The sequence below is a fragment of the Haemophilus sp. 27098_8_127 genome (assembly GCF_041433495.1).
Taxonomy (GTDB): Bacteria; Pseudomonadota; Gammaproteobacteria; order Enterobacterales; family Pasteurellaceae; genus Haemophilus_D.
The window spans coordinates 1-230,686 of record NZ_JAPWBP010000002.1 but is presented as its reverse complement, the minus strand read 5'-3'; the positions used below and the strand labels follow the sequence as shown (position 1 = coordinate 230,686).

Below are 230,686 nucleotides of genomic sequence, written 5' to 3'. Positions count from 1 at the left end.
TAGAAACCTCAGTAGATAAACAATATCAACGTACGCAACGTGATAAAAAACGTCCTTTATTACAAGGAACGGATAACCCGCGCCAAGTGTTGGAAGACTTAGCCAAAGTACGCAATCCGTTATACGAAGAAATTGCAGATATTACTTTGCCAACAGATGAGCAAAATGCCAAAGTAATGGTTAATCAAATTGTTGATTTAATTGATAATCTAAACGGCTTAAACGGTTCACTCTAAGGATTAAAAATGTTGTGCGTAAATGTTGAATTAAAAGAACGTCGTTATCCTATTTATATTGGCGAAGGGTTACTTAAAGATGAAACCTGTTATCCGCTGAAGAAAGGGGATAAAGTGATGATTGTGACTAATCCAACTGTCGCACAATATTATCTTGAGCCCGTTACAGAAACGTTAGAAAAAATAGGTTGTCAGGTTGAATCGGTATTATTGCCTGATGGTGAAAAATATAAAACGCTCGAGTCTTTAAACCTCATTTTTACCGCACTTTTAAAGCATAATCATGGGCGAGATACTACGATTGTTGCATTAGGTGGTGGCGTGATTGGTGATGTAGCAGGTTTTGCTGCAGCAAGTTATCAGCGTGGTGTGCGTTTTATTCAAATGCCTACCACATTATTAGCCCAAGTGGATTCTTCTGTTGGTGGCAAAACCGCCGTTAATCATGAGTTAGGCAAAAATATGATTGGGGCGTTTTATCAACCTTCTACGGTGATCATTGATACCCTTACACTCAATACTTTGCCAAAACGTGAAGTGAATGCGGGACTTGCGGAGGTTATAAAATATGGGGCGATTTTAGATTATGCCTTTTTTGAATGGCTTGAAGCTCATATTGATGAATTGGTCGCGTTAAATCAACATTCACTGCAGTATTGCATTGCGCGTTGTTGTCAAATCAAAGCCGATGTTGTTGCACGCGATGAAACTGAAAAAGGCGATCGTGCATTATTAAATCTCGGTCATACTTTTGGTCATGCAATTGAAACACATTTAGGCTACGGAAATTGGTTACACGGTGAAGCCGTTGCTGCTGGAAGCATGATGGCAGCGGTGTTATCTGAACAATTGGGCGATCTTTCTTTTGAAGATGTTGCACGTTTAGAAAAACTTTTAGCGCGTGCTAATTTGCCGACTGTTTCGCCTGATACCATGCAGCTAGACGATTATTTACCGCACATGATGCGTGATAAAAAAGTGCTGGCAGGCAAGTTGCGTCTTGTGTTGCTAAAAGCGCTTGGTCAAGCCTATGTGGCAACTGATACTGACAAATCTCTTGTGCTAAACGCGATTGAGCGTTGCACACAACATGACTAACAGTCATTGCTCCATGTTGCGTCCGAAAAATAATAAAACGAAACCCCGAATTAAACACCGCCCGTTTTTAAAATGGGCGGGTGGTAAATTTCGTTTAACGGACGATCTCAATCGCGTCTTTCCTAAAAGAAAACAGTGTTTGATCGAACCTTTTGTGGGGGCGGGGGCTGTTTTTCTTAATTCTCATTTTGAGCGTTATATTTTGGCAGATATTAATCCGGATTTGATTAACTTGTTTAATATCGTCAAAGAAAATGTGGATGCCTATATTGAGGCTTGTAAGCCAATTTTCTTCGCCGAAAATGCCAATACAGCCGGCTATTATTACGCTCAGCGTGATGCCTTTAATCAATCAAGCGATCCTTTCGAGCGTTCGGTGTTGTTCCTTTATTTGAACCGTTTTGGATTTAATGGATTGTGCCGTTATAACAGTAAAAATGAGTTTAATGTGCCCTTTGGCGCTTATAAAACCCATTATTTCCCTGAAGATGAATTGCGCTATTTCGCCCATAAAGCACAAAGTGCGGTATTTTTATGCGCTGATTTTCAACAGACCTTTGAATTAGCGGATAAACACAGCGTGATCTATTGTGATCCGCCTTATGCACCGCTTCCGCAAGATACCAATTTTACTGGATATGCAGGAAATGCTTTTGGCCTTGAACATCAAAAGAATTTAGCGGAATGTGCAAAGAAAGCGCAAAAAGAAAAGCAAATTTCCGTGGTGATTTCTAACCACGATACGAAATTTACGCGTGAGATTTATAAAGGGGCAAAATTTAAACGCGTTAAAGTACAGCGCTCGATCAGTCAATCTTCAGAAAAACGAGTTAAAGTAAAAGAATTAATCGCCATCTTTAAAGGTTAGTTTAGCAGGTTAATTCTGGATTGATTTTAATCTCAAAGCCTTTTACTTCGGGATAAGTCGGTTGAATTGCAGTGAGTAATTCGCTTTGTCGAAATAAAATCCCTTGGCGAACGACCGCACTTTTGACTTCGATAAAGAGTTTCCCATCTGTGATGGAGCCTAAACGAAAAAGTCCTTTAAATTCTTGAGGAAAAAGGCGGCTGATGTTTTGGTTCAGTTCATTCAACATTAACCCTTTCTGCATGATTTTGGCAAATTGAGATCCTTCCAGCACATCAATAATATTCATGGCTTTTTGATAACGCTCATGCTTGTTTTCCACAAAAATACCCCAATAATGACTTTACGTTGAATTTCCGATACAATACACACAAATTTTGTCAGAGACAATAAGATGATGAAATCAAACAAAGGTAAAACAAATTTCTGGTCGCAGTTGCTGTTAAGCATGATTGCGATTTTTGCTTTACCTGTTGCTCAGGGATTGGAGGCGCCGCCTTCATCAAATATGAGTGGCGAAAATTACCAAACATCATCTGAACAACATATGTTGATTGCGGTGCGTGAAATTCGTCAAGCATTGCAGGTTCAACCTCAGCCAACAAATCATAAAACCCATTCCAATCAAAAACACGAAAAAATTCAACCGCACTTTATTGCGGCAGAGTTTCCTGTTTTTGCCCCTATTCGGGCCGGTCCTGCTATTATTTAATTTTCTTTTATCTTTGAACGAACCGATTTTTTAATCGGATGATCCTTTTTATTTTTTATTTGAAAGAGAAATTATGAGTTTTTTAACAAAAATTTTTGGCAGCCGTAACGAACGTATTTTACGCAGATTAAGAAAACAAGTTGCGAAAATTAACAAAATGGAGCCGGCTTTTGAAGCATTAAGTGATGATGAATTAAGAGCAAAAACTGACGAGTTCCGTAGCCGTTTAGCTAACGGTGAAACCTTACAACAAATTTTACCAGAAGCGTTTGCAACCGTGCGTGAAGCGGGTAAACGTGTACTCGGTATGCGCCATTTCGATGTGCAATTAATCGGTGGTATGGTGCTAACAAACCGTTGTATCGCAGAGATGCGTACGGGTGAAGGTAAAACCTTAACCGCAACCTTGCCTTGTTATTTGATGGCGTTGGAAGGTAAAGGTGTACACGTTGTAACCGTGAATGATTACTTAGCACGTCGTGACGCGGAAACTAACCGCCCATTATTTGAATTCTTAGGTATGACTGTTGGAGTGAATATCCCTGGTTTACCGCCTGAAGCAAAACGTGAAGCTTATGCGGCAGATATTACGTACGCGACAAACAGCGAATTAGGTTTTGATTACCTTCGTGATAACTTAGCGCATTCTAAAGAAGAGCGTTTCCAACGTCATTTAGGCTATGCCTTAGTGGATGAAGTGGACTCAATTTTAATCGATGAAGCGCGTACACCATTGATTATTTCAGGTCAAGCAGAAGACAGTTCTGAGCTTTATATTGCGGTAAATAAATTAATTCCGAATTTAATTAAGCAAGAAAAAGAAGATACGGAAGAATATACCGGTGAAGGCGATTACACTTTAGATCTTAAAACCAAACAAGCGTATTTGACTGAACGTGGTCAAGAAAAAGTTGAAAATTGGTTAATTGAACAAGGTTTAATGCCAGAAGGTGATTCACTTTATTCGCCTGCACGTATTGTATTGTTACACCATGTCATGGCGGCATTACGTGCGAACACCTTATTTGAGCGCGATGTAGACTATATCGTGAAAGATGGCGAGATCGTGATCGTCGATGAACATACTGGCCGTACTATGGCGGGGCGTCGTTGGTCTGATGGTTTACACCAAGCAATCGAAGCAAAAGAAGGGGTGGAGATTAAGAGCGAAAACCAAACTGTTGCGTCGATTTCTTACCAAAACTACTTCCGTCTTTATGACAAATTAGCGGGTATGACAGGTACAGCAGATACCGAAGCCTTTGAATTCCAACAAATTTATGGTTTGGAAACTGTCGTTATCCCAACCAATCGTCCAATGATTCGTGATGATCGTACGGACGTCATGTTTGAAAATGAAGAATACAAATTCAATGCAATTATTGAAGATATTAAAGACTGTGTCGCTCGCAATCAACCGGTTCTTGTCGGTACCGTATCCGTTGAAAAATCTGAAATGCTTTCTCAAGCGTTAGATAAAGCAGGCATCAAACACAACGTATTGAATGCGAAATTCCACGCACAAGAAGCGGAAATTGTTGCGGAAGCAGGGGCGCCAGGTGCAGTAACCATTGCAACCAACATGGCGGGTCGTGGTACCGATATTATCCTCGGTGGTAACTGGAAAGCAAAAGCTGCAAAATTAGAGAACCCAACTCCAGAGCAAATTGAGGCACTTAAAGCTGAGTGGGAGAAAAATCACGAGATCGTGATGCAAGCCGGTGGTTTACACATTATCGGGACAGAACGTCACGAATCACGCCGTATTGATAACCAGTTGCGTGGTCGTTCAGGTCGTCAAGGTGACCCAGGTTCTTCACGTTTCTACCTTTCTTTGGAAGATGGCTTAATGCGTATTTATCTGAATGAAGGTAAATTAAATATGATGCGTAAAGCCTTCACCCAACCAGGTGAAGCGATGGAGTCTAAGCTTCTTGCTAAAGTGATCGCGTCGGCACAAGCGAAAGTGGAAGCTTTCCATTTTGATGGTCGTAAAAACTTGCTTGAATATGATGATGTGGCTAATGATCAACGTCATGCGATTTACGAACAACGTAATTACTTGCTCGATAACGATGATATTTCAGAGACTATCAAAGCTATCCGCAGCGATGTATTTAACGATGTGATTGACCAATATATTCCACCACAATCGTTGGAAGAACAATGGGATATTAAAGGCTTAGAAGAGCGTTTAGCGCAAGAGTTTGGCCTGGAGTTACCAATTGAACATTGGTTAGAAGAAAATAACAATCTTCACGAAGAAAACTTGCGTGAGCGCATTATTCAAGAAGCCGAAGATGAATACAAAGCGAAAGAAGCGCTTGCAGGTGAAGAAACCATGCGTCATTTCGAAAAAGGCGTGATGTTACAAACTCTTGATGAACTTTGGAAAGAGCACTTGGCGGCAATGGACTATTTGCGTCAAGGTATCCATTTACGTGGTTATGCACAAAAAGATCCAAAACAAGAGTACAAAAAAGAATCTTTCCGTATGTTTACTGAAATGTTGGATTCTTTAAAACACCATGTGATTACGACACTTACTCGCGTGAAAGTACGTACGCAGGAAGAGATTGAAGAAGCGGAACGTGCACGTCAGGAAATGGCTGAACGTGAAGCATTAACACATCAAGCTGTAGATGAAAATACAGAGCAAGCTCAAAGCGAGGACTATTCTGATCGTCATATTGGGCGTAATGAGCCTTGTCCTTGTGGGTCAGGTAAAAAATACAAGCATTGTCACGGCAGTAAAGCTCGATATGCTTAGCTAAGGAAAAGAGCGGTTAAATTTTTGCGTGTTTAAAACACCGCTAAAAATGACCGCTCTTTCTAATTTTGAGATAAGGAAGAACGATGAGTAAGCCTATCATTCAAGTTGCGGCAGGGATTATTCGTAATGAATTTGGGCAGCTATATTTGACCCAGCGCTTAGAAGGGCAAGATTTTGCGCAAGCATTAGAGTTTCCTGGCGGCAAAGTTGATGCAGGTGAAACCCCTGAAGAAGCCTTAAAAAGAGAATTGGAAGAAGAGATTGGCATTCATATTTTAAATGCTGAGCTGTACGAACGTTTTCAATTTGAATATCCAACCAAAATTTTAGATTTTAGTTTTTATTTGGTCACAGAATGGATTGGCGAGCCGTTTGGTCGAGAAGGTCAGGAAGGTTTTTGGCTTGAACAAAGTGAGCTTGATGCAGGGCAATTCCCCCCAGCCAATTTAAAGCTGATTCAGCGTTTAGTGGCTGAGAGTGCTAAATAACATTTAATCAAATTTATTTATTATGATTCCAAGTATTTTTCTGAGTTTATTTTTTATTGCGACGGTGATTTTTATCGTCAATTCGCACTATCGTTGGACATATTTTTTTGCGATTGCGTTATTCGTTTTATTGTTTAGCGCTATGTTTGCAATAACCGGTCAATGGCAACGCGGATTGAATTTTGCGTCCGTACTTTTTGTGGTGTTGATGCTATTCCATCGAATGAAAATTCATTACTACAAACAGCCTTTACTCATTTCAGATTTTTGGCTTGTGACAGACTGGCGAAATTGGGAAACCCTCTTACATTATAAAGGGGCGATTTTCGGCGTGTTGGGGCTATTAGGTCTGTTGGGTTATGCTATCTTTGGCTGGTCAGATGCTGAAACTGCATCTACTGGATTTCGCGTATTTGCAGCAATACTTGCAGCAACAAGCTTTGGTTTAATGTGGCATTATTCTAAAGATCCAGATGCGACAAAAGTCTGGCTGGATTCATTGCCGGATGATGGTCGAGATGTATTCTTAAATCTGCCTATGTCTTGTCGTGGCGTATTCTTTAAAGTGCCAGAATTTGAAGGTAATAGCCAAAAATTTAAAGAAAAAATGACCGCACTTTTAAGTGAAAAGACGGAGAGTAAAACTGAAAGTGCAGAAAAGCCTGATATTGTGGTGTGTCTACAAGAATCAACCTTGAATCCTCATCAATTTGATTTTGATGCAGAAACCATCCCGCCATTTTCAATGTTTAATAAGCAAGAAGATACTGCGTTTGTAAGTCCATTGCGAGTGCATACGGTGGGTGGCGCAACGTGGAAATCTGAATTTGCTTTCCTTGCGGGGGTGCCTTCAACCGATTTTGGTGCTTTGGCAAGTGGGGTGTTTTATTCGGTTGTGCCACACTTACAAACGGGTTTTATCAAAAATCTTCGTGAGCAAGGCTATTTTTGTGTGGCGTTATCGCCTTTTACGAAAGGTAACTACAACGCAAAACCAGCTTATGACCACTTTGGTTTTGATTTGATGTTGCAACCACAAGATTTAGGCTATCCCGCATCAATCAGCAAAAATCTTTGGCATATTAGCAGTGAAGAGATGATGTATTACACCAAACTGATTTTACAGAAACAGCATCCATCATTGGAAAATGTGAAACAGCCCATGTTTGTTTATGTGCTCACGATGAAAGAGCACGGCCCTTACAACACGAACATGCCAAACCATTTTAATTTGGCGAGTAAGCGTTTAGGGGGAAAAGCGATTTCCTGCCTAAATGATTATATTGATCGCATTGCTAGCCTCAATGAGGCAATCGAAGGTTTAAATGATTATTTAAAATCACGTGAAACGCCTTATGTATTCGGTTATTTTGGTGATCATCAAGTCGCTTTTGATAATCAGCTTCCACCGAAAAAAGGTAACTTTGCGAACCCGGATTATTTGACTCAATTTGTAGTTAGAACTAATCGTAAGACTGACTTTGTTCAACAGCAAGATTTCTTAGATTTAGCCTTTGTTGGTGGTGTATTGCTTGATGTGGCAGGTTTATCACCGAAAGATGACTTTATGCGAGCGAATATCGCGATGCGTCAGCTAAGCCAAGGGAAGCTCGAAGATGCAGAGGATATGGATTTAGTGAATAGCTATCGAAATTATCTGTATCAAGATTTAAAAATTGCGCAATAATAAAAAATCTCGGTTAACGCCGAGATTTTTTTATAAGCAAAATTTAACCGATAAGTCTGCCAATTTTACCCACACGTCGTGACCATATTCTTGCTTGGTTGTGCGCTCAATATCTGCCAACTCTTGCAATATTTCAAAGAGCTTTTGATAGGTGAGTCGTTGTATCGCTGCCGTATAAAGATGACGACGATTCTGCCAAATTTTGAGGCGGTCAAAATCCGCTTTGAGTGTCTGTGTTGGCAAACTTGTTTGAAGAGATGGATTGCGCAGCTGTGGTTTTGTTAATTCTAACAAGGTGAGTAGTTCACGCTGCAAAGTACGCAATAAAATGACAGGTTGCACATCTTCAGCTTGTAAACCTCGCAAAATCCGCTTTGAACGATTTGCCTTGCCTGCTAACAATGCATCAATCCATTGGAAAGGGGTAAAAACAGAAGATTGCTCTACGACGGATTTTACGCGGTTATACGTGAGTTTGTGATCAGGATAAAGCAAATCTAAAAGCTGTAATGCTTGTTTCAATGCCAGTAGATTATTTTCATAGCTATAACAAAGCAGTTGAACGGCTTCCTCATCAGCTGATAATCCCATGTTTTTTGTACGATGCTTAACCCAACGAGAAAGCTGTTCTGAATTTGGTGTTTGGCAGTTAACAATAACAGCTTGTGGCTCAAGTTGATTTGCTTGAATAAACCACTCTTGTTTTTCGGCTGCTTTAGACAATTTAGGCAAGGTGAGAACAAGCAAGCTATCTTCATTTAATCCACTAATAAATTGCTGAAGGTTTTTCTGCAAAAGTGCGGTCAAATTTTCGGGTAAATTGAGAATGAAAATTTGCTTATTAAAGAAGAGCCCCATAGATTGGCTAGCCTCAATTAATGTAGGCCAGTCAGTATTAGTATCTATGGTGATTTGATTTTTTTCGTCAAAACCTTGAAGAAGGGCGGCTTGGTGAATGAGGTCTTCACTTTCACTGAGCAACAGGGGATCTGCCCCAACCAAAAAATAGACTTTCGCTAAATGGCTGTTCAGGTTAGAGGCCAGTTGCTCAGGAAAAATGCGGTTCATTATTTTCCTTGAACTTGATGTTGCAAGGCGGCCATTTTATTAATTAATTGGCGAGCCGCTTGTTCACGCATATCATTCCAAATCACATCGCGCTCAGCTGATTTTGCTAATGCAGCACGTGAGTTATCAAAGAAAGTGCGGTTGATTTTTGCAGAGATTGGATAGGTTTCTCCGTTAGCCAAGCGTACACTTGCTTCAACATCAAGGGTCAGTACTTTTTCTGCTTCACGACCTTGTTTAAAGACTGATGCGACTTTGTCGCTTGAAGTCTGTTTATTTAAACGCAACACTGGCACCCCTTGTTTTGCAGGCACAAGGTTTACGTTGTTGCTAAGCAGTTGCTTACGCATAGCCATAGACATTTCACTGTATGGGTCGCTACTTTCAAGAGCCATTGTTTTTAATTCTGCAGGAACAGCCGCACCATTATCGAAGTGCCAACCACAAGCAGTTAAAAAGGCTGTTGCCCCAACAAAGCAGATCGTTTTGATTGATTTCATCATAAAAATTACCTGTAAAATTCACCGCACTTTATTTTGTTTAAGAGCTGTTTATGCAACACTTAGAATAAAATGCGGTTATTTTATGGATTATTGCGGTTTAACCACCACATTTAACAATTTACCTGGTACATAAATCACTTTCACGATTTGTGTATTGTCAGTAAATTTCTTCACATTTTCATCTGCAAATGCAACCGTTTTCACGGTTTCTTCATCCGCATCAGCTGCAACGGTGACTTTACCACGAACTTTACCGTTGACTTGAACCACGATAAGTTTTTCATCTTCGACCATCGCTGCTTCGTCAGCTTTCACCCATTCGGCATGATCAATGTTACTTTCGTTGCCTAAGGCTTTCCATAATTCAAAGCAGATATGTGGTGTGATTGGATAAAGCATACGCACGACTGCGCTTAATGCTTCTGCCATCACAGCACGATCTTGTTCACTTTCTAATGGCGCACGGGTTAATTTATTCATTAACTCCATTACTGCCGCGATAGCGGTATTGAAAGTCTGACGGCGACCAATGTCATCGCTCACTTTCGCGATCGTTTTATGCACATCACGGCGAAGCGCTTTTTGGTCTGCAGAAAGTGCGGTCACATCTAAAGCGGTTTTTGCAGGATTTTGACTGTATTCATACACCAAATTCCATACACGACCTAAGAAACGTTTTGCCCCTTCTACACCGGATTCTTGCCATTCAAGTGTCATTTCTGCAGGAGATGCGAACATCATGAAGAGACGCACAGTATCTGCACCGTATTTTTCCACCATCTCTTGTGGGTCGATACCGTTGTTTTTGGATTTCGACATTTTGGTCATACCGGTATGCACCAATTCACGGCCTTCCGGATCGGTGGCTTTGATGATACGACCTTTTTCATCACGCTCAAGAGTGACTTGCGTTGGGCTTACCCAAATACGCTCGTTAGTCGGGCTGGTGTAGTAGAACGCATCCGCTAATACCATGCCTTGGCATAATAATTTTTGAGCTGGCTCATCGCTCGTTACGAAACCTGCATCACGCAATAATTTGTGGAAGAAACGGAAGTAGAGCAAGTGCATTGTGGCGTGCTCGATACCACCGATATATTGATCCACCGGTAACCAGTAATTCGCTTCCTCTTTATCCAACATGCCTTCAGCATAGCTTGGTGAGGTGTAACGCGCGTAGTACCAAGACGATTCCATAAAGGTATCAAAGGTATCGGTTTCTTTTAATGCAGGTTCACCGTTGAAGGTGGTTTTTGCCCAGTTTGGATCGGCTTTAATTGGGCTTTTCACACCATCCATGACCACATCTTCCGGCAGAATAATCGGTAAATCTTCGATTGGTGCCGGTACGGTTTCACCGTTTGCTAAGGTGAGCATTGGAATTGGTGCACCCCAATAACGTTGACGGGAAACGCCCCAGTCACGTAAACGATAGTTAATTTGGCGTTTACCTACGCCTAATTTTTCTAATTTATCCGCGATACCGTTGAATGCGCCATTAAAGTCTAAACCATCAAACTCAGCTGAGTTAACTAATTTACCGTGTTCAACAAAAGCTTGTTTAGTTAAATCAATTTCTTCATCGGCAAGCGGTGCGATTACTTGTTTAATTGGCAAGCCATATTTTTGAGCAAATTCAAAGTCGCGTTGGTCGTGCGCTGGAACCGCCATTACCGCGCCAGTACCGTAGTGCATTAACACAAAGTTAGCGACCCAGATCGGTAATTTTTCACCGGTTAATGGATGAATGGCGAATAATCCGGTTGCCATCCCTTTTTTCTCCATGGTGGCAAGGTCTGCTTCTGCCACTTTGGCATTTTTTGCTTCACGGATGAATTCAGCCAATTGAGGATTTTTTTCTGCTGCCAATTCTGCTAATGGGTGAGCAGCTGCGATACCTAAATAGCTAACACCATAGAAAGTATCTGGACGGGTGGTATAAACTGAAACTTTTTCTGCGGTATCCGCCACATCAAACGTAATTTCCACCCCTTCAGAACGGCCAATCCAGTTACGTTGCATGGTTTTTACCATATCTGGCCATTGTGGCAGTTGGTCTAATCCACCTAGTAATTGTTCAGCGTAATCAGTGATTTTAATAAACCATTGTGGGATTTCTTTTTGCTCGACCGGAGTGTCACAACGCCAGCAGCAACCTTCGTGCACCTGTTCGTTCGCCAATACGGTTTCATCGTTCGGACACCAGTTCACAGTTGAGGTTTTTTTGTAAACTAAGCCTTTTTTATAAAGCTCGGTGAAGAACCATTGTTCCCATTTGTAGTATTCTGGACGGCAAGTCGCAATTTCTCGATCCCAGTCATAACCAAAGCCCAACATTTTGAGCTGGTTTTTCATGTATTCAATGTTTTCGTAAGTCCATTTTGCGGGCGCAGTTTTGTTTTTAATCGCAGCACCTTCAGCTGGCAAACCGAATGCATCCCAACCAATCGGTTGTAAAACATTTTTACCGTTCATACGTTGATAACGAGAAACTACATCACCGATGGTGTAGTTACGCACATGGCCCATATGTAAACGACCAGATGGGTAAGGGAACATTGAAAGGCAGTAATATTTTTCTTTAGACGTATCTTTGATTGCTTTGAAGACTTTATTTTCGGCCCAATATTGTTGAACTGAAGGCTCAATCAAATCGGGACGGTAATGTTGTTGCATAGAAAATCACCTTAAATTTTGACCGCACTTTGCGGCATATTTTGCTTTGTAAAATGTGATATAGGATAGCGTAAAACAGGGGAAATTGGTAGAAAGTGCGGTGATTTTTTTGCTGATTTTATAAGAGATTTTGAATTTCAGATGGAATTAATTTGGGCGAAGGAATCCAAACTTGTTTATGTCGGTTTAATTCACCTTTTTCAAGAACTATTGAGCTCTTAGGTACTTTGAATGCTTTACTCAAAAATTTGAGCAGATGGGCATTTGCTTGACCATCAACAGGTGGTGCCGTGATCGTGATTTTGAGTTCGTCATCATGCAATCCCACAATTTGATCTTTGCTGGCTTTGGGTTGCAGAATAATTTTAAGACGTAATCCTTCAGGCGTTTTTTCGATTGCAGATATAACTAAATTTACTCACCACATTTACAATAAGGGCTGGAAAATCCAGCCCGAAAAATAATATTATTTTTGACCGCACTTTAAGCGGCGATGGCCCATAAAACCTGGAAGTAGTCGTAAAAGAGATTATTCAAAAATAATAGAACAATGGCGATAACCATTGGTGAAAAATCAATCATACCTACGGTTGGTAAAATACGTTTAATTGGCTTCAATAGTGGCTCGGTCAGTTGATACAACGCATAGAATGCAGGATTATTACCACGATTAAACCAACTTAAAATGGCACCGGCGATTAACACATAGAAAATAGCTATACCGATATTTTTAATCAGCCCTAATACGCCCAATAGTAGGAAGTAGTTGAGATTTAATCCGCCAAATAGAACTGATTTTAATCCGCAAAGCAAGAAGACTAAAACCAGTGCAGCGGTTTCCACTTTTTTCACCACCGGAAAAATTTTACGCAATGGCGCAATAACTGGCTGGGTTAATTTCAGCGTAAATTGAGAAATGGGATTGTAATAATCCACGTTCGCTAATGGCAGCCATACGCGTAAAATTAATACTAAGCAATATAGATCGATAATCGATCCTAAAAATAACGCAGTTTGGGAAATTTCCATTATAACCAACCTTTCCGTTTGAAATAGATATAAGGTGTAAGTGCCGCACCAATCATTAAACCAATAGCCATTGGGTAGCCATATTTAAAATGAAGCTCCGGCATCAATTCGAAGTTCATCCCGTAAGTGGATGCCACGAGCGTTGCCGGTAGGAACATCACAGACACCACCGAGAAGAATTTCATGATTTTATTCTGCTCGATATTAATATAACCCATTGCCGCCTGCATTAAAAAGTTTACTTTTTGGAATAAAGACTCATTGTGCGGTTGCAAGGATTCGATATCTCGTAAGATTTCACGAGCTTGTTCTAACTGATTAGCCGGTAAACGTGTTTTACGTACTAAGAATCCCAATGCACGTTGTGTATCCATCAAACACAAACGCACTTTAGAACTGGTATCTTCTTGTTCTGTTAGGGTATTTAAGGCTTCATCGAAAGCTTCATCTTGTGTACCGTTTAGAATTACACGGCTTAATTTTTCTAAATCCGCATAAACGTTTTCGATAACATCTGCTAATTGCTCAATTTTAGTTTCAAATAAGTCGAGCAAAACTTCATACGCATTACATTCTAACAAGCGCTGACTACGGGAACGCATACGATATAAACGGAATGCGGGTAATTCACGATCACGTAGGGTAAATAAGCGTCCATCACGAATAGTAAACGCCACACTTGCGAGGTCGGCGTAGTTTTCTTCGTCTTCACAATAGAAGAATGAGTGCAAGTGCAAGCCGTCTTCGTCTTCAAAGAAACGCGCGGATGCTTCGATGTCTTCTAATTCGAGGAATGAGGCGAGACTTTGTCCTAAGCCTTCTTGCAACATTTCACGTTCTTCCCCTGTCGGCTCCAGTAAATCTAACCAAATGGCAGAACTGAGATCGGCTGGTTCGTCATCAATACGAAGCAAGCGGGAATCGTTAATGGTAAAAGCGTTAATCATTGGTCATACTCCTTTTGGGATTATGAAGATCCAACTGTGAACAAAAAAAGATCAAACGAAATTGGCACTAGAGAAAAGTGCGGTTAAATTTTTGTATGTTTTAAAAATGAGTTTCGTTCGATAAAAGATGCCGAAGAAAGGTAAATTGATTACCAGCGAACTCTCGCTGATAAGAGGCGAGAGTCTAAAGCGATATTCGGTATCGACTATGACTGTCCAAAGTGTGTGTCCTTCTCGTTAAAAAATCGGGCGAATGTTACGCTTGAAAGGCGCTTTCGTCAAGTATTATTGAAAAGGACACGGCACTTTTAATTAATTAGTATATTGATTAATTGCGTTAGTAACTTCTTGATCTTGATAAATATTATTAACAATATCTTTGAAGGTTTCGCCTAACACTTTTTGAATTTCATCATTGCTCGCATTAAATGCACCAGATTGTGAACGGGTTGCATTAAAGGTTTTATTGTATTGTCCGCGTGGACCTTGTACATAAACAACTGCTTGAATTTTGCTGTTTAAGGTATAACGTAAATTACCTTGCTCAACTTTAGCGTTGAATTCTTTTACATCAACAGTTACGCCAGCATTTGCATTATTCGCTTGTCCGATACGGAAACCTTTGCTAACTAAATTTTGTTGCATCACTTGTTGAAAAAGTTGAGTAACGCTTGGTGAGGCGTTTAATTTAATCAGCTCTCCTGATTTAGTATAAGTTGCAATTTCTTGTTGTGGACGAGAATCGCGAGTATTAACTGTTACCACTGCTGATTGGTTAATATTCATTGATGCAGTTGGTGATTGAGGGGTAAAAGTTAAGGTATTAGATTGCGCTTGGCAACCCGCTAAAAATAATGTCGCAGCGGCCAGCGTCATTGTTGATAATGCTTTGATTTTGTTTGTTACTTTCATAATTTCCTCATTGAATTAGGTTAATTTGTGTTATTCTTACAAACTTAACGCTGAATGTATAGCAAAAAGTTAGGGAGTTTATTTATGTCAAAACAGCAAGAATTATTAGAGAGAATTCAGGCCGAATTTCAACCGCACTTTGCCACCGTGGAAAATGAAAGCCATATGCACAGTTCCGGTCGCGGGTCTGATTCTCATTTTAAATTAGTGATTGTCAGCGATGCTTTTGAAGGCATGCGCAAGGTGCAACGCCACCAAAAACTTTATCAACTTTTTGCCGATGATTTAAAAAATGGTATTCACGCATTAGCGCTTCATCTTTATACAAAAAGCGAATGGGAGAGCCTAGGTGAAGCATTTCCAAAATCACCAAATTGTTTTGGTGTTGGACAGTAAGTATTTCCTTACGTTCCCTGTATTCCATTTCAATAATAAGAGAGAAGGCAAGAGGCTTTCTCTCTTTTTATTTTAACGTGAATTTATTTTTAACTCCTAATGAGTGTTACTCTAAAAACTTCACAAATATTTCACAAAAAGTATCGGCTAAAAGTAGAAAAAAAGCCCATTTTCCGCTAGAATGAAGCGCTTTTAATTTTCGAATTTCAATTTCTGGATGTGTAAGTAATCCCTTACTCGTCGAGGAATTAAACAGATTTGAGTTTTTAAATTTATGTGTCAGTTAATAACGCTTTGATCTTAAAAGTGTTTTCTGTCACGCTCAATCGCGAGATTGCTTTTAGAGTGTATGCTTTAATCGCAATCGTGTTTTTAACCTAGAAAAGTAGTGCAAACAGTATGATTACAATCAAAAAAGGCTTGGATCTTCCTATTGCAGGAAAACCAGCACAAGTAATCCATAGCGGTAACGCTGTGAATCAGGTTGCGATTCTTGGTGAAGAGTATGTGGGTATGCGTCCTTCTATGAAGGTACGTGAAGGCGATGTTGTGAAAAAAGGCCAAGTGCTTTTTGAAGACAAGAAAAACCCTGGAGTGGTTTTCACAGCCCCTGCGAGCGGTACTATCACTGTAATTAATCGTGGCGAAAAACGTGTATTACAATCTGTGGTCATTGATGTGCAAGGTAACGATCAAGTTACTTTCGCTAAATATAACGCAGGTGAGCTCAATACGCTTTCTTCTGAACAAGTTAAACAAAACCTCGTTGAATCCGGTTTGTGGACAGCGTTCCGCACCCGTCCGTTCAGCAAAGTGCCTGCCTTAGATGCAGAACCTTCTTCTCTGTTTGTAAATGCGATGGATACTAATCCTTTGGCAGCAAATCCAGAGGTGGTGTTAAAAGAGCATTGGCAAGATTTTATTGACGGTTTAACAGTATTAAGTCGTCTATTCCCAAATAAACCATTAAATCTATGTAAAGCGGGTGATAGCAATATTCCAACCGTGGATTTAGCTAACCTAAAAGTACATGATTTTGGCGGTGTTCATCCTGCAGGCTTAGTGGGTACACATATCCACTTTATCGATCCGGTTGGTGTTCATAAAACCGTATGGCACATCAATTACCAAGATGTGATTGCTGTAGGTAAATTATTCACTACGGGCGAACTTTATGTTGAGCGCGTTGTTTCTCTTGCTGGTCCGCAAGTGAAAGAGCCTCGTCTAGTTCGTACCGTAATCGGTGCTAACCTTTCTCAATTAACGGCAGGTGAGTTAAAAGATGGTAATAACCGTGTGATTTCTGGTTCTGTGCTTTGTGGTCAAACCGCAAAAGACGCTCACGACTATTTAGGTCGTTATGCATTACAAGTTTCTGTGATTGCAGAAGGTAATGAGAAAGAGTTCTTAGGCTGGATCACTCCACAATCGAACAAATATTCGATTACCCGTACCGTATTGGGTCACTTCGGTAAGAAATTATTCAACTTCACTACCGCAGAAAATGGTGGTGAGCGTGCAATGGTACCAATCGGTAGCTATGAGCGCGTGATGCCGTTGGATATTTTACCGACATTATTATTACGTGATTTAATCGTGGGTGATACCGATGGTTCACAAGCGTTAGGTTGTCTTGAATTAGACGAAGAAGACTTAGCATTATGTTCTTTCGTTTGCCCGGGCAAATATGAATACGGTTCAATCTTGCGTCAAGTATTAGATAAGATTGAGAAGGAAGGTTAAAAATGGGTTTAAAAAATCTTTTTGAAAAAATGGAACCCGCGTTTTTACCAGGCGGTAAATACAGCAAGCTTTATCCGATCTTTGAATCGATTTATACCTTGCTTTACACACCTGGTACGGTAACGCACAAAAACACACACGTTCGTGATGCGTTAGACTCAAAACGTATGATGATTACGGTTTTCCTTGCGTTGTTCCCTGCGATTTTCTACGGGATGTACAATGTGGGTAACCAAGCGATCCCCGCTTTAAATCAATTAGGCAATTTAGATCAATTGATTGCTAACGATTGGCACTATGCGCTTGCAAGTTCATTAGGTTTAGACTTAACCAATAATGCAACTTGGGGTTCAAAAATGGCATTAGGGGCGATCTTCTTCTTACCAATTTACTTAGTGGTGTTCACCGTTTGTACAATTTGGGAATTATTGTTCTCAGTGGTGCGTGGTCATGAAGTAAATGAAGGGATGTTCGTTTCAACCATTTTATTTGCGTTAATCGTTCCACCAACATTGCCATTATGGCAAGCGGCACTCGGTATCAGCTTTGGTATCGTGGTAGCGAAAGAAATCTTCGGTGGTGTAGGTCGTAACTTTATGAACCCTGCGCTTGCTGGTCGTGCATTCTTATTCTTTGCTTATCCGGCTCAAATTTCCGGTGACTTAGTATGGACTGCTGCAGATGGTTTCTCTGGTGCAACCGCACTTTCACAATGGTCTCAAGGTGGTCAAGCGGCATTACAACACACTGTAACCGGTCAACCTATTACTTGGATGGATGCATTCATCGGTAATATTCCTGGTTCAATGGGTGAGGTTTCAACGCTTGCGTTATTAATCGGTGGTGCGTTAATTGTATTCACCCGTATTGCTTCTTGGCGCATTATGGCTGGTGTTATGATCGGTATGATTGGTACAGCAACCTTATTCAACTTAATCGGTTCTGATTCTAACCAAATGTTCTCAATGCCTTGGCATTGGCACTTTGTATTAGGTGGTTTTGCACTTGGTATGATCTTCATGGCTACAGACCCTGTATCTGCTTCATTTACCAACACAGGTAAATGGTGGTACGGTGCGTTAATTGGCGTGATGGCGGTATTAATTCGTACAGTGAACCCAGCTTATCCAGAAGGGATGATGTTAGCGATTTTATTTGCAAACTTATTTGCACCAATTTTCGACTACATCGTGGTTCAAGCAAATATCAAACGTCGGAGAGCAAGAACAAATGGCTAAATTTAATAAAGATAGCGTTAGCGGTACAGTTACCGTTGTTGTGTTGCTAAGTTTAGTGTGTTCTATCGTGGTTTCTGGTGCTGCAGTAGCATTAAAATCCAAACAAGATGAACAAAAAGCACTCGACGTTCAACGTAACATTTTAACTGTTGCTGGCTTAATGAAAGAAGATAATGCATCAGTAATTAAAGACACTTACAGCAAATTTATTGAACCACGTTTAGTTGATTTGCAAAGTGGTGATTACGTTCAAGCTTCAGCAGAAGAAATTAATAAATTTGAACCTAAAGATGCCGTTAAAGATCCCGCTAAAAGCCAAGCTATCCCAGCTGAGGCTGATAAAGCAGGAATTAAGGTTCGTGCAAACCAAGCGCGTGTTTATCTTGTAAAAGATGAACAAGGCAATGTAACCCAAGTGGTATTACCAATGTATGGCCGTGGTTTATGGTCAACCATGTATGGTTTTGTTTCTGTTGCACCAGATGCGAATACCATCAAAGGTATTACTTACTATGATCAAGGTGAAACAGCTGGTCTTGGGGGCGAAATTGCGAACCCACGTTGGCAAGCACAGTTCGTTGATAAAAAATTATTCGATGAACAAGGTAACCAAAAATTCAAAATCTATAAAGGTAGCTCTGCTGCAGATAAAGAGCACGGTGTAGATGGTTTATCAGGTGCAACTTTAACCAGTAACGGTGTTCAAGGTTCATTTGATTATTGGTTCAGCCAAAATGGCTTTGGTCCATTCTTAGCGAAATTTAAAGCAGGAGAAATCAAATAATGGCTGATGCAAAAGTAAGTTTAAAAGGTCTTTTATTAGATCCTATTGCTAAAAATAACCCGATTGCCTTGCAAATTTTGGGTATCTGTTCTGCATTAGCGGTAACAACCCAATTACAAACAGCTATCGTTATGGCGATTGCGGTAAGTTTGGTAACCGGTTTTTCCAGTTTGTTCATTTCATTGATTCGTAACTATATTCCAAATAGTATCCGTATCATTGTGCAACTGGCGATTATCGCGTCTTTAGTAATCTTGGTTGACCAAGTATTAAAAGCTTATGCTTATGGTTTATCTAAACAGCTCTCTGTATTCGTCGGTCTTATCATTACAAACTGTATCGTAATGGGCCGTGCAGAGGCGTTCGCGATGAAATCACCTCCGCTAGAAAGCTTTGTTGACGGTATCGGTAACGGTTTAGGTTATGGTGCGATCTTATTAATTGTTGCAACATTACGTGAACTAATCGGTTCTGGTCGTTTATTTGGTTTCCCTGTATTCCAAACAATTCAAGACGGTGGTTGGTATCAACCAAACGGTTTATTCCTTCTTGCACCAAGTGCGTTCTTTATTATCGGCTTCGTTATTTGGGGCTTAAGAACGTGGAAACCTGAGCAACAGGAGAAATAATCAATGGAACATTATATTAGCCTATTCGTGAAGGCGATCTTCATTGAAAACATGGCGCTCTCTTTCTTCTTAGGTATGTGTACTTTCCTTGCGGTTTCTAAGAAAGTTTCCACGGCGTTTGGCCTTGGTGTTGCAGTAGTCGTCGTACTTGGTATTGCGGTACCCGCTAACCAATTTGTATACGAACACGTATTAAAAGATGGCGCATTGGTAGAAGGTGTGAGCCTTGAGTTCTTAAACTTCATTACCTTTATCGGGATTATCGCGGGTCTTGTTCAATTACTTGAAATGACCTTAGATAAATTCTTCCCTGCACTTTATAACGCATTAGGTATCTTCCTTCCGCTTATCGCCGTAAACTGTGCGATCTTCGGTGGTGTATCTTTTGCCGTGCAACGTGAATACAACTTCGCTGAAGCAGCAGTTTATGGTATCGGCGCGGGTATAGGTTGGATGTTAGCAATCGTTGCGCTTGCAGGTTTAACCGAAAAAATGAAATATGCCGATGTACCGGCAGGCTTAAAAGGATTAGGGATTACCTTTATCACTGCGGGCTTGATGGCGCTTGGCTTTATGTCATTCTCTGGTATTCAGTTATAAGGAGGCATAAATGAGCGAATCTTCAATTTTATTATTAGGTGTTGCGGCATTTACGGTTATCCTTTTAGTGCTCGTTGCGATTATTTTATTCGCTAAATCAAAATTAGTGGATTCTGGTGATATCACCATTTCTATTAATGACGATCCTGAAAAAGCGATCACTTTACCAGCTGGTGGTAAATTACTTGGTGCTTTAGCAAGTAAAGGTATCTTCGTTTCTTCTGCGTGTGGTGGTGGCGGTTCTTGTGGCCAATGTGTCGTCAAAGTAAAAAGCGGTGGTGGTGAAATTTTACCAACCGAACTTTCTCATATCAGCAAACGTGAAGCGAAAGAAGGTTATCGTTTAGCTTGCCAAGTCAATGTAAAAGGCAGTATGGATGTTGAATTGCCAGAAGAAATCTTCGGTGTGAAAAAATGGGAATGTACTGTTATTTCTAATGATAACAAAGCAACCTTTATTAAAGAGCTTAAATTAGCGATTCCTGAAGGTGAAGAAGTTCCTTTCCGTGCGGGTGGTTATATCCAAATCGAAGCTGATCCACATACGGTTTACTATAAAGATTTCGATATTCCAGAAGAATACCACGAAGATTGGGACAAATACGATTTATGGCGTTATGTGTCTAAAGTGGATGAGCATATTATCCGTGCTTACTCAATGGCTTCATACCCAGAAGAGAAAGGCATCATTATGCTTAACGTGCGTATTGCAACGCCTCCACCACGTCAACCTGATGCACCTCCAGGTCAAATGTCTTCTTACATTTGGTCATTAAAACCAGGTGATAAAGTGACAATTTCAGGTCCATTCGGGGAATTCTTTGCGAAAGAAACCGACAACGAAATGGTCTTCATCGGTGGTGGTGCGGGTATGGCGCCAATGCGTTCTCATATCTTTGACCAATTAAAACGTTTACACTCTAAACGTAAAATGTCATTCTGGTATGGTGCACGTTCTAAACGTGAAATGTTCTATGTGGAAGATTTTGATCAGCTTCAAGCAGAAAATCCGAACTTTACATGGCATGTGGCATTATCTGATCCGTTACCAGAAGATAACTGGACAGGTTACACCGGCTTTATTCACAACGTACTTTATGAAAACTACTTGAAAAATCATGAAGCACCAGAAGATTGTGAATACTATATGTGTGGACCTCCGGTGATGAACGCTGCGGTAATCAAAATGTTGAAAGACCTCGGTGTTGAAGATGAAAACATCTTATTAGATGACTTCGGTGGTTGATTTTAGTTAACCAAAACATCATTAAAACTGACCGCACTTTGTGATGAAGTGCGGTCAATATTTAAGATGGATTACAGGCAAGCTGATGGAAGAGTCGGTTTGCCTGTAATTCATATATTTAGGAAGGAATAGATGAAAAAAGTATTAAGCGGATTGATTGCTGTAGTCCTAGCTTGTTCATTAAGTGCATGTAAGAAAGATCCCGAAATTATTTCACTTAGTGGTAAAACCATGGGAACCACTTACCATATCCGTTATATTGAGGATGATTCTGTTAGCGAAAACGCACAAAAAACACATGAACAAATTGAAGTGGTTTTAAAAGACGTGAATCAGAAAATGTCCACTTACATTAAGGATTCCGAATTAAGTCGCTTTAATCAAAATACACAAGTGAATACACCAATTGAAATATCTGCTGACTTTGCCAAAGTATTACAAGAAGCAATCCGTTTAAATCAGGTTACTGAAGGTTCATTGGATGTGACTGTAGGGCCTGTAGTGAATTTATGGGGATTTGGCCCAGAAAAACGTCCAGAACGTAAACCAACCCCAGAACAACTTGCTGAACGTCAAAGTTGGGTAGGAATTGATAAAATTCACCTTGATATGAGCGGTAAAACCCCAACATTAAGTAAAGCAGTACCGCAGGTTTATATTGATTTGTCATCTATTGCTAAGGGCTTTGGCGTGGATCAAGTGGCAGATGTATTAGAGCAACACCACGTGCAAAATTATATGGTGGAAATTGGCGGGGAAATTCGTGCTAAAGGTAAAAATCCTGAGAATAAAGCCTGGCAAATCGCCATTGAAAAACCTAATAATACGGGGGAAAGAGCAGTTCAAGAAGTGATAGGTTTAAATAATATGGCGATGGCCACTTCAGGCGATTACCGTATTTATTTTGAGGAAAATGGCCAACGTTTTGCTCATGAAATTGACCCGAAAACCGGCTATCCAATTCAGCATCATTTAGCCTCAATTACCGTACTTGGATCAAGCTCAATGACTGCTGATGGCTTATCTACAGGTTTATTTGTACTCGGTGAAAAGAAAGCACTTGAAGTGGCCGAGAAAGAAAATATTCCCGTGTATTTAATTATGAAAACAGAAAAAGGCTTTGAAACGAAAATGTCGTCAGCCTTCCAAAAATTACTCGCAAATAAGGAATAATCATGCAAACGTTATTTTTTACTCTATTAGCTTTTGTGGCAATTATCGTATTGATGTCAGTAGGCTTTATCTTTAAAAAACAAGCTTTAAAAGGAAGCTGTGGAGGCCTTTCCTCACTCGGTATTGCCAAAGCTTGTGACTGTGATAAACCGTGCGATACTTTGCAAGAAAAATTAGATGCTGGCGATGAAAATGCTAAAGCTGAATATGAACAAAAATTTGCGAAGAAAGACAATGATTCGCAATTTTATGAAGTGAAATAATTCACACAAAATCAACCGCACTTTGTGCAATAACCTTAATTTATGGGGCGGAAGTCATTCCGCTATGTTTCAATCATTATCACCAATGTGCTTCGCCTTAACCGAAGTTACGGGAGACTTATGTTAACTTCAAATACTTATAATCAACATTTCGCACCCTTGAGTGCAGAACAACTTGCCGAAAATGCCACTAAAAAGGTTATTTGCGGTATGTCTGGTGGGGTAGACTCCTCCGTTTCTGCGTTTATTCTTCAGCAGCAAGGCTACCAAGTGGAAGGCCTTTTTATGAAAAACTGGGAAGAAGATGACGATACCGATTATTGTACAGCAGCAGCGGATCTTGCTGATGCTCAGGCAGTATGCGACAAACTAGGTATTAAGCTACATAAAATCAATTTTGCGGCGGAATATTGGGATAACGTGTTTGAACATTTCTTAACAGAATACAAAGCCGGTCGTACGCCAAACCCGGATATTTTATGCAATAAAGAAATTAAATTTAAAGCTTTCTTGGAATATGCAGCAGAAGATTTAGGTGCTAATTATATTGCTACCGGCCATTATGTGCGTCGTCGTGGTGCAGATAATCAAGCAGAGCTATTGCGCGGCTTAGATAGCAACAAAGACCAAAGCTATTTCCTTTACACGTTGAGTAAACATCAGGTAGGTCAAAGCCTTTTCCCTGTAGGTGAAATCGAAAAGCCAATCGTGCGTGCTATTGCGGAAGATTTAGGTTTAATTACCGCGAAGAAAAAAGATTCCACAGGGATTTGTTTTATCGGTGAGCGTAAGTTTAAAGATTTCTTAGCACGTTATTTGCCTGCACAACCGGGCGATATCCGTACTGTAGATGGCGAGATTATTGGACGCCATGAAGGCTTGATGTATCACACACTCGGACAGCGTAAAGGGCTGGGGATTGGTGGATTAAAAAATGCTGGTGATGAAGCTTGGTATGTGGTCGATAAAGATGTCGAAAACAATGAATTGATTGTTGCGCAAGGGCATGATCATCCGCGCTTGTTCTCCAAAGGCTTGATTGCTAAACAATTGCACTGGGTCAATCGTGAAGCAGTGCGTGAAGCATTCCGTTGCACGGTGAAAACTCGCTATCGTCAAACGGATATTGCTTGTTTGGTTGAGCCGATTGATGATGACTGTATTCGAGTGATTTTTGATGAACCTCAGGCTGCGGTTACGCCGGGTCAATCTGCCGTGTTTTACCTAGATGAAGTCTGCTTGGGTGGCGGCATTATCGAAGAACGAATTTAATCAATATTGAATAAAGAGCGGTCAGAAATTTAGAGATTTTCTGACCGCACTTTTTCTTTCATGATTTTTCAATTTTAGGCAATTTGAAAAAATATTGATATTTTGATAATATATATTTCGTAATTGGAAACAATCCACTCAAATTCTACTGAGCGTTTCCTTCAAAATCGCACTTCTCCGTGCTATCATTTGCGATGGTTCCATCTCACCATTTAGGGCTTAAGGCCTTATTTTATTTAATCTGATTTTATTTTTATTCACTTAATTTTTAAGGGGGAAGCGTTGTCTTTATCTAAATTTATGGAAAAGCAAACGTCGTTCAATCCTTTAGTGATTGGTGCAACGTTATTTTTTGTGGTGTTGCTTGTCGCGATGATTTTAATCGCACCTGAACAAACACAAACTTTATTAAATGCTGCTAAATCGGGCATTTTTGCCAACTTTAGTTGGTTTTACGTATTAGCATTCTCAGTATTTTTGGGCTTTTTAGTCATTTTATCAGTCAGTAGCCTAGGTAATATCAAATTAGGCAATGATGAAGAAGAGCCTGAATTTGGTTTTCTGTCTTGGTTGGCGATGTTATTTGCTGCCGGTATGGGGGTAGGGTTGATGTTCTTTGGTGTAGCAGAACCATTGACGCATTACTTATCTGATATTACCACAGGCAGCGCAGAGCATAAGCAACAAGAAGCCTTGTTACACACCTTATTCCACTGGGGAATTCATGCCTGGGCGGTGTATGGCACGATTGCGTTGGCATTGGCTTACTTTGGATTCCGTTACAAATTACCTTTGGCATTACGTTCTTGTTTCTATCCGTTATTGAAAGAGCGTATTAATGGCAAGTTAGGCGATCTTATCGACATTATGGCGTTACTTGCCACCTTATTTGGTGTTATCACAACATTAGGTTTTGGTGCATCACAATTGGGTGCAGGCTTACATCAATTAGGCTGGATTAGCGAAAATAGCTTCAGCTTGCAAATTGTTGTGATTGCTGTGGTAATGAGTTTAGCCACATTTTCCGCGATTTCTGGTGTAGGGAAAGGGGTGAAAATTTTAAGTGAGCTGAATTTAACATTAGCTTTCTGTTTGTTAATTTTCGTATTAGTGGCGGGGCCAACACTTTATTTGTTATCAGCGTTCAGCGACAACATCGGAACTTATCTCAGCAACTTAGTACAATTAAGCTTCAAAACCTATGTTTATGAACAAGAACATACTAGCTGGTTTAGCGGTTGGACAATTCTGTATTGGGCATGGTGGTGTTCTTGGGCGCCATTTGTAGGTTTATTTATTGCGCGAATCTCGAAAGGGCGTACCATTCGCGAATTTATTTTCGGTGTGTTGGTGATTCCTAGCATGTTCGGCATCTTGTGGTTTACCGTATTTGGTAATACGGCCATTTGGTTGAATGATGGGGAAGCTGCAGGTACGTTAGGACAAATGATCTCCTCGCCTGAAACGTTGCTCTTTAAATTCTTAGATTATTTACCGCTTTCTGGTGTGACCGGTTTAGTGAGTTTGGTGGTGATTTCTTTATTCTTTATCACCTCGGCAGACTCCGGTATTTATGTATTAAATAACATTGCATCACGCGATAAAAGCCTTGTAGCACCTCGTTGGCAGGCCGTAATGTGGGGTGTATTAATGTCAGTCGTCGCGATTGTTTTAATGCAATCGGGTGGTTTGGCAAACCTGCAGGCAATGACTTTGTTGGTAGCATTACCTTTTGCGATGTTGATGTTGCTGATGTGCTTTAGTTTATGGAAAGGCTTGAGTGCGGATAAAAAATATTTTGATACCAAAGTTAATCCAACCAGTATTTTCTGGACGGGGGATAAGTGGAAAGAACGTTTGGAACAAATGATGAACCAAACGCAAGAAAAAGATATTTTACGTTTCCTTAAACATACGGTTTTACCGGCTATGCGTGAATTACGTCAAGAGTTGATTGGCAAATATGACTTAAGCGTACAAATTAACACGTTATTTGATCAAGATGAACCTGCAGTCGAGTTAGTCATTCAGAAAGATTTGATGCGAGACTTTATGTATGGGGTGAAATCTGTCGGTCGTGAGGTGTCAGAGCAATTAATTAATGACGATAACTTGCCACATATCCAGCATAGTATGACTTATGAACCATACACTTACTTCTTTGATGGTCGAGTGGGTTATGATGTGCAATATATGGATCAAGATGAATTAATTGCCGATATGTTGAAACATTATGAACGTTACTTAAGTTTGCTAGACGATGTGGGTCAAGAATTGATGGCACACGAGCAAACAGAACTGGCTGAATAATAAGACTAAAGTGCGGTTGGAAATCCTCTAAATTTTTAACCGCACTTTTTATCTTAAAACAAATATGAAGATACAAAATACTTTCAAAGCAAATGTTATTTGGGGCAGTTTAGGTTTTAGTTTAGCGATTATTGCAGCCCTTTTATTTGATACGCAGCAAACGATATCTTATCTTGCTGCGGCGAAAGCATTTATTTTCTCTCAATTTAGCTGGTTTTATATTTTACTGAGTGCATTTTTTCTGTTCTTTTTACTTTTCTTGGCGTTAGGACGATACGGCGATATTAAACTCGGGAGTGATGAGGAAGAACCAGAGTTTAAATTAGGCTCTTGGATTGCGTTACTTTTTACCTCTGGAATTGGTATTGGCATTGTTTTTCTTGGTGTTGCTGAACCGCTTTCACATTTTCTTTCACCAATAGGTGAATATGAGAAAGTTAGAACGGCATTATTTTTTAGTATTTTTCATTGGAGCATCAGTGCTTGGGCTATTTATGGATTAATTGCACTTACGATTGCGTACTTCGGATTTCGCTATAAATTACCGTTTTCTTTACGCTCTTGTTTTTATCCCTTACTGAAAGAAAAGATTGATGGAAAAGTGGGGGATGTCATTGATATTCTCGGGATTTGTACCACCTTATTTGGCGTAGTTGCAACCTTAGGTTACAGTGCGATTCGGTTGGCGGCTGCCTTCCATTCAATGCATTTATTGGATAACTCACCGTATTTGGTTCCCCTTATTTTAGTGAGTGTTTTTATCATTGCTATCTTAATTTCACTGCAGGGTATCGCCAACGGGTTCCGTATTCTTAGTGAGCTAAATCTAGGCGTTACCTTTCTCTTTATGTTACTGGTTTTGTTATTCGGTCCGACAATATATTTAATTTCTGCTTTTACGGAAAATATTGGTACCTACTTAAGCGGTTTAATTAGAGTCGGCTTCAAGGCTTATGCCTATGATGTAGAACATTTAGACTGGTTTATGGATTGGACAGTTTTTTACTGGGCATGGTGGTTTTCGTGGGCGCCTGGCTTTGGAATTTTTATCGCACGGATTTCTCGCGGACGAACTTTACGGGAGTTTATTTTCGGCGTATTGATGGTGCCAAGTTTATTCTTTGTTTTATGGTTCACAGTATTTGGAAATGGGGCCATTTGGGTTAATGAACATCTTGCTGAGGGGGCATTAGGTCAAGCTGTAAATAATGTGGGGTCACTCCTTTTTGATTTTCTGAGTTATTTACCCTATTCCGGGTTAACTAAAACGTTAGCTTTATTTATTATCACACTCTTTTTTATCGTCACCATTAACTTTGGTATTTATACGCTTAATAATATTGCGATTGAAGACAAAAGCCAGGTTTCACCTCGTTGGCAATCTATGTTCTGGGGAGGACTATTGTCAGCAGTTACGTTTGTGCTTTATCTTTTTGGCGGTATTGAAATACTTCAATCAACGATGTTGTTTTTTTCTTTACCTTTTGCTCTATTGATGTCTTTGATGGCATGGAGTTTGTTGAAGGGCTTACGATTTGAACGTCAATATTATTCCACAGAGGTTTCAGATTTGTGGACAGGTGCAAACTGGCGTAGCCGTTTAAGACAGTTAGTGATTGAACCTAAGCGAGATGATGCCATTTTACATTTAAAAACAACGGCACTTTTGGCAATGAGAGAGTTGCGCCAGTTACTCATTGGTACCTATGGTTTAAATGTGACCTTACAGCAACATTTTGGTCGTGATAATAATCAACTGGTTCTTTCTATTGAAAATGGATTAGCAGAAGATTTTTTTTACCAAATTACCTTGTTCGAGAAGCCTGAGCCTGCACAAGTTCATCATGCATTAATGGTTTCAACCAATATTCAATTGGAAGGTTATCCTTTGAGTATTACAAATGAAGAGGATTTGATTGTAGACATCTTGCAATGTTATGAGCGATACATGAAAGAACTGGATTTTGTTATTTCATAATTCCTGTCTCATGAGTAAACAGAACTGGCTGAATAATAAGACTAAAGTGCGGTTAAAAATCCTCTAATTTTTTTGACCGCACTTTTAAAATTACCTCTTGAGACAAATGCATAAAAAGAGTATATTCAAGCCCAAATTTTCAATTTAATTCTAACGGAGTTTTTCTATGTTTGGTTTATCCCCAGCACAAATGATTATTTTATTAGTCGTGATTTTATTAGTATTCGGTACCAAAAAATTACGCAATGCGGGATCTGATCTTGGCGCAGCAGTAAAAGGCTTTAAAAAAGCGATGTCTGATGACGAGCCGAAAAAAGATGCTGAGTTTACTCAAATTAAAGACGGTACAACCACTGCTGAAAAAACTGAAACTGTAAAAGATAAAGAACAGGCATAACCGTGTTTGATATTGGTTTTTCCGAACTTGTTTTATTGATGCTTGTGGGCTTAGTTGTGCTAGGCCCTAAGCGTTTACCTGTGGCTATTCGCACGGTAATGGGCTGGGTGAAAACGATCCGTGGATTGGCAGCTAATGTTCAAAATGAATTAAAACAAGAGCTTAAATTGCAAGAGTTGCAAGATAGTATTAAGAAAGCGGAACAACTTAATCTCAAACAGCTTTCCCCAGATTTAAGTAAAACTGTTGAAGAGCTAAAAGAGCAAGCCCAAAAAATGCGTGCAGAGCTAGAAGAAAAAGCGGCTGCAGCAGGTACAACGGTGGAAGAGCAAATTAAAGAAATTAAAAGTGCGGCTGAAAATCCGACTGATTCTGCGGAAAAACTTGAGGTAAGCGCACAAGAAACAGCAGAGAAACCGGTTGAAACAGCATCCACAGAACATGCAGAGAATGAAACCGCTGAGGTTTTGGAATCTGAAAAAAAAGAAGTGGATTTGACCGCACTTGAACCTCATGAACAAGCTGAATTAACTGAGCGTTTATCCGATTACTATTCGCCGGATGATGTGGAGCTACAGCCAGCACCCAAATCTGAAGCGAAGTCCTAGAGAATAATTATGAGCAATATGACGGACGATTCCCAACCGTTAATTACCCATCTTGTTGAACTCAGAAACCGCTTATTACGTTGTGTAATTTGTATTTTAGTGGTTTTTGTGGCGTTGGTTTATTTTTCTAATGATATTTATCATTTTGTCGCTGCACCTTTAACAGCGGTGATGCCAAAAGGTGCAACGATGATTGCAACCAATATCCAAACGCCTTTCTTTACGCCAATTAAATTAACCGCGATTGTTTCGGTGTTTATTTCTGTACCTTATTTGCTTTATCAAATTTGGGCATTTGTTGCACCAGCACTGTATCAACATGAAAAACGTTTAATTTATCCGTTATTATTTTCCAGTACAGTTTTATTCTATTGCGGTGTGGCATTTGCTTATTATATCGTTTTCCCTTTTGTGTTTAGTTTCTTTACGCAAACTGCACCAGAAGGGGTCGCTATCGCAACAGATATCAGCAGCTACCTTGATTTTGCACTCGCATTATTCTTGGCTTTCGGTGTGTGTTTTGAAGTACCCGTTGCCATTATTTTGCTTTGCTGGACAGGTGTCACAACCACGAAAGCATTGGCGGCAAAACGCCCTTATATTATTGTGGGCGCGTTCTTTGTTGGCATGATCTTAACGCCACCAGACGTGTTCTCTCAAACTTTACTTGCTGTACCAATGTGTCTTCTCTTTGAATTAGGCTTGTTAGTTGCACGTTTCTATCAACCGAAAGAGGATGAAGAAGAGGCAGTTGATGAGGAAAGTGCGGTAGAAAATCAGGGTGATTTGAATCACAAAGATTAAGAAAATGGGCGTAGATGGATACGCCCTTTTAACATCATAAAAACAGGAAATATTATTATGACTCAACAAATTTTAGGCGGTTTTCCAACTCGTCGTCTTCGTCGTTTACGTAAACATGATTTTAGTCGCCGTTTAGTGGCAGAAAATACTTTAACCGCGAATGATTTAATTTATCCGGTATTTATCATTGAAGGCGAAAATCATCGTGAACCAGTTCCTTCTATGCCTAAAGTTGAACGTTTAACCATCGACCAGTTATTAATCGAAGCAGGCCTTTTAGTGAAATACGGCGTACCAGTGATCTCATTATTCCCTGTAGTTGAGCAAGATAAAAAATCTTTAATGGCGGATGAGGCATTTAACCCGAACGGTTTGGTACAGCGCGCAGTGAGAGCATTGAAAGCCGCTTATCCAGAATTAGGTGTATTAACCGATGTCGCACTCGATCCTTATACACTACATGGACAAGACGGGATCATTGATGAAGAAGGCTATGTATTAAACGATATTACAACAGATATCCTGATTAAACAGGCTGTTTCACACGCTGAAGCGGGTGCAGATATTGTTGCACCGAGTGATATGATGGATGGACGTATTGGTCGTATTCGTCAGGCATTGGAAGAAAATGGTCATATCAATACGCAAATTATGGCGTATTCTGCAAAATATGCGTCTAATTATTATGGTCCATTCCGTGATGCGGTCGGTTCTGCCGGCAACCTGAAAGGTGGAGACAAGAAAACCTATCAACTAGATCCAGCCAACGGTAATGAAGGCTTGCAAGAAGTGGCTCTTGATTTACAAGAAGGGGCAGATATGGTGATGGTGAAACCAGGTATGCCATATTTAGACATGGTATATCGCGTGAAAGACTATTTTGGTGTGCCAACCTTTGCTTATCAAGTTTCTGGTGAATATGCGATGCATATGGCAGCGATTCAAAATGGTTGGTTGAAAGAAAAAGAATGCATCATGGAATCATTGCTTTGCTTTAAACGTGCTGGTGCGGATGGTATTTTGACGTATTTTGCGAAGCAAGTCGCTGAATGGCTTTACCTAGAAGGTAAAAATAAATAAGCATTTTTTAAGTTGAAGTGCTAATCAGGTGGTAATTTTAGATTTCATCCAATAAAAACGAGAAAATATTAAATGTTTTCTCGTTTTTTATTTTTTTTTCATTTTTTCTATAAAAAAACTATTGCCTAGTTGATTTTTCTATTGTTATATTGATGACACGCCGCAACAAGACGGTGATAAATAAAATAACGTTACACACATCATATTAACTTACTACTAGAAGGAAAATCCTATGTCAGCAGTAGCATCATTAGACGCATTTCTTGAAAAAGTGGCTCAACGTGACGGCCACCAACCTGAATTTTTACAAGCCGTTCGTGAAGTCTTCACGTCAATCTGGTCTTTCTTGGAAGCAAACCCTAAATACCGTTCAGAAGCTTTATTAGAGCGTTTAGTTGAGCCAGAGCGTGCAATCCAATTCCGTGTGGCATGGACTGATGATAAAGGCCAAGTTCAAGTAAACCGTGCTTTCCGCGTGCAATTCAACAGTGCAATTGGTCCCTTTAAAGGGGGGATGCGTTTTCATCCATCTGTTAACTTATCAATCTTAAAATTCTTAGGTTTTGAACAGATCTTTAAAAATGCCTTAACTACATTGCCAATGGGCGGTGCGAAAGGGGGCTCAGATTTTGATCCTAAAGGTAAATCAGATGCTGAAGTGATGCGTTTCTGCCAAGCATTAATGGCTGAATTGTATCGTCATGTAGGTCCGGATACCGATGTGCCGGCGGGAGATATCGGTGTAGGTGGTCGCGAAGTCGGTTATCTTGCAGGCTATATGAAAAAATTATCAAACCAAGCGGCTTGCGTGTTTACTGGTCGTGGTCTTTCATTCGGTGGGAGCTTAATTCGTCCAGAAGCAACGGGGTATGGATTGGTTTATTTTGCCCAAGCAATGCTTGCAGAGAAAGGAGATAGTTTCCAAGGTAAAACGGTTTTAGTTTCCGGTTCGGGTAACGTGGCGCAATATGCGATTGAAAAAGCGATGGCGCTCGGTGCGAAAGTTGTAACCTGTTCTGACTCTGCGGGTTATGTGTATTTACCAGAAGGATTCGATCGTGAAAAATTAGAAGCGTTATTAGAGCTTAAAAATGTAAAACGTGGTCGAGTAGAAGAGTTTGCAAAACAATTTGGTCTTCAATATTTTGCAGGTAAACGCCCTTGGGAAGTGAAAGCAGATATTGCACTTCCTTGCGCAACCCAAAACGAATTAGAGATTTCAGACGCTAAAGCTCTAATTGCAAACGGTGTGAAATTGGTTGCTGAGGGTGCAAACATGCCAACCACTATCGAAGCGACAGAAGCATTCTTAGAAGCGGGTGTATTATTTGGCCCAGGTAAAGCGGCTAATGCAGGTGGTGTTGCGACATCAGGTTTAGAAATGGCGCAAAGTTCACAACGTTTATACTGGACTGCTGAAGAGGTGGACAGACAGCTTCATCGCATCATGTTAGATATTCATGCAAACTGTAAAAAATACGGTTCAGCAGAAGGCCAAGCAAACATTAACTACGTAGTGGGCGCAAACGTAGCAGGCTTTGTAAAAGTAGCTGATGCAATGTTGGCTCAAGGGGTTTATTAATCCAATAAATTAATGAAAAATTGACCGCACTTTGTGATGAAGTGCGGTCAATTTTTATGGTGAATTTCTCAAGTAGAAATAGGCTATTGGCTTGCTTTTTTGCTCAAAAAGTGTAAAATCTTCAGGCTTTTTGTCTATATATACAGAGAAAAAAGTAAGCTATATTCTTAAATCACTTTCGAGTTTGGGAATATTCTTTTAGTAATTAAACATTTAGAGGAAGGTTATGGTAACCATTCGTTTATCTCGTGGCGGAGCTAAAAAACGCCCATTTTATCAAATCGTAGTAGCTGACAGTCGTTCACCACGTGACGGTCGTTTCATTGAGCGTGTAGGTTTCTTCAACCCAATCGCACAGGGTAACGCAGAGCGTCTTCGTGTTGATCTTGAGCGTGTAAACCACTGGGTTGCTCAAGGTGCATCACTTTCAGATCGTGTTGCAACTTTGGTAAAAGAAGCTCAAAAAGCATAATCTCGCTTTTTGATTTAGTTCTTAAACTAAGATAGGTGAAAAATATGGAACAACAACGCATTGAAGTTGTGGGCAAATTAGGCTCAACCTACGGTATCCGTGGGTGGTTACGTATTTATTCATCAACAGAACAAGCTGAAAGCATTTTTGATTATCAACCTTGGTTTTTAAAAATCAAAGGTGAATGGCAGCCAACAGAATTAGAAAATTGGCGCCATCATAATCACGAAATCATCGTTAAATTAAAAGGCGTTGATGATCGTGAAGCTGCACAAATTTTAGCAAATGTTGAAATTGGTGTGGATTTATCTGTTTTCCCTGAACTGGAAGAGGGCGATTATTACTGGCACGATTTAATCGGTTGTTCAGTCGTCAACCTAGAAGGTTATACAATGGGAACCGTAACAGAGATGATGGAAACCGGTTCTAATGATGTGTTAGTGGTTAAAGCTAATACTAAAGATGCTTTTGGAAAACAAGAGCGGTTAATTCCGTTTTTGTATGAACAAGTAGTTAAAAGAGTCGATCTCACCACTAAGACAATTGAAGTGGATTGGGACGCTGGTTTCTAATCTCAAGTATGCACAAACGTAATGTAGTAGGCTTTTTATGTGGATAGGGGTGATTTCATTATTCCCCGAAATGTTTAAAGCGATTACGGAATTTGGGGTTACAGGTAGAGCCGTAAAACATAATCTTCTGCAAGTGGAATGTTGGAATCCAAGAGATTTTACATTCGACAAGCATAAAACCGTGGATGACCGTCCTTATGGTGGTGGCCCGGGAATGCTGATGATGGTGCAACCTTTACGGGATGCGATTCATGCTGCGAGAGCAGCTGCAGGAGAAGGCGCAAAGGTGATTTACCTTTCGCCACAAGGACGTAAACTCGATCAAGGTGGCGTAACCGAACTTGCTCAAAATCAGAAATTGATTTTGGTATGTGGACGTTACGAAGGTATTGATGAGCGATTGATTCAAACTGAAATCGATGAAGAATGGTCAATCGGCGATTACGTTCTGACCGGTGGGGAGTTGCCGGCAATGACATTAATTGATGCTGTTGCGCGTTTTATTCCAGGTGTATTAGGCAAGCAAGCCTCCGCAGAAGAAGATTCTTTCGCAGATGGTTTATTAGATTGTCCGCATTACACCAGACCGGAAGTGTTAGAAGGATTAACTGTACCACCCGTGCTGATGTCGGGACATCACGAAGAAATTCGGAAATGGCGATTAAAGCAATCGCTACAAAGAACGTGGCTCCGACGCCCTGAGCTCTTAGAAGGCCTAGCTCTGACTGACGAACAACGTAAGCTGTTAAAAGAGGCGCAAGCCGAACATAACAGTTAGTTTCAGTTACATCTAGGATCAATAAAGGATCAAACAATGTCTAACATTATCAAACAACTTGAACAAGAACAATTAAAACAAAACGTACCTAGCTTCCGCCCAGGTGATACTTTAGAAGTTAAAGTATGGGTAGTTGAAGGTAGCAAACGTCGTTTGCAAGCATTCGAAGGCGTGGTTATTGCAATTCGTAACCGTGGCTTGCACTCAGCATTTACTTTACGTAAAATTTCTAATGGCGTAGGTGTTGAGCGTGTATTCCAAACTCACTCTCCAGCTGTAGATTCTATCGCTGTTAAACGTAAAGGTGCAGTACGTAAAGCTAAACTTTACTACTTACGTGAACGTTCAGGTAAATCTGCTCGTATTAAAGAGCGTTTGGGCGAATAATTCGCAAAATAAAAAAGGCTTGGTTTTCCAAGCCTTTTTTGTTTTTAAGTGCGGTCAGAATTAAGACCGCTTCATAATTTCAAAAAACTCATCGTTGGTTTTTGCCACCATAAGTTTGTCGATGAGGAATTCCATCGCTTCCACTTCACCCATTGGGTTAAGGATTTTGCGAAGAATCCACATTTTTTGTAATTCATCTGGTGTGGTAAGTAAGTCTTCTTTACGCGTACCAGAACGGTTGAAGTCAATCGCAGGGAATACACGTTTTTCTGCAATTTTGCGAGAAAGATGTAATTCCATGTTACCGGTACCTTTAAATTCTTCAAAGATAACCTCATCCATTTTTGAACCGGTATCTACAAGTGCGGTTGCAATAATGGTTAAACTACCGCCTTCTTCTACGTTACGTGCAGCACCAAAGAAACGTTTTGGACGATGTAAAGCATTTGCATCCACACCACCAGAAAGAATTTTACCAGACGCTGGTGTAACGGTATTGTAAGCACGTGCCAAACGCGTGATAGAGTCGAGTAAAATCACCACGTCTTTTTTGTGCTCAACAGAACGTTTTGCTTTCTCGATAACCATTTCAGCCACTTGAACGTGACGAGCGGCTGGTTCATCAAAGGTTGAAGCAATCACTTCACCTTTTACTGAACGTTGCATTTCCGTTACTTCTTCTGGACGCTCATCGATTAAAAGTACGATAAGTTCACATTCTGGGTAGTTGTGTGTGATGCTTTGTGCAATATTTTGTAGCAACATGGTTTTACCTGCTTTTGGTGGTGCTACGATAAGACCGCGTTGACCTTTACCAATCGGAGAGGCTAAATCCAAAATACGTGCGGTTAAGTCTTCGGTTGAGCCATTACCACGTTCCATTCTTAAACGAGAATTAGCGTGTAATGGGGTTAAGTTTTCGAAAAGAATTTTGCTACGAGAGACTTCTGGTTTGTCATCGTTGACTTGGTCGACTTTTAAAAGTGCAAAATAGCGTTCGCCCTCTTTTGGTGGACGGATTTTGCCTTCGATTTTATCACCAGTTTGAAGATTGAAACGACGAATTTGACTTGGAGAAACGTAGATGTCATCAGGACCAGCAAGGTAGGAACTGTCTGCAGAGCGTAAGAAACCGAAACCATCGGGTAAAATCTCCAACACGCCACCGCCAAAAATATCTTCACCGCTCTTTGCGTGTTGTTTCAAAATAGCAAAAACAATATCTTGTTTACGTAAACGGGCAAGATTTTCCAAACCCATTTGTTCTTCGCCAAGTTTCACAAGATCAGAAACAGGCGTATTTTTAAGTTCTGTAAGATGCATAATTAATAATGTTGGAACGAATAAGAGTTGATAATACTGAAATGTTTGAATGGTGGGCAATGCCCTTAAGAATGGTGCGTAAATTACCACTAAAATTTAATACTGTCTAGTTTTTGTTAGAAAAAACAGGGTAAAATAGCAGATTATAAAGAGATTATTATTGTATGTTGATTAATTATGCGTAATAATTGAATAATTAGTCAATATTGAAATTAAAAGAAGGATAACCTATGGCTCTCTGGGGTGGTCGTTTTACACAAGCGGCAGATAAACGTTTTAAAGATTTTAATGATAGCCTGCGTTTTGATTATCGCTTGGCAGAGCAAGATATTGAAGGCTCCATTGGCTGGTCTAAAGCTTTAGTCAATGTTGGTGTATTAAGTGCTGAAGAGCAACAACAGCTAGAAGTTGCCTTAAATGAATTATTAATCGAAGTGCGGTCAAATCCACAAGCGATTTTGCAAGATGATGCAGAAGATATTCATAGCTGGGTGGAAAGTAAGCTTATCGATAAAGTGGGTAATTTAGGTAAAAAATTGCATACGGGTCGTAGCCGTAATGACCAAGTTGCACTCGATATCAAGATGTGGTGCAAACAGCGTGTAATCGAGTTACAAGAGTCTGTTCGTAATCTTCAACGCCATTTGGTACAAACTGCTGAAAATACGCAAGATGCAGTGATGCCGGGTTATACCCATTTACAACGTGCACAACCAATCACTTTTGCCCATTGGTGTATGGCTTATGTGGAAATGTTTGAACGTGACTATTCGCGTCTTGCCGATGCTTATAAACGCATGAATAGCTGTCCATTAGGTAGTGGCGCACTTGCAGGAACAGCCTATGCGGTCGATCGTGAACAATTAGCTGCAGATCTTGGGTTTGCTTTTGCTACGCGTAATAGCTTGGATAGTGTGTCTGATCGTGACCATATTGTGGAATTACTCTCAACAGCTTCTTTAAGTATGGCGCACCTTTCTCGTTTCGCAGAAGATATGATCATTTTTAACAGTGGTGAAGCGAATTTTGTGGAATTGTCAGATCGTGTAACTTCAGGTTCCTCTTTAATGCCACAAAAGAAAAATCCAGATGCTTGTGAATTGATTCGTGGTAAAGCGGGCCGTGTCATGGGTGCATTAACCGGTATGTTGATGACCTTAAAAGGTTTACCGTTAGCGTATAATAAAGATATGCAAGAAGACAAAGAAGGGATCTTTGATGCATTGGATACTTGGCAAGATTGTGTAGATATGGCGACTTTTGTATTAGATGAGTTAAAAGTGAATACCGATCGTACTCGTGAAGCCGCTTTAAAAGGTTACTCAAATGCAACAGAGCTAGCAGATTATCTCGTGGCAAAAGGAGTGCCATTCCGTGATTCTCACCATATTGTCGGTGAAACTGTGGTTTATGCCATTGAAAAAGGTAAAGCCTTGGAAGACTTAACCATTCCTGAATTCCGTCAATTCAGCGATGTAGTGGGGGATGATGTATATGACATTCTTTCACTACAATCTTGTTTAGATAAACGTTGTGCGAAAGGTGGGGTTTCACCACTTCGTGTCGCAGAAGCGATTGCAGAAGCAAAAGCGAGATTAGCTTAATTAACGCAAATAAAAAGAGCGGTCAAAAAACACAACATTTTTTGATCGCTCTTTCGTTTTTATGGTGTAGGTGGATCCATTAATTCAAGAATTTTATCTGTAGGCTCTTTTATATCGAAACTCGATTCCATTAATAATGAAAAAGTCTCGTCATTTCGTTTGCAAGCAGCATGAGAAATTAGCTTACCTTTCTCATCACGCAAATCGATAGTAACTTGATTGATGCCCGTCTTATCTGCTGCGTTCTCTTTTATTATCGTCCACAACTGATTATTTTCTGTTGGTGGAAGAAAAAGCGTCGCTTCTGTCGCATAAGATTGAAAGTATGCCTTATCGATTGTTTGAGAAACCACATTCGCATTATTTTTCATGTAAGTAAATGTTTTTAGATTATTTAGCGCGACCCAAAGTTTTTCCCCTTTGGTGCTTTCACATTTTACAACATCAATGACGCTATCACCGAGCTTCATGGCATTTTCATTTGCGAGCGAACATGTTGGAACTGCAGCCAAAAATACCCACAGATATTTTTTCATTAAATTAATCTCTGAAGTTATTAAATTGGAATGGTTGGCCTAATTCAGCGCCTTTCACTAATTGAATAACGGCTTGTAAATCATCACGAGATTTGCCGGTTACGCGTACTTGTTCACCTTGAATTTGAGTTTGAACTTTGATTTTTGAATCTTTCACTAATTTAGTGATTTTCTTCGCCATCTCCGTTTCAATCCCTTGTTTTAATTTGATTTCTTTGGTGTAAAGTTTACCGTGATGTTCACTTTCTGTTGGAATATCCAATGAGTTATGCTCAATGCCACGTTTTACAAACGCACCAATTAAGATTTCAATTAATTGTTCTAATTGGAAATCTGATTCGGTCGTCACTTTCACGGTTTCGCTTTTTTCATTTAATTCAATGACCGCTTCCACCCCACGGAAATCATAACGTGTACTTAATACGCGGTTTGCATTTTCAACCGCATTACGCACTTCGTGCATAGTAATTTCAGATACGATATCAAAAGATGGCATAAGTTTTCTCCCAAAATGAATTAAATTCGATCATTTGCACTTAAAAGACATAAAAGTGCGGTTAAGTCAGCAAAGTTTACCACAATTTGTGCTTGTTGTTGCACCTTCGGTTTGGCATGGAATGCTACGCCTAATCCAGCGACCTTCATCATCGCTAAATCATTAGCGCCATCACCAATAGCAAGGGTATTTTTACGTGGAATGTTGTATTCTTCAGCGAGTTTTTGCAAGGTATTCGCTTTGTATTGTGCATCGACCACGCTACCTTTTACATTGCCAGTCAGCGTGCCATCAATAATTTCAAATTGATTAGACGCCGCAAAATCGAGGTTTAATAAGCTTTTTAAGTAATCGGCGAAATAGGTAAAGCCACCGGAAGCGATGGCAGTTTTCCAACCATGTTGTTGTAATGCCTTAATGGCTTCAATTAAGCCTGGCATTAAAGGCAATTTTTCACGTACTTGTTGCAAAATACTTTCTGGTGCACCTTTAAGTGTTCCCACTCGACGACGCAAACTTTGTTCAAAATCGAGCTCACCACGCATTGCGCTTTCAGTAATGGCAGAAACTAATTCACCCGTGCCAGCCAGTTTAGCGATTTCATCAATACACTCAATTTGAATCGCCGTAGAATCCATATCCATCACCAATAAACCTTTTTCTGATAATTTGGCATCAAAATCCAGTTTTGCGATGTCTAATTGCAGGTTGTGAGCGTGGGCAATAAAATCAGTTAGCCATTCTCCTTTTAAAAGGACAACGGTATTTTTTTCAACGTTCCATGCATCAAAACACAGGAAAGATTGACCGCACTTTTGTTGGAATTTGAGTAATTTGGCTAAATTCAGCGTTGTACCGTATAAAATAAACGCATGCGATTCATCGGAGTGAGGCAAATCAGACGAAAGTGCGGTAGGAAATTGGGGATATTTTTGGGTAATGCTTGCAAGGTTTTGAATTTGCATAGAAAATCCTGTAAATTGTGAATACTCATCTATTCTAGCCGATCTTGGCGAAAAAATGGAAAAACAACGTGCAATTAATTAAAGAAAAACTTCAAAAATCACTGATGTTTGGACTCATCGTTCTGCTTTGTATCGGTGCCATGGCGGTGATTTTGTTTGGCGTGAAACAATTTAAGATTGGTTCACAGCTTTCAAGTGTGAATCAAGTAGCGAATTTATCGCATACTTTGGTTCGTCAGCAAGCCAATTTATTTTCAGTTTTATTAACCAATAATGCGAAATCCGATCAGCTCGTCGAAAATTTAGATAATTTAGTCAAAGAAAACTTTGTGCTCGATGCAACCATTTATGATTATAACGGCAAAGAATTGGCACAAAGTACCAATACCGGCAATCTTCGTGAGCAACTTGGTCTTGAGCATAAAAATGAAGGTGAGTTTTCAACACAACAAATTGTTGAACCGATTTACTCGGCTTCCAATAATGCGGTTCGTGGCTTTTTGCGCGTGACCTTTGACGCCCAATATGCTCAAACGACGCAGAGCAAAATCAATCAAGTTTTTCACCGCTTATATGGTGAAATAGTAGTGGTCTTTTTATTAGGCGCGTTATTCGCCAGTTCCATTCATTATTTTTTAAGTCATTATCGTCGAACATATCGAAAACCAGTGGAAACTAAAACGGTGGTCAATTTACAAGGTAAATCAAGTAGCCAGCGTTTCCATCAACGTCGTCGAAGAATTTGATCAAGTTAAATAAAATTGCAAATATTGGTTAAGCCAATCAGTAAATAGGGTAGAATACTGAGAATTATTTAGATAGGAGAAAAACATGGCAACTCGTAGACAACTCGCCAACGCAATTCGTGCGCTATCAATGGATGCCGTACAAAAAGCAAAATCAGGCCACCCAGGTGCCCCTATGGGAATGGCGGATATCGCTGAAGTATTATGGCGCGATTTCTTAAAACACAATCCAAATAATCCTAAATGGACTGATCGCGACCGTTTTGTGCTTTCTAACGGCCACGGGTCAATGTTGATTTATAGCTTATTACATTTAACAGGTTACGATCTTTCTATCGAAGATTTAAAACAATTCCGTCAATTACATTCTAAAACCCCAGGACACCCAGAATATGGTTATGCACCAGGTGTTGAAACCACAACCGGTCCGTTAGGTCAAGGTATTACAAATGCCGTGGGTATGGCGATTGCGGAGAAAACATTAGCAGGTCAATTTAACCGTGAAGGTCATGAAATCGTGGACCATCATACTTATGTGTTCTTAGGTGATGGCTGTTTAATGGAAGGGATTTCTCACGAAGCTTGCTCTTTAGCGGGCACATTAGGCCTTGGTAAATTAATCGCATTCTACGATGACAATAATATTTCGATTGATGGTCATGTTGATGGTTGGTTCAGTGATGATACGGCAGAACGTTTTGAAGCTTATGGCTGGCAAGTAATCCGTAATGTAGATGGTCACGATGCAGAACAAATTCGTGCCGCAACCATTCTTGCTCAAGCAGAAAAAGAAAAACCAACATTAATTATTTGTAAAACCATCATCGGTTTTGGTTCACCAAATAAATCAGGCTCTCATGATTGCCACGGTGCACCATTAGGTGATGAAGAAATCGCATTAACTCGTAAAGCACTTGGCTGGGAATATGGTCCATTTGAAATTCCGGCTGAATACTATGCTGAATGGTCTGCAAAAGAAAAAGGCGCTGCAGCAGAAAAATCTTGGGAAGAAAAATTTGCTGCTTATGCAAAAGCATACCCTGAACTTGCCGCAGAATTTACACGTCGTGTAAATGGTGAATTACCAGCAAATTGGGCGGCAGAATCTAAAGCGTTCATTGAAAAATTACAAGCAAACCCTGCAAGTATTGCAAGCCGTAAAGCATCACAAAATGCAATCGAAACTTATGCACATGTATTACCTGAATTCTTAGGTGGCTCTGCAGACTTAGCAAGCTCTAACTTAACGTTATGGAGCGGTTCTAAACCAATTCGTGCACACGAAAACGTAGGTGGTAACTATATCAACTATGGTGTGCGTGAGTTCGGTATGTCTGCGATTATGAATGGTATTGCTTTACACGGCGGTTTCATTCCTTATGGCGCAACCTTCTTAATGTTCTACGAATATGCACACAATGCAGTGCGTATGGCAGCATTAATGAAACAACGCACTTTATTCGTTTATACTCATGACTCGATCGGTTTAGGCGAAGATGGTCCAACTCACCAACCAGTTGAGCAAACTACATCATTACGCTTAATTCCAAATCTTGAAACATGGCGTCCATGTGACCAAGTGGAATCAGCCATCGCATGGCAACAAGCGGTTGAACGTCAAGATGGCCCAAGTGCATTGATCTTTACCCGTCAAAACTTAGCACAAATGGACCGCACTTCTGCACAATTAGAGGCAGTTAAACGTGGTGCTTATGTGTTAAAAGACTGTGAGGGTACACCAGAGTTAATCTTCATTGCGACAGGTTCTGAAGTGGAATTAGCGGTGAAAGCAGCAGATGTATTGACTGCTGAAGGTAAAAAAGTACGTGTCGTCTCTATGCCAAGCACTAACCGTTTCGACAAACAAGATGCAGCGTACCGTGAAAGTGTGTTACCTGCAGCCGTAACCAAACGTGTTGCAATCGAAGCAGGTATTGCAGACTTCTGGTATAAATACGTCGGCTTTGAAGGTCGCGTGGTAGGTATGAATAGCTTCGGCGAATCAGCTCCAGCAGATCAATTATTCAAACTCTTTGGTTTCACCGTGGATAACGTGGTAGCAAAAGCAAAAGAGATTTTATAATTATTAAAATAGATAAAGGCAGGCAATGACCTGCCTTTCTTTTTTGATTTGAAAAAAGTGCGGTCAAAAAATAAGAAAATTTTTGACCGCACTTTGTTTTTATCTGCTTTCACCTTGTTATCTAAGCCTTTTTTCGTCAATCCATTGAGTTAGCCTTTCAAGTTTGCTAAAATTCGCGACACTTTTTGCGATAAAAAATAAAACGTAAAAAGTGAGTTCGGAAGAAGGTAGCTGGAGAGTAGGGAATTGCCCCTACGCCGACGAGGTAAAATCTTTCAGGCGCAATCGCAAGATTGCAGGGACTGTTACTGGACGAACCCTTGGAGAGATCCATTGCATTTTATTGATGTAAATGGACGCCGAAGGCGCAAAAGAGCGGTCGACTTTTCGATTGTTTTCCAAACGCTCAGGCAAAAGGACAGGGGCAAAAGACAATCCGTATTATCAATATAATTTCTATCGGGATTCTTCTTGTCTCCTTGTCGAGTTTATTTGTATTTTAAACGACGAGGAATCATCAATGTCATTACAGACAATCTTATCGGCTATTAGTAGCTTTATATGGGGACCGCCCCTACTTATTCTATTGTCCGGAACCGGACTTTATCTCACCCTTCGTTTAGGCTTTTTGCAAATTCGTTATTTGCCTCGTGCCTTGGGCTATTTATTTGCTCGAGGTGCAAATAAAGGCAAAGGGGACGTGTCTTCTTTTGCTGCACTTTGTACCGCATTAGCGGCAACCATTGGTACAGGGAATATCGTGGGTGTAGCGACCGCAGTACAAGCGGGTGGACCTGGCGCGATTTTTTGGATGTGGCTAGTTGCATTATTAGGCATGGCAACCAAATATGCCGAATGTTTGCTTGCAGTGAAATATCGTGTGCGCGATAAATACGGTTTTATGGCTGGTGGACCAATGTATTACATCGAACGTGGTCTTGGTATCAAATGGTTAGCGAAATTATTTGCGTTATTTGGGGTGTTGGTGGCCTTTTTCGGTATCGGTACTTTCCCTCAAGTGAATGCGATTACGCATGCGATGCAAGACACCTTTAACGTGCCTGTTGTGATTACTGCAACAGTGGTGACGGTATTGGTCGCGATGATTATTCTTGGTGGAGTAAGACGTATTGCGAGAGCCTCTGCCGTCATTGTGCCTTTTATGGCGCTGGGTTATGTGACGACCTCAATTATCATCTTAATCGTTAATTACGATAAATTACCTGCTGCAATTGCATTAATTATTCAGAGTGCGTTTAATCCTCAGGCAGCTTTAGGTGGTGCAGTTGGCTTTACCGTGATGAAAGCCATTCAATCGGGTGTGGCGCGCGGTATTTTCTCAAATGAATCAGGTTTAGGAAGTGCGCCAATCGCAGCCGCAGCAGCTCAAACGAAAGAGCCCGTTCGCCAAGGTTTAATTTCGATGACGGGGACATTTTTAGATACTATCATCGTATGTACGATGACAGGCTTAGTGCTTGTGATTACAGGAGCATGGAGTAACCCAGAGCTTTCAGGTGCAAGTGTGACTAACTATGCTTTTGCACAGGGATTAGGTACATCATTTGGTGCAACGATTGTAACAGTAGGATTATTATTCTTTGCTTTCACCACAATTTTAGGGTGGTGCTACTACGGTGAGCGTTGTTTCCTTTACTTAGTCGGTATTCGTGGTATTAAATTGTATCGCTTCGTGTTTATTGTTCTAGTTGGAGCGGGTTCATTCCTCACCTTAGATTTAATCTGGATCTTAGCGGATATTGTGAATGGTTTAATGGCCTTCCCGAACTTGGTGGCATTAATTGGTTTACGCAAAGAGATTATTTCAGAAACCAAAGATTACTTCGAACGTTTAAAAGCGACGCAACATGATCAAGATGAATTAGCCTAATTTAGGCTCATAAAAAGAAAAAAAGGGAAGCCGAGTGCTTCCCTTTGTTGTTTACAGCTTTACATCATAACAAGTTTCCACGGAAATGAAATCACATTTTTTCAGAAATTAGATCCCGATCATATTTTTGAACATTTGTTTTTTTATTTACCTAAAAGCACTTGAAAAAGTGGTTCAAGGTCGATATTTTGTTATTAAAGATGAACGGAACCGAAGGGTTCATTTAAGCAAAAGAGGTAAATGCTATGACACTCAATATCACAAGTAAACAAATGGAAATCACCCCTTCAATTCGTGAACATGTGGAGGGAAGACTTGCAAAATTAGAGAAATGGCACACTCAACTGATTAGCCCGCATTTTGTTTTAAGTAAAGTACCAAACGGCTTTTCAGTAGAGGCTTCAATTGGAACTCCATTAGGTAATCTGTTAGCCACTGCAACGGCTGATGATATGTATAAAGCGATCAATGAAGTCGAAGAAAAATTAGAACGTCAATTAAATAAACTTCAGCATAAAGGCGAATCCCGCCGAGCAGATGAGCGTTTGAAAGATTCTTTTGAAAAATAAAGGATAATGAATAAATAAAAAGGGCGAACATGATGTTCGCCCTTTTTTAGATATCTTGAATCACTAATTGTAATGCATGTCGTTGGAATTGTTTTGCTTTACGGTGTTTTAAGCGTCTTAAACGCAAGTTGCGTGAAGCAGAGATATCTCTTGATGCTTTTTTCTTTAAAAAAGTTTTTCTTTTTAACATCTTTTTCTCCTTGTTTTCTTTGAGTTCAATAAAACGTTGCTTTTTCTGACCGCACTTACTCTGTTGCAGTCGATTGGTTTTCTTGAACGCGATGATAATTCACAATACTATTCATGTAACGGCGAATATTCTCGACATATTGGTAAGCCTCATAGCCGCGAGCGTAGCCATATTTTAAATTTGAATAATGACGCTTTTCCGATAATAGTTGAAGATTATTTTTTACATCTAACCAGTTATCTGGGTTACCACCTAATTTTTTTGTTAAGCGACGTGCGTCTAAAATATGCCCTAATCCCATATTATATGCTGCTAAAGAATACCAAATTCGATCTTCTTCTGGAATACTATCAGGCATCTGGTCGAGTAGCCAATGCAAATATTCCGATCCTGCTTTTATACTTTGTTCAGCATCTGTGCGATTATTAATATTCATCCTCACAGCCGTATCTTTGGTAAGCATCATCATTCCACGTACACCTGTTGGAGAGGTGGCATAAGGGTCCCAATGCGATTCTTGATAGGCTACAGCAGCTAATAATCGCCAGTCTAAATTCCCTTTATATTTTTCAAAGAGCGGTTGATATTGAGGCAGAATTTTTTCAACTGCCTCTAAATAAGCCTGAGTATCCACATAATCAAAGGCAGTAATATGGCGGAAATATTTTTCCTCAATACGATCAATTAATCCTGTTTCAATGGCATTATTCATAAAATCCAACAAGCCTGCTTGTAGCTCATTATAGGATTTATTGGAAAGATACCAATGCACAGTCATTTCATCTGTTAAGTCAAATGCAATCGCTAAGTTAGGGCGAATTTGTTGTGCTGCTGCCACATCAATACTATTTGCAATAGTATAAGGAATTTTGCCTTCCGCCACTTGAATCAATAATTCCTCTTGGGTTAACTGCTTGTTATTCTGCCATTTAAGTGCAGGAAGTTTTTTCTGTGCAAGGGATAATAATTTTTCTAAGTCTTCCCCCGCAGAAATAATAATTTCTTGCTGGACTTGCGCTAAATCTTTCGGGCGATTTTCACCTTTTTTATACACAAGCTGCCAAGAGGCAGAGGTGTAAGATGGTCCTAACTGAAATTTTTCTGCCCGTTGAGGCTGGAACAAAAGATTCGCAGCGGCGATATCAATATTATTGTTCTCTAATTCATTAAAAAGCTGATCGTTATTTTCTAAGGTTTTAATTTGTAAGCGAACCCCTAAATAATCAGCAAAGTTTTTTGCTAATTCGTATTCCAAGCCTGATTCGCCTTCATTCCCAATAAAATAGTAAATGGGATTATTAATGGTGCCGACAATCAGGCTGCCGCGATTTTTGATCGTGGTGTAAGGGTTTTGCTCCGATTGCATAATTTTTTGCCAAGGGAAGACCATATCAATTGCCCAAAGTAATAATGCAAAAGCAGCAATAATACGTAAAAATAGACCTTTCAATAGATAAACCTTATAAATTGAGATAAGAGACGATTGTAACGAGAATTAAGACAATAAAAAAGCCCCTTTTACTTCAAGGGGCTGTTAAATAAGGATTAACGTTGGCGATCTCGGCGACCACGTTCGTTAAAAGTGCGGTCGTTTTTATCGTTAAATTTACGCTGACGACGCTCACCATTACGTTCACCACGGAAACGATCTTGGCCTCGGTCTCCACGTTCATTACGGCGACCTTTTCCACCAAAGTCATTGCCACCACGTCTATTGTCTGACTGTGCTGCGCCCATAAAGCTCATTTGCATTTGTTTATTTAAAACGCGAGTTTTTCCGAATTGTTGGAGCAATTCTTTTGGCATACCTTGTGGTAATTCAACAGTAGAGTAGTCATCGTAAAGTTTGATATGGCCAATATAACGGCTGTTAATATCACCTTCATTTGCGATAGCACCTACGATATGACGCACTTCTACGCCATCTGCACGACCTACTTCGATACGATATAAATCCATCGGTTGTGGCGTGCCGTAGCCTTTACGTTCACCACGACGTTCAGCTGAACGTGGATTTTCACGGCGATCACCGCGATCATTACGCTCACGACGACGCTTATCCATTGGTGGATCAGGTGGAAGGATGAGTTTTTGTTTTCCTTGAAGCAACATCAACATGGCTGCAGCAATATCTTCTTGATCCTGATCTGCGGTAAATAAATCTTCCAATAGGCTACGATACATTTCAAGATCATGATGTTCCAATTGTTTGGTAATCTTGTCTTGGAATTTTTTACGACGACAGGCTTGCAACACTTCATGATTTGGTAATTCAACTTCATTGATTGGTTTTTTCATCAAGTGTTCGATATTACGAAGTAAACGGCGTTCACGTGGTTCAACGAATAACAATGCACGACCAGAACGACCTGCACGACCGGTACGGCCAATACGGTGAACGTAAGACTCTGCATCAAGTGGGATGTCATAGTTCACTACAAGGCTGATACGTTCAATATCGATACCGCGAGCAGCAACATCGGTTGCAACGACGATATCAAGGCTACCATTACGTAAGCGATCTAAGGTTTGCTCACGTAATTGTTGAGTCATATCACCGTTTAATGCCGCAGCACGGAAACCGTGTTTTTCTAATAATTCAGTCACATCAAGTGTGCCCGTTTTAGTGCGGGTAAAAATGATTGCCGCATCAAACTCTTCCACTTCTAAGAAACGTAATAATGCATCATTTTTGCGGAAACCTTGAACATACCAACAATTTTGTTCAATATCCGGCGCATTATCGTTATTTACTTTGATTTTCACTTCTTGTGGATTGTTCATGAAGCGTTTTGTGATACGACGAATTGGCTCAGGCATGGTGGCTGAGAAAAGGGCAGTTTGGTGTTCTTCCGGTAATTCAGCCATAACGGTTTCTACATCATCAATAAAGCCCATTCGAAGCATTTCATCTGCCTCATCAAGTACGATTGCTTTTAATTCAGATAGATTTAATGTGTTACGACGGATGTGATCCAAAATACGACCCGGTGTACCTACAACAACTTGTGCACCTTGTTTTAATGCCCGTAATTGAATGTCATAGCGTTGACCACCATAAAGGGTTACGATGTTGATGCCTTTTGCATATTTCATGAAGTGTTCACAAGCATCAGCAACTTGAATGGCAAGTTCACGCGTTGGTGCCATCACCAATAATTGTGGATGTTTTGCGGCAGGATCAATTTTTGCCAAAATAGGTAAAGAGAATGCGGCAGTTTTACCACTACCAGTTTGTGCCATACCAAGTACATCTCTGCCTTCTAGAAGAGCAGGAATACAAGCTTGTTGGATTGGCGAAGGTGTTTCAAAACCAAGGTCAGAAACGGCTTTTAGAATGAATTCAGGCAAGCCTAAATCATTAAAAGTGATTTTGTCTGTCATTAAAATACTCGAATGTAAGTAAGGAAAGCTCAATTTCGCTTTCAGGTTTATTTGTTACAAAAGAAAGAGGCTGGTCTAGAAAACAGCTGTTTTTGTGACCGCACTTTTTTCTTCTTTTTCGTCGTCAGTTTGAGCCGGTTTCAATTTCATCAGCTCTAACACGGCAAAACGATACTCAACAAAGTTATATACCTGATTCGCAATAGCGAGTTTGAATAAAGCCGCGGCTTCATCAATTTGCCCCAAATTGAGTTTTTGTTTTGCTAGATAAAAGTAGGTTTCGGTTAATATTTCTGCATATTGTTGTGAGTTTTCTGCAAATTTAGTTGCCCGTTCTTGCAAGTCACTCACGGAAATATTACCTAAATAGTATTGAACGATATTGGTTCCCCAGAAGTCCTTAGATAGCCCTTTAGCTCGTTCAACAAGGTTGGCATGGGCTTCTTGTGGTTTTAATTTTTGTTCGTTCAAATAGAGCCAGAGTACGCGATAGGGATCTTTAGTATCGGCTTCGTAAAACTTCATCAAATCGTCTTCAGCAAGATTATAGCGTTCGACGTAATAAAAATTTAAACCACGATTAAGGTGGGTATAGTCATAACTTGGATCCAACTCAAACACCGCATTAAAGGTTTCTAATGCGCTGTCGTAATCTTCTTCAAGCAGTAAGTAAAGCCCTAAGTAATTATAAACGGAAGCCATCTTTGGCTGTAACGCAAGGGCTTGTGTAAAGTCATAACGTGCGAGGCCCCATAAACCGAGGGAATCATATAAAACGCCACGTTCAAAGTGAAGCGTCGCTCGTTCTTCATTACTCATTTTACCAACTAATAAAACTTGCCCGATTCGGGTAATCATCACTTCTTGTTCGAAGTGCGTATTCGGCGTTTGATCTGCGAGTACGACTTTATTTGGTGCGACAAACACGTTTCCCGATTGTACACAACCGGAAATAAATAAAGTCAGACTTAGGCTAGATAATGAAACTAGAAAACGGAATAACCGAAAATATTGCATTGTTTTATAAGTTAGTTTGATAATCAAAACGGGTGTGTAAGGTTTTTTACACACCCTGTGAGATTATTCTTGTTCTACAGAAGTCTCTTCTGCTGGTGCAGATTCTGCTTCAGTTTCTTGTTTTGGTGCAAGATCTTTCATGGTTAATCGGATACGACCTTGGCGATCGATTTCAACCACTTTAACTGTCACTTCTTGACCAACTTGAAGATAATCACTCACTTTCTCTACACGTTCTTCAGCGATTTGAGAAATATGAACTAAACCTTCTTTATTTCCAACGATAGCCACGAACGCACCGAAGTCAGCAAGACGAGTCACTTTACCTTTGTAAATTGCGCCCGCTTCAACTTCAGCAACGATTTCTTCAATACGTGCCATCACGTTTTTCGCTGCACTACTATCTACTGCAGCAATTTTCACTGTACCATCATCATCGATATCGATAGAAGTACCAGTTTCTTCAGTTAATGCACGGATAGTTGCACCACCTTTACCGATAACATCTTTGATTTTCTTCGGATCAATTTTCATGGTGTGAATACGCGGCGCGTAGTCAGAAATATCTGCACGAGGTGCAGGGATTGCTTGTTCCATTACACCAAGAATGTGCATACGTGCACCTTTTGCTTGGTTTAATGCAATTTGCATAATTTCAGGGGTGATACCTTCAATTTTGATATCCATTTGAAGTGCGGTGACACCTTCACGTGTACCGGCCACTTTAAAGTCCATATCACCTAAGTGGTCTTCATCACCTAAAATATCTGAAAGAACCACAAATTTCTCTTCTTCTTTCACTAAGCCCATTGCGATACCAGCAACAGCCGCTTTGATTGGAACGCCCGCATCCATTAATGCTAAAGACGCACCACATACAGATGCCATAGAAGAAGAACCGTTAGATTCAGTGATTTCAGATACAACACGCACGACATACGGGAATTCTGCAAGACTAGGCATAACCGCTGCTACACCGCGTTTTGCTAAACGACCGTGACCGATTTCACGACGTTTTGGCGAGCCGATCATACCCGTTTCACCTACAGAGTATGGAGGGAAGTTGTAGTGGAATAAGAAGTGATCTTGACGTTCACCTGTTAATTCATCAATGATTTGTGCATCACGTTCAGTACCTAACGTTGCAACGGCTAATGCTTGCGTTTCACCACGGGTGAAAATTGCAGAACCGTGAGTACGTGGTAATACACCAGTACAAATATCTAATGCACGAACGGTATCAACGGTACGACCATCAATACGTGGTTCACCTGCAATGATACGGCCACGAACGATTTGGCTTTCAAGTGCGGTGAAAATATCCACAATTTTACCTTCGCTGATTTCTTCATCTTCAGCTGTGATTTGTGCAATCACATCCGCTTTAATCGCATCAATCTGTTCGTAACGTGCTTGTTTTTCAGTAATGCGGTATGCATCGCCTAAACGTGCTTCAGCAATCGCTTTTACTTTGTTGATTAAATCTGTGTTTGGTTGTGGTGCAACCCAATCCCAACGTGGTTTACCCGCTTCTTTTGCAAATTCTTTGATTGCTTCAATCACAACTTGTTGTTGTTGATGACCAAATACGACCGCCGCTAACATTTGTTCTTCAGTTAAAATGTCAGCTTCAGATTCAACCATTAATACGGCTTTGTCAGTACCTGCAACCACTAAGTCCAAACGGCTTTGTTTTTGTTCAGCCATAGTTGGGTTTAATACGAATTGGTTGTCAATAAAACCAACGCGCGCAGCACCGATAGGGCCATTGAAAGGTACACCTGATAAAGTTAATGCTGCAGAAGCACCGATCATTGCCACTAAGTCAGGGCTGATTTGTGGGTTTACAGAAACTACAGTTGCCACAACTTGGATTTCGTTGAAGAAACCTTCTGGGAATAATGGACGAATTGGACGGTCGATTAAACGTGCGATTAAGGTTTCGCCTTCAGATGGACGACCTTCACGTTTGAAGAAACCACCAGGGATTTTACCCGCCGCATAAGTACGCTCTTGATAGTTTACGGTTAATGGGAAGAAGTCTTGACCTTCTTTCACATCTTTTTTAGCCACAACAGTCACGAATACCGTGGTATCGTCCATGCTTGCCATAACCGCAGCAGTTGCTTGACGTGCAATTGCGCCGGTTTCTAGAGTAACGGTATGTTGACCGTATTTAAATTGTTTAACAATTGGATTCACAATGTTTTCCTTCAAAATAATATTTAAAACAAAGCTTTATTTTCCAGATTGCGACTAGCAAAAGAAATCTCTCGAAAAATGACCGCACTTTTGGCGTTTAAAAATTTCTTTTGATAGCCGCACGCTAATGCAGAAAATAAAGCTCGCTTATTATACAGAGTTTTAAATTTATTGGTAACTTTATTTAATATAAGCAACTTGTTATCATATTCTCATACAAATACATACGTAAGGAGACTCTATGATTATCAGTGCATTAAATAACCCAAATTTCAAAGTGGGTTTACCAAAAGTTATCGCGGACATTTGCGATCATCTCAATACTTTAGATCTTGAAGCATTAGAAAATGGCCGTCATGATTTAAGCGATCAAGTTTATATGAATGTCATGGAATTTGATACGGTTGAAGCGGATAGCAAACAAGCTGAACTTCACCACAAATATCTAGATATTCAATTACTTATTCGTGGTGAAGAGAATGTTGAAGTAAGCGCGACTTATCCAAACCTCAGCTTATACGATGAATATCGTGATGCCGATGACTATCAACTTACCCCACAAATTGAAAATAAAAGTACGGTGACACTTTTACCAAAAATGTTCGCTGTCTTTTTCCCTTATGAGCCACATAAACCAGGTTGCACCGTAAACGGCAAATCAAGTTTTGTGAAAAAACTGGTGGTGAAAGTACCAGTAGAATTGATTTAATTATTTCGATTTATTAAAGCAAAAGTGCGGTTAAAACTATTCCGTTTTTAACCGTATTTTTTTAGCTTTACGTTTTGATAAGGAAAATTTAATGGCGATTATTGATGAGTTTATTAAAAAAACTGGAGAGTTTTATGAGGAACTTAAAGTACAAGATAGACATCGATACCGTTCTTGGGAACATTGTTATGCTCAGTTTTATGAAGCCAGACAAAATCCTGAAAAAGCTAATGTTGATAATTTAAGTTTACATCTGGCGTTCTATTTAGCCAGTTGGGGGATGTATAGAGGTTCATCTTTTTTATTACAGTATGATTACACTATCCATACTTCTGTAGTAAAAGAAATATTGAAACCTGAATATAACAAATTATTTGGGATAGAGTGTAAAGAGTTAAATAGTGAGCAGACTGTTTTATTACTAAAAAAACTAAATAGTGAAATTGGCGGTATTTATAAGCAGTTTCGTTCAAATGCAGGGAAAGAAGACATAAAACAAGATATTTCAACAACTTTAGTTACTAAGGTTTTATTGGGGGCACTAGGTTGTGTGCCGGCTTATGATCGTTTCTTTGTTGATGCCGTAAAAAAGAATGAAGTGACGACAGGGAACTACAATATAGCATCTTTACAGAAACTAATTAAATTTTATGAAAAGCATCAAGAAAGACTGGAAGAATTAAGAAGTAAATTTTTAATTGAATATCAATTTAACGAGGATAAGAAAACTCTACTTTATCCACAAATGAAAGTACTTGATATGGGTTTTTGGAAAATTGGTTTTGATTTGTCGAAAGAGTCAAAATAGGTTTCCAAATTTAATAGCAAAAGTGCGATCAGAAATTTAAGTATTTTTCTGACAGCACTTTTTTATTATTTAATTACGGTAATTGACCATTTGGCATCATCAATTTGTTCGAAGTTGGTCACTTCATAACCTTCTTCAGCAGCCCAAGCGGGAATGGCTTCAGTGGCTTGGGTACAGTCGAATTCAATTTCTAGGCCATCGCCTTTATTTAACTTAGCCATTGCTTCCTTGGCTTCAACGAGAGGAAATGGGCAAACAAGGCCGAGTGTTGGTAATTTAACGATCATATAAACTCCTTATGATGCTTTTGTTAATTTTAAACGTTGTGGACGGATAATGGTGAAGTAGGCGGCCACCCAAGTGCCGAGAATCATCAATGGCAATGAGACCCAGCCTTGCCAAGAGAAAAAGGCAGTTTCGACTAAACCGTTACCGATAGAGCAGCCACCTGCAAGGGTTGCGCCAATGCCCATGAGAATACCGCCGAGTCCGCTGCGTAGAATCGTGGTGGCATCCGGTACACGGACACGGAATTCATTGCTTGCTTTCGCGCCGATGAATGACCCAATAAAAATCCCTAAGACTAAGAATACTCCCCAGTTAATAAATTTACCGTCGCCGGTAACGAGGAATTGCATGATATTGGCTGATGGGCCAGTGATCCCAAGCCCAAACTCACGACCTGTAGCGACACTAAGTGGCCAAGCGGCAAGTGCGATTAATCCGATTAATACGGCAGAGAAAAATGGGTGCCAGCGTTTTTCAAATAATAAGTGAGCAAGTCCCGTTTTCTTTGGTTTTAATGCCGCGACTTTTGCGCTTGGTTTGCTGAGATGTTTGTATACATAAAAGGCTGTCACTAAAGTTAATAATGCGACTAACCACCAAGGTGAAATACCGAATGTATCGTAAATATTACGTTGTTCAATATTGATACTGCGTAAAGTTTTATTGAATTCGCCTAATGGGCCAGTACGCATGATGGCACTTAATAGCATATAAGTGAATAACGCGACCCAACTGCCGACTAAGCCTTCTGCAGCGCGGTACCATGTACCTGTCGCACAACCGCCAGCAAGAACAATGCCGATACCAAACACAAAGGCACCGATAATCACGGCTAAAAAGGCAAAGTTTTCAGCCGGATCAACATTTAATACACCGATTTCTTTTAAAAGAAAGAAACCAATAGATTGCACGGTAATCGCTAATAGAAGGGCTACAAACATTTTGTTATTTTTGGTGACATACATATCGCGAAATGCGCCAGTAATACAAAAGCGCCCACGCTGCATCACAAATCCGAGTAAAATTCCGCAAAGTAATCCGGTTAAAAGCATAAATATTCCTTTCTTTTAGAACTAAGTAGGGCAATATTTTCTAAAAAAAGAAGAAGATAACGCCAATAACTTTTAGCTAGAAAATATGTTTTTTTGATATAAAAAAGTGCGGTCAGAAATTTATATATTTTTCTGACCGCACTTTATCGTAAGTTACCACGCTATTAAGGACAGGGTTTACTCACCATAATTTCAATTACTTGGCGATCGATATGGTGCATACTTTTAGAAGCGATTGAGCATAGATTATCGATAGTGCGATCGAGATCATGTTCAACGATGCCTTCATTACCTGTCACATGGGTTTCATCCATTGCCATAAGCACCGATTTATAGCCAGATGCTACGCTGGTGGACACTTTCATTGCACAGCTATTGGATGCACCATCACAGATGATTCCGCTGATATCACCGATCATACTGCAAATCCCCATGCTCACGGTTTTAAATTTGCCCGTAAGCAAATAGGCAATGCCTGCACAGCTCCCCATAGAGGCAGTTGTCACCGCACAAAGGGCAGAAAGTTTGGGTAATTTACTGTGGATATAAATGGCCATTAAGTGTGATAAGAAGAGGGCACGGAGACGTTTTTCTCCACTCACGTTTAAATAATCGGCGACCACAACCACGGGCATAGTCGCAGCAATACCTTGGTTGCCAGAGCCTGAATTACTCATTGCTGGTAATGTAGCTCCCCCCATACGCGCATCGGAGGCTGCAGTGGTTTCGATCATGATTTTGCTGAGCAAATCGTCTGACATTAAGCCACTACCAACTTGTTTGCGTAACGTTCTGCCAATGTGTAAGCCGTAATTTTCACGTAATCCTTCGTTAGACAGCGCTCGGTTTAGAGCGGCAGCTTGTCCGATAAAGCGGATTTTATCGAGCTCAACTTCACAAGAAAATTCAAAGATTTCACGTGCGCTCACCTGCTTGAAAATATCATAAGGGTCGCAATCAGCGCATTCATCTTGTTCTTTCTCAAAAACAACTTCGCCATTTTTTTCAATTAAAATGATATTGGTGTGTTGATCTTGAATCGCTACTTTCACTCGGTCATTATCCGCAAACAACACAGCTTCCGAATATAAAATATGCTCGGTTTGATGAATATCCACATTAACGAGTTTTTTATCAAGCATCGCCTTGGCTTGGGAAACTTGCTCTGGTGTGATGTGTTTTAATACTTCCAACTCACCCTCAGGATCACCGCCTAAAGCACCAATCGCCGCGGCAATAGGTAAGCCCACCATGCCCGTTCCAGGTACCGCAACGCCTAATCCATTTTTCATTAAGTTTGGTGACACCTTGGCTTCAATACGCTCCGGTGTTTTGCCTAAATATTTGGCTGCAGTTGCTGCTGCAAGCGCTAAAGAGATAGGCTCAGTACAGCCAAGTGCGGGAACCACATCACGTTCCACAAGATGAAGTAATGGTTTTTCGATTTCATTGAGTCTTTCTTGATTCATAAAATTCTTTTTAATATGTTAAATGCTGTCTTCTTTCTCTATGACTAATATACGCGCTTCACCTTGTGGATGAGCAACATGTTCGGTACCGATACCCGCATAAAAAATATCACCCGTATGAAGCAATACGGCTTTCTCTTGACCTTCTTCTTTGTAGCGCATTTCCACCTTACCATCCATGACAGCAAAGACTTCTTCACCGTCATTGATATGCCATTTGTAAGGTTTATCTGTCCAGTGAAGACGCACGGAAATGCTATTCATATTGGTAATATCAAGGGCTCCCCAAGCGCGTTCAGCCGTAAATAGGTGACTTCTAATAACTTTATTCATGACTAAATTTGTTAGTGAGCCTCATCCCAGTTAGTGCCTTGCCCCACATCTACAATCAATGGCACCACTAAATCAGCCGCACTTTCCATTTGTGTTTTGATGAGCTCGCTATAAAACGCGACTTTTTCTGACCGCACTTCAAACACCAATTCATCGTGCACCTGCATAATCATCGCAATATCGGGATCGTTTTGTAGTTTTTGATCCAATTGAATCATGGCGCGTTTAATAATGTCTGCGGCAGTGCCTTGCATTGGCGCATTGATCGCGACACGTTCGGCTGCTTTACGGCGCATACCATTAGAAGAGTTAATATCTGGTAGATATAAACGACGGCCGAATAGGGTTTCCACATAGCCTTGGGCTTTGGCTTTTTCGCGAATATCGTGCATAAAAGTTTGTACGCCCGGATAGCGTTTGAAATATAAATCCATATAGCTTTGGGCATCGGCACGGCCAATACCAAGTTGGCGCGATAAGCCAAAGGCAGACATACCATAAATTAAACCGAAGTTAATTGCCTTAGCATTGCGGCGTTGCTCGGAAGTTACTTCATCCAGTGCTACCCCAAAGATTTCTGCCGCAGTAGAGCGGTGAATATCTTTGCCTTGGGTAAAAGCATTAATTAAGCCCTGATCCTGTGATAGGTGCGCCATAATGCGCAGCTCGATTTGCGAATAGTCAGCTGCCACAACAGTAAAGCCTTTGCGCGCAATAAATGCCTGGCGAATACGACGACCTTCTTCATTACGAATCGGAATATTTTGTAAATTCGGATCACTTGATGAAAGACGACCGGTGGCTGTCACCGCTTGATGATAGGATGTATGCACTCGACCCGTTTGCGGATTCACCATTTGTGGCAATTTGTCGGTGTAGGTGGATTTTAGTTTGCTGAGACCACGATGTTCTACCAACACTTTCGGCAATTCATGACTAAATGCGAGTTCTTCCAACACTTCCTCGTTGGTGGATGGCGCCCCTTTTGGTGTTTTTTGAATAACCGGCAAACCTAATTTATCAAATAAAATTTCCTGTAATTGTTTGGTTGAGGCCAAATTAAATGGCTGCCCCGCCAAGACATAGGCCTGCTCTTCTAATTCACTTAAACGGTTAGCGATTTCGTTAGATTGTAGGAATAGCGCATCGCTATCAATTAAAACACCACGACGTTCCATACGGGAAAGTACGCCTAACAACGGCAATTCCATTTCTTTAAAGAGTTTTTCCAGAGTGGGTTCTTTGGAGAGTTTTTCCCATAGCACTTGTTGCAGCTTCATCGTTACATCGGCATCTTCCGCCGCGTACTCGGCGGCTTGTTCCAATGGAATTTGGTTAAAAGTCAGCTGATTTTTACCTTTGCCTGCAATCTCTTCAAAACTAATGGTTTGATGCCCTAAATAACGTTTCGCCAGATCGTCCATATTATGACGGCCTGTACTGTTGAGCACATAGGACTCCAACATAGTATCGAAAGCCACACCTTGCACATCGATGCCATTACGGGCGAAGATGGTGAGATCGTATTTGAAGTTTTGCCCGACTTTTTGAATAGCAGGATTTTCCAAAATCGGTTTTAACAGAGCAAGTGCGGTTGTTTTTTCGAGCGTTTTTGGTGCGCCTAAATAATCTAATTGTAGCGGTAAATAAGCCGCTTCACCATTTTCTAACGCAAAGGAAATGCCGACTAAGTTGGCTGCCATATAATCTAAATTATCGGTTTCTGTATCTAGCGCAAAAAGTTTAGCTTGCTTGAGTTTTTCCACCCAACGATTTAAATCCGCTTCGGTGAGCAAGGTTTCATAACGGCTACGATCAATTTGAATTGCCGGTAATGTTTCATCGCTATTGTCTTGAGCGAGCGAAGGCGTAGCTTGATAATGATTAATTTTAGTCGGTTGTTCGTTATTATTAGTAATGGAATCAGCACCATTCATCACTTCATTGAGCCAACGTTTAAATTCATAACGGCCGAAATATTCAGTGAGTTGATCGTTATTGCTTGCACCAAGAGTGAGTTGTTCTGGGGTGATATCGAGATCCACATCAGTTTTGATGGTGGCAAGACGATAGGATAAATCTGCCATTTCTTTTTCCGCCAATAATTTATCTCCTAATTTTTTTGCACCACGAATTGGCAATTCGGCCACTTTGTCTAAGTTGGCATAAATTTCTGCCATGCTGCCGATACCCTGTAAGAGGCCGAGAGCCGTTTTTTCACCCACACCCGCTACACCAGGAATATTATCGGCACTATCGCCCATTAGCGCTAAGTAATCAATGATGAGTTCAGGTGGAATACCGTATTTTTCAATCACGGCCTCGCGATCTAATAAGGTATTATTCATGGTGTTGATCAACATAATGTTGTCATCCACCAGTTGTGCCATATCCTTATCTCCGGTACTGATCAAAACTTTTTGATTCGCTTTGGAAGCAGCTAGCGCTAAGGTCCCGATGACATCGTCGGCTTCCACACCTTCAATGACTAACAGCGGAATGCCAAGGGCGCGGATAATATCGTGCAATGGCTGAATTTGTTTGCGTAGATCATCCGGCATCGGTGGACGATGGGATTTATATTGTTCAAACATTTCATCACGGAACGTTTTGCCCTTTGCATCAAAGACTACCGCAATATGGCTCGGTTGCACTTGCGAAATCAGGCTTTTAAGCATATTTAACACACCGTACATGGCACCGGTTGGTTCGCCGGCTGAATTGGTGAGTGGCGGAAATGCATGAAAAGCACGATATAAATAAGATGAACCGTCCACTAGGACTAATGGATTAGGAGCGATAGTTGGCATAAATATTCCGTTCAAAAATAATGAAAAGTGTCGCATTATAGCGTAAATTGCGAAATGGGGCGAACGGATAAAGTACGGTCAATTAAACGTAAAAATTATGACGAAGGCATTTGGCTGTGGCATAATAGGAGCACTTGAGCATTCAACATAAGGGAATAACATGTCATTAAAACTGGTTGAAGTTGTTGTATTAGGGCAAGTGCTGCGCTTGAATGTCCCTGCTGAACAAGAAGAGATTTTGCGTCAAGCGGCGCGTAATTTAGATCTTCAAGTGTCTGAAATGAAAGAGCGTACAGGTTTATTACAATTAGACCGTGTACTTTCGATTGTTGCCTTGAATTTAAGTTTTGAATTAACCCAAGAAAAGAATAAAAATGCCCAGATTGAAAACGTGTTATGTACGCGAATTCAGCAGTTAGATCATTCTTTAGAGAATGCATTAGGTGGGCGTACCATCGTCGATTAAATAAAAAAGAACCGCATGTTGAAAGTGCGGTTCTTTTTTTATGTGTTTTTTAATCTGGCGTGTAATAGAGTTTACCAATTTCAATTTTTTGTCGCCCTGTTTCTTCACGCCATTTATTGCTGTCTCGTAAAGAATAAACACAGCCACAATATTCCTGTTGATAAAAACGTTCACGTTTACTGATTTCGATCATGCGTTGCGATCCACCTGCTTTACGCCAGTTGTAATCCCAATAAATCACATCATCATATTTTTCAGCCGCACGGTGACCACAACCATTAATTTGATCCATATCTTTCCAGCGAGAAATACCAAGGCAGCTGGTAAATACAGGGAAACCATGTTCATGAGCATATTCAGCTGCTTTTTCAAAACGCATATCAAAACACATGGTGCAGCGAATGCCACGTTCAGGTTCCCATTCCATACCTTTTGCGCGATCAAACCATTGTTGGCGATCGTAGTCTGCATCAATAAACGGAATTCCGAATTTTTGGGCAAAGCGGATGTTTTCTTCTTTACGAATTAAATATTCTTTCAATGGATGAATATTCGGGTTGTAAAAATAAATCGTAAACTCAATACCTGAGGCTAAAATGGCTTCCATTACTTCACCTGAGCAAGGCGCACAGCAGGAGTGGAGAAGTAACTTATTATGTCCTTCAGGTAATTCGAGTTTTTCACGAATAAAAGGCGCATTGGGATCCTTACGCACTTTTTGTTTACGTGGTCTTTGAAATTTAGCTTGAGAATCGACCGCACTTTGCGGTTGAATTTGTTCTTCAGTCATATTAATAAGTTCGAACTACCGATAAATAAGCCAGTGAAATTAAGGCTTTTTTGTATTGGCTTTCAGGTAATAATGCAATGGCATCAACCGCTTTTTGAGCTTCTTGTTTCGCGCGATCCATTGCGTAATCGAGAGATTTATGTTCCGCCATAATCGAAAGTACTTCATCAATAGCATCACGTTTTCCGCCTTGTTCAATGGCTTCGCGAATAAGCGCGGCTTGTTGTGGATTGCCGTGACGCATTGCGTGTAATAAAGGAAGAGTTGGTTTACCTTCGGCGAGGTCATCCCCCACATTTTTACCTAATGCCGCAGCATTCGCACTGTAATCTAGCACGTCATCTACTAATTGGAATGCGGTACCGAGATAGCGACCATATTCTTGAAATGCCGTTTCAATTGATTTTTCAGCACCCGCAACAATCGCCACAGATTGTGCCGCCACTTCAAATAAACGAGCTGTTTTACTATAAATCACACGCATATAGCTTTCTTCTGTGGTATCCGGATCATTCACGTTCATCAATTGTTGAACTTCACCTTCCGCCAACACGTTGGTGGCATCTGCCATAATACGAAGAATATCTAGCGATTGTAACTGCGCCACTAATTGGAATGCTCGAGTATAAATGAAGTCACCCACTAATACGCTAGCGGCATTACCAAAGGCAGAGTTTGCCGTTGCTCGACCTCGACGCATATCCGATTCATCCACCACATCATCATGTAATAAAGAAGCGGTGTGAATAAATTCTACAAAGGTAGCACAAGTCGCCACTTTATCGCTTTCATAGCCTAATGCACGTGCCGCTAAAACCGCAATAAGTGGTCGAATACGTTTTCCACCACCTTGTACAATATAAAAACCAAGTTGATTAACCATCGGCACATCTGAGTTAATTTGTGCTAAAATGGCTTGGTTGACTTTCTGCATATCCGCATCAGTTAATGCTTGGATTGCATGCATATCCATTAAATCTTGTTTGTTCATCTTCATTTGGTTCGATGGTTGTGTATATAAAAGAAAAGTGCGGTGAATTCTACCCGATTTTTCAGGGTTTTTGAAATTAAGCTCGAGGAAAAGCGCTTTTTTTTATTTTATTGCAAATAAGTGCTTGCGATCGAGTTGTTTTTTCCGTAGAATTTGCGACCTATTTATATGAATTTTGAAGTGCGGACCGAAAATAGTAACGGAGAAGCACAATTTATAGCGGAGTATTTATGTACGCAGTTTTCCAAAGTGGCGGTAAACAACACCGTGTGAGCGAAGGTCAAGTAGTTCGTTTAGAAAAACTTGAACTTGCAACTGGCGCAACAGTTGAGTTCGACTCAGTGTTGATGGTCGTTAATGGTGAAGATGTTAAAATTGGTGCACCAGTAGTAGCTGGCGCGAAAGTAGTGGCTGAAGTTGTGGCACAAGGTCGTGGCGATAAAGTTAAAATCGTTAAGTTCCGTCGTCGTAAACACAGCCGTAAACAACAAGGTCATCGTCAGTGGTTCACAGAAGTGAAAATCACTGGGATTCAAGCATAATTTCAGAGGAGATCAAGTAGATGGCAACTAAAAAAGCTGGTGGTTCAACTCGTAACGGTCGTGATTCTGAAGCTAAACGCCTTGGTGTTAAACGTTTCGGTGGCGAATCTGTATTAGCAGGTAGCATCATTGTACGTCAACGTGGTACTAAATTCCACGCAGGTAACAACGTAGGTATGGGCCGTGACCACACCTTATTTGCTACCGCTGACGGTAAAGTAAAATTTGAAGTGAAAGGCGAGAAAAGCCGTAAATACGTAAGTATTGTAACTGAATAATTTTACATCTGATTTGATAAACGCCCCGCATTATCTGTGGGGCGTTTTCTTTGTTTTCTTACCTGTGATTTACAATCATTAATCAAATCTGTTATCTTGGCACTGTCATTCATTCTCTTCAATATTTCTTAGAATGAAATTTACCTGAATTCCTAACTGTGCTTTAGCCAAATAAAGGAAGACATCATGAAACAACAACCTCTTTTAGGATTTCTATTTGCTTTAATTACAGCGATGGCATGGGGATCTTTACCTATTGCGTTAAAACAGGTTTTATCCGTGATGACGCCACAAACGATCGTGTGGTATCGATTTATTGTGGCATTTCTAGCACTCTTTATTTTGCTTTCCTATAAAAAAAAATTGCCACAATTTTTCAAAGGTGGTCGATTCATTTGGCTTGTGCTCATTGGTGTTGCAGGATTAGCGGGTAATTTCTTTTTATTTAATAGCTCACTTAATTTTATCGATCCTTCTTCAGCTCAAATTTTTATTCATTTTTCTTCTTTTGGTATGTTAATTTGCGGTATTTTTGTCTTTAAAGAAAAGCTCGGATTACACCAAAAGATTGGTTTAGGTCTGTTATTGGCTGGGTTGGCGCTTTTCTTCAATGATAAGCTTGATGTGTTTAAAGGAGAGAGTGGTTATTTAACAGGTGTCTTACTCAGCCTGACTGCTTCATTAGTTTGGGTGGCTTATGGTATGGCACAAAAGCTTATGCTCCGTCGTTTTAGTTCGCAACAAATTTTATTAATGATGTATTTCGGCTGTCTTTTAGTCTTTACACCTGTAGCTGAATTTTCACAAGTGAGTAACCTCACCCCGTTTGCATTCGGTTGTTTTGTTTATTGTTGTTTGAATACGTTATTTGGTTATGGGGCTTATGCTGAGGCGCTTAATCGTTGGGAAGTTTCTAAAGTAAGCGTTGTGATTACCTTAGTACCACTATTTACTATTTTCTTTGCTCATCTTGCGCATTATGCGAGCCCTGAGAATTTTGCCGCGCCAGAATTAAATATGATTAGCTATATTGGGGCGTTTGTTGTAGTATGCGGAGCAATTTTGTCGGCAATCGGACATAAGTTATTACCGCAATCAAAGTAAAGTGCGGTTAAATATTGGAGAGTTTTTATGAAATTTATTGATGAAGCCCTGATTCGAGTGGAAGCAGGGGATGGTGGAAACGGTTGTGTAAGTTTCCGCCGTGAAAAATTTATCCCTAAAGGCGGCCCAGATGGTGGCGATGGTGGCGATGGCGGTGATGTTTATTTGGTTGCAGACGAAAACTTAAATACTTTGATCGATTATCGCTTTACAAAACGTTTTGCCGCAGAGCGTGGTGAGAACGGACACAGTTCAGATTGTACCGGTCGTCGCGGTAAAGACATTACGTTACGTGTGCCGGTGGGAACGCGTGCAATTGATAATGACACCAAAGAAGTGCTTGGTGATTTAACAAAGCATGGTGCCAAAATGTTAGTGGCGAAAGGTGGTTATCATGGTTTAGGTAATACGCGTTTTAAATCTTCAGTGAACCGTGCACCTCGCCAAAAAACCATGGGGACACCAGGGGAAAAACGCGATTTATTATTAGAATTAATGCTTCTTGCGGATGTCGGGATGTTAGGTTTACCGAATGCAGGTAAATCTACCTTTATTCGTGCCGTTTCAGCCGCAAAACCAAAAGTCGCTGATTATCCATTTACTACTTTAGTGCCAAGTTTAGGCGTAGTGAAAGTGGATGAGAGCCATAGCTTTGTGGTGGCAGATATTCCAGGATTGATTGAAGGCGCATCGGATGGTGCGGGTTTAGGGATTCGTTTCTTAAAACACTTAGAACGTTGTCGTGTGTTAATTCATTTAGTGGATATTAACCCAATTGATGAATCCGATCCTGCTGATAACATTGCGATCATTGAGTCAGAATTATTCCAATATAGCGAAAAATTGGCAGATAAACCGCGTTGGTTAGTCTTCAATAAAATTGATACGATGACTGAAGAAGAGGCGCATGAACGAGCTCAAGAGATTACCGAACGTCTTGGTTGGGAAGAAGGGTATCACTTTATTTCTGCTGCAACCGGTAAGAATGTACCGCCACTTTGTCGTGATATTATGGATTTCATTGAAGCGAATCCACGTGATGCGGAAGTAGAAGAAAATAAACCGGAAGAAGTGAAATTCAAATGGGAAGACTACCATCAAGAACAGCTCGCTGAACATCAATTTGATGATGAAGATGACGAATGGGATGATTGGGACGAAGAAGATGAAGAAGGCGTTGAGTTTATTTATAAACCTTAATGTCTAAATGAAAAAAGAGCGGAAATTTGACCGCTCTTTTTTTATTGGGGTTAACCTTTCTTTTTCCCACCTTGACGCGCTTTAAAGCGAGGGTTGGTTTTCGAAATGACATAAACGACACCGTGGCGACGAACAATTTTGCAGCCAGGACGGTTTTTTGCACTTTTGAGTGAAGATAATACTTTCATTGAATATTCCTATTTTGATTTAAATGCGCCAAATTTACCGTAACGGCTTGCAAATTCACTTGCACGACCTTCGTTACCAATTTGACGGGTTTTACCAGTATAAAACGGGTGGGAAGCAGATGAAGTATCACACATAAATACAGGGTATTCATTACCATCTTCCCATTTCATGGTGTTGTTAGTTTTAGCACAAGAACGGATCAGAAAGCCTTGTTTCGCGTTGGAATCATAAAATAAAACGGTACGATAATTTTCAGGGTGAATGCCTTTTTTCATTAGAGCTCCTTATATAACGAAAAGAATTAGGCGAAGATACTAATTTAAAGGAGAATGATTATCAATATAATTTTATTCATAACCATGAGAATTTTTTTCATATTGAGAAAAAGAAAAATGCCTTTCGGTTGAAAGGCATTTTGTCTGTTTGGAGGGGGAGTTATCCACGGTGCGCGTTTTTCATAATACGCTCTTTCGCCACTTTCCATTCACGCTCTTTAATATCATCACGTTTATCATGTTGTTTTTTACCTTTCGCAAGACCGATTTTGATCTTCGCCCAAGGGCCTTTCCAATAAAGAGAAAGGGCAACAATAGTAAAACCATCACGGCTTGATTTACCGAAAAGATTATCTAGTTCACGTTTATTCAATAAAAGCTTACGCGTACGCATCGGATCGCAAACCACGTGAGTAGAGGCCAAGCTTAATGGTTGAATGGTTGCTCCAAATAAATAGGCTTCACCGTTTTTAAAAATGATATAGCTATCGCTGATGTTGGCTTTACCCGCGCGCATTGATTTTACTTCCCAACCTTGTAACTCAAGGCCGGCTTCAATTTCATCTTCAATAAAATATTCGTGTCTAGCTCGTTTATTTAACGCAATGGTGTTGGAGCCGACTTTGACTTTCTTTTTGGTCATTGTTATCCGTTGTTTATTAATCGTAAATTGGCGTTGATTTTACCGAATCTCGCCGTGGATAGCAAAAAACAAAAGGCTGATTTGACTCAGCCTTTTATTACTTAATGAGAGATTATTCTTCTAATTCACCACAGAAACGATAGCCTTCACCATGCACGGTAGCAATAATTTCTGGTGTATTAGGATGATCTTCAAAATGTTTCCGAATGCGGCGAATTGTTACATCCACAGTACGATCTTGTGGTTTTAATTCGCGTCCTGTCATTTTTAGCAATAATTCTTCGCGAGTTTGCAATTTTCCTGGATTTTCACAGAAATGCAACATGGCACGAAATTCACTACGCGGTAGCTTAAACTCAGTGCCTTCAGGCGTAATTAAATTATGACTATTTAAATCCAGTGTCCAACCATTAAAACGATAGTTCTCACGTTGTAAATGGGCCTCTTTGCCATTTAATGTCATGGTGCGATGCAATAAATTTCTTGCACGAATGGTGAGTTCTCTAGGGTTGAAGGGTTTGGTGAGATAATCATCGGCTCCGATTTCTAAACCTAAGATTTTATCAACTTCATTATCTCTCCCCGTGAGAAAAATCAGAGGGATAGGTGTTTTTTCACGCAATTCACGGCCCAGTAATAAACCATTTTTACCGGGTAAGTTGATATCTAATACGATGAGATTAACCGTTTCCGAGCTTAACTGACGATACATTTCGGCACCATCTTGTGCTTGTAATACCTCATAGCCCTCAGCTTCAAAAATTCCTTTTAACGTATTACGGGTTACCGCTTCATCTTCCACGATGAGAATTTTGGGGGTAGCCATTCGTTGCTCCTTGTTATACTTTGTTATGGGCATATTCTATAATTGTAACATTGCTGTAACAACAGAAAAGTGCGGTCATTGTTTAAATTACATTTAATTTTATGATCTAAGTCATAAATTATTAACATTCTTTTGATCTATGCTAGAATTTTAGTAGGAACAATAGTTGGGACTTTATGATGAAGCGAATTCTTCTTTTTTTATTTTTTATTTTTACTGCACTTTCCACTCAAGCCGGTCTTTTTGATAAGAAACCGGCTTTCTTACCTGTGGATGACGCTTTTCAATTTTCAGCTGCAAAAAGCGAGAATCAAGAAAATGTGATCGTTAATTGGTCGATAGCAGAAGGGTATTATCTCTATCAAGAGAAAATTTCTGTGAAGCTCAACCATGAGGAAACCTCATCATTTGATGTACCGACATTTTCTATTTCACCTGAAGATTATAACGATCCTTATTTTGGCTTAATGAAGATTTTCAAAAAGCCCGTGCAAGCTATTTTTAAAGCAAGCCACCCGCCATTAAAAGCCGAAGATGTGGTTGAAATTGCTTACCAAGGTTGTACATCGGGCTTTTGTTATCCGCCTGAAGTGAAAGAAATCAAAGTGGCGGATTTGCCGGTTGCACAGATCGCCAATACTGAAAAAACATCAGAAAAATCGACCGCTCTTTCCGCACAACCTAAAGCAGAGCAAGATCGTTTAGCGGAAAGCTTATTTAATAACAAATATGCCGTATTTGGCTTTTTCTTATTGGGCTTAGGTTTGGCTTTTACCCCTTGTGTGTTGCCAATGCTGCCGTTACTTTCAGCGATAGTAATTGGTCAAAATCAACGTCCTAATATGTGGCGTGCCTTTGCATTAAGTTTTGTGTATGTACAGGGGATGGCGCTGACTTACACCTTGTTAGGCTTAATTGTGGCGGCAATTGGTTTGCCATTCCAAGTAGCGTTGCAACATCCTTACGTGATGATTGGCTTATCAATCATCTTTGTCTTGTTAGCGTTGTCGATGTTCGGTGTATTTACCTTACAGCTCCCAAGTTCCTTACAAACAAAACTGTCTTTACTTAGCCAACAGCAAAAAGCTGGAGCCTTTGGTGGCGTGTTCTTAATGGGGATGATTGCGGGGCTTGTGGCTTCACCTTGCACATCAGCACCGCTTTCTGGCGCATTGCTTTATGTGGCGCAGAGTGGGGATTTATTCACTGGCGCGATCACGCTTTATTTGCTTGCGTTGGGCATGGGCGTACCGCTGATTTTAATCACTTTATTCGGGAATAAAATCCTGCCTAAATCAGGCATGTGGATGGAAACCGTTAAAAAGCTCTTTGGCTTTGTGATGCTCGCGTTACCAGTATTCTTAATTTCTCGTATTTTGCCGGATGAATGGACACCAAGATTATGGGCGATGCTGGGTACCGCATTTTTCATTTGGTTTGCGTTCCAAATGCCGAAAAATGGCACCGGTTGGGTATTCCGAATTCTCTTTTTAGTGGCAGCCATGATTAGTGTTAAACCGCTTCAAACTTGGGTTTGGGGTGAAAGCCCAGCACCAAGTGCGGTCGAAAATAAGGCGGTTTCTCATGTTGAATTTAAACAAGTGAAAAGCGAAGCTGAATTGCAACAAGCACTTGCTGAAAATAATAAACCGCTTGTGATGCTCGATCTTTATGCAGATTGGTGTGTCGCTTGTAAAGAGTTTGAAAAAGAGACATTCAGCGATCCTAGTGTACAAAAAGCCTTTGGCGACATGCTGCTTCTTCAGGTTGATATGACAAAAAACTCCGAAGAAAACCGTGCTTTAATGACAAAATATAAAGTGTTAGGTTTACCGACTATTTTGTTCTTTAACCGAGATGGAAAAGAAATTGAGGGGAGTCGTGTTAACGGATTCATGCCGCCCGTTGAGTTTTTACAATGGATTGAGAAAATCAGTAAAGCGTAAAATTATTTCCTAATAGTAAAAAGTCCTTTTCGATTTGAGGTATTGTTTGGCTTCGAGTTAATCATTAATATACACCCCGTTCTCAAATCACTTTTTATTTTTATTAGGAAAACTTTATGAAAAACTTAGAAAAATACTCTCCGTATGTTTTAGCTTTATTACGTATCGTCTCCGCGTATATGTTTATTTTACACGGCACAGCGAAATTCTGGGAATTCCCAATTTCGATGACGGGCGGTAACGGCGCAGTGGGCGATCCACTGATGATTGTTGGTGGAGTAATCGAGATTGTTGGTTCAATCCTATTAATTTTGGGTTTATTTGTTCGTCCTGCGGCATTTATCCTTTCAGGTCAAATGGCTTATGCGTATTTCTTTATGCACGCTGCAGGTAAAGGGAATTTATTTTTCCCAATCGCGAACGGTGGTGAACTTGCTTTACTTTACTCTCTCGTGTTCTTCTATTTTGTGTTTGCGGGTGCTGGCGCATTTTCTCTAGACAATCGCAAACGTTAATCAATTATCTCATTCATTTGTTGCTCGCATTTCGCGGGCCTTTTTGTTTTTAAAATAGATTAAATAAATCACCGCACTTTTAAGTGAGCTTACCAGAAAAATTTTTTCTATATAAACGCAAACGTTTGCGCTATAATTCCCCCCGCTTATTTTTAACCATTTAATGAAAGGAAAATGTAATGACAGATCGTCCAATTCGTCAGGCTTTACTGAGTGTTTCTGATAAAACTGGTATCGTAGAATTTGCTCAAGGCTTAGTACAGCGTGGTGTAAAACTACTTTCCACAGGCGGTACCGCAAAATTATTGGAACAACATGGTTTACCGGTAACAGAAGTGTCTGATTATACGGGATTCCCTGAAATGATGGACGGTCGTGTGAAAACCTTACATCCAAAAGTACATGGCGGGATTCTTGGCCGTCGTGGTACAGATGACGCTATCATGCAGCAACATGGCATCGAAGGCATTGATATGGTCGTCGTGAATTTATATCCATTTGCCGCTACCGTGGCTAAACCAAATTGTACGTTAGAAGACGCAGTAGAAAATATCGATATTGGTGGACCAACCATGGTGCGTTCTGCAGCGAAAAATCATAAAGATGTGGCGATCGTGGTGAATAATCATGATTTTAACAACATTCTTGCTGAAATGGATAAACACCACAACAGCCTAACACTTGAAACTCGTTTTGACCTGGCGATTAAAGCATTTGAACATACCGCTCAATATGATTCTATGATTGCCAACTATTTTGGACAAATGGTGAAACCGTATCATGTAGCAGAGGAAGAAGACGCAAATGCGAAGTGCGGTCAATTCCCACGTACTTTAAACCTTAACTTCGTGCGCAAACAAACCATGCGTTACGGCGAAAACTCCCATCAAAATGCAGCCTTCTATGTTGATTTAAATGTGAAAGAAGCAAGCGTAGCCACCGCTCATCAATTACAAGGTAAAGCCTTGTCTTACAATAATATTGCTGACACCGATGCAGCACTTGAATGCGTGAAAGAATTTGATGAGCCGGCTTGTGTGATCGTTAAACACGCAAATCCATGCGGTGTGGCTTTAGGTAAAGATATTTTAGAAGCCTACAACCGCGCTTACCAAACCGATCCAACTTCTGCATTTGGCGGCATTATTGCTTTCAACCGTGAATTAGACGAAAAAACAGCGACTGAAATCGTGGAGCGCCAATTTGTTGAAGTGATTATTGCGCCGAAAGTATCAGCTGAAGCGCAAGAAGTGGTGAAACGTAAGAAAAATGTTCGTTTACTTGAATGTGGTGAATGGACATCACGTTCTGAACGTCTAGATTTCAAACGTGTAAACGGCGGTTTATTAGTACAAGATGCGGATTTAGGCATGGTTGGCGTGGATGATTTAAAAGTGGTAAGTAAACGTCAGCCAACTGAACAAGAATTAAAAGACTTATTATTCTGCTGGAAAGTGGCGAAATTTGTGAAATCGAATGCCATTGTTTACGCCAAAGACAATCAAACTATCGGCATTGGTGCAGGCCAAATGAGCCGCGTATATTCTGCGAAGATTGCAGGGATTAAGGCACAGGATGAAGGTTTAACCGTAGCCGGTTGTGTGATGGCATCTGATGCGTTTTTCCCATTCCGTGACGGTATTGATGCGGCGGCGAAAGTAGGGATTCAATGTGTTATCCATCCAGGTGGTTCAATGCGCGATCAAGAAGTTATTGATGCCGCGGATGAACATAATATGGTGATGGTATTAACTGGAATGAGACATTTCCGTCATTAATCTAAACGCCCTTTTCCCCTTTCAGATTAAAGAGAGGGGATATTTAGCAATAAATTACTTGGAACAGAACAAATGAATATTCTCATCATCGGAAATGGCGGTCGTGAACACGCCTTGGCTTGGAAAGCTGCACAATCTCCATTAGCGGACAAAGTTTTCGTCGCACCAGGCAACGCGGGTACAGCATTAGAACAAAAAGTAGAAAACGTGGATATTTCTGCGACAGATATCCCTGCCTTAGTGAAATTTGCTCAAGATAAACAAATTGGATTAACCATTGTTGGTCCTGAAGCTCCATTAGTGATAGGGGTAGTTGATGCATTTCGTGCAGCTGGATTAAAAATTTTTGGCCCAACTCAAGCGGCTGCACAATTGGAAGGTTCAAAAGCATTTACCAAAGATTTCCTCGCGCGTCATAAAATCCCAACGGCAGAATATCAAAACTTCACCGAAGTAGAACCTGCATTGGCGTACTTGCGTGAGAAAGGTGCGCCAATTGTCGTAAAAGCAGATGGTCTGGCGGCGGGCAAAGGCGTAATCGTTGCAATGACATTGCAAGAAGCGGAAGACGCTGTGCGTGATATGCTTTCTGGCAATGCCTTTGGCGAAGCGGGTAGCCGAGTGGTGATTGAAGAGTTTTTAGATGGCGAAGAAGCCAGCTTTATCGTCATGGTGGACGGTAAAAACGTCGAGCCTATGGCAACCAGTCAAGATCATAAACGCGTGGGCGAAAATGATACAGGTTTAAATACTGGTGGCATGGGAGCGTATTCGCCTGCACCAGTGGTGACACCTGAAATTCATGATCGCATTATGCGTGAAGTGATTTATCCAACGGTTAATGGCATGGCGGCAGAAGGCAATGTTTACACCGGTTTCTTGTATGCGGGATTAATGATCATGCCAAATGGTCAGCCGAAAGTAATTGAATTTAACTGCCGTTTTGGCGATCCAGAAACACAGCCAATTATGCTACGCCTTGAATCAGATCTCGTTGAGCTTTGCCTTAAAGCTTGCGAGGGAAAATTGGATGAAGTGAAATCCCAATGGAATCCAAAAGCGTCCTTGGGTATTGTGTTAGCCGCGGAAGGCTATCCAGGCGATTATCGCAAAGGTGATGTGATTAGCGGTTTACCACAAAGTGTGGTCGAAAATGAGAAAGTTTTCTTGGCTGGTGTCGCAGAAAAAGAAGGCAAATTAGTTACGAATGGCGGTCGCGTGCTTTGTGCTACTGCATTAGGCGAAAGCGTATTTGAAGCGCAACAAAAAGCCTTAAAACTCGCTGAGCAAATTCAATGGGCAGGGCGTTTTTATCGTCGAGATATTGGCTATCGTGCCGTTGCTCGTGAGCAGCAAAAATAACTACATTTAATGTTAAGGGATCGAATGGATTATAAAAATAAAGAATTATGTCGTCTTCGCACAATCAGTTTTTTTCTGACTTTACATAAAGATAAAACGCAATGGGAAGACGCCCTTTATTCGATAAAACGTGATGTGGATTTGTTATTGCCAGCTGTGCAGAAAGCAGGTTATACCTTGCAATCGATTCGGGTCATTACCAATCCTTTTGGTGAATATTTGGATTTAACCAATTTGCAAACAGCAAAAGCAGATTTGCAGTATTTAACAGAGTTACTGAATAAGTTTAATGAAAGTGGCATTCGTCTTCGATTTGCGATAGGTGCGGCGAGAAGTAAAGAGGAAATTGCGTTATTGCCAGAGTTAATCGCAGCTTATGGCGACTTGTGTAATGCTTGTGTTAATGTGCCATTAGATGAAAATGGCGTGTTAGATAATGAACTTATCGAACAATCTGTTTATGCTGTACAACGAATTGCAAATATCACACCACGTGGCGAAGGTAATTTTAACTTTACGGTGAATTTTAATTGCAAGCCATTTATTCCTTATTTCCCTGCCGGTTATCATCTAAGTCATTTACCAAATAGTTTTGTCATTGGGTTAGAAACACCTGATTTATTAGTCGAAGTATTAAAATCTGTACCAAAATCGTCTCATAATCAATTTTATGCGGATTGTTATCGCGCAATGTCGCAAGCGCTGCAATATCATGTAGATCAAGTGTTAGAGATGCTAAGTGCGGTCAAATTATCGGGCGAATTTGAATTTGCAGGGATTGATAGTTCGGCGGCACCATCGAAAAATTGTTCATCCATGACAAAAATCTATGAATTAATGGGATTACCTTATTTTGGTGCGGCTGGTTCAGTAGAGGTTTCTGCCTTACTGACAAAAGTGTTTAAATCAATCCAACATGTGCCATTGATTGGGTTTTCCGGATTAATGTTGGCGGTGACGGAAGATTTAGGTTTAGCCGAAGGAACACAAAAACACTATTTTGATATTCGTGCTTTACTGACGTATAGCTCTGTATGTGGTATCGGTTTAGATACGGTTCCTGTGGCGGGAAATGCTAAGGCTGAAAGCATCGCGGCGATTATGCGTGATACGGGGACGATGGCATTTCGCTTAAATAAACCGCTAACCGTGCGTTTATTCCCTATTCCGAATAAGGTTGCAGGTGAAATATCAGAATTTGAGAGTGATGATTTATGTAACTGCCGCCTTTTGCGTATTCCGGATTAAATAAAAATTTCCCTACTTTGTTGTGATGAATGTTATCCCTACTGACAATAAAAGGAGTATCTTATGAGAAAGTTAATATTGGGTAGTTTTGTAGCAGTATTATTAACAGGTTGTGCTGGGGCTTCAAATGTTTCACAAAGCTCAACGTTAGATGGCGAATGGATTTGTCATACTATCCCGACGAAAGATAAACAAACTTATGATCGTTTAGATCATTTTGTCTTGAAATCTGATGGAACAGGTATGTTGCGAGGTATTTCGAGTATCGAATTAGATAAAGAAAGCACAATTCGTTATTTAACCAAAGGCAAGGTGAAATGGGTTGCTCAAAATAATGTCTTGAGTTTTGATTTTATCAATCGTTCTATGGTACCGGCTCATAGTAAAAATGTGGCTAAAGTCATCAAGCAAAATAAAGCCCTACAAAAACAAGAAAAAGAAGAGCTGGCTGCATTTTATAGTAAATCTGCCAATCATACAGATATGCCAATTGAGTTGAAAAAAAATGGCAATCAACTTATTCTCGGTAAGGATTATGCGACCTGCCGACGAGTAACAGAGAATGACAAGGACATTCAGTTATTGAATAAGTGGTTTGTAAAGAAATAGGGTCGATTAAGAAAAACAAATACGATTTCAACCGCACTTTATTTTTAGGTGCGGGGATCTGATTAATAAAAGGAGAGTTATGATGAGAAAATTAGTATTAAGTAGTCTTATCGCTGTATTGTTATCAGGATGTGCAACGGCGCATCAACAAACTGAACAGGAAAAAGCCTTAGTGGGCGATTGGATTTGCCATGTAAAACCTGCAGCCAAATCTCCTTTACCTGTAGAGCATTTTGATTATGTCACCTATCACGCAGATCAAACTGTGCTTCTACGTGGTATTTCACAGATTGATACAAAAGAAGGCTGGATGCGTTATTTATTGCAAGCTAAAGCTAAATGGCAGGCAAGTGATGGTAAGTTAAGTTATGACTTTACGGATCGTCTATTTAAAACCGCCCATTCACCACAAGTCGCGAAAATTATTGAACAATCTCCAGAATTTAAAGAATTAGATAAGGAATTTGTTTCACCTTGTAATAACTGCGGTAATCATTTGGATATGAAGATTAAAATGAAAAGCCTAACAAGGATGACCAATTTTAATACATATACGAAAGAAACCAGCCAATGCCGTAAACTGGGTGCTGGCGAGAAAACAAAAGAAGTTAAACTAATTGAGAAATTAGTGAAAGAAAAAGGCTCGATTTAGATAAATGAATGTTTTTCATTGTAATAATGAAAAATATGATCGAAATTTTTGATTAAGTTTTTACTTGGAAACAGGTAAACTATACACAAATAATTCAAACAACGAGGAAAACACAATGTTTAAAAAAAGTATGAACATCGCTGATTACGATCCGGTTCTATGGCAAGCCATTCAGGGCGAAAATCGTCGTCAAGAAGAGCATATCGAGCTTATCGCATCTGAAAACTATGCGAGCCCACGCGTAATGGAAGCGCAAGGTTCACAGTTTACTAACAAGTATGCTGAAGGCTACCCAGGTAAACGTTACTACGGCGGTTGTGAGTACGCAGACATTGTAGAGCAGTTAGCGATTGATCGTGCTAAAGAGTTGTTTGGTGCGGATTATGTAAACGTACAACCACATTCTGGTTCACAAGCTAATGCGGCGGTATATGGTGCATTAATCAATGCGGGCGATACCATTTTAGGGATGGATTTAGCACACGGTGGTCACTTAACCCACGGGGCGAAAGTGAGCTTCTCCGGTAAAATCTATAATTCTGTGCTTTATGGTATTACGGCTGATGGTTTAATTGACTATGAAGATGTCCGTCAAAAAGCATTAGAGCACAAACCAAAAATGATTGTGGCAGGTTTCTCTGCTTATTCTCAAGTGGTAGATTGGAAAAAAATGCGTGAAATCGCGGATGAAGTAGGCGCGTATTTATTTGTGGATATGGCACACGTTGCAGGTTTAATCGCAGCAGGTTTATATCCAAACCCATTACCATATGCACATGTTGTCACAACAACTACCCATAAAACCTTAGGTGGTCCACGTGGCGGTTTAATCCTTTCTTCTTGCGGTGATGAAGAGCTTTATAAACGCTTACAATCTTCTGTTTTCCCTGCAAACCAAGGTGGTCCATTAGTTCACATTATTGCCGCGAAAGCAGTATGTTTCAAAGAGGCGTTAGAACCAGCTTATAAAGAATACCAAGCAAACGTAATTAAAAATGCGAAAGCAATGGTGGAAGTGTTTAAACAACGCGGTTATGACGTGGTTTCAAATGGTACAGAAAACCATTTATTCTTAGTGAGCTTCATCAAACAAGGCTTAACCGGTAAAGCGGCTGATGCTGCGTTAGGTAAAGCGAATATCACGGTGAATAAAAACTCAGTACCAAATGACCCACAAAAACCATTTGTGACCTCTGGTATTCGTGTCGGTACACCAGCAGTGACTCGTCGTGGTTTTAATGAACAAGACTGTCGTGAGTTAGCCGGCTGGATGTGTGATGTATTAGATGCATTAGGCAAAGAAAACGAAGAACAAGTGATTGCAGCAACCAAAGAAAAAGTATTGGCAATCTGCAAACGTCTTCCAGTTTACGCATAATGCTGATTCAGCTTTTATTTGTGATGTTAGCGGCGGTAAATATCGCCGCTTATTTTTTAATGTGGAAAGACAAAGTCCGCGCGGTTCGTCATGGTTGGCGAATTTCTGAAAATACCTTCTTTCTATTAAGCCTTCTTGGTGGTTTTATTGGTGTTTATTGCGGGATGAAACGCTTTCGTCATAAAACCAAACACTTCAGTTTTAAATTTGTTGTTATTCTCAGTGCCTTTATTTGGTTGATCTTAATGCCTTATTGGTATTTCTTTCTTGAATAATGTTGAGTACAGAATGACTTTCAGTAATAAAAAAGCCTAGAAAATCTCTCTAGGCTTTTTAGTATGCGATTAGACTACTTAAAAATGAGGCGTCGATTTCGACTTTTCTTCACTTGTGAAAGTGTAATTAATCCTAACACAATGACATAAACAGCAAAAATAAAGACGAGCCATTGCACCATCGTGATGCCGAAAAGTGACCATTGGCTTTCATTACAGCTACCTGTTGGATTGAACATCGCAGGTAGCCATTTATGGAATGGTAATGTTCCTGGAAAGTTTGGTATAAATTCACATTGTTTCCATGGCGCAGGGTTCATTTGTAAATCAAGGTGACGAATGGAAATCATTAATCCTTTGATTGCACTAAATAAACCCACAATAAGAGCAAGAATGCGGACAATAAGCGAACTAGGGGCTAAGGCGCCGATAAAACCAGCAATAAATAACCCTACCATAGCTAAACGTTCGTAAACACAAAGTACGCAAGGTTGTAAACCCATGCCGTATTGAAAGTAAAGTGCGGTCGATTCTAAGGCAAATGCGGAAAATGACAAAAAGATCCACGCTGAACGTTTAAGGGATAATTGCTTAAAAAAGTCGAGCATTCTTTCTCCTTATGCTTCATTAAATTGGAAGAATTAAGCCAAGGTTTGCAAGCCAAATCGTCATTCCTGGTAGGATAAATTCGATTGCAAGGAAACCAACTAGCGTTAATACGATAGTGTAAGGCAATGCCATGTAGACCATTCTACCATAAGAAAGTTTAATTAACGGTGCAAGCGATGATGTTAATAAGAACAAGAATGCGGCTTGACCGTTTGGTGTAGCGACAGAAGGTAAGTTTGTACCTGTATTGATTGCTACCGCAAGTAATTCAAATTGGTGCGGTGCAATTGCGCCTGTCGCAAGGGCATGTTTCGCTTCATTGATATAAACTGTTGCTACGAATACGTTATCAGAAATCGCAGAAAGTAAACCATTGAAACCGTAGAATAATGCTAACTGTGTTTTCTCTTCAGAACTTAATACAAAGTGAATAATTGGCGCAAAGAGTTTTTGATCGATAATCACCGCAACGACAGAGAAAAATACGACTAATAATGCAGTGAAAGGTAAACTTTCTTGGAATGCTTTACCAATAGCGTGTTCATCAGTTACACCAGTAAAGGTTGTTGCAAGGATAATCACACTTAAACCAATCATGCCTACAGCCGCTAAATGGAAGGCTAAACCTAAGATCAACCAAACCGCGATAATAGCTTGGACAGAAAGACGAATCTTATCTTGTTTAGACATTTTTTGTGCATTTTCGCGATCTAAATCCGCTAAGACTTGCCATACTTCTTCTGGTAGTTTTTCGCCATAACCGAATGCTTTAAATTTTTCAACTAAAATACAAGTGAGTAATCCACAGATAAAGACAGGAACAGTGACTGGTGCCATACGGAAGAAAAATTCAATGAAATTCCATTTAGCTTGTTCTGCAATGATTAAGTTTTGTGGTTCGCCCACCATGGTCATTACACCACCGAGTGCAGTCCCCACGCCAGCGTGCATCATTAAACTACGTAAGAAAGAGCGGAATTTTTCTAAGGTTTCGTGATTATTGATTTTGTTATCATCAGAAATATCAACCGCATCCTGTAGGTTTTTGCCTGATGCCACTTTGTGATAAACCCCATAGAACCCCATGGCAACACTGATAATGACCGCTACAACTGTTAGCGCATCTAAGAAAGCTGAAAGAAATGCTGCACTGAAACAGAATGCTAAAGAGAGGACGATTTTAGAACGAATGCGCACTAATAGTTTGGTGAAGACATAAAGCAAAAGTTGCTTCATAAAATAAATACCAGCCACCATGAAGATTAAAAGTAAAACCACTTCAAAGTTTGCTACGATCTCTGCTTTAACGTGTTCCGCATTTGTCATACCAATAGCAATGGCTTCAAATGCTAATAAACCACCTGGTTGAAGAGGGTAACATTTTAATGCCATGGCTAGAGTGAAAATAAATTCTGCGACGAGTAACCAGCCTGCAAAAAATGGGCTGACAAAAAAGAATAAAATGGGATTAATTACCAAGAAGGCAATAATAGTTAATTTATACCAATCAGGGCTTGAACCCAGAAAGTTTTTCATAAATGCTTGTGTGTAAGTCATATTGAACTCCGCTTTTTTATAGTCCTGTCATTGTAATATATACTGCTTTAAAGGATAATAGACCAGTTAAAGATTTATTCAATAAATCACATTTTTTTGATCTTTTTAGACTTTTTTATATTTATTTCATACTCATGCAAACAGATAATACCCTTTTACGGGCTCAAAGCCCAGCCGCACTTGCCGAAGAATATATTGTTAGAAGTATTTGGGATAATGTATTTCCCGCAGGCACCAATCTTCCTTCTGAGCGTGATTTAGCTGATAAAATCGGCGTCACACGTACTACATTACGCGAAGTATTGCAGCGTTTGGCTCGTGATGGTTGGCTTACCATTCAACACGGCAAGCCGACAAAAGTCAATGATATTTGGGATACAGCCGGCCCAAGCATTATTGAAACCTTAATTACTTTAGATCGTCAAAGTGCGCCATTAATCATTGAAAATATGTTGTCATTGCGTAGCCGCATGTCAGAATCTTATATTTATGAGGCAGTAAAAAATTCACCTAAAGCTTCAGCAGCCTTGTTCAAAGGGATGGATGCTTTAGAGAATACCGCTGAAAGCTACATGGAATTTGACTATACTTTATTCCGTCAATTTACGGTTATGGCAAATAAACCTTTTTATCGTTTAATTTTCAATAGCTTGCGTGGGGTTTATCATAAAATTGGTTTGCTATTCTTTAGTGATGAAAAACATCGCCAAGTGACACATGATTTTTATGTAGAATTGCGTGATATTTGTGAAAGAGGTCAATCCGATTTAGTGGTGGAATGTATTCGTAAACATAAGCAAGTGACTTCCGCCTACTGGCGAGCCATTTTAGAAAGCTTGCCAAAAGATTTAGCAACAGAATAATATTAAAAGTGCGGTTGAAAATGACCGCACTTTTTCCTTATATCAAAGACTCAATATTATGCGTATTCCAAGAATTTATCACCCAGAATCCCTTAAAAATCAATCTACTTGCCAACTTTCAGAGGATGCGGCTAATCACGTAGGACGTGTACTTCGTATGACTGAAGGTGAGCAAATTGAATTATTTGATGGAAGTAATCATATTTATCCAGCAAAAATTATTGAAGCGAGCAAAAAAGCCGTTAAAGTGGAAATTCTTGGTTGTGAATTAAGTGATAAAGAGTCGAATTTACCGATTCATTTAGGGCAGGTTATTTCACGTGGCGATCGAATGGAATTTACCATTCAAAAGTCCGTGGAATTGGGCGTGAACGTGATTACACCATTGTGGTCGGAACGCTGTGGGGTGAAGTTGGATGGTGAACGCATGGATAAGAAAATCCAACAATGGCAAAAAATTGCCATTGCGGCTTGTGAACAATGTGGTCGTAACGTTGTGCCAGAAATTCGTCCGTTAATGAAATTACAAGATTGGTGTGCTGAAAATGACGGCGCGTTGAAATTGAATTTACATCCAAGAGCCCAATATTCTATTAAAACCTTGCCTTCCATTCCAAAAGAAGGGGTTCGTTTGCTTATTGGTTCAGAAGGCGGTTTATCACCTCAAGAAATCGCTCAAACTGAACAACAAGGATTTACTGAAATTTTATTAGGAAAGCGTGTGTTACGCACAGAAACCGCTTCGTTAGCGGCTATTAGTGCGTTACAAATTTGTTTTGGAGATTTGGGATAATGATGGATTTACAAGGGCAATTTTTAATTGCGATGCCACAGTTGGAGGATTATTTCCAAAATACTGTGGTGTATATGTGCGAGCATAATGAGCAAGGCTCAATGGGCTTGGTGATTAATCAACCCACCGATTTAAGCATTGCTGAACTGTATTCAAAAATGAATTTTATGATGAAAAATGACCGCACTTTTAGCAATGAACTTGTGCTTGCAGGTGGGCCGGTACATTCTGAGCGTGGTTTTATTTTACATAAGAAAGCCGAGAAAGAATTTGAGCATAGTTATAAAATTACCGATGAGATGTTTCTTACCACTTCGGCAGATATTGTGGAAACCTTTGGTTCAGAGGATGCGCCCGAAAAATATCTTGTTGCTCTCGGTTGTGCAAGTTGGACAGCAGGACAGTTAGAACAAGAGATTGCAGATAATGCGTGGTTAGTGGCACCTGCGTCAGACACCATTTTATTTGAAACCATTTATGAAGATCGTTATCCTGCAGCGAATCAATTATTGGGGATTAATCCTCATAATTTCGTCTTTTCACAGGTAGGGCATAGTTAATGGGCATCACGGCAATCGCGTTTGATTTTGGTACAAAAAGCATTGGTTGTGCAGTCGGGCAAAGTATCACAGGAACAGCTCAAGCTTTGCCTGCATTTAAAGCGCAAGATGGCATTCCCAATTGGGATGCCATTGAAAAATGTTTAAAGGATTGGAAACCCGATGTTATTGTGGTGGGATTGCCCTTAAATATGGATGGCACTGAGCAAGATTTAACACTTCGTGCGAAAAAATTTGCCAACCGCTTAAATGGTCGTTTCGGTATCAAAGTGGAACTGCAAGATGAGCGCTTAACGACGGTTTCTGCACGTGATGAAATTTTCCAGCGTGGAGGTTATCGCGCTCTCAATAAAGGCAAAGTAGATGGGATCTCTGCTTGCTTGATTTTAGAAAGTTGGTTCGAAAACTATTCAGAATAAGCCAAAAATAAACCGCACTTTAAGGTGCGGTTTGTTGTATTTATGAGTTTATTTTTTTAGCCAAATCAGACTCGCCATTCTTCCTGTTTTGCCATCTCGACGATAGGAAAAGAAACTCTCTTTTTCAGTGAATGTGCAATGCTCCCCACCGTAAATTTGGGTAATACCTAATTTGTTGAGGCGTTGAGTAGCAATTTGATAAAGATTGCCGAGGTATTTTCCTGATTCATTCAGATCGGGTCGAAAAGCCGTTTCTGCAATTGGGTCAAAAGCCATAAATTGCTCAATCACTTCTTTGCCAACTTGGAATGCATTAGGGCCGATAGCAGGTCCAAACCACGCAATAATCTCTTCGGGGGCTGATTGGAAACATTTCACTGTTTCTTCTAATACACCATCACAGAGTCCACGCCAGCCCGCATGTGCTGCAGCCACTTCAGTGCCTTGTTTATTGGTGAATAAAACTGGCAAGCAATCAGCCGTCATGACCAAACATACTTGGTTAGGTTGATTGGTGTAAACCGCATCGGCTTCTAAATGATTGCCCTCATAAGGCACCGTGATTACACGAGTGCTGTGTGTTTGAGTTAAAAACAACGGGAAATGTGGCAGATTAAATTTTTCGACCAATAAAGTGCGGTTAGTTTTGACCGCACTTTTATCGTCTTCGACATGATCGCCTAAATTGAAACTCTCGAAAGGCGGCAGGCTTACACCACCTTCTCTTGTGGTTGTAAACGCTTGGATATGTGGTGGAACATTCCAGTTTGGAACAATGGTTTTCATCTTAATAATCTAACTCGTCTTTATGTTCGAGGTAATCCGCTTTTAACGCATGCAGTAATTCGACAAAGTCATCCGGCAATGGCGCATACCATTCCATCATTTCTCCCGTAATCGGGTGAGCTAAACGCAACATAACCGCATGTAAGGCTTGGCGTTTAAAATTGCGTAGTACTTCAGTGAAGGCTTCGCTTGCATTCTTAGGTGGGCGAGGACGGCCTCCGTAAGTTTGATCACCTAATAATGGATGTGCGATATGCGCCATGTGCACACGAATTTGGTGAGTGCGCCCCGTTTCTAAACGTAAGCGTAAACGCGTGTAATTACGGAAATTCTCCATAATGCGATAGTGCGTCACAGCCGGTTTACCCATTGGGTGAACCGCCATCAATGTGCGTTTTGTCGCGTGGCGAGCCATTGGCTGATCTACTGTGCCACCTTTGGTCATAATGCCACTGGCGACGGCTTCGTATTCACGAGTGATCTTACGTTTTTGTAAGTCACGTACAAGTTTGGTTTGTGCTGGAATGGTTTTAGCAACAACCATGAGACCCGTTGTGTCTTTATCTAAACGATGCACAATCCCTGCGCGCGGTACTTCCGCAATAGGTGGATAGTGATAGAGTAGCGCATTAAGCACGGTACCATCCGGATTGCCTGCACCAGGGTGAACCACGAGATCTTTAGGTTTGTTAATCACGATAATATCGTCATCTTCATAAACGATATTGAGCGGAATATTTTGTGGCTCAAAACGGTTTTCATCTTCCACTTCTACCGAAATTTCAATTTGCTCTCCGCCATAAACTTTTGCACGGGGAATATCGGCAATTTCACCGTTCATTTTTACCTGTTTTGCTTCAATCCAGGTTTTTAGACGCGAACGGGAATATTCTGGGAACAACTCTGCGAGGGTTTGGTCTAAACGCTGTCCCATTTGTTCGGGCTGAATTTCAGCCGTTAAGGTAATTTGTGGCATAAAAAATCCATCTAAAAATTTAAAAAGTTGGCTTATTGTGTAATGTTCTATACAATATTCGCTAATTGTAACTTATTTATTGATTTTCGTAAAAATTAAGGAAAAAAGAATGCGTAAAATAAAATCTCTTGCACTTATTGCATTGACCTCATTCGCGATTGCAGCTTGTAGCAGTGGTAATAAAGAAGTAGAACAAGCTTCTGTTGATGATCTTTATGCAAAAGGGGCAGCAGCATTGCAAGAAGGAAGCTATTCTGACTCGATTCGTTATTTAAAAGCAGCAACAGAGCGTTTCCCTGGTAGTACTTACCAAGAGCAAGCAATGCTTGATTTAATTTATGCAAACTATAAAACGCAAGATTACACCGCAACGTTGGTAACCGTAGATAACTACTTACACCAATTCCCACAAAGTCCAAACCGTGACTATGCAGTGTATATGGCGGGTTTAACTAACTTGGCAACGGCTGATAACATGATTCAAGACTTCTTTGGTATCGATCGTGCAACGCGTGAAACAACTTCAATGAAAACGGCGTTTTCAAACTTCCAAAGCTTAGTGCGTGCGTTCCCAAATAGCCCATATTCACAAGATGCAGTAGCACGTATGGCATACATCAAAGATTCATTAGCTCGTCATGAATTAGAAATTGCAAAATTCTATGCAAAACGTGATGCATGGGTAGCTGTAGCAAACCGTGTAGTGGGTATGTTACAACAATATCCAGATGCCAAAGCGACTTACGAAGGTTTATTCTTAATGAAAGAAGCCTATGAAAAAATGGGTTTACAACAATTAGCGAGTCAAACTCAACAAGTCATCGATGCGAATAAAGATAAACAATTTGCGGACGTGAAAAAACCGGAAGAGTCTGATTTAATTCAACCGGTTAAAAAATAATCCCGTCCCTTGTGGGACGTGCTTGAATAAGCAAAATTATTCAAATAAAGGCTAGTCAAACCAATCAAATTGAGCTAGTATAAATTTAAAAGATTTCCTGGGGTGTTCGTGGATGGGTTATGTCCCTGAGCCGATACTTAGAACTTTATAAATCGGTTTCCCGCCATTGGTGTGTAGGCTTGACCTTTGACTTTGTCATTGGACTAAAGAAACCTAAAAATGGCCTTACCGGTTTCCTTGGACCGTCGGGTTCAAGGACTACTACTCGTAGCGGCACTCTGGGACCTTCCTTTAAAATCCATTCTTTCTAATCGAATGAAATCAACACAGCAAACGCTTCGCAATCAACTCCGTCAACAAATTCGTAAAACACGAGCAAATTTGACCGCACTTCAGCAACAACAGGCGGAAGATTCCATCACTCAGCAAGCTCTTGCATTCATTGAAGAACGAAATGCGCAGCATATTGCCTTGTATGTTTCCTTTGATGGAGAAATCTCCACGGATAAACTTATCAAAATTCTTTGGGCGCAAGGTAAACAGGTTTATTTGCCCGTCTTGCATCCTTTCAATCCGAATCATCTTTTGTTTTTACGTTATTTGCCAGATACCCCGATGCTGAAAAATAAATTTAGCATTTGGGAACCTAAACTCAATGTGCAAAATGTCTTGCCTTTGGATGAATTAGATATTCTTTTTACGCCACTCGTCGCGTTTGATAAACAGGGGAATCGCCTAGGCATGGGCGGTGGTTTTTATGATCGCACCTTACAACATTGGCAGAAATCTCCTTTTATCCCCGTGGGATTAGCCCATCAATGTCAGCAAGTCGAACAGCTTCCAACAGAAGCGTGGGACGTGCCACTTCATCAAATCTTAGTCGCTTAAACCTATCAAGAAGTAAAGTTTGATAGAAAAAATTAAAAATTGTCGATTTTTTCTCTTGAAATACCAAAAAAGGGTCTTATTTAATAACTCGTAAAGGGGGATGACCCCAAGAATTTAATCAGGAGAAGATAAGCATATGAATATTGAAAAATTTACCACAAAATTTCAACAAGCACTCAGTGAAGCACAATCATTGGCGCTAGGTAAAGATAATCAGTTTATCGAACCAGTGCATTTATTGACCGCACTTTTAAATCAACAAGACGGTTCAATTGCACCAATTTTAACGACCAGTGGCGTGAACGTGGCATTATTGCGTAATGAATTAAATGCCGAATTGAATAAATTGCCACAAGTGTCGGGTAATGGCGGTGATGTGCAAATTTCCCGTCAATTACTTAACTTATTGAATTTATGTGACAAATTAGCTCAACAAAACCAAGATAAATTTATTTCCAGTGAATTGTTCTTATTAGCTGCGCTTGAAGAGCGAGGCGCATTAAATGACATTTTGAAAAAATGTGGTGCGAAAAAAGAACAAATTTTACAAGCGATTCAACATATTCGCGGAGGACAAAGCGTGAACGATCAAAATGCAGAAGAAAGTAGACAAGCTCTTGAAAAATATACGATTGATTTAACTGCTCGTGCTGAGAGTGGCAAACTCGACCCGGTTATTGGTCGTGATGAAGAAATTCGTCGAGCCATTCAAGTATTGCAACGTCGTACCAAAAACAACCCAGTATTAATCGGTGAGCCTGGTGTAGGTAAAACCGCTATCGTGGAAGGGTTGGCACAACGTATTGTCAATGGTGAAGTGCCAGAAGGCTTGAAAAATAAACGAGTCCTTTCTTTAGATATGGGGGCCTTGATTGCAGGTGCAAAATATCGTGGTGAATTTGAAGAACGTTTAAAAGCGGTATTAAATGAACTTGCAAAAGAAGAAGGCCGCGTGATCCTCTTTATTGATGAAATCCATACCATGGTTGGTGCAGGTAAAACTGACGGTGCGATGGATGCAGGTAACTTATTAAAACCAAGTTTAGCTCGTGGTGAATTACACTGTGTGGGTGCAACAACGTTAGACGAATATCGTCAATATATCGAGAAAGATGCGGCGCTTGAACGTCGTTTCCAAAAAGTCTTTGTAGATGAACCAAGTGTAGAAGATACCATCGCGATCTTACGTGGTTTGAAAGAGCGCTATGAGATCCATCACCATGTAGATATTACTGACCCGGCAATCGTGGCAGCAGCAACACTTTCGCATCGTTATATTTCCGATCGTCAATTGCCGGATAAAGCTATCGACTTAATCGATGAGGCCGCTTCTAGCATCCGTATGGAAATTGACTCTAAACCTGAGCCGCTCGATCGTCTTGAGCGCCGTATCATCCAATTAAAATTGGAACAACAGGCATTACAAAAAGAAGAAGACGAAGCAAGCCGTAAACGTTTAGACATGTTAGAAAAAGAACTTTCTGACAAAGAACGTGAATATGCTGAACTTGAAGAAGTCTGGAAATCAGAAAAAGCGGCGCTTTCCGGTTCTCAACACATCAAACAAGCGTTAGATGCAGCGAAAACCGAAATGGAACAAGCGCGTCGTGCTGGCGATTTAAGCAAAATGTCTGAGCTTCAATATGGTCGTATTCCTGAATTGGAAAAACAACTTGCAGCCGCTGAAACCGGTGAAGGCAAAGAAATGAGCCTATTACGCTATCGTGTGACAGATGAAGAAATTGCGGAAGTACTTTCTAAAGCAACGGGTATTCCTGTTTCCAAAATGATGGAAGGAGAGAAAGAAAAACTCTTACGTATGGAAGAAGAATTGCACAAACGTGTGATCGGTCAAGAAGAAGCAGTTGATGCCGTCGCGAACGCAATTCGTCGTAGCCGTGCAGGGCTTTCTGATCCTAACCGCCCAATTGGTTCTTTCTTATTCTTAGGTCCAACTGGTGTAGGTAAAACCGAGCTTTGCAAAACTTTAGCTAAATTCCTGTTTGACAGCGAAGATGCGATGGTGCGTATCGATATGTCAGAGTTTATGGAAAAACACAGCGTATCTCGTTTAGTGGGTGCACCTCCAGGCTACGTAGGCTATGAAGAAGGTGGTTACTTAACTGAAGCAGTTCGTCGTCGTCCATATTCGGTGATTTTGCTTGATGAAGTGGAAAAAGCCCATGCGGATGTATTCAATATCTTGTTACAAGTATTGGATGATGGTCGTTTAACTGATGGTCAAGGTCGTACTGTGGACTTCCGTAACACCGTGGTGATTATGACCTCTAACTTGGGTTCTGATTTGATCCAAGGTAGCAAAGACGAAAGCTATGGCGAAATGAAAGCCTTAGTGATGTCAGTGGTGAGCCAACATTTCCGTCCGGAATTCATCAACCGTATTGACGAAACTGTGGTATTCCACCCACTTGGTAAAGACAACATCCGTGCGATTGCAAGCATCCAATTAGAACGTTTAGCAAAACGTATGGAAACTCGTGGTTACGAATTAGTGTTTACTGAAGCTTTATTAGATTTCATTGGTGAAGTGGGTTACGACCCAATTTATGGGGCGCGTCCATTAAAACGTGCAATCCAACAAGAGATCGAAAACAGCTTGGCACAACAAGTTCTATCTGGTCAATTATTACCAGGTAAAGTAGTCACAGTGGATTATGTGGATGGCAAAGTTCAAGCCAGACAATAATTTGTAAAATGAAAAGCCATTTAGTGAAAGCTAAATGGCTTTTTTATGCTTTGGTAAAAGATAAAATAGGGTAGAATGACGCTGTGTATTGCGTATAAAAATGAGGAAAAAAATGACCGCACTTTTAAAAATTGGTTTGGTTTCAGTATCAGATCGTGCATCAAGTGGTGTGTATCAAGATCAAGGGATTCCAGAATTACAACAATGGTTAGAGCAAGCGTTGGTAGACCCTTTTGAAGTGGAAACGCGATTAATTCCAGATGAGCAACCATTAATCGAACAAACTTTGAAAGAATTAGTGGATGAGCACCATTGTCATTTAGTGCTCACAACGGGCGGTACAGGTCCGGCAAAACGTGATGTGACACCTGATGCCACGTTAGCAGTAGCCGATCGTGAAATGCCTGGATTTGGTGAGCAAATGCGTCAAGTGAGTTTACATTTTGTGCCAACAGCGATTCTATCTCGTCAAGTTGGTGTGATTCGTAAAAACAGTCTCATCTTGAATTTACCTGGTCAACCAAAAGCCATCAAAGAAACCTTAGAAGGCGTGAAAGATGAACAAGGCAAAGTCTTAGTGAAAGGGATTTTTAGTGCAGTGCCTTACTGTTTGCAATTAATTGATGGTATTTATATTGATACCAAACCTGAAGTGATTACAAGCTTCCGCCCGAAAGCCGCGCGCCGTGAAAATTTGGAGAAATAAGATGAAAAAAATCGAAGCCATTATTAAGCCATTTAAATTAGATGATGTGCGTGAAAATTTATCTGATATCGGTATTAGCGGAATGACCGTGACTGAAGTCCGTGGTTTTGGCCGCCAAAAAGGGCATACAGAGCTTTATCGCGGTGCGGAATATATGGTGGATTTTCTACCTAAAGTGAAAATGGAAATTGTCGTGCCGGATGATTTACTTGAACAATGTCTTGAAACCATTGTTGAAACTTGCCAAACAGGGAAAATCGGTGATGGGAAGATCTTTGTTTATGATGTAGAACGCGTGATCCGTGTTCGTACAGGCGAAGAAAATGAGGAAGCCATTTAGTGGAAAAAAACTTAAATTTTAACCGCACTTTAGTCGCAATGGCAGCTTTAGTGATTGTATTTGCGGGAATTAAATTGGCGGCGGAGATTGTCGTGCCTTTTTTATTGGCATTATTTATCGCCATTATTTGTTCGCCGGTAATTAAAGCGATGACACAACGCAAAGTGCCACATGGTATTGCGATTGCCTTGTTGTTTATCTTAATTTTAATCGTATTCTTTTTCCTGGCAGGATTAATTAACAGCAGTGTGCAGGAATTCACTCGCTCAATTCCTCAATATAAAGTGTTGCTTTCAGAGCGTATAAATGACGCCATGGCATTAGCTCAAAAACTGAAATTGCCGATTGTAATTTCTCGCGAAGCCATTATGGAGCATTTTGATCCAAGTGTGATCATGAACTTTGTGAGCCGTTTGTTATTAAACTTTTCTGGTGTGGTGACAAATGTTTTTGTGTTGATCTTAGCGGTGATTTTTATGCTGCTTGAAGCACCAACCATGAAGCATAAACTTGCTTTAGTTTTAAGTGATAATGAACATGATGTTGTCGCGGAAGAACATCACATCGATCGTATTTTAGACGGTGTGATTAGTTATCTTGGTGTGAAAACGGTGATTAGCTTATTGACAGGCGTCACGACTTGGATTTTGTTAGACGTAGCGGGTGTGCAATATGCGATTTTATGGGCAACCTTAAGTTTCTTATTAAATTATATTCCGAATATTGGTTCGATTATTGCCGCAGTGCCTATTATTGTTCAAGCGTTATTACTGAATGGATTTGGTGTAGGTATGGGCGTGACAGCTGGTATTATTGCATCCAATATTGTGATTGGTAATATTATTGAACCGAAAATGATGGGGAAAACCTTAGGACTTTCTACCTTGGTCGTATTCTTTTCGTTGCTTTTCTGGGGATGGTTGCTCGGTACAGTCGGTATGTTACTTTCAGTGCCGCTAACAATGGCGTTTAAAATTACCTTAGAAAGCTCTGAATCAACGAAGAAATATGCGGCTTTATTAGGTGATGTAAACGACTAAAGTGCGGTCATAAAATGTCATAATTTTAGCAATAAAAAAGCCACCGTTATGGTGGCTTTCTTTTTATCTGATGTTTAATAGATTAAGGTAAATCATCTACTTCTTTATCCACTTTTGGTGGAATCATATGTTCACGGCGTAGGCCGATATCATAAGCAATCGCAATCGCGATAAAGATTGATGAATAAGTACCAAAACCGATACCAATTAATAACGCTAATGAGAAGTTATGAATTGATGGACCACCAAAGAAGAACAAGGCAATCACAACAAGAAGCGTTGTGAGAGATGTCATGATGGTTCTCGATAAAGTTTGCGTTAAGGAAATATCAATAATATCGATGGTTTCTACACGGCGAATTTTACGGAAGTTTTCACGAACACGGTCGAATACCACGATACTATCGTTGATAGAATAACCTACAACGGAAAGAATCGCCGCCACGAAGGTTAAATCCATTTCGACTTGTAATGCAGAGAATACACCGAGTGTAATCACCACGTCATGCGCAAGTGAGGCAATACCACCAAAACCTAAACGCCATTCAAAACGTGAGCCCACGTAAATTAACATCATTGCTAGGGTTGCAAGGGTCGCATAAACCGCACCTTGAGCCAGTTCTTCACCGACGTTTGGACCGACGAATTCGATACTGTTAATATGAATATTAGGGTCAATTGTTTGGAGCATGCTTTTAACGTGATCACCAATAGCAGAATCGTTATTGTCAGCCGGTAAGCGAATCATCACGTCTTGTACAGAACCCGTTGTTTGTACAATCGGGCTTGCAATCCCATTTTGATTTAATGTGCCACGGATTTTTTCTAAATCAGCCGGTTGTGAGAAGTGAGTATCAAATACCACACCACCGGTAAAATCCAAGCCCCAGTTGAAGCCTTTTGTCACAATGAAGAAGAGGGAAATCGCCATTAAAATTGCGGAAAATGCATACCCTACAAATCTCACTTTCATAAATTCAGTGAGAGGGAATGGCAATTTAATCCCATTCACTTCACGGATAAAATGTCCGTTTTTATCTTTTGCAAATAATCTCATCTTATCCTACCTAAATTGATAATTTTTCAAGACGTTTACCGCCGTATAGGAAGTTCACGATAGCACGTGTTCCAGTAATCGCTGTAAACATTGAAATTGCTACGCCTAATGCAAGGGTTACCGCAAAGCCTTGAATTGGACCGGTACCCACAGCATAAAGAATGATTGCCGTTAAAATTGTGGTTAAGTTCGCATCGAAGATAGAGGTGAATGCACCGTTATAACCTTCGTTAATGGCTTGCTGGATTGGACGACCATTACGAATTTCTTCTTTGATACGCTCAAAAATAAGTACGTTGGCATCCACCGACATCCCCAGGGTTAATACGATACCCGCAATCCCCGGCATGGTGAGTGTTGCACCAGGTAGGATAGACATCAAACCGACTAATAAAACGATATTAATCACCAAGGCGAAGCTTGCGATAATACCGAAGATTTTATAGTAAATCAGCATGAAGACTATGACGGCAATTAAGCCCCAGAAGCTTGCATCAATACCTTGTTCTACGTTTTGTGCACCAAGAGAAGGACCGATTGTTCGTTCTTCAACAATTTGCACTGGCGCAATTAATGCACCTGATTTTAATAACATAGAAAGGTTTTGTGCTTCGGCCGAGCTGCTTACACCAGTAATTTGGAAGTTAGAACTGAAGCGACCTTGAATGGTAGCAACGTTAATCACTTCTTCACTTTTCTCTAAAATGGTTTTGCCATTTTCGTCTTTTTTACCGTTGTCTTTGTATTCTACATACAAGGTTGCCATTGGTTTTTTGTAGTATTTCTTGGTGGTTTGCGACATGATTTCGCCGCCTTCACTGTCCAAGGTTACACTTACTTGTGGTGTGCTGGTGTTTTGGTCTAAACCAGAACTTGAGTTGATGATGTGCTCACCACCTAATACCGCACGTTTGTAAAGTGCAACAGGTCTACCTTGACGGTCATATTTGATTTCTGTGTCAGAAGGTAACATACCACGAGCAGCCGATTCAGGATTTACTAATGAATTCACAATACGGAATTCAAGTGTTGCAGTTGCCCCTAAGATTTCTTTTGCACGCGCCGTATCTTGAACACCCGGCAATTCGATTACGATACGTTCTGCGCCTTGACGTTGGATAACCGCTTCAGCTACGCCTAATTCAGCAACACGTTTACGTAAAATCGTTAAGTTTTGCTCGATGGCTAAGTTACGTGATTCTGTTAATGCCGCTTCTGAAAGGGCAAGGTTTAAGGTGTTGTCACCAATGTCAGACACGTCTAATGTTGGGTGTAACTGACGAATAATACGCGCTGCTTTTGACATTTGGTCTGCGTTTTCTAATGTGACCGTTGTACCAAATTTGTCGCCATTTTTAATCGCCGTAAACTGAATTTTTTCTTTACGTAATTCGTTGCGTAATGTGTCTTGTAACTGTTCTTGACGTTTAGCCAATGCAGAATTCATATCCACTTCCATCAAGAAACGTACCCCACCACGTAAGTCCAAACCCCATTTCATTGGATTTGCACCAATGCTGCTTAACCAAGCTGGTGTTGCCGGTGCAAGGTTTAATGCGGTGGTGTAGTTAGTGCCAAGTTTTTCTGCAATTTTATCTTTGGCAAGAAGTTGGTCATCTGTGTTGGTGAAACGGGCAAGAATGGAGCCATTTTCAAGAACGATAGATTTGGTTGGAAGGTTATTTTCTTTCAGTACATTTTGTACTTCAGTTAATGCGGTGGTGTCTGCTTGTTGTCCGCGAGTACCAGAAATTTGCACCGCTGGATCTTCACCATAGATATTTGGAAGAGAGTATAAAGCACCAATGGCGACCACAAGGATCACCATTAGATTCTTCCATAATGGGTAACGATTTAACATAGTTTTCCCTTTAGGAATTTAAATTAGAGAGATTTTACAGAACCTTTCGGTAATACTGAAACGATGTAGTTACGGTTAATCGTGATTTCAGTGGTATCGTTTAACGCGATAACAATTTCAGCACCTTCAGTGACTTTGGTGATTCTACCAATCAAACCACCAGCGGTTAATACTTCAGTGCCTTTCGCTAATTCAGACATTAATTTTTTGTGCTCTTTATTACGTTTCGCTTGTGGACGGTAAATCATAAAATAAAAAATTAAACCGAAGATCACGAAAATAAATAACGTGGACATTGGGCTTTGTGCTTCCATTGTGTTTTCCTTATAAAATGAAAAGTTAAAAGTGTGCGTAAAATACCATAAAACGGCATTCAGTAAAAGCCGATGAAGGCAATAACAACTAGAATTTTTGGATTAATTGATTTTTTTCAAGCAAACTTCGAAGATTTGCTCGGAAAGCCAATGTTGATCCACTAATTCACATTGATTTTCTTCACAAAAAACAACAAAATTTTCTACCGCACTTTGACGATTTAATTGCAAAACTAATTCATCATTCGGCGCTAAATTTGCCAACGCCTTCTTCGCGGTTAAAAGCGGAATCGGGCAGGAAAGTGCGGTCAAATTTAATTGATATTTCATGATTTAAGCTTGGCGACGAGCAAACATAATTTTGCCCATAGCCGTGAGTTGTTCTGCTGATAAATATTGCTTACCAAGCTCAAATAGCGGCTCCTCAAGGGCAATGTGTCTATCATAGCTCGCCACAAACAGTGTAATCAGTCTTTCATCTACATCAGTACGTTTCTCGGTAATTAATTCTTCTAGCTGCTCCGAAAGCTTTGCCCAATTTTCATGCAAAGTCACATGTTGGCGTTCTAATTCATCCACCGATTCTTTCGCTTGAGGCGCTTTTTCAATTAAAGCGGGGAAAAAATCTTTTTCTTCATCATCATGATGAAGTGGTGCAGCATGATTAAAATACTGCAAAATGGTTTTTACATCATTTAATACGGCTTGATTCACGCCATTTTTTTCTAAGTAGCCAGGAAGAATCGTAAGCTGCTTGCAAAAGCGTTTCACTTTGCTATGACAAGCATAAAGCATATCAATCGGCTCATTCCAAGTGGCAAATTGTTGAGGTTCGAGGATTTGCATAAGGTTTCCTTTGTTAAAAAGTGCGGTCAAAAAACATTTCATTTTTCTACCGCACTTTCATCAATTATGATTTATCCGCTAATTGTAATGGGGGAACTGGTTTGCCCATGCGAGCATAGAATTCCACGACAAAATCATCAAAACGATCGTCTTCGATAGCCTGACGAATTTCCGCCATTAAGCGTTGATAATAGCGTAAATTGTGAATGGTATTTAAGCGTGCACCTAAAATTTCACCGCATTTATCTAAATGATATAAATAGGCTTTGGTGTAGTTTTTACAGGTGTAGCAATCACATTCTGGATCCAATGGGCTGGTATCATCACGATATTTTGCATTACGGATTTTAACAATGCCGTCAGTCACGAATAAATGACCGTTACGAGCGTTACGGGTTGGCATTACGCAGTCAAACATATCAATACCACGACGCACACCTTCCACTAAATCTTCCGGTTTACCTACGCCCATTAAATAACGCGGTTTATCAGCCGGAATTTGTGGGCAGATGTATTCTAAAATGCGGTGCATATCTTCTTTTGGTTCGCCTACCGCTAAACCGCCCACCGCATAACCGTCAAAGCCAATATTCACTAAGCCTTCTAGTGATACTTTACGTAATTCTTCAAACACGCCGCCTTGGATAATACCGAATAGGGCATTTTTATTGCCTAATTCATCAAAGCGATCGCGGCTGCGTTTTGCCCAACGAAGAGACATTTCCATAGATTTTTTCGCATAATCGAAAGTCGCTGGATAAGGCGTACATTCATCGAAAATCATCACGATGTCAGACCCTAAATCATATTGAATTTCCATAGACTTTTCAGGCGAAAGGAAAATGCGCTCACCGTTAATTGGGTTTTGGAATTTCACGCCTTCTTCGGTGATTTTACGTAATTTACCTAAACTAAATACTTGGAAACCGCCACTGTCAGTCAAAATCGGACGATGCCATTGCATAAAGTCATGTAAATCACCGTGTTTACGCATCACTTCCTGACCTGGACGAAGCCATAGATGAAATGTGTTACCAAGCAAAATTTCTGCACCTGTCGCACGCACTTCTTCTGGTGTCATGCCTTTTACCGTGCCATAAGTACCCACAGGCATAAATGCAGGGGTTTCCACGCTGAACGTACCTTGTGGACGTTCAAACACCAAGCGACCACGACGCGCACTGCCGCTGGTTTTATCTAATTCATATTTCATTTTCTTTCCTCAACGAATAAACAGTTCGTAGGTTGTTATTCAATAAAAAAGCCTGTTAGTACAGGCTTCTTGATAGGTATTTTATGAGTTGGTTGAAAATAAGTCAAACCACTTATTCTAACCCTTTCACATTGGGATTTTTGGTAATGAACATCGCATCGCCATAACTGAAAAAACGGTAGCGATTTTCGACCGCACTTTTATAGGCGTTCATGGTGTGGCTAAAGCCTGCAAAGGCAGACACCAACATAATCAATGTGCTTTCTGGCAAGTGGAAGTTAGTAATCAACGCATCCACCACACGGAATGATTTACCTGGGTAAATAAAAATAGACGTATCAGAAAAATAAGGTTCAATTAAATCTGGGTTGCCATTTTCTTCTGCTGATAGGGCTGCGGTTTCAACAGAACGCACTGATGTTGTACCTACCGCAATCACACGTTTACCCGCTTTCTTCGTTTCAATAATGGCATTGCAGACTTCTTGAGAAAGCTCCACATATTCCGCGTGCATAATGTGATCTTCAATATTTTCAACACGTACGGGTTGGAATGTGCCTGCGCCCACGTGCAAAGTCACAAATTCAAAATTAACGCCTTTTTCATGTAATTTTTGTAAAAGCTCATCATCAAAATGCAAGCCAGCCGTTGGCGCAGCCACTGCACCAGGCACTTTGTTATACACGGTTTGATAGCATTCTTGATCCGCTTCTTCATCAGGGCGATCAATATAAGGCGGCAAAGGCATATGACCGATTTCTTGTAACACATCAAGTACATTGCGACTTTTATCCGCTAATTCCACTTCAAAAAGCGTATCTTGACGACCAACCATAATGGCTTTTACGCCCTTATTTTCACCGAGTTTATCTTCACCTAAAAATAATTCAGCACCTTCTTTCGGCGCTTTTGACGAACGAATATGCGCTAAAAAATGATGTTCACTTAAAACACGCTCTACTAACACTTCAATTTTTCCGCCACTGGCTTTACGACCAAACATACGAGCAGGGATCACACGCGTATTGTTAAAAATCAACAAATCCCCTTCGTCGATTAAATCCAATACATCGGTAAAAGTGCGGTGAGAAATTTCTCCGCTTTCGCCATTGAGTTGTAACAAGCGGCAAGAAGAGCGATCTTCTTTAGGGTAACGAGCAATCAGCTCATCAGGTAAGTCAAAATGAAAGTCAGAAACACGCATAATTATAAATAATGAAAGCTAAAAATGGGGCATAGTCTAGAGCGAATAAGGGGGAAATACAAGGGGGAGAGATAGAGTAGGGCGGTAAATATTATACTATTCAAATTTATTAAGTTTTATTCCGCCGCATCGCCCTCAATACCGTGTACTAGGTCGAGCTCCGACGCCCCTTTCAACTGCCGCAGCGAAATATTCAACGAATCGACCGCACTTTGAATCGCCGCATTCTAGCCATAATTGCGAATCTGCCGCTGAAGCACCCGCTTACTCGCCTGAATCTTCGCTGCAATGATATTGCGCGCAATCGGCACAGGATTTTGCTCCGACACCCGATACTGCGCCCGACGCAAAACCCCAGCAAAACGGCGATGCCAGCATATTCCCGAAACAGAAAATATGCCCGATAGACACCGGCAACTGTGTGACCTTCTTTCGCTCCTATTCCACCACCAGCATCTCCCGTTCCTTATGCAGATAACTGCCTTGGGTGGTGATGTAGAGCGTATTTTGCAATTTACGCATGGGGGAAACTCCTTGGGTTTTGACCGCACTTTTGGGGTATTTAACAGGGTTGCTCCACCTGAAAAATGGTAAGTCGGATTCTCGAATCCGACACTTTCAAAATTACCGCAATAATTTCAAATCATATAAATATCAAAAGGTTGTCGGATACAAGTATCCGACCTACATAGACTGAAACATAAGGTCGTCTGAAAGTTTGAAGCAATGGCTTGAACAGCAGAAAACCGCGTGCGTACCGCACACGCCTTACATTTTGATTTTAAAGGTGTAGATGTAGGCTGCGGTTTACTTACTTCACCTTAGTTACTCAACCTTTTTATATAAAACTGCGTTTCTATTCTCAAGTTTAATATTTAAATATCCATTATCAAAATTAGCAGTACCAATAAGGACAATTTTATACACTGAATCTTTATCAAAACATTCATTTATTGAACCACGATACAGGCTAGTCCTATACTTCCATACTCCATCTTTATTTTTTGTTTTTATAACCCATCTAAAATAAGTGTTTCCTGTTTTTGATTGTTTTTCTTCAGATGAAATCTGAACATCCCCATAGAAAAGATAAAGCTTACCTGAAATATCTGAGTCAATCCATCCAGAAAGCCTTTGTTTTCTTATCGTCTTTTTTATAACCTTTTTACTTTGAGTATTCTCTTCCTCATCAAAAAGAAAAGAATTGTTTTCGATAGTCAGATTAGATTGTAATTCTGCTATATCATTTTTACTAGGCATTAATTGACGCATCATGCTATTTAAACGATTTTTTACTTGCTCAGAAGTTAATTTTTCAAGATACTTCAGGATAGTAGTTTTCCTTGCATAAGAATAATTATATGAGCAACTATTTGAGTGAAGAGATGATGGAATACTTCTTAGATGAGGTGTTTTACCATGAACAAACGATAAGGCAGCAATATAACATTCTGGACAAAAAATATGGTTTAAATAGGGATTGATATTGCCATTTTTATCATCATAAGCTATCAAAACATCAACTTTTTTAATTGAATTACTTGTTCTATCAAAAAAATCTTCAAATTTTTTTGGTTTTGACATTTTAACTCCTCAATAACTAAACTGTCTCACAAATGTAGTTTAGCGCATCTAAATAAATTTAAAAATTAACAAATCTTCGTCCATAATTTGTGGGTTACTAGTTTTAGCTTCAGACGAAATCTCTATAGAAATAAGATAAAATCAATATGTTAACAGATGTTTTTTATAGTAAATTAAATTCAAACTAGTACATCTCTGCCAATACCATTATATGCCATTTGTATATAACAAGCATTGATGCTTTGTCCTCATTTGAATTCAATCCGCCATATTCTCCTATTTCACAAACATCCCCTATACTCCTATCCAGCTCCCCAACAACTCCGGCTGGCAAATCTCCACCATCGAGCAGGTTTTGCAGCGTTTGCCGTAGTCGGGCGGGGGGCGCTGTTTAGGAGTTCGCGCATGGCGGCAATGGTGGCGAGTGTTGGGGGCGTAGGTCGTCTGAAAATACGATGGGAACACGGTGGCGGGTTTGCATATACCACAGTGCGCCCTCAGAGACGGTTTTGGCGGCAAGGTTGGTGGAGATAAAGCCGTGTATTTTATGATTATCTAGATCATGCGCAAATACTGGAGGAGAGAAAATTAACACTGACAGAATTAATGTTTTTTTCATAGAAATTTTTTTAAGTTAGTAAAAGTTCTAATAAATCATATTTCAATAAATTTTATTTTACTCATAAAAAAACGCCCTTTCGGACGTTTTTATTAATTATCTGCCACAATCACATTGTGGAATTGGCATAGGGCGGTGTTTAGCTCTAATAATTGCGCCGGTACGCGGGTCTTCACGCGTCCAACGGAAAATTAGAGGGCAAACACGACCACACTTAGAACAAGTTGTCATAGCCATTAGGCTTACCTCTTATTTTTCAGGTTACCATCACTTTACCTATAGACAATGCTATGCAACTTGTTTTAGAATACTTCACCGTTTTCGAAGGTGTTCTTCTTTTGCATGTATTGTGTACAGCGGATGGAGAACTATACATAGTAATTAATACGCCAATATTACTTACTATCCTAAAACCCAGTCTTTGTGATTGGGTTTTTACATATAGAAATCGAAAGAAAGCTGATCTACGTAGTACCCCATCTCTATTAAAATCCGCTCGGCAAAGGTGTCCGCCTGCCATTCTGCATCTTCTATTCTCGTAGGTCTTTCTTTAGCGTTATGTAACACTGCATTGTGACCTAAGAATAAATGCCCAAGTTCATGCAACATTACAAATAAAGCATCTCTTTCCCCACGACACGCCATCGTGTAAATCCTTTCAGGAATCCTTATTGTCCTAGTTGGTGGGTAGAAATGCCCACGAGTAAGATCATTAGTGTATTTTGCCCACTCTTTATCCGACATAGGATCAATAATGATTCCGTATTCACTCAATTGCTCAAATAAACGGTCGCAATGCTTTCTGTTGCGTTTATTGAAACCCAATATGCTACTCACATTTAACGCAATGTGAGAAATTTCTACTTCTTGCATAGGTGCAACTCTATTACCTCGCATTTCGTACATCCAGTTTACTCCTGTGGTTTATTAATATCTTCTAGCAAAGAAGCAAATTTTTTCAATTGCTCAGGAGTAAATGGAGAGCTTGCAAAACCAGCCACTAACATTTGCTGTTGCAATGAGAGTCCTTTAACAGGAACCATTTCATTTGCAACATTAGCCAACTCCTGAAGGTTACTTATCTCAACACCTTTTTTCTTAAAAAAGGTTTGGATTTTCGTTACCCAACTATCTGAGATTTTTTTGCGCCCTGTTTCCATACCGCTTAAATATGCAGCTGTTGTACCTAACGCATTAGCCATGCTTAGTAAGGTTTCATTAATTTCAATTCTAGCCTTACGAACGGCTTTCCCAAATTCTGTAAGTGCCATAGTATTCCCCTCCTGTTCTTAGTTGATAGTAAAATGTTAACCTAATAAAAAAATTAAATCAACCTAAAATGAAAAATATTTTTTACCTTTTTGGTAAAATTCTAGGCGGGCAAAAACGCCCTTTCGGGCGTTTTCTCATTTTTAGCGGTTATTTTTCCCCAAACATATCAAACTGCTGTCGGGCAATTTCTTCTTTTGTGACGCGCTTCACAATTTGGTAAATCTCCTGCATGGATACGCTATATTTCCGCGGCAGTTCGCGGTGGTTTGTGCCGTTGAATTCATTGAAAATCTTGCGGTCACGTACGCTTAACAACAAAATCAGGTTTTTCGGGATATAAATAACTTCAGCTCCCCACATTTGCGCAATATGCCCGGCGACTTCCATGCCGATTTGTTTTGTCAAAATCTTTGCGAAATTCGGCGGCGTTGTTTTCTAGGTTTAAATAAAAGGCTTCGGTATCAAGATAATCGGCATCCACCAAGCAGGAATAGAGCATTCGTGTGAAAAAGGCATAGGAGAAAAAAGGATGATGCGTGTCGGCTCTGAGTGGCGGTGCGGACAGGTTTTGAGGGAGCTTGATTTCTTGTCGCCACAGGTTATCAAGGGCAGGAATATCTTCGCCAAATTGTAAAGCTAGACGCTGTTTCAAAGTACTGCGGTTATTGCCCTAACCACATCCATTAGCCAACCCCGTATGGTTCCCCACAATGCAAAATGCCATCAGTTTGCCGATCGCATTTCCCCAACGCTCGACAGCAATTTTTGCACCAGCGGTAGCATGATCGACTGATGAGCCACCATGCAATCGATGGTTAAAGGCTTCTGAATATTTCCCTAAGTCATGAAGCTGTCCCGTCAGGTAGGCAATTTCCTGCGCACCAAATACCTGAGCAAACTCCGCCGCCATTTCACCAACATTGACCGAATGGCTTTGCAAAGTTTGCCAATGTTCGTAAGGCAAGAGATTACCGAGTTTATTTTGCGCGGAATGAGCGTAGTAGGAAAGTTTTGCAAACATAATATAATCCCTTATATTTATGATTACTTTAATTACTTCGCTTAATTTACTTCTAATCTCATTTTAATGTCAAGAATGATTCTTTATATATTTTTTCATAAATAATATGAGGTTAATTGATTTTAAAATGGAGTGTTTTATATGATTTGGAGGGGCTTTTTTTTAGGATATAAAAAAGCCCTTTCAAAAAGGTGAAAGGGCAAAATATTTGGAGTCATACTATGAGTTGTTGAATTAACAAATCAGGTATGGGATGTATTATAGTACATTCTTTAACAAATGCAACAATTTTTTAACAAATTAATTGTGTGGATTGCGTGTGTTGGTGTTGACCAAGTTACGCATTAACAAAGCATAATCAAGTTGGACGTCTTGTGGTACATCTAAAAAGACAAAGTGACCATCGCCGAGTGCGGCTTCCACATTTTCGTTTTTGCGATTGAGCATTTTTTCAATCTTAAAGACGATGTTGCCTTGTGGCGTCATCATTTCCACTTCATCACCAAGCAAGAATTTATTTTTCACCGCTACTTCAGCCATGCCTTGTTCATTACGTTTACCGGTAAATTCACCGACAAATTGTTGGCGTTCAGAGATAGAGTAGCCATATTCGTAATTTTGGTATTCATCGTGAGTATGGCGACGTAAGAAACCTTCGGTATAGCCACGATGAGCAAGGGATTCCAACGTATCCATTAAGCTTTCATCAAATGGTTTGCCCGCAGCCGCATCATCAATGGCTTTGCGGTAAACTTGTGCGGTTCTTGCACAGTAATAGAATGATTTAGTACGGCCTTCGATTTTTAGAGAATGCACACCAAGTGCGGTCAATTTTTCCACGTGTTGTACTGCACGCAGATCTTTTGAGTTCATAAAGTAGGTGCCGTGCTCATCTTCAAAAGCGGTCATTTGCTCATCTGGCTTTTGTGATTCGGTATAAAGGAAAACTTTATCCGTTACCGCACCTTCGCCTAAAGTTGGCGCGACATTCTTCACTTCGATTTGTTGAGCAGGGTCGATTTTTGGCACGATGTTGCCCACTTCATCCGTAGTGCCTTCTTCCATTTTGTATTCCCAACGGCAAGCATTCGTGCAAGTACCTTGGTTTGGGTCGCGTTTGTTGATATAGCCAGAAAGTAAGCAACGACCGGAATACGCCATGCACAACGCACCATGTACGAAAATTTCGAGTTCGATATCGGGCACGTGTTGGCGAATTTCAGCGATCTCTTCAATGGACAATTCGCGCGATAAAATCACACGAGTTAACCCCATTTGTTTCCAGAATTTTACCGTTGCCCAGTTTACCGCATTCGCTTGTACAGAAAGATGAATATCAATATCCGGGAAGTTTTCGCGCACCAACATGATTAAGCCTGGGTCAGACATAATTAAGGCATCAGGACCCATGTCGATCACTGGTTGTAAATCTTTAATAAAGGTTTTGAGTTTGGAGTTGTGCGGTGCAATGTTTACGACCACATAGAATTTTTTGCCAAGCGCATGGGCTTCATCGATCCCGATTTTTAAATTGGCGTGATTAAATTCATTGTTACGTACACGTAAGCTGTAACGTGGTTGGCCTGCATAAACGGCATCCGCGCCATACGCGAAGGCGTAGCGCATGTTTTTAAGGGAGCCCGCTGGGGAGAGTAATTCAGGTTTAAATGGGGTTGTCATAATATTCTCTTGTCTGATTTCAGGTCAGTAGCTTGCTTTTGGCAAGCCGTATTAAAGGCCTGTATTTTAGGCGGATTTAGGGATTTGTAAAGTAAAAGTGCGGTTGGTTTTTCGATTGTTTTTTGAGGCGAGAAATAAAAAAGGCGAACTATTTGTTCGCCTTATCAAGATTGTATTTAATTAAATCGCCCAGCCGCCAGCATAGAATGCGACAAGCACAACAGCGATGATAATTGTGCCGATGTTGAGTTTTTTCACATCGCCACTCACGATACGACCAATCACTAATGCCGCAAAGCCAAGCATGATACCGGTTACGATGTTTGCGGTTAGCACGATGAATACCGCACAAACTAAGCCGCTCATTGCGCCCACGAAATCATCGAAGTCTAATTTGCTCACATTGCTTAGCATTAATAAGCCCACATACATTAACGCCGGTGCAGTTGCATAACCTGGCACTAAGAAGGCAAGTGGTTGGAAAAATAACATTAATAAGAATAATACGCCGACCACGATAGCGGTGATACCCGTTTTACCGCCTGCGGCTGTCCCTGCTGCTGATTCAATATAAACAGCGGCTGGCGCAGTACCGAATAAACCTGAGAATAAGCTACTTACAGAGTCAGAGGTTAAGGCTTTGCCACCGTTGATGATTTGTCCGTCTTTATCTAATAAGTCCGCTTGACCTGCAACGGCACGAATAGTACCTGTTGCATCAAATACAGCAGTCATCACTAAAGCAAAGACAATGGGTAAAATGGCTGGTTGTAATGCACCTTGTAAATCTAATTGTAAGAAAAGTGAGTTTTCACCAAAGGTTGGCATTTTGAAGATTTGGCCATTGAATGTTACGTTTGGATCGAAGATTAAACCTACGATAGTAATTGCGATGATGACCCATAAAATCCCGCCTTTCACTTTCATTTTTTCTAAGCCGATAATAAATGCAAGGCCAATTAAAGACATCATTACTGGGAACGAGGTGAAATCACCTAATTTAACTGGTAAACCCGCTTGGTTGCCGACCACTAAGCCTACGCCGTTTGCGGCGATTAAAAGTAAGAATAAGCCGATCCCGATCCCTGCACCATGCGCGATGCTTGATGGCAGGTTACGTAAGATCCAAGAGCGAATACCTGTCGCAGAGATTAAGGTGAATACCAAACCCATAAGGAATACAGCACCTAATGCCACAGGAATAGAAACATGTTGACCAATGACTAAGCTAAATGCGGTGAAGGCAGTTAATGAAATGGCACAACCGATCGCCATTGGCGCATTTGCCCAAAAGCCGATTAAAATCGAACCAAGCCCCGCGACTAAACAGGTTGCGATAAACACTGATTCAGCTGGAAAGCCTGCATCACCAAGCATTTTGGGCACAACAATCACAGAATACACCATGGCTAAGAAGGTGGTTAAACCCGCAATGATTTCTTGACGAACTGTTGAACCGCGTTTACTGAGTTCAAAAGTTTTTTCTAAACTTGACATAAAGTCCCCTAGGTTAATAATCAAAAAAAGACGTGCTATTTTATAGCAAATTATTTTAAAGTAAACGTTTGCGCAACCGTTTTTTTTGTCAGGCTGCGGGAAAGTGCGGTCAGTTTTGAGGATGTTTTTCGCATATTTTTTTATCGGCTAAAAACTGCTATACTCTGAAAGTTTTTAACGTAATCAAAAAAAGGAAAAACAATGGCTGATTTTAATCAAATTTTAACGCCAGGCGATGTAGATGCTGGCATTATCAATGTGGTAAATGAAATTCCAGAAGGGAGCTGCCACAAAATCGAATGGAACCGTAAAGTTGCAGCGTTCCAATTAGACCGTGTTGAGCCAGCGATCTTCGCAAAACCAACTAACTATGGTTTCATTCCACAAACTTTAGACGAAGATGGTGATGAGTTAGATGTTTTATTATTAACTCGCCAACCACTTGCGACAGGTGTATTCCTTGAAGCAAAAGTTATCGGTGTGATGAAATTCGTTGATGATGGCGAAGTGGACGATAAAATCGTTTGTGTGCCAGCAGATGATCGCGATACCGGCAATGCATACAACAGCCTTGCAGATGTACCAGCGCAATTAATCAAACAAATTGAATTCCACTTCAATAACTACAAAGCATTGAAAAAACCAGGTTCAACAAAAGTGACTCACTGGGGCGATGTAGAAGAAGCGAAAGAAGTGATTCGTGAATCAATCAAACGTTGGAATGAGCGTTAATTTTTCATTTTAATGAATTGAAAAGGCATCAGATTGATGCCTTTTGTTTTTATAGATGAATATAAAGTATTATTAAAATGAGCTGCATACACTCCTAGAATCAGAATGTTTTTAATCGTACTTGTAATGAGTATCAAAGAGGAAGTAAGTAATGAAAAGGTTAATACTAGATATTCTATTTTCTATTTTTATTGGAGTCTCTTTTTCATTATTATCGTTAATAGTTGGTAGATTGCTTTATAATATTGATAATTCAATATCTATTTTTGAGCTAGAGTTGATTGATTTTGGTATAAAGAACCTCTCATTTTTAATAAAAATGACATTATTTGTATCAAGTGGTTACTTTATTTTTTTTTATGGTAGAAGGAGTTTCAAGTAACAAGATAATGTGTGTAAATAATTAATTGTTTACGCTAGATCTTAAACTTTTAAACAAAAACACCAGAGAACTTAACCGCACTTTTTGCATTATTTATTGGTATAAAGTGCGGTCAATTTTGACTTGCACCCAAAAAAGTTGGACTAAGCCCCTAACTTAGATCGTTTCAGGAATCTGCGGCAAATTCACGGCTTCCACCGAGCCTAATGCTTTGGCTTTTTGATAAAATGCTAACTTGTATTCTAGCAAGTTTAAATAGCGTTTTAATTCAGCAATTTGACACTTCACATTTTCCGTTTGGCTTTCAAATAGTGCTAGGCGTTCGTCAATAGTATCGTCGCCAATGGTGGTGCATTCAGCGAAGCGTTTGATGTCTTTTAGGCTCATCCCTGTATTTTTCAAGCATTGTAATAAACTCAACCATTGTAAGTCGTTATCTGTAAAACGGCGATTGCCGTGTTCATCGCGCCCAACGTTAGGCAATAAGCCCTCTTTGTCGTAAAAGCGTAAGGTGTGGGCGGAGATACCGATTTTTTCGGCAGCTTTAGCGGTGGTGTAAGTCATTTTCCTTCCTTTCAAATAAAAAGTTACAAAAAACGCTTGCCTTAGAGTGAGCTCTAAAGTGTAAACTGTCGCTATCTTGCTTAGGCAAGGCCACTTTGTCAATGAATTAAGAGGAAAAACAATGGAAATTAAACAAATCAACTCAACCATCAAATCTCGTGCAGCGGTCGCATTCGCGCCAAATCAACCCTTACAAATTGTGGAAATTGACGTAGAAATGCCTCGCAAAGGCGAAGTGTTAATCCGCAATACTCACACGGGCGTGTGCCATACTGATGCATTTACGTTATCAGGAAGCGATCCTGAAGGCGTATTCCCAGTGGTACTTGGACACGAAGGTGCGGGTGTAGTTGTTGCTGTAGGTGAAGGGGTGTTAAGCGTAAAACCAGGTGATCACGTCATTCCGCTTTACACCGCAGAATGTGGAGAATGTGAGTTTTGTCGTTCAGGTAAAACCAACTTATGCGTCTCAGTGCGTGATACACAAGGTAAAGGTTTAATGCCGGACGGCACGACGCGTTTTTCTTATCAAGGTCAGCCGATCTATCACTATATGGGCTGTTCAACCTTCAGTGAATACTCAGTTGTTGCAGAAGTGTCACTGGCGAAAATCAACCCAGAAGCGAACCACGAACAAGTATGTTTACTCGGCTGTGGCGTTACCACAGGTATTGGTGCGGTACATAACACAGCAAAAGTTCAAGAAGGCGACTCTGTTGCCGTGTTTGGCTTGGGGGCGATTGGTTTAGCTGTGGTGCAAGGTGCACGTCAAGCTAAAGCGGGTCGTATTATTGCTATTGATACCAATCCTGCAAAATTCGAGTTGGCAAAACAGTTTGGTGCAACGGATTGTTTAAATCCGAACGATTACGATAAACCGATCAAAGATGTGTTGTTAGACATCAATAAATGGGGCATTGACCATACCTTTGAATGTATCGGCAACGTAAACGTAATGCGTCAAGCATTAGAAAGTGCACACCGTGGTTGGGGACAATCCATTATCATCGGCGTAGCGGGTGCAGGCCAAGAAATTTCAACGCGTCCGTTCCAGTTGGTCACAGGTCGTGTTTGGAAAGGTACCGCATTTGGTGGCGTGAAAGGTCGCTCTGAACTGCCAAAAATGGTGGAAGATTCAATGAAAGGTGACATCCAGTTAGAACCGTTTGTGACTCACACAATGACACTGGATCAAATCAATGAAGCCTTTGAGTTAATGCACGAAGGTAAATCGATCCGCACGGTTATTCATTACTAAGGTACGCTATGCAACTGATTGAACAACATCAAATTTTTGGCGGTTTGCAGCAAGTTTGGGCACATGATGCCCAAACGCTTCAATGCGAAATGAAATTTGCCGCCTATTTGCCAAATAATCCGGAAAATCGACCGCTTGGTGTGATTTATTGGCTTTCAGGCTTAACTTGTACTGAACAAAATTTCATCACTAAATCAGGCTTCCAGCGTTATGCAGCAGAACATCAAGTGATTGTGGTTGCGCCTGATACCAGCCCTCGTGGAGAGCAAGTGCCGAACGATGCAGCTTACGATTTAGGACAAGGTGCGGGCTTTTATCTTAATGCGACCGAGCAGCCTTGGGCGACGAATTATCAAATGTATGATTATATTTTGAATGAATTGCCAGGTCTGATTGAAGCAAATTTCCCTACCAACGGCAAACGTTCCATTATGGGGCATTCAATGGGCGGACACGGTGCATTGGTATTGGCACTACGAAACCAAGAACGTTATCAAAGTGTTTCTGCCTTTTCGCCTATTTTATCGCCAAGCCTCGTGCCTTGGGGAGAAAAAGCCTTTACTGCTTATTTAGGGGAAGATCGTGAAAAATGGCAGAAATATGATGCCAGCTCGCTCATTCAACAAGGCTATAAAGTGCAAGGTATGCGTATTGATCAGGGCTTAGAAGATGAGTTTTTACCAACACAATTACGCACCGAAGATTTTATCGAAACCTGTCGTGCGGCAAATCAACCAGTCGATGTGCGTTTCCACAAAGGCTACGATCATAGCTATTACTTTATAGCCAGTTTTATTGGTGAGCATATTGCGTATCATGCGGAATTTTTGAAGTAACCAAAAAAAGTGCGGTCAAAACTGACCGCACTTTTGCCTTATTGAATATTGTTAAAATGAGAAACGTAGTTCTGCATTCACATTATTCGCTTTGGTATCGTGGTTGTAAGCACCTTGATAGCCAACTTTTACTCCGAATGCCGGAGTAAATTGCGCTTGTAATGCCACACCTGTCGTGACGACATTTTTCAATTCTTTACCATAAAGATTCGCTACGCCTTGGTTATTGAGCACCAAGCTGCCTTCAGCGGCTTTATCTTTATGGAAACGATGATAAGCCACATCACCTAATAGATTTAATTGAACGCCACCAATTGCAAATGGAATGGATGGACGTAAACCTACAGAGGTGACGATTAAATCACGATTGTTGTCTTTTAACTGCACTTCGCCTTTTGTCACACCTTTATTTTTGATGTGCATATAGCTTACGCCGGCATAAGGTTCAATCGCAAAATGTTCGCCTTTTAAGCCTGTGTAGGCAAGTTCAGCAAAGACATTTTGTGTTTGGCTATGGCTTTTCACGCCTTGTGCAAATTCAGCACGTTGTTCATGTTTCCCCCAGCTTTGAATAAAGCCAATTTTCGGTGTTAATACGTTGAAACGATGTTCTGCCGTTAAACCTAAATGCACGGCACGATCTTTCGAAGTGCGGTCAATTTTGTGGCTATTTTGTGTTGAACCAACAAATACACCTAAATGTTTATTTGTATCAATGGTCGCATCAATACCCACAAGTTGATTGTACGCATGGCTGCTTAAGCTATCTGTGCTGAAGTGGGTGAAGGTGCCACTTGTCCAAATTTGTGTGCCTGCATCAAGCTGAGCTCTGACCGCACTTGGTTGGGCAAGTTGCTGACGAAGCAATAAGCCATTTAACACATTGTGTTGTTGAGCCGCGAGATCCTCATCATAGCTTAAACGAGCAAAAGCTTGGCGAGCATTCTCTTCAGTTCCCAAAACAAGGTTTTGGTAAGCAGGGCTGTTTGTTGCTGCATCTAAGGTGTTGGCGATAGTCGCTTCATTTTCAGTGGTTGCTGCAGATGCAAGGGCTTTTTTCTGAACGGTAACTTTCAACGTATTCGCATTACTTTCATTTTTAACCGTAAGGAAATCATAAGTGCGAGGTGTTTCAACTACCGCATTTTCAGCGCCGACAAATGAGCCAGAACCTTGTACTGAAACCACTTTTTGTGGATCTTGTTGTAATTGAGGCAGAATTTCTTCGTCAAATTTATTTGGTACTAAAATAGAGCCATCTGCAAAAGTTGCATTGACGTTAGCAATACCATTATTCAGTAAGAAACGACCACCTTTTTCCACTGTTGCAGTGACCGTTTTCGCGGTGCTGGTTAAGGTTTCGGTGACAAATCCATTCTCACTTGGTTTAGTGACTTCCGCTTTCGGTAACATTTCCAATGTTGCACCTTGTTTTACGATGACTTGTTGTGCAGAACCAAGGGATTGATTTAACCCTGAAAGCTGACCTTCATTCACGGTAATTTCACCAGTGAAGCTGTTATTACCGGTGAGGGTTAAGGTGCCAGAACCATTTTTAGTTAAGGCACCAACATAACCTTGTGCGGCACGTTCATTACGAGCCACTTCACGCGCTAAACCTACTTGATATTCTGCTTTTTCTTCTGCTGTTGCGCCCGCACGATTTTGCATTAACGCTTGTAATTCTGCTTTGCGAGTTGTCCAAGTTGCGGCTTCAGCTTGATCTTCAACTTGACGTGCTTTGATGGCTTTATCGCTAATGTCATTTGACCAAACATCATTTTGATTGAGGTTGATTTTCATGTTTCCTAAGAATTGACCTGGGCCAAACATGGCTTTGCCAAGATCTAAAATCCCCCAACCCCAAACGTTACTCGGTACACCTTGTCCAGTTTCCCAACGTTCTAATGGTTTACCTTCAAGCCCTTTACGAAGTGTGGTTTGTCTCGCAGTAGTGAGCATAACATCGCGCGCTTGATCGGTTGTCATATATGGATAGCGAGAAAAGATGACACCTAATGCACCACTTACATGTGGGGCAGCCATTGAAGTACCACCGGCTGATTTGTAAATAGGGTCACCATAAGTATTGTTGTCTTGTAATTGAATGTAGGAGGAATAGATGTTGGCGGATGGCGCCGCAATCGTCCACCATTTTGAATGGCCGGCTAGGTTAAATTCTTGAATATCTGCGCCTGCTTTTTCATCACTCACATCGTCATTTGAATCATTAGGATAGCCTTCACCACCGACTTGCCCCGTGACGTTTACCCAGTATTTTTCTGCATCAGGTCTGAAATATGGCAACATGGCACGCGTAAAAGATTCAGCCATCATACTACGGTTACCCGCCGTGAAGACTTGAATCACTTGTTTATTTTTTGCCACTTCATAAGCTGCATCAACAAAGTTTTTCTCACCACTGGTGACAAATTGATAATAAGCTTTTTCAGCTTCGCCTAAGTTACTTAAATAAATATGTGCAGCGGGATTCGATATTGGCTCTGGTGCTTTTGGTACATCGTAGTACTGCACGCCATATTCAGGCACATCACGCCAATCATATTTGGGTTTGTAGCCTTGTGCGCCAGCAAAGGATGAATTAACACGACGGTTTGAACCCCAACTGTTATTAATTACTTTGGCACCAGCATCCGCTAGGGCAGAGTAGCCTTGTAAGAAGAAATCATAGTCTTGGTTTGGACCATAGGTCATGTTGTCGTTACCACCAGTATTGGCAGAATAGAGGTTAGCGCCGAAAGCCACACCGTGCATTTCATTGCCGTCACGGCTTGCCGCCATTGTACCGCCAACGTGCGTACCGTGTGCATCATTGGTATATTTATGCCATGTGCCGTCAATATTGAAGGCTTCACCTTTCGTGAATACGCCGTTATCTGTTTTATCAAAATTGCGTTTGCCGTTTTTTACGGGTTCGTTTTTATTAATTGGGCCATTGCCCACAGAGGCATCGGGATAACGCATGCCATCTTTACTATAGGTCCCTTCTGTTTTTACAACGTGGATTCGACCATCTTGAAATTCAGGATGGTTTAATAGCACGCCCGAATCCATCACGCCAATTTTCACACCAGAACCATTAAAGCCAAGGGCATAAGCCGTGGAGGCATTCATTGAGGTCAAGCCCCAGTCTTTGAGGTATTCGGCGCTTTCCCAGCTTTTGGTATTACCAGCTTGCCCTTGTTCAGAATAAGCGGCTGCATTAGCAGCATACCAACCAACAAGTAGTGCGAGTGCGGTTTTTTGAAGTGTTTGAGGTTTCATGTTGTCTTCCTTTATCTTTTTGATTTTCGCAGGCTATTATTCGCTTCATCGTGAGGCGCTTCAATGACCCAAATCAAATTCCTACAGAAAAATGTTTATTCTGTGACAACGATCACACCAAAGTGCGGTCAAAAGAGGGGATAAATTTATGTATCGTCGAAATCAATGTTATAATTCGCGAACAAAATGATTAAGGAGTAACCTATGGCGATTTTAGTAACAGGTGGGGCCGGCTATATCGGTTCACACACCGTAGTGGAATTATTAAATGCAAATAAAGAAGTGGTGGTATTGGATAATTTATGCAATTCCTCCCCAAAATCTTTAGAACGAGTCAAAGAAATTACCGGTAAAGACGTGAAATTTTATGAAGGCGATATTTTAGATCGAGCTTTATTACAAAAAATCTTTGCTGAAAACAGCATTCAATCGGTCATCCATTTTGCGGGTTTAAAAGCTGTGGGTGAAAGTGTTCAAAAGCCAGCTGAATACTATATGAATAACGTATCAGGCACGATTGTTTTGATTCAAGAAATGAAAAAAGCAGGCGTGTGGAACTTTGTATTTAGTTCATCTGCAACGGTTTATGGTGATCCAGAAATTATTCCAATTACGGAAGATTGTAAAGTGGGTGGCACAACCAACCCTTACGGTACATCTAAATACATGGTGGAACAAATTCTGACTGATGTTGCGAAAGCTGAACCGCAATTTAGTATGACGATCTTACGTTATTTCAACCCAGTGGGCGCTCACGCAAGTGGCTTGATTGGTGAAGATCCAAATGGCATTCCAAATAATCTATTGCCTTACATCAGCCAAGTTGCCATTGGTAAATTACCACAACTTTCGGTGTTTGGTAGCGATTATGATACTCATGATGGCACAGGTGTACGTGATTATATCCATGTGGTGGATTTAGCGATTGGTCACTTAAAAGCATTAAATCGCCATGAAAATGACGCAGGTTTACACATTTATAACTTAGGTACAGGTACGGGTTATTCTGTGCTTGATATGGTGAAAGCGTTTGAACAAGCAAACAATATCGAAATTCCGTATCGTCTTGTGGCACGTCGTCCTGGTGATATTGCAACATGCTATTCAGATCCAAGTCTTGCAGCAAAAGAGTTAAATTGGACAGCTGAACGTGGTCTTGAGCAAATGATGAAAGATACTTGGAATTGGCAAAAAAATAATCCGAAAGGATACAGAGATTAATCTCACTCTTGTTGGGCGGAGTATCATTCCGCCCTTAATATTTCAATCAGATAAAACACGCTCAAAAATAACCGCACTTTATGTCAGAACAATCCCTTTCTAGTCAAATATTTACCCGAAAAATGCTGATCTGTGTCTTTACTGGATTTAGTTCGGGTTTACCACTTTTCGTGTTATCGCAAATGTTGCCGGTATGGCTGACAGATAAAGGGCTTTCCGTTGAATTAATCGGTGCATTGACAGGGGTGATGGTGCCATATGGTTTGAAGTTTTTATGGGCACCGTTATTAGATCGCTATTTTCCAAATTTTTTAGGGCGTCGTCGTAGTTGGTTATTGATTTCTCAAGTGATTTTGCTGATTTCCCTTTATGCGATTAGTCAGTTTGATCCTGTGGCACAGTTGGGAACAGTGGCTAAACTTGCGACATTTATTGCCTTTGTATCTGCGACACAAGATATTGTGCTTGATGCTTATCGCCGTGAAATTTTGACCGATAATGAATTAGGATTGGGAAACACCATCCATATCAATGCTTATCGTGTTGCAGGTTTAATTCCTGGGGGGCTGTCGCTTTATTTAGCGACGATTCATCCATGGGAAACCGTCTTTTTACGGACCGCACTTTGTATGCTAGCGGGCATATTTATGACGCTCTTTTTAGCGAAAGAACCAAACATTGCACAGGTCGATCGTGATCAACCTTTCTATATGGTATTTTGGATACCCTTGAAAGAGTTCTTCCAACGTAAAGGCGTCGCGCAAGCCATCGGTTTTTTACTCTTTTTGTTCTTGTATAAATTTGGTGATTCGTTTGCTACTACGTTACAAACTAAATTCGTCTATGACATGGGCTTTGAAAAAGAGCATATTGCGTTGGTGGTAAAAAGTACCTCTCTTTGGGCAAGTATCTCAGCCGGTCTCGTCGGTGGCGTGATTATGTTACGCCTAGGCATTAACCGCGCATTATGGGTATTTGGTTTTATCCAATTGATTACTATTGGTGGATTTATTTGGTTGGCTGCATTTGGACATTTTGACCATATCGGCGCTGCAGAACTTTGGAAATTAGGTTTCGTGATTGCGGGTGAATATATCGGTGTCGGTCTCGGTACTGCTGCCTTTGTCGCCTTTATGGCTCGCGAAACGAATCCGCTTTATACAGCCACTCAATTAGCCTTATTTACCAGCCTTTCCGCTTTACCAAGTAAAGGACTTGGTATGTTATCTGGTTACTTGGTTAAAGCAGTGGGCTACTATCATTTTTTCTGGATTTGTTTATTCCTTGCTATCCCAGGAATGATTTGTTTATTCTGGGTGGCTCCATGGAATGAAAAAGGAAATGAAAAAGCTTAAAATAAAATAAAGTGCGGTCAAAATTTACAGCAAAATCATTTGACCAAACAAGGCTTTAACGGTATTTTAAACGGGTCTATTATTTATTGGAGATTTGTATGAAAATTATTCTTTTAGGTGCACCTGGTGCAGGAAAAGGCACACAAGCACAATTTATTATGAACAAGTTTGGTATCCCACAAATTTCAACAGGGGATATGTTCCGTGCAGCGATTAAAGCAGGTACAGAATTAGGCAAACAAGCAAAAGCATTAATGGATGAAGGGAAATTAGTACCGGATGAATTAACAGTGGCGTTAGTAAAAGATCGTATTTCTCAACCAGATTGTGCAAGTGGTTTCTTATTAGATGGTTTCCCACGTACGATTCCACAAGCGGATGCGTTAAAAGAGTCAGGTGTGAAAATTGACTACGTTTTAGAGTTTGATGTACCAGATGAAGTGATCGTTGAACGTATGAGTGGTCGTCGTGTACACCAAGCATCTGGCCGTTCTTACCACGTCATTTATAACCCACCAAAAGTGGAAGGTAAAGACGATGTAACGGGTGAAGATTTAATTATCCGTGCGGATGATAAACCAGAAACGGTGTTAGATCGTTTAGCGGTTTACCACAAACAAACCAGCCCATTAATTGATTATTACCAAGCTGAAGCGAAAGCGGGTAATACGCAATATTTCCGTTTAGATGGTACTCAAAAAGTGGAAGAAGTAAGCCAAGAGTTAGATAAAATCTTAGGCTAAAATAGACTGGAAACTGACCGCACTTTGAAGATAAAAGTGCGGTTAATTTTTCAAAAGGATTTTGAGATCGTAAATTGAGATCGTATTTGGGGACATTATGAGCAAGAAAAGAACAATAGCATTGACGATTTCGGCTATCGCAGTGGCACTTGGGATCGGCGCACAATTTTACACCAATCATAAAATCGATCTGGTGTTAAAAAATTTCCCTTATTCTTTGGATAACCAAGCAACATTGAATGTGACGCAAACCGCGAAAAACTTTTTTATTCGTGAGTTGATCTTTAGTGTAAAAGATAGTGATGCGAAAACCACAAATGTGATTTCAACTAAGCTCACGGCGCTGCCTTTCTTCATTACAGCGGAGTCTCAGTTATCTGATCAATTAGTTCGTCAATTAAATAAAACATTAAATATCACGATTGATAAAAACACGATTAATAGTAAATTTTCGCCGGTAGGGGATTATTTACAGTCTGATATTTTGACGGAATTCCGTGATTTTGCGAATAAGTCCCAAAACCTTTCTATCGGTCTTAATTTCTTAAAAAATAAAGAAGTTGAGCTGAAAACAACCTTAAGTGGCTTTAATTACGATAAAGACACTAAACTGGAACAAATTGAAGGTGAAGCTCATCTAGTACCTGTCGGCGCAAATCAATACGATCTATCAAGTATTGACTTAACCGCGAAAAATGCCGAAGTGGCGTTGTTAAATGGCGAAAACACCCATGTTTATATGAAAAATGCGACGTACCACTTTGACGTGAAATCAGGTGAGGCAGATAAGCGTGATCTGAGTACGAAATTCAGTAGTGATATTTTACGTATTGCCAATAAAAGCCGTACGACAGAAGAAAGCCAAGCAACAGCTGGTGGTTTGAATTTATTGATTAAACAAAATGGCGTGCCAAGTGCAGTCAATTTTCATCATGAATTTAAAAAATTAAGTGATGGCTCACTAGACATTAAAGATGGCGTCAATTTGTTAACGAAAATTTTTACACAAAACGATCGTTTTGATGGTTCATTATCCGTGCTTTCTGTCAATGTGCCTAAAAATAATCAACCTTACTTTAACTTACAAAATGCCGGTCTTGAACTTAAGTTGGCGAATACGGATTTAACCAAGGCTAATGTAGATTTTAAACTGAATGTTGATAGTGTGAAGCAAACCCCTGCCGATGAAGAGCGTAAATGGGAAGCTAAAGGCGGTAAAGTTAATATTCAGTTAGATGATTACAACGTGGCAAACGAATTGGCGTTTGTACCGTTTTTATTAGATGCTTTTGCTGAGAAAGAGGCACCATCAAAAGACAATAAAGACTTCTTGAATGCCAAAGATAAATGGGTGAAAGAATTTAGTGGCAAAACCAATATTGAGGCAGCCTTAAAATCATTTAATATGGCCGATTTAGTGCTTGATGAGGTATCAGCCAGTGATAAGACGGAAACACTAGACAATGATCAATATAATGAACATATCACATTGTCTGCGAATAAAGCCAGTTATCCAAGTGCAGGATTCCAATTTGAAAAATTAGCGGTTGATGCACCATTTAAAATTAATCACAGCAAAGCGCATTTATCAGCAAGATTTTGCTCAGCACCATTTTATGGGGCTTTATGCAGCACGCATTTAACGTCAGCAACATTTGATAAATACATAAAAAACTCCTGGAAAGAGCTTGATTTAATCGTTGATAATGCAACGTTGAATTTAAATCTTAATACTTATCCGGAGACCAATGCTTATCCAGTTAAATTGGAAGTGAGTGGTATTGTGCCTCAAGTGCCCGAAGATGATTCATCAGACATGATTCCAGATAATATTGAAGGCACATTTAATCTGACATTAAGTAAAATGTTGTTTGATGATCAAAATGAAAAAGCCTTAGCCATTAAGGAAAATTCATACTTTTGGCAATATTTAAGTAGCTTTGTGAAACATGATGGAAAACTTCACCGAGAATTTGTGGAAGAAGGTGATAATTACGTTTCTAGAGTGGAAAAAACGGAAAATGGCTACTTAATTAATGGTCGCACCCTTGAAGATCTTCGTCAAGAAAGCATGATGGAGACTGATGAGGGCGAAGAAGATAAGCCAGCAGCAACTGACTAGTTGAAAGGATAATATAAGAAATGACCGCACTTGAGATTCAAAGTGCGGTCATTTTTTTATCTGTTTTTGATTACTTCACTAATCCACCACTTGCTTGTAAATCAGCATGGTAGGAAGAACGAACAAATGGGCCACAGGCTGCGTGTTCAAAGCCCATTGCGTTGGCTTTATCACGGAACTCATCAAATTCGGCTGGTGGCACATAGCGCGCAACCGGTAAGTGATGGCGACTAGGTTGAAGATATTGACCCAGTGTAAGCATGGTTACGCCGTTTGCACGTAAGTCTTCCATAACTTGAAGAATTTCTTCATTAGTTTCACCTAATCCAACCATTAAACCTGATTTAGTTGGGATGTTTGGGAACATTTCTTTGAAATCATGAAGCAATTTTAAAGACCACTGATAATCAGCGCCAGGACGAATTTCTTTATACAAACGTGGCACATTTTCCAAGTTGTGGTTGAACACATCCGGTGGATTGTCTTTTAATTTTTCTAAGGCTTGAGTAATACGTCCTCGGAAATCAGGAACCAAAATCTCAATTTTGATGCCAGGGTTTAATGCACGCACTTCTTTTACACATTCAGCAAAATGACCTGCACCACGATCAGGTAAATCATCACGGTCTACAGAGGTAATCACCACATATTTCAACTTCATATCTTGGATAGTTTCAGCTAATTTACGTGGTTCATCTGGATCGGGTGGTAATGGTTTACCATGTGCAACATCACAGAAAGGGCAACGACGAGTACAAATCGCTCCTAAAATCATAAAGGTTGCTGTACCATGGTTAAAGCACTCGTGTAAATTTGGACAAGACGCTTCTTCGCAGACAGAATGTAGCCCATGACGACGCATCCCGTTTTTGATAGTCTCGATCTTTAATGAGCTAGATGGCAATTTGATTTTCATCCATTCCGGCTTTTTCAATAATTCTTGATTAGGATCGATGTTTTTAACAGGGATAATTGATGTTTTGGCTGCATCACGGTATTTCACACCGCGTTCCATTTTAAAAGGCGTTGACATTGTTCTTTCCTAAAGAAAAATGCCTGATTCAGGCATTTTTAAATGAGTTATAAAAGTGAATGTTATAAATTTGTAACATTATAGCCCAAAAGTTCGGCAAAGTGTTTAATTAATTTTGGGGAAACCTTGTCAAGTGTTGCCTCTTCTTTACCGATAAAATCAGCAAGCTGACACATTTCAAGCCCTGCATAGCCGCAAGGATTAATGTAGTGGAAAGGATTGAGATCCATATTGATATTAAACGCAAGCCCATGGAAAGAGCAGCCTTTTCGAATGCGTAAACCTAATGAACAGATTTTTTTGCCATCAATATACACACCAGGTGCATCTGGTTTGGGATAACCTTCAATACCATAGTCTGCAAGGGTTTTTACAACAGATTGTTCAAGTGCGGTCACTAATTGGCGAACATTTAAATGTTCATGACGTTTAATATCAATGAGCACATACATGACCTGCTGACCAGGACCATGATAGGTAATTTGACCACCACGATCCGATTGAACAACAGGAATATCACTTCGTTGTAATAAGTGTTCTGGTTTGCCAGCTTGGCCTTGTGTAAAAACAGGATGATGCTCAACTAACCAAATTTCATCGGTGATTTCTGCATTTCGATTATCCGTGAATTCCTGCATTTTGTGCCAGATCTCTTGATAATCTTGTAATCCTAATTGACGGACAATTAAATCTGTTTTGTTCATCTTAGATAACCATTTTGACACCTTCAACTTTAGCAAGCTCTTTGTAAAGGGTTTCTACTTGCTCAAAGTTTTGTGCCACGATATCAATTGAAACAGAATTATAGGTTCCTTTGCTGCTGGGTTTTTCCTTTGGAATATAATCACCCGGTAAATATTTTTGTATCACTGCTACGATGTCTTGCGCTAAACCTTCACGGTTAACACCTGCGACTTTAAATGTCATTGCAGCGGGGAATTCCATTACTTCTTTTAGGTTTTCATAATCGTTTTCGGTTGCCATGTTGTTTCCTTAATTTAAGAATAAGGTGCGTGAATCAGCTAAATTCATACACCTTACGAATTTATTGATGTGATATAAATGGGGAAGTGCGGTTAATTTTCAAGGTGTTTAGTCAAATAATCCTTTAACCGTTAACACTAACCAGTCCCAACCTTTACCTAAGAAGCCGCCTTCTTGTACATCTTCTAATGCTTGAAGATTTACGGTAGCGACATCTTTGCCGTCTAATTGATAAACGATTTTACCTACCACTTGGCCTTTTGCTAAAGGTGCTTGTAAGTATTTGTTATCTAATTCATAACGTGCTTTTAAGTCAGTTTGTTTACCTTTTGGCACAGTGATAAAGCCATCTTCTAAGACACCAAGTTTAACGTCACCTTTATCACCGTAGTAAACAGATTGTTTTGAAATTTCTTCACCTGCTTTTTGAGTTTTTAAGGTTTCAAAGTTAGCAAAACCCCATTGTAAGAGTTTTTTACTTTCTACTTCACGACCTTTATAGGTTGGTACACCCATTACAACAGAAATTAAACGCATATTGTTTGGACTTGTTGCTGATGCGACAAGGTTATAACCTGCTTGGCTTGTGTGACCGGTTTTCATACCATCCACGTTAATGGTTTTATCCCATAATAAGCCATTACGGTTAGGTTGTTTGATTTTGTTGAAAGTAAAGTCTTTTTCTGCGTAGATTTTATATTCTTCCGGTAAATCACGAATAATATGCGCACCAATAATCGCCATATCACGTGCAGTCGAATATTGGTTTGGATCATCTAAACCATGTGGTGTGGTGAAGTTAGTATTTTTTAAGCCAAATTGTTGAACGTATTTATTCATGGTATCAACGAAGTTAGCCACGGTACCCGAAATATGTTCAGCTACAGCAACACAGGCATCATTACCAGAAACAATGATAATCCCTTTGTTTAAATCACCCACTGACACTTGTTGATTTAAATTTAAGAACATTTTTGACGAATCAGGGAAATTTCTACCCCAAGCACTTTCGCTAATCGTCACCATATCTTCATTATGAATTTTACCTTGTTTTAATGCTGCGCCAACTACATAGCTAGTCATCATTTTTGTTAATGAGGCAGGGTATTGGCGTTGATCAGGGTTAAGTGATGCAAGTACAGCGCCAGAATTGTAATCCATTAAAATATAGGTCTGTGCATTCACTTCCGGTACAGCGATACCGTATTGAATGTCTTCAGCCGCAGCAAATGTTGATGCTGCTATTAATCCCGAGAAGAGTACAATTTTTTTCAATTTTGCAGATTGTTTTAACATAGCATTTCCTTTAATAGCTTATTGGTTTTTATAAGTATAAACGATTACGGGTTGCCCATTGATCGTTTTTTGTAATTTTGTTTTTAATTGATTAATATCCGCTTGATCCGCTAATGGGCCAAAATGGATTTCATAGTTTTGCCCATTTTGGTTAATTTCCGTTTTGATGTCATCTAACGCGAGTTTTGTGATGATGCTTTCTGCTTGACTTTTTGACGACAGCGCGAGTAGTTTTAGCTTGAAAACAGTTTTGGCATCGTTTGTGCTGTCTAAGTTTTGATTTTTTTTTTCGCTATTTTTATTGACGACTAAACGCTCACTGGCTTCTTGCGTTTTAGCATGCTTGGCAAGCGTTTTTGCTCCCGCACCTGAAATTTGACCTTTGTGATCCACATGTAAAGCTTCAATTCTTACTTGCCCTGTACCACGAGCAATAAGGCCTAATTCTTTTGCGGCAGAATGAGATAAGTCAATGATACGTTTCTCACTAAACGGACCACGATCATTAATTCGCACAATCACCTTGCGATTGTTATGTAAGTTTGTAACAACCGCATAAGAATTCAAAGGTAAGGTTTTATGTGCGGCAGTGAAAAGTGCCGAATCATAGCGTTCACCATTAGCTGTTTTACGACCATTAAATTTATGGTGGTAATAACTTGCTGTCCCTTCTTTTGAATAGGACTTTGCCTCATCACCTTGTGTGGTGTATGTTTTACCATTCACTTCATAGCTCTGTGGCGCTTGAACGGTCGTGGTAATTGACAGCGAATCCCCTTGAATACCATACATTTTTTGCGTATCGGCAAAAGCAGAAAAACTTGAGCTGCTTATCAAGGTAAAAAGTGCGGTCGTTTTTAAGATGTTTTTTAATGTCATACTTATTACTTTCAAGATTATCGGTGTTCTCTATAAGAAAGCCAAAAGGGAAATTAGTTCCCTTTCATAAAGCGTGGCTTGTGAGTATGAATGGACATCACTAAACCAAAGCTTGCCATAATGGCTACATATGAAGTACCGCCGTAGCTAAAGAGTGGTAAAGGTACCCCTACAACAGGCAAAATACCGCTCACCATACCGATATTCACGAAGACATAAACAAAGAAAATTAGTGTGGTGGCACCAGCAAGAATGCGCCCGAAAGAGGTTTCTGCATTCACCGCAATTATTAAGCCACGGATAATAATAAACAAATAAATTGCCATCAGAATAAGAAAGCCGACCATTCCATGTTCTTCACTCATCACGGCAAAAATAAAATCAGTGTGTGGTTCAGGCAAAAACTCTAATTGGGATTGTGTCCCTTGCATCCATCCTTTGCCTGACATACCGCCTGAACCGATAGCAATTTTGGATTGCAAAATGTGGTAACCCGCCCCAAGCGGATCTTTCTCTGGATCAAGTAAAGTTAATACACGCATGCGTTGGTAGTCATGCATTAAATACATCCACATGATAGGAATAAATGCCGCTAAGCCAACTACCGCAGCAAGAATAAGCCACCAACTCATCCCTGCTAAGAATACCACGAATAAGCCCGATGCACTAACCAGAATTGATGTCCCTAAGTCTGGTTGAATGGCTACAAGTAAAGTTGGCACCATAATCATGGCTATAGCAATAAAGGTTTCGCTCATTTTAGGGGGTAATGGGCGATTACCTAAATACACCGCCACCATTAATGGCACTGCGAGTTTGACAATTTCAGATGGCTGAAAGCGAATAAAACCAAGATCTAACCAACGCTGTGCTCCTTTACTGGTTGTACCGAAGGCATCAACTAAAATCAGCATAATAAAACCAACCAAATATAAATAAGGGGCGAGACGCTGATAAAATTTAGGGGGAAGCTGTGCCATAATCATCATGACAGCAAAACCTAATGTGACCTGAATGATACGGTTTTGGAACATGACTTCACTCGCGCCTGATGCACTATAAAGCACAAGCATACCATAGGCTGTAATGGCGGCTAAACCAATAAATAATAAGAAATCAATATGTAAGCGTTGCCATAATCGCAAGCATAAAGGCACTTTTTCTTCCATTATTCATTCTCACTTGGTTGGGGGTCTTGCGCTGGTACGTCTAAATCAGTTTGGTCCGTCATCTTTTCTTTTTCAGCATTTTGTTGACGTTCAATTTGCGGCAAGCGTTTATTTAAATAGAAATCCATAATTTGACGCACAATTGGCGCAGCATTACTTGATCCGCCCCCCGCATTTTCTAAAATAATCGTGACAACTAATTTCGGATCTTCATAAGGTGCATAAGCGGTGAACCAAGCATGGTCATGCAATTCTTTTTTCAATCCTGCTGCATTATATTTTTGGTTTTCTTTTAAGCTGAAAACCTGTGCAGTACCGGATTTTCCTGCTACGTGGTAATTGGAGCCGACAAAGGCTTTTCGTCCTGTCCCCGCACCAGAATTCACGACATTAAACATCCCGCGTTTAGCAGCATCCCAATAAGCTTGTTTCGGATCAGTAATATCCTCATATAAAAGCGGATCTTGATAGGGCTCAATGATAGAGCCTTCCACTGATTTCATTAAATGAGGCGTATGGATTTTCCCGTTATTAACTACGATAGAGGTCGCTTTTGCTACTTGTAATGGCGTAGCCGTCCAATAACCTTGTCCAATCCCTACAGAGATCGTATCGCCTTGTACCCAAGGTCTTTTATAACGTTTTTGTTTCCATTCTTTACTCGGCATATTGGCTGTGGCTTCTTCTTGAATTTCAATACCTGTCGGCATACCAAAACCAAAGCGTTTCATCCACATAGAGAAACGATCAATGCCTAGATTAAAGGCGGTTTGATAGAAGAAGGTATCCGATGATTCTGTAATGGCTTTATTTAAATCCGTATAGCCGTGCCCTGATTTTTTCCAATCTCGGAAACGTTTTGTTGAGTTTGGTAATGTCCAGTAACCAGGGTCAAAAATCGTGGTATTAGGTGTAATCACCCCTTCAGTTAATGCTGCAACAGCAACGAATGGTTTTACCGTAGAGGCTGGTGGATAGACCCCTTGTGTCGCACGACTATAAAGCGGTCGAGTAGGGTCGTCTAATAAGCGTTTGTAATCGCTAGCAGAAATCCCATCCACGAATAAATTATTGTCATAACTAGGTGTAGATACCATGGCTAATACGCTGTTATCTTTCGGATCTAGCACCACAACTGCGCCTTTTTGTCCTGAAAGGAGCGACATAATATAGCGTTGCAAGGCTAAATCGATAGTCAGATGAATACTTTTGCCCGCTGTGGCAGGTTGCTCACGTAATTTACGGATAACTTTCCCGCGGTTATTGATTTCCACCTCTTCAAAACCCGTCGTACCGTGGAGTTGCTCTTCGTAATAGCGTTCAATACCCAATTTCCCCATATCTGTGGAGCCAGAGTAGTTAGCAAATTTTTCTTCTTTTTTCAGGCGTTCAACATCTCGGTCATTAATGCGTCCCACATAGCCCAAAATATGTGTCATGGCTTCGCCATATAGATAATTTCGTTTGAAATAAGGGCGAACATCAAGACTTGGATATTTATATTGGTTCACTGCAAAACGGGCGATTTGTTCTTCCGTTAAGCTTGGTTTGAGTAAAATGGGTGTATAACGTGTGCCGCGGCGACGTTCTTTTTTGAAATGCTCAATGTCTTCGTCTGTGAGCCCTACAACATAGCGCAACTCTTCAAAAGTGCGGTCTAAATTTTCAGTTTTTTCCGGCACGATATATAAACCGAAAAAGGTGAGGTTTTCAGCTAGTAATTCGCCGTAACGGTCGTAAATTAATCCGCGAGTAGGAGGAAGCGGAAGCAATTTAATACGGTTACCATTCGAGCGAGTTTGGTACATGTCGTAATTCACCACCTGGAGATGGTAAATATTGGCAAATAGCACGCCACTAAGAGCCAAAATACCGATGAATGTCACCAATGTTCGACGTGCAAACAAGTTCCGCTCCGCTTTTTTATCGCGGATCGGTTCGTTGGTTGGAGCTGCAAAGAATTTCTTTAAATTCATCGGTAATGTAATACGTTATTCTCTGTGGTAAGGATGATTTGTGGTTAGCGACCAGGCACGGTATAAGCTTTCTGCCACTACTACACGCACTAATGGATGTGGCATTGTGAGCGGAGAAAGTGACCAGCTTTGTTCTGCCGCAGCTTTGCATTCAGGGGATAAGCCTTCAGGCCCGCCAATGAGTAAGCACACATCACGACCATCATTTTTCCAGCCTTCTAGTTGCTCTGCGAGCTGTGGCGTTGTCCAAGGTTTGCCTGGGATATCTAATGTCACCACTTTGCCTTTTCCGCAAGCGGCTAACATTGCTTTGCCTTCTTGTTCTAAGATGCGTTTAATGTCAGCATTTTTTCCACGCTTTCCCGCAGGGATTTCAATAAGCTCAAAAGGCATATCTTTAGGAAAACGACGTTGGTATTCTTCAAATCCAGTTGTCACCCAAGCTGGCATTTTTGTGCCCACAGCGATTAATGTGATTTTCATCCTTTTCCCTTTCAAAAGACAGTCAAAATTGACCGCACTTTATGCCCAAAGTTTTTCTAACTGATACATCTCACGCGCATCACGTTGCATAATATGTACGATAGTTTGACCGAGATCGACCACGATCCAATCAGCCGTATTACGACCTTCTTCACCAAAGGTCTCATAACCAGCTTTTTTACATTCTGCAATAAGGTTATCTGCCATAGCAGACACTTGGCGGCTAGATGTACCAGTACAAATAATCATATTTTCAGTAATCGATGATTTGCCTTTTACATCAAAATGCACAATTTCGGTGCCTTTTAAATCATCGAGTTTATCAATTACAAATTCAACTAATGACATTTCTTTTCCTATTTGAATAAAGCGATGAATTCTATCATTGAATGAGGAAAAGGGGTAGGCTTAGGGGGGATTTTATTTGAATTGTTTTATGGCTGTCGTAGTGCTTAGCATGAATATTGGGGCAGTTATTCTGCCCCAAGTCTGAAGGATGTTAAACCCATAAAAGAATGGCTAATAATTGTGGTGAAATGATCCGTAAGAACATGGTGAGCGGATAGACTGTCGCATAGGAGAGTGCTGCGGCACCGCTTCCTTCTTTCAGTTCATTCGCGAAAGCAAGCGCAGGAGGATCCGTCATCGAACCTGCTAATAGGCCACAAAGTGAAAGATAATTTAATTTTACATATAAACGTGCAATGATACCTACAATCATTAATGGTACAAGAGTGATGAAAATACCGTAGCCCATCCATTCAAGACCGGAACCATTGGTGAGTGTATCTACAAAGCTACCGCCAGATTTTAAACCGACTACAGCAAGGAAGAGCACAATACCAATTTCGCGCAACGCCAAGTTCGCACTTGGCGGCATAAACCAATAGAGTTTTCCGATAGACCCAATTCGAGCCAAGATCAATGCGACGACTAACGGTCCGCCTGCTAGCCCTAATTTTAATGCCACAGGGAAACCTGGAATATAGAAAGGAATTGAGCCGAGTAATACCCCTAAGCCAATCCCAATAAACACTGGTAACATTTGAACTTGAAGTAGTTTTTGTTTAGCGTTACCAATAACTGAAATGGCTTGGTTGAGAATGTCAGTTTTTCCAACCATGTGTAATACGTCACCAAATTGAAGGGTAGTATGGGCAGTTGGTACCAATTCCACACCTGCACGGTTTAAACGCGAAATGACAACACCATATTTTTGATGAATGCCGAGATGACGAATTTGTTTTCCGAGTACTTTTTCATTGGTGACGACCACGCGCTCAGAACGAATTTCGCCACTCAAGCTTGCTACCGGGATATCAACTTCTTCCCCAATGATAAGGTGTATTTTTTTCAAGCCTTCAGGATTGCCGACCAAATGTAAAATATCCCCAATTTGAACATCGGTATCTGCTTTCGGCACAATAACAAGCTCACCCCGTTTCAAACGAGAGCAGACGACATCTTCATCATCAAAACCTGGAATTTCAATCAAATGGATACCATTGAGATTAGTATTGGTGACTTTCAGAGACATGCTTTTGAGTGCTTCTTTGTCATGACCACTTTCTTTTTCAAAATTTGCTGCTTCCTCATCCACTTTAATTTTAAAGAAAAGACGAATAAGCCACATAGAAAGTAAAATGCCACAAATTCCAAAAGGATAAGCCATTGCATAGGCCATCCCCATGTTAGACGTCGTTTGCGACATGCCTAATTCAGAAAGAATTTGCTGACCCGCACCGAGAGATGGGGTATTGGTGACCGCACCGGAGTAAATACCAAGCGCGACATCAAGAGGAATATCCGCAAGCTTATAAATGAGAATTGTCACCACTGCACCAAGTGCAACGATTAAAATGCCTAATCCATTTAAGGTTAAGCCTGATTTTCGTAAGGAAGCAAAAAAGCCCGGGCCCACTTGAATACCAATCGTATAAACAAACAGAATTAAGCCGAACTCTTGCACGAAATGTAATGTATGGCTATCTAATTTAATGCCATATTGGGTGGTAAAATGGGCAACTAAAATCCCACCAAATAGCACGCCCCCAATACCCAGACCTACACCTTTAATTTTAAAATGCCCGATCCATAGGCCAATCACGGCGACGAGGGCAAGCAAACTAATGGTAATCGCAGTTTCACTCATACCGACCTCTAATTTATTAAAAATTTAACTATTTTGGATTATATCAATTAGATTTCTTACCTGCTTGTGACAAAGTCAAAAAATGTTATCTCCATCACATTTTTTCTTGCTTAAAAATAAACACCGCCTAAAATGACCGCACTTTTTTGATTTTATAGGTTGATTATGGATTACGCTCAAGAGGCCATTAATTCGCTTTTATGGATAGCAAAAACATTAGCGATGACGGCTGTCGTGTTTAGCTTTGGTATTTTCTTATTAGTCCGTTTTACCCACTGGGGGAAACAATTTTGGCAATTTGCGGGCGGGTATCTTTCACCACGTCGAAGTATTAAACCTTTGCTATTTTTCTTGTTAATTGTGGCGATGACATTAGTTAGTGTGCGTATTAGCTTGGTCCATTCTGAGTGGTATAACAATATGTACACATCCTTGCAGGAATTTAATGAACCTGTGTTTTGGGACCAAATGGTGCTGTTTTGTGTGATTGCGACAAGCTCAGTCATCGCCGCATTGCTGAGCTATTATTTAGAGCAACGTTTTTCTATTGATTGGATCGAATGGTTGAATGGTCAGCTAGTCGATAAATGGATGAATAATCGTGCGTACTATAAAACGCAGTATGTTTCTGCCAATTTAGACAACCCCGATCAACGTATTCAACAAGATGTGCAATCCTATGTGCGAACTACGCTCTCTTTAAGTACTGGGGTGATTGATGCCGTCACCTCTATGATTTCTTATACGATCTTATTGTGGGGATTAGCGGGACCAATGATTGTATTTGGTACTGAAATTCCACGCATGATGGTGTTCTTAGTATTTGCTTATGTGATTATCACTACCGCGATTGCATTCCGTTTAGGGCGTCCGTTAATTATGTTGAATTTTGTCAACGAACGCTTAAACGCTAACTATCGTTATTCTTTAATTCGCATCAAAGAATATGCGGAAAGTGTGGCATTTTATGCGGGTGAGAAAGTTGAGAGTAGCCAACTTTATAAACAATTTGGCGCAGTGATCAATAACATGTGGGATATTGTTTATCGAACCTTAAAATTCTCTGGTTTTAACCTAGTAGTAAGCCAAGTTTCTGTTGTGTTCCCTTTGTTAATTCAAGTGGGGCGTTATTTCGAGAAGCAAATTAAACTCGGCGATCTGATGCAAACGCTACAAGTATTTGGTAAGTTGCATTCAAATCTTTCCTTCTTCCGTAATTCTTACGATGGTTTTGCCGGATACAAAGCCACATTAGATCGTTTAACGGGCTTTAGTTATGCGATTGATATGGCAAATCGTCAATCTACTTCCCATTTACACGAACATGAAACTGACGTGATCTTTAAGAATTTAAGCATCAGTAATCCATTTGGAAAAACCTTAATTGAGAATTTAAATTTGACGTTGCTACAAGGTTCAACTCTATTAATTCAAGGTAACTCAGGCGTGGGTAAAACTACGTTGTTGAGAACAGTGGCAGGGCTTTGGGCTTATTCTGAAGGGGATGTGTATTGTCCTACCCATCAGCTTTTCTTATCGCAAAAACCTTATTTACCACAAGGCAGCTTATTGACTGCGCTGGCTTATCCGAATGAAGAAAAGGCCTTTAATCGTGATGAGATGATTGAGGTATTAAAACAAGTGTCTTTAGGGCATTTAGAAGATCGTTTAGAACAAGAGCAAGATTGGACACGTATCCTTTCTCTTGGTGAACAACAACGTTTAGCTTTTGCTCGTTTGCTATTACACAAACCGAAAGTAGCCTTTCTGGACGAAGCTACGGCGAGTATGGATGAAGGTTTAGAAGATTCAATGTATCGTCTGTTAAAAGAACGCTTACCTCATACAACCGTTATCAGCGTGGGGCATCGTTCAACTTTGCAGGCTTTTCATCAGCAACAATTGATGATTTTAGGTAATGGTGAGTGGCAATTCACTGACCGAAATCAGATATAAAATACCACTAAAATTGACCGCACTTACCTTGTTAGAAAAAATCGCGAGGTAAGTGTAGAGGATCAAGGCAAAAAATCCTGTTATCAAGCTCGATTTTTTGGTACATTTAGCACAATTTTTTTCTATGCTCAGAAATGAGTAATTTTTCACCAAACTAATGACGGAATTCTTATGTTATTCAAAAAAATTCGTGGTTTATTTTCAAACGATCTTTCTATCGATCTAGGTACAGCAAATACATTAATTTACGTGAAAGGCCAAGGTATCGTACTTGATGAGCCATCAGTAGTGGCAATTCGTCAAGATCGTATGGGCGCATACAAAAGCATTGCGGCAGTAGGTAAAGAAGCAAAACAAATGCTTGGTCGTACACCAAAAAGCATTGTCGCAATTCGTCCGATGAAAGATGGTGTCATCGCTGATTTCTCTGTGACTGAAAAAATGTTGCAATACTTTATTAAACAAGTACATAGCGGTAACTTCATGCGTCCAAGCCCGCGCGTACTCGTTTGTGTACCGGCTGGTGCAACTCAAGTTGAACGTCGCGCAATTAAAGAATCAGCATTAGGTGCAGGTGCACGTGAAGTGTATTTAATTGAAGAGCCAATGGCGGCAGCAATCGGTGCAAACTTGCCGGTTTCGACAGCGATCGGTTCAATGGTCATTGATATCGGTGGTGGTACCACTGAAGTGGCAGTGATTTCTTTAAACGGTATCGTGTATTCATCTTCTGTACGTATTGGTGGTGACCGTTTTGATGAAGCAATCATTTCTTATGTTCGTCGTACTTTTGGTTCTGTGATTGGTGAACCAACTGCAGAGCGTATCAAGCACGAAATTGGTTCAGCTTACATTCAAGAAGGCGATGAAATTTTAGAAATGGAAGTGCACGGTCATAACCTTGCTGAAGGTGCGCCTCGCTCATTCAAATTAACCTCTCGTGATGTACAAGAAGCTCTTCAACAACCATTAAATGGTATTGTTGCAGCAGTACGCACAGCACTTGAAGAATGCCAACCAGAACACGCAGCAGATATTTTTGAACGCGGTATGGTGTTAACGGGTGGTGGTGCCTTATTACGCAACATTGATGTATTGTTATCAAAAGAATGTGGCGTACCGGCAATCATCGCAGAAGAACCATTAACTTGCGTAGCTCGTGGTGGCGGTGAAGCAATCGAAATGATTGATATGCACGGCGGCGATATTTTTAGCGACGAAATTTAATCTCTAAAAGTGCGGTCAGAAAAATCGGCGTTTTTAATTCGTCTGATTTTTTGACCGCACTTTTCCTTTTAACCCTAGGACAGTGAATGAAACCCATTTTTGGTAAAGCACCACCATTAGGTATCCGACTCGCATTAGCAATGATTGCTTCGATGACACTCATTTTAGTTGATGGACAAACTTCATCAATGACGAAGGCTCGTAATGTGATGGAAACTGCCGTTGGAGGCTTGTATTACCTTGCGAATGGGCCAAGAACAGTTCTAGATGGTGTATCAAGCAACTTGGTTGATACCAATAAGTTACTCATTGAAAATAAAGTATTGCGTGAGCAATTGCGTGAGAAAAATGCTGATCTTTTATTATTGGATCAACTCAAAGTAGAAAACCAACGTCTTCGTTTACTGCTTAATTCGCCTTTACGGACCGATGAATACAAAAAAATTGCTGAAGTGCTTACTGCTGAAACTGATGTTTATCGTCAGCAAGTGGTGATTAATCAAGGGGAACGTGATGGTGCGTATGTTGGTCAGCCTGTGATTGATGAAAAAGGAATGATTGGTCAGATTATATCTGTCGGTGAGAACACCAGCCGAGTCTTGCTTTTAACGGATGTAACCCATTCTATCCCAGTGCAAGTTTTACGTAATGATGTACGCGTGATCGCGAGTGGTACAGGACACTCTGATGAACTTACCTTAGATAATGTGCCTCGTTCCGTGGATATTGAAAAAGGCGATTTATTGGTGACTTCCGGTTTAGGCGGTCGCTTTGTAGAAGGCTATCCGGTGGCAGTCGTACAAAGTGTGTCTCGCGATGGTTCTAATTATTTTGCAACAGTGAAAGCGAAACCTTTAGCTGAATTAGATCGTTTACGTTATTTACTTTTACTCTGGCCGAGCAATCTTGATATGTCGAAAGTGAAATCCATGTCACCAGAAGAAGTGCGTCGTTTAGTACAGCAACGTTTAGAAAGCCAAGCCCATGAAGCGACACATTCTGTGAGTAAAACCAAGATTACGGATGACCAAGCGGATAGCACTCAACCGCATACAGGAAAAGAAATCGTGGATCCTGAAATTCCAACCACAATGCCTCAACAAGAGGAACCGGTTTCTCCAGATCAACAAGAACATAGGGATGAAGACTAATGCAAGGGCGTTTTATTTTTCAATGGGCGACCATTTTATGCTTCTTTGTTGTAGCATTAGTGATGGAGTTAGCACCATGGCCAGCAGGCTTTCAAGCCTTTAAACCTTCTTGGTTGATTTTAGTCTTGCTTTACTGGACTCTTGCTTTACCTGATAGAGTAAGCATTGGTTGGGCGTTTTTACTCGGGGTTTTATGGGATATTGTGCTAGGCTCTATTCTAGGCGTGCATGGATTAGTGCTTTCTGTCGCCTTCTATTTTGTTTCCAAATATTACTTAATGTTGCGCAATCTTTCCCTTTGGTTTCAAAGTTTATTGGTCCTTCTTTTCGTTTTTGCCATTCGAGTGGCTATTTTCTTGGTTGAATTCTCTTTACATGGGGCATTTTTTAACTGGCAGGAAATCTTTGGGGCTATCGCATCTGGTGTGTTATGGCCATGGGTTTTCTTATTAATGCGTACTGCACGTCGAAGAGTCGGATTGCATTAATCATAAAAAAGCTGATGAAAAAGTTCATCAGCTTTTCTTTTTAGTTTTTACGACGATAGTTTGTTTTTCTTGCTGTAGTATTTCGCATTTGAGGCGCAGGATTGCGTTTTAAACGATAAGGTTTTGGAATATCACTAATCAATGAATTCGGGTCATATTGGCTGACCGGAATAGAATGACCAATGTATTCTTCAATTGCCGGTAAATTCATCGCATATTCTTCACAAGCAAAGCTAATAGACACCCCACTTTCGCCAGCTCGACCAGTACGACCAATACGGTGAACGTAATCTTCTCGGTCATCAGGTAAGTCAAAGTTAAACACATGAGTCACGTCTGAAATATGCAATCCACGCGCTGCAACATCAGTTGCCACGAGAATATCAAGCTCACCATCGGTAAATTGTTTGAGCAATGAAAGGCGTTTTTTCTGTGCCACATCACCCGTGAGCAATCCCACACGATGACCATCTGCCGCTAAATAACCCCAAATATCTTCACATTTATGTTTAGTATTTGCAAAGACAATACAACGCTCAGGCCATTCCTCTTCCATTAAGGTGAGTAAGAGAGGGATTTTGTCTTCATTTGACGGATAGAACAGTTCCTCTTTAATTCGATGTCCCGTTTTTTGTTCTGGTTCAATTTCGATATATTCAGGGGAATTCATATCTTCAAAGGCAAGTTCTCGTACTTTGTAAGAGAGCGTTGCAGAAAAGAGCATGGTGAGGCGTTCTTGCGGAGAAGGACACTTGCGTAATAAATAACGAATATCACGAATGAATCCTAAATCAAACATGCGATCTGCTTCATCTAGTACCACAACTTGAATGTCATCTAAACGAATAATACCTTGTTTAACATAATCAATCACTCGGCCAGTAGTGCCAATTAAAATATCTACACCGGCTTCGATAGCTTTGAGCTGTTTATCATAGCCATCACCACCATAAGCAAGAGCGGTTCGTAATCCACTTGTTTTAGCTAACAATTCTGCATCATTATTAATTTGTACAGCCAGTTCACGGGTTGGGGCAAGAATTAATGCACGAGGTTGATTGGTGATAAAATCAGGTTGATGCGTTAATAAGTGATGAAATGTTGCTGTTAAAAATGCCATCGTTTTACCCGTGCCAGTTTGCGCTTGGCCAGCAACATCTTTTCCTTGCAAGGTAATAGGTAATGATAAGGCTTGAATAGGGGTACAGTACTCAAATCCCTTGTCTTGTAAGGCTTTTTTTACGATAGGATGTAATGGAAGATCAGCAAAGCGCAGCTGACTTAAATAATTTTCTTGCATGATAAATAATGGTTCTTAGAAATAAATGGGGCTAAGAATAGCACGAAGCCGGAAAAATATCCTTAAAAATAAAACGCTTATTAACAGGTTTAAGCTTGGGATTGAGCAGATTGGGTTCGTTCCCATTTTCTTGCAATATAGCTACAAGTTGGGTGCAAAGTGAGCTTTTTAGCCAGGATAAAATTAATTAAGGCTTGATAGAGTTTGTCTGCTACACCTTGTCCTCGAAGAGAATCATCAACAAACGTGTGATTAGCATTAATGGTATCGGGTGTTTCATAAAAATAGGTGAGTTTCGCGATTTTCTTCCCTTGCTCATCAAGTAAGAAAAACTCGCCCTGTTCACCATTATCGTGATGCTGAAGACTCATTTGATACTCCATTCATCACTGAGGTTGGGGTCCATGGCAAAATCTGCAGTATCACTTGGAATGGCTTTTTCTTCTGCAGCCCATTCCCCTAAATCAATGAGTTGGCAACGCTTGCTACAAAAAGGGCGAAATTGACTTTTCTGTGTCCAAGGTACAGGCTTTTGGCATGTTGGGCAGGGGACTTCAAAAATTTCATCAGACATTTTTCTTTCTCGATTCACTTAAATAAAATTGGTGCAATTCTAGCACTTTTTGTTTTAAGTGCGGTAAGTTTTCAGGCAATTTTGCATCATTTGAAATAATATCATCTGCCCATTTTAATCGTTCTTCACGGCTGACTTGTGCATTCATAATAGCTTGAATTTCCTGAATATTATTATGATCTCTCGATGATGCACGAGCCAGTTGAGTTTCAGGTTTTACATCGACAACAAGTATGCGGTCGCAAAGCGCGGTGAGCTTATTTTCAATGAGTAATGGGACGACAAATAACGTATAAGGAGCGCTCTGACTGTTTAACTGTGCAAACATTCTTTCGCGAATCGCGGGATGTAATAAATGATTGAGCCAGTTTTTCTCATTCTCGTCTGAAAATACTTTTTTTCGTAGCTCAGACCGATTTAATTCGCCTTCTTCAGTCAAAATCGATTTACCAAAGTGCTCAGCAATTTGAGCAAGTAGCGGCGAGCCTTTTTCAACCACTTCTCTTGCCACAATATCTGCATCAACAATGGGTACACCAAGTTCAACAAAGAGATTTGCAATCGTGCTTTTTCCACTACCGATGCCGCCAGTGAGGCCCACAATATAAGTCATAATATTCCTTCCTACTTGATTTAGATAGGATGCTTCGCATCTATCCTTTAAACACAATATTTTCCAATGTTGCCAATATAGTATATTTATAGGGTTATTGCACTGGTGATGATTAAAGATATGCAAAGAAAGGGCGCGAAAGGTAAAACAGGTTTACGAGAAATCCAATAGACTATGATGCCTAATAGACAGGCAATGAATAAGAAAAGTGGTAAGTGTGCGATGGTGAGATAAGCGCCGATTCCTAAAGCGAGCCAATAATCGCCACGGCCTAAAGCTTCCTTCTTATAAAACCATTTAGACAAATGATAGATGATATAAAAAACACTGAAAAAACTAACCGCACTTTCTAAACTTTGAGAAAGCGTCAGAATTGAAAATTCTTGATGTGCGCCGAATAAACCCAGGAAAAATAAAAACAGGCAAGGTGTCGGTGAAATCAGTTGATAATGCCAGTCTAGCCAACTGATAACAAAAAATAGACTAAACGTAATCGCGAGCCATAAAGTAAATAATTCATCCTGAAGAAAGTAATAGAGTACAGCAAAACAGAGTCCAAACCCTAAAAAATAAAGAAAAATATGACCGCACTTTTGAGATTGAATTGCTGCTTTTTTGCGGTGAAATAAGTACCTATTTTCAGGATAAAGTTCGATATAGTTCTGATAAATTTCTTGTTGGAGATTGGGGATAAAACGATCGATATAAAGCCAAGCAAAGATACCCGCTAAACCACCCAATAAGAAAAAGGCTAGTGTCATCATTGGATTACGGATCCCATATTAAAAATCGGCAGATACATGCCCATCATAATAATACCGATTAAACTACCAATGATGAGCATCATTAAAGGCTCTAAAAGTTGGGAAAGTAAATCAATTTGATGATTGAGTTTTTCTTGATAATTATCAGCAATATGACGCAACATCAACGCAAGCTTTCCACTTTTTTCTCCAATCTGTAGCATTTGTTGTGCTTCCATTGGGAAAAGATGACTACTGACACTTTCAGAAAAAGGGTAACCTTGAGAAACCCATTGTAAAATTGACCGCACTTCTTGTTGTAGCAGGATATCGCCTTTTAAGGTACGTTGTGTTTGCCAGGTTTGTTGTTTGGGGAGGAAGCTATTTAATGCAGGCGTTAATGCCACTCCGGATTGAAGCATTAATTGGAGGTTATGGCTAAAACTGATTAGGCGAGAAAGGCAAATGATATTGCCCCAAATTGGCATGCGACTAATTAGTGCATTCTTTTTTTGATTCAGCCAAAGAGAATGTTTTAATGCCATCTTCAACATAAAAATAGCGAAAGTGCAGGCAATCATTAACGCAACAAAATGATGTTGTAGGAATTGAGACATAGCTAATAATACGGCAGTTAATGTAGGCAATTCAGCGGAATTTTCACCATACATTTCAGCAAATTGAGGCACAACGAAGAGTAATAAAATCAACGTAAGTGAAAGCGAAATACCTAATACCATGGCAGGATAAAGCATAATTTTTTGCAATTTGCGTTGAAGCGTTAATGATTGCGTTCGACGTTCTGCAATTTTGGTGCATACCTCCGCCAGTTTTCCTGTCATCTCTCCCACTTGGATGAGTTGAATTTCTTGAAAATTTAAATACTTTCCTTGTATTTCCAAGCTTTGTGAAAATGGAAGACCACTTTCAATTAATTCAATTAAAGCGCTAAGCCACTGGTGCAATCCCAATTGTGTGCAGTTGTCTTGCAAAATATGTAATGCATTTTTTAATGGGATGGCAGAACTGAGCAATGTAGCCAGTTGATTCAATAAAGCACTGATTTCTGCATTTTTCGGTTTCTGATTAAGTTGCCAATCTTGTTGCAAGCGAATGTGACTAAAACCTTTTGCAATTAACAGAAATTGTGCGGCTTGTTTAGATTGTGCAACAAGGCTACCTTTTTGCCATTGTTGCCGCTGATCATAGGCTTGGAAATAAAAGAGTTTTTGTTTTGCCATAGATACTCCTATTTTTTGCCTAACACGCGTTGAATCTCATCGAGATCGGTGACGTGATCTTTTACTTTTTCTAACGCGCTTTGATAAAGTGAATCGAAATCAGTTTGGTAGCGATTGTTTTCGCATTGTAAAAATTGATACACACCAATACGACCTCGATATCCCTGATGGCAATCGCAAGAATCACTAAAATGTTGGCCGCACTTTAAGCAACGTTTGCGTACCAATCGCTGTGCGATAACTAATAAGAGACTATTTTCAATTTCGTGAGATTGAATGCCTAGTTGTTGCAAGCGCGAAATTGCTGAAATGGCATCGTTAGTATGTAGGGTAGAAAGCACTAGATGGCCAGTTTGAGCTGCTCTTAATGCCATTAATGCACTTTCTTCGTCTCGAATTTCACCAAGCATAATAATGTCGGGATCTTGTCGTAAAAATGTACGAAGTAATCGGCTAAAATCCAAACCGATTTGCGGATTTACTTGAGTTTGAATGATGCCTTCTAATTCAATTTCAACGGGATCTTCTGCCGTCATAATGTGTTTATCTGGTGTGTTGAGCCATTGAAGTGCAGTATAAAGCGAGATACTTTTTCCACTTCCTGTTGGGCCTGTCACCAGGATTAAACCTTGCGGTTGGCTGAGCGCATGTTGAAATTGACTTTGTTGGTTTTGTGTCATACCCAACTCAGCAAAACTTAGTTGGACAGGTTTATTTTGTTGTAATCGTAATACTGCTTTTTCTCCCCAATGCGTAGGCAAGGTAGAAAGGCGGAAATCTAAAATATCGGAAAATGTAGTTTTGAATTGAAAGCGGCCATCTTGTGGTAGCCGAGTTTCACTGATATCCAGTTTGGCTAAGAGTTTAAGGCGAGAAATTACACGATTGGCGAGCGCTTTACTAATAATCGGTTGCGGTTGGAGCACACCATCAATACGTAAACGAATTAAGAGCCCATTTGGCTGAGTTTCTAAATGAATATCGGAGGCATTTTTTTGCAGGGCTGTTTCAAAAATACTGTTTAATAATTGAATAACGGGTTCATCTTCATTAGCTAAATTAGCCGTGCTTTCGTCTTCTGAATGATGATAAAACGTGGTTTGCTCTTCGATTTGATTGGCTTTAGGTGCAAGGGATTGTAAAAGTTGTTTGAGTTGAGTCGTTTCAAATAAAATCGGTTCAACCAATTTTCCACTTAAAAAAGCAAAGGTTTCACAAGCCGCAAGATTATTCAGCGAATCCACCGCAAGCCATAAATGGTGTTCGTCTTCTTTAAGAGGGAGCGCAAAGTAACGCAGCAGCAATGATTGTTGCTGTTGGTTTTGTTGCCAATATTGTGGCGAGATATGATAAATCTCGCCATTTTTTGCGATTGCTTGATAAGCCATGTTTCGCTATTTAGCAGAAGAACAGAAGCCTGCAGGGAATAAATCAGCATTACTTGGGCAAGCAGTTGTCCAGGTAACACCTGATGAGGTTGAGCCTGTCGCCGTTAAAGAATAACTGATCCCATCCAATGCACCATTTCCAGTCACCGTAATCACACCTGATTTCGTGGTGATGGATTTGACATAGCCTTTTGCGGTAGTGATATCTGCTGCAATGCCATTTGAGCCACCTGAACAGTTTGTTGGGGCATTGGTGCTATAGATACATAGTTCCACATCAGATTTATAAGGTGCAGAAGCTTGTAACAATTCGGAGATAGCTGCTTTTTTGGTATAATTTTGATAAGACGGAATGGCGATCGTCGCGAGAATAGCAATAATCGCAATCACGATCATCAATTCAATTAACGTAAAACCTTTATGTAAAGGTTTAGAAAAAGTGAGTTTCATTAAATTAAATTTCCTTTTGGTTGAATAAAAAAATGCCAGGATTGGCTGCAACATTGTGTAAAAGGGAAAAATGAAAGTGAAACTGACCGCACTTCTTTTGCGATCTCGATCGCAAAAATAAAATTTAATCGCAGAAAAACAGATGAATAAGATAAAAAATGGCTGGTTAAGCCAGGCAAGAAAAGTGATTTCACCACATTTTGATGAACGTCCTGATGTAGAGGATATTTCATTACTCGTCATTCATTACATCAGTTTGCCGCCAGAACAATTTGGTGGTGGATATGTAGATGATTTTTTCCAAGGTAAACTCGATCCAACCATCCATCCCTATTTTGAGGAAATTTATCAATTTCGCGTGTCTGCCCATTGTTTAATTGAACGGGATGGCAAGGTGACACAGTATGTTAGTTTCAATGATAGAGCATGGCATGCGGGGCTTTCTTGCTTTGAAGGACGCGATAAATGCAATGATTTTGCGATTGGGATTGAGCTAGAGGGCAGTAATGAACAACCTTTTACAGCGGAGCAATACCAAGTGCTTGCTGCATTAACACGAGATATTATGCAAGCTTATCCGAAAATAACGCTCGATCGTATCGTTGGGCATTGCGATATTTCACCTGGTCGTAAGATCGATCCAGGTCAATATTTTGAATGGGAACGCTATTTAGCGTTAGTCAAAAAAGGTTTGGATGAAAAATAACCACTAAAATTTTTACTTGAATGTGAATAAGATGATTTCTGTGAATAAGCGTTATCTTTATGAAATTAAAGATAAAATTTTTCCTCAAAGCTCTATGGTAAAATGCTAAGAAGAGTTATGCAACAGTCACCATTTGCTCAATCACAATTTTATCCACAGAAATATTGAATAACTCACAGCTGTTATTTCTTCACCAAGCCAGGAATGTTTAAACTAAAAAATGGCTGAATTTTTGACCGCACTTTGATGAGAAAAAGTGCGGTCATTTTTTTTGGAAAATTTTTGATTAAAGGTTATTCAAAAATGAAAAAAATGAAGTGTGAAAAGCGGTTTTTAATTTTTATACACAGTTAAATTTAGACTATCCAAGCGTTACCCACAGAGTTATCCACAATAGGGTAAATATGCCCATTCGGTTGATAAAAAAGCGAATTTATGAAACAATCTGCAAATTATTTTTGTACAAAATTTAAGGTGAACGATAGTGATCGATTTTGATGGCTACCGTCCAAATGTAGGCATTGTCATTTGTAATCGCAAAGGGCAGGTGCTTTGGGCTAAACGATACGGGCAGAATTCGTGGCAATTCCCGCAAGGGGGAATTAACGATAATGAAAGTGCCGAACAAGCCATGTATCGTGAATTATATGAAGAGGTTGGCTTGCAACCCAAAGATGTGAAGGTGCTTTACGCGTCTAAACATTGGTTGCGTTATAAGCTGCCGAAAAGATTGCTGCGTTATGACAGCAAACCCGTGTGTATTGGGCAAAAACAACGTTGGTTTTTGTTGCAATTAGTGGGGGATGAAAAAAATATTAATATGAACACAACAAAATCACCAGAATTTGATGGTTGGCGTTGGGTAAGTTTTTGGTATCCCGTACGTCAGGTTGTGTCCTTTAAGAAAGATGTTTATCGCAAAGCGATGAAAGAGTTTGCCCAAGTGATGTTTGGAAACGAAAAAACATTGCTTGAAAATTCGCAAGAGCATGAGACAAATAAACCTTATCATGCGCCACGTAAAAATGGTTCTTCTAAATATCAAAAACGTTCGTTTTATAAATCAAGGGGGCAATAATGCTCACTTTTATTCTACTTTGTTTACTTGTCGGGTCTGTTGTTGGTTTTCTTGCCGGATTATTTGGCATTGGTGGTGGGTTAATTATCGTCCCTACCTTGGTTTATTTATTGCCGATGGTAGGCGTACCTGAACCCTTGCTGATGTCCACCGCATTAGGGACTTCATTTGCAACCATTGTGATTACTGGATTTTCTTCTGCACAGCGTCATCATAAACTAGGTAATATAGTCTGGAGTGCCGTGAAAGTATTGGCACCGATGGTGATGATCTCGGTCTTTATCTCTGGTTTGTTTATTGGCAAACTTGATCGTGATGTATCAGCCAAAATCTTTGCCTGTTTAGTCGTATATTTAGCGGCAAAAATGGTGATTTCTATTAAGAAAAACACAGGGAAAACCAAACCTTTAACAACACAAGCATCTGTTATCGGTGGTATTTTAATTGGGATGGCATCAAGTGCAGCAGGCGTTGGCGGTGGTGGTTTTATCGTGCCATTTTTAAATTCCCGCGGGATTGATATGAAAAAATCTATCGGTTCTTCCGCATTCTGTGGCGCGCTTCTTGGTTTATCTGGCATGTTTAGTTTTATGGTGAGTGGTTGGGGTAATCCTTCCATGCCAGATTATTCCCTAGGTTATGTTTATTTGCCTGCCGTGCTTGGTATTACGGGCACTTCATTCTTCACTTCTAAACTAGGGGCAACCGCAACCTCCAAGCTCCCTGTCCCAACCTTGAAAAAAGGCTTTGCCTTACTATTAGTTGCGATTGCAGTTGATATGTTTATGAAATAAGGAATGTTATGAATTCAGAATTTTTGATGCTTCCGCATTTTGATCCGACTATTTTTACTTTTGGTAATAGCAATATAGGGCTGCGTTGGTATGGTTTAATGTATTTATTAGGCTTTATCTTTGCTCGTTGGCTAGCGGTTCGTCGTGCCAATCAACCAAATAGTGGTTGGACAGTCGATCAAGTGGATACGTTACTTTTTAATGGCTTTATGGGCGTGTTCTTAGGTGGTCGCATTGGGGATGTTTTCTTCTATAATTTCGATCATTTTGTGCAAGATCCGCTGTATTTATTTCGTGTTTGGGAAGGGGGAATGTCATTCCATGGTGGATTAATTGGGGTGATTATCTCAATGATTTGGACCTCTTATTCTCAAAAAAGAAGCTTTTGGCAAACGGCAGATTTTGTGGCGCCCTTGATTCCATTTGGCTTAGGGATGGGACGAATTGGTAACTTCATCAATTTAGAACTTTGGGGACGAGAAACTGAAGTCCCTTGGGCTATGATTTTCCCAAATGATCCATTGTTGCTGCCTCGCCATCCTTCACAGCTTTATGAAGCATTCTTAGAAGGTTTCGTGTTGTTTATTATTCTGAATGTCTTTATTAAAAAGCCTCGTCCTGTGGGTTCGGTGGCTGGATTATTCCTTGTTGGTTACGGGATTTTCCGTTTTATTGTTGAATATGTTCGTGAGCCCGAAGTAGAGTCTTTCTTAGGCATCATGACACGTGGACAAGCGCTTTGTTTGCCGATGATTATTGGCGGTGGGTTAATTATGGCATGGGCATACAATCGCTCGAAAAGTGCGGTTCATTAGTAAGGAGTTTTTTATGAAACAATATTTAGATCTTTGCCGACGTATTGTAAATGAGGGTGAGTGGATTGCTAATGAGCGTACTGGTAAGCGTTGCCTTACAGTGATTAATGCGGATTTAGAATATGATGTTGCTAATAATCAATTCCCCTTAATTACCACGCGAAAAAGCTATTGGAAAGCGGCAATTGCGGAGTTTTTAGGTTATATTCGTGGTTATGATAATGCGGCAGATTTCCGTAAACTTGGCACCAAAACATGGGATGCCAATGCCAATGAAAATGCCGCTTGGCTTGCCAATCCACATCGTAAAGGCACCGATGATATGGGCCGCGTCTATGGTGTACAAGGTAGAGCATGGCGTAAACCGAATGGCGAAACCATCGATCAACTTCGTAAAATTGTGAATAATTTAAGTCGAGGTATTGATGATCGTGGCGAAATCCTGACTTTCTTCAATCCAGGCGAATTTGATTTGGGTTGTTTGCGTCCTTGTATGCACACTCACACATTTTCCTTAGTGGGCGATACATTGCACTTAACCAGTTATCAGCGTTCTTGTGATGTGCCACTTGGCTTAAACTTCAATCAAATTCAAGTTTTTACTTTCCTTGCATTAATGGCGCAAATTACTGGTAATAAACCGGGTAAGGCATATCATAAAATTGTAAATGCGCATATTTATGAAGACCAACTAGAGTTAATGCGTGATGTGCAATTAAAACGTGAACCATTCCCGTCACCACAATTAGAAATTAATCCTGATATTAAAACCCTTGAAGATCTTGAAACTTGGGTAACAATGGATGATTTCAAGGTGGTGGGCTATCAATCTCACGAACCAATCAAATATCCTTTCTCTGTTTAGGCGTTTAACGTGCGGTCAGATTTAGACGAGAAATTTATGCAACACGCTCTGATGCTTGCCGATCGTGCAGAAGCACTCGGTGAGATTCCTGTCGGGGCGGTGTTGGTGGATGATGAAGGAAATATTCTCGGTGAAGGCTGGAATTTATCTATCATTGAAAATGATCCAACCGCTCACGCTGAAATTGTCGCATTGCGTAACGCAGCGCAAAATATTCAAAATTATCGCCTGCTCAATACCACACTCTATGTCACCCTTGAGCCTTGTACTATGTGTGCGGGTGCGATTTTACATAGCCGCATTAAACGTTTAGTCTTCGGTGCGTCAGATTATAAAACGGGGGCAGTAGGTTCTCGCTTTCATTTCTTTGATGATTATAAAATGAATCACACATTAGAAATTACCTCTGGCGTGCTCGCAGAAAAGTGCGGTCAGAAATTGAGTGATTTTTTTAAAAAAAGACGAGAGCAGAAAAAGGAAGAAAAGCGGGAAAAGAATCTCCCGCTTGATGTTGAGTCGCAATCTTAAACTTGCCAATCAATTTCAGTTAAACCATGTTGTTTTAAATATTCGTTAGTTTTAGAAAAATGATGACATCCTAAAAAACCACGATGTGCAGAAAGGGGAGAAGGATGTGGGGCAGTTAAAACATAATGACGATTGCGATCAATAAATTGCCCTTTTTTCTGTGCATGACTTCCCCAAAGTAAAAATACGACTTTTTCACGGTGTTCATTAAGTGCTGCAATTACTTGGTCTGTAAAAACTTCCCAACCAAATTTAGCGTGTGAATGTGCCATGCCGCGCTCTACAGTTAGTACGGTGTTAAGCAGTAGTACACCTTGCTCCGCCCATTTCACCAAGTAGCCATGATTTGGCATTTGAAAACCAGGAATATCATTAGTCAATTCTTTATACATATTCAGCAGAGAGGGCGGAATGGCCACTTCGGGTTTTACCGAAAAAGCTAAACCGTGCGCTTGATTTGGGCCATGATAGGGATCCTGTCCTAAAATAACGACTTTCACCTCATCAAATGCCGTATATTTAAAGGCATTAAACACTTCGTCTTGCGGAGGGTAAATAGTTTTCCCCGCGAGTCTCTCTTGATGAACTTGTTGTAGAATGTGTTTAAAGTAAGGTTTTTCTTTCTCTTGACCGATAACATCTGTCCAGGTTTTCATTCTGTATTTCCTTATTGGATAAGCTTGAGCACATTATAAATGAAATTGCTTAGAAAGGCTTCATTCGAGTTATGTTAACAGTTTGTTAAAAGTTAGAGTGTGTTGAGGCCTTGCTGTGGCTGAAACTTTAATCTAGATCAATTTTCAAAAATTAGTCAGAAAAAAGAACCTGTTTTAGGTCAAAATTAATTGAATTCTTCAAATAGTTTGATAAAATTTGCACAGTTTAATAAATATACAACCGCCAAATTAGGAGGCACTTTATGATCAAAGGTATTCAAATTACTCAAGCAGCAAATGACAATCTTTTAAACTCATTCTGGTTATTAGACAGCGAAAAAAATGAAGCTCGTTGTTTATGTGCAAAAGCTGAATTCGCAGAAGACCAAGTAGTAGCAGTGAGCGAATTAGGCCAAATCGAATACCGTGAATTACCGGTAAACGTAGCACCAACTGTTAAAGTTGAAGGTGGTCAACACTTAAACGTAAACGTATTACGTCGTGAAACTTTAGAAGATGCAGTAAACAACCCGGATAAATACCCTCAATTAACTATCCGTGTTTCTGGTTACGCAGTACGCTTCAACTCTTTAACACCAGAACAACAACGCGACGTTATTACTCGTACTTTCACTGAAAGTCTATAATTTCAGTTTGAATGGAAAAAGAAACCCCGAAGTAATTCGGGGTTTTGTTTTATCTAAAAGGTTTGAAAATTTGACCGCACTTTTCCCTTTCATCCCTAGCGATTTCCGCGCTTTTCAGGTACAATCCGCCAGTTAAATTTAATGATTTTTGAGAAAACTAATCTATTTATGAAGAATATTCGCAACTTTTCTATTATTGCCCATATTGACCACGGTAAATCGACCCTTTCTGACCGATTAATTCAGACCTGTGGGGGGCTTTCGGATCGTGAAATGGAAGCGCAGGTGTTGGATTCCATGGATCTTGAGCGTGAGCGCGGCATTACCATTAAAGCCCAAAGTGTAACCTTAAATTATCAGGCCAAAAACGGTGAAACTTACCAATTAAACTTTATCGATACACCAGGGCACGTGGACTTCTCTTATGAAGTATCGCGCTCTCTTGCAGCTTGTGAAGGGGCATTATTAGTTGTGGATGCAGGACAAGGCGTAGAAGCACAAACCTTGGCAAACTGCTACACCGCCATTGAAATGGATTTAGAAGTCGTGCCGATTTTAAATAAAATCGACTTGCCAGCAGCGGATCCTGAACGTGTTGCAGAAGAAATTGAAGACATCGTGGGTATTGATGCGATGGAAGCGGTACGTTGTTCGGCGAAAACCGGTGTAGGTATTGAAGATGTATTAGAAGAAATTGTTGCGAAAATTCCTGCACCAGAAGGTGATCCTGATGCACCGTTACAAGCGTTGATTATTGACTCTTGGTTCGATAATTATTTAGGCGTGGTGTCATTAGTTCGTATTAAGAATGGTGTGTTGCGTAAAGGTGACAAAATCAAAGTAATGTCCACTGGGCAAGCTTACAACGTCGATCGTCTAGGTATTTTCACGCCAAAACAAGTGGATACAACAGTATTAAATACCGGCGAAGTAGGTTGGGTTGTTTGTGCGATTAAAGATATTTTAGGGGCCCCAGTAGGGGATACCTTAACCCATCAACACAATCCGGCAAGTCATGTATTGCCAGGCTTTAAGAAAGTAAAACCGCAGGTTTATGCTGGTTTATTCCCTGTTAGCTCTGACGATTATGAAGCTTTCCGTGATGCGTTGGGTAAATTAAGCCTAAATGATGCATCACTTTTCTATGAGCCAGAAAACTCGACGGCTTTAGGTTTTGGTTTCCGTTGTGGTTTCTTGGGGCTTTTACACATGGAGATCATTCAAGAGCGTTTAGAGCGTGAATACGATCTTGATTTGATTACCACGGCACCAACTGTAATTTATGAAGTCGAAATGACCAATGGTGAAGTAGTTTATGTGGACAGTCCATCAAAACTGCCACCGTTAAATAATATTGCGGAAATTCGCGAGCCCATTGCGGAATGTAATATGTTGGTACCACAGGAATTCCTAGGTAACGTGATTACCCTTTGTGTGGAAAAACGTGGCGTACAAACCAATATGGTGTATCACGGTAACCAAATTGCATTAACTTATGAAATCCCAATGGGCGAAGTAGTATTAGATTTCTTCGATCGCTTGAAATCAACTTCTCGCGGTTATGCCTCTTTGGATTATGGTTTCAAACGTTTCCAAGCGGCAGACATGGTGCGCGTGGATATAATGATCAACGGTGATCGTGTTGATGCGTTAGCGTTAATTGTTCACAAAGATAATGCGCCTTATCGTGGTCGTGAGTTAGTTGAAAAAATGCGCGAGCTTATTCCACGTCAACAATTTGATATCGCGATCCAAGCAGCGATTGGTAACCACATTATTGCTCGTTCAACGGTAAAACAATTGCGTAAAAACGTATTAGCAAAATGTTATGGTGGTGACGTGAGCCGTAAGAAAAAACTCTTACAGAAACAGAAAGAAGGTAAAAAACGAATGAAATCTTTAGGTAACGTGGAAGTGCCGCAAGAAGCGTTTTTAGCGATCTTACATGTAGGTAAAGATAAATAGGAAAGTAGAGCAATGTCGAATGTATTTTTTATTCTGTTGTTAGCCGTAGGCTTTGCCGGTTGGAAAGCGTTAGATTATTTCCAACTACCTAACACATTCAGTATTTTGTTGCTGATTTTGACCGCACTTTCCGGCATTTTATGGTGCTATCACCGCTTTGCTGTGATGCCGAGACGTCGTCGTCAAATCGCACGCGCAGAACAACGCTCAGGCAAAGCATTAACGGATGAAGAAAAAGCGAAAATTGAGCCTATTTCAGAAGGTTCAGAATTTATTTCTTCGCTTTTCCCCGTGTTATCCGTGGTGTTTTTTGTACGTTCATTTATTTTTGAGCCGTTTCAGATTCCATCAGGATCAATGGAAGCGACGTTGCGCGTAGGGGATTTTCTCGTTGTTAATAAATATACTTATGGTATTAAAGACCCCATTTTCCAAAATACGATTATTGAAGGTAAGAAACCAGAACGTGGTGATGTAATTGTGTTTAAAGCACCGGAGCAAGCGTTACTTCGTACAAGTTTAGGGGCAACACGAGCGGCTTATGCTGAAAATCTTGCGTTAACATCTAAAAACAATATGTCTGGTGTAGATTACATTAAACGTATTATAGGGAAAGGCGGTGACCGCATTATCCTTGATGTTGAAAAAAGTGCTTTAACACTGGTTTATGGCAAAGATGGCAAACCTTGCGAAGTAGATTGCCAAACTAAAGCGTTTGAATATAAACAAGAACCCACAAATCCAGCATTCCCAACGCAAGTGGAATATTTGGAAATCGGTGACGTGACACACAGTATTTTAGTGGAGCCAATGCGTCGTTATTCGGGGATTGAATTCTATCCACAAGAAGGTTTACCTACTGCAGAATGGATTGTGCCTGAAGGGCAATATTTTGTGATGGGGGATAACCGTGATCATAGTGATGACAGCCGTTTTTGGGGATTTGTACCTGAAAAAAATATCGTGGGTAAAGCCACTTATATTTGGATGAGTTTAGAAAAAGAACCAAATGAGTGGCCAACAGGCTTCCGTTTAGACCGTTTCTTTACAAAAATTAATTAATATGAATCATTTAGATCGACTAGAACGAAAAATTGGTTATCAATTTTCCGATCTAAAAAATTTAAAATTGGCACTGACACACCGCAGTGCCTCCACTCAACATAATGAACGCCTAGAATTTCTAGGTGATTCAATTCTCAATTATGTCATCGCAGATGCGCTTTATCATCAATTCCCTCGTTGTAATGAAGGTGAACTTAGCAGAATGCGTGCCACATTAGTTCGTGAGCCAACCCTGGCGATGATTGCACGAAATTTTGAGCTTGGGGATTATATGTCCTTAGGTTCTGGTGAATTGAAAAGTGGTGGCTTTCGTCGTGAATCTATTTTGGCGGATTGTGTTGAAGCAGTAATTGGCGCAATGGCATTAGATTCAAGCTTTGATAAAGCAGCAGATATTGTGCGTAGCTGGTATAAAACGTTACTCGCCGAAATTAAACCGGGTGATAACCAAAAAGATGCCAAAACGCGCTTGCAAGAGTATTTACAAGGTAAGCATTTTGCCTTACCAACCTATGAAGTAATCAAAATTGAAGGCGAAGCCCATTGCCAAACCTTCACCGTAGAATGTACAGTAAAAAATGTACCCAATATTGACCGCACTTTTATTGCGAAAGGTTCTAGCCGCCGTAAAGCAGAACAAGCGGCCGCAGAACAAATCTTAAAAACATTGGAAATTAAATGACCGAATTAAATCAAGAACAAGAGACCTATTGTGGCTTTATCGCTATCGTAGGTCGCCCAAATGTAGGGAAATCAACCCTGTTAAATAAAATTTTGGGACAAAAAATTTCGATTACATCTCGCAAGGCGCAAACTACACGTCACCGTATTGTGGGAATTAAAACGGAAGGTATCTACCAAGAAATTTACGTCGATACGCCGGGGCTTCATATTGAAGAAAAACGAGCGATTAACCGTTTAATGAACCGTGCAGCAAGCTCGGCAATCGGGGATGTAGATCTCATTATTTTCGTCGTGGATGGTACACATTGGAATGCCGATGATGAAATGGTGTTAAACAAATTACGTAATGCGAAAGCACCTGTCGTACTCGCCATCAACAAAGTTGATAATATTAAGAATAAAGATGATTTATTGCCATTTATTACAGATTTAGGCAGCAAGTTTAACTTTGCTCACATTGTGCCGATTTCTGCACAACGTGGTAATAATGTCCATCAATTAGAGAAAATTGTTCGTCAATCATTACGTAAAGGCGTTCATCACTTCCCTGAAGATTATGTAACAGACCGTTCACAGCGTTTTATGGCGTCAGAAATTATCCGTGAAAAGTTAATGCGTTTCACTGGTGAAGAATTACCTTATTCGGTAACGGTTGAAATTGAACAATTTAAAGTAAATGAGCGTGGTACTTATGAAATCAATGGCTTGATTTTAGTTGAACGCGAAGGCCAAAAGAAAATGGTGATCGGTGCTCAAGGACAAAAAATTAAAACAATTGGTATGGAAGCGCGTGCTGACATGGAGCGCTTATTTGATAATAAAGTACACCTTGAACTTTGGGTAAAAGTGAAGTCCGGTTGGGCGGATGATGAACGTGCCTTAAGAAGTTTAGGTTATATGGATGAATAAAAAACTTGAGTAATACTCTATACCGTCCTATTATTAGAAACATATTTATGTTTTTTAATAAAAACAAGGAGATGGTAGATGAGTATCTATGCCTTAAAACCCAAATTTCAGAATTTACTTCGGCCTTTAGTTAGGCAATTAGCGGCAAAAGGCGTAACGGCAAATCAAGTTACGCTAATTGCCTGCTTACTTTCTATTTTACTCGGTGTGGTTCTCGCACTATTTCCGACATTTTCTTCTCTTTTCTTCCTTATCCCTATTTGGTTGTTTTTGCGTATGGCGTTGAATGCCATTGATGGCATGCTCGCACGTGAATTTAATCAAAAAAGTCGATTAGGGGGTTATCTTAATGAAATTACTGATGTCGTCTCTGATGCAGCACTTTACCTTCCTTTTGCTTTTGTCGTGCCTTTTGATGGTATTCAAATCTCAAGTATTATTTGGCTTGCCGCGTTGAGTGAGTTATGTGGCATTTTAGGGCAAGTTCAAGGCAAAACGCGTCGTTATGATGGCCCAATGGGTAAAAGTGATCGTGCGTTCGTATTTGGTGTACTCGGTTTACTCTATGCGGTGAATGGTAGCTTGCATTCATTTTTCTGGTGGGTAGCCAATATCGTCATTATCTTGCTTATTGTGACTTGTATTAAGCGAGTAAAAAATGGTTTAGCCGAAGTGACGGAATAATAGGAGCAAATATGTTTGCGAGATTAATCGATTTTTTATTGTGCCGTTTTGCTTCTTTTATTACAGGCGTTCGACCACAACCCGCAATTGCAGAACAATCTTCAGAAGGGCATCGTGTCTATTTTGCCAATCATAATAGTCATGGGGATTTTATCTTACTTTGGATTTCGTTGCCTTATGAAGTAAGAAAACAAACTCGCCCTGTTGCAGGCAAAGATTATTGGACGAAAGGCGCAATTCGTCGCTTTTTAGCCTATAAAGTGTTCAATATGTTATTGATTGAACGTAATAGCCAAGATCCAAAAGCTGCCATACGACAAATGAGTGAAGCATTAGTCAATGACTCCCTGATTATTTTTCCTGAAGGAACTCGTAAGATGGATGATGATTTGCCACTTCAACCATTTAAAAGCGGATTGTTTTATTTAGCAAAAGAAAATCCTGATTGTGAGTTTGTGCCCGTTTGGATTAGTAATATGAATAATGTTTTACCAAAAGGCTTTATTTTACCGATCCCATTGTTATGTGATCTTTATGTGGGCGAGCCATTAAAGATTGGGACAGATGAAACTAAAGAGGTGTTTCTGACTCGTGCTCAATCGGCATTATTAAGTTTAAACGTCAGTGAAAAAGGCAAATCTTAGGAGCAAATGATGACAGAAATATGGCAACTCTTCGGTGGTTTATTTATCGCCTTAATTTTTGCTTCCTCGGTGGGATATATTTTAAAACGCAGATCGGGTGTGGATACACCGAATAGCGTTATTGATAACCTGAATGCTCGTATCAATGCTTGGTGGGTGATGATTGGGATTATCTTTATTGCGAGCTTATTGGGTTTTTATGGCGTGATTGTGCTCTTTTTGATTATTTCATTTATGGGATTGCGTGAGTTTCTTTCTCTATTGAATATTCGTCGAGGCGATCATCTTGCACTCGCAGCCTGTTTTTATGTGATCTTGCCATTGCAATATTTTTTAGTCGCCATTGATTGGTTTAGTATGTTTACTATCTTCATTCCCGTATATGGCTTCTTATTTTTACCTATTCTTTCAGCATTACTGGGTGACCCTGCGAATTTCTTAGATCGTTCTACGAAAATTCAGTGGGCATTGATGATTAGTGTATTCTGTATTTCACATATTCCGGCTTTACTGACACTTGATATCTCAGGTTATGAAGGAAAAAATCTTTTATTAATGATCTTCTTAATCTTGGTAGTACAGTCTAGCGATGTGTTGCAATACGTTTGGGGTAAACTCTTCGGCAAACATAAAATTGCGCCAACCTTGTCTCCATCCAAAACAGTAGAAGGCTTTGTTGGTGGTGTATTAAGCGCAAGTTTATTAGGTATGTTACTTCATTGGATGACACCGTTTAATGCATGGCAGGCGTTTTTAATGAGTATGTTAATTTGCCTGATGGGATTCTTAGGTGGACTCGTGATGTCAGCAATGAAACGCAGTATGGGTGTGAAAGACTGGGGGAATATGATCAGTGGCCATGGTGGTATTTTAGATCGTATGGATTCGCTTTGTTTCTCTGCACCAATTTTCTTCCATGTGGTGCGCTATTTCTGGGCGTAGTTGTAAATCATGAAATAAAAAAAGAGCGGTTAATTAACCGCTCTTTTTTATTATTGACGATAAGTTTCTAAGAATCGTGCCAATTTACCAATGGCTTCTTCTAATTGGCCAGTATAAGGAAGTGTCACTACACGGAAGTGATCTGGTGAATGCCAGTTAAACCCTTTACCATGCACGAGAAGTACTTTCTCTTTACGTAATAAATCGAGCACAAATTTTTCATCACTATGAATGTTGAATTTTTTGATGTCGAGTTTCGGGAACATATACATTGCCCCCATTGGTTTTACGCAGCTAACACCAGGGATTTGAGTGAGCAACTCGTAGGCTTTATTACGTTGTTCAAGTAAACGACCGCCAGGTTGAATAAATTCATTAATGCTTTGATAGCCACCTAATGCCGTTTGAATGGCGTGCTGCATTGGTACGTTTGCACATAAACGCATAGACGCCAGCATATCCAAGCCTTCAATATAGCCTTTAGCATGTTGTTTCGGCCCATTTAAAATCATCCAACCTTGACGGAAACCCGCAACACGATACGCTTTTGATAAACCATTGAATGTAATGGTTAATACATCTGGTGCAAGAGCAGCAATATGATGGTGGATAGCACCGTCGTAGAGAATCTTGTCATAAATTTCATCAGCAAAAATAATCAGATTATTTTCACGTGCAACTTGGATAATTTCTTCGAGTAACTCTTTGCTATAAACCGCACCTGTCGGGTTGTTCGGGTTGATTACTACGATAGCTTTGGTTTTGGCATTGACTTTCGCGCGAATATCATCAATAGCAGGGAACCAACCCGCTTCTTCATCACATAAATAATGTACTGCTTTTCCGCCCGCTAACGTCACAGCCGCGGTCCATAATGGATAGTCAGGCATTGGGACCAATACTTCATCACCATCATTGAGAAGTGCTTGCATGGACATGGTAATCAATTCAGATACACCATTTCCGATGTACACATCGTTTACTGTCGCATCATGAATACCTTTCGATTGATAGTATTGCACGATAGCCTTACGTGCCGAATATAACCCTTTGGAATCGCAATAACCTTGTGCAGAGGGTAGGTTGCGGATAACATCAACTAAAATTTCATCAGGTGCTTCAAAACCAAATGGGGCAGGGTTGCCGATATTCAGTTTTAAAATTTTATTGCCTTCTTCTTCTAGGCGTAAAGCTTCTTTGTGAACCGGTCCACGAATATCGTAGCAAACGTGTTCTAATTTGTCTGATTTCGGAAAAGATCTCATTAATAACATCCTATGATAATTAGATTTTCATTCAAAAATTACGTCTAATTTACGCTTAAATTCTTATCTTGAAAAGATTTAATAAAAAAATTTTTTGAATGTATTAAAGTGCGGTAGAATATGGGCTAATTTTTTGTGTGTTTTATTATTTTTCATGGGCCCTTTAGAACAAGCTAAATCTGAGCTAATTCGCCAGTTTGAAACCTTGGTGACAACTGATCAGCAATCCGCTATTGCACGTCTTCAGACGAAGATGAAATTGGGTGTTGATCTTTTGGCATGGATGAAGGGGCAACTTGTTTATCCACAATTTTATTTACGTTTTCGTGATGAAGATAAAACCGTCGCAGCGGTGGGGAAAGTGCGGTCATTTTCAGATGTGAATTTGGCACAGCAATTTATCCAAGAACACGATTTCCCTTTAGTCGGTGGTTTACAGTTTCAAGGTGAAAGCCAGTTTATTTTGCCTCAAGTTTTAATTGAACAACAACATGGCGAGACTGAGATTTCAGTTTTTGTTGAAACAAATGAGCTTAATCTGGCAAAAGCGGTATTGAATTCATTCGAAAAAACGACCGCACTTTTACCACTTAATCAATTAACCATCGAAAGCATGGTGCCAAAAGCAAACCAAGAAACGTGGTGCGATTGGGTCAATCAAGCACTCAGTCGAATTCGACAAGGGGAATTAACCAAGCTTGTTTTGGCGAATGAAACCGTGTTTGGTCTTCAGGGTGAGTTAAACGGAAAAGATTTTCTTGCAGCAAGCCAAGCAAAAAATAGTGGTTGTTACCATTTTTTATGGGCAGATAATGCTGAACACTGTTTTGTAGGTTCGACGCCTGAACGCTTATTCGCACGAGATGATCGTCAGTTATTTACGGAGGCGCTTGCGGGCACAGCACCTGTTAGTGATAATCCAAGTGAAAATGATGAACGTGCGAATTGGTTATTAAATGATGAAAAAAACCTCAATGAAAACTGGTTGGTGGTTGAAGATATTTCACAAAATATCAGTCACTTAGTGGAACAAATTACCGTTGATGATGTCGCATTAAAGTCATTACGCAAAGTGCAGCATTTGATTCGAAAAATGCAAGCAAAATTGACCGCACTTTGTACGGATGCCGATTTACTGAAGGCGATTCATCCAACGGCAGCAGTATCAGGTTTACCACAGCAACAAGCGAAGAAAGCTTTGGCTGAAATAGAAACTTTTGATCGTCGTTGGTATGCTGGAACATTAGGTGTGATGAGTCAACATCTCTCAGAATTTTGTGTCACCATTCGTTCGGCTTTTATTGAAGAAAACCAAGTACGTGTATTTGCTGGCGCGGGGATTGTGGAAGGCTCACAACCTGTAGAAGAGTGGTTAGAAATTGAACGTAAAGCGGCAGGGCTGATTTCCCTGTTTGCAGAGAATAACGGAGAATAAGAAGAATGTCTGTAAGCGTATTTAATCGTTGTTGGTCAAAGGTGATCTTAGAAACCTTGGTTCGCCAAGGCGTGAGTCACTTTTGTATTGCGCCAGGTTCACGCTCAACACCTTTAACGCTAGAAGCTGTGCGTTTACAAAATGCTTCTCGTGCAACGTGCCATAGTCACTTTGATGAACGTGGTTTAGGCTTTTTTGCGTTGGGGATTGCAAAATCTACTCAAGCGCCTGTTGCCGTGATTGTCACCTCGGGTACTGCAGCAGCAAATTTATATCCTGCGATTATTGAAGCTCGTCAAACAGGCGTGAATTTAATTATTCTTACCGCTGATCGCCCACCTGAATTATGGGAGTGTGGGGCGAATCAAGCTATCGTGCAACAAAATATGTTTGCCGATTACCCAGTGGCAAGTGTCAATCTACCGAAACCTCAGGCAGATTATGCGGCAAAATGGTTAATTTCTACGTTAGAACAAGCTTGCTATAAACAAAAACAACAACCAGGCGTGGTGCATATCAATGTGCCTTTTGCAGAGCCACTTTATAATGCGCAAGAACAAGAAATTGACAGTCATCCTTGGTTAATGCCAATTCAACGTTGGTTAAGTCAGCCTAAAAATTGGGTCGATCATCAACCATTACAGCAAGAAGTGTTAATGCACGAGAATTGGGATACTTGGCGTACAAAACGTGGTGTGATTGTGGCAGGACAATTGACACCTGAACAAGCGATGGGCATTAACTCATGGGCAAATACCATGGGCTGGATTTTGCTTACGGATATTCAATCAGGTGTAGAACCTCTCATGCCTTATGCAGATATTTGGCTAGCAAACCAAACGGTGAAGCAAAAATTACTTCAAGCTGATATCGTGATTCAATTTGGTTCTCGTTTTATCAGTAAACGGATTAACCAATTCTTAGCGGAATTCCAAGGCGAATTTTGGGTGGTGGAGCAAAGTCAAAATGCAGTTGATCCAAACCACCATACGCAAACTCGCTTTAACGCCAAAGCTCATCATTGGTTGCGTGCACACCCGCCATTGCGTCAAAAGCCTTGGTTGCTCGAACCTCTGGCACTTTCAAAATTCTGTGCAACCTTTATCGAACAACAAGTCGGTGGCAATCTTAATGAAGCCTCATTAGCACATCATATTGAGCGTGTTTTACCTTACAACGGTATTTTGTTCTTAGGAAACAGTCTTTTTGTGCGTTTGGTTGATGCGTTAACCAAATTACCTGAAGGGTATCCGATTTATACCAACCGTGGTGCAAGTGGAATTGATGGCTTATTAGCCACGGCTGCAGGTATCGGTATCGGTGCCGATCAACCTGTGGTGGCCATGATTGGCGATACGTCTGCGCTTTATGATTTGAACTCTTTAGCCTTATTTAAGAATGTCACTCAACCAACTATTATTTTTGTGATCAACAATAATGGTGGCGCAATCTTTGATATGTTGCCAGTGGATGAAGAGGTGAAAGAGCAGTTCTATCGCTTGCCACATAATGGTGATTTCTCTCAAGTCGCCGCAATGTTTGGTTTAAAATATGCTTTACCTTACACTTGGGCAGATTTAAGCTCCGTGTTAAAACAAGCTTATACTCGCCGCCGTGCGACATTAATTGAAATCAAAACAAATCCAAGTGATGGCAGCGCAACCTATAAGCGCTTGATTGAACAAATCAGCCACGCGGTGATTGGTGAATAATTTTTTTCCCCTCTTATATAGAGGGGATTTCTTTATATGGCATTATTATGATGAATCTTGTTTTTCTCCATGGCTTATTAGGTACGAAATCAGATTGGCAAAAAGTCATCGAAAATCTACCGCACTTTCGTTGTCTCTCTCTCGATTTACCGTTTCACGGTGAGAATAAAGCTGTTGCCGTTGAAGATTTTGAGCAAACCGCTCAGTGCCTTGAAGAACAAATTCAACATCTCATAAAAAATGAGCCTTATATTTTAATCGGTTATTCACTTGGTGGACGAGTCGCACAATATTATGCACTGCACGCGAAAGTGAAAATAGGGCATTTAAAGGCAGTCATTTTAGAAGGGGCGAATTTAGGTTTACAATCTGAACAAGAAAAACAAAGCCGTCTAGTCAATGACAACATGTGGGCTGAGCGTTTTTTCCATGAAAAGCCTGAAACCGTGCTCGAAGATTGGTATCAACAACCTGTTTTTTCTCATTTAAATGAACAGCAACGTAAGGCATTAATTGAAAAGCGAAAAGCCAATTGTGGGGCAAATATTGGTCATATGTTATTAGCCACTAGTCTTGCTAAACAGCCTGATTTTCGCGAGAAAGTGCGGTCAAGTTTGCTGCTATTTTTTTATTTTTGTGGTGAACGAGATCAGAAGTTTCGTCAAATGGCAGAGAATAATCAACTTGATTTAACGCTTATTCCTGACGCTGGTCATAATGCACATTTAGAAAATCCGACATATTTTGCTGAAAAAATCGAAAATATCGTATTAAAAATTGCTCAACCTTAAGGGAAATGCTAGGATTTAGCCCTTTCATTTTATTTGACTCTTAAGGAAGCAAAATGTCCTCACAACTTCGTAATGATCCACTTAAGGTTGCTTTAGCCTCTATGGTGGGTACCGCAATTGAATTCTTCGATTATTATATCTATGCCGCTGCGGCAGTATTAGTTTTTAACACGCAATTCTTCCATAGTGGCGATCCGCTTTCAGATGATTTGCTTTCTCTTTCGACATTAGCCTTAGCGTTCTTTGCTCGTCCAATTGGCTCAGCTTTATTTGGGCACTTTGGTGACAAGATTGGTCGTAAGAAAACCTTGGTCGCCTCTTTGGTTTTAATGGGCGGATCGACGGTCGTTATCGGTTTATTGCCGACTTATTCTCAAATTGGTATTTGGGCACCGATTTTGTTATGTATTTGCCGAGTCGGTCAGGGTATTGGTCTTGGTGGTGAATGGGGCGGCGCTGCTTTAGTGGCAACAGAAAATGCGCCAGAAGGAAAACGTGCTTGGTATGGTACATTCCCTCAATTAGGTGCGCCAATAGGTTTATTTGTGGCTAATGCGACCTTCTTCTTAGTGAGCTATTTCTGGGGGCAACAAGCCCTTGTTGAGTGGGCATGGCGTATCCCGTTTGTTTCTTCTTTAGCCTTAGTTTTAGTTGGGTTGTATGTTCGTTTAACTTTACATGAGAGCCATGTCTTCGTTGAAGCGGAAGAAAAAGGGAAAAAATTAAAAGCACCAGTGAGTGTGGTATTCACTAAACACTTTAAACCAATGGTGATTGGTACATTTATCATGGTGGCAACCTATTCCTTGTTCTATATTATGACCGCCTTTGCTCAAGCGTATTCTCGTACACCGGCAACCCTTTCAGAAGCGGGCTATCCTATGGGGTTAGGCATTCCTGCCAATACCTTCACGGGATTACTTTTAATGAGTGCGATTGTTTTTGCGATTTTTATTAGTATTTCAGGTCTTTATGCAGATAAAATCGGTCGTCGCAAATGGTTAATTTGGACAACAGTCAGCATTTTAATTTTTGCATTATGTATGCCATTATTCCTTGGAAATGGTACACCGGCTTCTGTATTTGCTTTCTTAGTAATTGGTATGGCATTAATGGGCATGACATTTGGCCCAATGGCGGCGTTATTACCTGAATTATTCCCAACGGAAGTACGCTATTCTGGCGCTTCTTTAGCCTACAATATTGCATCCATTATCGGGGCAACCATTGCGGCAATGATTTCATTAAAAATCAATGCGCTCTATGGCTTAATGGGCGTGGGGATTTATTTAGCCATTAATGCATTCTTAACCTTGTTAGCATTATTAGCCTCAAAAGAAACGAAAAACGTCGATTTAACGCAAATCTAGTGACAAATTGATAATGAAAAAGCTGATGTGAATAACATCAGCTTTTTTATTTATTGAAAGGAAGTAATAAAAAAGAGCGTATTGCTACGCTCTCAGATTATAAAAGTGCGGTTAAAAAACAGTATGTTTTTATGAAAAGAATTAATCTTCACCCCATACTTCTTTAGCAATTTCTTCAACGTAACGGACTTTTGCCCATTGTTGCGCTTCCGTCATGATATTCCCTTCTTCTGTTGACGCAAAACCACATTGTGGGCTTAAGCAAAGCTGTTCAAGTGGAACATATTGAGTCGCTTCTTCAATGCGTGCTTTAATAGCCGTTTTATCTTCTAATTCAGGGAATTTTGAACTGATTAAGCCTAATACCACGCGGCCTTTGTGTGGGTTATTGGCAAAGTGTTTTAATGGCTCAAACCCACCAGAACGTTCGTCATCATATTCAAGGAAATAGCCATCGTATTGGGTTTGACCGAATAACGCATCCGCAATAGGATCGTATGCGCCGGTTAATAAATAGGTTGAACGGAAATTGCCACGACAAACATGCGTTGTGATAACCATATCTGCTGGTTTAGCGGCTAATACAACTTGAATATTTTCAAGGGCTTGCGCTTTATCTGCTTCAAATTCTGGTTTTAAGTGATTATTACAGAGTGAACCCCAATACACATCATCAAATTGTAAATAACGGCAACCCGCATCGTAGAAAGCTTTGATCGCATCTTTATAAGCTTGTTGAACATCTTTGGCAAATTCTGCACGCGTCGCATAAACTCCTGTATCCCATTGAATTGGATACATTAATTGATTCGGACTTGGAATGGTATATTTTACGATGCCACGATCCCCAACAATGTCTTTTAATTTTTTGAAATGTTCGATAAATGGATGGTTTGGATTCCAAGATACTTTACCGCAGCAGCGAGTATTGTAAGGTTTGGTTTCCACACCATTAAATTTATAACCATGTTCAGGGTGATAACCTTCGATGCCATTTAAGTTTTCTAAGAAATCAATATGCCAAAATGCACGGCGATATTCTCCATCCGTGATGACTTGAATACCTGCATCTAACTGAGCTTGTACTAATTTTGCAATTTCTTGATCTTCAACTTCTGTTAATTGTTCACGCGAAAGTTCACCTGCTGCAAATTTTGCACGGGCTTCTTTTAAAGGTTGAGAACGCAAGTATGAGCCCACAGTATCAGCGTGAAAGGGAAGTGTTTTTGATGTCATGTTTATATCCTTCTTTTCATTTTAGTATGATGATTTTAACGTAAGGATATTTCATGATCAAAGTAATGATTTTTCCATTCATGATGAAAATAATTAATGCAGAGAAAGATTAGCTTTCAGCAATCCCCATCGCACAAACTGCTGCAGAACTCCATGCCCATTGGAAATTGTAGCCGCCTAACCAGCCGACAACATCCAGCACCTCACCGATAAAATAGAGACCTTTAATCTTTGTGGCTTCCATAGTTTTGGATGAAATCTCATGAGTATCAACGCCACCCATTGTGACTTCAGCCGTTCGATAGCCTTCAGTGCCATTAGGAATGAATTGCCAATTGTGGATTAAATTCTCTAAATTTTCTAACCGCACTTTACTTAAGTTTGCAATCACTTCATCTTGAATCAGACCTTGTTCTAACCAAAGTTCGACTAATTTTTTCGGCAATAAACGACTTAATACGGTTTTAAGCTGCAATTTCGGCGAAGATTGACGCATCTCATCTAGGTGATGACGAATATCGTTATAAGGTAATAAATCTAAATGAATGCTCTCACCCGGTTGCCAATAATTGGATATTTGTAAAATAGCAGGGCCTGATAAACCACGATGGGTGAATAACATTTGATGAGTAAAGGTTTTGTGCTGATTCGTTGCAGCCACATCTAATGAAACGCCAGAGAGTGCCGAGTAGAATTTGTCACTTTCTCGCCATGTGAATGGCACAAGGCTTGCACGCGGAGGAATCACATTTAATCCAAACTGTTCTGCAATTTGATAGCCAAAAGGCGAGGCGCCCAAGCCAGGCATGGAGAGCCCGCCTGTAGCGATAATCAAATTCTGGCATTGCCATTCAACCGCATTTACCTTTAATTTAAACCGCACTTTAGGGTTGTTTTCAACCGATTCAACATCACTCACTTCGCTGCGTAGTTGAATGTGAACACCGTATTTGTCACATTCTGCTCCGAGCATCTTCACAATATTTTCTGCACCGTTATCACAAAATAACTGACCTAATTCTTTTTCGTGGTAAGGAATGCCATACTCAGCGACTAAAGCAATAAAATCCCATTGTGTATAACGTTTTAAGGCGGATTTGACGAAGTGTTTGTTCTGGCTGATATAACGGCCAGACGTAATTTCCATATTGGTGAAATTACAGAATCCACCGCCAGACATTAAAATTTTTCGGCCAATTTTCTTACCATTATCAAAAATAGTGGCTTGTTTGCCCAGTTTGCCTAACTGGGCGGCACAAAATAAGCCGGCGGCACCGGCTCCAATAATGATATTTTCTGAATAGCGACTCATAATTTATTGTGATGCTTGCCCTTTTTCAAAATAGTCTATCATTTTGATTCGTTGGATGACAGTTCGGCGATCCACGACAGAATTGCCAGAATCCAATAATTGCTGCCAATAGGCTTTGGATTGTTCTGGTTGATGATTTTTAAAGGCTTCAGTCGCTAATAAGGTGAGAACTGAAATTTCATTTTTATCCTGTTTTAAGGCTTCATCCATTATTTGTTGGATTTCAGGCGTGATAGTTTGGCCCGCTTGATAATAAAGTGCGGTCGCTTTTAAGCCTAAAATAGCGGGTGTTGTCCCAGAGATTTTTTCTGCATTCCCGTAGGCAATCAGTGCATGATCAAATTCATCATTTTGCACATAGGCTTCACCTAGTTGAATCCAAAGGTCAGGGTTATTCACATCAGCTCGAATTTTGTTTTGAATTTTGAGTACCACATCTTCTTTTTGATGCACCATTGGCGTATCCGTTTTTTTATTGGCGAGCTCAATCATCTCTTTTTCGCCTTGTTGAACTCGCTCAAAACGATCAAGGGAGAAGTAATAACTTAAAGGAAGAATCAATAAGATTGCAAAGACCCAAATGGCGGATTTGGTTTCAAATTTGACCGCACTTTTTTCTTCTTTAGGGGCAGTATGAGGTTGATTTTCGAGTTGTTTTGGTTCGCCTTCTGATTTTTTAGTAGAAAATAAAATTAATGCAAAAGCACCAATTAATAACAAAATAGGCAATAGCCAGAGTAGTGCGGTATTCCATTGGAAAGGTGGCTTATAGTTCACGAAATTACCGAAACGAGCTGTCATCGTGTCGATAATTTGCTGATTTGTTTTTCCTTCATCCACCATTTTATAGACTTCAATGCGTAAGTCATAAGCAATCGGTGAATTAGACTCAACTAAGTTTTGATTCTGACATTGTGGGCAGCGTAAGGATTTTGCCAGTTCAACAGCACGAGTACGATCGGCTTGGTTTTTAAACGCATAGGTATCCACCATTTCTGCGTGAGCAAAAAGGGCGAAAGTCAGTAAAAGTGCGGTCAGAAATCGGGTTAATTTTTTCATTTTACTTTTTAGTTAATTCATCAAGTTTTGGTTTGATCTCAGTGAGCCACGTTTCGCGATCCATATAACCGGAATGGCGATAACGGATCATGCCGTGCTCATCGACAACATAGGTTTCTGGTGCGCCATCTACGCCCAATTGCATCGCAAATTCACCACGGCTATCGTCAATAGTGAGTATGAACGGATTGCCCATACGTTCGAGCATCGCAATGCCATTTTGAGGTTTGTCACGATAGTCGATTCCAACAATGGGCACTTCTTTTGAAATTTCCATCAAAAGAGGGTGTTCTTGTTGGCAATAGCCACACCAACTTCCCCACACGTTGAGTAGGAAAGGTTTCTTTGGAAAATCTCTCGGGCTGACAATTTGACTCGGTTCAAGTAAATTCGCTTGATAGAATTCCGGCACAGGCTTATCAATGAGTGCTGAGGCAATTTGTTTTGGATCTTTGTGTAAGCCAACAAAAAGCAGTAAGCAAATGCTCAATAACAAAATCAGTGGTAAAAACAAAATAAACTTTTTATTCATCACGTTTTCTCTTCAAATTGATGGCTGAACATAATGCGCCAAGTGCCATTAAAATGCCCCCGAGCCATAACCAGCGAATAAGCGGTTTGTAATGTAAGCGGAATGTGAATTCACCTTTGCCTAAGTTATCGCCCATAACAATGTATAAATCGCCCCAAAAGCCTGCATCTAAGCCCACTTCACTCATGGTCATGGTGCGAACATCATAATAACGGCGCTCCGGTACAATTTCTGCGTAAGGTTTGCCTTGTTCTGACACACTAAAGAAAGCGACTTCGGCGGTAAAGTTGGGACCTATTTCATTGGAAAAACGATCGTAGTGGAATTCAAATTGGCCTAATTGTTGGCTTTGTTGTGGCGCAAGTCTAACACCTAATTCACTGCCAAAGTAACTACTCATCACGGCGCCCATCGTGGCAATCGCCACACCGCAGTGTGCAAGAATCATCCCAAAATAGGCAAGTCTTACTTTTGCCCAATTTTGCCATAAGGTGACGAATAATACCCAGATAGCAAGGGTGAGTAATACATAAGCAAAGAAATGGAAACGTAATGCGCCATCATTTTGCAGCGCATTCCAAATCATGCCATAAGCAATTACTGCAGCGGGAATAAGTAATAACAGACGTTTGATAAAGCGTTTTTTGTCTGATTTAAACCAGTTTAAGCAAAGTGTAGCCGCCATCGAAAAAAGCACTAACGTGAGTAATGGCAAGAAAATACTATTAAAGTAAGGCGCCCCCACAGAAATACTGCCCCAATTCATGGCCTGGAACAGCATTGGATAGAAAGTGCCTAAGAATGTGCTGACGGTTGCCACGGTCAATACGATATTTAAGCCTAAAATTGCCCCTGTTTTAGAAATAAGCGGAAATTTGACCGCTCTTTCATTGGTATTTGTGCGTAGGGCAAATAAACTGAGTGAGCCGACAGTCAATAAGAAGAAAATCAGTAATAGCACATAACCACGGGAGCTATCTAAAGCAAAAGCATGAACAGAGGTTAATGCACCTGAACGGACAATAAATGTGCCTAATACACTGAATGCAAAAGCGAGTAGAGAAAAGAGTATTGTCCAGTAGCTAAACATGCCTTGTTTTTCAGTCACCATCAAGCTGTGTAGCAGTGCGAGTCCCAATAACCATGGCATAAGTGAGGCGTTTTCTACTGGGTCCCAGAACCACCAGCCGCCCCAGCCTAATTCATAATATGCCCACCAGGCACCGAGTACGATCCCTAAGGTTAAGAATAACCAAGAAACGAGCACCCAAGCTCGCATAGCACGAGCGATTGCTTGTGCAGAACGATTAAAGATTAAGGCAGAAATGGACATGGCAAAGTTAACGGCAAAGCCCACATAACCCACATATAACAGTGGTGGATGGAAAATTAAGCCAATATCTTGCAGCATTGGATTAAGATCTCGCCCTTCTGCAGGGGCAGGAAATGTACGTCCAAATGGGTTGGAGTAGAACAAAATGAAAATAGCAAACCCAAGACAAATTAAGCCGAGTAAAGACAGAGTTTGCGCAGAAAAAGTGCGGTCATTTTTGCGAGAGAAAAAGGCAAAAGCCACCAACCAAAGACTTAATGTGAAAAGCCAAAATAAAATGGAGCCTTCATGTCCGCCCCAAGTAGCGGCGACTTTGAAAAATGTCGGTAGTTGAGAATTGGAGTGCGCTGCCACGTATTCCAATGTGAAATCATCGGTCGCAAAAGAGTAGGCGAGAATACCGATGGAAACGCTTGTAAAAATACCGAAGCAATAACTTAATCCCCAAGCTGTATTGGTTAGAGTAGGTTTATTTCGCCAAATACCAATTTGCGGCACGATGGAAAGTAAGAGCGCCGCAGTGGTGGCGAAGAGTAATGAGAGAAATCCGAGTTCGGGAAGCATAGTATTCTTCAGTATTAAAGGTTGTATTTTACAAAATGAGGTTGATTTTAAGCATGAAAAACATACGTAAAATTAACCGCACTTTAGTCTTCTAAATAAACAAAAGGCGTATTGTATACGCCTTTTGATTAAATAAGAAATTTATCCTTACGCAACGGTAAGTTGTCCTGCATACAAGATGAAGTAACGTAAGCAGAGAACCCCGATTAAGTCGAAGATTGACACAAGGATAATAAAGTTCTTGTTGTATTTTAAACTGTCTTTTGCTGCAAGGTTCGCAAGTAGAGGAATGATGATACCAATTAAGAATACCCCAATCCAGAACACTGCACCCCAGAAGCCGGAAAGTGCATTGTGTAATGCAACGACTTTCTGACCACCACCGAAGTGTAGACCAACAAAGAAACAGATTAATAAACCAAGTTCAGTTACCATAATTGGCACTTCAAATTTGTGAATGAAGTGTGATTCATGGCTATCACCTTTTAATTTACCTGCAATGAGGATAAATAAGAAGGTTGCAGCGATACCTGAAGAGGTACCTGAAGCCAAGAATAACGCTGGTAGAACAGGGTTATTTAACATTGGGTAACTGATCAATGCTGAAAGTAAGAAACCGGTATAAGCCCCTAGCACAGCGGCTAAAATGAAGAGAATGACTTCTACAGGACCAGTTAAACGTTCTAATACATTGATAATTTTACCGACAAAGCCAAGTTTTGGCATAAAACGTTGGATGAGCGCCATGATATCTTCTTTGAAGATAACCGCACACCAACATACCAAGAACAGCATATAAACTTGGAATAACATTACCCCCATAGACATTACAGAGTTGAATTGATAGTTAAACATCAATTTCCAGAATGTCCAAGGACGTGCCAAGTGGAAAATTAACAGGGTTAAACCAATTAATGTTGGCACAGAACCTAAAACGGCGGCTGCTCGGATAATCCAGTTTTTGCTAGGATTTTCTAATTTGTTACTGCGTTTATAAGCAATCGCTAATTGTACCGCACCGGAAGAAATACCAAGTAAGAACAAATAGATAGCGATTGTTGAATCCCACACCAAATTAGGTGTGTGAAACGGAACAGGATAATCTAATGTCATCTTCTTGGCTCCCCGTGTTGGAATGGAATATGGTAAAGATTTGGTTGAGTACCTAATTCCACTTTCGTGCGATAAACCGGTTTTTCTTTCACTTTGCGGGAAACTGCACTGCTTGGATCATTCATATCACCAAAGGTTAATGCTTTGGTTGGGCAAGCTTCTACACAAGCAGGTTGTTTGCCAGCTGCTAAGTTTGTATCGCGACAGAAGTTACATTTATCCGCAGTACGGTGTACTGGGTGAATGAAACGTACGCGGTAAGGACAAACTGCAATACAGTATTGGCAACCTACACAAAGATCTTTATGCACATCTACGATACCTGTTTCAGGATCAATAAATGATGCACCGGTCGGACAAACTGCCACGCAAGGGGCGTTTGTACAGTGTTGGCAAGATTGACGGAAAAACTCGTATTCTTGATTTGGGAATTCGCCGTAAGGTTCACTACGGAGAATTTCCAAACGTGAAACGCCTTCAGGAACGTGGTTTGTTTCACGACAAGCATCCATACAAGCGGTACAGCCGATACAAGCTGTTTCGTCGTGTACCATTGCATAGCGTTTCGGTTTATCCGCCTTTTCCTCTTTCGCTAAAGAGGTAACTGATGTCCCCGTCATAAGGATTAATGCCCCCATGCCGGAAACAAAGTTTCGGCGTGAACAAGCTGTCATTATTTATCCTTTTGTTCGGTTGATTGCGTTTGTGATTGTGCGTCTTTTGCCGCTTTGCGTTTTTGTTGTTCGCCGTGGCAATCTACACAAAGTTTCACACGATTTTTCGGTTGAATACCTTTCATCGCATCATCTTTCGGGTGTAATGTGTGGCAGCTTGCACAAGGCAATTTCATTGCGTGAACATCGTGCGCCCAAAGTTTTTCACGAAGTTTTGCAGGTTGGTGACAAGCAAAACAAACTTGGTTTTGTTCTTGCGCGGTATACATTGGTTTTTTATCACCAAAGATATCGCCATCAAAACGCATCACATCTTTTGCACCACGACGGTGATCTTCCGAAATATTACCGTGACAGTTTACACAGTTAATCGGTTTACCGGTGTTAGGGCTTTTTTGATTTAAGTGTGTGCCGTGGAATTTACCAAAGTGTAATTCACCACCAGATTGATCTAAAGTTTGGTTTTTATCAACTTGGTCAAATTTGTGACATTTCGCACAATATTGGTTTGGATCTCGTTGGTTATCCAATTGTGGCTCATAAGTGATTTGAGAGGCCGGTGTTTTTGCCATCTCTTCCGCACTTGCAGCCATTGGCATTGCCGCAAGCATTGCAAGCAATGCAAGGGATTTAGCCGATTTGCTGATTAAAGAAGTTAAATTCATTCTGATTACCTCAAATATATGGTTAAAAATGACCGCACTTCGACACTTTAGTTACAAAGTGCGGTTCTTTTTTTATTGTTTTGTTGCGGTATCTTCAGCTAATTTGCCATTGGCTTTCGCTTCTTTTACCCATTGAGGTACAACAGTTTCTAAGAATTCTTTTTTCGCTTTACGTTCTTTCTCGATATCAATACCCATTACTTTCCATGCTTTATCAGCTGTAGAAATATCTGGTACTTCAACCGGAGTTTTCACGCCATGTTTAGTTAAGATTGCTGCAAGTTTAGCACGTGCATCCGCTGCTTTGTCGATACCAGAACCTAATACGCGAAGCATTACATCCGGTGCGTGCATGTGACCACCGTGGCTTGCTGCTGCGTAGTCCCAACGCCATTGAGCGTGACGGATATCCATTAAAGCAGGTTCCATTTCTTCTTTAGTTGCACCAGCATCCCATGCTGCTTTCGCTTCAAAGTGAGCACGAACAACTTGATCTTCTAAACGACCCATTACATCTTTCACTTCTTTTTTACGTGAAGCAACGATGTCTTTAAGTTTTTCTTTGCTTTGATCGTGACAGTTTGCACATGTGGTATCAAATGCATCGAATGGGTTTTGGATTTGGTGGTCGGTGTAAACTTTACCATCTTTACCTTGTACTTTAGGCATGTGACAGTCGATACAAGTTACGCCGTTTTTACCGTGCATACCTAAAGACCAAATTTCAAAGTCAGGGTGTTGCGCTTTTAACATTGGTGCTTTAGAAAGCGAGTGAGTCCAGTCACTGAAGCCGATATCATCGTAGTATTTTTCGATGTCATCAACAGTTTGACCGTTGTTCCACGGGAAGGTTACTTGTTTTAAGTCGCCTGCGAAGTAGTATTCAACGTGACAGTTTGCACAGATTTCAGCACGTTTTTCAGTGCGAGCAGCTGTGTTAAAGCTTAAGTTAGCTTGTTCTTTACCTTCAGCTTTTGCTTTTGCTTGAAGTGCATTATTTAAGTGATCTAATGCACGAAGAACGTGTGGACGAGCAATACGTAATGCAGGTTTGCCTTCAGCAAAGTCTTTAGAGGTCGTATCGTGACAGTCAGCACAACCGATCGAGTTGACAATTTCTGGTCCACCTTTAGCCCATTTGGCACCAAAGTAACCATCTTCACCCCATTCTGCAATTAAACGAGGAACGTCTGGACCTTTACAAGTCCAACATGCCATTGGTTGTGGGCCATCATTTGCATTTTTGGGCGCACCAGTACGTAAAATATTACGTACATCTTCTACTGCATAAACGTGACCACGAGGTGCGTTATATTCTTTTGCAAAAGAATAGCCGCCCCATAACACGATTAAACGAGGATCTTGTTCGTCGGCGTAGATAATTTTGTCACCTTTTTCAGTCGCTTTCCACGAATTGAATTGGCTAGGATATTTCTCAGCAAATTTTTCATTCACTGCTTCGATTTTTAAATTAGGGTTTGGTGCTTCCACAGGTTGGTCAACAGGCTTATATACCATTTCAGCCATCGCTGAGTTGTATACACCTAAAGCTGCGAAAGAAGTCGCCAAAACGAGGCTTTTTCTCAATGCGTTCACGATAATCACTCCATTAGGAAAGAATAAAAAAACAATTTAAAATGCGAACAATTCCTATTAAGCTTTTGAATTCACTCATAAAAATGGCTCAACGCAAGCATAAGATACCAAAAAGTAGTAGTTTTTATACGGTTTTTTTTCAAAAATTTGAGGTTGATCAAACTTTAAAATAAAAATACTCACAAAGGGGTATATTGAGTGTTGGGGAAGTGGTAGAGGAAGATATCCAGAAAGAGGAAAAAGTGCGGTCGATTTTCATCGTGTTTTTTACTTGTTTGAGAGAGGTTAAACCCTTGTGATTAGCCCATCCTGACTACTTTTTTAATGTTCGGTTTTTACGCAAACGTTAAAATGTAAATTTTTTGTAAAAAACAGTGTAAAAAGCAAACATTTACTTGATCTTATGCTTCGCTCCTATATACTCCAAGAACTTTATTATTTACTTGCTTAGTTTGCATTATTTTAGCTTCGCAACAACTTATTGGCCTATTTGTTTGGGAGAACCTTTTTATGAACAAAGTATTTAAGATTATTTGGAACAAAACGACACAATCTTTTGTCGTGACATCAGAATTAGCGAAAGGGGCAGTAAAAGCCTCTTCAAACTCAGAACAACGTGTAACAAGCGAAACACGTTTATCTTCTCTTTTTAAACTTTCAGCATTTGCACTTTCTTTATCTGCAGTGATGATGCCGGCGCAAGCGAACGTGATTGTGGGGGGATGGAAGCAATGCGCCTACAAATGTACATCCTTTTAGTATTGCGGTTGGGAACAGTGCCACATCAGCAAGCGGTGGAAGTACTACCGCTATTGGTTATGGCGTAAATGGTCGTTATGACAATAGTGTGCTGATTGGTGATGGCACAGGAAATTATGGTGGAACAACGGGTAGTCGTAATATTCTCATCGGTCAAAATGCTCAAGTTGGTGATAGCACTTCTGTTGTACGAGTAAACCAGTCTATTGCTATTGGAGCTGGTATTAGAGCTGATAAAGCAGCTACATTTGGTGGTAATTCTATTACTGAGGGTGCATGGGCTCGAGGCGATCAATCAATTGCGATTGGCGGTAATGTTATTTCTTATGGTAATGCATCGGTTGCGATTGGTGGGGATGATACTGATAAAGCAGCGGCTACACAAACGACTTATATCAATACTAATGGCCAAGATAAAACGGGAACGGTTCAACAAGCATTTAAAGATTTAACTGGAGGGGATCTTCAAACTCCCCGTTGGATGAATACGATTGCTGGTGAGGCTGCTGTATCATTAGGAACAAAAACAAAATCTGGGGATCTTTCATTAGCATTAGGTTCATTGGCTGCAGCGCAAAAAACGAATGCTGTCGCTGTTGGTACAGGAGCTAATGCAACTTTTGCAAACTCTGTTGCGATTGGTGGCGGTTCTGCGACGGATAAAGCGGGGGTTGCCTATACTACTCGTACTATTTTAGGGACAACTTATACTTGGGCTGGTGGTGCTGATACTATCGCGGGGGACGTTGTTTCCATTGGTAAAAAAGGCTATGAACGTCAACTCATCAACTTATCACCAGGTGATATTTCTGCAAACTCGACTGATGCAATCAATGGTTCTCAGCTTTATGCTGCGATGGCAGAAATTGAAAAAATTCGTTATTTCTCGGTTAAATCCAATGTAACCGGTAACCAGAATAATACGGGGGCCTCAGGTGTTGACTCTATTGCGATTGGTCCAAATGCGAGTACTTCACCAATATCTGCAGGCTCTATTACGATGGGCTTAAATGCGAGAAGTCTTAATGAGAAAAACATTGCTATTGGGGTAGATGCATATTCAAGTGCTGCTGGCGGTGTTTCATTAGGTAATGGTGCTCAAACTACAAATAATAATTCTACGGCAATAGGTTCTTCTGCAAAAGCGAAAGAAGCTAATGCAACAGCTGTGGGGATGAATGCAACTGCATTAGGTAATCAATCTACGGCGATTGGTTCCAATGCTAATGTAGCTGATGGAGCAAGAGAATCAGTTGCTATCGGTAATAATGCGAGTACAGCAAAAAGTTATAGTTTTGCAGCGGGTCCAAATGCAAAAACAGCAGAGCAATTAAGCGTTGCAATTGGTTTTAATGCCAATGCAACAGGCCTTCATGCTGTAGCTATTGGACCTAATGCAACAACTGGGATAAATGCTTGGAGTACCATTGCAATTGGTAATAATGCTAATGCAACATTAAGACACGGTGTGGCAATTGGTGATAATGCGACTACAAAGGGTGATTTAGCTATAGCTATGGGTACAAATAGTACATCACAATACCAATCTGTCTCATTAGGTGCTGAATCTGCTGCGAATGGTGGTAGCTCGATTGCTTTAGGTGCATCATCTAACGCAACTGTGGGAGGCTCTGTTGCATTAGGTAACAGCACTGTAGCTGGTTCAAATATGTTTGATGCTACATCTTCAGGAGCAACATTTAAAAATGATGCGGGTGTCAATACGACTGTTTCATTTGCTGCAAATTCTTCAGCAATTGGTGGTGCAGTTTCTGTAGGTAAAGCAGGCAATGAGCGCCAAATCCAGAATGTTGCAGCGGGTCGTATCTCAGCGACTTCAACCGATGCAATTAACGGTTCACAACTTTATACCGTATTAAATAACAGTGGCTTTAATGTCCAAGAAAATGGCAACGCTAAATCACGTATCAATAATAATGGTGTAGTGAACTTCAAAGATGGAAACTTAACTACTGCGAATGTGACTGATACCGAAAATGGCACAATTGTGAAATTTGATGTGAATACAACAAATATTACGACTAATACGACGACAGGTAATGCAACAGCTACAAATCCTAATAACATTGCTACGGCAGGCGATGTCACTGACGCAATTAATAAAGTGCGTAACATGCCAATTACTTTCACGGGTAATACCGGAAGTGCGGTCAAAAAATTAGGTGAATCTTTAGGCATTGTAGGTGATGGTACCGATATTACAAGTACAGCCGATGCAAACAATGTGACATTTACGTTAAATAAATCAACAGCCGTTACAGCAGGGGATAATAAGGCTGTAACCAGTGGGGCAGTTGATACAGCCATTAAAGCCATCAACTTGACTACAGCAGGTAATACAGGGGCTGGCGCGGTTAATCTCGCAACACAATCTTTAAATATCACAGGTTCAAATGGTTTAACGACAGTCGCAACTGGCAATGGTATTGAAGTTAAAATTGATGATGCAACTCGTCAGAAAATTGATAGAGAAGTTTCGGCCTCTGTTTCAAATGGTTCAGCTGCAGTTTCTGTTACAACTAACGGCACGACTAAAAATGCGGATGGCGTAGACGTAACAGATTATGCTGTCGATCTTTCTCAAGCAACAAAAGATGATATTCAAAAAGGTGTTGATGCGAATACTACCGTTAACACTAAAGGTTTAACGTTTACAGGTGATACTAAAGAGTCTGATGTTAAGAAATTAGGTGATAAAGTCGCAATTACTGGTGATGATAATATTACCACTGAAGCGAATCCTAATGGTGTTCAAGTTAAGTTAAACAAAGATCTTAAAGTTGATAGCGTCAAGGCAGGTGATACAACCATTAATAACGATGGTTTAACTGTTAACGGTGGACCAAGTGTAACCAAATCAGGTATTAATGCAGGTGACAAAAAAATCACAGGTGTTGCAGCAGGTACCGATGACACTGATGCAGTGAATGTTTCACAATTGAAAGAAGTGAAAGAGATTGCTAACAAAGGTTGGAATCTATCAGTAAATACCGGTGAAAATAAATCTAATATTGCACCAGATGCGACAGTCGATTTAAGAAGTGCTAATGACAACATTCAAATCACTAAAGATGGCAATAATGTAACATTTAAGTTAAATGACACGATTAATGTGACTAATGTTAATGCTACAGGTAATGTAACAGCAGGTGATACAACCATTAATAACGATGGTTTGACGATTACTGGTGGCCCAAGTGTGACTAAATCAGGTATTGATGCTGCAGGTAACAAAATTAGCAACGTGGCAGACGGTAATGTAGCACCGGATAGCAAAGAGGCTGTAAACGGTAGTCAATTATATTCATTAGGCGATACAATCAATAAGAAAATTGATGGTATGGGCTTTAATTTAACGACGAATGGTACTGAGACACCGGCTCTTTCCGAGGCAGATAAACGTATTACTAGCAATGAAACATTTGCAATTAACCAAGGTAAAAATATTCAAGTAACCCAGATTGCAAATGGCTATGAAATTGCTACAGCGAATAACATGACACTAGGCGAAAAAGCAGAGGATGGGAAACCAGGTACTGATGGCTCGTTAGATGTTAAAGGTAAAGATGGTTCTGCTGTTTCAATCAATGGAAAAGATGGCTCAATCGGTCTAGCGGGTAAAGATGGTGCAAACCCACTTACGATTAAGACCGCAGAGGGACCTGCTGGTGTAGATGGTGACGATGCAACTAAGAAACCTCGTTTAAATGTAAACGGTGAAAGTGTTGCTACTTTGGATGATGGCTTGAAGTTTACAGGTAATAATGAAAGTACGGTAAACAAACATAAACTGAATACCTTAGTGAAAATTAAAGGTGAAGGTGTAACAGAAGCACAATCAGCAGACTTTAAATCAGCAGCAGGTAATATCAATGTTAAGGCAGACGGTGCAAGTACATTAGAAGTTCAGTTAGCGAAAGACTTAAAAGGTTTAAATAGCGCTGAATTTAGAAATGCTACAGGTGATGTAACAAAGATCACGCCAGCAGGTGTTGCAGTCAATAAAGCAGATAACTTGAATGAAGATGGTTCAGTTAAAGATCCAAATAAAACTGTATCAATCTCTAATACTGGTGTGAATGCAGGTGGTAACAAAGTCACTAATGTAGCAGATGGTGATCTGAATGCAGATAGCAAAGATGCAATAAACGGTAGCCAACTTTATAAGGCTGTAGCGACCACTAATTTAACACCTAATTCAACAGGAAAAATTGATGCACCTGTAGATCCTGTAGATGGAGCTAAATTGGTGAATGCAACTACTGTTGCAAAAGCAATCAATAATTCTGGTTGGAAGGTCACTGTGAATAAAGACGGTGGTGAAGCTGAAGGTGAAACTGAAACTGGTCAAAAGGTAAGCCCAGGTGATACCGTGACTTATATTGCTGGACAAAATATCAAAATTAAGCAAGCTGGTATGAATTTTACCATTTCAACCACAAAAGATTTGAAAGCTGAAAATGTCACCGCGAAAACAGTTAATACCACCACTATCAACCTTGGCGAAGGTGCTAATTCAACGCCAATTACAGTAGTAAGTGGTAAAGATGCAGCGCCGAATCTTGATGGTAAAACACCAAATCGTATGAACTTTGGTGGTGAAACTATCGCAACATTAAGCGATGGCTTAAAATTTGGCGCAAACGTAGGCGATGTTTACGGTGCGAAATTAAATAGCCAAATCAATGTGAAAGGCGCAGATAGCAACACAAACTGGAGTGAGTTTGATGGTGGCGATAATGTGATGACAAACATTGATAAGAGCGGTAATGTTCGTGTAGGTATCAAGAAAAACCTTAAAGTGGAAAGCGTAACAGCGAATAAATTCACTACGGGTGATACGGTGATTGATGGCAATGGCGTCACCATTAAAAATGGTCCAAGCATGACGAAAAATGGTATTGATGCAGGTAATAAACAAATTACCAATGTTGCACCAGGACGCATTGCAGCAGACAGTACTGATGCGGTAAATGGTAGTCAATTACACGAAGTAAAAGCTGATATGAATAACAAGATCACTAAGTTAAGCGGTCAAGTGAATAAGTTAGGTAAACGTGTAAATGCGGGGACTGCAAGTGCGTTAGCGGCATCTCAATTACCACAGGCAAGTATTCCAGGTAAGAACATGGTATCTGTGGCAGCGGGTAATTACCAAGGTCAAAATGCCGTGGCATTAGGTGTGTCGCGTATTTCAGATAATGGTAAAATCATTATTCGTTTAGCCGGTACTAGCGATACTCAAGGTAAAGTGGGTGTAGCAGTTGGTGCAGGTTACCACTGGTAATTAATCGTAAATAAACAAAAGGCATGGGATTCCATGCCTTTTTTATTGGCAAAAGTGCGGTCGATTTTCATCCTGTTTTTCGTATAATAGAAAGAACTTAACTCGGAGAAGAATATGATTATCGGACCTTATATTAATGCACTGGCGATTATCAGTGGTGCAGTCATTGGCTCGGTGCTCGGTGGACGAATCCCAGAACGTTTACGCACAAATCTAACCTTGATCTTTGGTTTGTGCTCTATGGGCATGGGTATTGTGATGGTGGCGAAAACCATCAATATGCCAGCAATGATTTTATCGGTGTTATTGGGCACGATTATTGGCGAGTTGCTTTTATTAGAGCACGGGATCAATAAGCTTGCCTCATCAGCGAAAGGTCTTGTTGAAAAGATGTTCCCTGATAAACCAAGTAGCATGCATAGCCAAGAAGAGTTCTTATCTAAATTTGTTGCGATTGTGGTTTTGTTTTCATTTAGTGGAACGGGGATTTTCGGGGCGATGAATGAGGGGATGAGTGGTAATTTTGATATCCTCATTGTGAAATCTTTTTTAGATTTTTTCACTGCGATGATCTTTGCCACATCACTCGGCATTTCTGTAGCAAGTATTTTTGTGCCACAAACATTGGTTCAAGTGATCTTAGCTTATTCTGCGGTATTTATTATTCCTTTTGTGACACCTGAAATGCGAGGTGATTTTGCTGCCGTAGGCGGTATGCTAATGATAGCTGCGGGCTTTCGCATTTGTAATATCCAAATGTTCCATGTGGCGAATATGCTGCCAGCTCTTTTCCTCGCTATGCCGATTTCTCATTTCTGGAGTGCCTTTTTCTAAAAAATAGGCGTGTATCACGCCTATTTCTTTTTCTGACAATGAGGGCAATAAAAGCTATTGCGTTGCCCAATAATCATGCTTTCAATCTTAGTGCCGCATTTAGGACAAGGTTTATCTTTATTTCCGTAAACTAACAATTCCTGCGCAAAATAACCGGGGCGACCATCAGGTTGTAAGAAATCTTTTAATGTTGTTCCACCTTGTGTAATGGCTTTTGCTAATACGTTTTTAATCGTTTCAACGAGCAAGGCACATTGGTTTCGCGTGAGGTTTTCGGCTAATTTCATGGGGTGTAAACCACATAAAAAGAGCGTTTCATTGGCATAAATATTTCCTATACCCACGACGATAGCATTATCCATTAAAAAGGTTTTAAGTGCGGTCGATTTTTTGCGTGATTTTTTAAAAAGGTATTCGGCATTAAATTCATCTGAAAGTGGTTCAGGGCCAAGTTTTAGGAAAAGATGAAAGTCGTCTAAGCATTCAGTCCATAGCCATGCACCAAAGCGTCTCGGATCGTTATAACGCAGTAATTTGCCATTATTCATCACAATATCAAGGTGATCGTGTTTATCAATGGGGCTGTCATGAGGCACAATTCGAACGGAGCCAGACATGCCTAAATGACCAATGATATAACCTTTTTCAGTATGAATAATGAGATATTTCGCACGACGAGAAGTATCCAAAATCTTGACATTTTTGAGCGTTGTTAATTCAGGAGAAACCACCCAACGTAATTGGAGTTGGCGCACTACAATTTTTTCAATGGTAAAACCTTTCAAATAAGGGCTGACACCACGCAGGGCTGTTTCGACTTCAGGAAGTTCAGGCATAGATAATCTCAGTAATGAATTTGTGGTATAAAAAAACCCGAACAATGTCGGGCTTTTTTCAAATCAGCAAAATTATTTGATTTTTGCTTCTTTATAGATAACGTGTTTACGCACTACTGGATCAAATTTTTTGATTTCCATTTTTTCAGGCATATTACGTTTGTTTTTATCAGTTGTGTAGAAGTGACCGGTCTCTGCAGTAGAAACTAAACGGATTTTCTCACGAGCGCCTTTAGCTGCCATGTTTTAGCTCCTTAGATTTTTTCGCCACGAGCACGGATTTCAGCTAACACTGCATCAATGCCTTTTTTATCGATAATACGCATACCTTTCGCAGTTAAACGTAAGGTCACGAAACGGTTTTCACTTTCAACCCAGAAACGGTGAGTGTGAAGGTTTGGAAGAAAACGACGACGTGTCGCATTCAACGCGTGTGAGCGGTTGTTACCCACAGCTGGACGCTTGCCTGTTACTTGACAAACTCTAGACATAATAATCTCCAATAATTTAAATATAAGCTCGAGCTTATGGTTCGGATAATGAAGCTTAAAACTAAGCTTGCTTCCTCGTCAGGTCGCAGTATCCGACCCACTTACTATATTAAAGGTCGCAAATTATACTGACTTTATTTTCATTTCTCAAGTCCAAAAGCGATTTTTCCGTCTTTAAATGGAAATGAACGATAAAAAAATCATCAAATTCCAGAAAACTATAACAGATTATGTTCTGCAAAAGAATAGCAAGTCCCTTTGCCGACAATAAAATGATCCAAAATACGAATATCCATTAACTCAGCAGCTTCAATAATTTTTTGTGTAATCATTTTGTCGGAATAGCTGGGTTCTGCGATACCAGAAGGGTGGTTGTGAGCCAAAATTAAAGCGGCTGCATTGCAGTAAAGGCTTTCTTTGATGATTTCACGAGGATAAACATTCGTTACATTAATTGTGCCTAAAAATAACCGCTCTTTTTTAATTAAACGATGTTGATTATCTAAAAATAGCACCATAAAAATCTCACGTTCTTCTTGATGAAGCTCCGCTTGAAGATAAAGTTTTACCGTGGATGTGTCGCTAAATACATGCTCTATCAGTAATTCTTGCTTGAGGTAGCGTTTAGTCATTTCTGTGGTGGCTTGTAGTTGAATAAACTGCGTAATGCCTAATCCTTTTACTTTGCAGAAGGCTTCTTTATCAGCACTTAATAAGGTTCGAAGAGAGCCAAAATGTTGCAACACGTTATGTGATAATGCCATAACAGGGCAGCCTTTGATCCCTGTTCGTAGAAAAATAGCAAGTAATTCATGATCTTCTAAGGCTTCAACGCCATATTTCAACAATTTTTCACGAGGCATTAAGGGGGAGTTTGTCTGCATATTAATTAATGAAAAGAAAAAAGTGCGGTCAATTTTCATGATGTTTTTAAGTATTGCGAATTGTCAGTTTTATTTTTGGTATAGCGATCGCAAAAATAAAATTTTTTATTGGTGAAATTTGAAGTAAAATAGGCGACCTTAAGTTGTTAAGTACTAACACACAAAAACATATTCATTCTATTAAGTCGTAGCGGAGTAGCAAATGAGCTTGAGCGGAAAGCGTATTGTTGTCGGGATTACGGGGGGCATAGCCGCCTATAAAACTATTGAGTTTATTCGTTTATTACGCAAATCTAACGCAGAAGTTCGAGTGGCTTTAACGCCAGCAGCCGCTGAATTTGTCACACCTTTAACGTTACAAGCCATTTCGGGCAATGCGGTTTCTCAATCTTTACTTGATCCTCAAGCTGAATTAGCCATGGGACATATTGAGCTAGCCAAATGGGCTGATGCGATTGTGATTGCACCAGCTAGCGCCGATTTTATTGCGCGTTTAACCGTTGGAATGGCAAATGATTTGCTAAGTACGATTTGTCTTGCGACAAGTGCGCCTATTATGCTCGCACCGGCTATGAATCAGCAAATGTACCGCCAGGTGATTACACAACAAAATTTGACCGCTCTTTCTGCTCGAGGCATTTATTTTGTGGGCCCAAATAGCGGTTTTCAGGCTTGTGGTGATGTGGGGGCGGGCAGAATGTCCGAACCCGCTGAAATTTTTGCGTCGCTTCAATCACTTTTGGCTGTTCAACAAGATTTAGCTGATTTAAGTGTCACTATTACAGCAGGCCCAACACGTGAAGCTATCGATCCTGTTCGTTATATTTCTAACCACAGCTCAGGCAAAATGGGCTTTGCGATTGCTGAGGCTTTTGCTAAACGTGGTGCAAATGTCACCTTAATTGCGGGGCCTGTTAATTTGGCTACGCCGAAAAACGTTCATCGCATTGATGTGACAACCGCCCATGAAATGTGGCAAGCCTCCCTTGAAAGTGCGGTCAAAAATTGTATCTTTATAGGCTGTGCCGCGGTGGCAGATTATCGGGTTGAGGAAGTTGCTGATCAAAAAATTAAGAAAACCAATGATAACGATGAGCTTTCTCTTAAATTGGTGAAAAATCCAGACATTATCGCAAGTGTGGCAAGTTTAGAAAAAGATCGTCCGTTTGTTGTAGGCTTTGCGGCTGAAACGCAAAATGTCGCTGAATATGCGAAGAGCAAACTTCAACGAAAAAATTTAGATATGATTTGTGCCAATGATGTATCGGGTGGACAAGTATTCGGACAAGATCAAAATGCCTTGCAGATCTTTTGGAAAACAGGCGAAAAAGCGTTGCCGTTAGCAGATAAAAATAAATTGGCAGAAGTGTTGGTTACAGAAATTGTTGAGCATTACAACAAATAAAATACATTCAAAATTCGCTGTATTTTGTGACCGCACTTTTGTATTTAAGATTTCTTTTAAAGGATAAATAAGCATGAAAAAAATTGATGTAAAAATTTTAGACAGCCGTATTGGCAACGAATTTCCTTTGCCAACCTATGCAACTGAAGGTTCAGCAGGTTTGGATTTGCGTGCATTGCTTGAAGATGGTATTGAAATTCAACCAGGCGAAACCAAACTTATCCCAACAGGCCTTTCAATTTATATTGCCGATCCGAACCTTGCAGCAGTGATTCTGCCTCGTTCGGGTTTAGGTCATAAACATGGTATCGTATTGGGTAACTTAGTGGGCTTAATTGATTCAGATTATCAAGGTCCATTAATGGTGTCTGTATGGAATCGTGGCCATGAACCGTTCAAAATTGAAGTCGGTGATCGTATTGCACAATTAGTCTTTGTGCCAGTCGTACAAGCGGAATTCAATATTGTCAGCGAATTTACCGAAACTGAACGCGGTGAGGGCGGTTTTGGTCATTCAGGTAAAAAATAGACTATGGTAGAACAATTATCTCTCGTAGAAGTTGATGAGATTGCCGCGGAAATCAAACCGCCAAAAATCGAAAAACGCACGGTAAAAGAACGTCGGCAACAAGTGTTGACGGTGCTTACCCATATGTTGCATTCTGAACGCGGAATGGAGCGTATGACAACAGCGCGTTTAGCGGAAGAAGTAGGGGTGTCAGAAGCGGCACTTTATCGTTACTTCCCAAGTAAAACTAAAATGTTTGAAGCGTTGATCGATAATATTGAAGCGAATTTATTTAGCCGTATTACCACATCAATTCGTAATGAAACCAATACGATGAATCGAGTGCGCGACATTATGCAGATGATCCTCGACTTTGCGCGTAAAAACCCTGGTTTGACACGTATTTTGACTGGACATGCCTTGATGTTTGAAGAGCCGCTTTTACAGGCTCGTGTCGCGCAATTTTTCGATCGTCTTGAAATGCAATTTGTGAATATTTTACAAATGCGAAAATTACGCGAAGGGCGAGGTTTTAATGTCGATGAACGCATTATTGCGGGGCATTTAGTGACCCTTTGTGAAGGGCAGTTTATGCGTTATGTCCGCACAAACTTCCGTTTAGGCGCAAATCAAAGTTTTGAACAGCAATGGCGTTTTCTTGAACCGCTTTTTGCTTAATTGACTTTAGTTGATAAATATATGATTATTCCGTGGCAAGAACTGCCAACAGAAACCTTAGAAAATATTGTGGAAAGTGTGGTGCTTAGAGAAGGTACTGATTATGGTTCACACGAATTTTCTTTAGAACAAAAAAAACAACACCTACTAAACAAGATTCACAATGGAAGTGCAGTGATTGTTTGGTCAGAATTACATGAATCCATTGATATCAAAGATAAAATGGAATTTCTAAAATGAATCAATAGGAGCTTATATGTCAGAAGATGTAGAATTACTTGAAGAACAAAAGTTACAAGACGATGATCAGCAACGCGATCCTGCTCTGGATTGGTTCCTAACCCACTGTCATTTACATAAATATCCGGCAAAATCGACCTTAATCCACGCAGGGGAAGATGCCAATATTTTATATTTCTTAATTAAAGGAACGGTGATGGTTTCATCGAAAGATGATGAAGGCAAAGAGATGATTTTATCTTATTTAGGTGCTGGACAATTTTTTGGTGAAGCGGGTTTATTTGACGAAGGTTCGAAACGTTCTGCTTGGGTAAAAACGAAAACCCCTTGTGAAATTGCAGAAATTTCCTATAAAAAATATCGTCAGCTTATTCAAATTAATCCTGAGATTTTAATGTTCCTTACTTCTCAGTTATCAAAACGCTTGCAGAATACATCTCGACAAGTGACTAACTTGGCCTTTTTGGATGTGGCAGGCCGCATTGCTCAGGCGCTTATGCACTTGGCAAAACAGCCAGAGGCCATGACTCATCCTGATGGTATGCAGATTAAAATTACGCGTCAGGAAATTGGTCAAATGGTGGGCTGTTCACGTGAAACCGTAGGGCGAATAATTAAGATGCTGGAAGATCAAAATCTAATTCATGCGCACGGTAAAACCATTGTGGTTTACGGCACTCGATAGCAAAAATAACCGTCTTTAATAAGACGGTTATTTTGTTTTTGTTACATTGATGTGATAGTTGAAATGACTTTGTTAATTTTTATACGAAAAGCGAAAAAATACTTCTTTTAGTGCAATATCTTAATTGACAAAATAGCGGAAGACTTCTATCATACCACTGCCTTCCAATGTAGTTTCTTTGGAAGTCAGGATTGGTCTCCTGAATATATAAGTGGCTTTTAAAAGATTTTTAATCTTTTAATTTTATATCGCAGACTGGAACCCCAGAGATGCTTTAAATCTATGGTGGGCTAGGTAGAAATCCCGCAGGGATGCGATGCAGTAAGCCACTTGCTGTTAAGACCAATTCTGCTTAGTTCCACCACCCTTCAAAACAATCTTCAATTTTCAAACTTTCATTTAACTCAACTCGAGCAACAAATTCTCAGCTAAAGTGCGGTCATTTTTACTTTGTTTTTGGCAAAAAAAATACCGACCTATTTCTGAGTCGGTATTTCATTTGGTGTGTGTTATTTCACTTTTTGTTTCATGGCTTCAGCCACAAGTTCAGCTTCAGGGCCGAGAACCACTTGTAAGCCATCGTTACCGATTTTCACGATACCTTTTGCGCCAAGAGACTTAAGCTGTTCTTCATTAATTTTGTGTTGATCGACTAAGCTTAAACGTAAGCGAGTGATACAAGCATCAATATTTTTGAAGTTATCAGCACCACCTAAAGCATCAATAAATTTGACCGCTCTTTCTTCACGAGATTGGCTCGCTGCTGGTTGTGCTGCTGTGGTTTCTTCTGCTTCTTCTGTGCGACCTAATGTTTTTAAGTTGAACGCTTTAATTGCAAAGCGGAATACTGCATAGTAAATCACGAAGAATACTAAGCCTTGTACGATTAGCATATACCATTCAACGGCTAATGGGTTGCGTGATGAAAGCACCATATCCACGAGACCCGCACTGAAACCGAAGCCTGCGATCCAATGCATTGTTGCGGCGATAAAGACAGAAATACCAGTTAATACCGCGTGGATGAAGTAAAGCACCGGTGCAACAAACATGAAAGAGAATTCTAATGGCTCGGTGATACCAGTAAAGAATGAGGCAAATGCACCCGCAAGCATGATTGATGCCACTTTAGTTCTTTGACTTGGTTTAGCGCTGAGATAAATCGCTAATGCGGCACCCGGTAAACCGAACATCATGACAGGGAAGAAGCCAGCTTGGTACATACCCGTTACACCAACCGTTGCAGTGCCTTCAGCAAGTGATTTTGCACCACCCAAGAAGTTTGGAATGTCATTGATACCTGCGACGTCAAACCAGAATACAGAGTTCAATGCGTGGTGTAAGCCAACAGGAATGAGTAAGCGGTTGAAGAAACCGTAAAGACCCGCACCAACAGCGCCTAAGTCTTTAATGCTTTCACCGAATGACACTAAACCGCCGAAAATATATGGCCAGATGTAAAGCAATACGAAGCTGATGAACATCATGACAAAAGAAACAACGATTGGCACAAGGCGTTTTCCGCTAAAGAAGGAGAGTGCTTTTGGCAATTCCACTTGATAGAAGCGGTTATAGAGTTCAGCCGAAATCACCCCAATCAAAATCCCAATAAATTGGTTATTGATTTTCCCGAAGGCAGCGGGCACTTCACTTACATCGATATGTTGTAGCTGAGCAACACTGCCAGGTGAAAGTAGAGTGGTTACCACATAGTAACCCACTAAACCTGAAAGTGCAGCAGAACCATGTTTGTCCTTAGATAAACCGAAAGCAACGCCAACGGCAAAAAGCAGGCCCATGTTATCGATGATAGCACCGCCTGATTTAATTAAAAATGCAGCAAGTTGACTGTTAGCTCCCCAGCCATCTGGGTCAAGCCAATAACCAATACCCATCAGTACAGCCGCTGCTGGTAAGACAGCAACAGGTACCATTAAGGCTTGCCCAATTTTTTGCGCATAACCTAACACATTCATTTTTTTCTCCTATTTATAGTAATGAAGTATTACTTCATATTCTAAAGTAAAAAAAAATATTTTGTACAAATGTGGTAACTTTATCTCAAAATTGAGAAGCCGATCACAAATTTTGAAATTGTACTTCAAAAAATATTTTTTTATGGTGCAAGTTTTACTGCGTTTTACTATAATGACCAAAAAGCCAAAAGGAAACCAAGTGTTACTGTCTAATGTAGGAGTTTATATGTCGAAATTATCACATAATGAAGTCTTAGATAAAATCAAATTTGGTCTTATTGCTTCTTGTCAGCCTGTCGATGACGGCCCGATGGATAAACCAGAAATCGTGGCAGCCATGGCACAGGCTTCTGTTGTTGGTGGTGCCGCAGGATTGCGTATCGAGGGCATAGAAAATCTTAAAGCAACACGCCCTACTGTGAATGTACCGATTATTGGTATTGTGAAACGTGATTTACCTGACAGCCCTGTACGAATCACGCCATTTTTGCATGATATTGAAGATTTAGCGAAAGCTGGTGCTGATATTATCGCCGTGGATGGTACGAATCGCCCTAGACCGGTAGATATTGAAAGTGCGGTCAAAAAAATCCACGAATTAGGCTGTTTAGCCATGGCGGATTGTTCGAATTTAGAAGAAGGCTTGTACTGTCAAAAACTGGGTTTTGATATCGTGGGCAGTACGATGTCTGGCTACACAGGTGGCACTGTGCCGGAAGAGCCTGATTATCAATTAGTTAAAGATTTGAAAGCAGCAGGCTGTCGAGTCATGGCGGAAGGACGTTATAACACCCCTGAGTTGGCGAAAACGGCAATTGAAATAGGTGCTTATTGTGTGACCGTAGGTTCTGCATTAACTCGCTTAGAGCATATCGTAAGTTGGTTCACCGAAGCCATTCATTCAGCGAAAAAATAAAGGAATAAGATATGTCATTAACAGTGGATAGTGGTCAGACATTACAGCGTTGTTTGGCATTAGATATTGGTGGCACGAAAATCGCTTCTGCTATAGTGAAAAATGGTGATATTCAACAGCGAAAACAGATTTCCACGCCACAAGATGATGCTGCGCAAGCGATGCATCAAACCCTTGCTCAGCTGTTAAAAGAATATGAAGGGCAGTTTGATTATGTCGCCGTTGCTTCAACGGGTATTATTAATCAAGGCATTCTGACCGCACTTAATCCTAAAAACCTGGGTGGATTGGCCCAATTCCCATTAAAAGACAGCATTGCACAGCATACTGATAAACCGATTGGTTTACTTAATGATGTGCAAGCTGCAGCCTATGCAGAGTATCAACTACAAAATCCTAATGATGTTCAAAACTTTACCTTTATTACGGTTTCCACAGGCGTAGGGGGCGGTTTAATTCTAAATCATCGTTTACTTACTGAGCCAAACGGCATTGCGGGGCATATTGGTCATACTTTGGCCGATCCTAATGGTCCAATTTGTGGCTGTGGTCGCCGTGGTTGTGTCGAAGCCATTGCATCAGGTCGCGCGATTGAAGCAGTTTCTTCTCAATGGGATGATCCTTGTGATCCAAAAGAGGTCTTTGCGCGTTTCCGCCAAAATGATGAAAAAGCAACCGCACTTGTGACTCGTTCAGCCCAAGCCATTGCGAATTTAATTGCGGATTTGAAGATTGGATTAGATATGCAAAAAGTCGTGGTTGGCGGTAGCGTAGGGTTGGCAGAAGGTTATTTACCGCTAGTTCAATCTTTATTAAGTGAACTTCCCGCTGTTTATCACTGCGAATTAGAAAGTGCTCAATTTGGACAAGATGCAGGCTTGATTGGGGCTGCTTATTGGGTAAAAGATTGCTTATTACAAGCAAAAAATACGGGAGTGGTTTATGGCTAAAAACGGCAATATTTTAAATACCATCAGCTCGTTATACCGCAGTTTAACGAAAACTGAAAAGAAAATTGCGGATGCGATTTTATTAAATCCCGATCTTGCGGTGCAGGCTCCTTTAGCTGAAATTGCCACCCATTTAGAAGTGGGGGAGGCGACCTTTGTGCGTTTTTGTCGTACTCTCGGCTTTAAAGGCTTCAGTGATTTTAAATTGGAATTATCCATCGAGCTTGCCACAAAAGATGGCAAAGATAACACCGTATTAGATTCAGATATTACCGATTCTGACAACTCATTGAATATTGCGCATAAGCTGAAATCTGCCATCAATAACGTGATGGATGAAACCATTAATTTATTAGATTTTGAGCAGTTGGAAGAGGCAGTAAAAGCCATTCAACAAGCAAATCGTGTCTTTTTATTTGGTGTGGGCACATCCGGCATTACTGCGGAAGATGCCAAAAATAAACTGATGCGTATCGGTGTGCAAGTGGATGCGACAGGTAACAACCATTTTATGTATATGCAGGCATCGTTATTGACGAAAAAAGATGTGGCAATTGGTTTGAGCCATTCAGGTTATTCTCAAGAAACCACTCATACCATGAAAATTGCCAAAGAAAATGGTGCCAAAACCATTGCGATTACGCACAGTTTGCGTTCCCCCATCACAGAATATGCTGATCTTGTTTTAGTGAATGGGAATAAGCAAGGCAAGTTGCAAGGCGACTCTATCGGCACGAAGATTGCTCAATTATTCGTATTAGATTTGATTTACGCTTTATTAGTACAGGCATCACAGGAAAGTGCGGTCAAAATAAAGCAAAAAACATTAAATGTCATTTTAGAACAACGTATCAAATAGGAGAGAAAAATGCGTAACTTAAAAGGTATTTTTAGTGCGTTATTAGTATCATTCAATGAAGATGGCTCTATCAATGAAAAAGGTTTGCGTGAAATTATTCGCTATAACATTGATAAGATGAAAATTGATGGTTTATATGTAGGCGGTTCAACAGGTGAAAACTTCATGCTTTCTACGGAAGAGAAAAAACAAATTTTCCGTATCGCGAAAGATGAAGCAAAAGACCAAGTTGCGCTAATCGCACAAGTGGGTAGTGTGAACTTACATGAAGCAGTGGAATTAGGTAAATATGCAACGGAATTAGGCTATGACAGTCTTTCTGCAGTAACCCCGTTCTACTATAAATTCAGCTTCCCTGAAATCAAACATTACTATGACACTATCATTGCTGAAACAGGCAATAACATGATTGTGTACTCAATTCCGTTCTTAACAGGCGTGAATATGGGGATTGAGCAATTCGGCGAACTTTATAAAAACCCGAAAGTGCTAGGTGTGAAATTTACCGCAGGGGATTTCTATCTATTAGAACGCTTGAAAAAAGCTTATCCAAATCACCTCATTTGGGCTGGTTTTGATGAAATGATGGTGCCAGCAGTATCTCTTGGTGTAGATGGTGCGATCGGTAGTACATTCAACGTAAACGGTGTGCGTGCAAGACAAATCTTTGAATTAACCAAACAAGGTAAATTGGCTGATGCACTTCAAGTTCAACACGTGACCAATGACCTTATCGAAGGCGTTTTAGCGAATGGCTTATATCTCACTATCAAAGAGTTATTGAAACTAGATGGCGTGGATGCAGGTTATTGCCGTGAGCCAATGACAGCGAAAGCAACGCCAGAGCAATTAGCGAAAGCGAAAGAGTTAAAAGCAAAATATTTATAAATTAATGGAAAAGTGACCGCACTTACTTCTTTCCTCTCTCTATTGGAGAGGAAAGAATGTCGGTGTGGTACTGATAAGGAAGGTTATTATGCGTCTCATTCCTCTGAACAATGAACAACAAGTCAGCCGTTGGGCGGCGCGTCATATTGCTGATCGAATTAATCATTTTAAACCTACAGCAGAACGTCCTTTTGTATTAGGTTTACCAACAGGCAGTACACCACTTAAGACCTATCAAGAATTGATTAAATTAAATCAAGCGGGAGAAGTGAGTTTTAAACATGTGGTGACCTTCAATATGGATGAATATGTGGGCTTGCCAAAAGAACATCCAGAAAGTTATCACAGTTTTATGCATAATAATTTCTTCAAACATATTGATATTCAACCGCAAAATATCAATATTTTGAATGGTAACACCGATGACCATGATGAAGAATGTCGTCGTTATGAAGAAAAAATTAAATCTTACGGTAAAATTCATTTATTTATGGGCGGCGTAGGTGTTGATGGCCATATTGCCTTTAATGAACCAGCGTCTTCTTTAAGTTCGCGCACCCGTATTAAAACCTTAACGCCAGATACCATTATTGCGAATTCTCGTTTCTTTAATAACGATGTAAATCAAGTACCAAAATATGCTTTAACAATCGGCGTGGGTACATTACTTGATGCAGAAGAAGTGATGATTTTAGCAACAGGCCATAATAAAGCCTTAGCCGTGCAAGCTGCGGTAGAAGGCAGTATTAATCACCTTTGGACGGTAAGTGCCTTACAGCTCCATCGCCATTTTGTTTTAGTATGTGATGAGCCTGCACTGCAAGAATTAAAAGTGAAAACAGTGAAATATTTTACTGAATTGGAAGGTCGTGCAATTCATAGTGTGTTATAAGTACGGTTAATTTTAATTTGATTTTAGGAAGGTATGATGAAGTATGCATTAATTAACAGCGTAATCTACACCAAAAATGAGGTGTTAAGAGATTATGCGGTGGTTATTGAAGGGGAATATATTCAATCAGTTATTCCACTAAACGAATTAGAAAGTGGGATTAAAACCATTGATTTGCAAGGTCATAATCTCACAGCAGGCTTTATTGATCTGCAATTAAACGGTTGTGGTGGCGTGATGTTTAACGATCAAACAAGCGTAGAAACATTAGAAATTATGCAAGCGACTAATTTGAAATCAGGCTGTACTAGTTTCTTACCAACGTTTATTACCGCACCGGATGAAGATATCAAACGCGCAGTAAGTATCATGCGAGAGTATTTGAATAAGCATAAAAATCAAGCGCTTGGTTTACACATCGAAGGCCCTTATTTGAGCTTAGAGAAAAAAGGCGTACATCGCCCGGAATATATCCGTGAAGCGACGCCTGAGATGAAAGATTTCTTATGCGATAATGCGGATGTCATCACTAAACTGACAATTGCCGCTGAAAACCCAACGGTGCAATATATTCCTGATTTTGTGAAAGCAGGCATTATCGTGTCCATTGGCCATTCTAATGCAACTTATGAAGTGGCGAAAGCGGCCTTTCATAAAGGAGCGACGTTTGCTACTCACTTACACAATGCCATGTCGCCGATCAGTTCAGGACGAGCAATGGGCGTAGTTGGTGCAGTGTTAGATTCCGATGTTTACACGGGGATTATTGTAGATGGAGTGCATGTGAATTTTGGTAACGTTCGCTTAGATAAAAAAGCGAAAGGTGACAAACTTTGTATCGTGACAGATTCTCTTGCTGCTGCAGGTGCACCACCTGAATTGGAAACTTTCACTTTTGTAGGAAAACCGATTTATGTGAAAGAAGGTCGTTGCTACGATGCAAATGGTACGATTGCGGGTGCATCGATTACCATGATGGAATCTATTAAGAATGCTGTAGAGTATGTAGAAATTCCATTAGCAGAAGCAATTCGCATGAGTAACCTTTACCCAGCAAGAGCGATTGGCGTAGATGATCGTTTAGGTTCTGTTGAAGCCGGTAAAGTGGCTAATTTGGCTGTATTCACAAAAGATTATGATGTGATAGGTACCGTATTGAATGGTGAATGGAAACCAAACTAAAGTGCGGTCAAAAATAGCATTGTTTTAAACGTAATCCGATCTTTAAACCGATCGGATTATTTTTTATGGTTGCAATTCGGTGATCTTACCGGTATCCACTTGGAATAATTTCCCTTTACCAACCTGCATTTCTTTGAGTTGGCCTTGAGTGATGGCAGTAACAAAGACTTGAGAACCACTTTGTTGCAAGCGTTCCGCAAGCAAGGCGCGTTTATGTTGATCCAACTCTGAGGCAAAGTCATCAATTAGAAAGATACAATGACGTTGTTTTTGAATCATTAAGTGTTCACCCTGGGCTAAACGTAGCGCACACATCAATAATTTTAATTGACCTCGAGAGAGTACATCTTCCACGGGGAGCCCATTAGCTTTAAAGCGAAAATCGGCTTTTTGTGGACCAGAAACCGTATAGCCAATGGCTTTGTCTCGCTCAAAGTTTTGTGCCAGTAATTCGCCATATTCTGTCTCTTTTTCCCAGCCTTGATGAAAGCTAACAGTAATCTCTAATTCAGGTAAAAATAACTGGCAGGTTTTTTCGATCTCAGGACGTAAGGCTTCGGCATATTCAGCCCGCCAATCACTCACTTGGTGGGCTAATTTGGCTAATTCAATATCCCAAATTTTAATCGCAGAATAAGGCTGGTTTTGACTTAATGCGGCATTTCGCTGTTTTAATAAGCGGTTTAATGCGACCCAAGAGGAATGGAAACTATTATGGTGGTGGAATAAGCCCCAATCTAAAAATGCGCGTCGAAAACTCGGTCCGCCATTTAATAGGGTAAGTCCTTCTGGTGTAATTAATTGCATAGGTAAAAGGTGAGCGAGATCGGCAATTTTATTGCCGTCTTCACCGTTTATTTTTGCGATGGTATTGCCTTGGCGGAGTTTTTGTAAGCCAACAGACCATTGATGCTGGCTTTCTTGTATTTGGCCAAAAAGCGTGAAATGAGGTTCGTCGTAAGAAATGATGCGATTTGCGACCGCACTTTTGAAAGAGCGTCCATGTCCGAGATAAAAAATGGCTTCTAATAAGCTCGTTTTTCCGCTGCCGTTGTTGCCGACTAAAAAGTTAAAGCCGTGATCAAATTCAAGATCTACGGCATTTAAATTTCTAAATTTTTCAACAATTAAGCGGGAAATAGCCATTATTCTTAGAGGCGCATTGGCATAATGACATATTCTGCGCTTGCATCTTCACTGTTTTCAATTAAACAGCTTGATGACGCATCTGTGAGGCGAATGCGTACTTGTTGGCATTTTAAGGCGTTCAATACATCTAAAATGTAAGTCACATTAAAGCCTACTTCCATTTCTTCACCTTGATAATTCACATCCACGATTTCTTCTGCTACTTCGTGTTCAGGGTTAGATGCGGTAATTTTAAGTTGGTTTTCACTTAAGTTTAAACGCACGCTACGTACACGTTCATTTGAAAGGATAGAAGCGCGTACAAAGGCTTGTTTTAAGGTTTCCCAGTTACCTTCTACGATACGCGTTGCATTACGTGGTAATACGCGACGGTAATCAGGGAAGCGACCATCAATGAGTTTTGAGGTAAACACAATGTGGTTTAAGTGAATACGAAGATTATTCGTGCCGATTTGCAAACGAGCCAGTTCATCACTGCTTTCTAATAGGCGATTCAGTTCTAATACACCTTTACGAGGGAGAATAACTGAATGGGTTTGCAGATCTTGATCTAATTCGATCGTACAAACGGCAAGACGGTGACCGTCGGTTGCAACAGTACGTAATAAATTACCTTCCGTTTCAAATTTCATGCCGTTTAAGAAATAGCGGGCATCCTGGTTTGCCATTGAAAATTGGGTTGCTTCAATTAAGCGACGCAAGGTGCTTTGCGGTAAGGCAAAATCCACTTCAGATTGCCAATCCGTTAGATTTGGATATTCTTCAGCGGGCAGAGTAGTGAGATTAAATTTACTGCGGCCTGATTCCACAATGGCGCGATCTTCTTCAAAGGTAACTGTAATTTCAAATTCATCTGATAATGTACGGCAAATATCTAAGAATTTTTTAGCCGGAATAGTGAAAGCGCCATCAGCCGTTGAAGACGAAAGTTGAGTATAGCTAGAAAGCTCAACTTCAAGGTCTGTACCTGTAATGGTTAAACGGTTATCTTCAATTTGTAATAACACGTTATTTAATACGGGAATATTCGGACGATTGCTTAATACGCCACAAACTTGCTGTAAGGGTTTTAATAGATTTTCTCTTGAAATGCTAAATTGCATCATTGGCTCCTTATGCAGATAAGGTGCGAATTAAATTCGCCCAATCTTCTTGAATACTACTGTCTTTTTCACGGAATTTTGGCACTTCACGACAAGCATTTAAGACTGTCGTATGGTCGCGTTCAAAGGCTCGGCCAATTTCCGGTAAACTTTTATTGGTTAATTCTTTTGCTAATGCCATCGCAACTTGGCGTGGGCGAGTGACGGATCTCGCTCTGCTTTTTGATTTTAAATCAGCCACTTTAATTCGATAGTATTCTGCCACGACTTTCTGAATGTTTTCAATGGTAACCAAACGTTCTTGTAAGGCAAGAATATCTTTTAATGTGTCACGGACAAAATCAATATCAATGTGACCACCTTTGAAGTCTTGCATCGCTTTCACACGGTTTAATGCGCCTTCTAATTCACGAACATTGGTGCGTAAGCGTTGGGCAATAAAGAATGCCACTTCTTCTGGCAGCTCCATATTATGTTCTTCTGCTTTTTTCAGTAAAATCGCAACACGAGTTTCTAAATCAGGTGGTTCAATCGCAGTGGTTAAACCCCAGCCGAAACGAGATTTTAGGCGTTCTTCAATTTTCTCAATTTCTTTTGGATAGCGGTCAGAGGTCAAAATAATTTGACGGCCAGTTTCAAATAAATTATTGAAAATATGGAAAAATTCTTCTTGTGTTTTTTCTTTTTCAGCAAAGAATTGAATATCATCCACTAATAATGCATCAAGAGAACGATAGAATTTTTTGAATTGATCCATTTTATTATCACGCATTGCTTTTACCATGTGCTGCATAAAATTATTAGCATGAATATAAAGTACGCGGGCATTCGATTTATTCGCTAAAATACCATTACCGATCGCGTGTAATAAGTGGGTTTTACCTAAACCTGTCCCACCATATAAAAAGAATGGATTTGCTGTTGGTTCGCCTGGTGCTAGGGCAAGTTTTTGACCTACAGCACGAGCGAGTTGGTTTGATTTACCTTCAACAAAGTTTTCAAATAAATGTTTACGATTTAGGTGTGATTCAAATTTGCTTGGTGCATCAGATTCTTGCTGAAAATTTACCGCACTTTCTTGATGATTAGTTGTTTGAGCCGGCGCTGGTTCAGCCACTTTAGGAGCCGGTTTTACCCCTTCTTTTACGATAATTTGTAAATTTGGATTTTTAGCAAGGGCTTGGCAAATTTGATGAATTTGAGTCAAGTAGTGATTTTCCACCCAGCTTTTCACAAACATATTTGACGCATATAACACCACTTGATCTTGCGAGATGACATCCGCTTGTAGTGGGCGTAACCAAGTACTGAGATCCATCGGGGAAACCTGATCTTGTAGTTGAGATAAGCAATCTTGCCATAGGGTAGAAAGGCTCACGATAAATTATCCTTATGTTATATGCGTATAAAATAAAATCCGCAAAAGTGCGGTTAAAAATCGAAGAGAATTTTACAATAATTTAGGCGAAAGATCTTCTGTTGCTCATCAAAAAAAGACAAAAAGGTTGCTTGAGATTTTGCCCAAAATCCGTATAATCCCCACGATTTTAGAAGAAACGGAAGATTATTTCGGAATTTTCTCTTTTCTTATTTGACGAAAGCCCAATTTATGATTAAAATTGCGGTCTATTTTTTATAACCCTTGTTGTGTTTTGAATATCAAAACAGTAAACCATTTTGATTTAGGTAGATTACAATGAAACGTACATTTCAACCTTCTGTATTAAAACGTAGCCGTACTCACGGTTTCCGTGCTCGTATGGCAACTAAAAACGGCCGTCAAGTTTTAGCTCGTCGTCGTGCTAAAGGTCGTAAGAGTTTATCTGCATAATCACCGTTTTTAGTGATTAAGCTAAACTTCTCTCGGGAGTTACGATTGTTAACTCCCACTCAATTCAAAAATGTCTTCGAACAACCGTTTCGAGCAAGCACCCCTGAAATTACCATTCTCGCACGCAAAAATAATCTTGAGCATCCACGCTTAGGTTTAACTGTGGCTAAAAAACATCTTAAACGAGCACATGATCGTAATCGTATCAAACGTTTAGTTCGTGAAAGTTTTCGTTTATCCCAACATAATTTGCCTTCTTGTGACTTTGTCTTTGTGGCGAAACGTGGCATTGGTCAGCTTGATAATCAAACGTTTTTACAAACTTTGGATAAATTATGGGTACGTCACATTCGTTTGGCACAAAAATCCTCATCGCTTTAATTAAGTTTTATCAAGTAGCGATTAGCACTTTAATCGGGCCACGTTGTCGTTTTGTGCCAACCTGTTCTTGTTATGGTATTGAGGCGTTAAAAACACATGGATTGTTAAAAGGTAGTTGGCTTACGCTAAAACGTGTATTAAAATGTCACCCCTTAAGCGCCGGTGGATTCGATCCTGTTCCGCCGAAAAAGATTAATAATAACGATGAGAAAAAATAATGGACTCAAGACGTAGCCTATTAGTGCTTGCACTACTCTTTATTTCTTTCCTTGTTTATCAGCAATGGCAACTTGATAAAAATCCACCTGTTCAACAACAGACCACGGAACAAACAACAGCCGCCTCTTCTGATGTCCCGGCAAGCTCTTCTTCATCTGCCGAAGTAGTGGCAGACTCACAAACAAAAGGTCAAATTATCACATTAGAAAATGATGTACTCCGTTTGAAAGTGGATACATTAGGTGGTGATGTAATCAGTTCTGAACTATTAAAATATGATGCAGAATTAGGTTCAAAAGAACCTTTCGTCTTGTTAAAAGATACAAACGAGCATGTTTACATTGCACAAAGCGGTTTAATTGGTAAAAACGGGATCGATACAAAAGCAGGTCGCGCTCAATATCAAGTTACTGGCGACAATTTCAAATTAGCAGAAGGTCAAAATGAACTTTCAGTGCCATTAACATTTGAAAAAGATGGTGTGACTTATCGTAAAATCTTTGTGTTAAAACGTGATAGTTACGATGTCGGTGTTAACTTTGAAATTGTGAACCAAAGTGGTAGCACAATTGAAGTTGAACCTTACGGCCAATTAAAACATACATTAGTTGAAAGTAGCGGTAACGTGGCAATGCCTACTTATACCGGTGGTGCGTATTCTTCTTCAGAAACTAATTACAAAAAATACAGCTTCAGCGATATGAAAGATAAAAACCTTTCTATCGATACCAAAGCAGGTTGGGTTGCTATTTTACAACACTATTTCGTATCAGCTTGGATCCCAAATCAAGATGTAAATAACCAACTTTATAGTATTACAGACAGCAAAAATAACGTTGCGTCTATTGGTTATCGTGGTCCAGTGGTATCTGTTCCAGCAGGTGCAACAGAGACTATTACCAGCTCATTATGGACAGGTCCGAAATTACAAAACAAAATGGCTGAAGTGGCTAACCACTTAGATTTAACTGTCGATTATGGTTGGGCATGGTTTATCGCGAAACCATTATTCTGGTTATTAACTTTCATTCAAAGTATTGTATCTAACTGGGGTGTGGCAATTATTTGTGTCACCTTAGTGGTTAAAGCGATTTTATATCCGCTTACAAAAGCACAATACACTTCTATGGCGAAAATGCGTATGTTGCAACCGAAAATGCAAGAAATGCGCGAACGTTTTGGTGATGATCGCCAACGTATGAGCCAAGAAATGATGAAACTTTACAAAGAAGAAAAAGTAAATCCACTTGGCGGTTGCTTACCATTAATCCTCCAAATGCCAATTTTCATTGCATTATACTGGACATTTATGGAAGCAGTTGAACTTCGTCATGCGCCATTCTTTGGTTGGATTCAAGATTTATCGGCACAAGACCCTTACTACATTCTCCCAATCTTAATGGGTGGATCAATGTTCTTGTTACAAAAAATGTCACCGACACCAGTTGCCGACCCAATGCAACAAAAAGTGATGAATTTCATGCCGTTGATCTTCATGTTCTTCTTCCTCTGGTTCCCGGCAGGTCTAGTACTTTACTGGTTAGTGTCTAACTTAATCACTATCGTACAACAACAAATGATCTACCGTGGTTTAGAGAAAAAAGGGTTACATACCCGTAAAAAATAACAGATAGAAGGCATCGAAAGATGCCTTTTTTCTATCATTGATTGATATATAATCACATGGGCGTATTAATGCGCCCTCTCATTTTTTTATCGCAGATAAAAGTGCGGTCAATTTTTAGTGAGTTTTTATGAAAGAAACAATCGTCGCACAAGCGACAGCGCCTGGTCGTGGCGGTATTGGTATTTTGCGTGTATCAGGCCCCAAAGCGGTTGAAGTTGCACAAGCGGTACTCGGTAAATGTCCTAAACCACGAATGGCAGACTATTTACCTTTTAAAGATGCTGATGGCTCAGTTTTAGATCAAGGCATTGCGCTTTATTTTAAATCACCTAATTCCTTTACTGGTGAAGACGTACTGGAATTACAAGGCCATGGTGGACAAGTGGTATTAGATTTGTTGCTAAAACGAATTTTACAACTTGATGGTGTTCGTCTTGCGCGTCCAGGTGAGTTTTCTGAACAAGCTTTTTTAAATGATAAATTAGATTTAGCTCAAGCAGAAGCCATTGCCGATTTGATTGATGCGACTTCGGAGCAAGCTGCTCGTTCGGCATTAAAATCATTGCAAGGTGAATTTTCCAATAAAGTGAATCAGTTGGTGGATTCCGTCATTTATCTTCGTACTTATGTGGAAGCCTCGATTGATTTTCCCGATGAAGAAATTGACTTTTTGGCAGACGGTAAAATCGAAGCAAAATTACGAGAAATCATCAATCAACTTGATTTAGTCCGTAGCGAAGCGAAACAAGGCTCGATTTTACGTGAAGGGATGAAAGTGGTGATTGCTGGTCGTCCAAATGCAGGTAAATCAAGTTTACTGAATGCTTTAGCGGGTAGAGAAGCGGCTATTGTGACGGATATTGCAGGGACGACGCGTGATGTGTTGCGTGAGCATATTCATATTGATGGCATGCCTTTACATATTATTGATACTGCAGGACTTCGTGAAGCGACAGATGAAGTTGAACGTATCGGGATCTCGCGTGCGTGGACTGAAATTGAGCAAGCCGATCGTATAATTTTGATGTTAGACAGCAGCGATCCTGACAGCCAAAATATTGAAAAAGTGCGGTCAGAATTTTTATCAAAATTGCCAAATAATATGCCGGTGACCATTGTCCGCAATAAAGTAGATTTAAGCGGTGAGGCAGTTGGGCTAAAAGAGGAAAATGGCACAACGACCATGTGTTTATCGGCTCAAACGCATCAAGGCATAGATTTATTACGTGAGCATTTAAAACAGGCGATGGGCTTCCAAACCGGCATGGAAGGTGGCTTCTTAGCACGTCGTCGTCATCTTGATGCTTTAGAAAAAGCGGCCGAACATTTGCAAATTGGGTTAGTCCAATTAACCGAATTTCATGCAGGTGAATTGTTAGCAGAAGAACTTCGTTTAGTACAAGCTAATCTCAGTGAAATTACGGGGCAATTTACCTCGGATGATTTACTCGGTAACATTTTCAGCTCTTTTTGTATCGGAAAATAGGTTTTAGGTTATGACTTTTCATATGTTGTGGGTCATTGCGCTTGGTCTTTCGATGGATGCGTTTGCAGTATCCATTTCCAAAGGTTTGGCAATGCGCGCTTTTCGGTGGAAACAAGCGCTTGCCATTGCATGCTGTTTTGGACTATTTCAAGGCATTATGCCGGCAATCGGCTATGTTGTCGGGCTACAATTTAGTCAGATGATTCAAAATTGGGATCATTGGATTGCCTTTGCTTTACTTGCGATTATCGGTGTGAATATGATTCGAGAAGGGCTGAGCTCAGATGATGAACCTGCACCCTCATTGATTAGTTTAAAACATCTACTAACACTTGGTGTGGCAACGAGCATTGATGCGCTAGCCGTTGGTGTCTCTTTTGCTTTTCTTTCCGTGGACATTTTGTTGGCTGTCTTCATCATTGGTTTAATCACCTTTGTCATCTCTTTTATTGGTGTAAAGAGCGGTCATTTTTTAGGGAAAAAATTCAAAAGCAAAGCATAGATTTTTGGTGGTTTAGTGTTATTAGTCATGGCTGTGAAAATCCTACACGAACATGGTGTTTTTTAAGTGCGAATTTTCGCCTTTTAGATTATAATCTTACGAACTTTGTCTTTTTTAAAAGGGTAATAATTGAATGTTAATTGAAAAAATGCATGGCATCGCCCATAGCTTTATCGGAAAAGCGATCTTTGCTTTAATTCCAGTCTCATTTTTGATTGGTGGGATGTCAGGTTATCTGTATAGCAGCAATGATAGTTTTGCGGCAAAAGTAAATGGCGAGACTATCTCTCAACAAGATTTCTTAAATCGTTATAACCAAGAGTTTGAGGCTAGAGCTCAACAAGAAGGCGAGAGCTTCCTAGCGAAAACTGACTCTGTGGAATTTGTGACTGCACTTCGTCAAAATTTAATTCAACGTTTGGTGGATCAAGAATTAATCCGTCAATATGCGAAAGAATTAAAATTAGGTGTAAGTGATGAGATGATCAAACGTGCGATTGTGAGCGATCCTAACTTACAATCTAACGGTAAATTTGATAACGCGCGTTATCAACAATTATTGACTCAAAATGGTTTAACATCCGATACTTATGCGGCAATTTTACGTAATGCATTAACACTTGAACAAATGCAAAACGGTTTGGCGGACAGTGAGTTTGTCGTGCCGGCTCAAGTGAAAGATAACGCACAAGTCTTTTTCCAAAAACGTATCGCTCGTCTTGCAACTCTTCCATTAGCCGATGAAATTGCAAAACAAAAAGTAACGGACGAAGAAATTAAAGCGTATTACGATGCGAATGCGAAATCACTTGTTCAACCTGAACAGGCTAAAGTCCAATATATTCGCGTCTCAGCAAATGAATTAGGTAAGTTACAACCTGTCACTGAAACACAAATTGCGCAATATTATCAAGAAAATAAAGCACAATTCATTAGCCAAAAATTAGCGCATATTCAATTGACAACAGAGAAAGAAGCGGACGCCGTTTATCAAGAACTACAAAAAGGTGCTGATTTTGCTGAGTTAGCAAAAACAAAATCCATCGATAAACTTTCTGGTGCACAAGGCGGTGAATTAGGTTGGGTAAAAGACAACGAATTACCGAAAAACTTTGAAGATGCCGCATTATTATTAAATGTTGGTCAATACAGCACACCGGTTAATGTGGATGGGGCTTACCATATTATTTTAGTGCAAGATCGTAAAGAACGTACTTTAGAAGAAGTGAAAGAACAAATCGCAGAGACTGTACGTAAAAACTTAGCAGAAAGTCGTTTCCAAGCGGTAGAAAAAGCGGTTCGTGAAAAAGCAGCTGAAAGCAGCGATTCTTTAGCTGCGGTAGCTGAAGCGGCAGGTGTGAAAGTAGAAGAAACGGATTACTTTGGTAAAAATAACGTCCCTGCGGCATTAAATTTCCCAAATGTGACTTCTGCTATTTTTGAATCTGATATTGCAAACGGCGGTGCAAATTCTGAGCCATTAACTGTAGGTGAAAATGAGTTTGTAGTGGTACGTGTCGTGGATCACAAAGATGAAGGTTTACAAAGCCTTGATGAAGCAAAATCAACGATTGAGCAATTCTTAAAACGTGAAAAAGCCGATAAAGTATTAGCTGAAAAAGCAGAGCAAGCGGTTAAAGCGCTATCTGCCGATCCAACCAAATTACCTGCAGGTATTAGTTTTAGTGAGCCACAAACCTTTACGTTAGTGGATAATAAAGATCCAGTGCTTTATGAAGGTGTATTTGCCATTGCAAAACCAAAAGATGGCAAAGCGGCTTATCAAGTTGCTCGTAACAGCAAAGGTGATGTGGTTGTGGTTGCCCTTGAACGTGTAGAAGAACCTACTTTAAATGAGCAAGAATTAGCGAAATTTAGCACTCAACTTGTTCGTGCGCGTCAAGGTGAATTGCAAGGACAGTTAATGCAAGCATTGCGTGAAAAAGCACAAATCGAGATTAATACTAGCTTTATTAATCAAGATGATTCAGAAGAAGGTGCGGCTCACTAAGCTGATTGAAATGTCATTCATCATCAATTTCTGATGGAAAATAAAAGCAAAGTGCGGTAAATTTTGACCGCACTTTTTTATATAAAACAAGGAGAAGACTATGGCTCAAGAAACGATTTTCAGCAAAATTATTCGCAAAGAAATCCCCGCCAATATTGTTTATCAAGATGAATTAGTGACCGCATTCCGAGATATTTCACCTCAAGCGAAAACCCATATTTTGATTATCCCAAATAAAGTCATTCCAACGGTTAATGATGTGACAGAACAAGATGAAGTTACCTTGGGTCGCTTATTTACTGTCGCGGCTAAAATTGCTAAAGAAGAAGGCATTGCCGAAGACGGTTATCGTTTGATTGTGAATTGTAATAAACACGGTGGACAAGAAGTATTCCATATTCATATGCATCTTGTTGGTGGTGAATCTTTGGGTAGAATGTTGGCAAAATAATGAAAAAGATCCTAATTACAGCAACGGTATTATTTTTAACGGCTTGTTCATCTGCACCAAATATTGTGGGAACCAATAAGCCAATTTTAAATATGGCGGCAAATTTAGCACCCGCTTTAGATGTTGATTTGTCGGATAATACCGCGGCTTTAAAAAATAAAACTACACAACAACTCAATGTGCTTTACCATCTTTATTGGTATAATACACAAGGTGTGACGCAAGTTTGGCCGAATCAGCAAGAAAGCCAATCAGGCAATATTTTATTGCAACCACAAGAGAAGAAAGTGTTTGAACTACCAAAACCAAGCACAGAAAGTACTAATTATCGTCTTTACTTACAATAGTTATGTCCACATTATTGATTGACCTAGAAGGTCATGAGCTCAAACAAGAAGAAGTTGAATTACTGGAACATCCTTTAGTTGCCGGTTTGATTTTATTTACCCGCAATTTTTATGATCGTCAGCAAGTTCAAGCGCTAATTAAATCCATTCGTCAACGAGTGAAAAAGCCTTTATTGATTACCGTCGATCAAGAAGGTGGTCGCGTGCAACGTTTCCGTGAAGGTTTCACTCAGCTCCCTGCGATGCAGGCTTTTGCGGCATTAGTTGAGGACTCAGCTCAGCAACAGCAAATAGCAAAAGAAGCGGGTTGGCAAATGGCGGCTGAAATGGTGGCGCTAGATATTGATTTGAGTTTTGCTCCGGTGTTGGATTTAGGTCACGAATGTCGTGCGATTGGTGATCGTAGTTTTGGCTGTGATGTAAAAAGTGCGGTTAATTTAGCAGCAGCTTTTATTGATGGTATGCACCAGGCGGGCATGGCAACAACAGGAAAACACTTCCCGGGACACGGCCATGTTTTAGCTGATTCTCATCTTGAAACCCCTTATGATGAGCGCGCAAAAGAAGTGATTTTTAATCATGATATTTTGCCATTCCAGCAATTAATTCAACAGAGTAAGCTTGATGCGATTATGCCGGCTCACGTGATTTATACGCAATGTGATAGCCAGCCAGCAAGCGGCTCGACTTATTGGTTAAAAGAGATTTTGCGTAAAGAGTTAGGCTTCCAAGGGGCGATTTTCTCTGATGATTTAGGCATGAAAGGCGCAGGCTTTATGGGCGATTTTGTGGCTCGCAGTGAAAAAGCCTTGAAGGCTGGTTGTGACTTATTATTGCTTTGTAATGAACGAGAAGGTGTCATTCAAGTGCTTGATAATCTGAAGTTAGAGGAAACAACAGAGCATTTCGCAGCACGCCAAGCTCGCTTGAAATCTCTCTTTAAACAAAAATCCTTTGATTGGTCAGAACTCACAAAAACTTCGCGTTGGATTGAAAATCATCAAAAACTGACCGCACTTCAACAAGAGTGGCTTGCTTCTAAATGATTGATTGCCATCATTATCAAAAAGGCGATTGCCGTTCTTGTCAATGGCTTGAAATGCCTTATGAGCAGCAACTCTCGAAGAAAGAAGAGCATCTTAAACAACAACTTGCCAAATTAGATTGTGATGATTTAATTTGGCATCCGCCTTTTTATTCCTCCGAATCAGCTTTTCGTAATAAAGCGAAAATGGTTGTAAGTGGCGCGGTGGAACGTCCCATTCTAGGTATTTTACAAGACCCGAATGATCCACAAAGTGCGGTGGATTTATGTGATTGCCCACTTTATCCGCAACGCTTTGCTGAACTCTTTCCGATTCTAAAAGATTTTATTGGGCGCGCGGGTTTAGTCCCTTATAACGTGGCTAAGCAAAAAGGTGAGCTCAAATATATTCTGCTCACAGAAAGCCAACATACAAAAAAATTGATGTTGCGTTTTGTATTGCGTTCAGAAACTAAATTGCCGTTAATTCAACGTGAGTTTGCAGGGTTATTGGAAAAATTACCACAACTTGAAGTGGTGAGTGTGAATATCCAACCTCAACACGCTGCGATCTTAGAAGGTGAGAAAGAAATCTTTTTGACGGATCAACATACTTTATCGGAAAGTTTTAATGGTATTCCGTTGTTTATTAGTCCTCAAGGTTTCTTCCAAACAAACCCACTAGTAGCACAAGGATTATATGCAACGGCGCAAGATTGGGTGCAAGATTTGCCGATTACTAAACTTTGGGATCTCTTTTGTGGCGTTGGGGGCTTTGGACTTCATTGTGCTAAAGCTTTACAGGATAAACATCAACAAGAAGTGGAATTGATCGGGATTGAAATTTCTCCATCTGCTATTCAAGCGGCGACTCAATCTGCTCAGGTGTTAGGGCTAAACAACGTTAAATTCCAATCTTTGGATGCCGCTAATTTTGCTTTAGCACAAGATGAAAATAAACCGGATTTGGTGATCGTCAACCCGCCTCGTCGAGGTATCGGAAAGGAACTCGCTGAATTTCTCAATGAAATGCAACCGCACTTTATTCTTTATTCTAGTTGCAACTCGATTTCCATGGGAAAAGATTTGCAGCATCTAACCAATTATAAACTTACTCAAATTCAATTATTTGATATGTTTCCGCATACAGCGCATTATGAAGTACTGACATTGCTGAAACTCAATTCCTAATAAAAAAGCTAACATCTCTGTTAGCTTTTTTATTTAAAAATTTAATCGCACTTTTATTTTGCTATAAACCAGGGCAATTAAGAAAAATAAAGCTTGTAACAAAATAATGCATGCACCAGTGGACGCATCAAAATGATAGCTAAGTAGGACGCCTAGTAGGCTTGCAGTTACAGCACTGATAATCGCGATAACAAGCATCTTATCGAAGCGATTTGTTAGGGTTAGCGCGGTGATGCCTGGTGCAATTAGCATCGCCACAACCAAAATCACCCCAACAACTTGCATCGTACTCACAATGGTGAGTGCAAGCAGGGTGAGTAGTCCATAATGCAATAATTTAGGCGAGAGACCCGCAACACGAGCATGGCTAGGGTCAAAGCAATAAAGCAGAAAATCGCGACGCTTTAAGCCTAGTAAAATAAAAATGATTAAGGCGATGATAGTCGTTTGAATCAGCTCTTGTCGGCTTACACCCAATACATTACCGAATAAGATGTGTGTGAGATGTTGTGAGGTTTGGATTTTAGTGAACAGCACCAGACCAATGGCAAACATCCCTGAAAATACAATCCCCATAGCGGTATCTTCTTTGATACGGCTGTTTTCTTTTAAATAACCTACACCTAAGGCACAGGCAATACCTGAGACAAAGGCGCCAATCACTAATGGAATACCGGCTAGAAAAGCTAATACAATACCTGGGAGGACGGCATGGGAAATAGCGTCGCCCATCAATGACCATCCTTTTAACACCAAATAGCAAGAGAGTAGTGCACAGATCACGGCAACCACTAATGCGGTGAGTAGCGCATTTTGCATAAAGTCAAACTGAAATGGCTCAACGAAAATAGTGAACATTTCACTCATGGGCCACCGCCTTATGTCGTTTTTGACTCATTAATCCGTATTTTGGCGAAAATAGAAAAGCTAATAAAAATAACAAGGTTTGCAATGTCACGATGACACCACCTGTTGCACCGTCTAAGTAATAGCTTAAATAAACACCGACGAAACCAGTGATTGCGCCTAATGCTACAGCAATTTTGATAAGCGTTTTGAATTTATCTGTGAGTAAATAGGCGGTTGCACCTGGTGTGATTACCATCGCAATCACTAAAATCGCCCCAACAGTTTGCAATGCGGCAACAACACAAGCACTCAAGAGTGTAAAAAAGAGAACTTTGTAAAACAGTGGTGAAAGTCCAACTGTAATTGCTTGCGTTTCATCAAAGAAAATCAGTAATAGATCCTTCCAAAAAATAAGCAATAAGACCAAGCAAATCAACATAATGATGGCTACTTGATAAATATCTTCATCGGCAATCCCGAGGATATTACCGAGAATGATGTTTTGCACATTTATCGAGGTTGGATTCAAGGAAATAATCAGTAAACCTAAGGCAAAAAAGGTACTGAAAATAAAGCCGATAACAGCATCTTCTTTGAGTTTAGAAATGGATTTGATCCATAAAATGGAAAGTGCGGCCAAAATGCCGGCAAAAAAAGCACCTAAAGCATAGGGGAGTGAAAAGGCATAAGCTATCGCCACACCTGGAACCACGGAATGAGAAAGCGCATCACCAATTAATGACCAACCTTTCAACATTAAATAGGCAGAAAGAAAGGCACAAATGCCACCGACTGCGGTACTTATCCACATGGCTTTTTGCATATATTCATAGGAGAAAGGTTCCAGTAAATATTCAAGCATAGCTTATTCCTTGTCAGACGGAGGCAGACGACAAGATTTTACAGCCGTTGCGGGCGGATCATTTTTGGTTTCACCATAGAAGACAACTGGGCGTTCATCATCCGTAAGCACGGTGACTGCACGTTTATCTTCATCATTATGCAGATCTTCACCCAATAATTTGATGTGTCGTAATACACCACCAAAGACTTTTTCCAAATTATGCTGATTGAATGTATCTTCCGTTTTACCGGCAGCAATCACAGTACGGTTAATCATCACCACTTGATCACAGAAGTCTGGTACAGAACCCAAGTTGTGGGTAGAAACTAAAATTAAATGGCCTTCAGCACGTAATTGGCGAAGGAGTTCCACAATGGCATTTTCGGTTTTAACATCCACACCTGTAAAAGGTTCATCAAGCAAGATAATTTTACTTTGTTGTGCTAATGCACGAGCCAAAAATACGCGTTTTTTTTGCCCACCAGAAAGCTCGCCGATTTGCCGTTCAGCTAAATGCTCGATGTTTACTCGTTGCATCGCTTCGAGCACTTTTTGTTTGTCTTCAGCTTTTGGAATGCGTAGGAAATTCATGTAGCCGTAGCGTCCCATCATGACAACATCATAAACGGAGACTGGAAATTGCCAATCGACTTCTTCCGCTTGCGGCACATAGGCAACCAAATTTTGTTTCAATGCTAGATTAATTGGCAAACCACAAAGCGCAATATTGCCTTGCTGTGGCTTGATTAAGCCCATGATGCTTTTGAATAGCGTTGATTTTCCGCTCCCATTTACGCCGACAAGAGCACAGATGGTTCCTCCTTGTAATGCAAAGGCAACATCATAAATTGCAGTGTGCCCGTTGTTGTAACGCACAGTTACATCATTAACGGAAATCGAAGCGGAAAGTGCGGTCATTATTTTTCAAATCCTTTGACTATGGTGGATACAGTGACATTCAGTAAGTCAATATAAGTTGGTACAGGACCGTCAGCGGCAGAAAGAGAATCTACATAAAGCACGCCGCCGTACTTAGCACCGCTTTCTTTCGCTACCTGTTGAGCAGGTTTGGCTGACACGGTACTTTCACTAAATACCACTGGAATGTGATTTTTTTTCACTAAATCAATAAGTTTACGCACTTGTTGAGGCGTACCTTGTTGTTCAGCGTTAATTGGCCATAAATAGCCTTCTTTGAGATCGTAATCTTTCGCTAAATAACTAAAGGCACCTTCACTGGTCACTAACCAACGTTGGTCGGCAGGAATCAGTGAGAGTTTTTCACGTAAAGGTTTATCGAGCTGTTTGATTTTTTCTGCATACGCCGCTGCATTTTTTTGATAAGTATCAGCATTTTGCGGATCGTATTTAACTAATGCATTTTTGATATTTTCGACATAAATCAACGCATTAGATGGCGACATCCAAGCGTGTGGGTTAGGGGCATCTTTATAAGGACCTTCATAAATAGAAAGTGGCGTGATGCCTTCGGTTACCACAACGGCTGGTTTATCTTTGATATTTTGGAAGAAACGCTCAAACCAACGCTCTAAATTTAATCCGTTCCATAAAATTAAATCAGCAGATTGAGCTTTTACAATATCTTTAGGGGTCGGTTCATACTCGTGAATTTCTGCACCAGGTTTGGTGATAGATTCCACCGTCGCGGCATCGCCCGCAACATTTTGTGCGATATCCTGAATCACAGTAAATGTGGTCACCACTTTAAATTTCGCTTCGGCTTGTAAAGCTGCTAAACCTAGAGCGATAACAGATAGGCTTTTAAATAAATGCTTCATGAGATCTCCTTAAAAATAATGATCGATTAGCATTCTGCAGAATAATATCATTTTTTATAAAGTTTTCAAATGAAAATAATTATCAAATCGATAGGTGATTAAAATTAAAAAGCGGAAAATTTTGTGCAAAATTGACCGCTCTTTTTGAAATGATTAACCACCAACTTGTTGGATTAGGCGATCCATACCCGCTTCATCATAGCCTTCTTCATATTGGGCTTCATCAACGGTAAAGTTGTGCATGCTACGCCCTGCGATACAACCGTATTGTTCCAATTTTCCTTTAGTAAAGTTAGTACGAAACGCAGATGAATGGTTATTTAAACTGATCACCCCAATGGTCGCGCGATTACATGGATTTTTATTCACAAAGACTAAATTATAGCCAGATTCGCGAATATAACCCGTTTTATTAATTGCCGCATCAAACACTTCTTCACGCACTAATTTATTGGTGTTTTTAACAAAAACGCTACGTCCGCCAGCTTGAATGAAAGCACTTGGCATATTCGAGAGGTTTTTGATTTGTGCTTTGTTAAGAGAGTATTTAGCCAGTTTTACGAGATCCATCACACTTGAAATGTTGCTGTCGGATAAACCAGAACTATCTGAAAAGCGGGTAGAGCGCATACCTAATTCTCTCGCTTTCTCATTCATTTTTTGGATAAATTGCAAACGACTCATGCCCGCAGAGCGAGAAAGGGCATGAGCAGCATAGTTGTCAGAATGGACAAGCATCGCTTTTAATAATTCATTACAAGAAATCGGCGTGTATTTTGGTAATTTTGTATGTGTGCCTTTAATGTAATCGTAATCGTCGTCAGTAATCGATGCAGTACAATTTGCGTTTCGATTATTTTCAAGAAACACATTTGCAGTCATTAACTTGGTGACGGATGCGATAGGTTGAACATGATTCGGTGAACTACTTTCGAGCACGCGATCATGGGTGAAATCATACACGACATAAGATTGTGCCGTTGCCATTGCTGGCACTAAACACAATACAGAAAGCACTTTTTTTAACATATCTTTTAATATTGACAACTTAGAGAATAAAACAAAGCTTGTATTCTATCAGTTTTTGTAAGGGTTTGGGATGTGTGAAAGAGAAAAAATTTAAAGTTTTTTAACCGCACTTTTTTCTTTTGTTTTTTGATTTTTGCGATAGCGATCGCAAAGAAGTGCGGTCAAAATTTTCTTTGTTTTTCAAATCTGCTAGCTTATCCGTCGGTAAATCTGTAAAATCTCGGCTCATTTTTAATATGCGAATTTTTTGTTGCTCAATTCTGAGTAACATCATCGCCGTAATGTGTAATAACGAGGCTTTATGTTAGAACAACCCCTTTCATCCGAAACGAATACAAAAAAGATTAACTTAATGGATTTAACGCGTCAGCAGATGCGTGAGTTTTTTGCTGAATTAGGCGAGAAACCATTTCGTGCGGATCAATTAGTGAAATGGATTTATCATTTTGGCGAAGATAACTTCGACAATATGACCAATATTAATAAAAAATTACGAGAAAAATTAAAAGCGGTCGCGGAAATTAAAGCGCCAGAAGTGGCGGTTGAACAACGCTCTGCAGATGGCACCATTAAATGGGCGATGCAGGTAGGTGAACAGCAAGTTGAAACGGTCTATATTCCTGAAGCAGATCGTGCGACACTTTGTGTTTCTTCTCAAGTAGGCTGTGCCTTAGCTTGTACCTTCTGTTCAACAGCACAGCAAGGCTTTAACCGTAATTTAACAGTGTCTGAAATTATCGGTCAGGTTTGGCGCGCATCAAAAATTATCGGTAATTTTGGTGTCACAGGTGTTCGTCCGATAACCAATGTGGTGATGATGGGTATGGGTGAACCATTGTTAAATGTAGCCAATGTTGTACCTGCGATGGAAATTATGCTTGATGATTTTGCTTACGGATTATCTAAACGACGTGTGACGTTATCCACATCAGGTGTTGTGCCTGCACTCGATATGTTGCGCGATAAGATTGATGTGGCATTAGCGATTTCACTTCACGCACCGAACGATGAATTGCGTGATGAAATTATGCCGATTAATAAAAAATATAACATCAAAATGTTGATGGATTCGGTACATAGATACTTAGAAGTATCGAATGCTAACCATGGTAAAGTGACTATTGAATATGTGTTATTAGATCATGTGAATGATGGTACAGAGCATGCGCATCAATTAGCTCAAGTATTGAAAAATACGCCATGTAAAATCAACTTAATCCCATGGAACCCGTTCCCAGAAGCGCCTTATGGTAAAAGCTCAAATAGCCGTGTTGATCGTTTCCAAAAAACATTAATGGAATACGGCTTTACGGTGATTGTGCGCAAAACCCGTGGTGATGATATTGATGCTGCTTGTGGTCAGTTGGCGGGGGATGTGATCGACCGAACCAAACGTACAGCAATGAAACGTAAGTTTGGTGAAGGTATTGACGTAAAAGCGGTTAACTAAGCTAAATATAGCAATACTTGTAAAGGGAAAATGGCCTGGAGAAGAGTGATAAGATAGAGGAGTGATAAGATGAAATTAATCCCAATTAACATTCTAAGTGCGGTCATTTTTCCTTTTGTTTTTTCTGCTTGCGTTTCTCAATCTTCAGTCGATTTTAATAAACAACAAGCAGCCAAAGCGCGCGTTGAGTTGGCATTAGGCTATCTGCAACAAGAGGATTTTGTTCAAGCAAAACTTAATTTAGATAAAGCCTTTGAACATGATGAACGCTATTATCTTGTGCACTCGGCACTTGCGCATTTTTATCAATTACAAGGCGATACGGAAAAAGCGAAGCAAGCTTATTTACAGTCGATTAAGTTAGACGATAAGCAAGGTGATGTGTATAACAACTTTGGTGCATTTTTATGTGGGCAAGGTGAGTTTGAACAAGCTTATTCACAATTTAATGCGGCACTTGCAGCACCGAATTATTATCATCAAGCTGATACTTACGAAAACATAGCACTTTGTGCTTTTGCTGGAAAACAAACCGACGTTTATCAACAAGCGTTGGATAAATTACGCCAAGTTGATCCTTCTAGAGCAGAAAAGCTCCGCACGCTCAAATAATCATTGCCAAAAGCCCCTTTCGACTTTAAAATTTGGTATTTAGTTTTTTATTTCTATTTCTCTATTTTTATACCTATGAATACAATCGTCGAACAAACTGAAACAACTAAAATCTCCTTTGGGGATAAACTTCGCCAAACACGCGAAGCATTAAATCTTTCTTTAGAAGATGTGGCAAAAGCCATTTCTTTACGTCCAAACATTTTGGCAAAATTAGAAAATAATGAATTTGTCCAAAAAGATGTACCATCAACCTTTTTGAGAGGTTACGTTCGCAGTTATGCGAAATTTTTACGTATTCCTGATGCTGAATGGGCTCATTTAACTTTTGGTGAAGCACATAAAAATGATTTAAGTAAAAATACACGTGCGACGCGTTCAGTTAACCAATATTCTTCTCACAGCCGTTGGGTAGGCACACTCACAACAATTATTTTACTCGCTGCTGTTGGAATGACTGGCTTATGGTGGTGGCAAAATTATCAAAAATCAAACGAAGAACGTGATAATTTAGTGCAAACCTACGTTGAAAAAGAAAAAACAGCAGAGCTACCGGCTACTCATTCGAATGAAATTCCAGTAACAGTAAATAGTCAGCCTGCGGTGTCAAGCAATGAAACTACGTCTGTAGCGGAAAAAACAAATAATGCTGCTGAACCCGCTGTTTCAACGACTCAAGAAAATCAAGCTCAAACAGGAAACACAGAAGTTTCAACCTCAGCAACTTCAGCACCTACCGTTGAACAAGCGCAAGCACCTGTTGTGGAACAAACGTTACCTAACACAGAACCAACAACAGAGAAAACCGTGCCAGATACACAAAGTGCGGTTGAAAACCCCGCTATTTCTGAAGCACCAACTACAGTGAAAGGCGATCTCGTTATTGAGATCACGAAAAATTCAAGCTGGATTAGTGTAAAAGACCAAAACCGTAAAGTATTAGCGCAAAAAGAATATAAACAAGGTGAAACCTTAACCTTTAATGGTGATGAATATGCCTTGATTATCGGTGCGCCAGGTAACGTTCGCATTACTTATAAAGGCGAAGCGTATCCGCTTACAGTTGATGGCCGTGTGGCTAAATTTAAATTACCAAAACCTTAACGAATAATTTACGAAAGAATGTCAGCAGTAAAACCTACTATCAAACGTCGTGAATCGACAAAAATTTATGTGGGCAATGTACCAATCGGTGGTGATGCACCGATTGCCGTACAATCCATGACAAATACTCGCACAACTGATGTTGAAGCGACCGTTGCACAGATTAAATCTTTGGAGCGTGTCGGTGCAGATATTGTGCGTGTTTCTGTTCCGACCATGGATGCCGCCGAAGCCTTTAAAATCATTAAACAACAAGTGAATGTGCCATTGGTGGCGGATATTCATTTTGACTATCGCATTGCGTTAAAAGTGGCTGAATATGGGGTGGATTGCTTACGTATTAATCCAGGCAATATCGGTCGTGAGGATCGTATTCGTGCAGTGGTGGATTGTGCGCGTGATAAAAATATCCCTATTCGTATCGGTATCAATGCTGGCTCATTAGAAAAAGATATTCAAGAGAAATTTGGTGAACCAACACCAAAAGCCTTGTTAGAATCAGCGTTACGTCATGTTGAGATCTTGGATCGTTTAAACTTCGATCAATTCAAAGTAAGCGTAAAAGCATCGGATGTTTTCCTTGCAGTGGAATCTTACCGTTTACTGGCAAAAGCCATTAAACAGCCGTTGCATTTAGGCATTACGGAAGCAGGTGGCGCGCGTGCGGGCTCAGTGAAATCTGCAATTGGTTTAGGTATGCTGTTGGCGGAAGGTATTGGTGATACCTTACGTGTCTCTTTAGCCGCCGATCCTGTAGAAGAAATCAAAGTTGGGTTTGATATTTTAAAATCATTACGTATTCGTTCTCGCGGGATTAACTTTATTGCTTGCCCAACTTGTTCACGTCAAGAGTTTGATGTGATTGGCACTGTGAATGCACTGGAACAACGTTTAGAAGATATTATCACCCCAATGGATGTGTCTATTATTGGTTGTGTGGTAAATGGTCCGGGTGAAGCATTAGTGTCTGACCTTGGCGTGACCGGTGGTAATAAGAAAAGTGGTTATTATTTAGATGGCGAGCGTCAAAAAGAACGTTTTGACAACGACGCGATTATTGACCAATTAGAAGCAAAAATTCGTGCCAAAGTTGCACAACAAGATCCAAAAAATCGAATTATTTAAGGAAAACTCGTGGCAAAAAATATTCAAGCAATTCGTGGGATGAATGACTGTTCCCCAACTGAATCTCCACTTTGGCAATGGATTGAAGGACAGGTTCGCCAAATTTTAAGCAGCTACGGCTATTCAGAAGTGCGTATGCCAATCGTGGAAAGTACGCCATTATTTGCTCGTGCAATTGGTGAAGTCACAGATGTTGTCTCAAAAGAAATGTACACATTCTGGGATAATGATGAGCAATTAACACTTCGCCCAGAAGGTACAGCAGGATGCGTCCGTGCTGCGATTGAACACGGTTGGATTTACAACAATGAACAACGTTTATGGTATATGGGACCAATGTTCCGCCATGAGCGCCCACAAAAAGGTCGTTATCGTCAATTCCATCAAGCAGGTGTAGAAGTATTTGGTATCGCAACCCCTGAAATTGATGCGGAGCTAATTATTTTAACGGCTCGTTTGTGGAAAGCATTAGGTATTGATCAACATGTTTCACTTCAATTAAATTCGATTGGTTCATTAGAAGCACGTGCAAACTATCGTTCTGCATTAGTGGCTTTCTTAGAAAATCACCAAGATTTAATGAGCGAAGAAGAGAAAGAACGTCTTGTAAAAAATCCATTACGTATTTTGGATACTAAAAATCAAGCATTACAAGATGTATTGGACGGCGCGCCAAAATTATTGGATTATTTAGATAATGAAAGTCGCGAGCATTTTGCGCAGTTATGCGGTCTATTAGATGCGGTGGGTATTCAATATGAAATTAATCCAAAATTGGTACGTGGTTTAGACTATTATAATAAAACCGTATTTGAATGGGTGACATCAGCATTAGGTGCGCAAGGTACTGTATGTGGTGGCGGACGTTATGACGGCTTAGTTGAGCAACTTGGTGGTCACGCAACCAGCGGTGTCGGTTTCGCAATGGGCTTAGAGCGTTTAGTGTTACTCGTTCAAGAAGTGAATAAATCGATTCCGGTAAAAAGTGCGGTAGATATTTACGTTGTTTATCAAGGTAAAGGTACAACATTAGCCGCATTCCAGCTCGCTGAAAAACTTCGCTCAGAATTACCGCACTTAAGCACCATGTTGCATTGCAGTGGTGGTAACTTTAAAAAACAATTTAGACGCGCAGATAAGTCTGGTGCAACTCTAGCCCTTGTGCTTGGCGAAAGCGAAGTGCAAAATAATCAAGTTGTGGTAAAACACTTACTTGGCGAAGCAGAGCAGCAAACCATTGATGTGGATAATCTAATTGAACACATCAAAGCCCAATTTTAATTTTAGAAGGATAGGAAAATGGCATATACCATTGAAGAAGAACAAGAACTGAATCAGTTAAAAGAGTGGTGGAAAGACAATGGCAAAGCCATTATTGCCGCTTTTATTCTTGGCGTAGGCGGGATGTTGGGCTGGCGTTATTGGCAGTCTTATCAAGCTAATCAAATCATGCAAGCGTCTGCTGAATATGATGCGTTAGTTTATACTGCAAACAAAGATGCCGCCGCACAACAAGCTAAAGTAGCTGAATTTGTGAAAGCGCATGATAAAACCAGCTATGCGGTATTTAGCTTATTAGATGAAGCAAAAGGTTTTGTTGCAAAACAAGATTACGCCTCTGCTGAAAATAGCTTAAAACAAGCGATTGCTCAATCACAAGATGATATCTTAACTTCTCTTGCAGCACTTCGTTTGTCTGCTGTGCAATTCCAACAAGGTCAATTTGATGCAGCATTAGCAAGTCTAAATCAAGTGAAAAGCCAAGGCTTTAGTGCACGTAAAGATCTTTTAGCGGGCGATATTCAAATCGCAAAAGGCGATGTGAATGGTGCTAAAGCAAGCTTTGAGAATGTACAAAAAAGCGGTAACCCGTTAGAAAAACAAATGGCGCAGATGAAATTAAATAATCTGTAATGTTTTAATTAGCCCGAATTGCTCGGGCTTTTTTATTGGATTTTTGATCTTATGATTCAGAAACCTATTGTGCCGCCACCCGTCATTTTTATTGGCTGTGCACTTATCATGGCATATTTGCCTAATCCTTACCCTGTTACAATCAATATCGTGATTGCTTATCTGATTGCGTTGGCTTCATCTTTTGTTGGTTTTTTCAGTGTTTGGCAATTCTACAAAAATAAAGCCAATATTCATCCCATCCATTTAGAGAAAAGCAAAGTATTTGTGGTAAGTGGTATCTATCGTTTTAGCCGTAATCCCATGTATTTAAGCTTAGCTGGCTTGTTAGTAGCATGGGCGTTTTATTTGCAAAGTGCGGTTAGTTTTTTAGGTGTTTTTCTATTTATTTATCTCATCACACAATGGCAAATTAAACCTGAAGAATACTGGCTAGAGAAGAAGTTTGGTGAGTCTTATTTGGCTTACAAGAAAAAAGTGAGACGCTGGATTTAACCAATAAAAAAATCGCCTAAAAATAGGCGATTTTTATATATTTTGAGAAGCTATTATTTAGCTGCACATCCGCAATCTGCTAATTTTTTAGCTAAACGCTCCGCAACGAAATCCCAGTTCACTACGTTCCAGAATTCTTTGATGTAGTCTGGACGACGGTTTTGGAATTTCAAGTAGTAAGCGTGTTCCCAAACATCTAAACCTAAAAGTGGGAAACCTTCACAACCTGCGATTTCTTTACCCATTAATGGAGAATCTTGATTTGCTGTAGAAACAACAGATAATTTACCTTGGTTAATCACTAACCATGCCCAACCTGAACCGAAACGAGTCGCTGCTGCTTTTTCAAATTCAGCTTTGAAGTTTTCTACAGAACCGAAATCACGTTCGATAGCAGCTTTTAAATCACCTTGTAAAGTGGTGCCTTTTTTCAATGATTTCCAGAATAAGCTATGGTTTGCGTGACCGCCCGCGTTGTTACGTAATGCAGTACGTTTTTCAGCTGGGATTTTGTCTAATTGGCTGATTAATTGACCTGAGCACATTTCAGAAAATTCAGCAGGTAAAGTTTCTAACACCGCGTTTGCATTATTTACATAGGCTTGGTGGTGTTTAGTGTGGTGAATTTCCATTGTTTGTGCATCAAAATGTGGTTCTAACGCATCATAAGCGTAACCTAATTCAGGTAGAGTATAAGACATAATATGTTCCTTTTTTAAATGAAGTTAAGGTAATGTTTTTGATAAAACAACATCAAAAAGTAGTTAAATGGTAGCAGAAAATTTGATTTAGATCAGTAAATCTTTTAATTATTTGATTATTCGATGAATAGACTAGAAAAGCTTAATTTGTTTTAAATCAATAAATACACCGATCTACTTCTAAATAGTTATACCTTTTAGCTCTTAAAATCTCGTCAAAATTTCCCCTTGTGGTAGAATACCCGCTGATTTTTAACAAGGTTTTATTTTTAAGGCTGAGACTATGTTTCCTGCTCATCAACTTCAATTAGAACAATTAGCGTGTCAACGTGGCGATCGCATATTGTTCACTGATCTTTCACTGCAATTTCAAAGCGGTGATTTCGTGCAAATTGAAGGGCACAATGGTATCGGCAAAACAAGTTTATTGCGCATTTTAGCTGGCCTTGCACAGCCTGTAGAAGGTAAAGTGCGGTGGAATTCAGACGAGATTACAAAACAACGCGAAGAATACCATCATCAGCTACTTTATCTCGGTCACCATTCTGGTGTGAAACCTGAATTAACGGCATGGGAAAATTTAAAGTTTTATCAGCAGATTAGTCAAAGTCAGCAAGGCACAGATATTTTATGGGATGTGTTGGAAACTGTGGGCTTACTCGGTCGCGAAGATTTACCGGCAGCCCAACTTTCAGCAGGTCAGCAAAAGCGAATTGCTTTGGCGAGATTATGGATCTCTGAAGCGCCACTTTGGATTTTGGATGAACCTTTTACAGCAATAGACAAAAAAGGGGTTGAAGTTTTGACCGCGCTTTTTGAAAATCATGCTAAAAAAGGTGGAATGGTCATTTTAACGAGTCACCAAGAAGTGCCAAGTACGTTATTGAAAAAAATCAATCTTGCTGATTATAAATATAACTCTTAGATTTTTATGATATTTTTACAGATTATAAAGCGTGAGCTGAAGATTGCGACCCGTAAACAAGCGGAAATATTGAACCCGCTTTGGTTCTTTTTAATCGTGATTACGTTGTTTCCATTGGTGATTGGGCCAGATCCTAAACTACTTTCTCGCATTGCACCGGGGGTTGCTTGGGTGGCGGCATTGCTTTCTGCGTTGCTGTCTTTTGAGCGCTTATTCCGAGATGATTTTATTGATGGCTCTTTAGAACAATTGATGCTTACGGCTCAACCTTTAGCGCTAACGGCACTCGCAAAAGTTGTTGCACACTGGCTATTAACTGGTTTGCCGTTGATTTTACTTTCACCTATTGCGGCTTTATTACTTTCGTTGGAAGTAAATATTTGGTGGGCGCTGGTGGTCACCTTGCTAGTGGGAACACCAATTTTAAGCTGCATTGGTGCGATTGGCGTGGCATTGACGGTAGGATTACGTAAAGGTGGCGTATTGCTGAGTTTACTTGTGGTACCATTATTCATTCCGGTTTTAATTTTTGCCTCAGCAATTTTAGATGCCGCCGCGTTAAACCTCCCTTATGGCGGACAGCTTGCTATTTTAGGCGCGATTTTGGCTGGCGCGATAACCTTATCGCCTTTTGCTATTGCAGCGGCACTACGAATTAGTTTAGATAATTAATCACTATTGCGGTGAAAGTGCGGTCAGATTTTTAACTGTTTTTTATTTTTTGGAATTAAGGATCTTTTATGTGGAAGTGGTTACATCCTTACGCAAAACATGAAACCCAATATCATTTATGTGGCAAATTAAGCCCATTTTTTGGTGCGATTGCGGTTTTATTATTGGCTGTTGGCATTGTGTGGGGCTTAGCTTATGCACCGGCAGATTATCAGCAAGGCAATAGTTTCCGAATTATGTATGTGCATGTGCCGGCGGCGATTTGGTCAATGGGCGTATATGGCTCGATGGCGATTGCTGCGATTATTGCGTTAGTTTGGCAAATTAAAGCTGCACATCTTTCGATGGTTGCTATGGCGCCAATTGGTGCGATGTTTACCTTTATCGCGTTAGTCACAGGCGCAATTTGGGGTAAACCAATGTGGGGAACCTGGTGGGTGTGGGATGCGCGTTTAACCGCAGAACTCATTCTTTTCTTCTTATATATCGGTGTATTAGCCCTTTATTCTGCATTTTCTGATCGTGCGGTGGGCGCAAAATCAGCGGGAATCTTGTGTATTGTTGGCGTAGTGAATTTACCAATTATTCACTTTTCCGTAGAGTGGTGGAATACTTTACATCAAGGGGCCAGTATCACGAAGTTTGAAAAACCGTCTATTGCAACGCCGATGTTAATTCCACTGATTTTATGTATTTTTGGATTTTTATTTTTATCCATTTGGTTTACGCTCGTGCGTTATCGTGTTGAATTGCTAAAAGAAGATAGCAAACGTCCATGGGTAAAAGAGTTAGCAAGTAAGCTAAAATAGTTTTTTATTTTTATTTTAGGATTTTAGGGAGCGGAAAATGTTTTTCCAAAGTTGGAGTGATTTTATCAATATGGGAGGCTACGGTTTTTATGTGTGGCTTTCCTACGGCATTAGCCTTGTGGCAATGATTATTTTGGCGATACAAAGCGTCAAGGGACGTAAAGTGGTGTTAAAAGAAGTGTTACGCGAGCAACAACGTGAAGCTCGTTTAAACCAAGCAAATAAAGGAAATACACTATGAATCCAAGACGTAAATCAAGACTCTCTATCATTATCTTTGTGATTTTAGGTATTTCGATTGCAACAGGTTTAGTCCTTTATGCACTTCGCCAAAATATCGATTTATTTTATACGCCATCAGAAGTCATTGAAGGTAAAGAAGGCAAAGCAGATCAAAAACCTGAAGTGGGGCAACGCATCCGTGTAGGTGGCATGGTTGTGGAAGGCACAGTAAAACGTGATCCAAAAAGCTTAAAAGTTCGCTTTGACTTAAATGATATTGGTCCATCTATCACCGTAGAATACGAAGGTATTCTTCCTGATCTTTTCCGAGAAGGGCAAGGTATCGTCGCGCAAGGCGTATTAAAAGGGCCTACTTTATTAGAGGCGACAGAAGTACTTGCTAAACACGATGAAAATTATGTACCACCAGAATTAGGCGAAAAAATGCAGAAAGTACATAAGCCAATGGGCGCAGAGTTAAAAGGCGAGAGTGAATATGATCGTCGTTATAAAGAAACCCAGCAAAAACCGCAAGAAGGTCAATAATGATTGCTGAACTAGGAAATTATGCGCTTGCTTTAAGTCTTGCCGTTTCATTCTTTTTAGCGATTTTCCCATTATGGGGCGCAGAAAAAGGTCACCCTCAATTAATGTCATTGGCTCGTCCAATGACTTATGGTTTATTTTTCAGTTTAACCATTGCTTTTGCGGCATTATTCTATCTGTTTGCTGTTAATGATTTCAGTGTGCAATATGTGGTAAATAACTCTAACAGCAGTTTACCGATTTATTATCGTTTATCTGCGGTGTGGGGTTCACACGAGGGCTCATTATTACTTTGGATTTGGTTATTAACCCTTTGGGGCGCAGCGGTTGCCTTATTTAGCAAACACTTACCACAAGAAGCCGTGGCTCGCGTGTTGGGTATTATGGGGATTATTAGCATCGGCTTCTTACTCTTCGTATTATTTACCTCAAATCCATTTACCCGTACATTCCCTGATTTCCCAGTAGATGGCAGAGAACTCAACCCAATGTTGCAAGATGTGGGCTTGATTTTCCATCCTCCATTGCTTTATATGGGATATGTTGGTTTTTCTGTGGCTTTTGCCTTTGCGATTGCATCACTAATGACAGGGAAATTAGACTCCGCTTGGGCAAGATGGTCTCGTCCTTGGACGATGGCAGCTTGGGTCTTTTTAACACTCGGGATTGTGCTCGGTTCGTGGTGGGCATATTATGAGCTCGGCTGGGGGGGCTGGTGGTTCTGGGATCCAGTAGAAAACTCTTCTTTAATGCCTTGGCTTGCAGGAACCGCATTAATCCACTCTTTAGCGGTGACTGAAAAACGTGGCTCTTTTAAAGCTTGGACAGTGCTTTTAGCAATCCTTGCTTTCTCACTTTGCTTACTGGGTACGTTCTTAGTTCGTTCCGGTATCTTAGTGTCAGTACACGCCTTTGCTTCAGATCCTACACGTGGTTTATATATTCTTGCTTATTTGGTTGTGGTAATTGGTGGTTCTTTAACCTTGTACGCTTACAAAGGCAACCAAATTCGCTCGCGTGATAATGCAGAACGCTATTCTCGTGAAACCTTATTGTTATTGAATAATATCCTATTAATGACCGCACTTTGTGTGGTGTTCTTAGGGACGTTATTGCCATTAGTTCACAAACAATTAGGTTTGGGCTCTATTTCGATCGGTGCGCCGTTCTTTGATCAAATGTTCCTGATTATTATGACCCCATTTGCCTTATTACTAGGTATTGGGCCATTAGTTAAATGGCGTCGAGATCAGTTCTCTGAAATTCGTACACCGGTTGTAGTGAGTGTGATTGTAATGGCGATTGCAGGCTTTGCCTTGCCATATTTCTTACACAATAAACTCACCATCAGTGTTGTACTTGGCACCATGATGTCTGTCATTATTGTATTATTAAGCCTTTATGAAATGAAACAACGCGCAACACACCGTGAATCTTTCTTTAAAGGTATTACCAAACTTTCCCGTTCCCATTGGGGGATGATTTTGGCTCACCTTGGTGTGGCGATGACCGTTTGGGGAATTGCATTTAGCCAAAACTTTAGTGTAGAACGCGATGTGCGAATGGCTGTGGGTGATACAGTGCAGATTGCTAATTATGACTTTAAATTTGCTGGCGTGAGTGATGCAAATGGTCCAAACTATATGGGCGGCAAAGCACAAATTGATATTTCAAAAGACGGTAAACCAGAAGCAACATTATTTGCTGAAAAACGTTTTTATACCGTCAGTAAAATGCCAATGACTGAAGCGGCAATTGATTGGGGCTTTACCCGCGATCTTTATGTCGCCTTGGGTGAAAAAATAGAAGATAACTCATGGGCGCTTCGCCTTTACTATAAACCGTTTATCCGTTGGATTTGGATTGGTGGATTGTTTATGGCGATAGGTGGCTTGCTCTGTATGTTTGACCGTCGTTATCGTTTTAGTCGATTAGTTAAACAGTCTTAATTGTAATAAGGGGCGTATGCCCTTAGAAATAGATGTGAAATAGATGTGAAATTGATAGTGTTATGAATAAAAAATTACTTATCCCACTTATTATTTTTCTTGCTGTGGCTGCTGCTTTTTTAGTTCAGTTAGGACGTAACGCGCAAGGTGATGATCCAAAAGCGTTAGAATCTGCGCTTGTGGGAAAACCAGTGCCACAGAAAACATTAACGGATTTATTGGAAAATAAAACCTACGGTAATGAAATTTTCCAACAAGGCAAACCGATTCTATTAAATGTGTGGGCAACTTGGTGTCCAACTTGTTATGCCGAGCATCAATACTTGAATCAATTGGCTAAACAAGGTGTAACAATCATTGGTATCGACTATAAAGATGAATCACCAAAAGCGATAAAATGGCTGAAAGATTTAGGCAATCCTTATAGTCTTGTGCTTAAAGATGAAAAAGGTTCTTTTGCATTAGATTTGGGGGTTTACGGCGCACCAGAAACATTTATCGTGGATGGCAAAGGTGTGATTCATTATCGCTTAGCGGGTGATGTGAATGAACGCGTTTGGAATGAGACCTTAAAACCGATTTATGACAAACTCGCGGAGAAACCATAATGAAAAGATCATGGCTTTTTTTAACCGCACTTTTTGTGAGTATCTCGGCGACAGCTTCTATTGATGCATTGAATTTTGCATCACCAGAGCAAGAAAAAGACTATCATCAATTAACACAAGAATTGCGTTGTCCTCAATGTCAAAATAACAATATTGCTGATTCGAATGCAACTATTGCTGTAGATATGCGTGGCAAAGTATTTGAGTTGTTGCAAGAAGGTAAAAAACGAAGTGAAGTTGTCGATTATATGATTCAACGTTATGGCAATTTTGTGACTTATGATCCACCAATGACGACGTCAACAATCGTATTATGGATTGCCCCAATTTTGTTAGTGTTGATTGGCATTTTATTTGTATTTAAACGTAAATCAAAAAGCCCAAGTGCGGTCAATTCTGATGCGATTTTAGATGACGAAGAGAATGCGCGTTTATCGGCTTTACTCAAAGAAAAGGATAAATAATGAATTTTGCATTAAGTATTATTGCGCTCACTTTAGTCGTGGCATTGATTTGTTTTTATCCCTTGTTGCGTTCTGTTAAAGCGAAAGAAGATAAAAAACGAGATGAATTAAATAAGGCACTGTATTTTTCTCGCTTAAAAGAGATAGAGCAAGATAATCAGCAAGGCTTAGTAGAGAACGTTGAACAACTTAAACAAGAGCTACAAAAGACATTATTAGAAGATATTCCTCAACAAGAAACACAAACGATCGATAATAATGCCAAAAATTACGGTAAGTTATGGTTTGTTTCTGGTTTATTAGGTTTGGCCATTATTGCAGCAGGAGCTTATTTTCCTTTGGGATCTTGGAAAGCCGAGGATATGATGGAAAAAACATTGGCAAAATTACCTTACTTCTTTGAACGAATTAAAGAAGAAGACACAAACCCAATGACGGATGCAGAAATGCAGCAATTTTCGACCGCACTTCGTTTGGATTTACAAAAAACACCAAAGGATGCTAAAAAATGGTGGTTATTAGGTCAGGTAGGGATGAATTTAGGTAATGGAAAATTAGCCTTTGATAGTTACCAACAAGCGAATAAACTTGAGCCGGATAATTTAGATTATAAGCTTTCTTATGCGCGTATGTTAATGTCTTCTGAAGATCAAACGGATAAACTGAAAGGTAATCAACTTTTACGTGAAATTATTCGTCAAGATCATTCTAATCCTGAAGCATTAAGTTTACTGGCTTTCAGTTATTTTGAAGGTGAGGATTATAAAATGGCAGCCGTTACCTGGGCAATGATGCTACGTTTATTGGAACCAGATGATCCTCGTGTGCCAATGCTTGAAAAGAGTATTCGTGCGGCACGTGATGCCCTTGCTTTGCAGGAAGAAGAAAAAGCAAAAAGTATCACACCGGAGAAATAATGAAACCTCAATTATTAGGTTTTCACCATATTGCGATTATTGCTTCGAACTATGCACGTTCGAAGCATTTTTATATGGAAATTTTAGGCGCAAAACAGCTAAATGAAACTTATCGGGCAGAACGAGATAGCTATAAATTAGATTTAAGTTTTCCTGATGGGAGTCAAATCGAGTTGTTTTCATTTCCAAATCCACCTCAAAGAGTCACCAACCCTGAAGCCTGTGGTTTACGGCATTTGGCATTTAAAGTCGATAATATTGATGAATATGTTGCTTATCTTCTGGAAAACAGTATTAATTGTGAACCGATTAGGGTTGATGAATTAACTGGAATGAAGTACACTTTCTTTCGAGACCCAGATTATTTACCTATTGAGTTATACGAAAATAATTATTAACGTAGAAAATCAAATTATTATGAGTCATATTAAGAAAAAAATTGGGATTTACTCTTTTTGTATTTTAGCATCGTCAGTTGTTTCAGCCGAAGGTAGTAGTGTTGTATATGCAACAAAGGTAAAAACGCCTGAAAATAATCTTTCAGTTAATGTTTCTGAAAGTAATATTTCTGAAACAGTGAAATATATTGATGGAAAAGGACAAAGAAGTTTAGATCCTAAATCTGAAAAAGATATGGAAGAGCTGGCCAATAGTGTTGAATTTGAAGTATATAAATTTAACGAAGTTGCGGCATCCAAAACAACGTTTCTGTCACCCGCGGGAATCTGTAGTGGTTTTAAAAGCACAGATGGTGTAGATGTAACAAATTCTAGTAATTATTACATTAAGCCAAATGATGCCAGTGAATATTATGGAAGCGTGTTAGGGGCAACAATTTATAAACAAGGCGAAACGAAAACTTCGCAGTATGTGCCTGTTTATGCTATAAAGAATGCCAATGTAGCTAAATACATTGAAAATAACGAAGATCCGAATGTTAGAAGAAAAGCGAACGAACGGATCAAAGAAGGCAGAGAAACACTTAATAAAGTGGTTTGTAACAAAAGGTAAAATTTATGAAAAAATTAATCTCTATTGCAGCGTTAGCTGTTTTAACTGCGTGTACCGCACCTCAGGAAGCTTCAAGTATTGGTAATGGCGCGGCAGCGTATGATATGAATACTGTACAAGATTATAATGCTCGAGTTGCAAGTGGTAATACAGTAAGTGCTCGAGAAAAAGCGAGAGTAGCCCAAAGAGATAGCGTTCCAAATGAAATGAATGCAAGCGATCATCGTCCAAAAATGACAGGCTATTCTCGTTACCCAGTAGCTATTATGCCGGCATTCGGTTATTGCCATCATTGCTGGTAATTAAATAAAGAAAAAATAACCGCGCTTGAAAAAGTGCGGTTATTTTTTGGCTTGTTTATAAGCCTAAAATCGATTTCACAAAAGGAATCGTCAGATTTCGTTTGGCTTGTAGTGAGGCTTCATCGAGTTTCACTAATGCTTCTTTTAGTGTCGCCATATCACGATCTAAACGTGTGAATATAAAATTGGCAGTATCATCTGAAAGTATGATACCTCGTTGATGGGCATTCTGTTTCAATACTGCAAATTTTTGTTCATCGCTGAGTGGAATCAATTGATAACTTTCTCCCCATTTTAAGCGAGAAGCAAGATCTGGTAATTTAACGGGTAGGGCAGTTGGAGATTGATCGGCACTGACAACTAATAAGGTTTTACCATTAGCCTTAATGCGATTAAAAAGATCAAATAAGGCAATTTCCCATTCTGAATTTCCAATAATTGTTTGCAAATCGTCTAAGCAAACCAGTTCTTGCTGTTCTAAATTCTCAAAAACCGCCGTGGAGAAATATTGTGATTTGCTCAACGGGACATAAATGGCGCTCCGTTGTTGCTGAATATATTCATTACAGAGTGCACGTAACAGATGGGTTTTCCCAACGCTTTGGCTGCCCCAAAGGTAGAAGAATTGTTGTTGTAAATCAGTCATGTTTTGACGTAAAGAATTAAGCAATAATGCATTATTATCGCTATAAAAATTCTCAAGCGTTTCATCATCAATTTGATGAATAGGTAAAGAAAGTTGCTGATTCACGGATTAACGAGTTGATTTAAAATAAAAAAAGAAAGGGCTAAACTTTCATTTAACCCTTTTATTTGGGAAGTTTTATTCTACTTCATTTTTTGCTTTTGGCAAAATCAAGTTCAGTACAATGGCAACGATGGCACAAAGGCTAATCCCTTTTAGGGAAACGACATCACCGACGTTGACAAACATATTCCCAATCCCGAACGTCATGACTACAGAAATAATGCAAAGATTACGAGGTTCGGTCACATCTACTTTACCTTTAATTAAGGTGCTCATCCCAACAACGGCAATCGAGCCGAATACCAACATCATAATGCCACCCATTACGATGGTTGGAATAGTAGAAAGGAATGCGCCTACTTTACCACAGAAGGAAATTGCAATTGCCCATACCGCAGCCCAGGTCATAATGTTTGGATTAAAGTTACGAGTTAGCATGACTGCACCGGTTACTTCTGCATAAGTAGTATTCGGTGGACCACCAACTAATGATGCAGCAGCAGTTGCCACACCATCACCTAATAATGTACGGTGTAAGCCTGGTTTTTTAAGGAAATCTTTACCTGTTACAGAACTGATTGCCATAATACCACCCACGTGTTCAACGGCTGGTGCGATAGCAATGGGTAGCATATAAAGAATCGCTTCTAAATTAAATTCTGGTTTGGTTAACTCAGGTAATTCAAACCATTTTGCATCTAAAACAGGTTGGAAATTAATTAATCCTAGGAATAAACAAACCACATAGCCAGCAACGATACCAAACATAATTGGAATCAGCTTCATCATTCCTTTAGCAAACACCGCAACAGAAAGGGTGGTGACCAAGGTAATCATTGAAACCAATACAGAGTGCTCATAGCTATATGCACTGTTTTTACCTAATGCCATATCAACAGCAACAGGTGCAAGTCCCATACCAATGATGATAATTACGGGACCGACAACAACAGGCGGGAAGATACGCTCAAGCGCAGCACTACCACGTAATTTTACTAAGGTTGATAGTGCGAAATAGACTAAACCCGCACAAGCAAGTCCGCCCATTGTGGTTGGAATGCCCCAAGTTTGTACGCCATATTGAATAGGCGCAATAAAGGCAAAAGAGGAGGCTAAAAAAATAGGAACCTGTTTACCGGTACAAAGTTGGAAAAGTAGTGTACCGATACCTGCGGTAAGAAGGGCTGTATTAGAATTTAATCCAGTGATTAAAGGAACTAATACTAAGGCACCAAAGGCAACAAATAACATCTGTAAACCGACAAACGCTTGTTTGCCCATGCTTTGCACCTCAACAGGTGCGGTTGTAGTTTGATTACTCATTTAGTTTCAACTCTCGGTTTGAATTAACTGAAAGTGCGGTCGGTTTTAATGCTTTTTAGCTTTTGTGTTTTCACGCACGGAAAAAAGACGGCTATAAATGCCGTCTTATTAAAAGGGAATTATTTCGTCCCAAAAATCTTATCGCCTGCATCCCCCAAGCCTGGAATGATGTAGCCTTGTTCATTTAAGTGATCATCAATCGATGCGCAATAAAGTTCGATATCTGGATGTGCTTTTTCTAATGCTTTAATCCCTTCTGGTGCCGCGACTAATACTAATACTTTGATATGTTGGCAACCTTTTGCTTTTAATAGATCAATTGTAGAGATCATTGAACCACCCGTTGCAAGCATTGGATCCACAACGATAGCTAAACGTTCTTCTAAGTCACTGGCTAGTTTTTGGAAATAAGGGACGGGTTCAAGAGTTTCTTCATTACGATAAATCCCGACTACACTGATGCGAGCACTAGGAACATGTTCTAAAACGCCATCCATCATGCCGAGGCCTGCACGTAAAATTGGTACAACAGTAACTTTTTTACCTTTGATACGGTCGATTTCAACAGGACCGTTCCAACCTTCGATAATCACTTTTTCTGTTTCGAGATCGGCTGTCGCTTCATAGGTGAGTAAGCTGCCCACTTCTGTTGCAAGTTCACGGAATTTTTTAGTATCAATATCAGCTTCGCGCATCACGCCTAATTTATGTTTAACAAGCGGATGTTTTACTTCAACGAGTTTCATCTTTTTTCTCCCTTTAAAAAATAAATCGGAGAATTTTATATCAGAAATATTCAATTGCCTAGTATTTTTATTATGACAGTTGGGTATAAAAACAATTAAAAAATTAACCGCACTTTGATGAAATACATTCTCAACACAGGTCATAAAGCCAATGGCTCTCTTATTCACTCTCTTATAAATATTCACATTATTTTCCCAGCTAAAGGAAATCATTTAATGAAAATAAAAGTGCGGTCAAAAAAGATAATGGATTTTTTATAAATAAAAAGCGGCTAATTACTTAGCCGCTTTTGCATGATAATAAACCTAGTTAAGCTGTTTTTTTCGGTTTGAAGAAAATCATCGTAAAGATTTGCCAGAAGAAGGCTAGTGCACCGAAGATGAATACCACATCACCACCTAAACGAACCCAACGTAGGGTATCGAATAGAGGTTGTTGCATAAATTCTTCACTACGAGCATACCATAAGCCTTCAGAGATACTTGCATAACCTTGAATAATACCGATAGGTAATAAGCTTGATACGATCATTAACACTAAACCGCCATTTAACAACCAGAAGCCCCATTTCATTAACTTGTCATTAAATGGTGTATCTGGGCGTAAATAACGAGCAATTAAGAATACGAAGCCTAATGCTAAGAAACCGTATACACCGAATAATGCAGCGTGAGCATGAACGGCAGTGGTGTTCAAGCCTTGGATATAGTAAAGCGAAATTGGTGGATTGATTAAGAAACCAAATACGCCAGCACCTAACATATTCCAGAATGCCACGGCTACGAAGCAGTAAAGAGGCCATTTTAGGCGTTCCATCCAAGGTGTTTTTTGTTGCATCGCCCAGTGTTCCCAAGCTTCATGACCTAATAACACTAATGGAACTACTTCAAGCGCAGAGAATGATGCCCCTACAGCAATAATTGGAGTAGTTGCACCTGCGAAGTATAAGTGGTGGAAAGTACCTGGGATACCACCGATTAGGAACAATGCCGCTTCAGTAATGGTTGCCACAGTCGCAGTACGACGTGAAACTAAACCTAAACTTACGAAGATGAATGAAAGTGCCGCTACAGAGAATACTTCGAAGAAGCCTTCTACCCATAGGTGAACTACCCACCAGCGCCAGTATTCCATCACAGAAATGTGAGTGTGCTCGCCATAGAATAATGCAGGGCCATAGAATAAACCGATCGCAATTACGGAAGCAAAGAATAAGGCTAATAAGTTTTTGTCTCCTGGTTGTTTGAATGCGTTCACTGTACCGCGAAGCATTAAGACTAACCAGAATAAGATTCCCGCGAATTTCACCGCTTGCCAGAAACGACCTAAGTCAATGAACTCATAGCCTTGGTGACCGAACATGAAGCTCCATTCTTCTGGAAGAATATGTGCAATTGCTAAATAACTTCCGGTGAATGAACCGACGACTAATACCACTAATGCCCAGAATAAAACATCCACGCCCAATTTTTGGAATTTCGGATCTTTACCACCATTGATGATCGGTGCTAGGAATAAACCGCCAGCTAAGAATGCCATTGCAATCCAGAATAATGCCGCTTGAATATGCCATGTACGCACTAATGAATAAGGTAAGTATTGAGAGATATCAATACCATAGAATTCTTGACCTTCAACAGTATAGTGAGCAACAATCGCCCCTAAATTCACTTGCAGTAAGAATAATGCAAGCACCGTAAAGAGATATTTACCTAATGCGCGTTGAGAAGGGGTTAACTGTAGTTTTGTGAGGGGATCAACTTCCGGAATCGGTGGATCTTGTTCATCTTCACGTTTTTTGAATGACCAAATCCATACCACGAAACCAATACCCGCAATGAGGAATACCACACTCGCAATAGACCAAATCACGTTTTCTGGTGTTGGTACGTTATTAATTAACGGTTCGTGTGGCCAGTTGTTGGTGTAGCTTGCATGAGTATTTGGACGTTCAGCAGATGCAGTCCACGCTGTCCAGAAGAAGAATTTAGCTAAGTCTTTACGAGCTTGTAAATCAGGAAGAGTATTATCCTTCATCGCAAAGTGTTCACGAGTCACTTTGGTTGCTGGATCGTCACCGTATAAAGAGATGTAGTATTGTGCTGTTTTTTCCATTGCCGCTAAACGGGTGTTTGAAAGCACAACGGTACCGTTTTCAACTTTGCTACCACGATATTCTTTGGTTAGACGAGCTTTTAATAACGTTTGTTGTTCATCATTTAAATCAGCGAAATTTTTACCAAATTCTTGATTCGCGGTAATATCCAACCAGTTAGTTAATTCACGGTGAAGCCAATCTGCCGTCCAGTCTGGCGCTTGGTATGCACCATGACCCCAAACAGACCCGACTTGCATACCACCAGTGGTTTGCCAAGCGGTTTGACCATGTAAAATATCATCGTGAGTAATCACTTTTTCGCCAGATTCAGAAACATATTGTTGCGGAATCGGTGGTGCTTCACGATAAACTTCGAACCCATAGTAACCGAGAATGGAGAAGGCTCCAATCAATACGGCGACTAACAGGTACCAGAACTTTTTATACTGTCCCATTTTATCACTCCTAGATTATTAGAAAATACGATGCCTTGATGGTTAGTTATTCCGAGAATAGCCATCAAGAGCTAGATTTTACGCTAAGTAAAATACTTGAGCAATTATATCGACTATCGATTGATGAAAATATTACCTAAAACTGAGTAATTTAATCGGGTAATAGGAAATGCTGAATAAAAAGATAAAAAATACGGCCAAAAACCTATTGATTTTTGGCCGCATTTTATGAAAATTATTTATTCTTTCTTTTGTGGCATGTTATCTTATTTTTACAAATTTGTATTTGATGACAATTGCTTATATTTTGATTATACTCACTTAAATTCTATTATATGGAGTGATTATGTCAAATTACAGAATTTCTCTTGCTTTTTCAGTGCTTCATTATTATTTGAATGGATTTGCTGAAAAACATCAATTATCTCTACCATCTTTTGTCGAAAGACATTGCCCTGCTCGAAAGGGATTGAGACTATACATCCCGTCGTTAATATAAACGAAATGTTTTTGAGCGGTATCCATAACGCTGTCCATATAGTTGTTACGAATTTCAAAAACACGACTACCATAGTTAACGATTTCTTTAACCAATTGTTTACCGAATTCAGTTTCTGAACGTTTTTCTGATTTAGGGAAAGCACAGGTAGCGGCTTTAATGTAATTATTAACACTAAACATAGTTCTACCGTTATCATCTAAAGTCGAAGATTCAATAGGATGTTTAGATCTAAATAAAGCATTAAACCCTACACCGAATGATTTAGAATCATCATCAGTAAAAGTCCAAGTATCATTTTCATGAACATAACGTACAAAGTCAGGGATTTCGGATAATAAAGGTTTAATCAGTGTTTCTTCATTGATTTCCGCATTACTTAATCCGAGCACAAATTTAAAGTAACAGAGTAAGGCGCCAGAATAATTGTTGTTAATTTGTACATTTTTACAACTCCTAAAAATAAAAAAATATAGGGAGCAAATGCTCCCTATACGTTAGGATATTACCATTGGTACATGTAACCAGCACCTAAAGTAACATCTTTTTGGCTATCAGCACCTACAGATAACTTAACAATGTGTTTACTGTTATCTGAAGCTTTTGAGTAACCTACAGCGATAGCTGATTGACCGTGTTTATAACCCACACCTACACCTACACCAGATTTACCTGGTAAGTAAACTTGTGGGATATTAGCCATTGCTGCTACTGAAGCAGTACCCGCATCAGCACGTTTACGGTTTTTACGAACATCACGATCTAAACCGTCTACACGAGTATTAAGTTTATTGATCTTAGCGGTGTTACCGTTAACTGCAGATTTAACACGATTTAATTGTGCTACATTTACTGCGTCTGTATCAGCTGTACCTTCTTTAACGTTAGTTACTTTAGTGTTATTAGCGTTGATACCATTATTATTAATAACAGGACCATCAACGAAGGTTACACTTTTAACTGTTAAATCGTCAGCTGTACTCACAGTGTAGATGGTTTCACCATTGCTACCTTTACGAGAAGTAACTTTAGTGTTTTTACCTTGTTCTACAACAGAGTGACGTTTATCGATAGAAGCAATCGCTTGTTTGTTTTCCGCAATACCTTGAGCATTTTGGTTAACTTTATTATCAACTGATTTAAGTTGATTTACGTTCACTGCGTCAGTATCGTTTACACCATCTTTAACATTGATGATAGTTTGGTTACCGGCATTGATACCGTTTTTATCAACTACAACATCACCGACGGTTACTTTATCAAAACCAACATCTTTCTTAGTAGAAACAGTAAATGTTTTCTTACCATTAACATCAGTAGTAGTGACTTCTACGTTAGTGCCCGCATCAACTTCAGGAATCTGTTTCTCTAAAGTTGAAATACGGTTACTGTTGTTAGTGATATTACCTTCATTAGTAACAATACGTTTAGTTAAGTCACCGATATCGGTAGCGTTTTTATTCGCTTTATCATCTACTTTATTGATTTCTGGTTGAAAGTCTTTACTTGATACAGTATAGGTGATTTTACCATTTGCATCAGTAGAAGTTGTAACAGTGGTATTTTTACCTGCTTCAACTACCGGTAATTTTTTCTCAATCGCTTTGATGTAATCAGTATTAGCTTCGATCGCTTTAGTGTTTTCAGTGATCTTAGTGGTATTCTTAACTACATCTTTTTCTAATTGAGTGATTTTATCACCGTTACGAGTAACCTTTTCAGTGATTTGCTGATTTTCTTCACGTACTTTGTTTAACTGATTAACGTTAACTGCATCTGTACCCTTAGATCCTTCTTTAACATTGATAATACGTTTACCACCGTTGTTTAAACCATCCGTAGTTAATGAAATTTCATCAATTGGGTTAGCGTCACCATCATTTCTTTTGATAGTTAAACCGTTATGGTTATAACTAGTATTATATTCCATACCGTTAGGACTGTCGTAATGTCTAATATTCATTCCGTCAGTAGTAACAGTTGTGGTATCACCATTATCAGCGCTTGTAGTAACAGAGTTAAGGTTAGCTAAATCTTTGTTAAGCGTAAAGTCAAATGTACCTTCGTCGATTTGTTCAATGTTGACATTGTTATCGCTTGAAGACATGGTGAGACACATACGTGGAGGATTGGTGGCAAGATCTTCAACCGCTTGAGCGATAGTGTATAATTGAGAACCGTTGATTGCATCGGTAGAAGTTGCTGAGATTTCACCAGCTGCTACGTTAACAATTTGACGTTCTTTATCTTTAGCACCTACAGAGAAGGTTGCTACTGGGTTATTACCAGCAAAACCAACGTAGGTAACAGTACCAATCGTTGCTTGGTTAACAGATACTTCTTTCTTGGATACAGAACCTGCACCAATCGCTACTGAGTTATCATGAGTCGCATTAGATTCACGACCGATAGCAATAGCTGAATCACCTACTGTGGCAGCTTTATAACCAACGGCTACACTGTTATCTTTAGCAGAAAAAGTATTAGCACCTACAGCAACTGAGTTGGTTGCGTTAGCGTTTGCTTCACTACCTACCGCTACAGCTTGGTTACCACCTGCGTAAGATAACTGCCCTACAGTGGTTGCGTTTTGTAAACCTAAATTATTACCGGTATCACGTCCGATATAAACGTTACCGAGACCAGTCATAGTTACGTTTTCACCAACAGCAACTTCGTCATTGTATTGAAGAGTTGGTCCAATAGCTTGAGCTGCTGAACATACTGATAATACGGTTAAAGCTAATAAAGATTTTTTCATTTAGTTATACTCCTATAAAAAGGTTTAGTTTAGGCTTAAAATAAAGAAGCCTCTTGACGAAGCTTCATAAAGATAATGTAAGTTTATAATTTTGATGCAATTGTGAAGTATAACAGACATATATACCATATGGTATATCCACGTGGTATATGTTTTTAAGTACGACCTCTAGCAGGTGTATTTGTACCTGTAGCAGGATTATTTCTTGTCGTGTTTTCTTCCATACTTGCTGGAGCTACACCAGAAATATTCTGACGATTAAATCCTTCGATAGAAACTAAGTTAACCGCTTCTTCTAATAAGATTACATCGTTAGCAATCTGAGCCGGAGTAATATCTGTAGTACGGATACGTTGATATAAATCATTAATATCTTTATATTTCAATAATCCATTAGCTTTAATGATTTTCAATAAAGCACGATATTTCTCAACTACCGCTTGGGACGCACCACGTGCTACGATACGTACCACTTCAGCTTCGATATCGATAACAGTACTTGTATTAGCTGTAGTATCTACTACCGTAGTAGACGCATGACTACTTACTCCACCTTCACTTAAGTTTACAAAACTCATCGGTGAAGCACCTAACTGATATTGTTTATTACCTTCCACACGAGTCCACATTAACATCACACCAAAACCATCTGTTGCACCAACACGAGAGTGTAGTACTTTATTCCAAGATT

The 230,686-nt window shown here is 40.1% G+C and carries 228 protein-coding genes, 1 other RNA gene, 5 pseudogenes and 1 riboswitch (1 of these 235 cut by a window edge); of the genes and pseudogenes, 133 read left to right on the top strand and 101 right to left on the bottom strand.

Annotated elements, in window-relative coordinates; genetic code table 11:
- The 3 genes in view from aroK to O3746_RS03740 are tightly spaced (at most 13 nt apart) and all read left to right on the top strand, a layout consistent with a single transcriptional unit that may run on beyond the window.
- Positions 1 to 236, top strand: the 3' portion of a protein-coding gene (gene aroK, locus O3746_RS03750; RefSeq protein ID WP_005699620.1) for a shikimate kinase AroK. The gene continues 307 nt to the left of window position 1, outside the view; only the last 236 of its 543 coding nucleotides appear in the window; its start codon lies beyond the left edge, outside the window; the stop codon is at positions 234 to 236.
- 9 nt (positions 237 to 245) lie between these two features.
- On the top strand, positions 246 to 1,334 hold the full coding sequence (gene aroB, locus O3746_RS03745) for a 3-dehydroquinate synthase (protein ID WP_371447813.1): 1,089 nt from the start codon (positions 246 to 248) through the stop codon (positions 1,332 to 1,334).
- A 13-nt stretch (positions 1,335 to 1,347) separates the two neighbouring features.
- Positions 1,348 to 2,202 carry a Dam family site-specific DNA-(adenine-N6)-methyltransferase gene (locus O3746_RS03740; RefSeq protein ID WP_070776158.1) on the top strand — a complete coding sequence of 285 codons (855 nt, stop codon included), beginning with the start codon at positions 1,348 to 1,350 and terminating at the stop codon, positions 2,200 to 2,202.
- A gap of 1 nt (position 2,203) precedes the next feature.
- On the opposite strand, the gene O3746_RS03735 is transcribed toward O3746_RS03740, so the two are convergent.
- Positions 2,204 to 2,524, bottom strand: coding sequence for a DciA family protein (locus O3746_RS03735; RefSeq protein ID WP_070776157.1), 321 nt, complete (start codon positions 2,522 to 2,524; stop codon positions 2,204 to 2,206).
- Positions 2,525 to 2,596: 72 nt separating this feature from the next.
- Between O3746_RS03735 and secM the strand changes: the two genes are divergently transcribed.
- From secM to O3746_RS03715, 4 genes are all read left to right on the top strand, one after another.
- Complete coding sequence (gene secM, locus O3746_RS03730) at positions 2,597 to 2,914, top strand: secA translation cis-regulator SecM (RefSeq protein WP_005698080.1); 318 nt, start codon at positions 2,597 to 2,599, stop codon at positions 2,912 to 2,914.
- 73 nt (positions 2,915 to 2,987) lie between these two features.
- Complete coding sequence (gene secA, locus O3746_RS03725) at positions 2,988 to 5,684, top strand: preprotein translocase subunit SecA (RefSeq protein WP_371447812.1); 2,697 nt, start codon at positions 2,988 to 2,990, stop codon at positions 5,682 to 5,684.
- Positions 5,685 to 5,770: 86 nt separating this feature from the next.
- Positions 5,771 to 6,175, top strand: a complete 405-nt coding sequence (gene mutT / locus O3746_RS03720) for an 8-oxo-dGTP diphosphatase MutT (protein WP_070590233.1) — start codon at positions 5,771 to 5,773, stop codon at positions 6,173 to 6,175.
- A 22-nt stretch (positions 6,176 to 6,197) separates the two neighbouring features.
- Positions 6,198 to 7,862, top strand: coding sequence for a sulfatase-like hydrolase/transferase (locus O3746_RS03715; RefSeq protein ID WP_371447811.1), 1,665 nt, complete (start codon positions 6,198 to 6,200; stop codon positions 7,860 to 7,862).
- Between the two features lie 30 nt (positions 7,863 to 7,892).
- Here O3746_RS03715 and holA read toward each other — a convergent pair whose 3' ends face one another.
- The 7 genes from holA to O3746_RS03680 form a co-directional block, all read right to left on the bottom strand.
- Positions 7,893 to 8,930 (bottom strand): DNA polymerase III subunit delta, encoded by a 1,038-nt coding sequence (gene holA / locus O3746_RS03710; protein WP_371447810.1) that lies wholly within the window; start codon positions 8,928 to 8,930, stop codon positions 7,893 to 7,895.
- Positions 8,930 to 9,433, bottom strand: coding sequence for an LPS assembly lipoprotein LptE (gene lptE, locus O3746_RS03705; protein WP_049358012.1), 504 nt, complete (start codon positions 9,431 to 9,433; stop codon positions 8,930 to 8,932). Before lptE ends, holA begins: the two co-directional genes overlap by 1 nt.
- 87 nt (positions 9,434 to 9,520) lie before the next feature.
- Positions 9,521 to 12,109 carry a leucine--tRNA ligase gene (gene leuS / locus O3746_RS03700; protein ID WP_111327727.1) on the bottom strand — a complete coding sequence of 863 codons (2,589 nt, stop codon included), beginning with the start codon at positions 12,107 to 12,109 and terminating at the stop codon, positions 9,521 to 9,523.
- A 118-nt stretch (positions 12,110 to 12,227) separates the two neighbouring features.
- Positions 12,228 to 12,515 (bottom strand): DUF167 family protein YggU, encoded by a 288-nt coding sequence (gene yggU / locus O3746_RS03695; protein WP_371447871.1) that lies wholly within the window; start codon positions 12,513 to 12,515, stop codon positions 12,228 to 12,230.
- 77 nt (positions 12,516 to 12,592) lie between these two features.
- A complete protein-coding gene (locus tag O3746_RS03690; protein ID WP_371447809.1) occupies positions 12,593 to 13,138 on the bottom strand; it encodes a YggT family protein in 546 nt (181 codons plus the stop codon).
- Positions 13,138 to 14,085, bottom strand: coding sequence for a magnesium/cobalt transporter CorA (gene corA / locus O3746_RS03685; RefSeq protein WP_371447808.1), 948 nt, complete (start codon positions 14,083 to 14,085; stop codon positions 13,138 to 13,140). Before corA ends, O3746_RS03690 begins: the two co-directional genes overlap by 1 nt.
- Positions 14,086 to 14,397: 312 nt before the next feature.
- Positions 14,398 to 14,997 carry a YajG family lipoprotein gene (locus O3746_RS03680; RefSeq protein WP_049358017.1) on the bottom strand — a complete coding sequence of 200 codons (600 nt, stop codon included), beginning with the start codon at positions 14,995 to 14,997 and terminating at the stop codon, positions 14,398 to 14,400.
- A gap of 84 nt (positions 14,998 to 15,081) precedes the next feature.
- Here O3746_RS03680 and O3746_RS03675 point away from each other — a divergent pair, with 84 nt between their 5' ends.
- The 21 genes from O3746_RS03675 (at position 15,082) to rplS (ending at position 35,309) form a co-directional block, all read left to right on the top strand.
- The gene (locus O3746_RS03675) at positions 15,082 to 15,393 is read left to right on the top strand and encodes a BolA family transcriptional regulator (RefSeq protein ID WP_290991987.1); all 312 of its coding nucleotides are present in this window, start codon (positions 15,082 to 15,084) and stop codon (positions 15,391 to 15,393) included.
- 399 nt (positions 15,394 to 15,792) lie between these two features.
- Positions 15,793 to 17,136 carry a Na(+)-translocating NADH-quinone reductase subunit A gene (locus O3746_RS03670; protein ID WP_371447807.1) on the top strand — a complete coding sequence of 448 codons (1,344 nt, stop codon included), beginning with the start codon at positions 15,793 to 15,795 and terminating at the stop codon, positions 17,134 to 17,136.
- A 2-nt stretch (positions 17,137 to 17,138) separates the two neighbouring features.
- The gene (locus O3746_RS03665; RefSeq protein ID WP_049358020.1) at positions 17,139 to 18,374 is read left to right on the top strand and encodes an NADH:ubiquinone reductase (Na(+)-transporting) subunit B; all 1,236 of its coding nucleotides are present in this window, start codon (positions 17,139 to 17,141) and stop codon (positions 18,372 to 18,374) included.
- Entirely contained in the window at positions 18,367 to 19,158 is a 792-nt protein-coding gene (locus O3746_RS03660) for a Na(+)-translocating NADH-quinone reductase subunit C (RefSeq protein ID WP_005695373.1), read from the top strand. Before O3746_RS03665 ends, O3746_RS03660 begins: the two co-directional genes overlap by 8 nt.
- On the top strand, positions 19,158 to 19,787 hold the full coding sequence (locus O3746_RS03655) for an NADH:ubiquinone reductase (Na(+)-transporting) subunit D (protein WP_371447806.1): 630 nt from the start codon (positions 19,158 to 19,160) through the stop codon (positions 19,785 to 19,787). The genes O3746_RS03660 and O3746_RS03655 overlap by 1 nt, the downstream gene beginning before the upstream one ends.
- A gap of 3 nt (positions 19,788 to 19,790) precedes the next feature.
- Positions 19,791 to 20,387, top strand: coding sequence for an NADH:ubiquinone reductase (Na(+)-transporting) subunit E (gene nqrE / locus O3746_RS03650; RefSeq protein ID WP_295663062.1), 597 nt, complete (start codon positions 19,791 to 19,793; stop codon positions 20,385 to 20,387).
- 10 nt (positions 20,388 to 20,397) lie between these two features.
- Positions 20,398 to 21,633: an NADH:ubiquinone reductase (Na(+)-transporting) subunit F gene (gene nqrF / locus O3746_RS03645; RefSeq protein WP_295663064.1), complete on the top strand. Its 1,236-nt coding sequence runs from the start codon at positions 20,398 to 20,400 to the stop codon at positions 21,631 to 21,633.
- A 132-nt stretch (positions 21,634 to 21,765) separates the two neighbouring features.
- The gene (locus tag O3746_RS03640) at positions 21,766 to 22,806 is read left to right on the top strand and encodes an FAD:protein FMN transferase (RefSeq protein WP_371447805.1); all 1,041 of its coding nucleotides are present in this window, start codon (positions 21,766 to 21,768) and stop codon (positions 22,804 to 22,806) included.
- A gap of 2 nt (positions 22,807 to 22,808) precedes the next feature.
- Positions 22,809 to 23,069 (top strand): (Na+)-NQR maturation NqrM, encoded by a 261-nt coding sequence (gene nqrM, locus O3746_RS03635; RefSeq protein ID WP_371447804.1) that lies wholly within the window; start codon positions 22,809 to 22,811, stop codon positions 23,067 to 23,069.
- Between the two features lie 120 nt (positions 23,070 to 23,189).
- Positions 23,190 to 24,341 carry a tRNA 2-thiouridine(34) synthase MnmA gene (gene mnmA, locus O3746_RS03630; RefSeq protein WP_049384595.1) on the top strand — a complete coding sequence of 384 codons (1,152 nt, stop codon included), beginning with the start codon at positions 23,190 to 23,192 and terminating at the stop codon, positions 24,339 to 24,341.
- Positions 24,342 to 24,623: 282 nt separating this feature from the next.
- Positions 24,624 to 26,651 (top strand): BCCT family transporter, encoded by a 2,028-nt coding sequence (locus O3746_RS03625; RefSeq protein WP_302130311.1) that lies wholly within the window; start codon positions 24,624 to 24,626, stop codon positions 26,649 to 26,651.
- A gap of 64 nt (positions 26,652 to 26,715) precedes the next feature.
- Positions 26,716 to 28,629 carry a BCCT family transporter gene (locus tag O3746_RS03620; RefSeq protein WP_197562736.1) on the top strand — a complete coding sequence of 638 codons (1,914 nt, stop codon included), beginning with the start codon at positions 26,716 to 26,718 and terminating at the stop codon, positions 28,627 to 28,629.
- Between the two features lie 166 nt (positions 28,630 to 28,795).
- Positions 28,796 to 29,026: a twin-arginine translocase TatA/TatE family subunit gene (gene tatA / locus O3746_RS03615; protein WP_005695386.1), complete on the top strand. Its 231-nt coding sequence runs from the start codon at positions 28,796 to 28,798 to the stop codon at positions 29,024 to 29,026.
- 2 nt (positions 29,027 to 29,028) lie between these two features.
- A complete protein-coding gene (tatB, locus tag O3746_RS03610; RefSeq protein WP_193451444.1) occupies positions 29,029 to 29,634 on the top strand; it encodes a Sec-independent protein translocase protein TatB in 606 nt (201 codons plus the stop codon).
- Between the two features lie 9 nt (positions 29,635 to 29,643).
- Positions 29,644 to 30,438 carry a twin-arginine translocase subunit TatC gene (gene tatC / locus O3746_RS03605; RefSeq protein WP_302129952.1) on the top strand — a complete coding sequence of 265 codons (795 nt, stop codon included), beginning with the start codon at positions 29,644 to 29,646 and terminating at the stop codon, positions 30,436 to 30,438.
- A 57-nt stretch (positions 30,439 to 30,495) separates the two neighbouring features.
- A complete protein-coding gene (hemB, locus tag O3746_RS03600) occupies positions 30,496 to 31,518 on the top strand; it encodes a porphobilinogen synthase (RefSeq protein WP_049363661.1) in 1,023 nt (340 codons plus the stop codon).
- A 232-nt stretch (positions 31,519 to 31,750) separates the two neighbouring features.
- On the top strand, positions 31,751 to 33,100 hold the full coding sequence (gdhA, locus tag O3746_RS03595) for an NADP-specific glutamate dehydrogenase (RefSeq protein ID WP_014064143.1): 1,350 nt from the start codon (positions 31,751 to 31,753) through the stop codon (positions 33,098 to 33,100).
- A gap of 226 nt (positions 33,101 to 33,326) precedes the next feature.
- Positions 33,327 to 33,572 (top strand): 30S ribosomal protein S16, encoded by a 246-nt coding sequence (rpsP, locus tag O3746_RS03590; protein WP_005697005.1) that lies wholly within the window; start codon positions 33,327 to 33,329, stop codon positions 33,570 to 33,572.
- Positions 33,573 to 33,616: 44 nt separating this feature from the next.
- Positions 33,617 to 34,144, top strand: coding sequence for a ribosome maturation factor RimM (gene rimM / locus O3746_RS03585; RefSeq protein ID WP_065244522.1), 528 nt, complete (start codon positions 33,617 to 33,619; stop codon positions 34,142 to 34,144).
- 37 nt (positions 34,145 to 34,181) lie between these two features.
- Positions 34,182 to 34,922, top strand: a complete 741-nt coding sequence (gene trmD, locus O3746_RS03580; protein ID WP_049372779.1) for a tRNA (guanosine(37)-N1)-methyltransferase TrmD — start codon at positions 34,182 to 34,184, stop codon at positions 34,920 to 34,922.
- Positions 34,923 to 34,958: 36 nt separating this feature from the next.
- Positions 34,959 to 35,309 carry a 50S ribosomal protein L19 gene (gene rplS, locus O3746_RS03575; RefSeq protein WP_005697898.1) on the top strand — a complete coding sequence of 117 codons (351 nt, stop codon included), beginning with the start codon at positions 34,959 to 34,961 and terminating at the stop codon, positions 35,307 to 35,309.
- Between the two features lie 60 nt (positions 35,310 to 35,369).
- On the opposite strand, the gene rho is transcribed toward rplS, so the two are convergent.
- The gene (gene rho / locus O3746_RS03570) at positions 35,370 to 36,632 is read right to left on the bottom strand and encodes a transcription termination factor Rho (protein WP_005695393.1); all 1,263 of its coding nucleotides are present in this window, start codon (positions 36,630 to 36,632) and stop codon (positions 35,370 to 35,372) included.
- Between the two features lie 230 nt (positions 36,633 to 36,862).
- On the opposite strand from rho, the gene argH reads away from it, so the two are divergent.
- Positions 36,863 to 38,236, top strand: a complete 1,374-nt coding sequence (argH, locus tag O3746_RS03565; RefSeq protein ID WP_005695394.1) for an argininosuccinate lyase — start codon at positions 36,863 to 36,865, stop codon at positions 38,234 to 38,236.
- 59 nt (positions 38,237 to 38,295) lie between these two features.
- Here the strand turns inward: argH and O3746_RS03560 are convergent, their stop codons facing one another.
- From O3746_RS03560 to serB, 3 genes are read right to left on the bottom strand one after another with little or no spacing between them, the layout of a single operon-like run.
- The gene (locus O3746_RS03560; RefSeq protein WP_371447803.1) at positions 38,296 to 38,772 is read right to left on the bottom strand and encodes a hypothetical protein; all 477 of its coding nucleotides are present in this window, start codon (positions 38,770 to 38,772) and stop codon (positions 38,296 to 38,298) included.
- A 4-nt stretch (positions 38,773 to 38,776) separates the two neighbouring features.
- Complete coding sequence (locus O3746_RS03555) at positions 38,777 to 39,268, bottom strand: YajQ family cyclic di-GMP-binding protein (RefSeq protein WP_371447802.1); 492 nt, start codon at positions 39,266 to 39,268, stop codon at positions 38,777 to 38,779.
- Between the two features lie 20 nt (positions 39,269 to 39,288).
- A complete protein-coding gene (gene serB / locus O3746_RS03550) occupies positions 39,289 to 40,233 on the bottom strand; it encodes a phosphoserine phosphatase (RefSeq protein ID WP_371447801.1) in 945 nt (314 codons plus the stop codon).
- A gap of 68 nt (positions 40,234 to 40,301) precedes the next feature.
- On the opposite strand from serB, the gene O3746_RS03545 reads away from it, so the two are divergent.
- The 4 genes from O3746_RS03545 to hpf all read left to right on the top strand — a co-directional run bounded on the left by O3746_RS03545 (position 40,302) and on the right by hpf (position 45,522).
- A complete protein-coding gene (locus tag O3746_RS03545; RefSeq protein ID WP_041918191.1) occupies positions 40,302 to 40,979 on the top strand; it encodes a YtjB family periplasmic protein in 678 nt (225 codons plus the stop codon).
- 85 nt (positions 40,980 to 41,064) lie between these two features.
- Positions 41,065 to 43,062 carry a transketolase gene (gene tkt / locus O3746_RS03540; RefSeq protein ID WP_371447800.1) on the top strand — a complete coding sequence of 666 codons (1,998 nt, stop codon included), beginning with the start codon at positions 41,065 to 41,067 and terminating at the stop codon, positions 43,060 to 43,062.
- 310 nt (positions 43,063 to 43,372) lie between these two features.
- Positions 43,373 to 43,494: riboswitch (glycine riboswitch) on the top strand.
- Positions 43,495 to 43,582: 88 nt separating this feature from the next.
- Positions 43,583 to 44,953 carry a sodium:alanine symporter family protein gene (locus O3746_RS03535; RefSeq protein ID WP_049384584.1) on the top strand — a complete coding sequence of 457 codons (1,371 nt, stop codon included), beginning with the start codon at positions 43,583 to 43,585 and terminating at the stop codon, positions 44,951 to 44,953.
- 245 nt (positions 44,954 to 45,198) lie between these two features.
- Positions 45,199 to 45,522 (top strand): ribosome hibernation-promoting factor, HPF/YfiA family, encoded by a 324-nt coding sequence (gene hpf / locus O3746_RS03530; protein WP_371447799.1) that lies wholly within the window; start codon positions 45,199 to 45,201, stop codon positions 45,520 to 45,522.
- Between the two features lie 46 nt (positions 45,523 to 45,568).
- Here hpf and O3746_RS03525 read toward each other — a convergent pair whose 3' ends face one another.
- From O3746_RS03525 to pnp, 5 genes are all read right to left on the bottom strand, one after another.
- On the bottom strand, positions 45,569 to 45,712 hold the full coding sequence (locus O3746_RS03525; RefSeq protein ID WP_005697833.1) for a hypothetical protein: 144 nt from the start codon (positions 45,710 to 45,712) through the stop codon (positions 45,569 to 45,571).
- Between the two features lie 55 nt (positions 45,713 to 45,767).
- On the bottom strand, positions 45,768 to 47,162 hold the full coding sequence (mltF, locus tag O3746_RS03520) for a membrane-bound lytic murein transglycosylase MltF (RefSeq protein WP_294838435.1): 1,395 nt from the start codon (positions 47,160 to 47,162) through the stop codon (positions 45,768 to 45,770).
- A 95-nt stretch (positions 47,163 to 47,257) separates the two neighbouring features.
- Entirely contained in the window at positions 47,258 to 49,096 is a 1,839-nt protein-coding gene (locus O3746_RS03515; RefSeq protein ID WP_371447798.1) for a DEAD/DEAH box helicase, read from the bottom strand.
- A 75-nt stretch (positions 49,097 to 49,171) separates the two neighbouring features.
- Positions 49,172 to 50,113 carry a lipoprotein NlpI gene (gene nlpI, locus O3746_RS03510; protein WP_049365030.1) on the bottom strand — a complete coding sequence of 314 codons (942 nt, stop codon included), beginning with the start codon at positions 50,111 to 50,113 and terminating at the stop codon, positions 49,172 to 49,174.
- Positions 50,114 to 50,176: 63 nt separating this feature from the next.
- On the bottom strand, positions 50,177 to 52,315 hold the full coding sequence (gene pnp / locus O3746_RS03505; RefSeq protein WP_049364873.1) for a polyribonucleotide nucleotidyltransferase: 2,139 nt from the start codon (positions 52,313 to 52,315) through the stop codon (positions 50,177 to 50,179).
- A 241-nt stretch (positions 52,316 to 52,556) separates the two neighbouring features.
- Between pnp and nanQ the strand changes: the two genes are divergently transcribed.
- Entirely contained in the window at positions 52,557 to 53,024 is a 468-nt protein-coding gene (gene nanQ / locus O3746_RS03500; RefSeq protein WP_111387336.1) for an N-acetylneuraminate anomerase, read from the top strand.
- A 91-nt stretch (positions 53,025 to 53,115) separates the two neighbouring features.
- Positions 53,116 to 53,832, top strand: a complete 717-nt coding sequence (locus O3746_RS03495) for a hypothetical protein (protein ID WP_371447797.1) — start codon at positions 53,116 to 53,118, stop codon at positions 53,830 to 53,832.
- A 65-nt stretch (positions 53,833 to 53,897) separates the two neighbouring features.
- On the opposite strand, the gene O3746_RS03490 is transcribed toward O3746_RS03495, so the two are convergent.
- From O3746_RS03490 to polA, 5 genes are all read right to left on the bottom strand, one after another.
- Positions 53,898 to 54,119, bottom strand: coding sequence for a sulfurtransferase TusA family protein (locus tag O3746_RS03490; protein WP_005631077.1), 222 nt, complete (start codon positions 54,117 to 54,119; stop codon positions 53,898 to 53,900).
- Positions 54,120 to 54,128: 9 nt separating this feature from the next.
- Positions 54,129 to 55,172, bottom strand: a complete 1,044-nt coding sequence (locus tag O3746_RS03485; RefSeq protein ID WP_302481767.1) for a YeeE/YedE family protein — start codon at positions 55,170 to 55,172, stop codon at positions 54,129 to 54,131.
- Between the two features lie 164 nt (positions 55,173 to 55,336).
- Positions 55,337 to 56,641 (bottom strand): serine dehydratase subunit alpha family protein, encoded by a 1,305-nt coding sequence (locus O3746_RS03480; protein WP_302481768.1) that lies wholly within the window; start codon positions 56,639 to 56,641, stop codon positions 55,337 to 55,339.
- A gap of 18 nt (positions 56,642 to 56,659) precedes the next feature.
- Entirely contained in the window at positions 56,660 to 56,974 is a 315-nt protein-coding gene (locus O3746_RS03475) for a cupin (RefSeq protein ID WP_302481769.1), read from the bottom strand.
- Positions 56,975 to 56,985: 11 nt separating this feature from the next.
- The gene (polA, locus tag O3746_RS03470) at positions 56,986 to 59,784 is read right to left on the bottom strand and encodes a DNA polymerase I (RefSeq protein WP_302481770.1); all 2,799 of its coding nucleotides are present in this window, start codon (positions 59,782 to 59,784) and stop codon (positions 56,986 to 56,988) included.
- Positions 59,785 to 59,944: 160 nt separating this feature from the next.
- Here polA and O3746_RS03465 point away from each other — a divergent pair, with 160 nt between their 5' ends.
- Positions 59,945 to 60,250, top strand: coding sequence for a cell division protein ZapA (locus tag O3746_RS03465; protein WP_005695425.1), 306 nt, complete (start codon positions 59,945 to 59,947; stop codon positions 60,248 to 60,250).
- A gap of 49 nt (positions 60,251 to 60,299) precedes the next feature.
- On the opposite strand, the gene O3746_RS03460 is transcribed toward O3746_RS03465, so the two are convergent.
- Together O3746_RS03460 and ispB are read right to left on the bottom strand one after the other, a co-directional pair.
- Complete coding sequence (locus tag O3746_RS03460) at positions 60,300 to 61,040, bottom strand: epoxyqueuosine reductase QueH (RefSeq protein ID WP_302130754.1); 741 nt, start codon at positions 61,038 to 61,040, stop codon at positions 60,300 to 60,302.
- A gap of 1 nt (position 61,041) precedes the next feature.
- On the bottom strand, positions 61,042 to 62,031 hold the full coding sequence (gene ispB / locus O3746_RS03455) for an octaprenyl diphosphate synthase (RefSeq protein WP_302481780.1): 990 nt from the start codon (positions 62,029 to 62,031) through the stop codon (positions 61,042 to 61,044).
- 230 nt (positions 62,032 to 62,261) lie between these two features.
- Between ispB and rplU the strand changes: the two genes are divergently transcribed.
- The 4 genes from rplU to cgtA all read left to right on the top strand — a co-directional run bounded on the left by rplU (position 62,262) and on the right by cgtA (position 65,155).
- Positions 62,262 to 62,573, top strand: a complete 312-nt coding sequence (rplU, locus tag O3746_RS03450; protein ID WP_005695431.1) for a 50S ribosomal protein L21 — start codon at positions 62,262 to 62,264, stop codon at positions 62,571 to 62,573.
- Between the two features lie 20 nt (positions 62,574 to 62,593).
- Positions 62,594 to 62,851 carry a 50S ribosomal protein L27 gene (gene rpmA / locus O3746_RS03445; RefSeq protein ID WP_005539872.1) on the top strand — a complete coding sequence of 86 codons (258 nt, stop codon included), beginning with the start codon at positions 62,594 to 62,596 and terminating at the stop codon, positions 62,849 to 62,851.
- 186 nt (positions 62,852 to 63,037) lie between these two features.
- Positions 63,038 to 63,955: a DMT family transporter gene (locus tag O3746_RS03440; RefSeq protein WP_308568713.1), complete on the top strand. Its 918-nt coding sequence runs from the start codon at positions 63,038 to 63,040 to the stop codon at positions 63,953 to 63,955.
- 27 nt (positions 63,956 to 63,982) lie between these two features.
- Complete coding sequence (gene cgtA / locus O3746_RS03435; RefSeq protein WP_308568712.1) at positions 63,983 to 65,155, top strand: Obg family GTPase CgtA; 1,173 nt, start codon at positions 63,983 to 63,985, stop codon at positions 65,153 to 65,155.
- A gap of 50 nt (positions 65,156 to 65,205) precedes the next feature.
- Here the strand turns inward: cgtA and ykgO are convergent, their stop codons facing one another.
- The 4 genes from ykgO to arcA all read right to left on the bottom strand — a co-directional run bounded on the left by ykgO (position 65,206) and on the right by arcA (position 67,088).
- The gene (gene ykgO / locus O3746_RS03430; RefSeq protein ID WP_005695435.1) at positions 65,206 to 65,343 is read right to left on the bottom strand and encodes a type B 50S ribosomal protein L36; all 138 of its coding nucleotides are present in this window, start codon (positions 65,341 to 65,343) and stop codon (positions 65,206 to 65,208) included.
- Between the two features lie 9 nt (positions 65,344 to 65,352).
- Positions 65,353 to 65,619: a type B 50S ribosomal protein L31 gene (locus O3746_RS03425; protein ID WP_014064115.1), complete on the bottom strand. Its 267-nt coding sequence runs from the start codon at positions 65,617 to 65,619 to the stop codon at positions 65,353 to 65,355.
- Between the two features lie 160 nt (positions 65,620 to 65,779).
- Complete coding sequence (gene smpB, locus O3746_RS03420) at positions 65,780 to 66,262, bottom strand: SsrA-binding protein SmpB (protein ID WP_178162011.1); 483 nt, start codon at positions 66,260 to 66,262, stop codon at positions 65,780 to 65,782.
- A gap of 112 nt (positions 66,263 to 66,374) precedes the next feature.
- Positions 66,375 to 67,088, bottom strand: a complete 714-nt coding sequence (gene arcA, locus O3746_RS03415) for a two-component system response regulator ArcA (RefSeq protein WP_070582579.1) — start codon at positions 67,086 to 67,088, stop codon at positions 66,375 to 66,377.
- A gap of 179 nt (positions 67,089 to 67,267) precedes the next feature.
- Between arcA and O3746_RS03410 the strand changes: the two genes are divergently transcribed.
- The 9 genes from O3746_RS03410 (at position 67,268) to O3746_RS03370 (ending at position 76,851) form a co-directional block, all read left to right on the top strand.
- Entirely contained in the window at positions 67,268 to 69,034 is a 1,767-nt protein-coding gene (locus O3746_RS03410; RefSeq protein ID WP_049369543.1) for a protein-disulfide reductase DsbD, read from the top strand.
- 116 nt (positions 69,035 to 69,150) lie between these two features.
- On the top strand, positions 69,151 to 69,549 hold the full coding sequence (locus tag O3746_RS03405) for a DoxX family protein (RefSeq protein WP_049369542.1): 399 nt from the start codon (positions 69,151 to 69,153) through the stop codon (positions 69,547 to 69,549).
- A gap of 179 nt (positions 69,550 to 69,728) precedes the next feature.
- Positions 69,729 to 71,327, top strand: coding sequence for a bifunctional phosphoribosylaminoimidazolecarboxamide formyltransferase/IMP cyclohydrolase (purH, locus tag O3746_RS03400; protein WP_049369541.1), 1,599 nt, complete (start codon positions 69,729 to 69,731; stop codon positions 71,325 to 71,327).
- A gap of 72 nt (positions 71,328 to 71,399) precedes the next feature.
- Complete coding sequence (gene purD, locus O3746_RS03395) at positions 71,400 to 72,689, top strand: phosphoribosylamine--glycine ligase (protein ID WP_295673274.1); 1,290 nt, start codon at positions 71,400 to 71,402, stop codon at positions 72,687 to 72,689.
- Positions 72,690 to 72,713: 24 nt separating this feature from the next.
- The gene (locus tag O3746_RS03390) at positions 72,714 to 73,937 is read left to right on the top strand and encodes a DUF711 family protein (protein WP_295673272.1); all 1,224 of its coding nucleotides are present in this window, start codon (positions 72,714 to 72,716) and stop codon (positions 73,935 to 73,937) included.
- Positions 73,938 to 74,000: 63 nt separating this feature from the next.
- Positions 74,001 to 74,546 carry a hypothetical protein gene (locus O3746_RS03385; protein WP_049384566.1) on the top strand — a complete coding sequence of 182 codons (546 nt, stop codon included), beginning with the start codon at positions 74,001 to 74,003 and terminating at the stop codon, positions 74,544 to 74,546.
- 79 nt (positions 74,547 to 74,625) lie between these two features.
- A complete protein-coding gene (locus O3746_RS03380; RefSeq protein WP_239658986.1) occupies positions 74,626 to 75,198 on the top strand; it encodes a hypothetical protein in 573 nt (190 codons plus the stop codon).
- 115 nt (positions 75,199 to 75,313) lie between these two features.
- Positions 75,314 to 76,576 carry a serine hydroxymethyltransferase gene (gene glyA, locus O3746_RS03375; RefSeq protein WP_049364889.1) on the top strand — a complete coding sequence of 421 codons (1,263 nt, stop codon included), beginning with the start codon at positions 75,314 to 75,316 and terminating at the stop codon, positions 76,574 to 76,576.
- Entirely contained in the window at positions 76,576 to 76,851 is a 276-nt protein-coding gene (locus tag O3746_RS03370; protein ID WP_049372809.1) for a DUF1294 domain-containing protein, read from the top strand. The genes glyA and O3746_RS03370 overlap by 1 nt, the downstream gene beginning before the upstream one ends.
- A gap of 74 nt (positions 76,852 to 76,925) precedes the next feature.
- On the opposite strand, the gene dsbB is transcribed toward O3746_RS03370, so the two are convergent.
- Together dsbB and nhaB are read right to left on the bottom strand one after the other, a co-directional pair.
- On the bottom strand, positions 76,926 to 77,459 hold the full coding sequence (gene dsbB / locus O3746_RS03365) for a disulfide bond formation protein DsbB (protein WP_049384565.1): 534 nt from the start codon (positions 77,457 to 77,459) through the stop codon (positions 76,926 to 76,928).
- A gap of 19 nt (positions 77,460 to 77,478) precedes the next feature.
- Positions 77,479 to 79,017, bottom strand: coding sequence for a Na(+)/H(+) antiporter NhaB (nhaB, locus tag O3746_RS03360; RefSeq protein ID WP_371447796.1), 1,539 nt, complete (start codon positions 79,015 to 79,017; stop codon positions 77,479 to 77,481).
- Between the two features lie 134 nt (positions 79,018 to 79,151).
- Here nhaB and fadR point away from each other — a divergent pair, with 134 nt between their 5' ends.
- Genes fadR through ruvX form a run of 4 tightly spaced genes read left to right on the top strand, consistent with a single transcriptional unit; the run spans position 79,152 to position 81,652 of the window.
- Positions 79,152 to 79,880, top strand: a complete 729-nt coding sequence (gene fadR, locus O3746_RS03355; RefSeq protein ID WP_197559718.1) for a fatty acid metabolism transcriptional regulator FadR — start codon at positions 79,152 to 79,154, stop codon at positions 79,878 to 79,880.
- 58 nt (positions 79,881 to 79,938) lie between these two features.
- A complete protein-coding gene (gene rsmE / locus O3746_RS03350) occupies positions 79,939 to 80,673 on the top strand; it encodes a 16S rRNA (uracil(1498)-N(3))-methyltransferase (protein WP_197559717.1) in 735 nt (244 codons plus the stop codon).
- Positions 80,673 to 81,233 (top strand): YqgE/AlgH family protein, encoded by a 561-nt coding sequence (locus O3746_RS03345; RefSeq protein ID WP_197559716.1) that lies wholly within the window; start codon positions 80,673 to 80,675, stop codon positions 81,231 to 81,233. Before rsmE ends, O3746_RS03345 begins: the two co-directional genes overlap by 1 nt.
- The gene (ruvX, locus tag O3746_RS03340) at positions 81,233 to 81,652 is read left to right on the top strand and encodes a Holliday junction resolvase RuvX (protein ID WP_014064097.1); all 420 of its coding nucleotides are present in this window, start codon (positions 81,233 to 81,235) and stop codon (positions 81,650 to 81,652) included. The genes O3746_RS03345 and ruvX overlap by 1 nt, the downstream gene beginning before the upstream one ends.
- Before the next feature lie 48 nt (positions 81,653 to 81,700).
- On the opposite strand, the gene pgeF is transcribed toward ruvX, so the two are convergent.
- A complete protein-coding gene (gene pgeF / locus O3746_RS03335; protein WP_197559715.1) occupies positions 81,701 to 82,438 on the bottom strand; it encodes a peptidoglycan editing factor PgeF in 738 nt (245 codons plus the stop codon).
- Position 82,439: 1 nt separating this feature from the next.
- Positions 82,440 to 83,414 (bottom strand): 23S rRNA pseudouridine(1911/1915/1917) synthase RluD, encoded by a 975-nt coding sequence (rluD, locus tag O3746_RS03330; protein WP_178410914.1) that lies wholly within the window; start codon positions 83,412 to 83,414, stop codon positions 82,440 to 82,442.
- A gap of 109 nt (positions 83,415 to 83,523) precedes the next feature.
- On the opposite strand from rluD, the gene O3746_RS03325 reads away from it, so the two are divergent.
- The 7 genes from O3746_RS03325 to O3746_RS03295 all read left to right on the top strand — a co-directional run bounded on the left by O3746_RS03325 (position 83,524) and on the right by O3746_RS03295 (position 89,996).
- Entirely contained in the window at positions 83,524 to 84,315 is a 792-nt protein-coding gene (locus O3746_RS03325) for an outer membrane protein assembly factor BamD (protein ID WP_005697879.1), read from the top strand.
- Between the two features lie 91 nt (positions 84,316 to 84,406).
- Positions 84,407 to 84,604, top strand: a non-coding RNA gene (gene ssrS / locus O3746_RS03320) — 6S RNA.
- A 26-nt stretch (positions 84,605 to 84,630) separates the two neighbouring features.
- Positions 84,631 to 85,203, top strand: coding sequence for a 5-formyltetrahydrofolate cyclo-ligase (locus O3746_RS03315; protein WP_197559714.1), 573 nt, complete (start codon positions 84,631 to 84,633; stop codon positions 85,201 to 85,203).
- Positions 85,204 to 85,339: 136 nt separating this feature from the next.
- Complete coding sequence (gene clpB / locus O3746_RS03310; RefSeq protein WP_070590420.1) at positions 85,340 to 87,910, top strand: ATP-dependent chaperone ClpB; 2,571 nt, start codon at positions 85,340 to 85,342, stop codon at positions 87,908 to 87,910.
- 112 nt (positions 87,911 to 88,022) lie between these two features.
- Positions 88,023 to 88,616 (top strand): molybdopterin adenylyltransferase, encoded by a 594-nt coding sequence (gene mog / locus O3746_RS03305; RefSeq protein ID WP_049362318.1) that lies wholly within the window; start codon positions 88,023 to 88,025, stop codon positions 88,614 to 88,616.
- A gap of 1 nt (position 88,617) precedes the next feature.
- Positions 88,618 to 88,956, top strand: coding sequence for a nitrogen regulatory protein P-II (glnB, locus tag O3746_RS03300; RefSeq protein ID WP_005697836.1), 339 nt, complete (start codon positions 88,618 to 88,620; stop codon positions 88,954 to 88,956).
- Positions 88,956 to 89,996 carry an AI-2E family transporter gene (locus O3746_RS03295; RefSeq protein WP_371447795.1) on the top strand — a complete coding sequence of 347 codons (1,041 nt, stop codon included), beginning with the start codon at positions 88,956 to 88,958 and terminating at the stop codon, positions 89,994 to 89,996. Before glnB ends, O3746_RS03295 begins: the two co-directional genes overlap by 1 nt.
- A gap of 82 nt (positions 89,997 to 90,078) precedes the next feature.
- Here the strand turns inward: O3746_RS03295 and secF are convergent, their stop codons facing one another.
- The 17 genes and pseudogenes from secF to O3746_RS03210 all read right to left on the bottom strand — a co-directional run bounded on the left by secF (position 90,079) and on the right by O3746_RS03210 (position 104,164).
- Positions 90,079 to 91,053, bottom strand: a complete 975-nt coding sequence (gene secF, locus O3746_RS03290) for a protein translocase subunit SecF (protein ID WP_005697896.1) — start codon at positions 91,051 to 91,053, stop codon at positions 90,079 to 90,081.
- Positions 91,054 to 91,063: 10 nt separating this feature from the next.
- Positions 91,064 to 92,914, bottom strand: coding sequence for a protein translocase subunit SecD (gene secD, locus O3746_RS03285; protein ID WP_290991108.1), 1,851 nt, complete (start codon positions 92,912 to 92,914; stop codon positions 91,064 to 91,066).
- Between the two features lie 23 nt (positions 92,915 to 92,937).
- Positions 92,938 to 93,228: a preprotein translocase subunit YajC gene (gene yajC, locus O3746_RS03280; RefSeq protein ID WP_070590440.1), complete on the bottom strand. Its 291-nt coding sequence runs from the start codon at positions 93,226 to 93,228 to the stop codon at positions 92,938 to 92,940.
- Positions 93,229 to 93,330: 102 nt separating this feature from the next.
- Positions 93,331 to 93,558, bottom strand: coding sequence for a sulfurtransferase TusA family protein (locus O3746_RS03275; RefSeq protein WP_014064087.1), 228 nt, complete (start codon positions 93,556 to 93,558; stop codon positions 93,331 to 93,333).
- A 3-nt stretch (positions 93,559 to 93,561) separates the two neighbouring features.
- Positions 93,562 to 94,074, bottom strand: a complete 513-nt coding sequence (locus O3746_RS03270; RefSeq protein ID WP_049384546.1) for a hemerythrin domain-containing protein — start codon at positions 94,072 to 94,074, stop codon at positions 93,562 to 93,564.
- Between the two features lie 64 nt (positions 94,075 to 94,138).
- Positions 94,139 to 95,287: a tRNA guanosine(34) transglycosylase Tgt gene (gene tgt, locus O3746_RS03265; protein ID WP_005695471.1), complete on the bottom strand. Its 1,149-nt coding sequence runs from the start codon at positions 95,285 to 95,287 to the stop codon at positions 94,139 to 94,141.
- 112 nt (positions 95,288 to 95,399) lie between these two features.
- The gene (gene queA / locus O3746_RS03260; protein WP_290991098.1) at positions 95,400 to 96,491 is read right to left on the bottom strand and encodes a tRNA preQ1(34) S-adenosylmethionine ribosyltransferase-isomerase QueA; all 1,092 of its coding nucleotides are present in this window, start codon (positions 96,489 to 96,491) and stop codon (positions 95,400 to 95,402) included.
- Between the two features lie 122 nt (positions 96,492 to 96,613).
- Positions 96,614 to 96,902 (bottom strand): annotated as a pseudogene (locus tag O3746_RS03255) (CRISPR-associated endonuclease Cas1); the annotation flags it as partial.
- A gap of 414 nt (positions 96,903 to 97,316) precedes the next feature.
- A complete protein-coding gene (locus O3746_RS03250; protein ID WP_049384544.1) occupies positions 97,317 to 98,075 on the bottom strand; it encodes a hypothetical protein in 759 nt (252 codons plus the stop codon).
- A gap of 184 nt (positions 98,076 to 98,259) precedes the next feature.
- Positions 98,260 to 98,613 (bottom strand): annotated as a pseudogene (locus O3746_RS03245) (Dna2/Cas4 domain-containing protein); the annotation flags it as partial.
- Between the two features lie 177 nt (positions 98,614 to 98,790).
- Positions 98,791 to 98,931: a hypothetical protein gene (locus O3746_RS03240; RefSeq protein WP_160271609.1), complete on the bottom strand. Its 141-nt coding sequence runs from the start codon at positions 98,929 to 98,931 to the stop codon at positions 98,791 to 98,793.
- Positions 98,932 to 99,129: 198 nt separating this feature from the next.
- Positions 99,130 to 99,567, bottom strand: a complete 438-nt coding sequence (locus O3746_RS03235) for an ImmA/IrrE family metallo-endopeptidase (protein ID WP_204355961.1) — start codon at positions 99,565 to 99,567, stop codon at positions 99,130 to 99,132.
- Between the two features lie 38 nt (positions 99,568 to 99,605).
- Positions 99,606 to 99,965, bottom strand: coding sequence for a helix-turn-helix transcriptional regulator (locus O3746_RS03230; protein ID WP_049384542.1), 360 nt, complete (start codon positions 99,963 to 99,965; stop codon positions 99,606 to 99,608).
- 148 nt (positions 99,966 to 100,113) lie between these two features.
- Positions 100,114 to 100,374: pseudogene (locus O3746_RS03225) on the bottom strand (Mor transcription activator family protein); the annotation flags it as partial.
- A 10-nt stretch (positions 100,375 to 100,384) separates the two neighbouring features.
- Positions 100,385 to 100,987: pseudogene (locus O3746_RS03220) on the bottom strand (CRISPR-associated endonuclease Cas3''); the annotation flags it as partial.
- A 300-nt stretch (positions 100,988 to 101,287) separates the two neighbouring features.
- Positions 101,288 to 102,667, bottom strand: a complete 1,380-nt coding sequence (gene yegQ / locus O3746_RS03215; protein WP_049371619.1) for a tRNA 5-hydroxyuridine modification protein YegQ — start codon at positions 102,665 to 102,667, stop codon at positions 101,288 to 101,290.
- Between the two features lie 180 nt (positions 102,668 to 102,847).
- Positions 102,848 to 104,164, bottom strand: a complete 1,317-nt coding sequence (locus O3746_RS03210) for an NCS2 family permease (RefSeq protein WP_005695475.1) — start codon at positions 104,162 to 104,164, stop codon at positions 102,848 to 102,850.
- A 201-nt stretch (positions 104,165 to 104,365) separates the two neighbouring features.
- Between O3746_RS03210 and O3746_RS03205 the strand changes: the two genes are divergently transcribed.
- Entirely contained in the window at positions 104,366 to 104,896 is a 531-nt protein-coding gene (locus O3746_RS03205) for an inorganic diphosphatase (RefSeq protein WP_005695476.1), read from the top strand.
- Positions 104,897 to 105,434: 538 nt separating this feature from the next.
- Here the strand turns inward: O3746_RS03205 and O3746_RS03200 are convergent.
- Entirely contained in the window at positions 105,435 to 105,842 is a 408-nt protein-coding gene (locus O3746_RS03200) for a MerR family transcriptional regulator (protein WP_115912251.1), read from the bottom strand.
- A 148-nt stretch (positions 105,843 to 105,990) separates the two neighbouring features.
- Here O3746_RS03200 and O3746_RS03195 point away from each other — a divergent pair, with 148 nt between their 5' ends.
- Together O3746_RS03195 and fghA are read left to right on the top strand one after the other, a co-directional pair.
- Entirely contained in the window at positions 105,991 to 107,100 is a 1,110-nt protein-coding gene (locus O3746_RS03195; protein WP_197542873.1) for an S-(hydroxymethyl)glutathione dehydrogenase/class III alcohol dehydrogenase, read from the top strand.
- 8 nt (positions 107,101 to 107,108) lie between these two features.
- Positions 107,109 to 107,936, top strand: coding sequence for an S-formylglutathione hydrolase (fghA, locus tag O3746_RS03190; protein WP_371447794.1), 828 nt, complete (start codon positions 107,109 to 107,111; stop codon positions 107,934 to 107,936).
- Positions 107,937 to 107,987: 51 nt separating this feature from the next.
- On the opposite strand, the gene O3746_RS03185 is transcribed toward fghA, so the two are convergent.
- A complete protein-coding gene (locus O3746_RS03185; protein WP_371447793.1) occupies positions 107,988 to 111,221 on the bottom strand; it encodes a S8 family serine peptidase in 3,234 nt (1,077 codons plus the stop codon).
- 204 nt (positions 111,222 to 111,425) lie between these two features.
- On the opposite strand from O3746_RS03185, the gene galE reads away from it, so the two are divergent.
- From galE to O3746_RS03165, 4 genes are all read left to right on the top strand, one after another.
- Entirely contained in the window at positions 111,426 to 112,442 is a 1,017-nt protein-coding gene (galE, locus tag O3746_RS03180) for a UDP-glucose 4-epimerase GalE (RefSeq protein WP_005700019.1), read from the top strand.
- Between the two features lie 80 nt (positions 112,443 to 112,522).
- On the top strand, positions 112,523 to 113,797 hold the full coding sequence (locus O3746_RS03175; protein ID WP_371447792.1) for an MFS transporter: 1,275 nt from the start codon (positions 112,523 to 112,525) through the stop codon (positions 113,795 to 113,797).
- A 98-nt stretch (positions 113,798 to 113,895) separates the two neighbouring features.
- Entirely contained in the window at positions 113,896 to 114,540 is a 645-nt protein-coding gene (adk, locus tag O3746_RS03170) for an adenylate kinase (RefSeq protein WP_371447791.1), read from the top strand.
- 97 nt (positions 114,541 to 114,637) lie between these two features.
- A complete protein-coding gene (locus tag O3746_RS03165; RefSeq protein ID WP_049369512.1) occupies positions 114,638 to 116,662 on the top strand; it encodes a hypothetical protein in 2,025 nt (674 codons plus the stop codon).
- Between the two features lie 70 nt (positions 116,663 to 116,732).
- Here O3746_RS03165 and lipA read toward each other — a convergent pair whose 3' ends face one another.
- The 10 genes from lipA to O3746_RS03115 form a co-directional block, all read right to left on the bottom strand.
- Positions 116,733 to 117,695, bottom strand: coding sequence for a lipoyl synthase (lipA, locus tag O3746_RS03160; RefSeq protein ID WP_005695484.1), 963 nt, complete (start codon positions 117,693 to 117,695; stop codon positions 116,733 to 116,735).
- Between the two features lie 62 nt (positions 117,696 to 117,757).
- Entirely contained in the window at positions 117,758 to 118,399 is a 642-nt protein-coding gene (gene lipB / locus O3746_RS03155) for a lipoyl(octanoyl) transferase LipB (RefSeq protein WP_371447790.1), read from the bottom strand.
- A gap of 1 nt (position 118,400) precedes the next feature.
- Positions 118,401 to 118,679, bottom strand: a complete 279-nt coding sequence (ybeD, locus tag O3746_RS03150) for a DUF493 family protein YbeD (RefSeq protein ID WP_178160875.1) — start codon at positions 118,677 to 118,679, stop codon at positions 118,401 to 118,403.
- A 108-nt stretch (positions 118,680 to 118,787) separates the two neighbouring features.
- Positions 118,788 to 119,975: a serine hydrolase gene (locus O3746_RS03145; RefSeq protein WP_371447789.1), complete on the bottom strand. Its 1,188-nt coding sequence runs from the start codon at positions 119,973 to 119,975 to the stop codon at positions 118,788 to 118,790.
- An 18-nt stretch (positions 119,976 to 119,993) separates the two neighbouring features.
- Entirely contained in the window at positions 119,994 to 120,854 is an 861-nt protein-coding gene (locus O3746_RS03140) for a septal ring lytic transglycosylase RlpA family protein (RefSeq protein ID WP_005699977.1), read from the bottom strand.
- Positions 120,855 to 120,907: 53 nt separating this feature from the next.
- Positions 120,908 to 122,023 (bottom strand): rod shape-determining protein RodA, encoded by a 1,116-nt coding sequence (gene rodA, locus O3746_RS03135; protein ID WP_371447788.1) that lies wholly within the window; start codon positions 122,021 to 122,023, stop codon positions 120,908 to 120,910.
- Complete coding sequence (gene mrdA / locus O3746_RS03130; RefSeq protein ID WP_371447787.1) at positions 122,023 to 123,999, bottom strand: penicillin-binding protein 2; 1,977 nt, start codon at positions 123,997 to 123,999, stop codon at positions 122,023 to 122,025. The genes rodA and mrdA overlap by 1 nt, the downstream gene beginning before the upstream one ends.
- Before the next feature lie 15 nt (positions 124,000 to 124,014).
- Positions 124,015 to 124,482 carry a 23S rRNA (pseudouridine(1915)-N(3))-methyltransferase RlmH gene (gene rlmH, locus O3746_RS03125; protein WP_075875776.1) on the bottom strand — a complete coding sequence of 156 codons (468 nt, stop codon included), beginning with the start codon at positions 124,480 to 124,482 and terminating at the stop codon, positions 124,015 to 124,017.
- A gap of 39 nt (positions 124,483 to 124,521) precedes the next feature.
- Entirely contained in the window at positions 124,522 to 124,830 is a 309-nt protein-coding gene (gene rsfS, locus O3746_RS03120) for a ribosome silencing factor (RefSeq protein ID WP_005695495.1), read from the bottom strand.
- 151 nt (positions 124,831 to 124,981) lie between these two features.
- The gene (locus O3746_RS03115) at positions 124,982 to 126,634 is read right to left on the bottom strand and encodes a putative transporter (RefSeq protein ID WP_371447786.1); all 1,653 of its coding nucleotides are present in this window, start codon (positions 126,632 to 126,634) and stop codon (positions 124,982 to 124,984) included.
- Positions 126,635 to 126,799: 165 nt separating this feature from the next.
- Here O3746_RS03115 and O3746_RS03110 point away from each other — a divergent pair, with 165 nt between their 5' ends.
- The 4 genes from O3746_RS03110 to mreD all read left to right on the top strand — a co-directional run bounded on the left by O3746_RS03110 (position 126,800) and on the right by mreD (position 131,456).
- Positions 126,800 to 128,590 carry an ABC transporter ATP-binding protein/permease gene (locus O3746_RS03110; RefSeq protein ID WP_371447785.1) on the top strand — a complete coding sequence of 597 codons (1,791 nt, stop codon included), beginning with the start codon at positions 126,800 to 126,802 and terminating at the stop codon, positions 128,588 to 128,590.
- Positions 128,591 to 128,761: 171 nt separating this feature from the next.
- Positions 128,762 to 129,817: a rod shape-determining protein gene (locus O3746_RS03105; RefSeq protein WP_014064069.1), complete on the top strand. Its 1,056-nt coding sequence runs from the start codon at positions 128,762 to 128,764 to the stop codon at positions 129,815 to 129,817.
- 86 nt (positions 129,818 to 129,903) lie between these two features.
- Complete coding sequence (gene mreC / locus O3746_RS03100) at positions 129,904 to 130,968, top strand: rod shape-determining protein MreC (protein WP_371447784.1); 1,065 nt, start codon at positions 129,904 to 129,906, stop codon at positions 130,966 to 130,968.
- Positions 130,968 to 131,456, top strand: coding sequence for a rod shape-determining protein MreD (gene mreD, locus O3746_RS03095; RefSeq protein ID WP_049384525.1), 489 nt, complete (start codon positions 130,968 to 130,970; stop codon positions 131,454 to 131,456). Before mreC ends, mreD begins: the two co-directional genes overlap by 1 nt.
- Positions 131,457 to 131,496: 40 nt before the next feature.
- Here the strand turns inward: mreD and rhlB are convergent, their stop codons facing one another.
- The 8 genes from rhlB to O3746_RS03055 form a co-directional block, all read right to left on the bottom strand.
- Entirely contained in the window at positions 131,497 to 132,756 is a 1,260-nt protein-coding gene (gene rhlB, locus O3746_RS03090; RefSeq protein ID WP_371447783.1) for an ATP-dependent RNA helicase RhlB, read from the bottom strand.
- 89 nt (positions 132,757 to 132,845) lie between these two features.
- Positions 132,846 to 133,127 carry a GNAT family N-acetyltransferase gene (locus O3746_RS03085; RefSeq protein WP_314789107.1) on the bottom strand — a complete coding sequence of 94 codons (282 nt, stop codon included), beginning with the start codon at positions 133,125 to 133,127 and terminating at the stop codon, positions 132,846 to 132,848.
- Positions 133,124 to 133,330: a DNA gyrase inhibitor YacG gene (yacG, locus tag O3746_RS03080; protein WP_314789104.1), complete on the bottom strand. Its 207-nt coding sequence runs from the start codon at positions 133,328 to 133,330 to the stop codon at positions 133,124 to 133,126. Before yacG ends, O3746_RS03085 begins: the two co-directional genes overlap by 4 nt.
- Positions 133,323 to 133,943 (bottom strand): dephospho-CoA kinase, encoded by a 621-nt coding sequence (coaE, locus tag O3746_RS03075; RefSeq protein WP_314789103.1) that lies wholly within the window; start codon positions 133,941 to 133,943, stop codon positions 133,323 to 133,325. The genes yacG and coaE overlap by 8 nt, the downstream gene beginning before the upstream one ends.
- An 86-nt stretch (positions 133,944 to 134,029) precedes the next feature.
- The gene (locus O3746_RS03070) at positions 134,030 to 134,707 is read right to left on the bottom strand and encodes an A24 family peptidase (RefSeq protein ID WP_314789102.1); all 678 of its coding nucleotides are present in this window, start codon (positions 134,705 to 134,707) and stop codon (positions 134,030 to 134,032) included.
- Entirely contained in the window at positions 134,704 to 135,927 is a 1,224-nt protein-coding gene (locus tag O3746_RS03065) for a type II secretion system F family protein (protein ID WP_197546950.1), read from the bottom strand. The genes O3746_RS03070 and O3746_RS03065 overlap by 4 nt, the downstream gene beginning before the upstream one ends.
- 8 nt (positions 135,928 to 135,935) lie before the next feature.
- Positions 135,936 to 137,315 (bottom strand): GspE/PulE family protein, encoded by a 1,380-nt coding sequence (locus O3746_RS03060; protein ID WP_371447782.1) that lies wholly within the window; start codon positions 137,313 to 137,315, stop codon positions 135,936 to 135,938.
- A gap of 6 nt (positions 137,316 to 137,321) precedes the next feature.
- Positions 137,322 to 137,765, bottom strand: coding sequence for a prepilin-type N-terminal cleavage/methylation domain-containing protein (locus O3746_RS03055; protein ID WP_049369499.1), 444 nt, complete (start codon positions 137,763 to 137,765; stop codon positions 137,322 to 137,324).
- A gap of 142 nt (positions 137,766 to 137,907) precedes the next feature.
- On the opposite strand from O3746_RS03055, the gene ampD reads away from it, so the two are divergent.
- The 6 genes from ampD to tadA all read left to right on the top strand — a co-directional run bounded on the left by ampD (position 137,908) and on the right by tadA (position 142,551).
- Positions 137,908 to 138,471 carry a 1,6-anhydro-N-acetylmuramyl-L-alanine amidase AmpD gene (gene ampD / locus O3746_RS03050; protein WP_049371639.1) on the top strand — a complete coding sequence of 188 codons (564 nt, stop codon included), beginning with the start codon at positions 137,908 to 137,910 and terminating at the stop codon, positions 138,469 to 138,471.
- 484 nt (positions 138,472 to 138,955) lie between these two features.
- On the top strand, positions 138,956 to 139,549 hold the full coding sequence (rppH, locus tag O3746_RS03045; RefSeq protein ID WP_049384519.1) for an RNA pyrophosphohydrolase: 594 nt from the start codon (positions 138,956 to 138,958) through the stop codon (positions 139,547 to 139,549).
- A complete protein-coding gene (locus tag O3746_RS03040; protein WP_070590495.1) occupies positions 139,549 to 140,343 on the top strand; it encodes a sulfite exporter TauE/SafE family protein in 795 nt (264 codons plus the stop codon). Before rppH ends, O3746_RS03040 begins: the two co-directional genes overlap by 1 nt.
- Positions 140,344 to 140,351: 8 nt before the next feature.
- Positions 140,352 to 141,158: a prolipoprotein diacylglyceryl transferase gene (gene lgt, locus O3746_RS03035; RefSeq protein ID WP_049384517.1), complete on the top strand. Its 807-nt coding sequence runs from the start codon at positions 140,352 to 140,354 to the stop codon at positions 141,156 to 141,158.
- 13 nt (positions 141,159 to 141,171) lie between these two features.
- Positions 141,172 to 142,023 (top strand): thymidylate synthase, encoded by an 852-nt coding sequence (locus tag O3746_RS03030; RefSeq protein WP_049384516.1) that lies wholly within the window; start codon positions 141,172 to 141,174, stop codon positions 142,021 to 142,023.
- Positions 142,024 to 142,032: 9 nt separating this feature from the next.
- Complete coding sequence (gene tadA / locus O3746_RS03025; RefSeq protein ID WP_152682592.1) at positions 142,033 to 142,551, top strand: tRNA adenosine(34) deaminase TadA; 519 nt, start codon at positions 142,033 to 142,035, stop codon at positions 142,549 to 142,551.
- Here tadA and ung read toward each other — a convergent pair.
- Positions 142,548 to 143,222: a uracil-DNA glycosylase gene (ung, locus tag O3746_RS03020; RefSeq protein WP_258172059.1), complete on the bottom strand. Its 675-nt coding sequence runs from the start codon at positions 143,220 to 143,222 to the stop codon at positions 142,548 to 142,550. The two genes, tadA and ung, sit on opposite strands and share 4 nt — an antisense overlap.
- Before the next feature lie 248 nt (positions 143,223 to 143,470).
- Between ung and grcA the strand changes: the two genes are divergently transcribed.
- The 8 genes from grcA to O3746_RS02980 all read left to right on the top strand — a co-directional run bounded on the left by grcA (position 143,471) and on the right by O3746_RS02980 (position 150,747).
- Complete coding sequence (grcA, locus tag O3746_RS03015) at positions 143,471 to 143,854, top strand: autonomous glycyl radical cofactor GrcA (protein WP_005697846.1); 384 nt, start codon at positions 143,471 to 143,473, stop codon at positions 143,852 to 143,854.
- 168 nt (positions 143,855 to 144,022) lie between these two features.
- Complete coding sequence (gene lepA / locus O3746_RS03010; protein ID WP_032827441.1) at positions 144,023 to 145,819, top strand: translation elongation factor 4; 1,797 nt, start codon at positions 144,023 to 144,025, stop codon at positions 145,817 to 145,819.
- A gap of 12 nt (positions 145,820 to 145,831) precedes the next feature.
- The gene (lepB, locus tag O3746_RS03005) at positions 145,832 to 146,881 is read left to right on the top strand and encodes a signal peptidase I (RefSeq protein ID WP_290990986.1); all 1,050 of its coding nucleotides are present in this window, start codon (positions 145,832 to 145,834) and stop codon (positions 146,879 to 146,881) included.
- A 1-nt stretch (position 146,882) separates the two neighbouring features.
- Positions 146,883 to 147,566: a ribonuclease III gene (rnc, locus tag O3746_RS03000; protein ID WP_005699979.1), complete on the top strand. Its 684-nt coding sequence runs from the start codon at positions 146,883 to 146,885 to the stop codon at positions 147,564 to 147,566.
- Complete coding sequence (gene era, locus O3746_RS02995) at positions 147,563 to 148,477, top strand: GTPase Era (RefSeq protein ID WP_005695525.1); 915 nt, start codon at positions 147,563 to 147,565, stop codon at positions 148,475 to 148,477. Before rnc ends, era begins: the two co-directional genes overlap by 4 nt.
- Positions 148,478 to 148,555: 78 nt before the next feature.
- Positions 148,556 to 149,161: a CDP-alcohol phosphatidyltransferase family protein gene (locus O3746_RS02990; protein ID WP_371447781.1), complete on the top strand. Its 606-nt coding sequence runs from the start codon at positions 148,556 to 148,558 to the stop codon at positions 149,159 to 149,161.
- Between the two features lie 11 nt (positions 149,162 to 149,172).
- Positions 149,173 to 149,805, top strand: a complete 633-nt coding sequence (locus O3746_RS02985) for a lysophospholipid acyltransferase family protein (protein WP_294789635.1) — start codon at positions 149,173 to 149,175, stop codon at positions 149,803 to 149,805.
- Between the two features lie 9 nt (positions 149,806 to 149,814).
- Entirely contained in the window at positions 149,815 to 150,747 is a 933-nt protein-coding gene (locus O3746_RS02980; RefSeq protein WP_371447870.1) for a phosphatidate cytidylyltransferase, read from the top strand.
- Positions 150,748 to 150,797: 50 nt separating this feature from the next.
- On the opposite strand, the gene O3746_RS02975 is transcribed toward O3746_RS02980, so the two are convergent.
- Complete coding sequence (locus O3746_RS02975; RefSeq protein WP_371447780.1) at positions 150,798 to 152,012, bottom strand: pyridoxal phosphate-dependent aminotransferase; 1,215 nt, start codon at positions 152,010 to 152,012, stop codon at positions 150,798 to 150,800.
- A gap of 154 nt (positions 152,013 to 152,166) precedes the next feature.
- Here O3746_RS02975 and O3746_RS02970 point away from each other — a divergent pair, with 154 nt between their 5' ends.
- The 4 genes from O3746_RS02970 to O3746_RS02955 are packed head-to-tail and all read left to right on the top strand — an operon-like array spanning position 152,167 to position 157,320.
- A complete protein-coding gene (locus O3746_RS02970; protein ID WP_049367227.1) occupies positions 152,167 to 153,447 on the top strand; it encodes an isochorismate synthase MenF in 1,281 nt (426 codons plus the stop codon).
- Between the two features lie 5 nt (positions 153,448 to 153,452).
- A complete protein-coding gene (menD, locus tag O3746_RS02965; RefSeq protein WP_049384513.1) occupies positions 153,453 to 155,159 on the top strand; it encodes a 2-succinyl-5-enolpyruvyl-6-hydroxy-3-cyclohexene-1-carboxylic-acid synthase in 1,707 nt (568 codons plus the stop codon).
- A 47-nt stretch (positions 155,160 to 155,206) separates the two neighbouring features.
- Positions 155,207 to 155,950: a 2-succinyl-6-hydroxy-2,4-cyclohexadiene-1-carboxylate synthase gene (menH, locus tag O3746_RS02960; RefSeq protein ID WP_049384512.1), complete on the top strand. Its 744-nt coding sequence runs from the start codon at positions 155,207 to 155,209 to the stop codon at positions 155,948 to 155,950.
- Between the two features lie 53 nt (positions 155,951 to 156,003).
- Complete coding sequence (locus O3746_RS02955; RefSeq protein WP_049363035.1) at positions 156,004 to 157,320, top strand: MFS transporter; 1,317 nt, start codon at positions 156,004 to 156,006, stop codon at positions 157,318 to 157,320.
- A 141-nt stretch (positions 157,321 to 157,461) separates the two neighbouring features.
- Here the strand turns inward: O3746_RS02955 and O3746_RS02950 are convergent, their stop codons facing one another.
- The 9 genes from O3746_RS02950 to nrfA form a co-directional block, all read right to left on the bottom strand.
- Positions 157,462 to 158,556: a 5-methyltetrahydropteroyltriglutamate--homocysteine S-methyltransferase gene (locus O3746_RS02950; RefSeq protein ID WP_178160919.1), complete on the bottom strand. Its 1,095-nt coding sequence runs from the start codon at positions 158,554 to 158,556 to the stop codon at positions 157,462 to 157,464.
- 109 nt (positions 158,557 to 158,665) lie between these two features.
- Complete coding sequence (locus O3746_RS02945) at positions 158,666 to 159,868, bottom strand: NAD(P)/FAD-dependent oxidoreductase (protein ID WP_371447779.1); 1,203 nt, start codon at positions 159,866 to 159,868, stop codon at positions 158,666 to 158,668.
- A 3-nt stretch (positions 159,869 to 159,871) separates the two neighbouring features.
- Positions 159,872 to 160,927 (bottom strand): heme lyase NrfEFG subunit NrfF, encoded by a 1,056-nt coding sequence (gene nrfF / locus O3746_RS02940; protein ID WP_371447778.1) that lies wholly within the window; start codon positions 160,925 to 160,927, stop codon positions 159,872 to 159,874.
- Between the two features lies 1 nt (position 160,928).
- Positions 160,929 to 161,459 (bottom strand): DsbE family thiol:disulfide interchange protein, encoded by a 531-nt coding sequence (locus O3746_RS02935; RefSeq protein ID WP_178163678.1) that lies wholly within the window; start codon positions 161,457 to 161,459, stop codon positions 160,929 to 160,931.
- Positions 161,452 to 163,356: a heme lyase NrfEFG subunit NrfE gene (nrfE, locus tag O3746_RS02930; RefSeq protein ID WP_371447777.1), complete on the bottom strand. Its 1,905-nt coding sequence runs from the start codon at positions 163,354 to 163,356 to the stop codon at positions 161,452 to 161,454. The genes O3746_RS02935 and nrfE overlap by 8 nt, the downstream gene beginning before the upstream one ends.
- Before the next feature lie 147 nt (positions 163,357 to 163,503).
- The gene (gene nrfD, locus O3746_RS02925; protein WP_049364958.1) at positions 163,504 to 164,469 is read right to left on the bottom strand and encodes a cytochrome c nitrite reductase subunit NrfD; all 966 of its coding nucleotides are present in this window, start codon (positions 164,467 to 164,469) and stop codon (positions 163,504 to 163,506) included.
- Positions 164,466 to 165,143, bottom strand: a complete 678-nt coding sequence (nrfC, locus tag O3746_RS02920) for a cytochrome c nitrite reductase Fe-S protein (RefSeq protein ID WP_049376106.1) — start codon at positions 165,141 to 165,143, stop codon at positions 164,466 to 164,468. Before nrfC ends, nrfD begins: the two co-directional genes overlap by 4 nt.
- On the bottom strand, positions 165,143 to 165,808 hold the full coding sequence (gene nrfB, locus O3746_RS02915; RefSeq protein ID WP_049372863.1) for a cytochrome c nitrite reductase pentaheme subunit: 666 nt from the start codon (positions 165,806 to 165,808) through the stop codon (positions 165,143 to 165,145). Before nrfB ends, nrfC begins: the two co-directional genes overlap by 1 nt.
- Positions 165,809 to 165,880: 72 nt before the next feature.
- Positions 165,881 to 167,404: an ammonia-forming nitrite reductase cytochrome c552 subunit gene (gene nrfA / locus O3746_RS02910; protein ID WP_178410820.1), complete on the bottom strand. Its 1,524-nt coding sequence runs from the start codon at positions 167,402 to 167,404 to the stop codon at positions 165,881 to 165,883.
- A 510-nt stretch (positions 167,405 to 167,914) separates the two neighbouring features.
- On the opposite strand from nrfA, the gene O3746_RS02905 reads away from it, so the two are divergent.
- The 3 genes from O3746_RS02905 to O3746_RS02895 all read left to right on the top strand — a co-directional run bounded on the left by O3746_RS02905 (position 167,915) and on the right by O3746_RS02895 (position 174,305).
- Entirely contained in the window at positions 167,915 to 168,163 is a 249-nt protein-coding gene (locus O3746_RS02905; protein ID WP_371447776.1) for an ESPR domain-containing protein, read from the top strand.
- Complete coding sequence (locus tag O3746_RS02900; RefSeq protein ID WP_371447775.1) at positions 168,117 to 173,471, top strand: YadA-like family protein; 5,355 nt, start codon at positions 168,117 to 168,119, stop codon at positions 173,469 to 173,471. Before O3746_RS02905 ends, O3746_RS02900 begins: the two co-directional genes overlap by 47 nt.
- Before the next feature lie 114 nt (positions 173,472 to 173,585).
- The gene (locus O3746_RS02895) at positions 173,586 to 174,305 is read left to right on the top strand and encodes a DUF554 domain-containing protein (protein ID WP_371447774.1); all 720 of its coding nucleotides are present in this window, start codon (positions 173,586 to 173,588) and stop codon (positions 174,303 to 174,305) included.
- A gap of 20 nt (positions 174,306 to 174,325) precedes the next feature.
- On the opposite strand, the gene mutM is transcribed toward O3746_RS02895, so the two are convergent.
- From mutM to radC, 4 genes are all read right to left on the bottom strand, one after another.
- Positions 174,326 to 175,141 carry a DNA-formamidopyrimidine glycosylase gene (gene mutM, locus O3746_RS02890; RefSeq protein ID WP_371447773.1) on the bottom strand — a complete coding sequence of 272 codons (816 nt, stop codon included), beginning with the start codon at positions 175,139 to 175,141 and terminating at the stop codon, positions 174,326 to 174,328.
- Between the two features lie 72 nt (positions 175,142 to 175,213).
- Complete coding sequence (rpmG, locus tag O3746_RS02885; RefSeq protein ID WP_005613503.1) at positions 175,214 to 175,384, bottom strand: 50S ribosomal protein L33; 171 nt, start codon at positions 175,382 to 175,384, stop codon at positions 175,214 to 175,216.
- 11 nt (positions 175,385 to 175,395) lie between these two features.
- Positions 175,396 to 175,632, bottom strand: a complete 237-nt coding sequence (rpmB, locus tag O3746_RS02880; protein WP_005599762.1) for a 50S ribosomal protein L28 — start codon at positions 175,630 to 175,632, stop codon at positions 175,396 to 175,398.
- Positions 175,633 to 175,850: 218 nt separating this feature from the next.
- Positions 175,851 to 176,516: a DNA repair protein RadC gene (gene radC / locus O3746_RS02875; protein WP_371447772.1), complete on the bottom strand. Its 666-nt coding sequence runs from the start codon at positions 176,514 to 176,516 to the stop codon at positions 175,851 to 175,853.
- 202 nt (positions 176,517 to 176,718) lie between these two features.
- Between radC and coaBC the strand changes: the two genes are divergently transcribed.
- From coaBC to crp, 5 genes are all read left to right on the top strand, one after another.
- A complete protein-coding gene (coaBC, locus tag O3746_RS02870) occupies positions 176,719 to 177,921 on the top strand; it encodes a bifunctional phosphopantothenoylcysteine decarboxylase/phosphopantothenate--cysteine ligase CoaBC (protein ID WP_371447771.1) in 1,203 nt (400 codons plus the stop codon).
- A gap of 73 nt (positions 177,922 to 177,994) precedes the next feature.
- On the top strand, positions 177,995 to 178,450 hold the full coding sequence (gene dut / locus O3746_RS02865; protein ID WP_049363056.1) for a dUTP diphosphatase: 456 nt from the start codon (positions 177,995 to 177,997) through the stop codon (positions 178,448 to 178,450).
- Between the two features lie 3 nt (positions 178,451 to 178,453).
- The gene (gene slmA, locus O3746_RS02860) at positions 178,454 to 179,107 is read left to right on the top strand and encodes a nucleoid occlusion factor SlmA (protein WP_005698358.1); all 654 of its coding nucleotides are present in this window, start codon (positions 178,454 to 178,456) and stop codon (positions 179,105 to 179,107) included.
- Between the two features lie 21 nt (positions 179,108 to 179,128).
- Positions 179,129 to 179,347 carry a YheU family protein gene (locus tag O3746_RS02855; RefSeq protein WP_005695554.1) on the top strand — a complete coding sequence of 73 codons (219 nt, stop codon included), beginning with the start codon at positions 179,129 to 179,131 and terminating at the stop codon, positions 179,345 to 179,347.
- Between the two features lie 16 nt (positions 179,348 to 179,363).
- Positions 179,364 to 180,032 carry a cAMP-activated global transcriptional regulator CRP gene (gene crp / locus O3746_RS02850; RefSeq protein WP_014064026.1) on the top strand — a complete coding sequence of 223 codons (669 nt, stop codon included), beginning with the start codon at positions 179,364 to 179,366 and terminating at the stop codon, positions 180,030 to 180,032.
- A gap of 509 nt (positions 180,033 to 180,541) precedes the next feature.
- Here crp and nagE read toward each other — a convergent pair.
- A complete protein-coding gene (gene nagE, locus O3746_RS02845) occupies positions 180,542 to 182,008 on the bottom strand; it encodes an N-acetylglucosamine-specific PTS transporter subunit IIBC (RefSeq protein ID WP_014064025.1) in 1,467 nt (488 codons plus the stop codon).
- A 226-nt stretch (positions 182,009 to 182,234) separates the two neighbouring features.
- Between nagE and O3746_RS02840 the strand changes: the two genes are divergently transcribed.
- The 6 genes from O3746_RS02840 (at position 182,235) to nagA (ending at position 187,695) form a co-directional block, all read left to right on the top strand.
- The gene (locus O3746_RS02840; RefSeq protein WP_197546927.1) at positions 182,235 to 182,924 is read left to right on the top strand and encodes an N-acetylmannosamine-6-phosphate 2-epimerase; all 690 of its coding nucleotides are present in this window, start codon (positions 182,235 to 182,237) and stop codon (positions 182,922 to 182,924) included.
- An 11-nt stretch (positions 182,925 to 182,935) separates the two neighbouring features.
- Positions 182,936 to 183,874 carry an N-acetylmannosamine kinase gene (locus tag O3746_RS02835; RefSeq protein WP_371447770.1) on the top strand — a complete coding sequence of 313 codons (939 nt, stop codon included), beginning with the start codon at positions 182,936 to 182,938 and terminating at the stop codon, positions 183,872 to 183,874.
- Entirely contained in the window at positions 183,867 to 184,733 is an 867-nt protein-coding gene (locus O3746_RS02830) for a MurR/RpiR family transcriptional regulator (protein WP_070582513.1), read from the top strand. Before O3746_RS02835 ends, O3746_RS02830 begins: the two co-directional genes overlap by 8 nt.
- A gap of 9 nt (positions 184,734 to 184,742) precedes the next feature.
- The gene (gene nanA / locus O3746_RS02825; RefSeq protein ID WP_371447769.1) at positions 184,743 to 185,621 is read left to right on the top strand and encodes an N-acetylneuraminate lyase; all 879 of its coding nucleotides are present in this window, start codon (positions 184,743 to 184,745) and stop codon (positions 185,619 to 185,621) included.
- 88 nt (positions 185,622 to 185,709) lie between these two features.
- Positions 185,710 to 186,513, top strand: a complete 804-nt coding sequence (nagB, locus tag O3746_RS02820; RefSeq protein WP_054419700.1) for a glucosamine-6-phosphate deaminase — start codon at positions 185,710 to 185,712, stop codon at positions 186,511 to 186,513.
- Between the two features lie 36 nt (positions 186,514 to 186,549).
- The gene (nagA, locus tag O3746_RS02815) at positions 186,550 to 187,695 is read left to right on the top strand and encodes an N-acetylglucosamine-6-phosphate deacetylase (RefSeq protein WP_371447869.1); all 1,146 of its coding nucleotides are present in this window, start codon (positions 186,550 to 186,552) and stop codon (positions 187,693 to 187,695) included.
- A 63-nt stretch (positions 187,696 to 187,758) separates the two neighbouring features.
- Here nagA and recF read toward each other — a convergent pair whose 3' ends face one another.
- Genes recF through dnaA form a run of 3 tightly spaced genes read right to left on the bottom strand, consistent with a single transcriptional unit; the run spans position 187,759 to position 191,325 of the window.
- Positions 187,759 to 188,841, bottom strand: coding sequence for a DNA replication/repair protein RecF (gene recF / locus O3746_RS02810; protein ID WP_014064019.1), 1,083 nt, complete (start codon positions 188,839 to 188,841; stop codon positions 187,759 to 187,761).
- A gap of 5 nt (positions 188,842 to 188,846) precedes the next feature.
- On the bottom strand, positions 188,847 to 189,947 hold the full coding sequence (gene dnaN / locus O3746_RS02805) for a DNA polymerase III subunit beta (RefSeq protein ID WP_014064018.1): 1,101 nt from the start codon (positions 189,945 to 189,947) through the stop codon (positions 188,847 to 188,849).
- 10 nt (positions 189,948 to 189,957) lie between these two features.
- On the bottom strand, positions 189,958 to 191,325 hold the full coding sequence (dnaA, locus tag O3746_RS02800; RefSeq protein WP_371447768.1) for a chromosomal replication initiator protein DnaA: 1,368 nt from the start codon (positions 191,323 to 191,325) through the stop codon (positions 189,958 to 189,960).
- A 318-nt stretch (positions 191,326 to 191,643) separates the two neighbouring features.
- Between dnaA and rpmH the strand changes: the two genes are divergently transcribed.
- The 11 genes and pseudogenes from rpmH to rlmC all read left to right on the top strand — a co-directional run bounded on the left by rpmH (position 191,644) and on the right by rlmC (position 201,017).
- Entirely contained in the window at positions 191,644 to 191,778 is a 135-nt protein-coding gene (gene rpmH / locus O3746_RS02795) for a 50S ribosomal protein L34 (protein WP_005539760.1), read from the top strand.
- A 12-nt stretch (positions 191,779 to 191,790) separates the two neighbouring features.
- Complete coding sequence (rnpA, locus tag O3746_RS02790) at positions 191,791 to 192,159, top strand: ribonuclease P protein component (protein ID WP_371447767.1); 369 nt, start codon at positions 191,791 to 191,793, stop codon at positions 192,157 to 192,159.
- The gene (yidD, locus tag O3746_RS02785; protein WP_371447766.1) at positions 192,114 to 192,377 is read left to right on the top strand and encodes a membrane protein insertion efficiency factor YidD; all 264 of its coding nucleotides are present in this window, start codon (positions 192,114 to 192,116) and stop codon (positions 192,375 to 192,377) included. The genes rnpA and yidD overlap by 46 nt, the downstream gene beginning before the upstream one ends.
- The gene (yidC, locus tag O3746_RS02780) at positions 192,377 to 194,005 is read left to right on the top strand and encodes a membrane protein insertase YidC (protein WP_111327356.1); all 1,629 of its coding nucleotides are present in this window, start codon (positions 192,377 to 192,379) and stop codon (positions 194,003 to 194,005) included. The genes yidD and yidC overlap by 1 nt, the downstream gene beginning before the upstream one ends.
- A gap of 127 nt (positions 194,006 to 194,132) precedes the next feature.
- Positions 194,133 to 195,491: a tRNA uridine-5-carboxymethylaminomethyl(34) synthesis GTPase MnmE gene (mnmE, locus tag O3746_RS02775; protein ID WP_302482053.1), complete on the top strand. Its 1,359-nt coding sequence runs from the start codon at positions 194,133 to 194,135 to the stop codon at positions 195,489 to 195,491.
- 10 nt (positions 195,492 to 195,501) lie between these two features.
- Positions 195,502 to 196,059, top strand: a pseudogene (locus O3746_RS02770) (manganese efflux pump MntP family protein).
- 67 nt (positions 196,060 to 196,126) lie between these two features.
- Complete coding sequence (gene ppiD, locus O3746_RS02765; RefSeq protein ID WP_371447765.1) at positions 196,127 to 198,004, top strand: peptidylprolyl isomerase; 1,878 nt, start codon at positions 196,127 to 196,129, stop codon at positions 198,002 to 198,004.
- Between the two features lie 100 nt (positions 198,005 to 198,104).
- Positions 198,105 to 198,455, top strand: coding sequence for a purine nucleoside phosphoramidase (gene hinT / locus O3746_RS02760; protein ID WP_049385019.1), 351 nt, complete (start codon positions 198,105 to 198,107; stop codon positions 198,453 to 198,455).
- Positions 198,455 to 198,802, top strand: coding sequence for a DUF1425 domain-containing protein (locus O3746_RS02755; RefSeq protein ID WP_005698418.1), 348 nt, complete (start codon positions 198,455 to 198,457; stop codon positions 198,800 to 198,802). The genes hinT and O3746_RS02755 overlap by 1 nt, the downstream gene beginning before the upstream one ends.
- A gap of 2 nt (positions 198,803 to 198,804) precedes the next feature.
- Positions 198,805 to 199,848 (top strand): beta-N-acetylhexosaminidase, encoded by a 1,044-nt coding sequence (nagZ, locus tag O3746_RS02750; RefSeq protein WP_371447764.1) that lies wholly within the window; start codon positions 198,805 to 198,807, stop codon positions 199,846 to 199,848.
- Positions 199,845 to 201,017 (top strand): 23S rRNA (uracil(747)-C(5))-methyltransferase RlmC, encoded by a 1,173-nt coding sequence (gene rlmC, locus O3746_RS02745; RefSeq protein ID WP_371447763.1) that lies wholly within the window; start codon positions 199,845 to 199,847, stop codon positions 201,015 to 201,017. The genes nagZ and rlmC overlap by 4 nt, the downstream gene beginning before the upstream one ends.
- A 33-nt stretch (positions 201,018 to 201,050) precedes the next feature.
- Here rlmC and O3746_RS02740 read toward each other — a convergent pair whose 3' ends face one another.
- The 5 genes from O3746_RS02740 to O3746_RS02720 form a co-directional block, all read right to left on the bottom strand.
- Positions 201,051 to 201,884, bottom strand: a complete 834-nt coding sequence (locus O3746_RS02740) for a metal ABC transporter permease (protein ID WP_371447762.1) — start codon at positions 201,882 to 201,884, stop codon at positions 201,051 to 201,053.
- On the bottom strand, positions 201,877 to 202,728 hold the full coding sequence (locus tag O3746_RS02735; RefSeq protein ID WP_371447761.1) for a metal ABC transporter permease: 852 nt from the start codon (positions 202,726 to 202,728) through the stop codon (positions 201,877 to 201,879). The genes O3746_RS02740 and O3746_RS02735 overlap by 8 nt, the downstream gene beginning before the upstream one ends.
- Positions 202,729 to 202,731: 3 nt before the next feature.
- A complete protein-coding gene (locus tag O3746_RS02730; protein WP_371447760.1) occupies positions 202,732 to 203,628 on the bottom strand; it encodes a manganese/iron ABC transporter ATP-binding protein in 897 nt (298 codons plus the stop codon).
- Positions 203,628 to 204,509, bottom strand: coding sequence for a metal ABC transporter substrate-binding protein (locus tag O3746_RS02725; RefSeq protein WP_049372888.1), 882 nt, complete (start codon positions 204,507 to 204,509; stop codon positions 203,628 to 203,630). The genes O3746_RS02730 and O3746_RS02725 overlap by 1 nt, the downstream gene beginning before the upstream one ends.
- A gap of 153 nt (positions 204,510 to 204,662) precedes the next feature.
- Entirely contained in the window at positions 204,663 to 205,538 is an 876-nt protein-coding gene (locus tag O3746_RS02720; RefSeq protein ID WP_049363744.1) for a D-alanyl-D-alanine carboxypeptidase family protein, read from the bottom strand.
- Positions 205,539 to 205,839: 301 nt separating this feature from the next.
- Between O3746_RS02720 and O3746_RS02715 the strand changes: the two genes are divergently transcribed.
- The 7 genes from O3746_RS02715 (at position 205,840) to O3746_RS02685 (ending at position 212,238) form a co-directional block, all read left to right on the top strand.
- Positions 205,840 to 206,988, top strand: a complete 1,149-nt coding sequence (locus tag O3746_RS02715; protein WP_049363743.1) for a bifunctional tRNA (adenosine(37)-C2)-methyltransferase TrmG/ribosomal RNA large subunit methyltransferase RlmN — start codon at positions 205,840 to 205,842, stop codon at positions 206,986 to 206,988.
- Between the two features lie 69 nt (positions 206,989 to 207,057).
- The gene (gene pilW, locus O3746_RS02710; protein WP_307990346.1) at positions 207,058 to 207,600 is read left to right on the top strand and encodes a type IV pilus biogenesis/stability protein PilW; all 543 of its coding nucleotides are present in this window, start codon (positions 207,058 to 207,060) and stop codon (positions 207,598 to 207,600) included.
- Positions 207,601 to 207,675: 75 nt separating this feature from the next.
- Entirely contained in the window at positions 207,676 to 208,704 is a 1,029-nt protein-coding gene (locus tag O3746_RS02705) for a RodZ domain-containing protein (RefSeq protein WP_371447759.1), read from the top strand.
- Between the two features lie 18 nt (positions 208,705 to 208,722).
- Positions 208,723 to 209,829: a flavodoxin-dependent (E)-4-hydroxy-3-methylbut-2-enyl-diphosphate synthase gene (ispG, locus tag O3746_RS02700; protein WP_371447758.1), complete on the top strand. Its 1,107-nt coding sequence runs from the start codon at positions 208,723 to 208,725 to the stop codon at positions 209,827 to 209,829.
- Between the two features lie 9 nt (positions 209,830 to 209,838).
- Positions 209,839 to 211,110, top strand: a complete 1,272-nt coding sequence (gene hisS / locus O3746_RS02695) for a histidine--tRNA ligase (RefSeq protein ID WP_371447757.1) — start codon at positions 209,839 to 209,841, stop codon at positions 211,108 to 211,110.
- 18 nt (positions 211,111 to 211,128) lie between these two features.
- A complete protein-coding gene (locus tag O3746_RS02690; RefSeq protein WP_371447756.1) occupies positions 211,129 to 211,743 on the top strand; it encodes a YfgM family protein in 615 nt (204 codons plus the stop codon).
- Positions 211,744 to 211,794: 51 nt separating this feature from the next.
- Positions 211,795 to 212,238 (top strand): isoprenylcysteine carboxylmethyltransferase family protein, encoded by a 444-nt coding sequence (locus O3746_RS02685; RefSeq protein WP_371447755.1) that lies wholly within the window; start codon positions 211,795 to 211,797, stop codon positions 212,236 to 212,238.
- 53 nt (positions 212,239 to 212,291) lie between these two features.
- Here O3746_RS02685 and sodA read toward each other — a convergent pair whose 3' ends face one another.
- Positions 212,292 to 212,939 carry a superoxide dismutase [Mn] gene (gene sodA / locus O3746_RS02680; RefSeq protein WP_049369405.1) on the bottom strand — a complete coding sequence of 216 codons (648 nt, stop codon included), beginning with the start codon at positions 212,937 to 212,939 and terminating at the stop codon, positions 212,292 to 212,294.
- A 283-nt stretch (positions 212,940 to 213,222) separates the two neighbouring features.
- Between sodA and ccmA the strand changes: the two genes are divergently transcribed.
- The 12 genes from ccmA to O3746_RS02620 all read left to right on the top strand — a co-directional run bounded on the left by ccmA (position 213,223) and on the right by O3746_RS02620 (position 221,364).
- Positions 213,223 to 213,864, top strand: coding sequence for a cytochrome c biogenesis heme-transporting ATPase CcmA (gene ccmA / locus O3746_RS02675; RefSeq protein ID WP_111314841.1), 642 nt, complete (start codon positions 213,223 to 213,225; stop codon positions 213,862 to 213,864).
- Between the two features lie 6 nt (positions 213,865 to 213,870).
- Complete coding sequence (gene ccmB, locus O3746_RS02670) at positions 213,871 to 214,536, top strand: heme exporter protein CcmB (RefSeq protein ID WP_014063992.1); 666 nt, start codon at positions 213,871 to 213,873, stop codon at positions 214,534 to 214,536.
- A gap of 68 nt (positions 214,537 to 214,604) precedes the next feature.
- Positions 214,605 to 215,345 (top strand): heme ABC transporter permease, encoded by a 741-nt coding sequence (locus O3746_RS02665; RefSeq protein WP_049369402.1) that lies wholly within the window; start codon positions 214,605 to 214,607, stop codon positions 215,343 to 215,345.
- A 37-nt stretch (positions 215,346 to 215,382) separates the two neighbouring features.
- Positions 215,383 to 215,586 carry a heme exporter protein CcmD gene (gene ccmD / locus O3746_RS02660; RefSeq protein WP_285266545.1) on the top strand — a complete coding sequence of 68 codons (204 nt, stop codon included), beginning with the start codon at positions 215,383 to 215,385 and terminating at the stop codon, positions 215,584 to 215,586.
- Positions 215,583 to 216,113 carry a cytochrome c maturation protein CcmE gene (ccmE, locus tag O3746_RS02655; RefSeq protein WP_371447754.1) on the top strand — a complete coding sequence of 177 codons (531 nt, stop codon included), beginning with the start codon at positions 215,583 to 215,585 and terminating at the stop codon, positions 216,111 to 216,113. The genes ccmD and ccmE overlap by 4 nt, the downstream gene beginning before the upstream one ends.
- On the top strand, positions 216,113 to 218,062 hold the full coding sequence (locus O3746_RS02650; RefSeq protein WP_371447753.1) for a heme lyase CcmF/NrfE family subunit: 1,950 nt from the start codon (positions 216,113 to 216,115) through the stop codon (positions 218,060 to 218,062). The genes ccmE and O3746_RS02650 overlap by 1 nt, the downstream gene beginning before the upstream one ends.
- Before the next feature lie 62 nt (positions 218,063 to 218,124).
- Positions 218,125 to 218,670 (top strand): DsbE family thiol:disulfide interchange protein, encoded by a 546-nt coding sequence (locus O3746_RS02645; RefSeq protein ID WP_049364999.1) that lies wholly within the window; start codon positions 218,125 to 218,127, stop codon positions 218,668 to 218,670.
- Positions 218,670 to 219,134 (top strand): cytochrome c-type biogenesis protein CcmH, encoded by a 465-nt coding sequence (locus O3746_RS02640; RefSeq protein ID WP_371447752.1) that lies wholly within the window; start codon positions 218,670 to 218,672, stop codon positions 219,132 to 219,134. Before O3746_RS02645 ends, O3746_RS02640 begins: the two co-directional genes overlap by 1 nt.
- Positions 219,134 to 220,051 (top strand): c-type cytochrome biogenesis protein CcmI, encoded by a 918-nt coding sequence (gene ccmI, locus O3746_RS02635; protein ID WP_371447751.1) that lies wholly within the window; start codon positions 219,134 to 219,136, stop codon positions 220,049 to 220,051. The genes O3746_RS02640 and ccmI overlap by 1 nt, the downstream gene beginning before the upstream one ends.
- Positions 220,051 to 220,449: a VOC family protein gene (locus tag O3746_RS02630; RefSeq protein WP_290913416.1), complete on the top strand. Its 399-nt coding sequence runs from the start codon at positions 220,051 to 220,053 to the stop codon at positions 220,447 to 220,449. The genes ccmI and O3746_RS02630 overlap by 1 nt, the downstream gene beginning before the upstream one ends.
- 19 nt (positions 220,450 to 220,468) lie before the next feature.
- The gene (locus O3746_RS02625) at positions 220,469 to 221,062 is read left to right on the top strand and encodes a hypothetical protein (protein ID WP_197555849.1); all 594 of its coding nucleotides are present in this window, start codon (positions 220,469 to 220,471) and stop codon (positions 221,060 to 221,062) included.
- Between the two features lie 5 nt (positions 221,063 to 221,067).
- Positions 221,068 to 221,364 (top strand): hypothetical protein, encoded by a 297-nt coding sequence (locus O3746_RS02620; protein ID WP_193451355.1) that lies wholly within the window; start codon positions 221,068 to 221,070, stop codon positions 221,362 to 221,364.
- Between the two features lie 55 nt (positions 221,365 to 221,419).
- Here the strand turns inward: O3746_RS02620 and hda are convergent, their stop codons facing one another.
- The 7 genes from hda to O3746_RS02585 form a co-directional block, all read right to left on the bottom strand.
- A complete protein-coding gene (hda, locus tag O3746_RS02615; RefSeq protein ID WP_070590625.1) occupies positions 221,420 to 222,115 on the bottom strand; it encodes a DnaA regulatory inactivator Hda in 696 nt (231 codons plus the stop codon).
- A 72-nt stretch (positions 222,116 to 222,187) separates the two neighbouring features.
- Positions 222,188 to 223,435, bottom strand: coding sequence for an NCS2 family protein (locus O3746_RS02610; protein ID WP_070590628.1), 1,248 nt, complete (start codon positions 223,433 to 223,435; stop codon positions 222,188 to 222,190).
- Between the two features lie 119 nt (positions 223,436 to 223,554).
- A complete protein-coding gene (gene upp, locus O3746_RS02605) occupies positions 223,555 to 224,181 on the bottom strand; it encodes a uracil phosphoribosyltransferase (RefSeq protein ID WP_014063981.1) in 627 nt (208 codons plus the stop codon).
- A 310-nt stretch (positions 224,182 to 224,491) separates the two neighbouring features.
- Complete coding sequence (locus tag O3746_RS02600; RefSeq protein WP_371447750.1) at positions 224,492 to 226,735, bottom strand: nitric-oxide reductase large subunit; 2,244 nt, start codon at positions 226,733 to 226,735, stop codon at positions 224,492 to 224,494.
- A 417-nt stretch (positions 226,736 to 227,152) separates the two neighbouring features.
- On the bottom strand, positions 227,153 to 227,416 hold the full coding sequence (locus tag O3746_RS02595) for a hypothetical protein (protein ID WP_371447749.1): 264 nt from the start codon (positions 227,414 to 227,416) through the stop codon (positions 227,153 to 227,155).
- Positions 227,417 to 227,739: 323 nt separating this feature from the next.
- Positions 227,740 to 229,995 carry a YadA family autotransporter adhesin gene (locus O3746_RS02590; protein WP_371447748.1) on the bottom strand — a complete coding sequence of 752 codons (2,256 nt, stop codon included), beginning with the start codon at positions 229,993 to 229,995 and terminating at the stop codon, positions 227,740 to 227,742.
- A gap of 155 nt (positions 229,996 to 230,150) precedes the next feature.
- A partial coding sequence (locus O3746_RS02585; protein WP_371447747.1) for a hypothetical protein occupies positions 230,151 to 230,686 on the bottom strand: 536 nt, incomplete at its 5' end.

Excerpts from the sequence above, each read along its gene's own strand:
- aroB (WP_371447813.1), top strand. The coding sequence starts at position 246 with ATGTTGTGCGTAAATGTTGAATTAAAAGAACGTCGTTATCCTATTTAT.
- O3746_RS03740 (WP_070776158.1), top strand. The coding sequence starts at position 1,348 with ATGTTGCGTCCGAAAAATAATAAAACGAAACCCCGAATTAAACACCGC.
- secM (WP_005698080.1), top strand. The coding sequence starts at position 2,597 with ATGATGAAATCAAACAAAGGTAAAACAAATTTCTGGTCGCAGTTGCTG.
- secA (WP_371447812.1), top strand. The coding sequence starts at position 2,988 with ATGAGTTTTTTAACAAAAATTTTTGGCAGCCGTAACGAACGTATTTTA.
- mutT (WP_070590233.1), top strand. The coding sequence starts at position 5,771 with ATGAGTAAGCCTATCATTCAAGTTGCGGCAGGGATTATTCGTAATGAA.
- O3746_RS03715 (WP_371447811.1), top strand. The coding sequence starts at position 6,198 with ATGATTCCAAGTATTTTTCTGAGTTTATTTTTTATTGCGACGGTGATT.
- holA (WP_371447810.1), bottom strand. The coding sequence starts at position 8,930 with ATGAACCGCATTTTTCCTGAGCAACTGGCCTCTAACCTGAACAGCCAT.
- lptE (WP_049358012.1), bottom strand. The coding sequence starts at position 9,433 with ATGATGAAATCAATCAAAACGATCTGCTTTGTTGGGGCAACAGCCTTT.
- leuS (WP_111327727.1), bottom strand. The coding sequence starts at position 12,109 with ATGCAACAACATTACCGTCCCGATTTGATTGAGCCTTCAGTTCAACAA.
- O3746_RS03690 (WP_371447809.1), bottom strand. The coding sequence starts at position 13,138 with ATGGAAATTTCCCAAACTGCGTTATTTTTAGGATCGATTATCGATCTA.
- corA (WP_371447808.1), bottom strand. The coding sequence starts at position 14,085 with ATGATTAACGCTTTTACCATTAACGATTCCCGCTTGCTTCGTATTGAT.
- O3746_RS03680 (WP_049358017.1), bottom strand. The coding sequence starts at position 14,997 with ATGAAAGTAACAAACAAAATCAAAGCATTATCAACAATGACGCTGGCC.
- O3746_RS03675 (WP_290991987.1), top strand. The coding sequence starts at position 15,082 with ATGTCAAAACAGCAAGAATTATTAGAGAGAATTCAGGCCGAATTTCAA.
- O3746_RS03670 (WP_371447807.1), top strand. The coding sequence starts at position 15,793 with ATGATTACAATCAAAAAAGGCTTGGATCTTCCTATTGCAGGAAAACCA.
- O3746_RS03665 (WP_049358020.1), top strand. The coding sequence starts at position 17,139 with ATGGGTTTAAAAAATCTTTTTGAAAAAATGGAACCCGCGTTTTTACCA.
- O3746_RS03660 (WP_005695373.1), top strand. The coding sequence starts at position 18,367 with ATGGCTAAATTTAATAAAGATAGCGTTAGCGGTACAGTTACCGTTGTT.
- O3746_RS03655 (WP_371447806.1), top strand. The coding sequence starts at position 19,158 with ATGGCTGATGCAAAAGTAAGTTTAAAAGGTCTTTTATTAGATCCTATT.
- nqrE (WP_295663062.1), top strand. The coding sequence starts at position 19,791 with ATGGAACATTATATTAGCCTATTCGTGAAGGCGATCTTCATTGAAAAC.
- nqrF (WP_295663064.1), top strand. The coding sequence starts at position 20,398 with ATGAGCGAATCTTCAATTTTATTATTAGGTGTTGCGGCATTTACGGTT.
- O3746_RS03640 (WP_371447805.1), top strand. The coding sequence starts at position 21,766 with ATGAAAAAAGTATTAAGCGGATTGATTGCTGTAGTCCTAGCTTGTTCA.
- nqrM (WP_371447804.1), top strand. The coding sequence starts at position 22,809 with ATGCAAACGTTATTTTTTACTCTATTAGCTTTTGTGGCAATTATCGTA.
- mnmA (WP_049384595.1), top strand. The coding sequence starts at position 23,190 with ATGTTAACTTCAAATACTTATAATCAACATTTCGCACCCTTGAGTGCA.
- O3746_RS03620 (WP_197562736.1), top strand. The coding sequence starts at position 26,716 with ATGAAGATACAAAATACTTTCAAAGCAAATGTTATTTGGGGCAGTTTA.
- tatA (WP_005695386.1), top strand. The coding sequence starts at position 28,796 with ATGTTTGGTTTATCCCCAGCACAAATGATTATTTTATTAGTCGTGATT.
- tatC (WP_302129952.1), top strand. The coding sequence starts at position 29,644 with ATGAGCAATATGACGGACGATTCCCAACCGTTAATTACCCATCTTGTT.
- hemB (WP_049363661.1), top strand. The coding sequence starts at position 30,496 with ATGACTCAACAAATTTTAGGCGGTTTTCCAACTCGTCGTCTTCGTCGT.
- gdhA (WP_014064143.1), top strand. The coding sequence starts at position 31,751 with ATGTCAGCAGTAGCATCATTAGACGCATTTCTTGAAAAAGTGGCTCAA.
- rpsP (WP_005697005.1), top strand. The coding sequence starts at position 33,327 with ATGGTAACCATTCGTTTATCTCGTGGCGGAGCTAAAAAACGCCCATTT.
- rimM (WP_065244522.1), top strand. The coding sequence starts at position 33,617 with ATGGAACAACAACGCATTGAAGTTGTGGGCAAATTAGGCTCAACCTAC.
- trmD (WP_049372779.1), top strand. The coding sequence starts at position 34,182 with ATGTGGATAGGGGTGATTTCATTATTCCCCGAAATGTTTAAAGCGATT.
- rplS (WP_005697898.1), top strand. The coding sequence starts at position 34,959 with ATGTCTAACATTATCAAACAACTTGAACAAGAACAATTAAAACAAAAC.
- rho (WP_005695393.1), bottom strand. The coding sequence starts at position 36,632 with ATGCATCTTACAGAACTTAAAAATACGCCTGTTTCTGATCTTGTGAAA.
- argH (WP_005695394.1), top strand. The coding sequence starts at position 36,863 with ATGGCTCTCTGGGGTGGTCGTTTTACACAAGCGGCAGATAAACGTTTT.
- O3746_RS03560 (WP_371447803.1), bottom strand. The coding sequence starts at position 38,772 with ATGAAAAAATATCTGTGGGTATTTTTGGCTGCAGTTCCAACATGTTCG.
- O3746_RS03555 (WP_371447802.1), bottom strand. The coding sequence starts at position 39,268 with ATGCCATCTTTTGATATCGTATCTGAAATTACTATGCACGAAGTGCGT.
- serB (WP_371447801.1), bottom strand. The coding sequence starts at position 40,233 with ATGCAAATTCAAAACCTTGCAAGCATTACCCAAAAATATCCCCAATTT.
- tkt (WP_371447800.1), top strand. The coding sequence starts at position 41,065 with ATGGCAACTCGTAGACAACTCGCCAACGCAATTCGTGCGCTATCAATG.
- O3746_RS03535 (WP_049384584.1), top strand. The coding sequence starts at position 43,583 with ATGTCATTACAGACAATCTTATCGGCTATTAGTAGCTTTATATGGGGA.
- hpf (WP_371447799.1), top strand. The coding sequence starts at position 45,199 with ATGACACTCAATATCACAAGTAAACAAATGGAAATCACCCCTTCAATT.
- O3746_RS03525 (WP_005697833.1), bottom strand. The coding sequence starts at position 45,712 with ATGTTAAAAAGAAAAACTTTTTTAAAGAAAAAAGCATCAAGAGATATC.
- O3746_RS03515 (WP_371447798.1), bottom strand. The coding sequence starts at position 49,096 with ATGACAGACAAAATCACTTTTAATGATTTAGGCTTGCCTGAATTCATT.
- nlpI (WP_049365030.1), bottom strand. The coding sequence starts at position 50,113 with ATGCAATATTTTCGGTTATTCCGTTTTCTAGTTTCATTATCTAGCCTA.
- nanQ (WP_111387336.1), top strand. The coding sequence starts at position 52,557 with ATGATTATCAGTGCATTAAATAACCCAAATTTCAAAGTGGGTTTACCA.
- O3746_RS03495 (WP_371447797.1), top strand. The coding sequence starts at position 53,116 with ATGGCGATTATTGATGAGTTTATTAAAAAAACTGGAGAGTTTTATGAG.
- O3746_RS03490 (WP_005631077.1), bottom strand. The coding sequence starts at position 54,119 with ATGATCGTTAAATTACCAACACTCGGCCTTGTTTGCCCATTTCCTCTC.
- O3746_RS03485 (WP_302481767.1), bottom strand. The coding sequence starts at position 55,172 with ATGCTTTTAACCGGATTACTTTGCGGAATTTTACTCGGATTTGTGATG.
- O3746_RS03480 (WP_302481768.1), bottom strand. The coding sequence starts at position 56,641 with ATGAATCAAGAAAGACTCAATGAAATCGAAAAACCATTACTTCATCTT.
- O3746_RS03475 (WP_302481769.1), bottom strand. The coding sequence starts at position 56,974 with ATGAATAAAGTTATTAGAAGTCACCTATTTACGGCTGAACGCGCTTGG.
- polA (WP_302481770.1), bottom strand. The coding sequence starts at position 59,784 with ATGCCAACTATCGCTCCTAATCCATTAGTCCTAGTGGACGGTTCATCT.
- O3746_RS03465 (WP_005695425.1), top strand. The coding sequence starts at position 59,945 with ATGTCATTAAAACTGGTTGAAGTTGTTGTATTAGGGCAAGTGCTGCGC.
- O3746_RS03460 (WP_302130754.1), bottom strand. The coding sequence starts at position 61,040 with ATGACTGAAGAACAAATTCAACCGCAAAGTGCGGTCGATTCTCAAGCT.
- ispB (WP_302481780.1), bottom strand. The coding sequence starts at position 62,031 with ATGAACAAACAAGATTTAATGGATATGCATGCAATCCAAGCATTAACT.
- rplU (WP_005695431.1), top strand. The coding sequence starts at position 62,262 with ATGTACGCAGTTTTCCAAAGTGGCGGTAAACAACACCGTGTGAGCGAA.
- rpmA (WP_005539872.1), top strand. The coding sequence starts at position 62,594 with ATGGCAACTAAAAAAGCTGGTGGTTCAACTCGTAACGGTCGTGATTCT.
- O3746_RS03440 (WP_308568713.1), top strand. The coding sequence starts at position 63,038 with ATGAAACAACAACCTCTTTTAGGATTTCTATTTGCTTTAATTACAGCG.
- cgtA (WP_308568712.1), top strand. The coding sequence starts at position 63,983 with ATGAAATTTATTGATGAAGCCCTGATTCGAGTGGAAGCAGGGGATGGT.
- ykgO (WP_005695435.1), bottom strand. The coding sequence starts at position 65,343 with ATGAAAGTATTATCTTCACTCAAAAGTGCAAAAAACCGTCCTGGCTGC.
- O3746_RS03425 (WP_014064115.1), bottom strand. The coding sequence starts at position 65,619 with ATGAAAAAAGGCATTCACCCTGAAAATTATCGTACCGTTTTATTTTAT.
- smpB (WP_178162011.1), bottom strand. The coding sequence starts at position 66,262 with ATGACCAAAAAGAAAGTCAAAGTCGGCTCCAACACCATTGCGTTAAAT.
- arcA (WP_070582579.1), bottom strand. The coding sequence starts at position 67,088 with ATGGCTACCCCCAAAATTCTCATCGTGGAAGATGAAGCGGTAACCCGT.
- O3746_RS03410 (WP_049369543.1), top strand. The coding sequence starts at position 67,268 with ATGAAGCGAATTCTTCTTTTTTTATTTTTTATTTTTACTGCACTTTCC.
- O3746_RS03405 (WP_049369542.1), top strand. The coding sequence starts at position 69,151 with ATGAAAAACTTAGAAAAATACTCTCCGTATGTTTTAGCTTTATTACGT.
- purH (WP_049369541.1), top strand. The coding sequence starts at position 69,729 with ATGACAGATCGTCCAATTCGTCAGGCTTTACTGAGTGTTTCTGATAAA.
- purD (WP_295673274.1), top strand. The coding sequence starts at position 71,400 with ATGAATATTCTCATCATCGGAAATGGCGGTCGTGAACACGCCTTGGCT.
- O3746_RS03390 (WP_295673272.1), top strand. The coding sequence starts at position 72,714 with ATGGATTATAAAAATAAAGAATTATGTCGTCTTCGCACAATCAGTTTT.
- O3746_RS03385 (WP_049384566.1), top strand. The coding sequence starts at position 74,001 with ATGAGAAAGTTAATATTGGGTAGTTTTGTAGCAGTATTATTAACAGGT.
- O3746_RS03380 (WP_239658986.1), top strand. The coding sequence starts at position 74,626 with ATGATGAGAAAATTAGTATTAAGTAGTCTTATCGCTGTATTGTTATCA.
- glyA (WP_049364889.1), top strand. The coding sequence starts at position 75,314 with ATGTTTAAAAAAAGTATGAACATCGCTGATTACGATCCGGTTCTATGG.
- O3746_RS03370 (WP_049372809.1), top strand. The coding sequence starts at position 76,576 with ATGCTGATTCAGCTTTTATTTGTGATGTTAGCGGCGGTAAATATCGCC.
- dsbB (WP_049384565.1), bottom strand. The coding sequence starts at position 77,459 with ATGCTCGACTTTTTTAAGCAATTATCCCTTAAACGTTCAGCGTGGATC.
- nhaB (WP_371447796.1), bottom strand. The coding sequence starts at position 79,017 with ATGACTTACACACAAGCATTTATGAAAAACTTTCTGGGTTCAAGCCCT.
- fadR (WP_197559718.1), top strand. The coding sequence starts at position 79,152 with ATGCAAACAGATAATACCCTTTTACGGGCTCAAAGCCCAGCCGCACTT.
- rsmE (WP_197559717.1), top strand. The coding sequence starts at position 79,939 with ATGCGTATTCCAAGAATTTATCACCCAGAATCCCTTAAAAATCAATCT.
- O3746_RS03345 (WP_197559716.1), top strand. The coding sequence starts at position 80,673 with ATGATGGATTTACAAGGGCAATTTTTAATTGCGATGCCACAGTTGGAG.
- ruvX (WP_014064097.1), top strand. The coding sequence starts at position 81,233 with ATGGGCATCACGGCAATCGCGTTTGATTTTGGTACAAAAAGCATTGGT.
- pgeF (WP_197559715.1), bottom strand. The coding sequence starts at position 82,438 with ATGAAAACCATTGTTCCAAACTGGAATGTTCCACCACATATCCAAGCG.
- rluD (WP_178410914.1), bottom strand. The coding sequence starts at position 83,414 with ATGCCACAAATTACCTTAACGGCTGAAATTCAGCCCGAACAAATGGGA.
- O3746_RS03325 (WP_005697879.1), top strand. The coding sequence starts at position 83,524 with ATGCGTAAAATAAAATCTCTTGCACTTATTGCATTGACCTCATTCGCG.
- O3746_RS03315 (WP_197559714.1), top strand. The coding sequence starts at position 84,631 with ATGAAATCAACACAGCAAACGCTTCGCAATCAACTCCGTCAACAAATT.
- clpB (WP_070590420.1), top strand. The coding sequence starts at position 85,340 with ATGAATATTGAAAAATTTACCACAAAATTTCAACAAGCACTCAGTGAA.
- mog (WP_049362318.1), top strand. The coding sequence starts at position 88,023 with ATGACCGCACTTTTAAAAATTGGTTTGGTTTCAGTATCAGATCGTGCA.
- glnB (WP_005697836.1), top strand. The coding sequence starts at position 88,618 with ATGAAAAAAATCGAAGCCATTATTAAGCCATTTAAATTAGATGATGTG.
- secF (WP_005697896.1), bottom strand. The coding sequence starts at position 91,053 with ATGAGATTATTTGCAAAAGATAAAAACGGACATTTTATCCGTGAAGTG.
- secD (WP_290991108.1), bottom strand. The coding sequence starts at position 92,914 with ATGTTAAATCGTTACCCATTATGGAAGAATCTAATGGTGATCCTTGTG.
- yajC (WP_070590440.1), bottom strand. The coding sequence starts at position 93,228 with ATGGAAGCACAAAGCCCAATGTCCACGTTATTTATTTTCGTGATCTTC.
- O3746_RS03275 (WP_014064087.1), bottom strand. The coding sequence starts at position 93,558 with ATGAAATATCAATTAAATTTGACCGCACTTTCCTGCCCGATTCCGCTT.
- O3746_RS03270 (WP_049384546.1), bottom strand. The coding sequence starts at position 94,074 with ATGCAAATCCTCGAACCTCAACAATTTGCCACTTGGAATGAGCCGATT.
- tgt (WP_005695471.1), bottom strand. The coding sequence starts at position 95,287 with ATGAAATATGAATTAGATAAAACCAGCGGCAGTGCGCGTCGTGGTCGC.
- queA (WP_290991098.1), bottom strand. The coding sequence starts at position 96,491 with ATGCGTGTTTCTGACTTTCATTTTGACTTACCTGATGAGCTGATTGCT.
- O3746_RS03250 (WP_049384544.1), bottom strand. The coding sequence starts at position 98,075 with ATGTCAAAACCAAAAAAATTTGAAGATTTTTTTGATAGAACAAGTAAT.
- O3746_RS03240 (WP_160271609.1), bottom strand. The coding sequence starts at position 98,931 with ATGGCTATGACAACTTGTTCTAAGTGTGGTCGTGTTTGCCCTCTAATT.
- O3746_RS03235 (WP_204355961.1), bottom strand. The coding sequence starts at position 99,567 with ATGCAAGAAGTAGAAATTTCTCACATTGCGTTAAATGTGAGTAGCATA.
- O3746_RS03230 (WP_049384542.1), bottom strand. The coding sequence starts at position 99,965 with ATGGCACTTACAGAATTTGGGAAAGCCGTTCGTAAGGCTAGAATTGAA.
- yegQ (WP_049371619.1), bottom strand. The coding sequence starts at position 102,667 with ATGACAACCCCATTTAAACCTGAATTACTCTCCCCAGCGGGCTCCCTT.
- O3746_RS03210 (WP_005695475.1), bottom strand. The coding sequence starts at position 104,164 with ATGTCAAGTTTAGAAAAAACTTTTGAACTCAGTAAACGCGGTTCAACA.
- O3746_RS03205 (WP_005695476.1), top strand. The coding sequence starts at position 104,366 with ATGGCTGATTTTAATCAAATTTTAACGCCAGGCGATGTAGATGCTGGC.
- O3746_RS03200 (WP_115912251.1), bottom strand. The coding sequence starts at position 105,842 with ATGACTTACACCACCGCTAAAGCTGCCGAAAAAATCGGTATCTCCGCC.
- fghA (WP_371447794.1), top strand. The coding sequence starts at position 107,109 with ATGCAACTGATTGAACAACATCAAATTTTTGGCGGTTTGCAGCAAGTT.
- O3746_RS03185 (WP_371447793.1), bottom strand. The coding sequence starts at position 111,221 with ATGAAACCTCAAACACTTCAAAAAACCGCACTCGCACTACTTGTTGGT.
- galE (WP_005700019.1), top strand. The coding sequence starts at position 111,426 with ATGGCGATTTTAGTAACAGGTGGGGCCGGCTATATCGGTTCACACACC.
- O3746_RS03175 (WP_371447792.1), top strand. The coding sequence starts at position 112,523 with ATGTCAGAACAATCCCTTTCTAGTCAAATATTTACCCGAAAAATGCTG.
- adk (WP_371447791.1), top strand. The coding sequence starts at position 113,896 with ATGAAAATTATTCTTTTAGGTGCACCTGGTGCAGGAAAAGGCACACAA.
- O3746_RS03165 (WP_049369512.1), top strand. The coding sequence starts at position 114,638 with ATGAGCAAGAAAAGAACAATAGCATTGACGATTTCGGCTATCGCAGTG.
- lipA (WP_005695484.1), bottom strand. The coding sequence starts at position 117,695 with ATGTCAACGCCTTTTAAAATGGAACGCGGTGTGAAATACCGTGATGCA.
- lipB (WP_371447790.1), bottom strand. The coding sequence starts at position 118,399 with ATGAACAAAACAGATTTAATTGTCCGTCAATTAGGATTACAAGATTAT.
- ybeD (WP_178160875.1), bottom strand. The coding sequence starts at position 118,679 with ATGGCAACCGAAAACGATTATGAAAACCTAAAAGAAGTAATGGAATTC.
- O3746_RS03145 (WP_371447789.1), bottom strand. The coding sequence starts at position 119,975 with ATGTTAAAACAATCTGCAAAATTGAAAAAAATTGTACTCTTCTCGGGA.
- O3746_RS03140 (WP_005699977.1), bottom strand. The coding sequence starts at position 120,854 with ATGACATTAAAAAACATCTTAAAAACGACCGCACTTTTTACCTTGATA.
- rodA (WP_371447788.1), bottom strand. The coding sequence starts at position 122,023 with ATGGAAGAAAAAGTGCCTTTATGCTTGCGATTATGGCAACGCTTACAT.
- mrdA (WP_371447787.1), bottom strand. The coding sequence starts at position 123,999 with ATGAATTTAAAGAAATTCTTTGCAGCTCCAACCAACGAACCGATCCGC.
- rlmH (WP_075875776.1), bottom strand. The coding sequence starts at position 124,482 with ATGAAAATCACATTAATCGCTGTGGGCACAAAAATGCCAGCTTGGGTG.
- rsfS (WP_005695495.1), bottom strand. The coding sequence starts at position 124,830 with ATGTCATTAGTTGAATTTGTAATTGATAAACTCGATGATTTAAAAGGC.
- O3746_RS03115 (WP_371447786.1), bottom strand. The coding sequence starts at position 126,634 with ATGAGTGAAACTGCGATTACCATTAGTTTGCTTGCCCTCGTCGCCGTG.
- O3746_RS03110 (WP_371447785.1), top strand. The coding sequence starts at position 126,800 with ATGGATTACGCTCAAGAGGCCATTAATTCGCTTTTATGGATAGCAAAA.
- O3746_RS03105 (WP_014064069.1), top strand. The coding sequence starts at position 128,762 with ATGTTATTCAAAAAAATTCGTGGTTTATTTTCAAACGATCTTTCTATC.
- mreC (WP_371447784.1), top strand. The coding sequence starts at position 129,904 with ATGAAACCCATTTTTGGTAAAGCACCACCATTAGGTATCCGACTCGCA.
- mreD (WP_049384525.1), top strand. The coding sequence starts at position 130,968 with ATGCAAGGGCGTTTTATTTTTCAATGGGCGACCATTTTATGCTTCTTT.
- rhlB (WP_371447783.1), bottom strand. The coding sequence starts at position 132,756 with ATGCAAGAAAATTATTTAAGTCAGCTGCGCTTTGCTGATCTTCCATTA.
- O3746_RS03085 (WP_314789107.1), bottom strand. The coding sequence starts at position 133,127 with ATGAGTCTTCAGCATCACGATAATGGTGAACAGGGCGAGTTTTTCTTA.
- yacG (WP_314789104.1), bottom strand. The coding sequence starts at position 133,330 with ATGTCTGATGAAATTTTTGAAGTCCCCTGCCCAACATGCCAAAAGCCT.
- coaE (WP_314789103.1), bottom strand. The coding sequence starts at position 133,943 with ATGACTTATATTGTGGGCCTCACTGGCGGCATCGGTAGTGGAAAAAGC.
- O3746_RS03070 (WP_314789102.1), bottom strand. The coding sequence starts at position 134,707 with ATGATGACACTAGCCTTTTTCTTATTGGGTGGTTTAGCGGGTATCTTT.
- O3746_RS03065 (WP_197546950.1), bottom strand. The coding sequence starts at position 135,927 with ATGGCAAAACAAAAACTCTTTTATTTCCAAGCCTATGATCAGCGGCAA.
- O3746_RS03060 (WP_371447782.1), bottom strand. The coding sequence starts at position 137,315 with ATGGCTTATCAAGCAATCGCAAAAAATGGCGAGATTTATCATATCTCG.
- O3746_RS03055 (WP_049369499.1), bottom strand. The coding sequence starts at position 137,765 with ATGAAACTCACTTTTTCTAAACCTTTACATAAAGGTTTTACGTTAATT.
- ampD (WP_049371639.1), top strand. The coding sequence starts at position 137,908 with ATGAATAAGATAAAAAATGGCTGGTTAAGCCAGGCAAGAAAAGTGATT.
- O3746_RS03040 (WP_070590495.1), top strand. The coding sequence starts at position 139,549 with ATGCTCACTTTTATTCTACTTTGTTTACTTGTCGGGTCTGTTGTTGGT.
- lgt (WP_049384517.1), top strand. The coding sequence starts at position 140,352 with ATGAATTCAGAATTTTTGATGCTTCCGCATTTTGATCCGACTATTTTT.
- O3746_RS03030 (WP_049384516.1), top strand. The coding sequence starts at position 141,172 with ATGAAACAATATTTAGATCTTTGCCGACGTATTGTAAATGAGGGTGAG.
- grcA (WP_005697846.1), top strand. The coding sequence starts at position 143,471 with ATGATCAAAGGTATTCAAATTACTCAAGCAGCAAATGACAATCTTTTA.
- lepA (WP_032827441.1), top strand. The coding sequence starts at position 144,023 with ATGAAGAATATTCGCAACTTTTCTATTATTGCCCATATTGACCACGGT.
- lepB (WP_290990986.1), top strand. The coding sequence starts at position 145,832 with ATGTCGAATGTATTTTTTATTCTGTTGTTAGCCGTAGGCTTTGCCGGT.
- rnc (WP_005699979.1), top strand. The coding sequence starts at position 146,883 with ATGAATCATTTAGATCGACTAGAACGAAAAATTGGTTATCAATTTTCC.
- era (WP_005695525.1), top strand. The coding sequence starts at position 147,563 with ATGACCGAATTAAATCAAGAACAAGAGACCTATTGTGGCTTTATCGCT.
- O3746_RS02990 (WP_371447781.1), top strand. The coding sequence starts at position 148,556 with ATGAGTATCTATGCCTTAAAACCCAAATTTCAGAATTTACTTCGGCCT.
- O3746_RS02985 (WP_294789635.1), top strand. The coding sequence starts at position 149,173 with ATGTTTGCGAGATTAATCGATTTTTTATTGTGCCGTTTTGCTTCTTTT.
- O3746_RS02980 (WP_371447870.1), top strand. The coding sequence starts at position 149,815 with ATGACAGAAATATGGCAACTCTTCGGTGGTTTATTTATCGCCTTAATT.
- O3746_RS02975 (WP_371447780.1), bottom strand. The coding sequence starts at position 152,012 with ATGAGATCTTTTCCGAAATCAGACAAATTAGAACACGTTTGCTACGAT.
- O3746_RS02970 (WP_049367227.1), top strand. The coding sequence starts at position 152,167 with ATGGGCCCTTTAGAACAAGCTAAATCTGAGCTAATTCGCCAGTTTGAA.
- menD (WP_049384513.1), top strand. The coding sequence starts at position 153,453 with ATGTCTGTAAGCGTATTTAATCGTTGTTGGTCAAAGGTGATCTTAGAA.
- menH (WP_049384512.1), top strand. The coding sequence starts at position 155,207 with ATGATGAATCTTGTTTTTCTCCATGGCTTATTAGGTACGAAATCAGAT.
- O3746_RS02955 (WP_049363035.1), top strand. The coding sequence starts at position 156,004 with ATGTCCTCACAACTTCGTAATGATCCACTTAAGGTTGCTTTAGCCTCT.
- O3746_RS02950 (WP_178160919.1), bottom strand. The coding sequence starts at position 158,556 with ATGACATCAAAAACACTTCCCTTTCACGCTGATACTGTGGGCTCATAC.
- O3746_RS02945 (WP_371447779.1), bottom strand. The coding sequence starts at position 159,868 with ATGAGTCGCTATTCAGAAAATATCATTATTGGAGCCGGTGCCGCCGGC.
- nrfF (WP_371447778.1), bottom strand. The coding sequence starts at position 160,927 with ATGAAAAAATTAACCCGATTTCTGACCGCACTTTTACTGACTTTCGCC.
- O3746_RS02935 (WP_178163678.1), bottom strand. The coding sequence starts at position 161,459 with ATGAATAAAAAGTTTATTTTGTTTTTACCACTGATTTTGTTATTGAGC.
- nrfE (WP_371447777.1), bottom strand. The coding sequence starts at position 163,356 with ATGCTTCCCGAACTCGGATTTCTCTCATTACTCTTCGCCACCACTGCG.
- nrfD (WP_049364958.1), bottom strand. The coding sequence starts at position 164,469 with ATGACATTAGATTATCCTGTTCCGTTTCACACACCTAATTTGGTGTGG.
- nrfC (WP_049376106.1), bottom strand. The coding sequence starts at position 165,143 with ATGACAGCTTGTTCACGCCGAAACTTTGTTTCCGGCATGGGGGCATTA.
- nrfB (WP_049372863.1), bottom strand. The coding sequence starts at position 165,808 with ATGAATTTAACTTCTTTAATCAGCAAATCGGCTAAATCCCTTGCATTG.
- O3746_RS02905 (WP_371447776.1), top strand. The coding sequence starts at position 167,915 with ATGAACAAAGTATTTAAGATTATTTGGAACAAAACGACACAATCTTTT.
- O3746_RS02895 (WP_371447774.1), top strand. The coding sequence starts at position 173,586 with ATGATTATCGGACCTTATATTAATGCACTGGCGATTATCAGTGGTGCA.
- mutM (WP_371447773.1), bottom strand. The coding sequence starts at position 175,141 with ATGCCTGAACTTCCTGAAGTCGAAACAGCCCTGCGTGGTGTCAGCCCT.
- rpmG (WP_005613503.1), bottom strand. The coding sequence starts at position 175,384 with ATGGCAGCTAAAGGCGCTCGTGAGAAAATCCGTTTAGTTTCTACTGCA.
- rpmB (WP_005599762.1), bottom strand. The coding sequence starts at position 175,632 with ATGTCTAGAGTTTGTCAAGTAACAGGCAAGCGTCCAGCTGTGGGTAAC.
- radC (WP_371447772.1), bottom strand. The coding sequence starts at position 176,516 with ATGCAGACAAACTCCCCCTTAATGCCTCGTGAAAAATTGTTGAAATAT.
- coaBC (WP_371447771.1), top strand. The coding sequence starts at position 176,719 with ATGAGCTTGAGCGGAAAGCGTATTGTTGTCGGGATTACGGGGGGCATA.
- dut (WP_049363056.1), top strand. The coding sequence starts at position 177,995 with ATGAAAAAAATTGATGTAAAAATTTTAGACAGCCGTATTGGCAACGAA.
- slmA (WP_005698358.1), top strand. The coding sequence starts at position 178,454 with ATGGTAGAACAATTATCTCTCGTAGAAGTTGATGAGATTGCCGCGGAA.
- O3746_RS02855 (WP_005695554.1), top strand. The coding sequence starts at position 179,129 with ATGATTATTCCGTGGCAAGAACTGCCAACAGAAACCTTAGAAAATATT.
- crp (WP_014064026.1), top strand. The coding sequence starts at position 179,364 with ATGTCAGAAGATGTAGAATTACTTGAAGAACAAAAGTTACAAGACGAT.
- nagE (WP_014064025.1), bottom strand. The coding sequence starts at position 182,008 with ATGAATGTGTTAGGTTATGCGCAAAAAATTGGGCAAGCCTTAATGGTA.
- O3746_RS02840 (WP_197546927.1), top strand. The coding sequence starts at position 182,235 with ATGTCGAAATTATCACATAATGAAGTCTTAGATAAAATCAAATTTGGT.
- O3746_RS02835 (WP_371447770.1), top strand. The coding sequence starts at position 182,936 with ATGTCATTAACAGTGGATAGTGGTCAGACATTACAGCGTTGTTTGGCA.
- O3746_RS02830 (WP_070582513.1), top strand. The coding sequence starts at position 183,867 with ATGGCTAAAAACGGCAATATTTTAAATACCATCAGCTCGTTATACCGC.
- nanA (WP_371447769.1), top strand. The coding sequence starts at position 184,743 with ATGCGTAACTTAAAAGGTATTTTTAGTGCGTTATTAGTATCATTCAAT.
- nagB (WP_054419700.1), top strand. The coding sequence starts at position 185,710 with ATGCGTCTCATTCCTCTGAACAATGAACAACAAGTCAGCCGTTGGGCG.
- nagA (WP_371447869.1), top strand. The coding sequence starts at position 186,550 with ATGAAGTATGCATTAATTAACAGCGTAATCTACACCAAAAATGAGGTG.
- recF (WP_014064019.1), bottom strand. The coding sequence starts at position 188,841 with ATGGCTATTTCCCGCTTAATTGTTGAAAAATTTAGAAATTTAAATGCC.
- dnaN (WP_014064018.1), bottom strand. The coding sequence starts at position 189,947 with ATGCAATTTAGCATTTCAAGAGAAAATCTATTAAAACCCTTACAGCAA.
- rpmH (WP_005539760.1), top strand. The coding sequence starts at position 191,644 with ATGAAACGTACATTTCAACCTTCTGTATTAAAACGTAGCCGTACTCAC.
- yidD (WP_371447766.1), top strand. The coding sequence starts at position 192,114 with ATGGGTACGTCACATTCGTTTGGCACAAAAATCCTCATCGCTTTAATT.
- yidC (WP_111327356.1), top strand. The coding sequence starts at position 192,377 with ATGGACTCAAGACGTAGCCTATTAGTGCTTGCACTACTCTTTATTTCT.
- mnmE (WP_302482053.1), top strand. The coding sequence starts at position 194,133 with ATGAAAGAAACAATCGTCGCACAAGCGACAGCGCCTGGTCGTGGCGGT.
- ppiD (WP_371447765.1), top strand. The coding sequence starts at position 196,127 with ATGTTAATTGAAAAAATGCATGGCATCGCCCATAGCTTTATCGGAAAA.
- hinT (WP_049385019.1), top strand. The coding sequence starts at position 198,105 with ATGGCTCAAGAAACGATTTTCAGCAAAATTATTCGCAAAGAAATCCCC.
- O3746_RS02755 (WP_005698418.1), top strand. The coding sequence starts at position 198,455 with ATGAAAAAGATCCTAATTACAGCAACGGTATTATTTTTAACGGCTTGT.
- nagZ (WP_371447764.1), top strand. The coding sequence starts at position 198,805 with ATGTCCACATTATTGATTGACCTAGAAGGTCATGAGCTCAAACAAGAA.
- rlmC (WP_371447763.1), top strand. The coding sequence starts at position 199,845 with ATGATTGATTGCCATCATTATCAAAAAGGCGATTGCCGTTCTTGTCAA.
- O3746_RS02740 (WP_371447762.1), bottom strand. The coding sequence starts at position 201,884 with ATGAGTGAAATGTTCACTATTTTCGTTGAGCCATTTCAGTTTGACTTT.
- O3746_RS02735 (WP_371447761.1), bottom strand. The coding sequence starts at position 202,728 with ATGCTTGAATATTTACTGGAACCTTTCTCCTATGAATATATGCAAAAA.
- O3746_RS02730 (WP_371447760.1), bottom strand. The coding sequence starts at position 203,628 with ATGACCGCACTTTCCGCTTCGATTTCCGTTAATGATGTAACTGTGCGT.
- O3746_RS02725 (WP_049372888.1), bottom strand. The coding sequence starts at position 204,509 with ATGAAGCATTTATTTAAAAGCCTATCTGTTATCGCTCTAGGTTTAGCA.
- O3746_RS02720 (WP_049363744.1), bottom strand. The coding sequence starts at position 205,538 with ATGTTAAAAAAAGTGCTTTCTGTATTGTGTTTAGTGCCAGCAATGGCA.
- O3746_RS02715 (WP_049363743.1), top strand. The coding sequence starts at position 205,840 with ATGTTAGAACAACCCCTTTCATCCGAAACGAATACAAAAAAGATTAAC.
- pilW (WP_307990346.1), top strand. The coding sequence starts at position 207,058 with ATGAAATTAATCCCAATTAACATTCTAAGTGCGGTCATTTTTCCTTTT.
- O3746_RS02705 (WP_371447759.1), top strand. The coding sequence starts at position 207,676 with ATGAATACAATCGTCGAACAAACTGAAACAACTAAAATCTCCTTTGGG.
- ispG (WP_371447758.1), top strand. The coding sequence starts at position 208,723 with ATGTCAGCAGTAAAACCTACTATCAAACGTCGTGAATCGACAAAAATT.
- O3746_RS02690 (WP_371447756.1), top strand. The coding sequence starts at position 211,129 with ATGGCATATACCATTGAAGAAGAACAAGAACTGAATCAGTTAAAAGAG.
- O3746_RS02685 (WP_371447755.1), top strand. The coding sequence starts at position 211,795 with ATGATTCAGAAACCTATTGTGCCGCCACCCGTCATTTTTATTGGCTGT.
- sodA (WP_049369405.1), bottom strand. The coding sequence starts at position 212,939 with ATGTCTTATACTCTACCTGAATTAGGTTACGCTTATGATGCGTTAGAA.
- ccmA (WP_111314841.1), top strand. The coding sequence starts at position 213,223 with ATGTTTCCTGCTCATCAACTTCAATTAGAACAATTAGCGTGTCAACGT.
- ccmB (WP_014063992.1), top strand. The coding sequence starts at position 213,871 with ATGATATTTTTACAGATTATAAAGCGTGAGCTGAAGATTGCGACCCGT.
- O3746_RS02665 (WP_049369402.1), top strand. The coding sequence starts at position 214,605 with ATGTGGAAGTGGTTACATCCTTACGCAAAACATGAAACCCAATATCAT.
- ccmD (WP_285266545.1), top strand. The coding sequence starts at position 215,383 with ATGTTTTTCCAAAGTTGGAGTGATTTTATCAATATGGGAGGCTACGGT.
- ccmE (WP_371447754.1), top strand. The coding sequence starts at position 215,583 with ATGAATCCAAGACGTAAATCAAGACTCTCTATCATTATCTTTGTGATT.
- O3746_RS02650 (WP_371447753.1), top strand. The coding sequence starts at position 216,113 with ATGATTGCTGAACTAGGAAATTATGCGCTTGCTTTAAGTCTTGCCGTT.
- O3746_RS02645 (WP_049364999.1), top strand. The coding sequence starts at position 218,125 with ATGAATAAAAAATTACTTATCCCACTTATTATTTTTCTTGCTGTGGCT.
- O3746_RS02640 (WP_371447752.1), top strand. The coding sequence starts at position 218,670 with ATGAAAAGATCATGGCTTTTTTTAACCGCACTTTTTGTGAGTATCTCG.
- ccmI (WP_371447751.1), top strand. The coding sequence starts at position 219,134 with ATGAATTTTGCATTAAGTATTATTGCGCTCACTTTAGTCGTGGCATTG.
- O3746_RS02630 (WP_290913416.1), top strand. The coding sequence starts at position 220,051 with ATGAAACCTCAATTATTAGGTTTTCACCATATTGCGATTATTGCTTCG.
- O3746_RS02625 (WP_197555849.1), top strand. The coding sequence starts at position 220,469 with ATGAGTCATATTAAGAAAAAAATTGGGATTTACTCTTTTTGTATTTTA.
- O3746_RS02620 (WP_193451355.1), top strand. The coding sequence starts at position 221,068 with ATGAAAAAATTAATCTCTATTGCAGCGTTAGCTGTTTTAACTGCGTGT.
- O3746_RS02610 (WP_070590628.1), bottom strand. The coding sequence starts at position 223,435 with ATGAGTAATCAAACTACAACCGCACCTGTTGAGGTGCAAAGCATGGGC.
- upp (WP_014063981.1), bottom strand. The coding sequence starts at position 224,181 with ATGAAACTCGTTGAAGTAAAACATCCGCTTGTTAAACATAAATTAGGC.
- O3746_RS02600 (WP_371447750.1), bottom strand. The coding sequence starts at position 226,735 with ATGGGACAGTATAAAAAGTTCTGGTACCTGTTAGTCGCCGTATTGATT.
- O3746_RS02595 (WP_371447749.1), bottom strand. The coding sequence starts at position 227,416 with ATGTTTAGTGTTAATAATTACATTAAAGCCGCTACCTGTGCTTTCCCT.
- O3746_RS02590 (WP_371447748.1), bottom strand. The coding sequence starts at position 229,995 with ATGAAAAAATCTTTATTAGCTTTAACCGTATTATCAGTATGTTCAGCA.